Source organism: Cohnella massiliensis (assembly GCF_900169535.1).
Taxonomy (GTDB): Bacteria; Bacillota; Bacilli; order Paenibacillales; family Paenibacillaceae; genus Cohnella; species Cohnella algarum.
On sequence record NZ_LT821256.1, the window covers coordinates 1 to 230686 of the forward strand.

Genomic DNA, 230686 nt, shown 5'->3' on the forward strand with positions numbered 1-230686 from the left:
CCGACGCGCTCGAACCCTTCATGCCATGGTCGCACGAGCTACCGGCTGAGTGCCGATTAAGTAAAAAGTAACTACAGATTAGTCGAACTGAGCTCCCGCCGCTAGGTGGGGGCTATTTGACGCTTACGTTTCACTCGTTTATAGGCGAGCCGAAGGTTGTTCCCCTCGAGCATTCGCTCCAGCAAGTCGTTCTGTCCTTCGGAAGAAGATGGGTCGAGTTGTGCCGACGAAGAACTCGGCGCTTCGGCATACCCATGCGGCTTCACCGCTACCCTTTGCCGAAAGCTCTCTTGCGAGATATTCTGCTGTCGTTGCTCTTCGTGCGAACGCATCGGTTTCTTCTCCTTTAAGTTCAGCCCTTCCGCACGCTGTTGCAACAGCCTGCGTACTATGGCTTCTGCTGACTCCTGCGGATTCAGCGCGGCTTCTCAGCCGCGGTTACGAAGTAACTTCGCGTATTCCGCAGGCCTCCCCAGATAAGAACGTCACCTTTCCGCCCGCGCTCGCCCAAGTTTACAGCTGCAGCCCTTGGCAGCTTTGGATTTCGTCATGTGCTGGTGACTCATCCGGCTGCAACCGCCTCAAATTGGATTCGTGTACCTCGAGCCGTGCTTTTGCCTCCAGCTTCCTTCAGATTCCGCCTCGCGGCGGACACCCTTGCTCTTGGCTAATGGTAGGCGCTTGCCAGTCCCCCATTCCGGACTTTCACCGTAGAGATGACGCCCATGCCGGGCGTACAACAAAAGCACACCGCCAAACCAGCGGTGTGCTTCAAGCATCGACTCGCCAACGGAGTCGCGAAAACCTAAAGGAACTGCCCGGCGAACGCGCCGCCTACATTTCCGCCTTCAGCTCGAGCAAAGCGTCGCGAAGCTCGGCGGCCCGCTCGAACTGGAGATTTTTCGCCGCTTCCTTCATCTCCGCCTCCAGACGCTGAATGACCGACTGGCGCTCCTTCTTCGACATCTTCTCCACGTTGCCTACGCCGGTCAGATAGCCGCTCTTCTGCTCCGCCACTTTGGTCGCTTCGATGACGTCGCGCACCTTTTTGCGGATCGTTTGCGGCGTAATGCCGTGCTTTTCGTTGTAGGCGGTCTGGATGGCGCGGCGGCGCTCGGTTTCCGAAATCGCCTTCTCCATCGAATCCGTGATCTTGTCGCCGTACATGATGACTCGCCCCTCGGAGTTGCGGGCCGCGCGCCCGATCGTCTGGATGAGCGAGCGTTCCGCGCGCAGGAAGCCTTCCTTGTCGGCGTCGAGAATCGCCACGAGGGAAACTTCCGGCAGGTCGAGGCCTTCCCGCAGCAGGTTGATGCCCACGAGCACGTCGAACTCGCCGAGCCGCAATTCGCGCAAAATCGCCATCCGCTCCAGCGTCTTGATGTCCGAGTGCAAATACCGGACCTTGATTCCGACTTCCTTCAAATAGTCGGTCAAATCTTCCGCCATCTTCTTCGTGAGCGTCGTCACGAGCACGCGCTCGTCCTTGGCGATGCGGATCCGGATTTCGCCCAGCAGGTCGTCGATTTGCCCCTTCGTCGGGCGCACTTCGATGATCGGATCGACAAGGCCGGTCGGACGGATGATCTGCTCGACCATCGTCGGGCAATTTTCGATCTCGTAAGGTCCGGGCGTAGCCGAAACGTAGATGATCTGATTGACCTTGCTTTCGAATTCCTCGAACCGGAGCGGACGGTTGTCCTTCGCCGAAGGCAGGCGGAAGCCGTGGTCGACGAGCACGGATTTCCGCGCCTGGTCCCCGTTGTACATCGCGCGGATTTGCGGCAGCGTAACGTGGGACTCGTCGATGACGACCAGATAATCGTCGGGAAAAAAGTCCATCAGCGTATACGGCGTCGCTCCCCGCTCGCGGAACGTCAACGGCCCCGAATAGTTCTCGATGCCGGAGCAGAACCCCATCTCCGCCATCATTTCCAGATCGTAACGGGTCCGCTGCTCCAGCCGCTGCGCTTCCAGCAGCTTGTTTTCGGCGCGCAGCTCGGCAAGCCGTTCCTCCAGCTCCCGCTCGATGTTGACGAGCGCGAGCTTCATCTTCTCTTCGGCCGTCACGAAGTGGGAGGCCGGGAAAATGACGACGTGTTCCCGCTCGCCGACGATCTCGCCGGTCAGCGTGTCGATTTCGGTGATCCGTTCGATTTCGTCGCCGAACAGCTCGACCCTTACCGCCCGGTCGCTTCGGGATACGGGGAAAATCTCGATGACGTCGCCCCGGACCCGGAACGTTCCCCGGGTAAAGTTGATATCGTTGCGCTGGTATTGGATGTCGACGAGCTTGTGCAGGATGGCGTTGCGGGAGCGTTCCATCCCGACGCGCAGGCTGAGCCGCAAATCGCGGTATTCCTCCGGCGAGCCCAAGCCGTAGATGCACGAGACGCTCGCGACGATGATGACGTCCCTGCGCTCGAACAGCGCCGACGTGGCGGAGTGCCGCAGCTTGTCGATCTCGTCGTTGATGCTGGAATCTTTTTCGATATACGTGTCCGAAGACGGAATATACGCCTCCGGCTGATAGTAGTCGTAATAGCTGACAAAATATTCGACCGCATGATCCGGGAAAAATTCCTTGAACTCGCTGCAAAGCTGAGCGGCCAGCGTCTTGTTGTGCGCGATGACGAGCGTAGGCCGGTTCGCCCGGGCAATCGTATGGGCGATCGTAAACGTCTTGCCCGTTCCCGTCGCGCCCAGCAGCGTTTGATGCTTGATGCCGGCTTCAAGCCCTTCGGACAGCTTCCGGATCGCTTCCGGCTGATCTCCTTGCGGCTCGTAATCGGACACGACCCGAAACTTTACGTCTCCCGGCGAAATTTCCGCCATAGCAGGCACACCCCCACATTTCCGAAACAGAATATTTGTTCCCGTTCATTATATCGATTTCGCCCGGCTCCGTCAAAACGCGTTTCCCCAAACCGCCCGTTAAATCGGACGAACATCGACCCGCAGAAAAAAAGAAAGCCCGGGCGCAAAAAGCCGGGCGTTTCCCCTCTTGATTTTTTCCCGTTCATTCGTTATGCTTTATTTAGATAATTATCTAAATATCAAATTCCGATCAGACCGACTTCCCGAAGAAAGAAGGACTTCAACGTGAACGACGCGTTCAAAGCGCTGTCCGATCCGACCCGCAGGCAAATCATTCAGCTCCTTAAAGCCCGCGATTTGTCCGCCGGGGAGATCGCCGAGCATTTCAACATTTCCAAGCCCAGCATTTCGCACCATCTGAACATTCTTAAAAACGCGCACCTCATCCAGGACGTCCGCCACGGCCAGAATATCATCTATTCGCTGAACATGACGGTCGTCCAGGAAACGCTCGGCTGGTTTCTCAACCTGATCGGAACGAAGGGAGACGAAGAAAAATGACACAACCATCCGCTATTCCGCACAAAAGGTGGATCAAAGGCATCCTCGCGCTGTTTCTCGTCAATTTCGTCCTGTTCGCGGCAGCCTTCCTCATTTTCAACGAGCGATTGCCCGACATCATGCCCACGCATTTCAACGTGGCCGGCGATGTGGACGACACGGCGCCCAAGTGGCAATTTTGGCTGATGTACGGAGGCTTGGCCGTGCTGCTTCCTTCGATCTTGTCGGCCACGCGCTTTATCGATCCCCGCAAGGAGAATTATGCGCGTTTCGAAAGCTTTTACTCGATGTTCCGGTGGGCGATCAGCCTGTTCCTGCACGGCGTGTTCGTCTTCGTGATCCTGCACAGCCTTGGCTACTCCTTCCCGATGAACAAAATCATCGTCAGCGCGCTCGGCTTGCTGTGGATCGTCGTCGGCAACCGGATGGGACAGGTGCGGAGCAATTTTTTCATGGGCATCCGCACTCCGTGGGCGATCATGGACGAGAACAACTGGAATCAAACGCACCGGCTGGCCGCGAAGCTGTGGGTCGCCGCCGGACTGCTGATGCTGATTTCCGCCTGGATCGCTCCGTCTTCCTGGACCGTCGTCGTCGTACTCGTCTGCGCGCTCGGCAGTTCGTTGGCTCCGGTCGTCTACTCGTATTCGCTTCATCGGCGCAAAAGCCCCTAATGCTCGCCGATCAGCTTCAGGCCGATCGCGGCGGCCACGACCAACGCGAGGAAAAAGAGGCGGCGGGGCTGGCGGGATTCACCGTAAAAGAGCATGCCGATCAGCGTCGCCCCGATCGTTCCGATCGCCGTCCAGATCGCGTAGGCGGTACCCATCGAGATCGATTTCATGGCCAGCGTCAGAAGAACGAAGCTGAGGCCGAAGCCGCCCAGCAGCAGCGCGGCCGAAAGCGTGTCCCGCCGTTTGTTCCACAAGTTCAGGCCGGTGACGCCGATCACTTCGCCCAGCCCGGCGAGAATAAGCCATACCCAAGCCATTATGCCCGCTCCTCCTTGTCCGCCTTGACGTCCGTCGTCAGCTTCAAACCGGCGATGCCGATAATCAAAATGATCACAAGCGCAAGCTTTCCGGGATCCAACTCGGCCCCGAAAAAGATCGACTCGCCCAGCACCGTCCCGGCCGCTCCGATCCCGGTAAACACCGCGTACGTCGTGCCGACCGGCAGTTTGCGGGACACGACGATCAACGCGGCAAAGCTGAGCACGATGGCCGCGGCCGTCAATCCCCAAGTCAGCCAATCGTCCGCGTGCTTCAGGCCGGACACCCAGCCGACTTCGCAAATGCCGGCCGCCGCGAGCAGCAACCAATAGCGATTCATGAATCCATTCCTCCTTGAACGTAGTCTAGCGTTAGCCGCGTAGCCCCGGTCCATTCGGATAAACGCAAAAAAGCCCGAGAGCAGCGGAATGCTCCCGAAAGACGCGGCCAAGCCGCGCAACCTTTCGGCGCATCTCGATACTCCCGGGCTTTTATCCCTCCGTGAACGCTATCCTCTGCCGGCGAGGACGGCGCGTTACTCTCTTGGACCGGGCCGGAACCCGACGCCTTGCGGCGGCCGTCCCGCGGAACCCTAGAGTAACCATCGACTTCATCCTATCCTATCAAACCTGCCACGACATGTCAACATGCTGCGGACGCCGAGCGGAAATGCCCCGTTCCGGCGCTTTCATGCGGCGGCATTTCGCGATCGCGAGAGGCGGGCGTTTACCTCCGCGAACGGCGCGGCGGCAGGCCGGCTTCCTCCGGCGCCTTGCGCTCCGCGGTCGCGGCCGAAGCCGGCGGCGCGGGCAGCCGCGCGGCAAGCTCTTCCCGCGGATCGATCGCTTCGAGCAGCATGACGGGCTCGGCCGCGGACGAGGCGGCGGCCGTTTCCCCGGAGGCGTCGGCGGCCTCCCGCCGGGCCGCCTCTTCGGCCCGCAGCCGGCCGGCGTGCCGCCTTCTCGCCCCCGCTTGCCTCAGCCCCTGCCAAATCGAGCCCGAGCGCGGGGCGGCGACGATATCGGCGTCCTCGTCCGGCGCAAGAATGATGCCGAGCTGGTAATGCTCGCCCGAGTAGCGGGCGCGCTGGGCGAACTTCACATGCCCTTCGCGGTTCACGACCTCGAGCTTCGAGAACGCGGCTTGCAGCTGCATCGCGTCGTGAAGCTGCTCCTTGTCGTCGACGCGTTTTCCGTTCAGCCGCATAATCCGCTCGCCCGCCTGCAGGCCCATTTCCGCCGCCGGCGTTCCCGGAAGCACCGCCAGAATCGTCAGCCCGCGCCCCTCTTGCGCGTAAACCGGCTGGCGGCCGCCCTCGCGCCACCTTCCGAGCAGCAGCACGCCTTCGTGCAAAACGAAAGCGCCCAGCGACGCGACGAAGGCAAGCGGCTCCCAGAAAACGGAGCCCGCGGCCAGCAGGCAGATCAGCGCTCCGTAAACGAGAAGCGAGTTGCCCGATTCGCGCGCCTTCTCCTCCGGCCAGCGCGTCGTCGTCCGGTCGGTGAAGCCGATCAGCACCGGAAACGCGAGGAGGCTCCAGGCGGAGACGGAGCTTTCGAGGCCGAACAGCGGCGTCCAGGGAAGCGTCAAGCCGTCCGCGCCGGCGGCGGGAACGAGCCACAGCAGCGGGATCGGCCAAACGCCGGACAGCGAGTAAGCGCCGACCGGCTTGCCGCGCTTGCCTTCCAGAAACAGCGGGACCGCCTGTTTCGCTCCTTGCAGGCGTATGAGAGCGCCCTCGGCCACGTGCAGCAAGCCGGCCAAAAACAGGAGGCCGGGCACGTCGATGCCGAGCAGCTCCCGGATCGCGCCGGAAGAGTCGCCGTCAAGGCCCGTCCACGCCAAAACCGACTGAACGACGCCAAGCGCGCCCGCCGCATAGGCGAGACAAATGTAGCGCAGCCGAAACAGCGCCAGCACGACCATCGCGAGCCAGATGCACAGCAGCGTCCCGTTCGACAACCGCGCGCCCGCGCCGAGCCCGACGAGGGAGAGGCAAAGTCCCGCTCCGAGTCCGGCAAGCGTCCGGCTCGCGAGCAGGGAAAGCGAACCGTACATGCGGACGTGAAACATTTGCCGCTGCAGCACGACGCCGTTTCTCGCATGCCACCAGGCGAACAAAACGGCTATATAAAAATAGGGCAACGTAAACAAACCCGCTGCGGCCAGGCCCGCTTCCCGCAGCCAGTCAATCCAAGGGCTCATTCCTTTCGTCCCCTTTCGTATTCGGTCTAGTCTACATTCGACGAGGGGCGCCGCAATTCCTTTAGCCGCTTTTTTCCTCCATTTTCAGCAAAATGTCGCGCGCGGCGACCCACTGCGCGTCGAACTCCGGATTTTGCAGCGCTCGGTAAAATTCCTCCTCCAGCCGCTCCGCGGTTCGTTCGTCCGCGATTCCCGTCTCGGGGAGCCCCGCATGCCGTTGAAAGCTCTTCAACGCTTCCTCGGTCGCGGAGCTGAAATACCCGTCCGCGCGATCGGCGGGAAAGCCCGCTCCTTCCAGCATCAGCTGCAAATTCCGGACGTCGTCTCCCGTTTCGTCCGGCTTCAATACCTTGTCCCGCGGCAGCCGGGAAGCGCCGAAATAAGCGGGCTGGCTCACGGACACGTCGGGGACGATGCCCCGATCGTCGATCCAGCTGCCGTCCGGCAGCAGCCACTTCGACACGGTCAACTTGACCAGGCTTCCGTCGTCCAGGCCTTTTTCGAAGCTGATTTGCACCGTGCCTTTGCCGTACGTCGTTTCGCCGAGCAGCGCGGCTCCCGCCGAATGCTTCAGCGCCCCGGCGACGATTTCGGCCGCGCTGGCGCTCCCCTTGTCGATCAGAACCAGGATCGGGTACGCTTTGGCCGCCGTCAAGCTCCCGTTCGACCGTTCGGTCGTTCGGACGCCGTTTTTATCCTCGGAGATGACGATCGGCTTTCCCTGCGGCACGAACAGCTCCGCCACCCCGAGCGCGGACGGCATGACGCCGCCCGGATTGTTGCGAAGGTCGAGGACGAGCGCCCTCATCCCCTGGTCCTCCATCTCCCGAAGCGCTTGCGAGGCTTTTTCCGCCGTATCGAACGAGAACCGGGTGATTTTCAGTTTGCCGACGCCGTCTTCGCCGAGCTTTCCGATCGCCGTCTCTTCCATGATGAGGTCGCGGATAAGCTCCAGCTCCAGCATCTGTTCCGCGCCCGGCCGCTCTACGCGCAGCTTGGCTTTCGTTCCTTTGGGACCTCGGATTTGGGCGATCGCGTCGCCAAGGCTCAAGCCTTGCAGCGCGTTTCCGTTAACTGACAGCAAAATATCTTCGGCCTGCAGGCCGGCGCGATCGGCGGGCGTTCCTTCCATGACCTGCCGGACCACGACCTCGCCATCCTCGATGCCCAGCCTGGCGCCGATGCCGGTAAACGTTCCTTCGACCGCATCCGTGAATTTGGCGGCTTCGTCTCCCGTCATGTAGACGGAATACGGATCTCCGAGCGCTTCCACCATGCCCCGGATCGCTCCGTCGATCAGTTCGTCCCGATCGACGGACAGCCGGTATTCGCCTTCGATCAAAGCGATCGTCCGGTTCAGCTTCTCGAGCTCGTCCGGCCGCAGGCCTCCGGAATCCGCGGCGGCGCCGGCGGAAGATGAAGTCCGGTTCGTTTTGCCGGCAGCGTCCAAATAGCCGATCGTCGCCAAGCATGCGAGCAGCGCCGTGCAAGCCATAATGGCGATGACCGTCCGCCCCCGAAACCTCATCTTCCCCACCCTCTCTCTTTTCTTCCAATTAGTGTATGAGCGCGGCGCCGGTCTTAGTTCAGTCCGGCAGCCGCGGCTTCCGAAACGAGAAAACAGCCGCTCCTCCGCGACTCTTCCGGCTTGCGGAAGCTTCGGGACCGGAGGAACCGGCTGCGCTCGTTATTCCAAGTATGGTGCCGGATTGACGGGGTTTCCGTCCTTGCGCACCTCGAAGTGCAGGTGGTAGCCCGTCGCCGTGCCGGTTTTGCCGACAAGGCCGATTTTTTCCCCGCGCTTCACGGTTTGGCCTTTCTCGACGAGAATGCCGCCCGGCTTCAGGTGCCCGTACAGCGTCCACAGTCCGCCCCCGTGGTTGATAATGATCGTGTTGCCGTAGCCGCTCCACGATTGGGCGACGATGACGACGCCCGACTCCGCCGCATAGACGGACGTTCCGTTCGGCGCGGCCATATCGATGCCGGCGTGAAGCTTGTTCTTCTGGCCGGTTACCGGATGGGTTCTGTAGCCGTAAGGAGACGACAGCCGGTACGAATCCTTGAGCGGAACGGCGAGCTTGCCTCCGGTGTAGTACGTTTTGATCTTTTCCTTTTTCTCCAGAAGCTCCGAGTACTTTTTCCCGAACTCCATGAGCGCCTTCTCGGCTTCTTCGCTGATTTCCTCGGTTTCCTCGATCTGCTCGTCGAGCTTGGCGATCATGACTTCCTTCTCGCGTTCCTTCTGCTCCAGGTTCGCCTTGCGGGCCGCCATTTCGTCGTACAGCGCCTTGACGTTGGCCAGCTCGGATTCAACCTGCGCCTTCTTCTCGGCGACGAGCGCTTCGTACTCCTTGCTTTGCTCGAATACGTTCTTGTCCTGTTCCATGATCAGCTTCATCGCATTGAACCGGGTCAGAAAATCGTCGAAGCTGGTCGAGCTGAGCAGAACGTCGAGGTAGGACACGGTTCCGTTCGTATAAATGAGGCGAATTCGCGTTTTCAGCAAATCGTCGCGCTCGGCGCGCTCCTTTTCGGCGGCTTCGAGTTCCGCCGTCGTCGCCAGCAGCTTCTCTTCGGCGGCATCGATTTTCGCCTGGGTGGCGACCAGCTCTTCGCCCGCCTTGGAGATTTCCGCCAGCAAGGCGGCGACGTCCGCTTTCGTCGCTTCCCTTTGAGCGGTGAGCACCTTGCTGTCCTGCTCCGCCTGCTTTTTGTCTTGGGTGACCTCGTTCATTTGCTGCTGAAGCCTTTTGATTTCTTTCTCGATCTTTTCGACCTCGGTCTCCGCCCGGCTCTCGTAGGGCTGTCCGATCATGAGAATAAGGGCAAGAAACGCGAGGACCGGCAGCAACTTCTTTCTCACGGTTGTCCTCCTTCTTTATACCTTCAAGTATTTGCGGACGGAAACGGTGCTGCCCCAGATGCCAAGCAGCGCGCCAAGCGCGAGCAGCGTAACGGTGACAAATCCGGCAACCTCGTCCATGCCGGACAATTGAATCATCATCAAGCCGAGGTCGAACTGCGTCGTTTTCAGCAATTGCGAGTAGCCGTAAAGCAGAATTCCGGTCGTGATGGCCGCCCCGCCGACTCCGATCAAAACGCCCTCCACGAAAAACGGCCAGCGGATGAAGCTGTTCGTGGCGCCGACGAGCTTCATGATCGCGATTTCGCGGCGGCGGGCGATGATCGTCATCTTGATCGTCGTCGAGATAAGGAACATCGCCATGACGGCAAGCCCGGCGACGATCACGAGGCCGATATTGCGAACCGCGTCGGTAATGCGGAACAGCTTCTCGACGGTGCCTTGCCCGTAATAAACGCCGTAGATGGGCTTGTCCGCGTCGGATACGTTGAAAGCCTCGATCTGCTCGGCGACGTAGGCGACTTGCTGGGGATCGAACACTTCGATGTCGAAGCCGTCCGGCAGCGGATTTTGTTCGTTTTCATAGCCGTCGAGCGCGCTTTTGGCGTTTTCGTCCAAACTTTCCCGAAGCCGTTCCAGGCCTTCCTCCTTGGAAACGAACGTGACGCTCTTGACCTGCTCCAGGTTGCGGATTTTGCGGTCGACTTCCTCGATTTTCGCGTCGTCGGCGTTCAAATCCATGTAGACGCGAATCTCGACCTGGCTTTCGACTTGATCGGCGAATTTGTTCACATTGAGCGCGAGCAGCATGAACACGCCGAGAATAAGGAGGGACACGACAATCGAGCCGATCGAAGCGAACGTCATCCACCCGTTGCGGAAGACGTTTTTGGCTCCTTCGCGCAAGTGGCGCGCGTAGGTCCTAAAGGTCATAGCCGTATTCCCCTCTCTGCTCGTCGCGAACGATCGTTCCCCGCTCGATCGCGATGACGCGCTTGCGCAGACTGTTCACGATTTCCTTGTTGTGGGTGGCCATGACGATCGTCGTTCCGCGAAAATTGATCTCCTCCAGCAGCTTCATGATTCCCCAGGACGTCTCGGGGTCCAGATTGCCCGTCGGCTCGTCGGCGACGATGACGGCGGGATTGTTGACGATCGCCCGGGCGATCGCGATCCGCTGCTGCTCGCCGCCCGACAGCTGCGCCGGCAGGCTGCCCGACTTATGCTTCAGGCCGACCAGATCGAGCACTTCCATTGTCCGGCGGCGTATCGACCGCTTGGGCGCTTCGATGACTTCCATCGCGAACGCGACGTTCTCGAACGCAGTGAGCTTGGGGAGAAGCCGGTAATCCTGGAAGATGACCCCGATGTTGCGGCGTATGTACGGGATTTTTCGCTGTTTCAGCTTTCCGATGTTGAAGCCGTTTACGAAAAGCTGGCCTTTGGTCGGAACTTCCTCGCGATAAATGAGCTTCATGAATGTCGATTTGCCGGCGCCGGAAGGGCCGACGATATATACGAACTCGTTCCGGTCGATCACTACGTTGATACCTTCAAGGGCGATCGTTCCGTCCGAGTAAGTCTTGGAAATGTCGTGCATTTCAATCACGGGAAACTACCACCTTGTTCGTATTCGGACTTTAAATACTTCGACATTGTGCCTGAAATTCCTTTCTTTGTCGACGGTTCCCGGGCAAACGATCCGAATTTTGTCGCGGTCATGTCGCCGCAAAGCGTTGGCGGGCGCCGGAATCGGGAAAGATTTTAAATTTTTTTTAATCTGCAGGAGTCGGAAGGCGGCGGCATTCGGGGCTTGGGGGGGGTGGTACGAAGGTTGCTCAAGTTGGATGAGTAGTCATGAATCAACTGGATCGGCAGCGGGCGCGCGGAGACGGCGAAATGAGTAATATTTACTCAAGTGAGTGCGGATGGTTGCGGATGGCGCGTTGAGATGAGTAGTCATGAATCAACTGGATCGGCAGCGGGCGCGCGGAGGCGGCGAAATGAGTAATATTTACTCAAGTGAGTGCGGATGGCTGCGGATGGCGGGTTGAGATGAGTAGTCATGAATCAACTGGATCGGCAGCGGGCGGCGGAAGGGTTGAGATGAGTAAAAACCCGCCGGTCCCTGGCCGGCGGGTTTCGGCGCGAAGACGGAAAGCCCGTTCCCGCGCGATCATCTTATTTGCATTTCTCCGCATACTCGGCCGTCCACGCGTTCACGCGCTCGAGCTCGGCCGCCGCGCGTCCGATCGCGGCTTCGACCTGAGCGGTCGCGGTGCCGCCGTAAACGTTGCGCGCATTGACGACGTTGTGAGGCTGCAGCACCTCGTAAATGCGGTCGTCGAACAGAGACGAAAACTGCTTGAACTCGTCCAGCGTCAAATCCAGCAGGAATTTGCCGTTCTGGATGCAGTACAGCACCGTTTTGCCGATGACCTCGTGCGCCTGGCGGAACGGCAGCCCTTTGCCGACAAGAAAATCGGCGATATCGGTCGCATTGGAAAAATCGTTGTCGACCGCGCGCCGCATTTGCTCTTTGCGCACCTTCATCGTGGCGATCATCGGCGCGAACAGCTGAAGGGCGCCCTGCAGCGTTTTAACCGTATCGAACATGCCTTCCTTGTCTTCCTGCATGTCCTTGTTGTATGCGAGCGGCAGCGACTTCAGCACGGTCAGCAGCCCGACGAGATTGCCGTACACGCGCCCGGTTTTGCCGCGGACAAGCTCGGGCACGTCCGGGTTTTTCTTTTGCGGCATAATGCTCGAGCCGGTGCAGAACGCGTCGTCCAGCTCGATGAACTGGAACTCCGTGCTCGACCACAACACGAGCTCTTCGCTCAAACGCGACAGATGCGCCATGATCAGCGAAGCGTTGGCAAGAAACTCCACGATAAAATCGCGGTCGCTGACGGCGTCGAGGCTGTTTTCGTACACGCGCCCGAAATTCAGCAGCTTCGCCGTGTACTGGCGGTCGATCGCAAACGTCGTCCCGGCCAGCGCGCCGGCGCCGAGCGGCAGCGTGTCGATCCGCTTGTAGCTGTCCTGGAGCCGTTCGATATCGCGACCGAACATCGAGACGTACGCCATCAAATGGTGCGCGAACAAAATCGGCTGCGCCCGCTGAAGATGCGTGTAGCCCGGCACGATCGTGTCCAGATTGGCCTTCGCCTGCGAAATGAGCGCATCCTGCAGCTTGGCCAGCAGGTCGACGAATTCGACGACCCGCTTGCGCAAATACAGGTGCATGTCGGTCGCCACCTGGTCGTTGCGGCTGCGTCCCGTGTGCAGCTTGCCGCCGACCGGTCCGATCTCGTCGATGAGCGATTTTTCGATGTTCATGTGGATGTCTTCGTCGGAAATGGAAAACTCCTGCTCGCCCCGCTGAATGCGGTTGCGGACCCTCATCAGGCCCTCCTTGATTTTCTCCACGTCGTCCGCGGACAAAATGCCGCATTTCCCCAGCATCGTCACGTGCGCGAGACTGCCCTGGATATCCTCCTCGGCCAGCTCCTTGTCGAACGTAATCGATGCGGTGTATTCTTCCACCAGTTGGTCGGTTTTTTTCGTAAACCGGCCGCCCCACAGCTTGGTCATGGATATTGAAGCTCCCTTCGTCTTCGGTCGGTTGCCTGACGGTTCCGGGCGAATGGCCCGGATAGCGAGCCCTCGCCCCTTGCAAATCCGCCCAAACGGCCTGGCCGCGGCTCCGCCCATGAAAATAACGGTCCTAAACGACCGTTAATTGCCCGATTTAAGGGCCATGCAGCAAATTAACGGCTTAAATCGACCGTTAACGGCCCGATTTTAGGCCGTCGAGCAAAATAACGGTTCAAAGCGACCGTTAATGGCCCTGTTTAAGGCCGTTTAGCGAAATAACGGTCCTTTCGGGCTGTTAATCCTTTATTTTCCCGTTTTTTGGGCTGGTTTGAACCGAATAACGGTCGCAGAATGCCGCTATTCGGGGCAGGTCGTTCCCGGCGGCGAAAAAAGGGAAAACGGGAGCCTCGCCGGCGCGATCATGCGCCTGCGCCGCTCCCCCCGTTCGCTCAAGGCCGGATTTCCGCAATCCCCGCTTGCGGGTCTCGGGTACCGCCATCTTCGTACCGGCCAAGGCACCTTTCATCTTCATACCGGCCCCGATGCACGGCTAATGTGCAGTCGGCTTCGATGCGCCGCTGATCTTCTTACCCGGCCAGATGCCCTCGAATCCTCGAACCGGCCGACACACAGCTAATGTTCGTACCGGACCGGATACCACCCTAATCCTCGTACCGGCAGATACGACCGCTATCGCGTATCCACAAAAACTTCGGGGCAATCCGCCTCAGCCGTTGTCGACGCCGGAAGCGCCGGTAACGCCGGACGACACTTTGAGCCGCAGCGCGTTCAGACGGATGAAGCCGGTCGCGTCGCCTTGATCGTAGGCTTGCGTCGGGTCGGCCTCCATCGTCGCGATGTGCGGGTTGTACAGGCTGACCGGGCTCTTCAGGCCCGCAGCCATAATGTTGCCTTTATACAGCTTCAGGCGGACGGTGCCGGTGACGTTCTTCTGGCTTTCGGCGACGAGCGCCTGAATGGCCAGTCGCTCCGGCGCGAACCAGAAGCCGTTGTAAACGAGCGACGCGTATTTCGAAATGAGCGAATCGCGCAAATGCATGACGTCGCGGTCCATCGTCAGCGACTCCATCTTGCGGTGCGCCGTAAACAGGATGGTGCCGCCCGGCGTTTCGTACACGCCGCGGCTTTTCATGCCGACGAAGCGGTTCTCGACCATGTCGACGCGGCCGATGCCGTGCTTGCCGCCGAGCTCGTTCAATTTTTCCATGACGGCCAGCGGGCTGAGCTTTTCGCCGTTGATCGCGACGCAGTTGCCGGCCTCGAAATCAAGCTCGACGTATTCGGCTTGATCCGGCGCTTGCTCCGGCGAGACGCTGAGCACGTACATGTCCTGAACGTCCGGCGCGCTCGCGTCGAACCACGGATCTTCGAGCATGCCGCTTTCGAAGCTGATGTGCAGCAGGTTGCGGTCCATCGAGTACGGCTTGGCCGCGGATGCCTGCACGTTGATGCCGTGCTTTTCGGCGTAGGCGATCATTTCGGCGCGGCCCGGGAACGCTTCCCGGAACGCCTCGTCGCGCCACGGCGCGATCACTTTGATGTCCGGCGCGAGCGCCGCCGCGGTCAGCTCGAAGCGCACCTGGTCGTTGCCCTTGCCGGTCGCGCCGTGCGCGATGGCCGTCGCGCCTTCGGCGCGGGCGATTTCGACCATGCGCTTGGCGATCAGCGGACGGGCGATGCTGGTGCCGAGCAGATATTGGCCTTCGTACAGCGCCCCCGCCTGGAACATCGGGAAGATGAAGTCTTTGGCGAATTCGGCGCGCAGGTCGTCGATGTAGACTTTGGAAGCGCCGGTCTGGATCGCTTTTTCCTCCAGTCCGTCCAGTTCTTCCTTTTGGCCGATATCGGCCGTGAACGTAATGATTTCGGCGTCGTACGTCTCTTTCAGCCACGTCAAGATGACGGACGTGTCGAGACCGCCGGAGTATGCCAGTACGATTTTTTCCTTTGCCATGTCGGGTACCGCTCCTTCTTTTAACTGACGCATGTCTCTTATTATATAGCTTGCGCAGGGGAAGCCGCCAGATTCGGAAATGAATTCCTTGTCCGGCGGCTCCTCGCGTCGACCTTTTACATGATGGCGGCCATGATCGCCTTTTGCGCGTGCAGGCGGTTTTCCGCCTCGTCGAAAATGACGGAGTTCGGACCGTCGATGACGCCTTCGGTCACTTCTTCTCCGCGGTGCGCGGGAAGGCAGTGCATGAACAGGTAGTCCTTCTTCGCGAACTGGACGAGCTGTTCGTTCACCTGGTAATTTTGGAAGGCGCGTTCCCGATCCTTCTGCTCCTCTTCGAAGCCCATGCTCGCCCATACGTCCGTGTAAATAACGTCGGCTCCTTCGACCGCTTCCCGGGGATCGCGCACGATGTCGACCCGTCCCCCGTGCTCGCCGGCGAAATCGCGGGCGAGCTTCACCTGTTCCGCGTCCGGCTCGTAGCCTTCCGGCGACGCGCTGGCAAAATGCATCCCGAGCTTGCTGGCGCCGATCATGAGCGAGTGCAGCATGTTGTTGCCGTCCCCGATGTAAGCGACTTTCAGCCCTTCGAGGCGTCCCTTTTTCTCCAGAACCGTCTGGTAATCCGCCAGCGCCTGGCACGGATGGGACTGGTCGGACAGCGCGTTGATGACCGGAACGGTCGCGCTGCGCGCCAGCTCCACCACGTTGCGGTGGCCGAACGTCCGGATGATGATGCCGTCAAGATAACGGGACATCGTCATCGCCGTATCCCGGATCGTCTCGCCGCGCCCCATCTGGATGTCGTTGCGGCTTAAGAACAGCGCCTGGCCGCCCAGCTGGTACATGCCGACTTCGAACGAAACCCGGGTCCGGGTGGACGATTTTTCGAAAATCATCCCGAGCGACTTGCCCTTGAGCGGCTGATACACTTCTCCTGCCTTGAGCTTGCGCTTCAGTTCGATGGCGAAATCGATCAAATACCGGATTTCTTCGGCCGAGCAATCGACAAGCCCGAGAAAATCCCGGCCTTTGAGGCCGGCGGCCAGTTCTTCCGTTTTTGCGGCTGGTTGCACGTTCAACCCCTCCTTCTCTATCGTAAAGTTTAAGCGTAAAAAGTCCGTATTTATTCGGCGGCAGGCTTGACGGCGGCCCGCTCCTTCAAAACGGCGGCGATCAGGCCGACCGCTTCCTCGATTTCTTCCGAAGTCACGAGCAGGTTCGGCAGCAGCCGGATCACGTTCGGACCGGCCACGATGACGAGCAGCCCGCGGCGCTGCAGTTCGCCGACGGCGTCCGCGACGGGACCGTCGCAGGCGATGCCGACGAGCAGCCCCTTGCCGCGAACTTCGAGCACGCCCGGCACGCCGTCAAGCGCGTCGCGAAGCTTGCCCATCAGGAGCTCGCCTGCGACGGCCGCCCGTTCGGGCGCCTGCTCGATCAGCATCGTCTCGACCGTGGCGGCGACCGCCGCCATGGCGATCGGCGTCCCGCCGAACGTCGAGCCGTGCGAGCCGGCGTTAAATGCCGGAATCAGCGGCGCCTTGGCCAGCATCGCCCCGACCGGGAATCCGCTGCCGAGCCCTTTGGCCAGCGTGAAAATATCCGGCTCCACCCCGTAATGCTGGTACGAGAACAGCTTGCCCGTGCGGCCCATGCCGGTCTGGATTTCGTCGAGGATGAGCAGCAATCCGCGGCGGTCGCACAGCTCCCGCACGGAGCGCAGGAACGCCGGATCGACCGGCACGACGCCGCCTTCGGCCTGCACCGTTTCGAGCATGACGGCCGCCGTACGGTCGTTCACCGCCGCTTCGAGCGCCTGCAGATCGTTCAGCGGCACGTGCACGAAGCCTTGCGGCAGCGGCAAAAAGCCTTCCTTGACTTTATCCTGGCCGGTCGCGGTCAGCGTCGCGAGCGTCCGTCCATGGAACGATCGCGCAAAGGTAATGATTTCATGACGCCCGTTCCCGAGCACCTTTTGCTGATAACGGCGGGCCAGCTTGATCGCCGCTTCGTTCGCCTCCGCTCCGCTGTTGCAGAAAAAAACGGCGTCGGCGCAGCTATTGTCCGTCAGCAGCTTGGCCGCTTTTTCCTGGTTCGGGATTTGATACAGGTTGGACACGTGCCACAGCTGATCCAATTGGGCGACAAGCGCCGCCTTCACCCGGTCCGGAACGTGTCCGAGATTCGTAACGGCGATGCCGCTCATAAAATCGAGATATTCTTTGCCCTGATCGTCCCACAGTCGGCTTCCTTTGCCTTTGACGATCGAAATCGGATAGCGGCCGTAAGTCGGGAACAGATGGCTCATGAAAAACACTCCCTTCGCTTGAATGATCAATCCCGTACGATGCGGGTTCCGATGCCGCCTTCGCGAACGGCCCGGCTGAGCACGCGCGGCTCCGCGCCGTCGACGATCAGCACTTCCCGCACGGCGCCGTGCAGGCACTTCATCGCCGCGCGAACCTTCGGAATCATGCCGCCGTAAATGTCCCCGCTCGCGATCATCTCCTCGATGTCCGCGAACGACGCCTGCGGAAGCACGCGCTTCGCGCCGTTTTCCGTCCGCAGGATGCCGGGCACGTCGGTCACGACGATCATCGTGTCGACGCCCAGCCCGCTCGCCACCGCGCCGGCCGCCGTATCCGCGTTAATGTTGAACCGCTGCCCTTCGCCGTTGATCCCGATCGGAGCGATGACCGGCAAATAGCCGAGCCCGATGACGCCCTCGATCAGGCCGGCGTTGACCTCGGTCACGTCGCCGACGAACCCGATCTCGTCCGCGTTCGCGACCGGCTGCGCCCGAATGAGCAAGCCGTCCGTCCCGGACAGGCCGATCGCTTTCGCTCCGTTCTGCTGCAGCTTGCGGACGATTTCCTTGTTGATGCGGCCCGCGAGCACCATTTCCACGACGTCCAGCGTCGCTTCGTCGGTGACGCGCAAGCCGTTCGCGAATCGGCTCTCGATGCCGAGCTTGCCGAGCGTTTCATTGATCGCGGGTCCCCCGCCGTGCACGATGACCGGTTCGGTCCCCGCTTCCTGCAGCTCGCGCAAATCCTCGAAAAAAGCGTCCGGCAGCGCGGCGAGCGTGCTGCCTCCGCATTTCATCACAAAACGTGCCATTTCCGTCCTCCCATCCGGTCAGGTCCGGTAAGCGGCATTGATCCGGACGTAATCGTAAGTCAAATCGCAGCCCCAGGCCACCGCCGACCCGCTTCCGTCGTTCAGCTCGACCCGAATCGCGACCGTGTCGCTGCCCTTCAAATATTCCAGCGCCGCCTCTTCGTCGAACGGAACCGGCCGCGACTGCTCCAGCACGGAAATATCGCCGAGCCGGATGTCGACCGTATGCACGTTGACCGGCACGCCGGCGCGTCCGACGGCGGCGATGATCCGCCCCCAGTTGGCGTCGGCGCCGAACATCGCCGATTTCACGAGGCTCGAGCCGATAATCGTCTTCGCGATCGCCCGTGCCGATTCGTCGCTCCGCGCGCCCGACACGGTCGTCTCGATCAGCTTCGTCGCCCCTTCGCCGTCGCGGGCGATCGCCTTCGCCAGCTCTTGGCACACATAGCGGAACCCGTCCGCGAACGCTTCCCAGTCGGCATGGCCGCGCGACAGCTCCCGGTTGCCGGCGAGCCCGCTCGCCATGGCGACCAGCATGTCGTTCGTGCTCGTGTCGCCGTCGACCGTAATCATATTGAACGTCGCGTCGGTAACTTCCCGCAGCAGCTCCTGAAGCGCGGAGGCCGGAATCGCGGCGTCCGTCGTCACGAAGCCGAGCATGGTCGCCATGTTCGGATGAATCATTCCGGAGCCTTTGGCCGCTCCCGCGATCGTGACCGCTCGCCCGTCGACGTCAAGCCGGACGCAGGCCGTCTTTTTGACCAGATCGGTCGTCAAAATCGCCTGGCAAAACTCGTCGGCCCCCGCTTCGTCGCCGCTCAGCTTCCCGGGAAGCGCGGCGATGCCGGAAGACACGCGGTCCATTTTCAGCAATTCGCCGATGACGCCGGTGGACGCCACCGCCACCTGGTGCTTGGGAACGCCGAGCGCTTCCGCCAATTCCGCGCGCATCGTCCGGGCATCGTCCTCCCCTTGCTTGCCGGTGCAGGCGTTCGCGTTGCCGCTGTTCACGACGACGGCGCGCAGCGCGCCCTCCTCGGCGAGACTTTCGCGGGTCACCTGCAGCGGCGCCGCCTGAAACAAATTCGTCGTGTACACCGCCGCCGCCGCCGCCGGCACTTCGCAGACGATCGCTCCCAGGTCGTTGCGGTCGGTTTTCTTCAGGCCGCAGTGCAGGCCGCCGGCTTTAAAGCCTTTCGGCGTCGTAACGCCGCCGTCCGGAATGATTTCAAACGTCTTCCCCATGTCGATTCCTGCGCCTCCGTATAACCGTTACGGGTAAACCGGGGTAAACTCGAGCCCCAGCGTTTCGTCCCAGCCCATGATCAGATTCAAGTTTTGAATCGCTTGCCCTGCCGCGCCTTTGACCAGGTTGTCGATGACCGAGATGATCGTGATCCGGCCCGTGCGCGAATCGACGGACATGCCGATGTCGCAATAGTTGGAGCCGTATACTTCCTTGGTCGCCGGATAAACGCCGGTATCGCGCACCCGCACGAATTTGCGTCCTTCGTAGAAGCTCCGGTACAGCCCCGTAAAATCCGCGCTCGTGCGGCCGCGATCCGTCAGCGTCGCGTACATCGTACTCATAATGCCCCGCGTCATCGGCGCGAGGTGCGTCGTGAACGTGACCGCCACCGGCCGTCCTGCCGCGCGGGCAAGCACCATTTCGATTTCCGGCGTATGTTGGTGCTGATTTACCTTGTACGCCTTGAAATTTTCGTTCACTTCCGAAAAATGGGAGCCCAAGGCAAGGCCCCGTCCCGCTCCGGAAACGCCCGTTTTCGAGTCGATGACGATCGTGTCCGGGTCGATCCAACCCGCTTCCACCGCGGGATACAGCCCGAGCGCCGTCGCCGTCGGGAAGCAGCCCGGATTGGAAACGAAATCCGCTCCCGCCGCCTCCTGCCCGAACAGCTCGCACATGCCGTACACCGCCCGATCCAGCTCGGCCTGCGCCGGGGCGTCCTTTTTGTACCAGTGACGGTATGCCTCCGGGTCCTTCAGCCGGAAGTCGCCGGACAGGTCGATTACCTTCAGCCCGGCGGCAAGAAATTGCGGCGCCAGCTTCGCGCTTACGCCGTGCGGCGTCGCGAGAAACACGACATCCGCTTTGTCGCGGATCAGGTCGGGGTCGACGTCGTCCAGCTTGTCCGTGACGATTTCCGTTAAATGGGGAAAAGCCTCCGCGAACGACGATCCCGCGCTCGACGAAGAGACGACCGAGGAAACGGCCGCGCGCGGATGCGCGGCGAGCAGGCGAATCAGCTCAACGCCGCCATAGCCGGTGGAACCGACGATCGCGGCGCGAACGGCAGGGGTTTGTGACATGGCGAGAATCTCCCTTAAGTAAATGTATAATTTCGTTCCGTTGCATAACCGCTAATCGGCTGGACGGACGGATAAGCTTCGCTGTTGGCCGAAAAAACCGAAAAGGCCCGAGCGGTTCAAGCCAAAACCATCCTCATTGTACCGAATTCCGGCAGCGATGTAAAAGCAAAACCGCGTTTATCGCTCCGGCTTATGATTACTGAATTATTATACGCACAATTGTTTTTTTATTCAATGGGTTTAGATCGTTCTTGGTTTGAAATCGTGGCGCGCCATCGCCGATTTGCATTTTGCGAATCCATTGCGGCGGCGGGCTCCGGGTTCGTTTCCCAACCAGCGCTCGCGCCCGAGCCGGCCGGCTGAATCGCCAAAATCCGGGGCATGGAAAGTCAGTTTCTGAAAAGAGGGGGAGGCCCGCCGAACGCCGATTTTGGCGCACTTGCGGGGAGCGGACTGGAAAATTCGTACCGAGTTATGGCGCGAAAGCGGGGGGTACGGCGTTTTTGTTCGAAAAATCATACAAACTCTTACTCACAACGGGCAAGAACCATGATTTTGTATGAAAAATCATACAATTATCGCCTCGAAAGCGGCATATGCGGCATTTTTGTTCGAAAAATCATACAAGATCCTGCTCACAACGGGCAAACGCCATGATTTTGTATGAAAAATCATACAATGATCACCTCGAAAGCGGCATATGCGGCATTTTTGTTCGAAACATCATACAAAGGTGCGCAGAGGCGTTAAAAACGTGGCGACTTTGACCGTTAACGCTTCGAAAATTCCGCAAACCGCGCCCCCGGTCGAAACGGACTGGCGAGCGGTAGCGGCCGGGCAAACGGCCAAAACGCAGGGCAGGAGCGCCGAACGGAAAACAAACAAGCTCGGGCATCGCTTTATCTGCGGCAATGCGAGAAGGGCCCCTTCGGGCCCTCCGCTTTCTTCCGAGTTTATTACCTATCGATAAATTCGACGGCCTGCAGGAATCGCTTCAGCATAACGACCGCTTCCGCGCGCGTGGCGCCTTCCGCCGGGCGAAGCCTGCCGCCGCCGTCGCCCTGCAGGAGGCCGGCGCCGGCCGCGCGGGCGACCGCCTCCCTCGCCCAGGCGCCGACGTGCGAGCCGTCGGCAAACGCGGCGAGCGCTTCGTCCGCCGCCGCATCCTCCGCCAGCGGCCGGCCGGCGAAGTCGGCCGCCTTGGCGAGCATCGCGGCCATCTGCTCGCGCGTGATGCCGTCGCCCGGACGGAACGTCCCGTCGGCCGTTCCGCTCGCCAGTTCCGCCGCGGCGGCGGAGGCGACGGCGCCCGCGAACCAGTCCGTCGGCCGGACGTCGCCGAAGCCGCCGGTTCCGTCCGTTTCGGCCAGGCCGAGCGAACGGACGAGCAGCGCCGCGAATTCCGCGCGGGTGATGCTCCGCCCGGGAGCGAATCGCTCCGCGTCCACGCCCAGGACGATGCCTTTGTTCGCCATCGTCTCCGCGTCCTCTCGCGCCCAGTGGCCGGCAAGATCCGCGAACGACCGGTCCGCCGCCGCCGCGATGTAGACGCTGTTGCCCGGCCGCTTGAACGAGGCGACCGTCCGGCCGTCGACGGCGGCGAACAAGGCCGGAACGAACGCCAATTCGCCGGTCGCCGAATCGATCCGGTACACGGAGGCTCGTTTCGGATCGACGCCGCCCTCCAGCGCCAGGCTGCGCTCCGCATACGTGAAGCCGAAGTCCGCAATCTCGACTTCGCGGCCGCCCGCCGCGGCGGCTACCCGATAAGCGACCGGAGCGGACAGGGCGTTCAAGCCGGCCTCGCGGACCCGATCCAGCGCGCGTTCCGCTTCCGTCCCGACGAGCGGACCGAAGCTCACCGCAAGCTCGGCTTCTTCCAGCGGGACGCCGAGACGTCCGGCAAGACCGGCCGGATCGAGCACGGACAGCGGAAGGACATAGCTGCCGTCCGCGACCGCAAAGCGGATCGACGCTTCCGGCGCCGCTGCCGCCGCGGCCAGCGGCAGCACGAACCGGACGCCGCCTTCGATTTCCGGCAGGCGAATTTCAAGCGGATCGCTGCCGCTCTCCAACCCGGCCAGCGCCTTCGCCAGCTGTTCGCCGTCAACCGTCGCGACGGTGACGGCGTTCCCCCGCTCATCCGTTTCGACGGTAAGCTTCGCGATGGAATCGTCGGGCTTATCGGGGAGGGGCACGATCATGACGGGGGGCGTACCGGAATGGGGACCGGGGCCCTCGCCGCCATTATCGGGGTCTTCACCTCCGCCGTTTTCACCGCCGTCGCCTCCGCCGTTTTCACCGCCGTCGCCTCCTCCGTTTCCGCCGTCATCGCCGCCGCCGTTTCCACCGCCGTCCCCTCCGTCGTTTTCGCCGCCGTCGCCTCCGCCGTTTCCGCCGTCCCCTCCGCCGCCGTTTCCGCCGTCATCGCCGCCGGTTCGGACGATCGCGAGCGCAATCGTCTTTGTCGCCTGGCTTTTACGGCCCTGGTCTTTATACCAGTCCTTCGCCAGCGTTTCCGCCGTCGGCTCGATATGCAGGGAAAACCGGTTCGTTCCGATTTCCAGCGGAATATCCTCGACGAAAACGTTGCCCCGGTCGTCCATCGCGCCTTCCGGCAGCGGGCTCCCGTTGATCGTGAACGCGACGCCGTACGGTACGTTCGCCTTCAGATCGAACGTCGCGGCGTCCGTCGAATAAGAGATATCCTCGCCGTAGGAAATGCGCGGCATCGTGACGATCAGCGGCATGTCGACCCAGCGGAGCACGTAGTCGTCGACGACCATTTTGTTGCCGCCCTGATTGCGAATCGTCAGCTTCATGTTCGTTTCCGTGTCGCTGTAGGCGTAATTGCCGCTATCCGCCGTGTCGTTCGGAATCCGGCTATGGCTCGTCAGCGCTTCGGTCGCCCACGTGCCGCGGGTGTACTTGTATTCGATCGTTTTTCCGGCCATCATTTTAAACGCGTACTGCACAACGCTTCGGTCGGTCGCGCCGCTCGGGACCGTGAGCTTGCCGCCGCTTGCGTTCCAGTTGTTCAAGCTGCCGGCGATATAGATCGAATCCGTCGACGGCGTGTAATCCGGCAAGTGCAGCCGCATCGTGACGTCGACCATGACGAGCTGCGGCGTCACGCTTTGCTCGTTCGACCAGCTGCGGTTGTAGGCCGCATCGAACGCCGCGATTTTATACGCATAGGACGTGCCGTTGGCGACCGTGTAATCGGTGAAGGAAAGAGCCGTCCGCAGCGTGGCCAGCTTGCGGAACGAGGCTTCGCCCGCCGCCTGGCGGTACACTTCGTAGCCTGCCGTATCCTCGCCCGTCGTCGTCCAGCTCAGCGTTGCCTGCCCGGATTCGACCGTAATTTCGCTTAAGGAAGGCGCGGCCGGGCCGGACGTATCGTCCGCGTCCGCATAAGCCTCGAACGAAGCCGATGCCGAATCCGCGTGCGTCTCCCCGTTGTCCGTCGACACCCGCGCGAAATATTCGTAGACGCCCGGTTCGGTCGGCTCGAACTTTGCCGCGTACCGCTTCGCCCCGCCGTCGTCCGCCTTGTACGCCATCGCCAGCTCCGCCGCCGCTTCGGAGTCGCCGGCTTTGGTTACGACGAGCTTCACGTCGAGAGACGGCGCTCCGGTTCCGGCGAACGCGGGATCGTCCGTCAAGCCCTCTACCGTCACCGATACGCCGATTTCCGCCGCGTTGCCGACGCCGACGGTCAGATTTGCGACCGGGTCCGGCGCTCCGACCGCCGTGATCGGGAACGCCGGCGTCGCGGACGCCGTCTCCGAAAGCGGGCTTTCTCCGGCCGCTCCCGCCGCCAGGCGAACCGCCGATACCGCATAGTAATATTTCACGCCGTTGACGACCGTAGCGTCCGTGTACCGCGTATCGGCAACCGTGCCGAGCGGCGTCGCTTCTCCGCCCTCGATCAAGTAGCGGTAAACGCGGTATCCGTCCGCATCCGGCACCCCGTCCCAGCTTAAGTCCACGCTGCCGTTTGCCGCCCGGGCCGTCAAACCGGACGGAGCCTCCACTTGCAGGAGCTCTCCCTCCGACAGCATCATCAGCCCCGTAAGCGCCGGAACGGTCAGGACGATTCGCCCGTTTTCGACCGCGCCGCCGATGCCGCTGCCGAGCCGGTCGCCGAGCACGGTGCCGTCCGGCAAATAGCCGGTAACGTCGGCCGCGATTTCGGCCGCCTCCTCGCCGCCGTTGAGGACGACGAGCGCGCCCTGCGCGTCAGTTTTGCGGGCGTACGCAATGACGTCGCCCTGCGCGTAGGCCAGCTTCAGATCCCCCGCCGAAAAGACGTCGTTCTCGGCCCGGACGGCCGCCGCCGTCCGATACGTATCATACAGCTCGGCATACCGTCCGACGGCCTCGAAGCCGCCGTCGGCCTCCTCGATCCGCTCCCAGGGGAACGTCCGGCGCGAATCGGGGTCCTTCGTGCCGGTGACGCCGACTTCGTCTCCGTAATAAACGGTCGGAGCCCCCGGATACCCCATCTGGAAAATTGCGATCAGCGCCTGCAGCCTGAGCGCCTTGTCGCTCGCCTCCGGGGCGATTTTAAGCTTTTCCTCCTCCCAGGCCGGAAAGTCCAGCTTCGTCAGCGACCGAACCGTGTCATGGGAATCGACGAGGTTCAGCATCGCCCGCCACGCTTCCTCCGGGTAATCCTCGCGGATCCGCTCGAGCGCCTCGTGAAACGCCCGCGCGTTGTCCCCGCCGTTGCCTCCGTTGATCAAAAATGTCTGCAGCGCCTCGCGGAACCGGTAATTCATGACCGAGTCGAACTGATCGCCGAGCAAATAGTGCGTCGCCACGCCCCATTCCTCGCCGAGGATGACCGGATCGTCGATCGGCTTTCCGTTCGCGTCCGTGCGGCCCGCCGCGGATTTGACCGCCTCGCGGAATTTTTGCCAGGTTCCCATGGACACGTCCGGCGCGACGTCGAGCCGCCAGCCGCTCGCCCCCATCCAGAGCCAGCGTTGGGACGCCGCATTTTGCATCGCCTCCGCCGCTTCTTCGTCCGTCTTGCCGTCCAGATCGTCTCCGATCACATGATAGCGGTAATCGACGTTGTTCCATTCGTGCTCGCCGTCCAGCGCCGCCGCGTCGCCTTCCTGCGGCTCTTTCGCGTCCATCGCGGGCAGCGAGTCGAACCCCCACCAGGCTTCATAGCCGTAGCGCGTATGGCCCGAACCCTCGTCCGCGATCGTCTCCTCGCCGATCGTAAACCACGTCGTAAACCCGAAGTCGTCGGGGTACTTGTAGTTTTGTCCGGTAGCCGGGTTGGTTTGCGCCGTAAACGAAGCGATCGTCCGCTCCTCCGCTTCCTCCGCGGTCATGCCCGGATGCTCCGCTTTCGTTGTCCAGACTTTCGCCCAGTATTCGTAAGCGCCGATTTCGGGGTATTTTTCATAGCGGTCAAAATAAATCGAATCGTCGCCAACATGGTTGAACACGCCGTCGTTGATGATCCGGATGCCCGCCCGGGCCGCGGCCTTGGCGAAATCTCGGAACGCTTCGTCCGATTTTTTGCGCGTTTCCTCATAATTCAAGCCGGATGCCGGATCGCCCGGCACGTTGTAGACCGGCTCCCCGAACATCGGGTCGAGGTGCTTGTAATCGGTCGCATCGTATTTATGGTTGGAAGCCGCCCAGGCGACCGGATTCAGGTAAACCGCCGTCACGCCGAGCTGCTTCAAATAGTCCAGCTTCTTTTCGATGCCTTGAATGTCGCCGCCGTAAAATTCGTTCGTCCAGATGCCGTCCGATGCGGCATCCGGGTAGTACGGAGCGTTCTCGGGCTTGCCGCGATCCGGATTTTCCGGCACGTCGCTCCATTCGCCCCACACCTGGGACGGAGCCGGATCGTTTTCCGTGCCCCCGTCGAAATATTGCAGCGGCTGTCTTTCGAGGATTCCGGCGTTTGCCCCGGTTTCCGAGCGGACGCCGCGATAGCCGTCGACCAGCTTGGCGCGGTTGTTGGCTTCGTTGCCGTCGAAGAAACGATCCGGAAAAATCTGATAGACGACGGCGTTTTTCATCCAATCCGGCGTTTTGTAGTCGGATGCGTAAACGGTCAGGTTAAACGGCACCGCGCCCTCGGACACCGCTTCTCCCGCTCCGCCGCTCAGGGCGTCATCGCCGTACTCCGCCTTGGTCGCCCCGTCGATCAGCACGAACTTGTAGGTCCAAATGCCGATGCCGGCGAACGCGCTTCGCGGAACGACGACTTCGAAATAATCGAGATCGCCGACCGTCGTCGTTTTTCGCATCGGGTAGTTGGCCGAATTTCCCGCTCCGTCCGCCAGTTCGAGCCGCGCCGTCTGCACGTCGTCCCGCTTGGCCGCAATGCGCAGCGTCAAATCCTGGCTTCCTTGCCGGATCGCGCCGAACGGCTTTTTAAACGTTTCCGATCGGCTGTCGAACAAGATCGCTCCCGTATCGATCCGCCCGTCGTACTTGCCGTCGCCGACCGCGAAGTCGACCGTCAATTTCCGTTCGGCCGCCGAATTGTCGAAGGAGAACGTGACGTCCGCGGCGTCGGAAAGCCTGAATACGGCATTGTTTACTCCGTCTCCGAAGTTGTTGTCGTCGTTCCATTCGGCGCCCAGCACCGCTTTCACTTCGTGAGAACCCGCCGGGAGAGACCGCTGGAGCTTGTAGACGGTGTTGTTGAAGTAATAATCGACGAAAAATTGCTTCGCCTCCCCTGGCGACCACTCCGGTTCTCCGAACAGGGGCTGCGGGGAGCCGACGAGTCGCGGCCATTCGGCCGCCGGCAGCGCCGGATCGTAGATGGCGATGCCGGTCGCCGTCGAGCCTTCCGGCAGCGGCGATATCCGCGCTTCGTGCGTTTCTCCGTTTACGTAAAAGTTTACTTTGGCCGTTTCGCTCAGCGTCAGCTTCAAATTGTCTCCGTCTCCCGGGATGCCGGACGGATAGCTGCCGTTTTTCGTCAGTTTGAATTCGTAGCTGCCCGCATCCAGCACGGCCGAATAAGCGTAAAATTCCCCGGCCAGATGCTTCAAACGCGTCGCCGTCCCGTTCGGCACCCAGTTGCCCGACTCTCCCAACCCCTGCTGAAAGCTGCCGGCAATGACCCACTTCGCCCCGCCTCCGGGCTGCTCTTCGAACGTGTCGGCAATCGGCGAGCCGTCCGGTTCGCCGACCGTCAGCTTGTTGTTGCCGTTCGAAGCCAGCAGCGTATTGGTCGGATCGTTAAAATAAATGTCCTGCGACGAACCGTCCGGGTCCGCCGCGCGAATCATATATTTATATTCGTACGTTCCTTCCGGCAGCGCGTCGGTCGTATACCGGAAGACGCCGCCCGTCAGCGTCATCTGCCGCTTCGGATTCCAGTCCGGATCAAAGCTTCCGGCAACCCGCGCCTCAAACGGAAGAAGCAGCGTCCCTTGCGCATCCGCCGTCGCGGTCAAACTGTCTCCGTCCATCCAATTCCCGCCGACGAGCAGCTTATACTCGTATTCGCCGCCGGGCGTCAATTCGTCTATGCGAATATAAGGCAGATTGGCATCGCTTACATAAACGCTTTGCGCGACGCTTGCCGTCCCCCAACCGTTAAAGCTCCCGTTTGCGGAGATGTCCAGCTTTCCGACCGGCAAAACAAAGGTTGCGCTGTCGTCGGCGTTTACGCGCGTCGCTTCGGCCGCCGCCGCAGCCGAAGCCGTCGAATCGCCATTCTGTGCATAGGCGGCCGCCGCCCCGGTTGTCCACATCTGGATAACGAGAGCCAGACTCAACCAAACGCTCCAAAAGCTTCGGCTTCGCCATGCGAAGCGCCGGATTCCGACTTTCTTTTTCATACCGCTCCTCCTTTTGGATTCTTGCTCATTCCGTTTTGGGGCAAACGTTTGCATAAAAAGACACAACCATTTAGTAAACGCTTTCTTTTCAAAAATATGCTATCACCCGCATAATCTCTCCGTCAACGGCGTATACGGAACGCGAGAAAGGCACCTCCGTCCCGTTGCGCAAAGCGAGACCCGCCGATCCCAACCCCCGTCTAACTTCAACGCCTTTTCAACAAACGTTTGCACAACGATAATCCGTTTTGGAACGTTTTCCGGAAGCATCATCTCGAATCGAGAACAATTCATGCGCCGAATGATTTATGCCATATATTGTGAATGCTGTGGATGAAAATGTGGACGAGATGTTTGTAAAATAGTAAACAGGAGTTATTCCATGTTGATTATGTGGATATTGGGGATAAAAAGCGTGGATAAAACGAATAACAACAGAATTGCGTGAAAATTCGGAGCAAATACACACAGTTTTTGCAATTTTCCTGTGGGCGATGTGGATAATGTGGATGGAATTCGACCGGTTCGGTGTGAATTTTCAAACGATTCTGTGGATATTGTGGATGAGTGGGGATAACTTCTCTCGTCAGCTGTCGGCCAAAAAAAATCCCCCGGCTTCAAGAGCAAGCCGGGGGATTTCGTAAGCATGCGTACGATCAGGCTTCCGGTTTCCGAATCTGACTCCGCAGGTAGCCGTCGATAAACGCGTCGAGATCGCCGTCCATGACCGCCTGCACGTTGCCCGTTTCCACGTTCGTCCGATGGTCCTTGACCATACTGTACGGGTGGAAAACGTAGGAGCGGATCTGGCTCCCCCAGGCGATATCCATCTGCTCGCCGCGAATGGCGGCCAGCTCCTTTTGCTGCTCCTGGATCTTCAGCTCGTACAGCTTCGACTGCAGCATTTTCATGGCGCGGTCGCGGTTCTGGATTTGGGAGCGTTCGGTCTGGCACGCGACGACGATGCCCGTCGGAAGGTGCGTAATCCGCACGGCCGACTCGGTCTTGTTGATGTGCTGGCCGCCGGCGCCGCTGGAACGGTACGTATCGACCCGCAAATCTTCCGGGCGAATTTCCACTTCGAGGTCGTCCGGAATTTCCGGCACGACGTCGCAGGAAACGAACGACGTATGCCGGCGCCCGGAAGCGTCGAACGGCGAGATGCGGACGAGCCGGTGAACGCCTTTTTCCGCCTTTAAATACCCGTAGGCGTTATAGCCGCGCACCATGATGGTCACGCTCTTGATTCCCGCTTCGTCGCCCGGCAAAAAGTCGAGCACCTCGACCTTGAAGCCCCGCTTCTCGGCCCAGCGCGTGTACATCCGGTACAGCATTTGCGCCCAGTCCTGCGACTCGGTGCCGCCGGCGCCGGGATGCAGCTCGAGGATGGCATGCGACTTGTCGTAGGGCTGATTGAGCAGAAGCTGCAATTCGAAGCTGTCGACTTTGGAGGCGAGCTGGCCGACGTTCGCGACAAATTCGGCCTCCATCGCTTCGTCCGACTCTTCTTCCAAAATCTCCAGCATCGCCTCGAGGTCTTCCTGCTCCGAGGACAACGCTTTGAATTGATCCACGACGCCTTTGATGGCGTTCAATTCGGAGATGACGCCCTGCGCCTTTTCGTTGTCGTCCCAAAAATCGGGCGCGGACATCTTCACTTCAAAGTTCGCGATCATTTCCAGCTTCAGATCTAAGTCAAAGAGACCCCCTGAGTTGCTGGAGTCGCTTCGCGGTTTCGCGAAGGTCTTGCTTGATCGTTCCATCGATGACGGACATGATGAATCACCTCAAGATTTATTCTATGCGGCCGTGGCACATTTTGTATTTTTTCCCGCTGCCGCAAGGGCACGGGTCGTTGCGGCCGACGCGCTCCGCGGTTCCCTTGACCTTCGGCTTCTTGGGCGCCTCTTCGGCCTTGGAATCGACGGCCTGCCCTTCGGCGACGGCCTCGCGCTTCACGTTGCTTTCGACGGTCGCCTTCATGATGTAGAGCGAAATCTCTTCCTCGATCCGCTCGACCATGGCCAAAAACATGTTGTGGCCTTCGAACTGGTATTCGCGCAGCGGGTCGTTGCCGCCGTAGGCGCGAAGGTGGATGCCCTGACGCAGCTGATCCATCGCGTCGATGTGGTCCATCCACTTGCTGTCGACGGCGCGCAGGACGACGACCTTCTCGAATTCGCGCATCGTCTCGACGCCGATTTGCTCCTCGCGCTCGTCGTAAAGCTGTTCGGTTTTGGCGAGGACCACCTCGGCCATTTCGTCCTTTTCCTTGCCCCACAGCTCGTCCTTGTTCAGCCGGTCTTCCGGCAGCAGCGTCTTGTGGAAGTAGGAGACGAGCTCGTCCATCGCCCAGTCTTCGGGAATCTCCTCGTCCGGGCAATGCTTTTCGATGGCGCGCTCCACGACCGACTTGATCATGCCGGACACGATCTCGCGGATGTTGTCCGAGTTGAGAATTTGCCGGCGGTCTCCGTAAATCTTCTCGCGCTGCAGATTGATGACGTCGTCGTACTGCAGGACGATGCGGCGGGCGTCGAAGTTGCTGCCTTCGACCCGCTTCTGGGCGGACTCGATCGCGCGCGTGATGAGCTTGCTTTCGATCGGGGAGTCCTCGTCGAAGCCGAGGCGCTCCATCATGCCCATAATGTTGTCGGCGCCGAACCGGCGCATGAGTTCGTCTTCCATCGACAGGTAAAACTGCGACGAGCCGGGGTCGCCCTGGCGTCCCGCCCGTCCGCGAAGCTGGTTGTCGATCCGGCGGCTTTCATGCCGCTCGGTGCCGATGATGTGCAGGCCGCCGAGCTCCGCAACGCCTTCTCCGAGCAAAATATCGGTGCCGCGGCCCGCCATGTTGGTGGCGATCGTGACCGTGCCGCGCTGGCCGGCGTTCGCGATAATCGCCGCTTCCTCGGCGTGGTACTTCGCGTTCAGCACCTGGTGCTTGATGCCCTTCTTTTTGAGCATTTCGGAAATGCGCTCGGAGTTTTCGATCGACACCGTGCCGACCAGAACCGGCTGGCCGGTTTGGTGACGGGCGGCGATCTCCTCCACGACCGCGCGGAATTTGCCGTTTTGCGATTTGTAGACGACGTCCGGCATATCTTTGCGGATCATTTGACGGTTCGTCGGAATTTGCACGACTTCGAGGTTGTAGATCCGCTTGAACTCTTCTTCCTCGGTCTTCGCCGTGCCGGTCATGCCGGCCAGCTTCCGGTACATCCGGAAGTAGTTCTGGAACGTGATCGTCGCGAGCGTCATGCTCTCGTTTTGAACCTGGAGGCCTTCCTTCGCCTCGATCGCCTGGTGCAGGCCGTCGCTGTAGCGGCGCCCCGCCATCAGGCGGCCGGTGAACTCGTCGACGATAATGACTTCTTCTTCCTGCACGACATAATCGACGTCGCGCCTCATAATATAACGCGCGCGCAGCGCCTGGCTGATATGGTGGTTCAGCAGGACGTGCTCGTGGGAGAACAGGTTGTCGATGCCGAATGCCTGCTCCGCCTTCGTCACGCCGGCGTCCGTGAGCGCGATGCTTCGCATTTTCAGGTCGATCGTGTAATCTTCGGTCTCCGTCAGCCGGCTGACGAAACGGTCCGCCGCGTAATAGAGCTGCGTGGACTTTTGCGCTTGGCCGGAAATGATAAGCGGCGTCCGCGCCTCGTCGACGAGAATGGAGTCCACTTCGTCGATGATCGCAAACTGAAGCGGACGTTGAACCATCTGCTCCTTGTATAGAACCATGTTGTCGCGCAAATAGTCGAAGCCGAACTCGTTGTTCGTTCCGTACGTGATGTCGCAGGCATAGGCGCGCTGCTTCTCTTCGTGCGACAGGCCGTTCAGGTTGCAGCCGACCGTCATGCCGAGAAATTCGTATATTTGTCCCATCAGCTGGCTGTCGCGCTGGGCCAGGTAGTCGTTCACGGTCACGACGTGCACGCCCTTGCCGAGCAGCGCGTTCAAATAGACCGGAAGCGTGCCGACCAGCGTTTTGCCTTCGCCGGTTTTCATCTCTGCGATTTTGCCGGAATGAAGCACCATCCCGCCGATCAGTTGCACATCGAAATGCCGCATATTCAGCACGCGCTTGGAAGCTTCCCGCACGACGGCGAACGCTTCGGGCATCACATCGTCCAGTTCTTCCTCTTCCGTCGCCAGACGGTCGCGGAATTCCTGCGTCTTGGCGCGCAGCTGTTCATCCGACAAAGCGGATATCTTCGGCTCCAGGGCGTTGATTTGGTCGACGGTTTTCATTAACCGTTTGACTTCTCTCTCGTTTGCGTCTCCGAAAATCTTTTTTACCAATCCGAGCATAATGAACCCCTTCCCTTTTAGGGTATGGCGTATCCTTTAATTGTAGCAGTTCCATCAGGCCGGGGCAAGAAAAGGAGGCGCGCGGCGGCAAGCAGATTTTGGCGGCGAAGGGGCGCGCCGGGCTCGACACCTGATAAGGCCAAAAACGTTCATGCCGCGTTGGAGGCCGTCGTGCTAAAACTTCGTTCCGTGTCAAATTTATGTCATATTTCCGGCGGAGTTGCGAAGCTTGAAATTTTCCAACGATGGACCGCTGCCGTCATCATCAAAAAGAGCCTCCCGGGGGGCCGAGAGACTCGCTGCATTCGTAAGTATAAGGATCAGGCTTCCGCCTGGATCAAGCCGTACCTGCCGTCGTTGCGGCGGTAGACGACATTCACTTCCTTTGTGTCGATGTTGGAAAAGACATAAAAGTTGTGGCCGACCATATTCATTTGGAGAATCGCTTCCTCCACGTCCATCGGCTTAAAGCTGAAGCTCTTCGTGCGAACGAGCTCGTAACGATCCTCTTCTTCGACGGCCAGCGTGGACACCCCTCCGCTTGCTTCTCCTTCGCGGAAAAGCCCCCGGGTCGTGCCGGTCTGGCGCAGCCTGCGGTTTACTTTCGTTTTGTGCTTGCGAATCTGACGTTCGAGTTTGTCCACGACCGTGTCGATCGAAGCGTACATATCGTCGCTCTTCTCTTCCGCCCGAAGCAGGACGTTCGTGAGCGGGATCGTGACCTCGATAGCGTGACGTCCTTTGGTTACGCTTAACGTAACGTGGACATCGGATTGGGGAGGCGTTTCAAAATACCGTTCCAGGCGACTCAGCTTCTTTTCGACGTAATCCTTCAAAGCCTCGGTGACTTCCATGCGCTGACCGCGAATATTGTATTTCATTTAGCACTCCTCCTTTGCTGACTTTATTTTAGCATATCGGGCTTAGCCGTTTCAAAGAAAATCGCTTACATTTTCGAATATTTTGAAAACTTGGCTTAGGAAGTGCAAGTCTATGAAAACGAACGGGATTTTCGCTGCGAATTTTTGCAAGCTTAACCAATTGAGTCTCGGCTATCGCCCATACGCACAAAACCCTGGATCGCTCCAGGGTTCCGGGTGGCCGGCAAATCGTTTCGGTCAGCCGACAGTGCTATTTAGCAGGCGCATGAAACGCCTAATCATTACAGTTTAACAACGTTAGCTGCTTGCGGGCCTCTTGCGCCTTGCACAATGTCAAACTCGACGGATTGGCCTTCTTCGAGGGCCTTGTAGCCGTCCATTTGGATAGCGGAGAAATGCACGAATACATCGCCGCCTTGTTCCGTCTCAATGAAGCCGTAACCTTTTTCCGCGTTGAACCATTTTACTTTACCTTGCATTCGCTAAACATTCCCTTCATATTCATTTGACAATGGCGATTTGGCCTAGCCCACAACCCGAATATACATCAGGAAAAGAATGGTGTCAACGAAATTGTTGTAAGCGGTGTCAAAGCGCTTTCTTTTTGGCGTTATTGCCTAAAAATCGCCGCTGCCGTTTGTTGGATAGCTTGGATGACGTCGTTTACGTCTTCGTCCGTCATGGCAGGAAACATCGGCAGGGTCATCGCCGTGCGATAGTAAGCTTCCGCGTTCGGACAGCCTTCCGCCGTATAGCCGAGCTGCTTGTAATAGGGCTGCCGGTAGATCGGAATATAATGGACGTGAACGCCGATATGACGGGCGCGCATCATGTCGAATGCCCGGTCCCGGGCTCCCGGCATCGTCCGTTCGTCCCAGCGAAGCATGTACAGGTGCCAGCTGGAATTCGTATCCGGATGCTGGCGGGGCACGACGAGACCCGGGATGGCGGAAAAAGCTTCGTTATACCGCGCCGCGATCTCCCTGCGTCTTGCGACAAACCCGTCCAGCTTGTCCATCTGGGAGAAGCCGAGCGCCGCCTGCAAATCGGTCATCCGGTAGTTGTAGCCGAGCGTCTGCATTTCGTAATACCAGGGGCCGTCGTTTTGCGTCAGCAGCCTGGGATCCCGCGTCATGCCGTGGTTTCGGAACAGCTGCAGCTTTTCGTAAAGGTCTTCCCTGTCGGTCACGATCATGCCGCCTTCGCCGGTCGTCACGTGCTTGACCGGGTGGAAGCTGAACATCGTCATATCCGCCCATGTTCCGACTTTGCGGCCTTTATAGTCGGCGCCGAGAGAGTGCGCCGCATCCTCGATCAGGATGAGGTTGCGGTCGCGGGCGAGCTTGGCCAGCTTATCCATTTCCGCGGGCTGGCCGGCGAAGTCCACGGCGATAATCGCCTTCGTCTTGTCCGTCAGCCTGGCTGCGACTTGATCGGGGGCCAGATTGTACGTTTGCGGATCGATATCCGCAAACACCGGCGTGCCGCCCTGGTACAGCACGCAGTTGCTGCTGGCCAGAAACGTGATCGGCGTCGTGACGACCTCGTCTCCCGTGCCGATCCCGGCCGCATGGCAGGCGCCGTGGAGCGCCGCCGTGCCGTTGCAGAAGGCAACCGCGTATTTTGCCCCCGCGTAATCCGCCACCTTGCGTTCGAAACGTTCGATCGCCGGACCTTGCGTAATATATTCGCTTCTAAGCGTTCGGACGACCGCCTCGATATCGTCCTCGTCGATCCATTGCTTGCCGTAGGGCAGAAAGGTATCCCGCTTGGGGGCGTTTGCCGGTATGTTCGCCATCGTTGCCGTCTCCTTGAAATTAACAGTCTGTCACTTCCGCGCCTCAGACCAGATTCGACGTCCGAATCAAGGTCGCCGATCGGCCTGTTTAGATCAAATTCGACGTCCGAATCCAGTCCTCCGTCCGACGGATGCCTTCCTCCAGCGTCACTTCCGGCTTCCAGCCCAAAAGGCGCTCCGCTTTCGCCGAGTTGCAAAGCAGCTTCGGAATTTCGCTTTGCGGATGAATATGCTCGACATGCGCGATCCGGGACTTGTCGCCGACGATCAGCTCGGCCAGGTCGTTAATCGCGATGTCGCGGCCAAGTCCGGCGTTGACGATCTGGCCGTCCGCCGCGTTCGAGTAGCCGGCCTGGACGACGAACCGGGCGCAGTCCTCCACATAGAGAAGGTCGCGCGTTTGCGTACCGTCGCCGTAAATGTTGAGCGTGCGGCCGGACAGCTTGTTTTTGATGAAGATCGCGACGACGCCGCCCTCTCCCCCGGTTTTCTGAAAAGGCCCGTACGTGTTGAACGGCCGGATCACGACGGTCGGCAGACCGTACGCGTGGTAGTAGGACAGAACCATATTCTCGGCCGCGATCTTGGCTCCCGCGTAAGGCGAGGCCGGCTTGATCGGGTGGCGCTCGTCGATCCCGGCCGGCTCCGTGCAGCGGTCGTACACCATGCAGGTGCTCATGAACACCATTTTAACGTTGTGCTTGCGGCATTGTTCTAGCAAATAAAAGGTGCCGATCGTATCGTTGTTGAACGTCGTCCGCGGGTCGTCGATCGAGTCCTGCACGTTGATCGAGGCTCCGAGATGGTAAATGACATTAAAGTTATGCTCCGCAAATAATCGGTCCAGCAGCGGCTCGTCCAGGATCGTGCCTTTGACGAAAGCCTTCAGTCCGGGATGGTCTCGGAGCTCCTCGAGGTTGACCTCCCTGCCGTTGGACAGGTCGTCCAAAATCCAGACGGAATGCCCGTCTTCGAGCAGCCGCTTGGCTACCCATCTGCCGATAAAACCGGCGCCGCCGGTGAGCAGGATGTTCAAGTTTTGCACTCTCCTTGGTTCTATTATCCGTGTTATCTATGCCGGTCCGTGTCGAGCATGCCACTCTACCCACGCCGGTCCATTTCGAGCATGGCAGAGGCGACCGGGCTCTCCGTCCGGTTCGCCCGGCTTTCGGTAATTTCAAGCGCACGCTTCGACATCTCGAGCAGTTCGCTCGGTGATTCAAGCGCTTTCTCGATGGCACGGGCGTACGTGTCGGCGTTCGTCTCGGCGCTCTCGCCAAGATAGGCGACTGCGCCCGTTTGAGCTGCGCAGCGCACGCTGGCCGCCTGATTATCCGCGACGACCGTCACGGCCGAAGGCAATCCCAGATAGCACCGCTCCCACATCGCAACGCCCCCGGCGCCCAGCGCGAAATCGGCGGATGCGATGAGTTCGGCCATATTTTCGGCTTGAACGTGCAGTTTCGCATGAGGTCGTTCCGCACACATGGCGGTTACTTCTCCGCGATAAGGATTGGCGGAGCCGATGACCACGTCAGTGTGAAAAGACGGTTCGTCGTCCGCTCGGCGGGCTAGCGCTCGCAGCGCTTTCGCCGTCTCGTTCGTCGGGTCGCTTCCGCCGAAAAAAACGAGAAGCCTTCGCAGGCTGCCGTCTCTTGCCCGCAGCGATTTTCTCGCTTCGTAAAACGACGGTCGCAGCAGCAAATATCCGGGGCCCAACAGCTGCAAGCATTGCGGCGGCAAGAGATCCTTATATCTCGATTCCATGCGCTCGTAAGCGTTCTGGTCGACGAGAATATCGCAAAGGTGCGGCCTGTTGGCCAAGTCGTCGATGACCAGAATGCGATTCGCCAAAGATCCCATTTGAATTTCCCAGTTCCGGTCGATACCGTAGTGGTCGATAATCAGCCAGGCGATAGGGCTCGCTACTCGCGCCAAAATTTCCTTTGTCATGATCGCATCCGATTCCGGACGAAATTCGTCATCGTTCGACTCGATCCATTCGACGTCATACCCCTTATTTCGAATATATTCGCCAAGATGCCCTTGAAGCCGCCGACAGACAAAGATCGACTCGAAACCGTTGGCACGCAAACTGTCCGCCAAAGCGAGACAGCGCATGACGTGCCCCGATCCGATAAGGGACGAGGCGTCGGTGCGGAAGACGATTTTCACGGCTTTCTCGTCATAACGACAAGTGATAACGGCCCCAAGGCGTCGACCCTTTCATCTTTGCAAATATCCAGAACCAGCTTGCGAAACCCCTGCATATGTTCAAAGTTTTTCGTGAACGATTGGATTAATTTTATTACGGTCTCTGGGCGGATGCCTCCGTGACGGGCGGACATGCCAATCAACTGCGTCCGGAGCAAGGATAGAATGATCCCCAGATAACAAGTATTTTCAAATATACTTCGGTTATTGGTTAACGGATACGCTGTTGCATATATATAGTTCACGATGTAATTTTCGAATATGTACGCATATTCTTTTATAAACGGCTCGTAAAACTGATGTTTTATCCGATTGAAATGCTGCGTAACTTGCGCAATATTTTGTTCATTGACCTCTTGCATTCCGGCTAAATAATCGTTCAAGCATTCCTCGTATCTGACATTATGCCACAGTTTTTTTTCGAGAATCGTCAACAGGATTTTGTTGGTCAGCTTTAATTGAAACTGAGGATCGACCGGGAACGCAGCTTCTTCATTCAGTTCGCTTCCCTGGTCCAATCCGTCGAAGAAGCTTTCGATAATTTGAGGGATGCTATATGCCTTCTGAGTATCCAAAGACTCTTGTATTTGATCGGCAAGCACGGCCAGCTGCATAAAACGATGCTCAAGATGATAACGTCGGTCTTGCATTATACGGATAGCGGCCACGCGAATATCCCAAAAAGCGCGGGCCAGCTGATTTTTCGTATGTTCGGTAGAAAACTTCGAACTGAATTGTAGATTTCGCCAGGTCAATTTGTCTTCATAATAAAACTGAATGCCTCTGGGATTTAACAAAACTACTCTTGCCGCTTCCGGACAGGACAATTGAGTGGAAACTTCCTGCAGCTCATTCACGACATTCACAACTCTTGGATAAGTGGCGCATGTTTGAGATAAATAGTCCTCGCCCAGAGCAGCCTGAATCGAACACATGCCTTCCGTCAAAAAGCTGCAATTGCCGGTAGACGGATTGACATTCATTCGCGCATAGTGAGTTGCCGTTCTCTCGCTCACTGGATTTAGGACAATTTCCGTTTTGAACTTTTTACTCAATTCCGCGTGCGAGGACTTGTGATACATTCCCATCGTCTGTTGATCGATGCTTACCCTCCAGCCGGCGCAGCAGGTATCTTCGCACTCTGCGCCAATACACTTAAAATCCTTCATGTACTCCGGCATTAAAGCCTTTTGATCCGTTGTCATGTTCGCGCTCATGTCCCTTCAATCCATATGGTTTAAACAACCGGTTTTTGTTCGATATGCCCGTTCAATTGCGCAATTTCCGGATGAGCGTTCAAATATGCAACGACATCAGCGGACGGCACCAACTTATCTTCCGGAAAAGCAGAGGCAATAGCCTGGCACAATGCATAGTCCTCTTTCGTGTCCAGCGTAATGCGTAGATTCGGATACCGCAGATTTTGCGGCAAGGGTACGACAGTTCTCGAATATTTCCCCGGAAATTCGTGCGCATAGTATGTTACGTGTTCGCGATGCCGCGGCTCCTGTCCTTCCTTGTCGATCCGCAAGAGGGTATCGAAGGTTAATACCTCAGCGACCAATCCGCGGGGCAATGCACCTTCCCACACGACAAGATCCGCCGGACTTTGTTCCATCGCACGTATAAAGGATTCCGTCAATTGATAGTCTACGAACGGACAATCCCCCGTTACCCGGATGACGCAATCCGGCTGATGCGGCTTTGCTGCTTCAACATACCTCGAAAGCACATCGTCCTCAGAACCGCGAAAAAAGCTAACGTTATGAAGGTTGCACCATTCTGCAACGGCTTCGTCTTGCGGAAGCACCGAGGTCGCCACAATGACTTCCGACACGTTTCGCACTTGCTTGCAGCGCGATACGACATAATCCAACACCGTCGTATCGCCAAGCGGCATCAATATTTTGCCGGGCAAACGAGCGGATCCCATACGGGCTTGAATGATGATGATCGATTTCATGCAATGCCTCCTAAGACTTAAACATGTTATCGGAACATTCGACAAAAACGTATAGTCCATAATTTAAAATATCTATTTAAAACTCAGTATAACGCAAAGAACGCCCAAATTGGCGTCCTTCAAATTGCTAGATAAATTCCCAGCTTACCGGGGTTCCTCGTTTGACATCCTGTTTCACGGCACGTCCCATAATGGTTTCGTAATATTTCGGAGCTAACCCAGCCCCCGGACGTATTGCTCGAACATTCTCGGCCGACAGAACCTCGCCAGCTTTCAAATCCTTAACGATATAAAGTGAACGACGATGTTTTAAAGAAGGGATCTCCGCTTCGGTCGGTCCATATTGAATATGCCCAAGGCTTTGCCAGGCTTTTTCCGCTTCTTCCGCCAAAGCCCTAATCTCGTGCGGCTCCATGGAAAAGGCGGAATCGACGCCCCCTTCCGCACGCGATAACGTGAAATGCTTTTCGATAACCGTACCGCCTAAAGCCACGCTGGCTACACTGACTCCGATTCCCATCGTGTGATCGGAGATTCCGACCTGACAATCGAACAATTGCCCCAAATGAGTCATTGTTATCAGGTTGGAATTCTCCGGCGTCGCCGGATACGTGCTTGTGCACTTCAAAAGAACAATATGTTTGCAGCCCTCTTCTCGTGCCGCTCGAACGGTTTCGTCGAGTTCGGCAATCGTCGCCATTCCCGTGGAGATAATAAGCGGCTTCCCGGTACGGGCGGCTTTGCGGATCAAAGGCAGATCCGTATTTTCAAAAGAAGCGATTTTATATGCAGGTACCTCCAAGCTTTCAAGAAAATCTACGGCACTTTCATCAAAGGGCGTGCTAAACGGAATAATTCCGCGCTCCCGACAACGCTTGAAAATCGGCTCATGCCATTCCCAAGGCGTATAGGCTTGCTGGTAGAGTTTATATAACGACTCGCCTTTCCAAAGGCTGGATGGATCGTCTATGAAAAAGTCTCCTTCATCAATGTCCAGCGTCATCGTATCGGCCGTATACGTTTGAAGCTTTAATGCATCTACCCCTGCATTAGCGGCAGCGTCTACGATGGCGAGCGCTCGCTCCAAAGATTGGTTATGGTTGCCGGACATTTCGGCTATGATGAAGGGCTTAAAGTTGCGGCCGACCGGTCTTCCAGCAATGTGAAACTCTTGAGGCATAGCAAAGCTCCTTCCTAAATCAAGTCAACGCTTGACCGCGAACATGAAGATGGAACGGCCCATTCCAAGTTGGGCAAGGGATTCGTAAAGTTTCATTAGCTTATCCTGGTAGCCTGTACTGAGAAAGGCATTTTCAAAATGATGAACGATATGACTAACTTTTTTTTGTTGCTCCTCATCTGCATAATAATTTAATCCACCTAATAGTAAGAACTCTAAAGGAAAATTCGTTGTGCGATATACCTCTTGAAATCCACAATTACAAAGTAGTTTGCTTAAAGATGAAAAAGTGAAATAATTAATATGATCCGGTTGCACTACCCAACGTAACTGTTCATTATAATAGCCTCTATATGCTAACTGACCCTCGCTGAAGTCACTTGGAACACAAATTCGGACTACTCCCCCTGGCACCATTTTTTCATTAATTTTATTTAATAAGGATATTGGGTCTTCTATGTGCTCCAGAACAAATTGAATATTAACAAATGATAATTCTTTCAAATTAAGTTTATTAATTTCGTTAGCAAATTTCTCGTATACAGGAATCCCAAAATTTCTTAAGTATAAAGCCGCATCACCATTTGGTTCAATGACGGCTGTTTCCCATCCTTGTTGTTGGAAATATAAAGAAAGCAAATCGTTGCCACATCCAACATCAAGCATATTAAAGACGGATGCATTCTTTGATGCTAACAAACTTATAACCTGATTATAAATACTTCTATAATGTTGATTCGTCTGAACCTGCATAATAGTTGATTTTATTAACTCACTTGTAACTGCATCGTAATTAAACGGCTTAATATCTTTATAATATCGTTGTTTATAAAAAAACAATAATTGTTCTTCTGTTGGAATTGGGTCAATATGTATAAATTCACAGGAAGCACAGTCGATGATTCGTACACCATTCTCTTCCCAGACTCTTTTGGATTCGTGCGGTATTTTGTTCATAACTCCTTTACAATCTCCAATCTATTAGACATTCGACTGCACTTAGTTCGAAAGTAGGGATACCAAGATGTTCGGCTACTTTCTTACGTTCAGAAAAAGCATCATCTACAAAAATAGCTCGTTCTCCTCTTATATACCGATATTTCTCATCCGAATGTTGAATCCAGATAACGGAATCGAATAAATTTTGTATACGGTATGTACTTAATGTAGTTTGTAACTCATTTTTATGTTTAGTAATTAGATGAACTTTCTTTCCATCATTTCTAGACTGAAACAAAAACGTCATTATCTGCGGATTAATTTTTCCATTTAAAATAATTGTATCATCTAGATCTAGATAAACCTCATCGTACTCATAATGAACGATATACCTTTTGTGCTTATAGGTCTGAGCTGTAATTTTTATTTTCGATGATAACACTTCAATTTCCTTACCTATCCAATCAAAATAACACAATGCCGCCAGATTAACCCCCTTGTTTCGACATAAAGCCATACTGGGTATGATACCAGGCGTAACTTTTAAATTGCTAATTTGATTATTATTTATTGATAGTTTAAAGGACCAAGCTCCTCTTAGATTTAAACTGGAATTAATTTTTTGTGAAGTCCTCTTAATTAGGTCGTTTACAAGAGTTATGTTAATGTTGTCCAAATTTAAACATTCCAGGTATCTTATTTCACCATTTTTATCGGTTAAACAACAAATCTCAACTATTTCATCGTATATACTTTCCTCAGCAGTTAATAATTCTTTGAACAAGCTCTTCGTAAGCTTCTTAGATCGACAGAAGGAAATGGTATTATATGACGGAGCGATAATTTTAGAATTTATCTCACATTGGCATTTAGCCAGAAGAGTCATTATTTCAATTGATGAGGGGAAAATCAAGTCAATCTCAAATTGTTGTATCAAATCATTCAATTCTTTTTTCCATCCAAGCACATTTGTGTTTATTTCACCTAAATATTTACGATAAACAAACTTACCTTTCTGCTCTCCCCCTAAACTGCTAGCACCGAATAAGCTACAATGAACCAATCGCCCTAATGCATGATTCAACTCCATTGCTTCTTCCGTCTCACAAGGAAAAACCAATATATTTTTCAAGGTTCAGAAACCGCCCTTTACATAAACAGCCTCATCATATCGAAGCATTTTGAGACCAGGCTGATAAGAATGAAGGACACCTGGTTTTTGAGTATAAGATGCTTTAATAAATTCTGCATATGGAATTCCCGCCTCAATCGTTAGCGGAACGCCTCCACCAAATCGAGGATTTACTTCTATAAAATAGAATCTTCCTGAGTTTGTTTCTCTAATCCCTTGTATTGTAGCTGGACCTGTTAATTTTAATTTATTCACCAATTGAATCGTAAGTAAGGTTATCTCTTTATCCTCAATCGTTATCGATTTACTCACTTCACCAGCACGCACTTCTAAACGTACCCGAGGAACAATAGATAAAACTTGTCTTTTATCTGAAACGAAAACGTCAATACTAATTTCTTGTCCTTCAATATACCGTTGAACTATTGGGTTCGGAACTCTTTCATACCACAGAGAAACTTCCTTATATGTTGTTATATAGACATCCCTACTCCCCATGCCTATTTTGGGTTTGATAACCCATAGTGATTTATCATCCAAATTAGTTGGCTCTTCAAAGGTATCTGGAGTTGAAAAATCATTAAGTTTAAAAAATTGGTATAGACTATATTTATCAACACAAGTCAAAATTGTCTCCTTCGTGGCTATCAAGATTCGTACACCTATTTCTTCGAATCTTGACCGCAACCCTGCCAATCCCATTAATTCAGGTTCATATAAAGGAACCAGGCAGTTAACTTTTTCTACGCGACAAATTTCCTCTAGCTTGTCATAGTAATCCGCTTCCTGGCAATAAGGCACTTTAATTATTTTCTTGACAATTTGTTGAGCAGCACATTCATCGGGTCGAGTATCCACCCCGATTACCTCCCAACCATATTCTATAAAGTGCCTAATTAACGACACCCGTTTTCCGATCGATGTAAACAGCACTACCGGGTTATCTCTTTGCATTGTAAGCTCCTCGGGATTAGAAGTCGGAAAAAGAAAGTTGCCAAGATCCGAGCAAAAGTGTTATTGAAACTGTATTCTAATCGTGTTTAAACATGTTATTCTCTAAGCTGAATTTTAAACAAAAAAATCATTCCAATGATGAAGTTCAATATCAATCACACCTTCACCATTTATTCTGTGAAAATATAAATTTTCCCAAAAGCTATGAGTAATATTCTCTTTTACCTTAAAAGGCGTATCCTTATCCGGAATAGATGGGTTTTTAAACCAAAAAAATCCAAACCAATCATCATCCTTAACAACCAATAAATCCCTATAAAATTCCCAACTATCTTTTAGGCTACCCTTTATATCCCAATCAATTTTTTTCAAAAAATTTACACACAAGTAGTTTTCTGAACTTCCCCTTTGGAGACTGAATTCTTTTAGCGTTTTACTTTTCCAATCTTTTTCTGTCAGTGCATAATCTCTCAGGTCGAATTCTTGAGTCCAATAAAGCTTAATATCTTCAATATGGCCATACATCACCATGTCTGAAGGATGATAGATAAAGTATTTCCGTGTAAAAGTTTCATTTACCAAAATTCGGTTTTTTAAGCCGTGTCGCTGAGCAACATTACCACTATATTCATGCAAGACATCCAAACACTGATTAAGAATATTTTCCTTTAATAGAATCGTGTCAGTTCTAGTTTTTAAAATGTATCTAGCTCCGGCCTTCTCCGCAGCAAGAATACCATTATATGTGGAGGAAATTTGTAAATTTCGGTTCTGAACACCTCTATTATGTGGAAGATCATTTAATACAATATGATCAACATACGGTTTAATTTCATCAATTAATTCCTCTTTAGTATCATTCCAAGTTGACAAAATTATCAAATCATTAGCATACAACTTACAATAATATTTAACTATCTGTATCGTTACTTCTTCTACTACTTGTCCTTGTATTAAAATAGCATTATTACTCTTTGGGTACCTTTTCACTTGTGTAAAGTTATTACCGATAACAGAATTTATCTTTTGCATATATGACTCAATTTTAAGAAAATCAAATAATTTACTCGCAGACTCTACAAGGAAATTCCCAATCATCTTTACTTGTTCTATAATTTCACTTGCAAAACTTGAGTAAACAATAATAACAACATCCTCAACTTTTTCATTGAGTAATTGGTTAGGGCTATAAACAACAATATCATCTATAGTCTCCCCCCATTTACTTATATCATTATCTATTAAGTATTCTAACTTGAGTGGATTTATATGCTGATAATGCCGATAAGCCCCCCCTGTACCCCAACCGATTATTTTCTTTTCTTTTTTTTGAATTTGATTATGTATTTCTTCAATACTTGACCAGTAACTCATACTTCTCATTCCTCAATTGTCTTTTTTTGTGCAATCAGCATTGCAGCATCTGAAATTCCTCTACTTAAAAACACTTTTTCCTCATATTCCATTAACGAAATTAAAAGATGTTCACAAAATGCACTGCGATTGAAATGAAAATAATCAGTATTTAAACATTGGTAAAGTAAGTGCATAATATTTCCACCAACATTTCTCTGTTCCAGCACATTAAAAAAATCATACGTTAATGGTATAATATCCGAAGATCTCACAGCTTCTGATGGATCTGTTCTAAGCATTTGATCAAGTGTTGGCCGATTAAACTTATCTCTAATTTTGTATTTTGGTGATATTAATTCAAGAATTCCATTAATTTCGCTTAGTTGCTCATCTGTCCATTGAAAATGATTGGGGCCAGTAAACTCATTTTGAACAAATATACCATCACTTTTTAAAGAACTATTCACTTGCTGATATAAGTGCTCCAAATTCGAAATGTGGTGAATAGACTCTTCCGCAACAATCAAATCATATTTGTTAGCATCCAAAATAACTTCATTTAAATTATCAATTTGATAATTTATTTTTTCTGAAAAACCTTCCAACTCAGCTCTATTTTTAGCTTCTTTTATTGATAACGGTGAGAAGTCAATGGCATCTATTAACTTGCAAGATAACTCTTTTAATAAAATTCTTTCTAAATGTCCTGTCCCACAACCTAAGCTAAGAACTTTTAAATCAAGTTTTTCCTTTAAATAGTTTTCTCTAATATACTGGACCCAATTATTATATTGTGGACCACATAACCTATTATTAATTATACTAACAATGAGATCATTTGACCCCCAATGATTAAGGTCAACACCTTTATATTCTCTTTTATTGTCCCAAAACTGTCTTGCTATTAGGTCTTTTTCTGCCTGTGTCATCGCTTCTTGCTCATTCTGCTCCATTATCTGTTCTACAGCAATTACATCATAGTTTCCCATTTGTTTGATCTGTCGATATATTTCATCATAAAAACTAGAGTAAACAACAATAACAACTTCCATACTGTTCTCATTCAGAATCTGTTCAGGTCCAAACACTTGGAGTCCATTTATTTCTTTACCGACTTTACTTTCATCATTATCAACCAGATAATCCAAATGAATCGAAGTCCTATTAAATACACTTTTAAAATAACTTCCTGTACCCCAACCAATTATTTTTTTTTTATCTTTAAGTTCTATATTATTTAAATTTGTTCCCATTATTTTTTCCCCTCATTTTTGATTATTCCTAAATCATAATTTACGTCATCTACTTTGACGGCAATCACTTTAAACCCTTTTCTTATTAACCCGTTCAAACTAGGACAAAGAAATAAATTGTTATTATATTCATAATGATAATGAAATTCAATAGAATCTTGAGCTGCAACCAATAAACTATTGAGATCCCTGTAGATGTAAACCCCAGCCGAAGCCCATTCCGATATTTTTTTCTTTTCCACTGTTTGTATTACTACCGATGGGTTACTAGTATCCAAAACTGCATAGCTAAATATTTCTGAATTTGATTGGAATACTGGAAGAACCGCCTTAACATTAGATTCTCCAAACATCCCTTGAATATTAATATTACTTTTAAAATCTATATCACATAGATCAACAATAATCGGCTTATTAAACTCATGAATGATAGATGCAGCCGATAATGTGCTCATCAAAGCCCCTCTTGCAAGATTCGGTAAATATAGAATCATACAGTTCGCAAATTGGTCCTGTATGAATTTTACTAAAACCTTAATTCCGGGTTGTTCTCTAAGCACAAAAATATATAGCTCCACTTCTTTACTCCAGGATCTATTTTTCAGTATACCTGGGAGTAATTCTGTTCCTTTATAGGGAATCATCGGTTTAAATTGTTTTTTTTCAGCCAAAAATAAATCGGGACCAGCTAAGGGGACAATGGAATACACTGTTTGTCATCTACTTTCTAAATATGTTATATAAGTTTTGAGATCACCAGGTATACCTAACCCGTGCATGCTTTCTTTTGCAATTTCAAAGATTCCAAACTTTCTTCCACCTTCAATACCATAGTTATATACAGGGCAAACATAAAATTCATTATTTACTCGATCGTTATTAGCAACCATTTTTACAGCATCGTGAACAAAATCAATTCCTCTAGAGTAGAAATATATTCCAACTGTTGCATGAGGCGAAATCACTTCTTTTTCTCTAACAATTCGAATGGTGCTATCGTTATTTAACGCTGCATAACTCCATTTTGGATCATTATCATAAAATGTTAGGATAGAACCATCCAGGTTTCTTTCAAAACAATCCCTCAAGAATAAGTTTAAATTAGTTTCAACAATTTGATCGCTATTTGCTATTAGTAATGGAGTCTGATTATTTATATAATCAATTGCTTTTAATACCGAACAGCATGCTCCCTCGGTTAATTTTTCAGAAAAAACAATCGTTACGTCATATTCGTTTTCTATCCTTTTAAATACTTCAGTATATTTAATATAATGTTCATTTCGAACTATTAATATAAAGCGAGATTCGTCTACGGCAAGATTTTCGAGCACCCTTTCAATCATTGTTTTTCCTAATACATCAATAAATGGCTTGGGGTCACTGTACCCCCCGGCTTGAAATCTAGAACCTTGCCCAGCCATTGGGACTACCACGTTTATCATATTATCCTCCGAATACAGATTTATTTTTAAATTGGTTAACTTCCTCTGGTGTTCCAAGACTGATCATTTTTTCTTTTTCAATAGAAAATACACCTATTTTTCTACCATCTAATATCAATTCGTTATATACAGGACAAACAAAAAATTGCCCTAGTGTTCGTATATCTTTACGTATCATTCGAAAAGCAGCATTAACAAAATCCAGCCCTTTCCTGAAATAGTAAACCCCTGCTGTTGCATTTTTACTTATTGGTTTTTTTTCAGCGACCTCTATAACATAATTATTTTCATCCAGTCTAACATAGGACCATTTTGGATGAACAGCAGGGAAAGTAATAATTCCTCCGTCAAATGACTTGCGAATAAAATAATTTATTCCTTGCTCAAATAGATTATCTTGAATAATTTGATCTCCATTCACAATAATTAGCGGTTGTTCATTATTAATGAAATCAATAGCTAACAATGCGCTACAAACGGATCCAGCCGTTTCTTGTTGGGCAACAACAATTTCAGAATCACTTGATAGTAGGCGAAGAGTATAGGAAAAAGAATAATCCTTAAAATCTTCGTTTCTAATAATAAAAATGAAACGGTGCTTAATATCGATCTTTAGACTCGAGATAACCCACTCAATCATCGGTTTCCCGTTTATTTCCACCAAATTTTTTGGAAAAAGTTCTCCTTTTTCTTTGAAGCTGCTTCCTTTACCTGCTAATGGCACTACGATATTTATCATGCTGTTTCACCTCTAAATCATTAATTACTTTTTTAATAGCATCATATGTGATATCGAAAACTGAATTTACAACCATTACACTAGCACCTGAATCTTCCGCCGCTTTAATTCCGTTAGGATTATCCTCTATAACTAGACATTCATGAGGCGAAAGACTTAATCGTTCCATAGCTTTATTATATATTTCTGGATTTGGCTTTGAAAAAGAGACATCATCATTACTCATAAAAAAATCTAAATAATCCATTAGTTCGCTTTTTGTCATCATTAATTCAACAGTTTTCTTTATGGAATTTGAGCATACAGCAAGAAAATAACCGTCACTTTTTAAACGCGAAAGTGCATATTGGTGTTGAAAAATGGGCCTACATTTTGCGTTAATATAATCAATAGTATAAATCTGCTTCATTTCGTTAATAAAACTATGCAAACCTATCGGCAACCCTCTCTCCAGTGTTAATAATTCAAGCTTTTTCTTTGTAGGAAGGCCGTCGTACATCTTTAAATGCTCATATCTTGTAATTTCATAACCAAATAATTTAAGGGACTGATTTAGCGCCTCGTAGTGCCATTCCTTAGCATCTATTAAAACTCCATCCATATCGAAGAAAATAGCTTTAATCATTTTAACACCTCTTTAAACAAAGAATGTTCTCGCTTGGTCAGGATAATCAGTACAAATTGCCATTAAATGCCGATAATCTGGATAGCTCATATAATAAGTATGTAACATATCCCATAGCTGACTTTTATCACGTTTATGTAGCTCTGATGAGACGACTATCAAGAATTTCCCTTTTTTATGGTGCCTAAGTAACACCTCAGGCTTGAGCCACTCTTGATTAAATGAATCTAACCAAATGTAGTTTGATTCTTCATACAATACAGGAACAACTTCTACATCACTCAAACGGGTACACAATGGAATTTGTTTCGAGAACTTATGCATCGCTATCATTGCAGGGATACTCATATCAAAAAAGAAATGATTTATTTTTAATCCTTTGAAATTCTCTAGAAATTTTACGATTAGTTGTTCACATGAGTCTGTTTTAATATTCCATGCGATATTAATAACTTCATTGGTATATAATTCGACTCTATCTAAAAACATATTCACAGTTAATAAACTAGAATTAACAATTGGATTATCGTGACTTATAATTAAATCGTCACCTACTCGCCAAATATCCGTTTCAATAGAATATCCTTTTTCAAAAGCTAGTTGCAATGCTTGGAATGAGTTTTGTTCACTCTTTTCAAGCCAGTAGCCACGATGAGCAAATATAATCATTATTCCTTCCTCACTTTACTGCAACAAATTATTTTCCACTATAATTGCCTTCACCTCTTGAAATGAAAGGGGTGAAATTGAATTAGATGTTAATTTTACTTTCTTAGCTGGAGTTGCTCCATGATAATCATGCTTTTGTAAAAAACTATTTTGAATAACATACATATCAGACAATTCTACTGCATTAATAGCCTCGTCTTCTGTCATAAGTTCTTCAAACATTTTTTCTCCCGGACGCAAACCAATCTCTTCTACCACAATAGTTTCCTTATCAATTTTAAGTTGAACGGATAACTCATCTATTAAAACATCTACTAATTCTTTCAATTTAATAACAGGCATTTTTAATACAAAAATTTCCCCACCTTGCGCAAAAGCCATAGCTTTAGTAGTTAGTTGCGAAGCTTGATCAACTGTCATCATAAACCTACTCATATTTTTATCCGTAACAGTAACTTTTTTATTATCTATAATTTGTTGTCTGAATAATGGAATGACAGACCCTCTTGAACCCATCACATTGCCGAAGCGAACGGCCGCAAATTTTGTTTGACTGGCACCGGCTTGATATTGCGCCGCAGAGATCAATCGTTCCGCCATAAGTTTGGAAGCACCGTACGTATTAGTCGGAGCAATCGCTTTATCCGTACTCGTGAATATTGTCTTCTTAACGCCAGTCTCCAATGATGCAAGGATGACATTTTGTGTTCCGAGCACATTGGTTTGAACGGCTTCGAAAGGATTGTATTCACAAGCTGGTACATGCTTCATTGCTGCCGCATGGAAGACATAATCAATGTCTTGCATTGCTCTAACTAAACGCGCCTGATCTCGTACATCCCCGATCAAAAAGCGAATATTCGATTGATCCCGGTATTTCTGTTGCATCTCAAATTGCTTGTACTCGTCCCTGCTAAAAATCCGAACCACTTTAGGTTTGTCAAGCAGGATATGATGAAGAAGGCTCTGACCGATTGTTCCCGTACCGCCAACAATGAGAATTTTTTTATCCCGAAAAAAACCGTTCATAAGTCTCCCTAGCCTTTCACTTCCGCATCCTCTGATTCATGTTGCTTTAATCTCGAAATTGCCTCTACTGCTATCTCCTTTAGTAGGGGGGTCACTTCCAGCATTTCATTGACGATCTTGCCTACATACGTCTCAAACATACGCGCCTTTCCGATTATCGTTTTCTCCGCAACAATTGATGAGAGGTGACTATCAAAATAATGTAATTCCTGTGGAAGCAATGATTCGTAAAGGGCACGGAAGCTTTCGCGATTGACCACAGCCGCCCAATGATCTTCGATTGATTCCAGTGTTTTCGCACACTTATTAGGATTTGTTCGACTCCATTCGGCGAGCTTGCCAATCAGCTTCTTTATCTCATGAAACTTTTGTTGGTAAACTCCTAAATCTACCTGTATACTTTTGATTTTAGTTAGAATGGAGGCAACACGTTCCGTGCTATACCTTGCATTTACTTTAAGTACATCGCTAATACACTTTGGCGCCGTTATTAAGCCTCCGTTTATTTCCTCATAATACATTTCCATGCGTTTCCATTCCGTACCTGCAATCTTTGCTCCTACTGAGGAAGTATTGATAAACCGAACCCCTGGGAGTCTAGAAATGATTTCCTCCGTATTCCTAAGCAATACTCGATAAGAAGAAGTCGTCCGATTTGTAGTTCCAAGAACATTCTCTACTTCATCTTGGGCATTTGATACAACATACTTTTGCCCCTGTTCTGCAAAATGAGTGACGCCCGGTGCATAATAGTTATTCCCGGGAAACGAGAAATCTTGACCCGCAAATATAATTTCTTTGCAACCCATATATACCGCTGCTTGAATCGCCATTCCAGTCACTGATGCAGACGAATAAAATACGGGATCCTCATCCGTCAGTTCCATATAGTGCTTGCTAACTTGATCCGTATGATCGTAAAAGTGGAATAATTGGCTCGTCATCAAATCCGTAACACGAAAGTTGGTCGTAGGTGAATAGAGCATAGGGACATTTCGAGAAGCCTCGTCTTGGAATACCAATTCAACGATCGATCCTCCATCTACCATGACAACTAAATGGGGCTCTATTCCAAAATGCAGTAAGGGTTGCACACTCGTTCCTGCCGCAAAAATCAGACAATGATCACGCAGACGCCGTATCCATTCAACATCTTCCTTAAGCGAAGGCCCGGAACCAACGATGATAACAGGAATATTTTGAAACAGTCCCTTTAATGCATGGAGCGGTATCGATGACAAATTGGTCGATATATGATTTAATCTATTTCTAAGCCACTGTTCTTTAAATTGTACTAAAGTATTTTGGTTTACGTTAAACTCCGAAACAATAGACGGTATTTCTTGGCGGAAATCTCTCAAGTCAGATGAAGCAACACGTTCGTAATATGGCAAACACAGAAATGAACACGATCCTTGTGCGTGCGTGCAAATAGGGTAAATTAATTGCCGCTTCGCTTCCGCAGACTTTCCAACCGCTAAAGCTTTGACGTTCTGATGGCTTAATAGGAGACTTAAATCCTCAGTCTCAATTGCTTTTCGAAACATTTCCAGATCTGGCTCATATACATATACCCATTTTTGTGGATAATATGTAAGTAGTAATTGCAAGTGATGTCCTAGTCCTAGACCGTATATTAGAATATGTTCTTGCTGGGATACGTGCTCAGTAATAGATTGCAACCATCTTGCAGCTTCCATAGCCGTTTGTGAAGGATCGTACAGAAACTCAGTTTTTCTTTCATTGAAGCATACTTCAATATTTCCTAGACCATCCTTTGAAACAAAAGAACGGTAGTTAGCTGATGTAGAAGGGCTCTCATTCAATAGTCGATAAACATGTGGATAACTTTGTCGCAAGAACTTTAAATTTGTTTCGAGAATTGTCATGCTAAAGCTCCATTCTGTTTATCATTTTAAACTATCACTAATTAATAATATCGGCTTCAAAAAGAATGAATGTTATAGAGCAATTTATGGGAATCGCGCTATAATTCCTTTATTTTCTGAAGATTTTAGTATCTAATGGAACGCTAAGTTGAGAGTAAGATTCCTAACTTCTAAATTTAATAGGAAAAGGAGACTGCCGAAAGCAGCCTCCTTAATTGAAAACTGGAGAAATAGATAATTAACGAAGCAACGACAGAACGCCTTGCGGCTGCGAGTTGGCTTGAGCCAGCATCGATTGAGCAGCTTGCAGCAGGATGTTGTTCTTCGTAAGATTAACCATTTCCTTCGCCATGTCCGTGTCGCGGATACGGGACTCGGCAGCGGTCAGGTTTTCAGCCGTCGTACCAATATTATTGGAGGTGTACTCCAAACGATTTTGCTTGGCACCGAGGGTACCGCGGTCAGTAGACAGGGTCGTGATTGCAGTACTTACTGCAGTAAGGTCGGAAGTGCTGTCCAGTCCACCTGTGAAGGTCAGCCCACCTACAGAAATCGTGTTTGCATTGTCGTCGTACGCAATGTCAATAGCATCCTTAATACTGATCCCGTTAAACGTCGTTTTATCCAGGATTTCATCGATTTGCGCGCCCAGTTCATTGAGTTCGGCATCAATGTTGTTCTTGTCCGTGGTCGAATACGTTTCGTTGGCTTTTTGAACGTTCAGCTCTTTCATGCGAACGAGCATCGCGCTGATTTCGTTCAGTGCGCCTTCAGCCGTTTGAACGAAGGAGATACCGTCTTGCGTATTGCGTTGGCCTTGTTCCAAGCCGCGGATTTGGCCGCGCATTTTTTCGGAGATTGCAAGACCTGCAGCGTCGTCAGCAGCGCGGTTAATGCGCAGACCGGAGGACAGCTTCTCCATGTTTTTGCCTGCAGCCGTGTTGTTCAGGCCCAGGTTGCGGTGCGTGTTCAGAGCGTTGATATTGTGGTTGATAATCATTTCCATTTTCCTCCCTGAAATGTGTAATAGCCCACTTCCCTGTGGGTCACGAATTGAAGGTCGGCCGCCCGATTCAATCGTGCTATCTATTATATCGACAGGTTACGAATTATACTTTAGATTTTTTGCAGAAAAACTCGAAAAAAAATTACCTCTCGCCCGCGACTTGTTTTGCAGCCTCTCCCCACGCCTCTCTAAGCTCCGTCAGGTGATCCAATACTTCTTGAGCGATTTCGGCATTTTTTTTGACATTGGCTTGGATCAACTGGTGCAATAAGTATTCATAAAGGACGAGCAGATCCTTGGCGATAGGGTAATCGTGATTTAATCCGGCCACCAGCTCGTTTATAATCGCCTGGGCTTTAATTAAATTATTGTTCGCTTTCTCGTAATTTCGTTGATTGATTCCCTCGATTCCAACCCGAACAAAACGAATCGCTCCATCGTATAGCATCAAAAGCAGTTGCGAAGCCGGCGCCGTTTGCACAGAAGCCTGCTGATACTTCTGATAAGGGTTCGTAATCATCGATGCGCTCCTTTTGCTCATTGTTTCTGTATCTTATATCGGAATCAATGCATGTCGACTTTAGTTCCCCGTACCCAGATTATATTGACGTAATCTTTTTTGGGCAGGTTCATAAGCATAGGCAGCTGACTGCCGATACCATTTTACCGCCTCTTCATGTCTTCCCTGGACCTCGTAGAACACCCCAAGGTTGTACATGGCGGAGAAACTTCCCGTCCCGATGACGCTATCGTATCTTGTCGTGTCGCCTAGTTCCAGACATTTGAAATAGGCTTGTTCAATTCTCGGAAGCATCGGGAGCCGGTTGGCCACGTCTTGCAGAACATAGTCCAAATAGAACAGGGCACTGACGAAGTGAAAGTCGGGAAAATCATGCAAATACTCGCTTTCCCGCTCGATTATATGGGCTCCGCCTTCCAATTCTCCGCATTTCAACATTGCGTATAAATATTCCACGATCACGTATGGAGCGTACATCTCCTGCTTTGTAAGAAGGTTGTATGCCTTACGACACCATTGCAGGTACTCCGCATGTCGTCCAACGCCTTTGTACTCTTTTGCCAGTTGAAAGGTGTAATATGCGGAGTTGGGATGATCCGACAGTTGCTGCTCCAGAAGGGGAATATTCCGGCCAGCCTTCGATATGTTTAGGTATCCGTCGTGATGCGCCTCGACATCAACGACCTTTCGCGGCAAACCCGAAGAAACTTGTTCATGAATTCGTCCTTTGTACCGAATATTGGAGGGAAACAATCGGGAGATAAAATCGCTTACCAGTTGAATCCCGTCTTCGGCCTGAACAGAACTTAATCTGCGGATTCGCCCGATTGAAGGTCCCTCCTCCATAAAATCGCGAATTTTTCGGCCGCAGTCGTTGGTTATGTATTCGTCCGCATCCAACACCAAATTCCAGTTCGTTCGCGAATGATCAAGCGAAGCATTTCTTGCCTCGGCAAAATGATGGTTCCATGTGTAATCGTATACTCTGGCGCCGTATTTTCGTGCAATGTCTTTGGTGCCGTCGGTCGATCCCGTATCCAATACGACGATATCGTCAACGATGGATGCGGCGCTGTCTAGACACCGGGAAAGAACCTTTTCTTCATCCCGCACAATCATCACGAGCGATACTGAATTCATGTCGAATCACTCCACAATATGCATAACTGAAAATTTCTAAAAAACCGCAAGAACAACAGCATCGGCAGCCAATGCTTTTCAGCATGGCTGCCGTTACGCTACCTCCGCTTATCAAACATAAAGCCTTCCATGGATCCGTAGCTGCCAGCGTAGGCGTCTCGCTGTTTTTTGGAGTCATCAAGTTTCCTTAATCCATCCAAAGCTTCCCGCTTGAATGCCTCCATTCTCGCCAGCAGTCCTTTCTCGTACCGAGCCAGCTCCTGAATGGCCTCTTTCTCATCCTCGGCAACCGAAGGAAAACGAGCGAGGAAATCGACCAATCTCTGTCTATTTTCAATAAGAGCAACGTATTCCGTGTATTCCGCTTCCGTATCGAAATGGCTCAGTCTTTGCGATTCGCTGCGAATCTCATCCAATAACGATTTAAACTCTGCAATTTCGATCATCGTTATCCGAACAAACTGCTCGATTGGGCGTTCATCGAGTTGATCGCCGACTCCATCGCGGCAAATTGCTTGTAGTAGTTATTCTCGATATCCAGCAAACGATCCTCCAAACGGGCAATACGCCTGTCGATGTCCAGGATTTGCGTACCGATCAAACTCGAAGGATTAAACGCCTCCGTAGTGGAAGTGCTGAATCTGGACGTACCGGCCTTCTCCGCCAGCGAATCAAGCGCCGTCATAAGTTCGTTATACATGCGATTGAACAAACCGCTGTCTGGATTGGTCGCAGACTTCGCTTTAACCGGATCGGTTTCCGTCGTTTCCTGACTAAAGAACGCGATAACCTTTTCCGGATCTTCTTCCAGCGCCGCTATCAAGGCATTTTCGTCTAACTTTAACTTGCCGCGTTCTCCCCATTCACCTGTCGTAATGCCGAGACTCGTGATATTTACTTTTTCTCCGCCTATTTCAACATCGGATATCGTTCCTATCCGCATATTATTCACAAGAGTGGAAAGAACCGTATCGTTGCGGAGCAGACCTTGCTTCGCTTTCTTTTCCCAAAGCTCGATTTCTTCCTCGGTCATTTCTTCTTTCTGTTCTTCCGTCAACGGTGCATAGCTATAGCTCTTTTTTTCGTTTATTTTCGAATTAATGGTATCGAGAATATCATTGTAGGCGGTGATGTATGACTTGACGAGCTCGACAAATTTGCTTGTGTCCATTTTGGTCGTTACCGTGCTGGCCACGCCGTTGGATGCGGCATTCAGCGTGATCTGTACGCCGTTCTCCGTAAAGGTATTGCTGGCGCGGTTAGTGCGAATTCCGTTAATCGTTACGTCGGCATCATCCCCGGGCACTACCGCTCCAAGATTGAATTGATCGAAGAAGTCCGCATTGGTCCCCCCGATCGATACGGTCGATGCATCCCCCGTAGTCTTGGAAGTTAACGATAATTTGCCCGAAGCGCTATCAAAGTAAGCTGCAACATTGGCTCCGGAAGTCGAGTTGATTTTGCTGATTACATCCGAAAGCTTATCGCTTCCACTGACGGTTATAGTTTCGGAGTCATTAATCGTAAAGGAAATCGTTGCATCGGCGCTCGCGGCAAGTCCCAGTTCGGCAAGCGATTTGTTTGTATCGACGTTTGTCCCAATTCCCGTCGTGCTAACTCTGGACGCCGCCGTAGCCAAGCTGTGAACCTCAATCGACATGCTCCCCGAAACGGCACTGCTCGTCGCCTTGGTGGTCACAGCCGAAGTATTGCCGGTCACTGTCGAAGCCAGCGTATTTAATGTGCTGTTCATCCGGTAGTTGGACAATTTATTGTTGCGCAGGTCTACGAGTTTAATATTAATCTCGCGATACAGTTCCTGCTGCCACTCGAGCTTTATCTTTTGCTGGTTCAGCTTGGTCAGGGGCTGACGTCTTGCCGACATTAGCTCCTTAACGACAGAGTCCGTGTCGATGCCGCTAGCCAAACCGCCGAGTCTTATCGTTGCCACTAGAACTCCTCCTCAAACTTTTTCGTCGATTAAAATCCCGGCAACTTCCATCATCTTCACGACCAAATCCAGCGTCTTTTCCGGGGGAATTTCACGAATCAAGTCGCCCGTTTCCTTGTTGAAAACTTTGATCATGACGGAATTCGTTCCTTCATGCACTTGCATTTGGATGGACGTTTGCGGTCCCTGCATGGCTTTGAGCGCTCTTTCGATCGCCTTGTACAGCTGCTCTTCTCCAATTGTCAGCTTGGCGCCGCTTTCTTCCTGAACCCGCAGACGCGAAAACGTCGGTTGCATATTTTCGGCGCTTATGCCCGATGAAGAAGGAACCCCGATCGGCTGGACCGACACATCCGCCGAAGCTCCTCCCACGATCGGCCTGATCGGCGCGATTTGCGCTTGGCCGAGTGCAGCCGCAATTTGATTTCCCGTTCCCAGATTGCTCATTGACATCGCTCCTCGTCTCGACATTGCCCTTTACTACTATATCGGCGGGATTCCTTCTGGTTTTTAGCAAAATATGCATATATGCCACTCCGTTGAAGATTTTCTGCCGACGGCAATAGCGATGGCTCGGAGCTTCAGTCTTCACGTCCGATTTGACGCAGCGCTTCCTTTAAAAAATCGGTGTTTTCGGGGAGTTGGGAAGCCTCCAGGTTGTTCTCTTTAATGGAAACGATTAATTCCGAGCGAACTATTTGAACGTCCGGGGGGGCGGAAATGCCGATTTTGATGTGGTCGTTATAGATTCCCAATACGGTCAACTCGATTTGATCCTGAATGAGAATGGATTGCCCCTTCTTCCGGGTAAGCACGAGCATTGGCGGTCATCCCCCTCCGGTGCGATTGGATGTATCGTTGAATAGCCGGTGATGAACGGAATACTCGGAATCGCTTAGCACGACCTGCTGCCCCATTCTATCCCGAACATTAAGGACGACCGGCGCCACTAAATTGGCCGTTGCCTGGCGGAGTTCCCCCCGAATGCTCACAATGACGCGAATCATTAAAGAGTCCTCTTTCGGCCCTCCCAGTTCCGCGACGGACGAATCCGGCAATTCGAAAGTGTAGCGGGGAAAGAAAATAAAGGGGTCCACAACGATAAAAGCCAGATTCCCGTCATCGACGGACTGTAAATATTCGAAAGGAGCATGCTCCTCAGGTTTTACAAATACGAATCGCCGACAGACTTCGAATCCGGGGATTCCTCTGGCAAAAGTATAGATGTCCTCTTCTTGAATGGTCAGTTCGCCGAACCTCGTTGCCAAAGTATGCATATCGTCCCCTCCAAATATCCGCATGACACAGAAAAAGCTACAAGCGCGTCGTCGCTTATAGCAAATAAACACGTCACCCCATCATGTCGATCGCGGGCGGGATAATCGTTACTTTTGGATATTGTTCCATTTTATACCGCACATATTCCCTGTGATATTCGATGGCCGGTTTTGTCAGTTGAACGTCTACGTTTCGTTCTTCCGGAATGTATTCGATGTTCAAATCGGCCGGCGTATACGAAAATTTCGTATTATTGGGCAAAGCGGGTCCGTACGCCTGCAGATCGGGGGGGCCCTCCACAAAATCCTCGAGAGCGAAATCCGGCATCGGATTTTGTTTAATTCTTAAGTCCCCGATCGTATTGCCGCGCTCCACGATTCGTTCCATGTTTTGGACCGCGATTTGCTTGTATTGACTGTAAATTCGATGCCAAAAGCTCTCAGGGCTCCCGCCGTCTATCGCATCGTTCGTTAGACTCATGTCGATTTCGAGCGTTCCGGCGCCGTTGTTTTCCATGCGATACTCTCCCTTTCGGGTTTCCACATGCACGACAGGCCGTTCCGTCCGGATATCGTAACGACCAAGTCCTCCGGTGAAGCTAAGAATGGCGGGATCGCTTTGAATGTAAATTTGACCGATCAACCCATTCTCTCCTCTCCGATTCGGTTCCAATTAGCGCAAGAAGTCGACAAGCGAAGCCTGAATGATGTTGGCGCCGATCGACAAGGACGCCTGATAAACGCTTTCGTCGACTTTGGATTTAATAATCAACTCTTCATACTCGGCATCTTCCACTTTCGACTGCAGCGTCGTCAAATTCAGATTCAAATCCTCCAGACGCGACTGAACCAATTCGACACGATTGACCCTCGCCCCGATCTGAGCCTGCTGGGTCAAAATTTTATTGGTTCGCGACTCCAATGCCGTTATCTGGTTTTTCAGTTCGGTCATATTGTCATTGCGCAAACTTCCGATCATTTGGTCCAGCACGTGGAATACATTATCGTCTTCATTTTGCGGAGCCGTCACTCCGGTTGGCGGATAACCGAAAACGTCGTTGCCGGTAAGGTTGACGCTAACTTTCACGCCCGCTCCCACCATGTACGAAATATCTTCTGAATCCGTCACGACGGTCTTGGGATCGACGCCGGATGCATAAGGCACTTGATCGACCTCTTGACCGCTAAAAACATATTTGCCTTTAAACGTCGAATTTGCGATATTGACCAATTGTTCCTTTAATTGCTCCATTTCGACGGCGATCGTCTCGCGCGAAGTCTCCGTCTGGGTCCCATTGCTCCCTTGAACGGCCAACTCCTTGACCCGCTTAAGAATATCCCCGGTCTGCGTCAGAAGCGTATCGTTAAAATCAAGAAGCGATGCGGCATAGTCGGCGTTGGTCTGATACCGTTCATTAATGGATAGATCGCTGCGATAGCGCAGGGCGTACGTAATGCCGACCGGATCGTCGGAAGGACGGTTAATCCGCATTCCTGTCGACAACTTCTCGCTATTGCCCTGCATCCGCGTCAAATTCGTATTGATGTTCCGCAACAGTTGACTTGTCATGGTAGCCTGCGTCACTCTTCCAGCCATCGTTACTCGCACCCGCCTTTCAAATTAGTCGATTATCGGCCTACGACTCCGGTCCCGTTAATAATCCGGTCCAGCATTTCGTCCACGGTTGTCATCAGACGCGCCGCAGCGTTGTACGCATGCTGGAACATTAGCATGTTCGACATCTCTTCGTCGAGCGATACGCCGCTTACGGAAACGCGACGGCTATCGACTTGATCGACTACCGACTGCGCATTCGTCGCTTGCCGCGTAGCCGCTTCCGTCTGCACGCCGAGTTGTCCGACCATGGCGCGGAAGAAACCGTTCGCGCTGTTGATCGTCGTGTCGCTACCGCCGGTAACGGACGAAAAATCAATCGATACGTCGCCCAATTGGGACATAAGAAGAGCTAAACCGTTATTTCCTTTGATCGCCGTCTCGGTGCCGTTCTCCGTTGTCGTTCTCATGGATGAAGCGATCAGGCTTGCATTGTTCAAGATATCGGCCGACACTTGGAAATTAGCCGCCGTCAACGGTCCGCCGTCCGAAGAGACAAAGAAATTGCCGCCGGCCGTCAGCGGAGTACCAAGCGAGTACCCCAGCTTGTGCAAGCCGTTCAGTCCGGCAACCGTCACCGTCAGATCGCTTGCCAGGGTACGGTTCGCTTCGGTATAAGTGATGTTATTCAGCACGGTCCCTTCCGGCAATACCGAGCCGGCAGGAATCGTAATCGTCATATTTCCGTTGGCAAGTCCGTTCGCAAGCGTATTCAACTGCCGTTGATAGTCCGTTACAAAGGTGTCCCGCGAGTGGATCATGCCATACAATTCCCCGCCGCTTAGGGTTCCGGCAGCGTACATCCCCTGGAAACCGGCAGCGGTCATCGGCGTTGCCTCATCGCCGGCCACCAATTGAGCTCCGCCGATCGTGACAAGATAATCGCCATTCGCTTCTTCTTCCACGGTAACGTTGGCGATTTTGGATAATTCGTCAACCAGCAAATCGCGCTGGTCGCGCAAATCGTTCGCATTGTCTCCCAACGATTCGATACGGCGAATTTGCCCGTTCAAAGCGGCAATCGTCGAAGCGATCGTATTGACTTGCTCCGTCTTCACTTCGATATTTTCCGTCAAGTCCTGAGACAGCTCCGTCAATTGCCTGCTCGTCTGATTAAAGGCGTCGGCGAGCGCAATCGCGTTCTCTCTTACAAGCGTCCGTGTGGTGCTGTCTTCCGGAGATTCGGCAAGATCGTTCCAGGAATTAAAAAAGTTGTCGATTGTCGTGCGAAGACTCGTATCGGACGGCTCGTTGAAAATCGTCTCCAGCTTCTGAAGCGTATCCTGCTGAATCGTCCAGTTGCCCAACGTTTTATTCTCGTTGCGATACTGCATGTCGAGAAAATGTTCGCGTATCCGGGTAATGGAGTTAAATTCAACCCCCGTCCCCATTTGGCCGGGCACTGTCGACTTCGTCATGCCGACCGCTTCGATCGGACTGGAAGCGACCATGTTCACCGTTTGCCGCGAGTAGCCCGCCGTATTCGCGTTGGCTACGTTGTGTCCCGTCGTTTGCAAGGCCGCTTGCTGGGTAAACAAACTCCGTTTTGCCGTTTCGAGACTCATAAAAGTCGATCTCATCTGTAAGCCACCTCGTTCATTCAGGTTGGGTCAAGCCCGCGAATCGAAAAGCCTTGCTCCGCCGCCGTAGCCCGTCTGATTGGCCGGAGGCTTGTAAATCATATCCTGCTCGTCCGAACCGCTCAGCAAGTCAAGAGAAAAATCGTTAAATTCTATTGCCTGCTTCAGCAGCTGCATGTTCAGTTCATTCAATTGTTTCAGGCGATTCACCGACTCGACCAGCCGCTCGCCCAGGTTGGCCAGCTTGGTTTTCTCGCGCGGATTGGTTTCCAGCTGCACGATGCCGGAAACCGTCGCTTCGGGATTCGGCTTTAACCCCTTGCTCAAGTAATATTCCTCAACATTTTGCCGACGCTGCCGTTCCGTATCCGAAATGAGCTTAAGCAGCCGCGATTCCTTGGTGGTAATCTCGGTCAGCCGATTCACCTCATTGCGGATAATCGCCTGCTTCTTCTGCTCGGACAATTCCAGCATGCGCTCATGCTGTTCGAGCAAAGTCTCCATCGTTTCATACAACGGGTTTAACGCCATCGAATTCACATTCACCCTTCAAATTAGCTGGAATGCCGATCAACGCAGAAAAGGCAAAATTCTTTCGACCAGCTTGTCCGTCTCCACATAATAAGTACCCGTCGCCACTTCTTTTTTCAAGGCGTCGATTTTTTCCGCGCTTGCGCGGTCGTTCGCCTTCGCATTAAGAAGTTCTTTGGCTTCGGCGGATATTTGCACTTCGTCCTTGAGCTTCTTGCCCGGCGCATTCATCGCGCGCTGCTCTCCGGAAGACTGATAAGCTTGAAAAGCTCCGATACGTTGGGATTGATTGATTTTCACTGATTTCACCTCGACAAGGCCGCTAAATAAAAAGACCGATAACCGTTAAAGGTATTATCGGCCGCAAGCTATCAAATGTTTATAGAACGGTTTTAATCGTCGTCGCGCAAAAAACCTTTAATCCGGTATGCGCTCTCCGCTTTCTTCTCCTGTTCGGCTCCCCGCCCCGTCTCCGCCGTCGCGTTCCGCACTTCCTTGCGAAGCCGAGCCCGGCAGTTGTCGCACATATTCCCTTCGCGAATGAGCGTGCCGCATACCTCGCACGGGTAGGACATGTTGGGGGCGTTATACAGCGAAATGCGCCCTTCCTTGATAAACCGGGTAATCTGCTTGACGGACACCCCGGTCTCGTCGGACAGCTCCGTGATCGTGGCGCCTTTGTTGGCGCGCAAATATTCGATGCACGTTTCGTATTCTCTCTCGATATCTTTCATGCAGTTCGGACATATATCTCGAAAATTGCGGGCAAACAACTTCCCGCAGCGGGGGCAATTCGCCAAATCCATCGCAACGAACCCTCCAGTCTGAGCCGACAACCAAGCGACAGCAAACGCCGCCCCTCGACATAACGTTTATACTAAATATTGCAAGAAACAAGCGGAATGTCAAGAACGGGCCAAAAGAACCCCGTACACCTCGCAAGCGGGGAACGAACGGCGAATGACATAGGCGCATTCGTTCATGGTGCTTCCGGTCGTATAAATATCGTCGACAAGCAGCACCCGCTCCGGCTCCCGGCCCTCTAACCCGCTCAGGGAAATGTCGACGGCGAAGCTTCCCTTCATATTTTCAAGGCGGCCGCCCCGGCCTATGAAGCTCATTTTGCTCGTATGGCGGATGCGGCGAAGCAGCGGAACATAAGGAACCCGGTACCAGTCGCAAATGCGCGCGGCCAAGCGCTCCGCCTGGTTGAACCCCCGCTCGAGCAGCCGCTCCTCGGCTAGAGGCACGGCGGTCACCGCATCGAATGCGAGCCGTCCGATCATGCGCTCGGCCGGCATGGCGAGCATGGCCGCTAGGACCGGCTCCAGCCTTTCCAGTCCCCGGTACTTGTACTGGGCGAGCCACTGCCGCATTGCCGGGTCGTAACGAACCGCCTCGCGGCAGCAGCGAAAATGGCGGTTCGTCCGGCGCAGGCAATCGCCGCAGCGCTCCGGGCGTCCGCATACGAGGCAGGCCGCCTCGTCGATCCAAGGGATGCGTCCGGCGCATTCGCCGCAGAGAGAGGACAAGATCGTTCTCGGCGTTTCATGGCGGATCGATACCGGAAAGGCGGCGGAACCGTTACGGAGCTGCCGCTCGCACACCGGGCAGCAGCCGTTGTCCGGGCCGAACAACCGATAGATGCGTTCGAGCCACTCAAGCTTCATCCTTCCGCCGTCCGGATATAGCCGAGCTTGCGGGCCAAGCGGTTCATGGCCTGGATTTGCGATTCCGCGCGATGCTGGGATCGAGTGGCATAGGCGGAGCAGAAATACACGCGCCCCTTCGGATCGTCTCCCGACCGCCCGGCCCGGCCGGCCATCTGCACGAGCGCCGCTTCGTCGAACATCGCGTGGTGCGCGTCGAGGATGCAGACGTCGCTGCGCGGAACCGTCACGCCCCGCTCCAATATCGTCGTCGTCACGAGCACGCGGAACGACCGATTGCGGAACTCCGTTACTTTGCCGGAACGCTCCGCGTCTTTGGACGATGTGCCGCCGATCGCCTCCGGGGCGATTCCCCATTCTCCGGCATGCCGCCTCAGCAAGGAAACGACCGGATCGACATGCCGAATGTACGGGACAAAAACGAACAATTGAGCCCCCCGCCGTACCGATTCGTCGGCCAACCTCTTGAGCGATGCGGGAACTTGTCCCCTTCCGATCCACTTATAAATGGGCGGAACGTTCAGCCGAACCGGCACCGGAAGCGGATGACGATGGAAACGGACGGGCACCCGGGCGCACGGCAAGCCGCCCCTCTTTACTTCGCGCTGCATCGACGCGGGAGGCGTCGCGCTCAGGAACACCGTCGAGCCGTCCGCGCGGCGGGCTTTCTCCGCGGCATAATGCAGCATCGGATCGTTATGGTAGGGAAACGCGTCGAGCTCGTCGACCAGCACGAGGTCGAACGCTTCCTGGAACCGCAGCAGCTGATGCGTCGTGGCCAACGTCAATGGCGCGTTCGTCCACCGGTCTTCGCTGCCCCCGTACAGCACGGCTAGCCCGACACCGGGAAAAGCTTTGGCGAGCCGAGGCGCAAGTTCTAGCACCACATCCCGCCGCGGCGTCGCCACCAGCGCCCTGCCCCCGCGGTCGAGCACTTCCTGCAGCAGCGGAAAGATCATCTCGGTCTTGCCCGCTCCGGTAACGGCCCAGAGGAGAAACCTGCGGCTTTGCGTTCGAGCGGACCGACGGAACGCGCTCGGCAGCAGGCGGTTTAAACTGTTAAGCGGTTCCCCCGGACCGTCGCCGCGCAAAAAACGCACGGCAGCCTCGGACGCGCGAAGCTGCGCCGGGCTGAGCCCCCATCGGTCGACGAACAACGGGGCGCGCTCTCCATCGACCGGCCGGGAGAATACGCTAAAGTCCGTAGACCCTCTTAGCGATCGGGGCCTTCCATCCGCAGGCAATGGGCGACCGGGTACCGAGGCGGAAGGCTGATCGCGTTCAGCTCGTCCCGGCAAGGCGAGAACGAGCAGCCCGCACTCGCGGCTGCGCCCCATCGCAATGCACGCCTCGCATACGGCGCACGCGGCGCTGCCGCAAGAAGCGCATGCCGTGCGGCGCATCCGCTCTTCGCCGCTGCCGCAGCGCCGGCAGCGCAGCTTCGCTCGCCTCCCGGCGCCGCTCTCCATCGCGGCGGCAAGCCGCGCCTCGCCGGCCAACGCGGCGAACTGCAGCAAAAACAGCCCCGTCCCGCTGTCCTCCATGCCCAGCAAGCCGATCGCCTCGTCGAGCAGCAGCGAGCGCCCGGCCAGCTTGCGGCCGGCTTCTCTAGCCGCACTCCTCCATGCAGCCCCTTCACCCGCCGAAACCCCTCTGCCTCGCGCAACAGCAGGCCGAAGCGAATCGTCGGCCCGGTTCCCGATCGCTTGATGCGCCGACTCCTGCATGCCCGTCCAGTCCGACAAATCCGGCAAAGCCGGCAAACCCGACAAGCCCGGCAAATCCGCAACCCGAACCGTTTCCAGCAAAAAGCTGCCGCCCGGACCGCCTATCGAACCCCAAAATGCATCCCTTGCCGTACTGCCTGCCGCTTCGCCAGGTCCGGACGACCGGGAAGGAGAGAAGCCCGGGCGACGGACCGCCGAATGAACGCCGGACGCTCCCCTTCGCATTCCGGCAGCGCCTGACAAGCGGTTTCTCCTCTCCCGTGAGAGCCCTTTGCGAACAGCCTCCGCCGTCTCCAGCAGAAGGCCGCCCGCATCGCCCGGCCCGATCTTCCCGCCAAGCCTCGCCTTCAGACTGTCGCAAACGATAACCGCCTCGGACAGCGGCAGCTCCAGGCGAAGCCGAACCAGGCTGCGCGCCTTATGCGCTTCAGTCGCCGAAGTCGCCGCATGGCCTGCCCAAAACGCCAGATCCGCCTCCCAACTAACGGTCCATTGCGGATAAGCGCAACCGTCGTTCGCAAGCGCCACATAAACTGAAGCTCGGATAAAATCACGCCCCTTCCCGGCTGCGCCGCCGTTCCCCCAAGCCGTTGAGCTGATCGTTCATCTGTCCGCGCAGCAAAAAAAATTCCTTCGCAAGCGAGCTCGACAAGCTGAAAAGCCGATGCGTATCGAGCGATAAAGCCTCCAGCTTGCCGTCCAGCTCTTCCTGCCCCCGAATGCCGGCATTGACCCGCTTCTCCAGAGTCTCCAGACGCACGTCCTGGCTGTGCAGAGCGATTTCCATCCCCTCCAGCCGGACGCAAATTTCCTCCAGCACGCGGATCGCCCGATCTGCCGTCTCCGCCCTCGCCGTCTCCGCCCTCGCCATCTCCGCCCTCGTCGACTCCGCCCTCGCCGTCTCCGCTGCCCGACCGCTCCGGTCCGTCCGCGACATCTTCGCGACCTTGTCCATCTCGTACATCCTCATCCTCCTCTTCCCTGTTAACTCTCTCAACCGCGCGCACGGGAAAAAGACAACAAAAAAACACACCCGAACGCGCCATACGCTCGCAGGTGTGCTTCACCCGTATCGATGCAATTTACCCTATCATTATATTCCAACTCGCACTCCGAAGCAATCACATTGCGTCATAACCTGGCTCAAACATCGAATGTTTAGGAAAGTGTTGTTCAAAGGAAGGATGGGACAATCCTTCGAACCGTCCCGCCCTTGTTTGTTCTGCTTCGTTATCGGTGGTCTTTATTTTTTCTTAAGCTTGGTCGATAAGAGGTACCGCATAAAAAATGCGAATCCCGTTTTCCTGCGCGTACCATACGACCTTATCGCCGATGACGATCGGATTGCAACGTGACAGCGCTAAGCGCTCGACCGTTTGAATGCCGCCGGAAGGCCGCCCCCCCTTATCCAAAAACACATACTTCAAATCGCTTCGACGGTTCTGCGAGTAAAGCTCGCCAAATTTATCGAACTCCTGCCATAGCACGATGTGCTTGTCATCGTTTACTCTGACCAATCGAGGAATCGACGCGAGCTTGTCGCTGTCGATATATTCGGCAATCGTAACAACTTTAACTTCGTTCCCGTTCAAGTTGTTTTTCGGGACGGCGGCGATTAGGATATCTCGTTGATCTCTTTCCAGGCCTTTCATCTCGAAAGACGTATACTCGGTGACCAAAGCGTGGTCGATCGTGTTCATCGCAACGATATAGTGCGAAGACGACTCCGCAAAGCCTCCGACGGATACGCCGGTCATATTCGCCCCGATTTTTCCCGGAATCTCAAACATATCGACCTCCCTGTACGACACCCCGTTTCCTTTTTGCAAAACGATCGAACGCGGGTAGGCGTCGCCATGGTCGAGTAGTACGTGCTCGTTTCCATCAAATAATACATATTGATCAAAAGAATGGCTCACATGATTTGGCTGAAATTTTCCCAAACTATTGGTTACGGACATCGTCGACGTATCGATCATAATCGTCAGTTGGGATTGATGATTCAAGCCGTCTTCCGTCATATACCGCTGGCGAGAAGTATGGAAAACAAGCGTATTTCCGGATTCCGCCATCCTTCCTGAACCATGCGCAAAAGGAATCGTGGTATAGCTTGCTCCGCCCTGAATCGATACGCTGTCTATGCGGTTGAATTCTTTGTCATATCGTACGATTCGGATCACTTCTGCTTCATCGTTTTCCTCGGGGTTTTCCTGACCGTAAGCGATGTAATGATAGCTTTTCCCGCTGTAAAAGCCGCCGAACAATGGAAGTTCAGGGGGAATCTTCTTGCTGGAAATTAACTGAAAATCCTCATCATATGTGTCGATTACGATCTCGTCGTTCGCTTCAATGACGCTAAAGGTCCCGTCGTCGTTGCGAATCAAATTGGAGGTTAAGGGGCTCTGCCATCTCGGGTAATAGGGGGTCAGGATATTGTCAGCAACATTCCCTGCCGCCTTCACCCGATGTGCATTTTCCGGAAGCCGCGAATAAATGTGGATTTCATCTGATTCCTCGCTGAATTCAACGTCAAAATGGGCATACGCGCCCAAATCTCTCAACTTGAAATAATTGCTGCCGTCAATTACGTAGGCTATCGGCGCAACCGGCTCGCCGTCAACGATCAACTTTGATGTTCCAGGTTGGGCCGTATATTCAATAGAGGGAGCGTAGTAATAAGTATATGCTCCCGATTTTTGCTCGGTATAAGGCTTGTCCGTTATGAACTCTACCGCGTTGCCTTTAGCGTTCCAAATCACATCGAACCCGCTTGGCGTTTCCGACAGCGCCTCGGCAACATCGCGCAGCTTGAAATAGGTGCTACCCCCAATGGTAAAACCCGTCAATCGCGCTTCCCGGCCATCGACGTAAATACGGCTTTCCGATACGTTGGCCGGAACCGGATTACCGGTATTCGCGGTTGCGTTCAAAGCCGGTGTACCCATAAAAAGAGCGAGGAGCAAGCCAAGCAACTTTCTCAGCAACTGTTTCATAAAGTTCACCATCCGAGTGCTTTGGAATAGATTCTCCTCTCATGTATCGGCTTGTCCGTCTCCAAACTTTACATGAGTCACAAACCGTCATAAATCCGCGCAGACAAAAAAGGAGGACGTTTTGCCCTCCCCGAAGTTTTTGCAATAAATGCTGTTTCCTAACGCTGAGGCAATCTTGCATGTTCAAGGTCATCAAGGTCGATCCACACGACAATGCGATTCCCCTGACCGGTCCGCAAAGGCTCCGTTCCCGTTCTCCATGCCTCAATGTCCGCCGGCTCCCCAGGACGATAAGGTACAACCGCAAGCTCTCCTTGCTCCCGCGAAGCCAACAGAGATGCAATCTTCCCTGTTTCGTCCGCTGACAAAGCCTTCATAGCAACCGTTATGGCGATATCCTCACCAGTCCATCGCGAGAATCCCCGCAGCTTCCGAATATAGCCTTCGATCTGCATTTGATGATTGCCGGCAACGAGCACGAAATGCCGCCCTCCGGCCGATTCCTTGCTCATGCGGGAGATTCGCCAATGGACGCAGTAGGCCGCAGCCGCATAAGCGGCGACGATCCATACCAAATCGATCATCATGATGTCCGCCTCCCCGCGAAATAACGATTCGCTCCTACGACAGCATATGCTGCGCGGAAGGCGCAGGTTCCGGGCTTCGGCGGCAGGTCGATCTTTTGAGACGCTTTCCGATCAAAAACAGCAGCAAGCATGCAGGTGCTTGACAGACTTCCTGGCGAATTTCCTGGCGTTTTTCGCGGATTGAGCGGGGGGACGCTGAATTGCGTAGGTTTATGAAGGATTGAATGGGAGGGGGATCGCCGGATAATGTTCGCCGCCTGACTTTATGGCGGGAAAAAGGCATGAATTCGCCATTCGGTGTGGCGGAGCCAAACCGAATAAACAGCCGACAATAGCCTAATCCCTTCTGTACAATGACGGTGGATTAGGCTATTGTCGATTAAAAAGGAAAATGCTCCCGAACCTTTGGCGAGGATCCCCGGGAGCATTCACTTCATCATGTCAAAAATACTTTATTTCGGCCTTTCTTGCAAGGCTTATTTACGCACATTCGGAAATCAATCTCCTGACGTCCAGCTCTGCTGTGAAAACTGCGGTCGGCTTCTCCATAAACACGGTCGTTATTGGCGAGGAATTGTGACGAAGCATGAGGTCATCCAGATCCCGATCTACCGTCGATATTGTCCTACCTGTAGAATAACAATCTCCCTCCTGCCGGAGTTCCTGATTCCATGGGCCCGGTATGCGACTTGGGTGCGAGAAGCGGCATTAAAGCGCAAGCACAAGGGATTCGCTTGGCGGCAGACGACAGAAAGCACAACAACTCCTGCCGTGCGTTATAGCCGCCGTACGTTGAAACGCTGGTGGGCAAGACATCTGCGCCGCGCAGCGGATGCAGCACTATGGGTTGCTGGGAAACTCGTAGCCCAGGGGGACGACACGGATATGCTCCACCTTTACCCCACCATGATGAACCCAACGCCAATGGATACATTGGATTGGCTGGACAAACTGTTACCCCGATTCATCCCCGCTGGCGCATCCAGACGGGGCTATTGGACGTTTCTAAATGCGAGGTTACCTGTAGCATCACGCTTATAAATCCCTTCAGCATCCACCGCCAAGGAGCAAGGCAAACGAAAATCGCCTCCAAAATTGCTTTAAAAATCGCCTGGACGGCAAGTTGCCCTCCTGATCCCACAAAATATGCGCCCTCCCTGGCTTCTAGCGTCTATGCGATACTCTCATAGACCACAGGGAGAGGAGATTTAGCATGGATGAGCAAGCAAGGCAGCAAGAAGCCAACTTCCGTTATGGCTTAATTGCATCACTGGTTAGCCGCAAATTGGATCCCGGAGAACAGATGGCGTTGATGCGCGAAATTGTAAGCCATGAGTATGAAACGTCGTCGGGACAGCGAAGGAGAATTAGTCTACGAACGCTTGAGCGATATTTAAAAGCGTATCGCGAAGGCGGATGGGAGGCGCTGTTGCCCTCCGTCCGAGCAGACAAACTCACGACCAGGGAAATCCCCGAGGATGTGCTTGCCAAAGCGATTGCCTTAAAGCAGGAGCAACCCGGCCGAAGCGTCAGGCAGATTATTGCGATTCTGGAACTGGCGGCATTCGTGGCCCCCGGCACCCTGAAAGAAAGCACGCTTAGCAAGCAGCTTCGCCGCCGCGGCGTCACGCGCAAAGCGTTACTGAATACGGGGTGGAGCCACTTTCGCCGGTTTGAAGCCACGCACCGAAATAGCATGTGGCAAGGCGATGTGCAGCATACCCTTTACCTTCCGCATCCGGACAAGCCCGGCAAGAAGGTCATGGCCTATCTGGTTATTTTCATTGACGATTACTCTCGCTTCGTTGTGCATGGCCAGTTCTATTTCGAGGAACGTGTGGCCCGGCTGGAGGATTGCCTGAAGAAGGCGATTTTAAAGAACGGAGTGCCGGAAATGATCTATGTCGATAACGGCGCCATCTATTCTTCACACCATTTTGAGCGGATTTGCGGGCGACTGGGGGCAGAGCTTAAGCATACTCGCCCCGGACGTCCTATGGGACGCGGGAAGCAAGAAAAGTTCTTCCGATTTGTCGACCAGAGCTTTGTGCCGGAGGCATACGACCTGATTGAACAAGGGAAGATCCAGACGCTTAACGATTTGAATCGATTCTTCTCGGCGTGGCTTGAGATTGCTTACCACCAGAAAGTCCACAACAGCTTTAAGCAGCGCCCAGTCGACCGATACCAAAAAGACGACCACCCGATTCGCATGTTGCCGCCGCATGAACTCATAGAAGTATTCTTGCTGGAGGAATCCCGCAAAGTGGACAAAACGGGATGCATCTCGCTGCTGGGCACGATATTCGAGGTCCAGACAGAGCTTGCCGGCTCGAAGATTCAGGTGCGATTCGATCCGCACGACCTGTCCGTCATCCAGGTGTGGAAGGACGGCCAGCGCTATGAAGACGCGAAGCCAATGAAGCTCCGCGATCCGAAAAACCGGCCGAAGCAGGATGAACCGAAGGCCGTCATGCAACCGCCGAAGACGGGCCTCAACTATGTGGAATTATTGGTGGAAGAACAGAAACGGCAGACCCGCGAAGCGCAAGGCGCTGCGCTTTCGCGAGCGATGAAAGAGGTGAATCGCTCATGATTCGTGGTTTCTTCGGGTGGGAGCGCGTTCCGTTCACCCGGGAGATTGAAACACGGCATCTGCACCGCTCCAAGCGATTCGAAGAATGTGTAGCACGGATGCAGTATATGGTGATGACTCGCTCGATTGGCTGCGTCACCGGTGAAATTGGCTGCGGCAAGTCGACAGCCGTTCGCTACTTGAAAGACCAACTGGATCCGAACAAGTACCGGTTTATCTATCTGTCGGATGCGAATCTGAAACCAAGGGACTTTTACCGTGAACTCCTCCACCACTTCGGCTTGCCGCCCAAGTTTCTGCGCAGCGAAGCCAAACGGCAATTCCAGCACCTCGTATGGGATTTGTACGAGAACCAGCAGAAGGTCGCCGTTATTGTCGTGGATGAAGCGCACCTGCTTTCAGGAGACATGCTGCAAGAAATACGCTTTTTGACGAATTTTCGTATGGACTCGATTTCGCCGCTTGCCCTGCTGCTCATTGGACAGCCGGAACTACAGGCCACGTTGCAACTGAGAATCTTCAAGCCGATTACACAGCGGATGAACGTGCGTTTTCATTTGGAAGGCTTGTCGCTCGAGGAGTGCCGCGATTACATCTCCCACCAATTGGAGGTTGTCGGAAGTACAGGGCCGGTGTTTACGACAGAAGCGATGGACGCCATATACGCGCATGCTCGGGGGATATGCCGAGAGATAAATAACGTCTGCACCGCTGCGCTTCTGGATGCAGTGCTGCGAAAAGACAAAATGATTGATACCGTCCATGTGACGAGGATCCTAGCTGAATTTAAGGAACAGTGAGGGATGACAAATATGAATGAGATACGATTTCATGGAGATACCGAGCGTTGGAACGTGTACGATGGAGAAGAGTTGCTTTGCTCGCTACGTTGTGGTGATGCCGTGATGATTCAAGTAGGAAAGCACTTCTTGCCATCCAACCTTGAGCTCGATACGGACTGGTACGTGAAGTTTGGAAATTCGAAGTTCTGGCTCCACCGACATGCCAAGTACCGCGTCCGACCGCTGTTCTAACTGCTCTTCGGAGCAGTTTTTTTACGCCGACAAACAAAGGCGAAATATAATTGTCTCCGAAACGGCGGTGAGGAAAGCAAAAAGCCACCGTCATTGGCGGTTCCGAATCTACCGTCAATTAAAGTGGCTGATGACAGGATAACGCGAGATTGCATAGGAATTGCACAGGATTGAGAGGGATGGCGTTGGGTTCGGCGAGGCTTGGTTGGAATTTTTCCAACCAAAATCGACTTTTTTGCGAAAAGATTGGGCTTCGTTGGATTTTGTCCAATCTGGCGAGGCCTTTCCCGCGTTTTTGCCCAAATTCCAAATTGCTCGTTGGATAAAATCCACTCAAGGCAACGGTCTCGGCGTTTTCCGCCCCCTTGATTGGACAAAATCCAGTGAAGCTCCCTCCGCCATCCCCTGATCCCTCGCATACGAATTTGCCCCCACCGCCGTCCCGCAAGCTTCCGTACGCGCTCATAGCCAGGCGAAAACCTTAAACATTCCGACATGCCAAAAAAACCGCCGAAGGCAAAGGCGGTTTCCCGAACGTCCTTATGTAATTTCGCTGCTCGAAAGCCGAATTCCCGCTCCGGCCTTACGGCTCAAAGCGTAACCCAGCCGAACTTGATCGAATTGATGACGGCTTGCGTCCGGTCGTCCACTTCCATCTTCTGCAGAATGCTGCTGACGTGGTTTTTGACCGTTTTTTCGCTGATGAACAGATTTTCCCCGATCGACTTGTTGCTCTTGCCCTCCGCCATCAGGCGCAGCACTTCCGCCTCCCGGCGCGTCAGCGGGTTGTTGCCGTTCGGAACGAACTTCGTCACCGTCTCCCGGCTGGCCGCGGCGCCCGAGGTCGCGCCGATTTCGTCGAGATACGTCATTCGGCGCAGCTGGTTGATCAGCTTGCCCGTCACCTTCGGGTGAATGTAAGCGTGGCCGACCGCAACCGTGCGAATGGCGTTGACGAGCGCTTCGGCCTCCATGTCCTTGAGCAGATAGCCGGAGGCGCCTTTGCGCAGCGTTTCGAAGACGTAGCTCTCGTCGTCATGGATCGACAGAATGATGACCTTGATATCGGGAAAAATATCCCGCAGCCGCTCCGTCGCCACCACGCCGTTTTCGACCGGCATGTTGATGTCGAGCAGCACGACGTCCGGCTTGATCTGGTTGCAGAACTCCAGCACCTGAATGCCGTCGCCGCACTCCCCGATCACTTCCAGATCGGACTCCATGTTTAAAATCCGTTTCAGGCCTTCCCGAAACAGCTGGTGGTCGTCTGCAAGCAGCACCTTGATTTTGCGATTTTGCGATTTATTCTCCATTATAGCCCAACTCCTTTCGCAGCTCTGCCTGGTTTGGAACTTCTATGATGACCGTAGTGCCCTGTCCGACGCCGGAGGCGAAGGTGATTTTCCCCTGGAGCAGCTCGACCCGTTCCTTCATCCCGATCAGTCCGAATTTGGAATGGCTTCGCGCGCGCGCCTCCGTAACGTCGACATGGAACCCGACCCCATTGTCCCGAATCGTAAGTCGTATGATCTCCTCCAAAAAAACGATCTCGAGCGTCACAAGCGACGCCTCCGCATGCTTGTAGGCGTTGCCGAACGCTTCCTGCACGAGCCGGAACATCGCGGCTTCGAGCGCGGATGACATGCGCTTTTCCTTCCCGACGACATCGAACTTGGTCCGAATCGAGGTCCGTTCCTCAAAATCCTGAACGAATTTGCGAAGCGTGGGGACCAGACCGAGATCGTCGAGCGCCATCGGGCGGAGGTTGAAAATGATTTTGCGAATTTCCCCCAAATCGTTGCGGATTTGCTTCTTCAACTCGATTAATTCGCCGCGCACGACCTCCAATTCCTGCGTCCCGAGCATTCTTTCCGCGATTTCGGTACGCAGCACCAAATTGGCGAGCGATTGGGCGGGGCCGTCGTGAATTTCCCGCGCGATCCGCTTGCGTTCCTCTTCCTGGGCCAAAATGATTTTCAGCCCGATCAGCTGCCGGTTTTTGCTCGATTCCAAAATGCGCGTCACCTGAGACAAATCCCCGGACAAATAATCCAGCACGACGTTCATCTGCGAGCCGATGGCCTCGGCCCGCTCGATGGAACGTTCGACGTTGCGCACGCGAACCTGAAGCTCGCCGCGCCGCTTTTTCAAATAGCTTTCCTTCTCCCTGTACACCATTAAATCCAGCTGCAGGTTGGTCGCCGTCTCGTAGGCGGACTTGATGTCCTTCTCGGAGTACCGCAAAAAGTCGCGGCTGACTTCCGTAAGCCGGATGCGCGCGAGCCGGTAATCCCGCTCCAGCCGGTCGACCGTCTCGATCGTCGTCCCCGTCTCCGCGAGCACCCGCTCCAGCTCCCGCTCCAGCGATTCCAGCTCCCGCCTTGCCGCCTCGCATATTTCAAACACTTGCATCTTGCTGTCTTCCATCACCTTGACGGCGTTCTGGATGACAAGATCGATTTGGTCCACGCTGTCCACGTATTCGATTCCCCCTGCATCATCCCCGACAACTGCATATGCCGATCGCCCGGCTTTCCGCCCGGCGGTCCGCACGCTCTCTTAAACTCGGAAAAGGGGCCCGTTTCCATCATATCACATTTTATACTGTTAGAAACCCGAATATGGGACTTTGGACCGAAGATTAATGAATTGTAATGCTGTTGTCGTCCGCTTTCCAGTCGACCGTCTGGCCCAGCTGCTCCGAAATGACGCGCAGCGGAACGAGCACCCGGCCGCTGCGAACGAGCGGCTGCGTCTCGGAAGCGACCCGAACGCCGTTCACGATCATATCGGGTTTGTTCAGCCACAGCTCCAGCATTTTGTCGCCGCGGAGCACGGTCACCCGCTTCGCCGTCCCTTCCCAGTCGGCGCTTCCGCCGAGCGCGTCCGACACGAAGCGGAGCGGCACGTACGTCGTGCCGTCCAGCGCGATCGGAGCGGCGTCAAGCGTGGCGGCCTTGCCGTTCACCGTCGCCTGCTTGCTGTTCAGCGTAAGCTTGACGCTTGCCGAGCTGCCGGCGGCCGCGCCGGTCGCCCCGAGCAGCTTCAGGTTGTCGAACGCGACTTCGCCCGTCAGCGCCCGTTCGTCCTGATCCTCCTCCAGGTTGACGACGTACAGCTTCGTCAGCTTCGCCGGATACGCCAGGCCCGCCGAAGCCAGATCGGCCTTGATCGTCTTCCAGCCGGTCCAGTCGATCGCCGAAGCCAGCGTCACGAGGCCTTCCTTGCCGTTCGCGTCGACGAACGTCGCGCGCAGCCAGTTGTAGCTGCCGTCGCCCAGCACGTCGAGCGTCAGCGAGCTCGGGCTGCCGTCGACGGTAATGCCGGCGCCGTCGTTAAGCACCGCGTAGGCGAACCGGCTGCCGGTTCCGTTCGTGAAGTCGTACTTCAGGCTGAGCACCTGCGACGTTTCGCGGCCGGCCATGCCGGTGACGAGCGAGACGGAGCCTTGCGTCTCGGCCGGAAGCCCGCTGAAGCCGATGTTGTACGCGACGCTGTCGAAGTTCTCCAGCGTCCTCTCGGCGCCGGCGGTGAGCGCCACGACCGTCGAGAACCCGTCGTAACGGGCGATCGCGTACCCGATCTTCGTATTTTCGCCGACGCTTTGAATCGCGATATTGCCGTTCGAGGCCGTCGCGGTAAAGCCGCGGAACTCCCACTTCAGCGCCGATGCCGGAACCGTCGCCGTCGTGCCGTCTTTCAGCTTCGCCTTCACCGTGACCGCGACCGTCGTGCCGGCCGCCAGCACGTTCGTGCTCGGCTCCGCGGTCAGGCGGTCGATCTGGTCGCCGCCGACGACCTGAACGTCGACCGTGTTGCTGGCTTCGCCCGCTTTGACCGTGATCGTGCCGCTGCCGGGCTTGGCCGCCGTGAACACGCCGTCCTTGAACGTGCCGATGCTGCCGGCCGCCGACCACGCCGGCGTAAGTCCCGCCGGATCGATCGGGTTGTAGTACGTATCGTAAGCCTTGAGCGAATAGGTCGCCTGCTGGCCGATGAACAACGTCTTGGCTCCGCTTGCGACGATGCCTTTGACCGAGCCTTGCGGCGCCAGCGAGAATACGCCGATGCCGTTCGCCACAAGCCGCTGCGTCGTGCCGTAAGAGGTCGGGTGCGCGAGCGTGACGTCGAATTCCCCGAGCGGCCGCGTCACCATCGTCGTCGAGCCGCCGCCGTCCAGGTTGACGGCCTTGTACACGCCGAGCTGGAGCAAAATCTGCTGCAGCGCGCTCAGCGTCACGCCCGCCGTCTTCGTGTCGTCGTTTTCCTCCACGGTCACGAGGTATGCCGTCTTCCCGTCCGCCGAATACCCGACCGCGGTGCGCGCCCGGTTCGCGTTGCCGCTAAGCCCGCTGATCTCCCGCGAGAACGTCGCGGCTTTGCCGCCGTCGACGAGAATCGTATGCCCGCTTACCATCATCTGGAACGAAGTCGGGTCATAGGTCTGTCCGCTCGTCTGCGACACGAGGCTGTAGGTAGACGTTACCTTTTGCCCGACGGTCAGGCTGTTTTTGATAAAATCGGCCGCCGCCTTGTGCCCGCGCAGGATGTAGCCGTTCGCCGGAATCGGGGTCGCGATCTGCGTATCGACTGCGATTTCCGTCACGACGCCGTCCACGACGAGCGCTTCGGTCGGCGTCGTCGCGCTGTTCTTCGGGCGTTCCGTTCCCGTCCAGGCGCTCGTGTACATGTACAAAGCGTTGGCGTGGCTGAACCCGTTGTCCGGTTCCGTGCGGTACGCGCTCTGGTTGATGCCGCTCAGCGGGAACGAGCTGCCGTCGCCGGAGAACACCGTGCCGGTGAACGAAAACCGGTCGATGATCGGCTTTTTGTCCTTGTTCAGGCCGAATGCGTACATGCCCGTAAGCTGGGACGTGCTGGACAGCAGCTGTCCGCTCGTAATTTGCGCCCCCATCGGCGCGCCTTCGCTCGAGCTGGACGTGTTGAACAGGTCGCCGTTGACGCCGGCCACCGCTCCCGTTTCCTTCGCCATGGCGGTGACGGACTGCCGCGCCGTGACGCTGCCGCCTTTGCCTCCGAGCGCATCGAGCTGGACGTAAGGGTTCGTGAGGTCGATTGCGAGGACGTGAATGTTTTCCGTCGTTTTCGCGGCGTCCGAGGGGACCCATTTGTAATCGATTTGCCGCGCTCCGCTCGTGACGATCGTCTCCGATTGCTTGACGAGCTTGTACGTAACCGCGGCCTTCGCCGTCGTCGCGGCTGCCGCGATCGGCGGCTTGGCGAACGGCCAGGCCGGCCCGAAAACGGCGGACAACGCGATAGCCCCGGACAGAGCGGGGATCCAAATCTTCCGATACGGTTTCCAATTTGTCGATTGTACTGGCATTTCGTTCTCCCATGCTGAAAAATGTACTCGAAAGACCCTGGACTTTCCGCCCACTTCTCTCTATTAATGTAGACTCCGCTTAGATCAAAAAGTTACATCCGATCATAGATTTAGATGAAAATATTTTGCATGAAAAAGAAAAGCTATCTCCGTTTGCGCGTTTTTACGGAGATAGCCTCGCGCGAATCTCGCATGGTTACTTTACATAGCGCTTCAAGATTTCGTCCCAATCGGTATGAAGCCGGACGATGTCCTCGTCGATAATCTCGCTTCCGTTCTGCACCTCGATGAACTCCAGATCGGCGATCGCCCGGATCCCGTGCCTGGCGCCGACCGGAATGTGCAGCACGTCGCCGGCCGCGACCCGCCGGATCTTTCCATCCAGAGCAAAATCGCCCGTCCCCTTGATGATCGTCCACACCTCGTTGCGCTTGCCGTGGTAGTGGTAGCTCAAATTTTTCCCCGCCGCGATGCCGACCCGCTTCGTCAGCACCTCGTACTCGTCGTCCGTCACCGCATAGTCCAAAATTTTGTACCAGCCCCATCGCCGCTCCTCGTACATCGGACGCCGGACGAAATCGACGACGTCCTTGATGCGCGGGCTCGCGTCTTTGTCCGAGACGAGAATGCCGTCCGGGCTGGCGGCCACGACGACGTTGCGGAGGCCGAGCGCGACGATCGGAATGTCCAGCTCGTTCACGACATGGGTATTGGCGCTCTGCGCGTCGATTTTCCCCTTGCCGGTCAAATGCTCGGACAGCTCCTCCGTCAGCGTGTTCCACGTGCCGAGGTCCTTCCATTCCCCTTCGTACGGCACGACGACGATCCGGCTGCTCTTCTCGACGACCTCGTAGTCGAAGCTGATTTTCGGCAGCCGCTTGTAGTGACGGGCAAGCTCGGCAAAATCGAGCGGCATTTCCTTCTCGCGCAAAATGTCCATCAGCTTGCCCAGCTTGAACGCGAACACGCCGCAGTTCCACAGCGCGCCTTCCGCGATCAGCTCGGCCGCCTTCGCCTGGCTCGGCTTCTCCTGGAAGCGGCTGACGGAGGCGTAGGGGGCGTGCGGCCGGACCGTGCTGACGCCGGTCGGACTGCCGGCAGCCGGCCGGGAATCGCCGAACCTGAACTCCGATCGGACAGAGACATTCTCTTGCGAACGAAGGTCCGGGATCGCGCGCTCGTCGCCGGATTCGTCCGGGACGATGTAGCCGTACTTCTCCGAGGGGAACGTCGGCTTGACGCCCATCAGCGCAAGCTCCGCCTCCGAACGGTTCAGCGCCTCGTCCAGCAGCTTCAACCGTTCAAAATAAGCCTCGTCCACGTACGGATCCACCGGTAGCACGATGACAGTTTCGTCGGGTCCGGCTTTTTGCACCGAATGCAGGTAAGCGGCCGCGAGCGCGACGGCGGGAAACGTATCCCTTCGCTCCGGCTCCACGATGAGCGGCACCTCCGAGTCCAGCTGGCTGTGAATCATCTCGACCTGGGACTTGCTCGTCGCGATAAACGTGGCGTCCGCCAGCCCGACGTTTTTCAACTGCCCCCATACCCGCTGAATCATGGAAATCTTCGGTTCGTCCGCGCCGCCCAGCACCTTCAAAAACTGCTTGGACCGCGAGTCGCTCGAAAGCGGCCACAGCCTCTTGCCGGAGCCTCCGGAGAGGAGTACGAGCTTCATAGGGTTACCTCACCTTTTCAAAAATGTCCTATTTCTATTTGAATGATGGCACTTTAAATATAAGAACCATTGTAGCGAAACATTCGAATTTGTTCAAAAGAAAATGCTGGCGGCCGCATAAAAACGGCCCGCACGGGTTCTTATCCGTACGGGCGCGCATTGTCCATTACATAAGAGACTCGGCCAATTCCCTTAATGCGTTAATTTCCGACTCGAATTCGCTGCGATACGTTTGAAGAATATCGGTGCTGAATCCGCCTGCCTTCAGCTGCGCCTCGGTATCGCTCACGATCGATTCGAACTGAGCCGTACAGGAAGCGAGCGCCGCTTCGCCTTGCGCGATCAGCGCGGCTTGCTTTTCCGGATCGGACTCCAATACATACTGAAACCAGAGGCTCTTAGCTGTGTTCACGCACTCCGTTTTCAAATTAGTGAGCTTCGTATACGCAGCCGCCTCGATTTCGGCCTGCGTTTGCGCTCCCGTGCCGCCTCCGGCTCCGCCGCCTGCTCCGCCGCTGCCGCCGGACGTACCGCCGCCGGAACCGCCCGTGCTGCCTCCGCCCGTCGAACCAGAGCCCGCATTGCCGCCGCTGCCGCTTTGCTGGGCTTCGCGGTAGGCTTTGGACTCGCCGCTGACCGTCTTCGTCGCCGAATCCCAGTTAATCGTCGTTCCGACCGACTCCGACATGAAACGGACCGGAACGTAAATCGTTCCATCCTTCGCAAAAACTTGCTGACCGTCCGGCAGCTGCTTCGCCGTTCCGTCAAAAACCAGCTTCGCGCTTGTCGGCGTCACCTTAATCGTCGCCGCCGTGGCCGCCGGCATCTTCGCGGCCGCCGCCGCATCCGCCAAATATTGCTTCAGCACGGCCGCCTCGGACGCCGAAGGCTCCGACACCGTTACCGTTTTCGTCGCATTGTCCCAAGCCACGCTCTTCTGCAGCGCGTACGCCACGAAACGAAGCGGTATGTATACGCGCTGCTCATGCGCGAACGCCGCCTGTCCGGACGGCAACGCCAGCTCCTGGCCGTCAAACTTCATCTTTGCCATGATCGTGCTTACCGTCGTACTGGCCGTGGCGGCGAAAGCCGAAAACGGCGTCACAACCGCCATTGCCCCTACCATTGCCGTCGCCAGCATCATTTTAAATTTCTTCATCGTATGCACCTGCTTTTCCGTTTAGTTGTTAATTTGCTCTAGAGAATCCTCATAGCTTGTTCCTTGGCTTAATCCGTACTTCTTGGCAATCGCAATTAGTTCGTTATACTCATCCTCAGACAATTTTTGTAGAATAATCTCTTTTGCTTCTTTCTTCTTTTCGGATGTGAGCCCACCGCTCGACAACTGTTGCAGCGTTTTGATGTCACTGGTGCTGAGCTTCGAGAGCATTATTGTCATGACCTTTGTTTTTTCGGAGAAGGTGATGCTCTCCTGTACTTCTTCAGCCTTCTCTACCGAAATTTCCGGATTGTAGGTAGACGAAGGAGACTTAGATGGCAATGGCGACTGAGACGATGTGGGAGGCGAGCTTTCCTCTCCCTGGTTATCGGCAGAGACTTGATCGGCTTGTCCGGAACTGCCAACATTGGTCCCCGTGGATGGCAGGGCAGGTTGCTCCGATCCCTTCGGCGTAGACGAGGGCGACTCGGGAGCTTCGCTTGAACTTGGCGATAACGCTGGATCATTTGACGGCGATGAAGAAGCTCCACTTGAAACAGGTGATGAAGTTTGATCGCTCGATGGCGAAGCACTGCTTTCCGTATTCGGACTTGACGAATCGGTTTGAGCTGAAGAAAAGTCTAGAGAATCTTCAACCGGGTCAACTAAAGAAATTAATACCTTATCTGCAGCATAATTTATTGCAAAATAACCACCTATGCCAACAATTAGAATAAGCGCACTTAATATCGAGCCAATCCATATCAAGGGTTTCTTCCATGACTTCTTTCTCACCAAAACCACCTCCAGAACCTCAATTTATTATCGAAACTCATTTTGTACTATCTCCAAAGCACGTTTAACCACTTTGTCCATGTCATAGTATTTGTAGTCTGCAAGTCTACCACCAAAAATAACATTTTTCTCTTTTTTTGCCAATTCTAAATATTTTCGATATATTAAGTTATTTTTTTTATCATTAATAGGATAATAGGGTTCGTCTTCTTTGCCGCAATCCTGAGGGTATTCTTTAGTAATAACCGTTTTCGATTGCTCGCCGAATTCGAAATGCTTATGTTCAATAATTCTAGTAAACGGTGTATCGTTATCCGTGTAATTAACTACAGCATTGCCCTGGTAATTTTCGCAATCTAAAATTTCATGTTCAAACTTTAGACTTCTATATTCTAATGAACCATACTTGTAGTCGAAATATTGATCGATCATACCTGTAAAAACTGTTTTATTTGCCAACTTCGCTAATTCGTTTTTGTCTTTAAAAAAGTCGACATTTAGTCTGACATCAATACCTTTAAGTAATTTTTCAATTATTACATTATACCCGCCAATCGGAATCCCTTGGTAACGATCATTAAAATAATTGTTATCATAACGGAAGCGAACAGGTATTCTTTTTATTATAAATGCAGGCAAATCCACTGCTCGTCTATTCCATTGCTTTTCGGTGTATCCTTTAATCAGTTTATAGTAAATATCTTTTCCAACCAAGCTCAAAGCTTGTTCTTCTAAATTTGCAGGTTCCTGAATATTAAGCTCCTCTATTTGCGATGCTATTTTAGCCTTTGCTTCAATAGGAGTTTTAGTCCCCCACAATTGGTAAAAAGTGTTCATATTGAAGGGTAAGTTATACAAATCTCCTTTATAGTTTGCTATTGGCGAATTGATATAATGATTAAATTCTGCGAATTGGTTTACGTAGTCCCAAACCTCTTTGTCATTTGTATGAAAAATATGGGCACCGTATTTGTGTATGTTAATGCCTTCTACCTTTTCACAGTATATGTTTCCTCCGGTATGATGACGCTTATCAATAACTAGACACCGATTTCCCCTTTTTTTCGCCTCATATGCAAAAATACTGCCAAAAAGACCTGCTCCAACAATTAAATAATCATATTTCATGTTTTTACCCTCTTAAGCTTCTTATTTTTTTGTATATATTGAATAGGATTTTATCCTTTAGTATTAACAAACAAAAACAATAAAACAAAAGTCCAACAATTACTTGAATTATAGTTGTCATAATGGTCCTTTTATCAATACCTAAACCAATTAAATATACAATCAAACCCATAATGACTGATAAAAATCCATATTTCAGTATCAACTTAAAGTATGCATTAAATGGAATGAAATCTTTCACATAAACTGACAAAAGGATAGTTACAACAAGTTCAGCAGCAATTGTTGCAACTGCAGTACCAATGCTTTCAATACGATTAACTAATAAAAAACTAACAACGATACTGGCGAACGCACCGACACTTACAGAAATGGTTAATTTCTTTTGGTTTTGTGTTGGAACAAGTATTTGCATACCAAAAACATTAGAAAGCCCAATTAATACAATGATCGGGCACATAATAATCATAAGTTGCCCTACTTTTTCATAACCTGGTCCGAAAAACCATAGTGTAAAGTTAGAAGCTAATCCTGCAATACCTGAAGCCATTGGTAAGGTTAAAAACAGTATAAAACTAACTATCCTGTAACTATAGTGCTTAATTTTTTCAATATTACCTTGAGAATATTCCGAGGCTATTCTAGGTAACATTATGGTAGTAAGGGAGGTCACCACGGCTAATGAAACTTTAAGTATTCGTATTGCTTGATCATAAAATCCAACCTCGACTTCATTTGCTACAGTCCCTAATATTACTCTATCTAAGATAACGTAAATTTGAATTATTAGTTGCGGAAAAAAAATATAAATTAATGGCCTTAAATGCCTAATTGGGTGAATTAGGGATATTGAAGGAAAATTTATATATTTAAATGCTTGAGCCCACATAATAAGCTGGCCAACCAATCCCGATAGTACACTAATTAGGATATAAATTTCTAAATCGTTCTCGCTATTCACAAAAACAAAAATAAAAGCAAGAGACACAATTCGGACTACAGTGTTTCTTATAATAACTTTTTTAGGTTCCTCTAAACCAAAAAACAACCATGAAATATCCAACATTGAAGAAAGGAGAACAAGTGATTGCAATATAAAAATTGACTTATCCTGATTTACAAAGAAGACTACAAAAATAAAGTAAAGAGCCATTACCAACAGAGAATTCAACAGTTGAATAGAATATATATCCCAAAAGTTACGGGAGAGGGTATTTTCCCCATCCTGCTTTGTCATTGCTATTTGTCTATTACCGTATATATTTATTCCTAACGTTGCAAATAAAGCAAATATCTGCACAACAGAGGAGGAATATGCATTAACACCTATTCCCTCAGGCCCAATCACCCTCGAAATATAAGGCATTACCACTAACGGTAATGCCAAAATAAGAAATTGGTATAATAAGTTATAAAAGAAATTGGAAGTTAATTTATTCATTTATTCCTCTCTAACACATTCGTAATCATCTACAATGCCAATTTCGATATGAAACTTTATAGCTTATAGACTCCCTCAAGACGGATAACGTTTCTAGTATCTAGAATAACTTTACCCATTAGTTTATCCTCATTTTCTCTTATTTGCGAATGTGAAACCATTATTACAATAAACCTAAATTACGAAAGCCTATAGAATCAGGCTTTTGAAGACGCAGAACTTGGATTTCACAACCAATTATGGAGGCAGAATATGCAGTCAAAATGGAATGCGAGCAAAAATGCCGTTACTTTCCCCCTCCCCACATGAAGGGGCAACGGGATTTCCAAGACACAAATTGGGATTATCGTTTATTCCAATAAAATACTTTTTCGCTCCATTCGTCGCCATGCCCACTGGTTTTGGAAAGACGTACTCAGTTTCAATGTCATTTGGCGGGCATGCTGGACAAACACACCTGCACAAACAAAAAACGTTCGCCGGAACCGCTGGATGGTGTAGGATCGGTGAATCGGCTCACAACAATGATGCTTGAATCGCTCAAAGAGATTATAGGCGAGCAGCTTTAAGAGCAGGTCGATTTCATTGGCGGCAAACGACTGCGTTGGAATGCGGTGGATGGCAAAGCCATTCTTGCCTTCCTTGATGTAGTTCTCCATGCAGCAGCGCTGGTTGTAGAACCGCCACACATCGATGGCTTCCCATTCCTCCGTTGTGACCATGGCTTCGTATTGCCAAAGCAAATCCAGTTCCAACTGAGACTGATCCCCGTCCCAACGCGGCATTTTGCGGATGACAGCAACACGACGCATCTTCTTCCAACCGATCGCTTGGTAGGCCAGCACGATGCCTTCAATGATCCAGTCCTCGTCCACAAAGCGTGTCCAATGCGCACAGGTTTTGACTTGGTCCTGGAGACGACTTGTCCATTTCAGCTTGCCGACGTAGCCGATCTGACGGGACTCCCAGAACGCGTAGAAGTCTTCTCCGCCAAAGCCTTTGTCAAACCGGGCATAGCGTACGTGGTGGGATTCCAACAACGCCAGCGTTTGCCGGGCAAACGAAAGGACGTCGGTCGAACTGCTCGTGTTGCCGGGACGCAGCGCGGCATTCACTAGCATTCGCGACTGCCCTTCGTACACGAGAAGGGGATGATAGCTCTTTCGGCCGCGCTTCTGACTGTTAAAACCGACTTCCGCTCCCTGCTGGTTGCCGTACACCGTCTCAACAGTCGAATCCAGATCGAGAATCAAGGAGTCGGGTAGCTGCGGTGCAATGATTTCGACATTCAGGTTTCGCAGGGCTGGCGCTAAATGGTCGTGGGCTTTGCCCAGACGAAGCAATTCCTTGTTTAACAATGTGTGATGCGGCACCCGGCCGCCCAGCGCCTGGGCGATCAAGGCATCACCTTGTAGGGATTTGAAATGAAAGAGACGTTCGCAGCCCAAAATCCAGCCGATGATGAGCATCTGCAGAATGCGATGCGTCGGAAAGATGGCATTCGCCGCTTTGGCTAGTCCAAGGCTCCGAAGGGCTTGATTCAAACCGATGTTTTCAAGAAATCCGAGGATCACCTTGCTTCCTGCAAAATTTGTTGCATTTCTCATAGAAAATGCCGTTTTCAATGACGCGATTTTTGTGGTAGACTTCACCTTAAGGGTGCTCCTCTCTTGGTTGGTGATGTTCTAGGCAAACACCATTCTACCAAAGATCTGGGCACTTTTTCATGTTTTTATGAGGTGGTACTTTCGTAATTCAGGATAAAATCAATATCATCCAAAAATTTATCAAATTCGAAATACTGGCCTTCAACTATTTTTTTGTTTATAAAAGGGTCATACGACTTAATTCCAAACGCTAAATGTTCATCCATTCTCTCTAGTAATTGTAACGTTGGGCTTTCACGGATATCATCTATATTTTCTTTGTACGTTAGTCCATATAGCCCAATTCGTGAAACACTTTGGATACCGGTTTGCTTCATAATTTGACGAATTCTTTTTAATACATATTCGGGCATATCATCATTAATATGTCTCGCAGCAAGAATTATATTCACCAAATCAGGGTAATCGCCTACTAAAAACCAAGGGTCGACGGAAATACAGTGCCCACCAACTCCAGGGCCCGGCTGTAAAATATTAACACGAGGATGCATATTAGCAATGCGAATAATTTCGTATACATCCATGTTGTCTCTACGACAAATCTTTGCTAATTCATTTGCAAATGCTATATTAATATCTCTATAGGTATTCTCAACGACCTTGGTCATTTCTGCTGTTCTAATATCAGTAACAATTATTTCAGATTTACAAAAAATCGAATATTTCTCTTTAATAATTTCTCCTATCTCTCTATGATCTGCACCAATTGTACGCGAATTATTCTCTAGTTCAAAAATCATTTTACCAGGCATAATTCTTTCGGGAGCATGAGCTAAATGTATGTCTTTACCTGACTCTTTCCTCATGTCAGAAAGTATAGGCCTAATAAATTTGTCAACCGTACCCGGAGAAATTGTTGACTCTATAACGATAATCGCTCCATCTTCAGCAACCTTCAGAGTTGACTTAATAGCCTCAATAACATAATGAGGATCTATTTTTTTACTTTTCTTGATATAAGGAGTAGGAACCGCGATAATGTAAATATCTGCCTTGATGTACTGAGTCGTAAATTTTATCCCGCCAGCTAATGCTTCCTGAAATAAGTTTTCCATCCCTTCTTCTTGAAATGGCAGATTTCCAGAGTTAAGACTATCAATTAATTTTACATTGTAATCCGTACCAATTACCTTCGCTCCACTTGCCGCAAAAATTAGAGCAGTTGGCAATCCAATATAACCTAGGCCTATCACATTAATTAAACTCATTATTGCCTCCAACATTATTCTATTTTTTTACTTTTCAATAATTCGTTAATAATTGACTTAAATTGTACTCTCCACATATCAACATTATAATTCTCTTTTACAAACCTAATTGCTTCTCTGTTTAATTCAAATTCTCCAAAATATTTTTTGTAGTTTAATTTAAATGAGTCTCTGGTTTCAAAATTACAATAATCAAATGGTATATTCCATACAACTTTACAGCCGTGTGCTAAAGCTTCTAAAACACTAAGAGCTATTGCATCACCACCATCTTTTAACCTTATAAAACACTTTGACTGATTAAGCAACTGATAAAAGCCTTCTTTGTTAGTTCGCTGTTGAATTTTCAAATTTGTATATCTTTCATATGGCCAATTCTTAATGTCAAGTAGATCTGGGCAAACAATACAAAATTGTTTATCTGGATTTAGTTTGACGATTTCCAAAAAAACAGAACCAAAATACATTTCAAAATTTTGGAGTGGTATGTAGGTGATAAAATCAAATGTTCTATTTTGATTAGGTATTAACAGGTTCTCATTTTCAATGCTAGTTAAAACAAAATACTCCGTATCAATTCCAGTCATTTCCGCAACATCTTTCGCTAACCATGGGGCACTAGATAAAAACTTTAGGCTATTGTTTAGATTTCTAAATTTCATCAAGCTGAGACTAACTACTCTGTGGATCTTTGTTATTAATTGTGGACGACTTCTTGATTTATCTAAAATAAATGTATCGGTTCCAATCCAATGAATTAAAAACGGCTTCCTTGTAAAAATCCAATACTTTAAAGTTTTTCTATTTACACCTGGCCCGTATATAACATATATTAGATCCGCCTCTTGAATTGATTCTACAAATTTAACTTCATTATCTGAACTGAGTATTCCCCTAACCATCTTGCAATGGTATTCGCTTCCGAATAAATAAATTTTATGCATTCGCTTGTCTCCATACTTGTATTTTAGGGTTTCTTTTATTTGGGAATTCTTAATATGATATCCAAAAAATTCTCTGCAATTGTTTTGGGTTTAAAGCTTGAAGACGGTTGATATTCAACATTATTCTTTTGAAGATCCTCTATAGCAATGGAAATACTCTCGGTCGTATTATCACAAAGAATATATCGATTAAATTTTTCAAAATAATCACGCAGTTGTGCTTTATTTTCTCCATCAAGTATGATAAGGATCGGTAAATTAGTGCCCGCATAATGGTATACCTTTCCTGGTATCTGTGTCCCCTTCTTATTGCAGATACAGACAAGTAAATTACATTTCTCTTCACTTCGTTTAATGAAATCATAACTTGCTCTTGGATTAATTTTTATGTTTTCCCTGCTGCTAAGTTTGGTATCACTGTTGCCTACAATACAAAGTGATGCGTCCCTAATTTTGGAAACTGCATTATACAGTGGATAAATATTTCTATCCCTCGTATAGTAGTCACCAAAATAACCAATTTGCAGCTTAGATTTTCTTTTAATGGGTATAATAGTCGATTCCAAATATGGAACCGGAATAAAATACAATTTACCCCTTAGGTTAGGGAACATTTTAATTTGTTCTTGATGGGTAAAAGGGGAGACATATACAGCAGCGTCTGCCTTTTCAAGAAGTCTTTGTTCTTCCTTTTTTATTATCCAATTGGGGAGAAGCGATTTTTTATTAATATCACTTGTAAAAGGATCTCCCCAATATTGGATCCATTTTACATTCTCCAGTAAACAAACATTTATTATCTTTTCAGCAATTAAGTGAGATGACTTGGGGTCAGATGATGAGATTACTAAATCAAAGTTCTGGTCTAACAAATTTGAGTTGACCGATGGAAGCAAATTTTTCCTTGGGTCGTATATAGAAATGGACATATAAAAATCATACAAAATCTTTTTAAAAAATTGTTTAAGTCTTTGAAGTAGTTTTGTTTTTTTCTCAGTGACTTTTAAGAAAGTCTTATTAGGATTTATATAATATTTGTTCGTGATATTGAGACGCAGAGAATGATCATAGTAAACAGAAGAGATATCTGGCTTCGCTGTACAAACAGAAACATTATGTCCAAGTGCTATAAGACCCTTAATAAGTGCCTGATTTCTGACATTTGCCGATGAACTGTATTCTAAAGGAGATGAGGAAATGAATAATATTTGCATTTAATAAACACTCACTTTTTGAATTAGCTTTTATTTCTCAATGGGGTGACAAATTTAGATATAGACAGCAGGCAGAATGACAGAATTACAACTATAACATTACCTCTTAAAACTGCTTCCAAATCTGCACTTGATATTAAGATAAACATATTAGTTACTAATATAGAACAAATAAGTTTTGTTGCATTATTGTTTGGTAGTTTTCTTAGTACAGCATCTATACGAGCTAACAAAAAACCCAAAAAACCAAACACCATAACTACCCCAGCGAGACCAAATTGAATATACCCGAATGTAATTGGATCATTTGGTACGCCACCAACAACCATCCAATTTCCCCCGGAAAAAAACAATGAAGTATTTTCGTAAGATTTGGGAAAATTAACTCCTGGTATAAAATTTAAAAATGATGTTATAAAATCAGAACCAAAATTTAGACCATATTCACTAGTGATATCTGGTATATTTAATATATTCTTAAAAGGATGGATTAGTTGATATGTGTACTTTAAATAATCTACCTTATAACTTACCCATTGATTAGTTCCAAAATAAATGAAAAGAGAATCTAAAAAATCAAGCAACGGTAAGGAGATTACGCCGACTAGCACTAGCTTCAACCAAATTTTTTTAAAATATCTACTTAATATCACATATAAAAAACTAAGAAGAAAAATGATAAGGGGAGCTCTACCTGCATTAAACAAAAAGAACGATATTGATATTAAAAATGAAAAGACAAAAAAGAATCTATCAAAAACTTTTTTTCGTAGTGACCCTAATAAAAAAAACAAGAACGGAGATACCGTAATTAACCTCGCTGGAATTATAAGTAATGAATAGTTGTAATCTACAAAATCAGTAAGTGATGAAGAGAATGATCTGTTTATATCTGCAATCTTTAAAGCATTTACAATACCACCTAGCGATGCAATAAATATAATAAAGCTAACTCCACCAATAAAACATGTTGCATATGCAATTACTGAAAGTATCTTTATTATTGATTCTTTTTTTATTTCGATTTCAATATTATGAGTAATATTCTGTTTATTGATTGTAATGTTATAAATAACGTTAAGAGAAACGAAGGCAATTAATACGAGAGAGAGCGCGTATATAAAAAAATGAATATCTTTCGATAGTATATAAGTATTAACCGCAATGTATCTAATAGACAATTCATTAATGTTAATAAATGCGATTATAGGGATTAATATATAATATATTAACATTCCAAATACAAAACCACTATAACTCCCAACAAACGATAACCGTTTGTTCTTTTTTCTTATTGAAACTAATAATACTAATCCCAAACAAGAATATAATACACAATAAAGTACTTGTTCCATTTTGCCGCCTCATAGAATAGATTTCTCATAAATCTTTTTTAACCTTAGTTCCATAATAGACCATGAATAATTTTCAAGGTAAATTTTCTTCGAGAGAATTGCCAATTCACTAAAATCTTCATTCAATATCTCATTTGAAGCTTCAATGAAAGCTTCAGGTGTAAAATCAATGGCCTTCCCAATGTTTTCTTTTAGAACAACCTCATCTATGCCGGTTCCTTTTGCAACAATAATTGGTTTACCAAGCGCCATTGCCTCGTATAACTTATTAGGTGAAGAAAACTTATGATTTTTTATCTTGGGGTCATAAATTGCAAAAAGTATGTCACATCTTCGCTCAAGTTCTAACACTTCGTGATACGGTAATTTCCCATAAAAAACTATGTTCTCGTATACATTTGAGGCTTCTTTAATGTAATTTTCAAGAGGACCGAATCCTCCAATGTGTAACTCCCAACTTCTTTGCTTAATAAAAACATCGATGATCTCCTTTAACATACGCCCCCCCCCTAATACCCCTACATAAACGAATTTTGGATTTTTAGGTTTGGTACTCTTTGTATCGTCACTCCAGTTTATTTGTATATCCGGTGAATTATGAATAACATAAAGTTGTCTTGGGTTACTTTTGGCAATCTGACGCCGCCGACTTTCATTTGCAATAATTACTGCATTAGCATGATTTATCATTACTAAATCTATACCTTCAACTAACTTTTTTAACTTCTTTGGAACATGGAAGGCATCCACATAATAGTCAAATATGTCATAGACGTACATCTTGCGAAAGAACTTTGCCAGAAACCATGCAGGAATCACAGTGTCAAAATCACAAGCATGAATAATATCATATGTTTTCCTGTTTTTAATGAGCCACCAAATTAGACAAAACTGAAACATAATTAGGGGGCCTAAGTTCCTTAGACCTGAACCATATTCTGCAGTAATGTTAAACCAACGGATTGGAACTTCTCCATTTTTTAAATTTAACTTACCTTCTGCACTTCCATGATTTTTTTTCATCCTATCCCATGCTAATATCTTTACCTCATGCCCAAGACGCAACAATGAATTGGCTTCCTTTTCAACGCGCGGATCTGGCATTACAGGATTGGATCTAAGCATTACAATTCTAATAAATATCACTCACATTCAAAATTATGTTAAGTCAATGATTAAGGGAAGAATAAATAGTCTTCATCTCTTCCTCAATTTTAACTACCGAGTATTGTTGAATTAAATTAAGACTATTACTTCGAAACCGATTCCTTAATTGGACATCTGAATATAGAAATTCTATTTTTTGTGCTAAACCTCCTATATCATTGATCTCAACAATATAACCATTTTCTCCGTCTTTTATTAAATCCCTGTTTCCCCTACAATTAGTTACAACTAACGGCAATCCCATTGCCATTGCTTCCAATATATTTACCGGTAATCCTTCCTGTTTTGATGAGGATACTGCAATATCGGCTAATCCTAGAAGATTCAATACATCGTTTCGGTAACCCATGAATTTAATTTGGTTATCTAGACCCAAACTTTCAACGAGCCCTTTGTAATAGGTGTCCTTGTTTCCCCTTCCAATTAAAAGGAGTTTAAGATGAGGAAGCACCTCTTTAAGCTGATGGACTGCATAAATTAACATCTCTTGATTTTTCCGGTCACTAAGTTCAGCAGCATAACTTAGAATAAAATCATTTTCACCAAACCCATATTTCTTTCTTAAATTTTTTTTGCTTGCTTCAGAGAGAGGTCTAAATTTCTTCAAATCTATCCCTACGCCATTTATAAACCTAGCTTTATTCTCACCAAATTTAGCTTGTGCTAGTCTATAATCTTCCTCATTAATTGTAATAATAGTATCCGTAAACTTAGCCAACCATTTCTCTATTCCATAGTAAATAATCCAGTTTTTACTGGGAGCTCCTTTATAGAAGTGGAATCCATGAGCTGTATAAACAACCTTTGTTCCTTTCCTTCTTGCAGCTCTTGCCGCTAGGCGGGTTACTGCTCCGCCTGTAGGTGATTGACATTGAATGATGTCAAATTGATGTTCTTTTAACAAAGACTTGAGTTGTTTGTAAGCTTTAATATTGCCCACATCAAACGGATTTCTAACAAAGTCAATTTGATGCTTCACTACTTTATGATCTTCATAATGATCAATATCCTCTTTAAAGTTTGCTGCAATATGAACCTCTATTCCCATTTCAATCAATACTTTATAATCATAGTGGCCAAAAATTCTAAAATGTCTCCCTAAATGAGAAACAACAAGAGCCCGCAACATATCTTAAGATGCTCCTTCTATTATCTCGCTTACAGAATCTATAACATATTGAACATCACTGTCACTCATCTTTGGATACAGCGGTAACGAAACAATACTTTCAAACCATTTTTCGGCAACAGGGAAGTCTCCTTGCTTGTATCCAAAACGATTTTTATATGCGCTCATGTAATGAACTGGGATAAAATGAACACTTGTACCTATATTTCTTTTATTCAATTCTTCTATAAACTCATTCCTATTAATTCTGGTTTTTTCCGAATTAATTTTGATGATATATAAATGCCAAGAATGAATTGTAGTGGACTCGGAAGCAGTGGGAAGCAAGAGTCCTGGAACGTTTGCGAAGGCTTTATTGTACATACTAGCTATATTTTCTCTTCTTTTTTGCATTTCACCTAGACGTTCTAATTGTCGAATCCCGATAGCTGCTTGCAGATCAAACATGTTATATTTATAACCTGGTTCTTCAATATCATATGTCCATGAACCATCTTTGGCATAGCGTTTCCATGCATTCCTACTCATTCCATGTGTGATAAGGACTCTTGCTTTATTGGCAATAAACTCATCATCTGTAACTAACATTCCACCTTCCCCGGTTGCCAAATTTTTGGTTGCATAAAAGCTAAACGAAACAGTATTTTGGGGTCTATTGCCAATGAAACGCCCTTTATATTGAGTATATATTGCATGTGCTGCGTCCTCCGACACGAACAAATTATATTTGTCGGCAATCGAATAAATACTATCAAGGTCACAGGCTTGTCCTGCATAATGAACTGGAACAATTGCTTTAGTTCGTGAAGTAATTTTAGACTCTATTTCATTTGGATCAATGCATCCTGTTAATGGATCGATATCAACAAATATTGGTGTTGCCCCTGTGTGTAGAATGGTATTTGCTGAGGCGGCAAATGTCATTGGTGTGGTAATCACTTCATCTCCAGGGCCAATCCCTCCCGCTAATAAAGAAATATGTAAGGCCGCTGTACACGAATTCATACCAACCGCATATTTCGCCCCGACAAATTCAGCAAATCTATTCTCGAATTCAATTGTCTTGGGTCCCTTTGCTAGCCACCCAGATTTTAGCGTGGATACAACTTCATTGATTTCTCGTTCAGTTATATCTGGAAGACAATAAGGAAGAAACTCTCGTATGCTATTTTGAAACATTTTTTAAACTCCTTTTCATATACGGCCAATAATGATAAATAGCACTACTGCCTTTATATTCAAATCCTACTTTAGAATAAAACTTTAAGGCCAAGCTATTGTCTAACTGTGTACCTACCTTTATAGTTTTAATTCCTTTCTTAAAGAGAAATCCTTCCATTTGATTTACAAGGGAAGAGCCAACGTTTTTGCCTCTAGCTCCCTCATCGACAGCAATTAATTCAATAATTGCACTTGATGATTTGATATCTAGAGAGAAAAAAAGGTAACCGGAAATGCAATTCTCTTGTGTGGATACAACAAAGAACTTATTTTCCTTTTCAAAGGCATCTTTTGTCCATTTCATGTAAACCTCGGACGACTCTTTCTTTGGCAAATAAGGATCATTAAAAAACCTAGAATACTTATATGAATTTTTGGCAAGTAAAAGAATTTGTTCATTCGGAGAGAAGTTATTTGATACGGATATATTTTCCACCAATTCACTCGCAGTGGTGACTTGTTTAATAAACTGAATATTAATATCTACTAAAAATGCATTAGTTTCAATCCCCAACCATGTATTATTGATTTTATTATTATTAATATTTTTAAAAGTAAAGAAATCAAATTTATTAGCAAAATCCAATAATTCTTGTTGCTCATCTACAGACAACGGGCCTTTTAATGTTGCTGATGCAGCTTTTACTTGAAAGTAGGCAGTATCCCAAGGTAACTCAATTGCCTCGTAAGAAAGTCCAGCTTTCATTTTCAACCCTCAATTTTAGATTTATTTAATTGTTCTCTCGATGAATAAATCCCCTTACGTCTTAATACTCCAATAATAGTTGCGAATAGAATTTTCAAATCTAATACAAAAGAAATATTTTGAACATAATATAAGTCATTTATTAATCTCTGTTTCCACTCCAAAGAATTTCGAAAATAAGCTTGATTGTATCCTGTGATTCCAGGCAATACATCAAGCTTTTTAATCTCATCATCTTCATAATAATTAATATGTTCAGGTAAGTCAGGACGCGGTCCAACAAAACTCATATTCCCAATTAAAACGTTAAATAGTTGAGGCAATTCATCTAAACTTGTTTTTCTAAATAATTTTCCTACCTGTGTAAGTCTTTGGTCTGAACTCGAATTGAATGTCGATCCATCAGCATTTCGAATATCAGGGGCATTTACCTTCATTGTTCGCAACTTAACCATCTTAAAGGTAGTTCCTTTTTTTCCTAACCTTAAACCACAATAAAATATTGGACCGCGATCTTCTAGAAAAATGAAAACTCCACAAATCAAGATCACTACCATAACAATCGGCATAAGAATTAAACTCAGTAAAATATCCAGTAACCTTTTAAATACTTTAGGATACATTGCCGTATCAACACCATCCATGTGAATTAAGAAACATACTCCAATATCGGAACCAAACTCTCAATCGCATCCTTGACCACTTTCGGCTCCTCGCCGATGACTCTCTCCAGTCGGCTGAACTCGAGATCCAGCTCTTTCTGGCTAATAATGCTGGGCTTGCCGATGTAAATTCGCTCGTGCTGCGTTTTCGTGGCCCCTTCTTCCGCGGTGAGCAGTTCTTCGTACAGCTTCTCGCCGTCGCGGATTCCCGAGAACTCGATGTCGATATCGACGTACGGCTCGTATCCGGACAGCCGGATCAGATCTTCGGCCAGTTTGAGAATGCGGACCGGTTCTCCCATATCGAGAATGAAGATTTCTCCGCCCTTCGACAGGGCCCCGGCTTGAATGACCAGCTGAACGGCTTCCGGGATGGTCATGAAGTAGCGAACCATGTCCGGGTGGGTAACGGTGACCGGACCGCCAGCGGAAATTTGCTTTTTGAAAAGCGGAATGACGCTGCCGCGGCTGCCCAGCACGTTGCCGAAGCGGACGGAGGCAAACTTCGTTTTGCTGTGTACGTTCAGGCTTTGGACGTACATTTCCGCGATCCGCTTGGTCGCGCCCATGACGCTTGTCGGGTTGACCGCCTTGTCGGATGAAATGAGGACAAAACGGTCGACGCCGTATTTGTCGGCGCTGTCGGCCACGTTTTGCGTGCCGAAGACGTTGTTTTTGACCGCTTCCGACGGATTTTTCTCCATGAGCGGAACGTGTTTGTGGGCTGCGGCGTGAAAAACGACTTGAGGACGATATAAATCGAATACGTAGTCGATTCGCGCGCGATCCTGGACGTCGGCGATGATCGGTTCTATATGTAAATGCGGAAAATTACGCTTCAATTCCATTTCAATGTTGTAGATGCTGCTCTCTCCATGACCGAGAAGCAGCAGCTTGGATGGTCGGAACGGCGAGATCTGCCGGCATAGCTCCGATCCGATCGAACCGCCGGCTCCCGTAACGAGCACGACCTTGTCCTCTACATATTCGGCGATCCCGACCAGATCGATCTTGACCGGATCGCGGCCGAGCAAATCCTCGACGTCGACGTCCCGCATCGTGCTGAACGAGATTTTTCCGTTGACCATATCGCGAATGCCCGGAATCATTTTAACTTTAGCGCCTGTCGATATACAAAGATTGATAATCTCGGAGATAACGGTCTTGGGAGCGGAAGGAATGGCGATAATGATTTCTTTGATTTGATGCGAGATAACAACCGATTCGATGGCATGGCGGTCGCCCAGTATCGGCAAATTATAAGCGGTCAGGAAATGCTTTTGCGGGTCGTCGTCGATGAAACCGACCAGCTTGCGATCGTTCACATTCGGACTCATAAGATCTCTTGCGACCAATACGCCGCAATCGCCGGCTCCGAAAATAAGGGTAGGAATCTTGTTGTCTTTGCCAGGGGTTCGCCTGTTGCTCAGCACGCGCCAAAATACGCGCGCTCCCCCCATTAGCAGCAGACTCGTTTCCAGCGTTCGAACGGCAACGGACAAGGGGACCCTATGATCCATATACAGCAAAGTAATCAGGTAGGCAGCTCCCCAACTGATCACGACGGCCTGACACATTGTCAATAGCTCCCGGATGCTGGCATATTTCCACATGCTGCGATACATTCCGAGATAGAGCATGACGATCAAGCAGAGCCCGGAGGAAAGCAGGCTGTATTCAAGAAACTGGCCGATATATTCGCCCGGCACACGCCCCTCGAACCGGAAGAAATAAGCCGTATAGCTGCTAAACCAAACGATTAGCAGATCGATTACAAACAATACGACCAGTTTTTTCTTGACAGCCATTTTGCATGCCTCCGCCTTGCTTAATTATTTTTATCGCCGTAGTAGTAATAGTAGTAGCCTTCGCTTTTTCTGCGTTTGACGTTGTTGATGACGACGCCGAGAATTTTGGCTCCTACCTTATCCAGGCCTTCCTTGGCTTTTAATGCGATTTCCCGTTTTACTTTCCCATGGTCCAATACCAGAATTACGCCGTCGCAACGCGTCGATAACAATTGGGCGTCGGTAACGGCCAACGTCGGCGGCGAATTGATTAAAACAATATCGAACCGTTCGCGAAGCTCTGCAATGACACTGGACATGCGCTTCGACGCAACCATTTCCGCCGGATTCGGCGGAATCGGACCGGATGTAATGACGGACAGGCCGGGAATTTTCGTTTCCTGAATCGCCTCCTCCAGGCTGCATTGCTGGGACAGAACGGAGGATAGCCCCCATCGGTTCGACACTTCGAACGTATGGTGCTCGGTCGGCTTCCGCATGTCGGCGTCGATCAACAGCACCTTGCGTTCGGATTGGGCATAGGTAATGGCCAGGTTGCCGATCATCGTCGATTTTCCTTCTCCCGGGCCTGCGGACGTTACCATGATGACCTGCATTTTTTCATCGATCGAGGAGAAGTCGACGTTGGTCCGAAGCGAACGGTAAGCTTCCGAGATCGGCGAACGGGGATTCGTATGCGTAATAAGATTGCGTTTATTTGCCGGTCGTGACACGGGATAGCTCACCTGCCTGTTTGATGGATACCGATTCGCTCGGTTTCGCCTCCGCCATTTCCTCCGGCCCCATTCTCGTAATCATGGCCAATGTCGGGAGACCGAGAACTTGTTCCACATCCGCTTCCGTCTTCATCGTATCGTCCAAATACTCAAGCAAAAACACGACGCCGACCGCCAGCATCAGAGATACGATAAACGCGATGATCGTATTCAACATGACGTTGGGCGAAACCGGGCTCGGCTGTTGGGCGGGCTCCAGCTTGGCCTCGTTCAGAATCGAGACATTTTGAACGTTAAATAAAGTAGGAATTTCCTGTTTGAAAATTTCGGAGACGGCGTTGGCGATTTGGGCTGCTTTCGAATAGGAGAGGTCGTTCACGATAACCGTCATCACTTGCGTATTGTTGACCGAGCTCACCTTGATCTTGCCCATCAGCTGCTCGGAAGTCAGGCCGAATTCGGGGTGATTGGCGACGACTTTATCCAGAATGGCGGGCGTTTTGATGATTTCTTTGTAGGTGTCGATCATTTTGATGTATGTGTTGACTTCATTTAGATCCAATTGCTGTACGGTCGTGTTGTCGGAAGCGCGATTGACGATGATCTTCGTCGAGGCTTCGTAAACAGGCTCGATTACGAATTTGCTGTAGATGCCTGCCGCGATCGTGACGATTAGCACGAAACTTACGATCCACCAGATCCGCTTCCGGACGATGCGAAAGTAATCGCGGAGATCCAATTCATTGGACACGTCATGCTCCCTCCAAGCTGCTCCTGGTTTCGGTCTATGATGCTCTACGAAGCGTACAGAAACGAGTATTTCATTAACCCCATACAAAGAACATCCTCCTCCCATCAAGATGAGAGGAGGATGGCTCCTTTGCAGACGAGAACTATCTTCTCTTATTCCGCTTCAACGTTCAGAGCGCGGTAGACGATGACGGCAGCTTCCGCACGGCTCGCATTCGCGTTCGGGCTGAATTTGCCTTCGTTGCCGATGACGATGTTCTTGCTGGCCGCAAGAGCTACGCCGGATTTCAGGGACGACGGAATCGTGCTGGCATCCGAGAAGTTAGCGAGAGCAACGTCAACGTCGGACACGGCTTGTACGCCCTTCGCCACTTGCAGCGCGCGGGAGATCATCGTAGCGATCTCGGCGCGGGAGATCGGCGCAAGCGGATCGAAGCGAGTTTCGGAGCGGCCGTTGATGATGCCATTGTCAACCGCTGCGGCTACAGCCGGTGCATACCAAGCGTTTGCCGGAACGTCGCTGAATTTGGTAGACGATGCGTTCGGGTTGTCGAGATCAAGAGCTTCGACGAGAATCTTCGCAAATTCGGCGCGCGTTACGTTCGCACGCGGATCGTACTTGCCGTCGCCGCGGCCTTCGATTGCGCCTTTAGCGGCGACAACTTTGATTTCGCGGCCGGCCCACGATTGAACGCTTGCCACGTCGCTGAACGTTACGTCGTTTTCAACGCCGACGTACGAGGAGAACGTGTAACGGTTTTCCGTCAGAACGCCGTCGCCGTATACGCCGCCTTCAACCGATTGCGTGCTGCCGTCGATTTTCAGGACGGTCGTCAGTTCCGTATCGATGCCGGTCGTATTGACCAGCGGAATTTGGATTTGAACCGGTTCGTTGAACTCGTCATAAACGGTGCCGTTAACCGACAGGCCGTAGTTGAATACGTCCGTTACCGCCGGGCGGCCGCCGGTTTGAGCCGTCGAAGCAGCCGTTCTGTCGAGCGTAAAGATCACGTCGCCGTTGACGGCGCTGATCGGGAACTTCGTCGTGGCGCCGGAAACCTTGATCGCAACGAATCCAAAGTTCAGTTCGGATGCTTTCGCGGCGATGTCTTTCGCCAGGTTGACGACGCTGGACGAAAGCGTAACGTTGCCGAGATCGATCAGCAGCGTCGGCTTCTTCAGCTTCGCTGCATTGTCGGCACCGATAGCGTCGACAAGCGAAGCTTTCAGTTGTTCGACATTGCCGAACAGTTGAGCGAGGTTGCTGGCCGTCAAGGATACGACAGCTTTGCCGTCAACTTCGCGCACGTACGAGGAAGCGTTGAATTGAGCCAGCTTCGCAATAGCTTCGAACGCGACTTTGAGCGCTTCGTCGATCAGCGCTTGCTTCTCGGCATCGGTTGCGGTTGCAAGCTTAGCCTTGATAGCGGCAAGAGCGTTCTTCGCGTCGGCAAGCGTCGTGTCGGTTACGACGCCGCCACCGCCGCCGCCGACAACCGGGTGCGTGTACGTGTAATATGCGGCTGCCAGTTCGAGAACGGCCTGGTCGAACAATTGGGTTCCTACAGCTTCCCGGAAGCCCAGGAATGCTTGCTTCAGGTCGGCTGCGGTAATTCCGAATCCGGATCCGATACCCTCGTTCTTGGCAATGAACTCTTCGAACACGGATTCGAGGAATGCCGTATAGTCGGTTGCAGGAACGCCGCTCGTATTCAACTTGTTGTTGATGATCGGAATCAAACCGTTCGTTCCATAGAGGAGACCGTACAGTTCTTCCTGGCTAAGATCCAGACCGGATTCTTCGAGCTTGGTCAACGTAGCAAGAACATTCGCATCTTTATCGAGAGCCAGAAGCGGTTCCTCGTCCAGACCGAACGCAAGCTTGATCAGGGCGCCGGCCAACACATCAACATTCGCAGAGTCAGCGCCGGAAATCGGGTTGCCTCCGATTTTGATCTTGCCTTTGACAGGAGCGAAGATTTCATCGAAGGAAGTAACTTTCCCCGCATAAGTTACATAAGTAACACTGCTTACGCTGTAAGTTGCGTCATTAACGCTCGGCGCAATATAAACGCTGTCAGCTACCGCAAAAGGAGCCGTCTTGCCCGAGTTGTTCAGAATGTCTCTAACCCCATAAACAATGTCCGTCACGCTGTATACGCCGTAAGAAATCGAACCTACGGAAGCAGCGGAAGCCACGTTGTTGAAACCAAGCTTCTGTGCGAGTCCCTTGCTGCTCAGCGGAATACCCGCGAATGCGGTTACGGCCAAGCTTGCTGCCAAAGTCGTTGCTGTTACTTTTCTCTTCAAAGACATCCACTTTCACCTCATATGTAATTTTTAAAGTCAAACCCTACCACATAATAACCCTATCAAAATACTTTTTAACACTCTTTTAACTAAGATACCATTATTAATCGACAGCGGTCAACTTTTCCTGAGAAAACCTGCGATTTTCCCCCAAATATTCACACTTTTTTCAAAAACAACGGATTCGTTCAATGAACGATTATACAGCACGGAGACTGCATTTTGTCTAAAATTCTCCTTAAATTTTTCACCCAATTTGCTAGAGATCAGCTCATAGGCTTCCTGCAACCTGAATCCCCGGCGCTCCACATGGTGCGCATCCGAAGACACGATATGGATCAGACCGGCGCGGCACAAAGACCAGGCCGACTCTTCCGCCTTCTTGCCGAACAGGCCGAGGAGCGAATGCGTCGTCACTTGGGCGTACGCTCCGACCTCGACCAGCTGCGAAAGGCGCTCCGGGTAACGAAGGACTTCCGAGTTGCGCTCGGGGTGCGCGATAATTGGCCTCTTCCCCATGATCTTCAACTCGTGAATCAAATCCGCCATACCGGACGGAATGCGCCCCGTCGGCATCTCGAGCAAGACAAAGTCGGATCCCGCCAGAGACAGCAGCTCGCCGCGCTGCCAGGCGTCCAGCAGGTCGTCGTGAACCCGGATTTCCTGTCCGCATTCGACCCGCAGCGGTATGCCCTCCTCTGCCAGACGCTCGCGGAACTGCTCCGCCCTCCGCCGGATCGCGTCCGCCTCGTTCGAATATACTCCGTTGGCATGGTGCGGCGTCGCGATGACGGTGTCGATTCCTTCCGCCACCGCGGCACGGGCCATGTCCAGGGCGTCTTCCCACGTTTGCGCGCCGTCGTCGAGACTGGGCAGGATATGCGTGTGAATGTCGATCATGTGCAGCCCCGCTTTTGCAAATTAGGATTCGAGCAATTCGGCGTACTCCAGCATTCTCTTGACCATGGCTGCCGCCTCGGCGCGAGAAGCGTTCGACTTCGGCTGGAACTTCGTCGCGGATACGCCGTTCATCACCCCCGCTTCCACATTCCCCGCAACCGCGCTCCTGGCCCAGTTACTCACCGCGTTCCCGTCCGTAAAGCGGGACAAGGTGTTGGCCGAGGAAGAAGGTTGCACGCCGGCATACGTCATCGCGCGCAGCATCATCGTCGCCATCTCTTCACGGGTGATGGAGGCGTTCGGGTTAAATGTGCCTTTCTCGGTGCCTTGAACGATTCCGACGTTGCTGACCGCCCCGATATAGGCCGCGTTCGCCCCGTTCGCGCCGACATCGCCGAACTTGGCCGCGGCGCTTCGATCTCCGGGGAGGCCGAGGCCGCGGGCGATAAACTTCGCGAACTCGGCCCGGGTAATATTCTGGGCGGGAGCGAAGGTCGTCCTCGTCGGACCGTCTACAATAAATTTAGACGCAAGAATCGCCACATCGTTGCGCGCCCAATGCGAATTCATGTCCGAAAAAATCCGGTTTGTTTTTCCAACGACGGCAAAGGTTCCGTTTTCTTTCGCTTCGGTGCTCACTCTGACGCCGTTTGCGGAGCTTTCGATCGAGGTCGGCGCATACACCGCATCGCCGTACTGGTCGTCCCAGCGCACGACGGCCGTCTCCGAAGGGAGCGCCGATGCCGAACCGAGCGCGAACGTCTTTTTCACGCTGCCGCCCGCATTGTAATTGGAAACTTCCCGCTGATTGCCGCCGGATACGACTACCATCGAAAACGCGGCGGCCGTCGCTTGCGGCGTCGCGGTACGGTTTCCGATCGCGGCGGCGAGCGAGCTGTTGGCCGTCTGCTCCATCGTCAAATACAAGTAGGCCGAGGAGACATCGCCGCCGATGAGCGAAAGCTCCTGATTGAAGTCGATCGCGTTCAACGGAATCGTATAGATCAAATTGCCATGCACCACTCGGAACGATGCGCCCGAGTTCATGGAAGCTCCGCTGATCAGCCCGCGGAGCGGCAGTCCGACCATCCCGGCCGTTTCGGTGTCCGGAACTTTGAACGTCAATTGCTGCGCGGTCACCTGTGTCGTGCTCGATTTCAGCATCGCAAGCGAAGTAATCATCTTGTCCGCGTCGATCATGTAGCGGTTGCCCGATTTGCCCGATGCCGTCGTCGAGGAGGCCGTAGAGGCCGCGCTTAACCCGAGCAGCAGTCCGCCCTCCCCGTCCGAATTCAAATAGTCGGGCGCATTCGGGATCGACGACGATTCGTTCGTGACGGTCCGGTTGGAGAAGCCCTCCATCTTGTTTCCGTTCGCATCCTGCAGCGATACCCCCGAATTGAAATAGGTCAGAGTGACCGCCTGGCCGGAGGGAATGGCGGAAGCAAGCGTCAGCGTGACGGTCTGGCCCGAAACGGCGACGCTGCGGACGGTGATGTTGTTCCCGTTCGTTTGCACGACGTACTGCAGCGCGTTCGGAACGACGGATGCGTTCAGCGCGGAAGAGTACGTCAGCGTCAGCGTCGTGCCATTGAGGACCAGGGACGAAAGCGTCGCGCCGCCGGCCGTCGCCGACCCTACGATGATCTGGTAGGCGCTGATCGTTCCCGCCGGGTTGCCCGCAAGATCGGCGATCGCCGGGGATCCGGGAACGTACGTGACCTGAACTTGCTGATTCGCCGACAGCGCCCGGGAAAGCGTCAGCTCTACCGTATTGTTCGCGATGGCGACGGAAGAGACGGTCGCCGCCGTCCCGTTAACGAGCACGGAGAAGCTGGATTTCAACGGAACGCGGGACGGATTCAAACCTTCGCTGAAAACAAGCTTGACCACGCTCCCCGAAGCGGTGCCGGAGACCAGCGTCGGCGGCACGGTATCGGTTGCGTTTTGAACATAGAAGCTGGTGAACGCCGCAACGGCGTTTCCGCTCAAATCGACAAGCGGAGCGGTTCCGGGGGCGTAGCTGACCGCCGCCGCTTCTCCGTTGCCGATCGAGAAGCCGAGCGAAAGAATGACGTTGGCCCCGCTGATCGATACCCCGCTCACTCCGCGGGCGGAACCGCCCACGCTGACCGCGAACTGGGAAGCCGACGGCGTCGTCGCGGCGCTCAGCGATTTGTTGAACGTCAGCGTCAGCGTCGTGCCGCTCACCGTTCCGCTGACGGGCTTGGGCAGCGTTGTATCGGTCGTGTTCGATACCGCTTGCCCATTCAAGGCGGCGGCATTGTTGCCCGATTTGTCCCGCAGCGGACGGTCGCCGATCGTATAGCTCAGCTTGACCGTTTGCCCGACGGTAACGCCGGACTGCAGCACGAGGCGCACTTCTTTGCCGGACACCGCGACGCCGTTCACCTGCCGCGGCACGTCGTTGACGACGACGTAATAGTTGGATGCGTAAGGCACGGACGTTTCGTCCAAATCCTCGTTATACGTCAGCAAAATGTTCGCGCCTTCGATTTTGGCGGACGACAACCCGGGGGCAATCTTGTCGGAGCCGACTGTCTGGAAGGTCCAGCGATGATTGTTCAAGATGCCGGGAAAATAGTTGCCGGACAGATCGGTTACGGCATCGGCCGGAATCTGGACGACGTATTTGGACGCTTGCCTGAACGGCGTATCCGGCGTCAACGTCAGCGCGTTCGGGTTCGAAGGATCGACGCCGATCGTCAGCGGCACATGGTCGGTGCCGCCATCCAGCAGGGCCGTTCCTTTTTGGCCGTTTGCGCCTTGGACCGGCTTGTTGAACGTCATTTTCAAAACTTCGGTTTCTTTCACATAGTTCACGCCCGAAGCCGGCGACACGCTGACGAGCTCGGGAACGTTCGTATCCTTCGTAACGGTAAAACGCCAGGTCGTCGTATCGTTCGCCGCGATTCCCGGATAAAAATTGCCCGCCGCATCGCTCAGCGCGTTGTCTCCGATTTGGACGGCGTATACCATGTTGGCGGCAAACGTTCCCGGAGAGATCGTAATCGTGTCGGTGCCGGCTCCCGAAACCCGGTCGGAGTTCGCCGGAATGACCGTGTCCGTGCCGTTTGACAAGTCCTTGACGATAATGTTTCCGGGGCCCGGAATCACCGCTTCGTTGAACTTAAGCGATAGATTCGTGCCCAGCGAATTGGCGACGCCGTTCGGAGCCGGGGCGTATGTCAGCACCGTCGGAGCGGCCGTATCCCAACCGCCGATCTGAAAATTCCAGGACAGCGGATCGGTAATGCCGGCAAACGGGGCTCCGGCGCCGTTCGTGAAAGCGCCTGCCGGAACGATGACATAATAGCCGCTTCCCCCGGCCAGCAGATTCGCGTCCGGCGTAATCGTCACGGCGGTGGCATTGTAGTTGTATTGAATGTTGGGCGAGTTCGCGGCCACGTTGTATTTCGCAACCGTCTCGAACGTGGCGGAATTTTTGATCTCGATTTCCCCGGAGCCGGCTTTTACGGGTTCGTCGAATTGGATTCGCAGCTTCGTATTGGACGGGACCGAACTTGCGTCGTCGGCCGGGAACAGGGACGTGACGACCGGTCCCCCCGCGGCCGCGATCCGCACCTCCGCGCCCGAAGACGCGGCGCTTGCGCCGGCGGAGGCGAACGTTTGAGCGATAAGGGCGATAACAAGCAGCCATGATAGTTTTCTTGAGCCTGGCAATTCCGTACCTCCTGATTAGGGCAGAGTTTATGTATTATTTCGGTTTTCGCGGACGTATTTATTAGAGAAAACGGCGAAAAACGCAAAAAAGCCGCGTCCCGAAGGTCGGAAGACCCGCGGAATGCGGCTTGCAAGCGAAGATGGTTAAGCCAATACGGCGCCTTTCTTCAGCAGCTCGACCTTATCCAACCGTTCCCAAGGAAGGTCGAGATCGTTGCGGCCAAAGTGGCCGTAAGCGGCCGTTTGACGGTAGATCGGACGGCGCAAATCGAGCATCTTGATGATGCCGGCCGGACGAAGGTCGAAGTTTTCGCGGATCAGCTCCACGAGCTTTTCTTCGGGAACCTTGCCGGTGCCGTAGGTGTCCACATTGATGGAAACCGGCGTCGCGACGCCGATCGCGTAGGCGAGCTGGATTTCGCATTTGTCCGCAAGGCCCGCCGCCACGATGTTCTTCGCCACGTAACGAGCGGCATACGCCGCCGAGCGGTCGACCTTGGTCGGATCCTTGCCGGAAAACGCGCCGCCGCCGTGGCGGGCATAACCGCCATACGTGTCGACGATAATTTTGCGGCCGGTGAGACCGGCGTCGCCTTGCGGGCCGCCGATAACGAATCGTCCGGTCGGATTGATGAAGTATTTCGTTTCCTTATCCAGCCACTCTTCCGGAACGACCGGCGCAATGACGTGCGCGCGGATATCCTGCTGGATTTGCTCGAGCGTTACTTCCTCGGCGTGCTGGGTCGAGATGACGATCGTATCGACGCGAACCGGCTTGCCGTCCTCGTATTCGATCGTGACTTGCGTCTTGCCGTCCGGGCGCAGGTAGTCGAGCGTGCCGTTTTTGCGCACTTCCGACAACCGGCGGGACAGACGGTGAGCCAGCGCGATCGGAAGCGGCATCAGCTCCGGCGTTTCGTTCGTCGCAAAACCGAACATCAAGCCTTGGTCTCCGGCGCCGATGTCCGCGTTTTCCTGCAGGACGTCTTTGCCGTCGCGGCTTTCGAGCGCGGCGTTGACGCCTTGCGCGATGTCCGCGGATTGTTCGTTGAGCGAAGTCAGTACCGCGCAGGTGCTGGCGTCGAAGCCGTATTTCGCGCGGGTATATCCGATTTCGCGAATCGTGCTGCGAACGAGGGATGGAATATCGACATAATCGGCTTTCGTGCTGATTTCGCCGATAACGAGTACGAGTCCAGTGGCAACCGAGACTTCGCAAGCAACGCGGGCGTACGGATCCACTTTAAGAAATGCGTCCAATACCGCATCGGAAATCTGATCGCATATTTTGTCCGGATGGCCTTCCGTGACCGATTCGGACGTGAAGAGATGCCGACCTTTTATCGACATGATCTTCAACCTCCCCTACACAAAAAATGAACCTTTTCCGGTAGGAAAAGGTTGTAAAAGACAGACCTTCTGGAATTAAATAATACCGGAATTGTCGAGGAGTGTCAATTGAACCTGCCGGAACCGGGCGAATGCGCAAGCCTGTTGTTACAGTTGCGTTTGTTGGGCGCGCCGGACGAGCCGTTTCGTAATTTCCCCGCCGACGGATCCCGCTTCCCTTGCCGTCAAATGGCCGAGATAGGAGGAGCCTCCGCCGAATCCCGCTTGCACGCTGCCAAGCTCGCCGGCAAACTCCGCATCCAGCCCGCCCGCGTTTTGGCCGAACGGCACGCCCAGCTCCGAAGCCACTTCGTACTTCATTTGATCCAACGCCGCGCCGCATTCCGGCACCAGCTTCCGGTTTCTTCTGTTTGCCATGTTGGCCGCACCTCCTTGATTGGTTACGGCCTTAGTATGCTCGGGATCGCTTTGCCGAAGGCGTATGACATTCTGGATGCCGGGGCAAAATGTAGCAGATTGGCAAAGGTTAGCCAAATCGCTCGCTCAACTAACCCTAAAGTTCCTTGAGAAACGCGCGAAGCGCCTCGCGCCAGGGCCGCAAGTCCGTAAATCCGTTTTGGCGGATCGCCGCATGATCCATGACCGAATAGGCCGGGCGCGGCGCCGGGCGCGGGAATTGTTCCGTCGTGCAAGGCTCGGTGCGGATCACGATTCCGCTCTCTTCAAAAATCGCCTGCGCGAACTCGTACCAGGAGCAAACTCCCGTATTCGACGCGTGGTAAATCCCGTAAGCCTCGGTCTGCGCCAGCTCGATCAGGAACTTCGCGAGATCGTAGGTATAGGTAGGCGAACCGATCTGATCCTCGACCACCGTCACGGAATCCCGCTCGGCCGCAAGCTTCAGCATCGTCTTGACGAAATTGTTCCCGTACTTGCCGTATACCCAGGACGTTCTCACGATAAAATAACGGTCAGAAAGCGATTGAAGCAGCGCCTCTCCCGCACGTTTGGACTTCCCGTACACCGATTGCGGGTCGGTGTTGTCGTACTCGTTGTAAGGCGAAGTGCCTCTGCCGTTAAAAACGTAGTCGGTGCTCACATAGCAAAGCTTGGCGCCTTGCTCGCGGGCCGCGATCGCCAGGTTGCGGGTACCGAGCGCATTGACCCGATAAGCCTCGTCCGGCTCGGCCTCCGCTTTATCCACCGCCGTATAGGCGGCGGCGTGGATAACGGCATCCGGGCGAACGGCTGCCAACGCTTCGCGGCACTGCTTTAGGTCCGTAATGTCCAGTCGATCCCGGCCATAGCCGACGAGGCGAACCCGGTCGCTACTCATGTGCACGAGTTCTTGCCCTAACTGGCCGTTCGCTCCGGTGACAAGCAGCGTTAACGCATTCCCGCTCATCGCCTCAGCCTCCCAGCCGTTCCCCGTACTGCTTTTCGTAGTATGCCTTATATGCGCCCGAACGAACCTGCTCCATCCATTCCTTGTTGCTCAAATACCAACGAATCGTCTCCACGATGCCGGACTCGTAGTTGAATTTCGGATTCCAGCCGAGCTCGTTGCGGATTTTGGTCGCGTCGATCGCATAGCGGCGATCGTGCCCCAAACGATCCGTTACGTAAGTAATGAGCGATTCCGGCTTGTTCAATTCGTTCAGAATCGTTTGGACGACTTGGATATTCGTCCGCTCATTGTTGCCGCCGACGTTGTAAACTTCTCCGTTGACGCCTTTGCGAATGACCAGATCAATCGCGCTGCAATGATCCTCGACGTACAGCCAGTCGCGCACGTTGAGCCCGTCGCCGTACACCGGCAGCGGCTTATCCTCAAGCGCGTTCTGGATCATGAGCGGGATGAGCTTTTCCGGGAATTGATACGGGCCGTAGTTGTTCGAACAGCGGGTGATGTTCACCGGCAGGCCGAACGTCTCGTGGTAGGCGCGAACAAGTAAGTCCGCTCCCGCTTTACTCGCCGAGTAAGGACTGTTTGGAGCGAGCGGCGTCGTCTCGGAGAACAACCCGGTTTCGCCAAGCGTCCCGTACACTTCGTCGGTGGACACTTGAACGAACTTCCGGATTTTGTATTGCTTGGCCAGCTCGAGCAGCGTTTGCGTGCCGAGAATATTCGTTTTCACGAAGACGTCCGGCTCCAGAATGCTGCGGTCCACATGCGATTCCGCCGCGAAGTTGACGACCACGTCAATGCCCTGCTCGAACAAAGGCTCAAGCGCCTTGCGATCGGTAATATCTATCTTCGCGAACTTATAATTCGGATTTCCCTCGACTGCACGGAGGTTTTCCAAATTGCCCGCATAAGTCAAACTGTCTACGTTGATGACGATATCTTCCGGATGCTCCCGCAGCACATAATGCACGAAGTTGCTTCCGATAAAACCGGCTCCGCCGGTCACGAGTAACTTCATCAATTTTAATCAACCCCATATACGAAATTGTTTTCTGCGTCGGCCAATTTCGAATGGCGGCTGTCTTTGTCGGAAAGAATAGGTTGGACAACTGGCCAATCAATGCCCAAATCGGGATCGTTCCATGCTATACCCCGATCATGTTCGGACGAATAAAATTCATCAACTTTATAAAGTACTTCTGTCTGCGGTACCAATGTACAAAAACCGTGAGCAAATCCTTTAGGAACAAACAGTTGACGTTTATTGGCGGATGTCAAAATAAAAGCTTCCCATTGCCCAAAGGTAGGAGATCCGTCCCGGATATCCACCACCACGTCGTAAATGGCTCCTGCAATTACTCTGACCAGTTTCGATTGAGCTCTGGGATTCAATTGATAATGCAATCCCCGAAGAACACCCGCTTCAGAAGAAAACGAATGGTTATCCTGAACGAACTCACAAGCAATACCCGATTCCGAAAACCGCCCAGCATGATAAGATTCCAAAAAAAAGCCACGCTGATCTCCATGCACAACCGGATCAATTAGTTTGATGCCGGGCAACTTGCTGTCCGACACTTTCATCGTTAAGTTCCACCGCCTTGAAGTCCTATCCTTTAATCGTTGCGAACCCGTCGTCAAAAAGGATATCCTTGGCTAATTCATTTGCCTTTCGGTAGGAATCGTAAGTCCCTGCATCGGTCCACCATCCCTGTAGGATATCATACAACAACTCATTTTTGGAAATGTACGCGTTGTTGACGTCTGTAATTTCCAGTTCTCCGCGTTTGGACGGCTTCAACGTACGAATAATGTCGAAGACGCGCGCATCAAACATATATATGCCGGTAACTGCAAATTGGCTCTTCGGCCGCAACGGCTTTTCCTCGATAGATACAATCCTGGTTCCATTCAATTCAGGCACTCCGTATCTATTCGGATCTGGCACTTTCTGGATAAGAATTTTCGCTCCTTTCTCCTGTTTGCGAAAACTGTCTACATATGGTGCAATGCTATCGGAAAACACATTGTCTCCTAAGATAACGATCATGGAGTCATTGCCGACGAATTGCTCCGCAAGACCCAACGCTTGAGCGATGCCCCCTGCTTCATCTTGCACTTTATAAGTAAACGTAACGCCCATCTCCCGACCGCTCCCGAGCAAGTTAACAACATCGCCCATGTGTTCCTTGCCAGTAACTATAAGAATGTCGGTAATATTTGCTTCTTTTAACTTTGCAATGGAGTGAAAAATCATGGGGTATCTGCCTATAGGGAGAAGATGTTTATTTGTGACCTTGGTAAGAGGAAACAACCTTGAACCGGTCCCTCCAGCAAGTATAATGCCTTTCATATTCGGGGGCCCCCTCAAGATGAAAAGAGCATGACATACTTTCACCATGCTCTTGGTCGATTCTCTATTATAAAAACTGCTTAATAACTATAATGCTAACAGCAAAAATAATGACAGTCAAAAGAATATGCCGATCGTTTGTAAGTATATCCTCAGGTTTTCCTCCTGATTTTTCAATATGAATAAGATAATAATAACGAAATACCCCGTACAGCACGATAGGAATGGTTAACATCATGGCTTGTCCCTGTTCGGCAGCATACATGGAGTAAAACATAATTAATACCGCAGTTATAATCCCCATTAGCTGGTCAAGTAAATTGACAGTATAAAAATCAAGTACTTTTCTTCGTCTGGTCGGGTCCTCGTTAAATAGTTCGAGTTCATGCCGGCGTTTACCCAATGCCAGAAATAAAGATAGGCCCAGCGTACATAATATAAACCATGAAGTCAGCACTCCTCCTACCGCCAGAGCACCCGCAACGGTCCGTAAAACAAAGCCTAAAGCAATAATCATCACATCAATAATAACCACATGCTTCAAGCGAAAACTATAAAGCAGATTGATAATAAAATATAACAGTAATACACCGACCATATACGTATTAATAAAAAATGATAATAGGATGGACGCTATAAAGGTGAGAATTCCTACAATTATAGCCGTTGGAACGGAGATTGCTCCCGAAGCTATTGGTCTGTGACACTTTTCTGGGTGCAGCTTATCCTTTTCAATATCTACCAAGTCATTAATAATATAAATTGTACTTGCCATTAAACAAAACGAAATAAATGCAAGAAAAGCATTTGCAAAGACAAAGTAATTCAAAAACTCCCCCGCAAAAATTGCTGACGCAAAGACGAGTAAATTTTTTGTCCATTGTTTGGGCCGCAATTCTTTAAGAATCTCAATAAAAACATTTGTCTTCGCTTCTTTAAGGATAACCGTGCGAGAATCCAACTCTTCACCGCCTCTACATTAAAAGATGCAGGATATAACCTACACCTGTTCCTACCGTTAAGCCACCTATAACTTCAAATTTCGTATGTCCGACCCTCTCTCTGTGCCTTACTCCCGTATCTTTGATAAATTTATTTATACTTTCGGCATGCTGGCCCACATACTTTCTTAATCCCGTTGCATCAAAAATCACAATGAGAATTACGGCAATACCTAGCCCAAATACCGGGGAGCTCAATCCTTCCTGAAAACCAATGAGAGCTGTGACCGAAGTTACAGTGGTTGTATGATTGCTTGGAAATCCACCATTGCCTATAAGTCTTTTGGCCTCCTTGCCATGGCGTATATAATTTATTAAATATTTTATCACACCCGCTATTATCCAACCTATTACCGGAGCAAAAAAATAATACAATGCAGCGCTCCTCCCGTTTAAATATTTTGGTTTTTTTGAAATAAAGCAATGTACTTCTTAACAGCACTTTCTATTCCAAAACGTTCCTCAACAACGGTTCTTTCCTTAATATAAACCTCTTTATTTAAAATTACATCGATTATGCCAGCAGCCAAAGCTTCGACATTCGAAACTTCAACAATTCTCCCCATCCCCGTTTGTCTAACGATTTCCCGCACGCCAGGAAGATTCGACGCAACTACAGGAACACCTGATAGCATGGCTTCAACTTGAACCATTCCAAATGCTTCTAAGGAGTTTATGCTTGGAAGAACAAAGAGATCCAGGGAATTGTAAAAATCTTTAAGCTGTCTTTGCGTCAATTTCCCTAAAAAAGTCACATAGGATTCATCCCAACCTATGGTTTCTTTAAGCTTATCATACACACTCCCACCCGCAACCGCTTTATAATCTCCGGCGATTAAGAATCTAGCGTTCGGAATGGACTTTTTTACTATTGGCGCGGCCTTTAAGAGTATATCAATTCCTTTCTCCTCTACAATCCTTCCGCAGAAACCAATATTTATATAATTCGAAACATCCGTTTTTGTCTGATTAGAAATTTCTTTATAAAATGGCGATGTTGGATGGATCTCCTGCAGTTTGTCTTCATACCTAGGGAGAATTCTGGAATATCGGGCATAATCTTTGCTGGAAACGACTATACTGGATGCTTTTTTTAAACTTACCACAGATGAAAGATCCATTGCCTTGGTTATTAAACGGCCAAAGAGAGAAGGCGATAAATTTATATCACAGTGATAAGTAAGCACCAGTTTCCTCTCAGGAGTTAACCGACCAAATAACCCCGCTTCAGCCATTGGCAGATGCAAATTTACAACGTCTGCATTTTTTTTTAATGCCATAAATGAAAAAATAAACGAAGGACTGATATAACCTTTGCTTATATGAAACAATATATTTTTGCGAATTACCTTTACCCCGTTTATCGTTTCAAATCCTGCCAAATCTTTTTTATGTTTAGAGGTTAATACTGTAACATCATGATCTTTTGCCAATTCTTCAGCTAGCGAACGGGCACATTCCGAAAGACCGCTAATGTATGGCCAATAATAATTTAACACGATTAATATCTTCATTATTTTAAGATTATCCTTTCAGGGTAATTAGTACAACTCCCGCGACAATTATAAACACCCCTAAAATGCGGTACATATTAATCGCTTCCTGAAATACATAATAGCCGATAACCAAAGAAAAAATGTAGTTCACGGACAGTAACGGATTTACAAAGCTAAGATCATATTTTGATAAAACTATAATCCATAATAGAGCGCTGACGAAGTACATAAATAAACCAATTAGGATATAAGGGTTGAATATCACCGCAAGCCCTGCAAGGATATCTCCATTGGCCAACGCCGAGATTCGAGATGTCTCTTTCATGGCTCCGTATTTGATCAAGGGAGGGCCGCTTGCACCTGTCAGCAAAATAAAGAAAATGATAGCTATCATTTTTAGCAATGTTGTTCCTCTTCCCTAAGTTATTGTCGAATCAAGTTTAAATCTTGTATGGCGATCCCCAATTCTCTTGGATCCTCCCCTACTTTTACATAACCCTCTTTAATTTCAAAGCTGATTTTCCGATTATCGGTAAACGAAATTGGCTTTGTGAAATAAACCGATGATTGGGTGATCAACAGTTCGTCTATTTTCTTGTCATCCACGTAAATTTCAAGCGTTCGTTGTTGGACACTGGGAGGAAGATGAGCCATAAATTGCAACACAAAGTTGCCCTGCGTATGTTCACCTAAGGAGAGAGAAAAATTGCTTGTTGTCCAACGCGTTGGTACCCCATTCCAATCCTCCATGCCATGCCAGCCCTCGAAAAGAAACAACTTAGCATCCTTATACAAAGTAAACTCAGAATTGTTCCATAAAGTTTCTCCATTCCTCTTAATAATGTCATTTTTTTTATTCGTAAGTACATAGTTTGGTTTAAAATCCGCTAGATGAAAAGGAGCAAAATACGAACCGGGTTCTTGAAAGAGTATTTTTCTGTCTCGCAAAAAATAGGACAGCAGGTGCTGATCATTCATATTAAAGCCATCTAACAATACGATCTCATCTTCCGGAATAAGCTTCTTCATTGCCTCTAGCTCCAAATATTCATTTGTAACGAGTTCCCCCTCCTTGACTATAACATTCCCTAATTTATAGATTTGCGCTGCGTTTGCCAAACACAGGCATAAAATTACGGAAATGGCGATAACCTTTCGAAACCTAGAAAATACACCAGCTAGTTTATACAAGCCTATAGAGAAAAGCAAAATAATAAACGGTTGGGCAAACATTAAAGTTTTATAGTATCCGTATGAAAATTTATTGATAAATGTTAAATAAATAAGCAACGCCATTATGAATCCTACAAATATGGCTAAATACGTTCTAATCGGTTTTTCAACTTTTATAAGTCCTATAAACGTTATTAGTAGTAATATACCGGCAATAGTACTTAAAATAAGGGATGGACTTCCGTAGTCCAGCGTCTTTATGCCAAAAATCATCAGAACTTGGTTCCAAAAGGGGATATAATCCACAATTCCTGTTGCATTTTGTGTTGAAGTAAATGCAAACAGATTGTATCTAACTGCCAAATAAATAGAAACCGGATTAAGTACAACAATCCCGGCAACAAGATAAAGAATTAACTTAGAATACGATTTAAAACTCTGTCTATTCTTCAAAACAAGCAGAACAACAAACAATGAAAAGGGAACAATCAAATAAGCCGTATACTCACTATAGATAGCAAACAATGCTGATATACTTAAACAGACGTAAGGGACCATTTTAGTATTTTCATCGATGAAAATTTTATATAATAACCCGAAGGATAAAACAAAGAAAGCATTCCCCCCAATTTGAGGCATATATTGGGTGGTGAACATCCAATATAAAAACGTATTAAGCGTGACCAAAACGGTAGCAGTATAGGTTACGGGTTTAGTTAAATTAAAACAGTGTCTGCATGTATAATATATCGCCACAGAAAGGAGGATAACGAAAAAGCAGGAAATCACATTGAAAGTTTGTACTGCCCCAATTCCAAACAGGTTCATTCCAATTGTATTTAAGTAGTCCGCCCCAACACGTGAGTACCTGGAAAAATGAATCTCTGCGATCGAGTAGAACGGATGCAACCCATCCGAAACGGATGGAGCAAAGTAACTCATATTTATTAACCACTCTGGAATAGATAAATAAAATATCAAATCATTATTAATACTTGAAAAAGATGTAGGAAAACCACTCACAATGCTTGGTAGACCGTAAACCAAAAAAATAACCAAAAAAAGAAAAGTGACCCCATATATTTCTTTATTTAAGCTCACATTAATACCTTTAAGAGAAAATAAAAAATGAATCAGCAGTATAATGCTGACAACAAATAATATAGGAATAATAAATTTTGAACCGTAAAACAAGCCAAAACTTTGTATTACGGAAATAAGAATGGATACTCCCATGAAAGGCAAAAGAATAAAAGATTCATTTTTAAAATCTCCGGTCAATCCCGAGACTTTACGAAGTCTTAAGATTGTTCCGAATAGAAAGGTAAAACCCAAATAAAATAAAAGAAGCGCCAAAGTAGTTAACATTACTATTCCCCTTCATTTATTTACGCAAAATAAAGTGCGAGATTTCCTTTGTCGTATTCTTAAAATCACAAGATTTAATAAATTCAAGAGCACGCTGACTCATATCACTTCTTATCCCTTTATTATTTACCAATTCCAGTAAGTATGCTAACAATAACTCCTCCTCATAAACATCGCAGTCGACCTTCCAAACACAATTATCCGGATATTCTTGATATGAACCTACATTCGAAACGATACAAGGAATACCGTAGCCTAGTGCACGCGTTAAAGTTCCCGAAGTCTCTCCCATAGTTGGCCATCTTAAGTTAATACATAGATTACTAGCCATAATATATCGCTTGAAATCTATAATATCCGGCGAATAAATAAATTTCACATTATGTGAAATGCCAAAATGTTTTACGAGCTTTAACAAATCCTGCTTTACATTTTGTTCAGCGTGACCAACTATATATAAATCCGTGTTCGGATTTGTTTTTAATAAACTTGCAAAACATCGAATGATAACATCTATCCGCTTGTTTGGAATCATATTACCAAACACGCCGATAGTAAATTTTTTGGGATCCATTCTGAGATGGTTTCTCATCTCATCCACTTGAGGCGATTCTAGGCTTGGATCGAAAGCAACCCCATGCGGAACGACTTTAATATCGCCGGTAAATGAAGCTGATGTTTCTATCGTTTCCTTTAGCCATTTGCTATGAACGATCAAACCATTGCTTAAATCAACAACTTTGTGGAATAACGGGAATTGCTGACTATTCGGATACGTGCCGTTCTCTAATAGCTGTCTGCCTGCTTCAAATCCTTCCGGGCCATATGCATAAGTTAGTTCATTACGGAATTGTTCTTTAAATCCTTTTACAAACGTAGTATGCATAAAGAACCCAAAAAGATTCAAATCATGCAGCAAAACCGTTCCCGGGTATTTCTTAAGCAATTCGTAAATCCAATCGTGCAACTCATTATTTCCCATATGATAGAGACGATAGGAAATGGAGTCTAACCTCGACTGTTGTTTTTTTACATCAATAACTTCAAAGTTCTCCGATATAAATGCATTTGACGGTGTTATACCATTTACAATTATTTTAATTTCAAAATAATCTCTAAGATAGATCAACATTTCTTCGCTGTAATCTGCTATTCCGGATACTTGAGGAGCAAGCGGACTAACGAATGCCAATATTGGCTTGCCGTTTGTCGTTTCCTCCATTATATTATTCAAAAGTTTTTTTAAAGTTTGCATACTATCAAGCGTTACGTTATTCCAATTAAAAAATTGGGATTGCTTTAAGCTTTTCTCCTTCAATTGTTGCTTGACCGTTGAATCCTCCAAAACACTATGGAGGGCCTGAACCAATTCCTCATCATCATCAGGTTTGACCAATATAGCAGCCTCTCCGGCTACTTCTACTAATGAGGAGCAATTTGTCGTTATAACAGGAGCCCCTACCCTCATCGCTTCCAATACGGGCAAACCAAAGCCTTCGTAAAGGGAGGGAAAAACAAATACTTCACATTCTCTATATAATGCAACCAAACATTCTTCGCTCACAAAACCCAAAAAGATAATTCTGTCAACCGGAGCATTTATAGATGATGCGTATTGTTTAAATTCGTTTTGTTCAAGATCATTCTTTATCCCGCTAATCACTAACTTTAGTTCGGGATATGCGGAAGATATATTAGAAAAAGCTTTGATAAGACCCTTATTATTTTTTCTAACATCATATCCAGTTAAAGAATAAATAAAAGGAGAACTCAAGCCTAATTCTTCCTCAAGAATATCAGGTTCCATGCCGGTTCTTGAATTCTGATACAATTCCTCATTGGTTGACGCATAAATCACTTCAATCCTGCCTGGGTTAATACTTAATCTCTGGACCAAATCGTTCTTGGAGGCTTGGGATATCGTTAAAATTAAATCGGCCTTCGAAACGATTTTACATCGTTCGTCATAGATTTTTCTAATATGATCAGGCCAAGTGTCATAGTAATGTTCCTTCATTATAATCGGGATTAGGTCGTAAACAAGGTAGGTTTTTTTTACCTTTAATTGCGTCATATCAGGCACTTCAATATCGAACATAAATGGACTGGTAAAATGGATAATATCTATCTTGTTTCTCAATATAAATTCGTTAATATCTGATTCTTCCCAATATTGATCTCGATTGATCCTATCATCCAACGAAAGAAATTCCGAAACAAACGTAAATTGCCATGTATTGTTTTTTTTTCTCATTAGGAAAAAACGCGATGCTTTATCCTTGGTAACGATATTTTTAAGCCAATTATAAGTATAAATGCCTATGCCTCTATTTTTTTCATTTGTATATAAAGTTTGCACATCAATAAGCAGCCTCATGAAATCAATTCCTCCTTATTAAAACCCTTGGAGTCAAAAAAATTTAATATACGTTCTGCTGTTTTGGGCCACGTATAAAACTGCTCAACATATTGGCGGCCTTTCTCTCCCATTTCCTTAAGATTGAGCTTTGGAGATGAAAACTCTTGCATCAAATTTTTAAAGCTTTCATAATCCTTATAGAATGATCCGCCGCCACTCCTCACGCAGTGTCCCTTTGTTACTGCACATAATTCATGAACGATAACCGGAGTGCCACAAAGCCAACTTTCCATAATTACAATTGAAAAGCTCTCCATTAGCGATGGCTGGATGAGTGCAAGAGCTCCTGCCATCGCATCGTATTTATCCTGATCATCTACTTCTCCAATGTGAACAATGTTAGGAGAGTTTTTCATCACTTCAACAAGCTGTTCCTCTCCCTTGCCTACAAATACGAGCTTAACGTCCGGGCGAATCTCTTCATTGTAACGAGAAAAAAATTCAAGAAGCTGGGGAACATTCTTCCCAGATACTTGACGTCCAACATATACAAAATAGTCGCCACTAATTTTATACTTTTGTTTAAATGTCTCCGGGTTAGGCTTTGATGCAAGCTCTACTCCTCCACCTGAAACAATGCAGTCTTCTTCAGCAATTCCATGCAACTGCAAAGTAAATTCTTTTTCCTCTATTGTATTGAACAATAAACCTTGTGACCGCTGAAACATATGACCGATTGAACTGAAATAAGCCATATCCTCATCATGTACACAGGGTACAATGAAAGAGTGGGATGGCTTGATTTTACTCCCCCAAAAGGTAGTTCCATAAAGATATGGAATAAAAATAAAGATATACTCATTTGCATTATTATCTATAAAATTATACATTGAGTCACTGTTGACCGTTTCCAGCAATAACTGCATTTCTTCTGTATAAGACAATTTATTTTTTTGTATCATCTTCCCCATTAACTGCTCGTATAACTCCAGATTTCTTTTTCTTAGGGAAAACCGTCTAATTTTTAACTCACCTACAACGGATAAACCCTCATTATAATAGTCCTTCCCCCAGTCCCAAAAAGAATCTCTGCCACAAGTAGTCAGAATCTCAACATTACAACCCGCATTCAATAAACTCTTGGCAATCCCGCCGGCAAATCGCTCTGCCCCTCCAGAAATACTATCCGAGAACCATGGAGTAACAACTGCAATTTTCATATAACTCTCCCAATAATTATTTTTTTAAGACAAGAGAAAAATTGTAGAAGTGATTGGCTTCATTTATTTTCGGAACAATTTCCTCACTCAAAAAAGAAGCTACTACCGTGAAGCCTGTTATTTCAAACAAGTGCTTTAATGCCTCCGGGAAAAGAGGTTTTTCGTGTGTTGGGTCCAGGTAATATACATTATGCATTACATAAGTTGAAGTAGTATTCGGAGTCTCAATTACAAGAGTTCCGTCTTTTTTTAACTTTCTATAAAGTAATTGAATAAATTCTATTTTATGCTTGACAGATAAATGTTCAATGACGTGTCCGACAAATATACCGTCCAAACAGCTATCCTTGGCCTCCGATAGGAAATTAAGCACATCGTTGACTTCAGCTTGGAAGCCTTTGGAGACACATTCCTCAATTAAGCGTGGGTTAGAGTCAACTCCGTATCCGCGAATTCCATGCTCTTGAAGTAGTTCTAGGAAGTAACCTTTCCCGCACCCCAAATCAACTACCACTTCGCTATTTTGAAAATATGGCATATATTTCGAATAGATTCGCTTTACTTCGTCTGGCTCTGCACTAAATTTATTTGCAAATGTGGAATAATCGAAATCCATTCTTTTTTCATCTTCAATCTGTTTCTTAACTTTTAGCAATTCGTCTCTCAGTGCATGGAGCAGTTCATCCTGTTTAAATAATTCATTTTGTAATGAAGCATTCTTTTCCTTAAGATGAGAAATAACTCTCGTCTGAATATTAAGCGCTTCAACAGCTGCATTTAATCCAAACCATATTTCTTGATTCAAGTACTTTTGTTGATGTGAGAAAACATCTACATACCATTTTGTAAATAATCGGGTTCCGAATTTCCGAATCGGAACAAGTACTTTTCCTAATAATTTAAATCTTGATACTAACTGAGGTTCTACAAAAGCGACGGGCATATTGGGGGTTACCCGCTGAGATAATCTTTTTAATTGCTGATTTAGCTTTTGCATTTGCTCTCCAACCGGTGTGCTATCCTGCAGCTCATTAATTGAAGGTTCATTTTCAAGGAAATTTACCTTATCTTGGCGCACGACAGTTCTTATTTGATTCATAACATCCCCAGGGGTGAATGTTTTTCTCATGGTATCCCCTCCTAAATCTCTCTAAATCTCCAAATATGCTTTAATTTTACAATCCCAACGTCATTTATTGTACTTGAAACCTTAAAGGAGTATTTTTTATCATGGTAATCATATTGATTCCCATTTATATCGTGAACCGCAACAGATACGAGATAAGTACCCGATACTAAATCCAATGAAGGTACTACAAATTCCATCTCTCCTTGATCTGATTGCTTTAGATCCTTAACAACAAATTGATCAATCGAAGTGTTTGTTCCATAACAATGGATATTATTTATTGTGACTATACTGACTCCAAATACCGGGTTTTCGATATTTTTCTTTGCTCTAAACTTAAGTTTTATATGCATCCTCTCTCCGGAAAGAAAACCTAGCTTTTTATTGTTTTGGCCATCAGTAAAGATCACATCCGTAATTTCAACATCACGGTTTCCCCATCTATTTGCAGTTTCATTTTTTTCTTCAACTTCCAGCTCATCGATTGGGACCGATGAGTCGGGTTCTATTACCATATCTTCTTCAATTAATCTTTTATTTTCTTCTTCACTCAAATAAGTCAGGTACTTATCAATAACTCGTCTTGGACTACCATCGTCAACCACTTTACTATTATTAATCCAAACGACCCGGTCACATAGCTTTTCCATAGCTCCCAAGTCATGCGAAACAAAAACGATAGTCGTTCCATTACTTTTGAGCTTCAATAACTGGTCCATGCATTTTTGCTGGAATGCAGTGTCACCGACAGCCAATACTTCGTCAATTAATAAAATATCCGGTTCAACCATAATCGCAACGGAAAACGCCAACCGCATGTACATCCCCGAAGAATAATTTCGAACCGGATTTTCAATATAATCTTTTAGTTCAGAAAAAGTAATAATATCATTTAGTTTTGCTTTGATTTCTTTCTTATTTAAGCCCAAAATCGCGGCATTCATATAGATGTTTTCTCTGCCTGTAAAATCGGGATGAAACCCCGCTCCGAGCTCCAATAAGCTTGAAACCTTTCCCTCTACATCTATCGTTCCCCGATCCGGATACAGGATTCCCGTCAGGAGCTTTAAAAGTGTACTTTTTCCAGAACCATTTCTTCCAAGTAATCCAACCGTCTCACCTTTTGAAATAGTTAAAGATACGTTATCCAGTGCTGTAAAAACTTCCGCTTTGTTCCGCCTGCCCAAAATGCGCTCTTTTAATGTTGATGCACGTTCCTTATATATTTTGAAAGATTTAGTCACATTACTGACTTGAATGACTTCCATCTAATTTACCACCCTTATATTTCTTCGGCAAAATGACGACTAAGTTTTTTGAACACCTTTAAAGAAAGTATGAGAAGAACGATTGATAAAAGTGCAACAACCAGCAATTCAACCGCATTGGGGTATTGATTATAAAAGAAAATCTGCTGGAAGCTTTCTATTATGACTCGCATAGGGTTATAATCAAAAATATAGCCTATTTCTTCAGGAATCATATTGCTTGGAAATACGATAGGGGTCAGATAAAACCAAACCATAACCAAAATCCCCATAATATGCTCAAGGTCACGAAAATAAACATTCAGTCCGGATATCAATAAAGCCAACGATAATGTGAAAATAAAATAAATTAATAAAACAAGCGGCAGCAATAATAATGGCAAACCAACCTGAACCTTTGCTATTAACAGTATTGGAATTAGAATAATCAAACTGAAAAAATAATTTATGAATCCTCCCGAGACAACAGCCAGTGGCAATATTTCTTTAGGAAAGTAAATCTTTTTTACTAGGCCGGCGTTTCTTATAACAGCACTGGATCCAGCAGTAATAGATTGGCTTAAAATATTCCACGATATTAAACCAATAAATAAGTATGCCGTATAATTATCCATTTCTATTCTTACAACAAATTTGAAGACAATAGAATAAACCAACAACATAAGCAATGGGTTGAGAAGAGTCCAAAAAAAACCTAGAAAAGAACCCTTATAACGTGTCCTTAAATCAGTTAGAACCAGACTTTCCAGCATTTGCCTGTAGGCATATATTTCTTTTGCCTTTTTAAACATTACGGGAATACTCCTTAGAGTTGCTGGATATTTCAGTTCTCCAGTAGTTTAATATATCTTCTAAAGACTGTTTGATAGCAATTCGATTGCTCCATCCCGTCTGCTCATGTATTTTCGTAGGATCACCATAATAACGAGGATAATCCACCGGCCTATGCAAAGCTTGATTTTCCCTAACTTCAATGTTACTAAAAGTACTAAAGCTGATATATTGCTCAAGGATAAAACGGATGGTTACCGGTTTTCCAGAGCAAACATTATATATCTCTCCAAATCTTGCATTTTTCAATAAGGATTCGTACGCAGAAACAATATCTCTTACGTCGCAAAAATCCCGCTCCGAATTAAGATTGCCTACCTCTATTAAGGGCGCTTTTAGTCCAAATTCAATTTCAGCAATTTGCTTAGCAAAATCCGATGCAACAAAACCAATACGTTGCATCGGACCAATATGATTAAAAGGTCTGGCATGAACAATTCTTATTCCATATGCATTGTAATAATGCTGAGCCAACATTGATACAGAAGCTTTAGAGACTCCATAAGGACTAATCGGCTGTAAGGGAGTCGATTCCTTAATCGGCATCATATCTGTTGGAACCTTGCCATATTCCTCGGAAGAACCTACTGTAATAATTTTAACTGAAGCAGAAACATCGCTTTTTTTTATTGCTTCTAACAAGGATATCGTATGATCCACATTTGATTGGAAGGTGTCTTTAACATTTTCCCAGGACTTTTTCACAGAACTCTGTCCCGAAAGATGAAATATATAATCCGGTCTGATCTCATTCAGATGTTTGATTAATTGATTTTCATCATTCAAGTCAACAGATAAAATATTCCACGGCAAACTATGAATAGCCATAATTGAAGTTTGTCTGGTTGTCCCCCAAACTTCGTACTCTTTTTCAATTAAATAACTGGCTAAGTGTCTCCCCACAAAGCCGTTAATTCCGGTAATAATTGCCCTCATATTTTCACCGCTCTCAAAGGTAGTTTAATACCTTGCCATATCTTGAAGCCTTCTCTAAATCGCTCTCCACCATCATTTGTACCAATTGCTCGAAACCGACTTCCAACTCCCAGCCAAGCTTTTTCTTTGCTTTCGTCGGATCTCCAAGAAGCAAATCCACTTCGGCTGGCCGAATGAACTTCGGATCGATAACAACATAATCCTGCCAATTCAGTCCTACATGACTGAACGCGATTTGCACAAGCTCTTCAACCGTATGCGTTTCTCCCGTAGCGATGACATAATCGTCCGGTTTGTCTTGCTGCAGCATAAGCCACATCGCTTTTACATAGTCTCCTGCAAAGCCCCAATCGCGTTTAGCATCCAAATTGCCCATCCGAAGCTCTTTTTGCAGTCCAAGCTTAATTCTTGCAACTGCGTTGGTCACCTTTCTGGTTACAAATTCTACACCGCGGCGAGGAGATTCGTGATTAAACAATATACCAGAACAAGCAAAAAGATCATAGCTCTCCCTGTAGTTAACTGTAATCCAGTGACCATATACTTTTGCAACCCCATACGGACTTCTCGGGTAAAATGGAGTCGTCTCTGTTTGTGGCGTTTCCACGACCTTACCGAACATTTCGCTGCTCGACGCTTGATAGAACTTAACAGCTGTATCTGTAACCCGAATTGCTTCCAAAATGTTAGTTACACCGATGCCAGTTGTTTGGCCGGTTAAACCGGGTTGATCCCATGAAGTACCAACAAAAGATTGTGCGGCCAAGTTATAAATTTCATCTGCATTTGCCTTCCGAATTGCACTAACCAAAGAACCTTGATCCAACAAATCCCCTTCAAGGAACTCAATCTCGTCCGCAATATGCTCAATATTTTCCATAATTGGGTAGCTTGTTCTGCGCCGCAATCCATAAACCTTGTAGCCCTTCGAAAGGAGCAGTTCTGCCAAATAAGATCCGTCTTGCCCTGTAATCCCCGTTATCAGTGCGCTCTTAGCCATTAGAAATTCTCCTTTGAAATTTATAAGTATTGCTCGAGCTTTTGCGTTCGAAGCTCTTTGAGCAGCCGTTTTACTTCTTGTGCTTTATCTTTTGTGCAAATCAGCGTGACATCCTCGGTGTCTACTACGATCAAATCCTGAATCCCTAACGTCGCGATTAATTTGCCGTTGTTGCTTTCAATGATGCAATGCTTTGTATCCATATTGAGCGTATTGCCTATAATTACATTGCCATTTTCATCACGGTCATTGATTCGGTCTAACGCTGTCCAGCTTCCGACGTCGTCCCAACCAAGTTTGCACGGAACTACATAAATATTGTCCGCTTTTTCCATGATACCGTAGTCGATAGATTCGTCCGGCATCTTGGCGAACTCCGACTTAATGACTTGTTTCTGAAACGGACTGCCGAGCGCACTTCGAATGGAATTCAACAGAATGTCTACTTCAGGCATATATTCTTTGATTTTCTTAAGTACTGTCGTCGTCTTCCAAACAAAAATACCGCTATTCCAGTAAAAGTTTCCGGCTTTCAAATAGTTTTCGGCGGTATTTAAGTCCGGCTTTTCGACAAACCGACTTACCCGGTGAACATCTAAACCGTTAACTTCATTGATTTGTCCAGTGCTTTCGATATATCCGTATCCCGTCTCCGGATAAAGAGGAGTGATGCCAAGCGTAACTATGTTTTCGTCTGTTGCCGCTACTTGCGTTGCCGTTTCAAGAATTCGAATGAACTCTTCTTCATCCTTAATGATATGATCGGATGGCAGAACGACCATTGTACTGTCAGGAAATTTCTGTTCGATCTGGATTGCCGCAAGTCCTACGCAAGGGGCCGTGTTTTTGCCAACCGGTTCAATGATAATATTCTCCTCGGGGAGATGCGGGATCTGAACTCTGATCAACTCCGCGTAGAGTTCATTCGTTACGATAAACACTTGCCGTATATCCATTAATCGTTCCAAACGGGCAACCGCCTGTTGGATCATCGACTTATTGCCGGATATATTTAAAAACTGTTTAGGCAGGTTCGTTCTGCTTTTCGGCCAGAAACGTTCGCCTTTTCCGCCCGCCATGATTAGACTGGTGATCGTCATAACCGGCCTCCTAATTGATCGCTTATCTCTTTTAAACGCTTTTCTACTTTAGTACCTACTGCCTGCGGGGAGAAGTCCGTTTTGATCGAATGCATCCCGTTCATTGAAATTCGATCATAAAAACCAGAATCATTCACCAGTTTCACCATATATTCGCCGGCATGTTCAATATCGGGATCTGCCCAGATTTGCTCCGCCGTATACGGCCCGTAATCTTTGCCGATTTTTTTAAGTCGATATCGGACAGGACACGAATTCTCTTCATTCATAAAATCGGTATTGGCAGACCAGTTCGTCCCGATAGCGGGTTTGCCTAAATACATAGCCTCAGCCAACCCCAAGCCGAAACCTTCGCTCCGATGCAGCGATATGTAACTATCCGCACACTGAATCAAAGCATTCGTATCGTTACGACTGAAAGTTTCTTTTAAGATATAAATATTGACATAGCCAGTTACAAGCGCCAAAAGCTGTTTCATATCCTCTTTATTCGAACCGGCATTATTTACTTTCACAATTAGACCGACAGAAGAATCATCCGGTTGAAATGCTTTCTTAAAAGCTTCAATAGAGGCAATTGGGTTTTTCCGTTCTTGGAAGCTGTTCATATCGTACATGGTAAGAAATAAAAACGATCGCTCCGGAAGTTGAAAATAGGATCGATTCCGAGGATTTTCTATTTTCACTTCAATGCCATGGGGTATGATGGAAACGGGAACATTGCTCTTTGCGGAAACAGACTCGGCCACGAAAGATGTTGGAACCCATACCTCGTTTACAAATTTAAAACCATCCAACCACTCATCCGGAAATTCGGGTAATTCCCAATGCCAGTACCCGATGTTATACCTTTTCTCAAAGAGCGATTGCCCAAAATGCGTATAAACTTCAACCATTTGTTCAGCATTCACGTGAAAGATATTTACATTGTATTGCGGAGCCTCAACTTCCTTGTGCCGCCACGACATATCGGTCATTCTTGCCGTATTCGTACCTTTAAAATTAATAATGTCAAACGGGATTGAGGTTGTGCTTATACACTTTGCCGCAATCCTGCAAGATTCGCCGATTCCCATTTCGGCCCTTGCATAGCCGATTAAGTTAATCCCCGTAATGTTCAAATGTTGTACCGATGTCGAACGTATGTCCAGCTTTTCCAAAGAGAAGGCTCTGTCGATTACTTTCTTCTTCAGTCTCTTTCTCATGGACTGCGGAATGAACGGAATCAACACTTTTTTCATAGAAATTGCTAACTTGTAAATGATCCTAAAAAGAAAAGACTTCATGAACTACGCGCACCGCCGATTCCATTTGCTCCTGCTATTAAACGCTTCAGAGCTCATATTATCGAATATTATACCATGTTTCCTCGCAGTTTTTGACTATTTCTGTAGATTCCTGTAATTGGCGAAACCCCATTCTATTCCACCCTATACCCGCCCCGCACCAGCACCGTCAACCCGTTCTTCTGGTTCGGATCCGGCTCGACGCCGCGGCCGTCGCGCGGGAACAGGATCAGGTGGTTGAGCGGCACCGGCTTCCCGTTCGTGAGGTCGGCGCCGGCCGTCAGATCGGACAGCCCGTTCGCATCGGTCGTATACGCGACCGCTTTGCCCACGCGGACGACAAGCTCGCCGCCGCCGTTCACCATGATGCGCTTGCCGAACGGAACGTTCACGACCTCCAGGGCATCGCCTTGCCCGTTTTCCGCCTCTCCTGCGCTTCCGGAGGAGGAGCCGTTGCCGCTGCCCGTCGAACCTCCGTTCCCGGTTCCCTGGCCCAATAGTTCGGCTATTTTTTGATCTACGTAGCTTTTCGTGACGATCGGGTCATCCGTGGAGCCCGGAGCAGCCGTCGAAGCATCCGCGTATACGGTTTTGTAAAGGCCGAAACCGCCGGCAACGATTACGGCTGCGATAAGGGCCGAATAAGAAAAACGTTTCACGTTCATCATGATCCATCCTTTCGTTTTATCGTTCGTCATGGTTTAAGGGGACCGAATAACTTGCGCGTTCGTGCTCCTCGCGATTCCAGTAAAAAGAATACATGCTCAACTTCTTGCGGATAAACATGGGGATGGCCGGATAGCTTAATCCGAGACGATAACCGCTGTACTTCGCCGCAGCTTCCAGCACCAGCCGGGGAACGGACCGCCAATCGCCGCTCTGCAGGAGCTGCTGCATTTGTTTTTTGACGAGCTTGACGCCTTGGCCCTCCGCTTTCGCATGCTTCAAAATCCAGTTGTGGATTCTCAGCGAAGCGCCGATGTCGAAGTTCCGTCGAAACTGCTGCCGCAACGTATAATGGTGGGAATGGATGACTCTCGCTTCCGACTGATAAACAACGGTATAGCCATTTAAAATGAACCTGGCGGTAATGACCATATCTTCGTTCAAAATAATCGGTTCCGGAAATCTGCCGATCGCCTCGAAAGCCTCCCGCCGATAGGCCGCGCACACGTTTGTAAAGAAAAAAAGCTTGATGCCGAGCCGATCCAGATCTTTAAGCGACTTGTGCTGCGGCTCGGGAGGATAATTCAATTCGGCCGTCATTCGTTCGAGCACGGCCGCGCCCGGCCTGGCGACTTGGCGCCCGCAAACGGACGATACTTCGGGATGCTCCGCCAGCGGCCGCGTGAGCGCCTCGAGCAGCCGGTCGTCCTCCGGCAGCGCATCCTGCGTCAGAAACACAAGCACGTCCCCGGACGCCTTGGAAGCCGCCATATTCCGCGTGCCCCCGTGATCGAACCGCTCTTTCGGGATTTGGAGCACTTTGGCCCCATTTTCCCTGGCGATCGCCACGGTCCGGTCACCGGAGTCGGAATCGACGACAATGATCTCGTGCGCCTTCACCGTCTGCTTATGGAGCCGATCCAGCAAAGCCGGCAAATAGCGCTCCGCGTTCAACGTCGGGATAATTACGGATATTTGCATTTCATAAGTCCTTTACTTTCATTGGAGTAGCTGATCTAGGACGTTCGCTTCTTCCGGATCCGCTTGAATCAGCCGCTCGTAGAGCGCCGAATCGTCCTTCCCTTGCTTGCGAAGCGACGCAAGATAGTACCTGGCTGCATATCGGTCGTTCGGTTGGGACAAATCTTCCATAATACCGGGCTGCAGCACCTCTTCCGCCTTTGCATAGTCGCCGTTGACATAGTAGACTTGTCCCGCCGCTACACGGACGGAGTTCGGCACGTTGAAAGGCCGGCTTACGATGACGGTTTCCGGCAGCTCATCGACGCCCGCCCTCAGGCGAACCATTTCATCGTGCAGCTCGATGATCTTGTCTTCCGCCGCTTGAGAGTCGCTTCCGGATTGACGCTGCTCTTCCCATTGCCGAAGCAAAACCGATACGGCTTGTTCGTAATATCCCTGTTCGTACTTATTGGACGCGATGCCGTCCAGAATGATTTGAAGGGCGGCTTCGTCGTCGCCCGCCTTCTCATGAACCAGATAATTCATATACATGCCCGCCTGGTAATTCGGCTCTTTCGCAACGAGCTTGTCCAAATATTGTTGTGCAACGTCGAGGTACGTCGGGTCTTGCGTTTGCTCATATACCTGGTAATTGATCGCAACCGCCTGGTTGAGAACGATCGGGTGGCCAGGGTTTTGCTTCAAGCTGCTGTCCAGATGGCTCATCATCGTTTCGTAGGTTTGATTCGTGTTGACCGCTTGCGTATATTTGTCGAATTGATCGCTTGCATAAAGCCATTTGGCGGCAAAAACGACAACCGCAATCGACAACGCCCCGAGCGCGGCCGCCGTGCTATACTGAACGATTCGCCTTTTCGCTTCCGTTACGTTCGAGAAAATGACATTCCGCTGCGTTCCGGCCAGAATGCCCAGGCAAAGGAAGACGATGAATCCGTACAACAGATAGGACATGCCGAAATCGATCAAGGAGTGAAGAAGGATCGTAACCGGCGTCATAAAATAAAACAGCGTCACGGACCGTTCCTCTTCCTCGGCTTTGCGATAGGAGCGCAGGAAGACGACGAGAACGGCCGCAATCAACCCGACAATCGCGATGAAGCCGACAATGCCCGTTTCCGCCAGCAGCTGCACGAAATAGCTGTGCGTCTGCATGCTCGAGTAAGGGTAAGATTGGTACCGCTCGTAAAACGATTCCCACGTCCCTGTCCCGGCGCCGAAGATCGGATTTTGTTTCCAGATGGACAGCGCGTCCTTATACATCGTCAGGCGTTCGTACACGCTGTGCGTTTGGAAGTTGACGCCTTCCACCCGTTCGCGAATGATCGGCGGAAGAAATCGGGTGAGGAGTCCCGAGAAAATGGCCGCCGCCCCGACCACGAACACGCCGATGAAAGCAAGCGGCAGCGTCGCATTGGCCCATCGGGATCCGAAGCGTTCGGTCATTTTCGTTACCTTCGGCTCTACGTACTTGGCCAGCGCAAAGGTTGCAGCCGACATGACAACGGAAACGCCGATCAGCAGTCCCCAATAGCCGATCGTTTCTCCCGAGAACATCGCGACCGTATCGAAAGCCATCTGATTGGCCGCCGCTTCTTGAATCCCCGTAATGACGGCGATTCCCCGTTCCGTCAGCGCCGTATAGATCGCCAGAGACAAGCCTACGCCGATAATGGAATAAAGAATGGCCATGATCTGTTGACGGAGCGTAAACATCGCCAAAGCGGCTACCGCGATAACGGGGAGGATCACGAGAGCGCCGCGGGAAAGGGTGAGGAAGAACGACACGATGACCGGCATCAGCATAAACCCGTGAAGGAGTTGCGCGAACCGGCTGCTCGTGCGGTTGATTTCAATCAATATCGCGATCCACAGCGTCAGGAGCAGTACGGCATACGCATTCGGATATTGAAAGACCGACGTAATCCGCACCCCGTCCTGCGGCGTGAGCGAATCCAGCATATACGCGTTTCCGAACAACGTAAGGAAGCCGTAAAAGACGACAAAATATCCGAAAATCAGATATACGGTCGGAAACCATTGCAATATGCTTTTATAATTGGCAAGCAATATCCCGGCAATAAAAAAGACGAACAGCATGATGCTGACAAACAATCCGTATTTCGCCAGGTAGGGGGAACCCGCTTGAAACGTTGCCAGCAGGTAAACCAACGGAATAACAAGTCCCGCAACGCCGAGCGCCGCGTTCGTTTTCCATGTCGTATACTTCTGCACGATATGGATAACGCACCAGCAGACAATGAAGAACGCCACAAGCATGGAATATAGGATCGGTTTTTCAAACTGATAAGAGGACGGATTATGAATGCCGTATCCCTGAAAAATCCCATTGTTAAACCCTGCGATCAGCAGCAGGCAGACGATCCAGCCCCAAGCGAACGTATGCATGATAAAGCTCGGGTTCGGCTCCAGATCGCGCTTGCTTTGTTTCTTTGTACTCACCACTCGCCACTCCTCGTCAATACGCCCCCGTACCTTTGACCACTACAGGTATCGTTTTCAGCAAAATTTTCAACTCTAGTCCCAGGCTCCAGCGTTCGATATAATAGATATCCAGGTCGACCCACTGTTCGAAATCGAGGTCGCTCCTGCCGCTAACCTGCCATAGCCCGGTCATGCCCGGAAGCACGTCCAGCCGCCTCCAATGGTAATTCGTATATTGTTCGACTTCCTGGGGCAACGGAGGCCTTGGTCCGATCAGGCTCATTTCTCCTTTTAACACGTTCCAAAGCTGCGGCAGCTCGTCAAGCGAATACTTTCGCAGCCACTTGCCGGATCTTGTCACTCGCGGGTCGTTTTTCAGTTTGAAAACCGGTCCGCTTGCCTCGTTGTCTTTCGCCAATGACGACTTCATTCGCTCCGCTTCATTGTGCATCGAACGGAACTTCAGCATATGAAAGGACATTCCGTTCTTTCCGATCCGCTGCTGGCGGAAAAATACCGGCCCCTTGGAATCCAGCTTGATCCATAGCCCAACCGCCAGAAAAACCGGCGACAGCGCGGTCAATAAAACAAGACTTCCCAAAATGTCGGCCATCCGCTTAAGCACGATGTTCATGCCTCTGAGCGGCGTTTTGACCACTTGCATGCACGGATAGTCCAGATCTTTGCGGAACGTGAACACCGTGGCCATGCGGTCGTACATTTCCGGAATAATCCGAATGTCCACATTGTACTTATATACCGCATGGATGATCGATTCGATCATTTGGCGTTCGGAAGGAATCGTAATATAGATCGTGTCGACGCGCGTCTGTTGCAGGATCGTTTCCAACTGATCGCTTCTCCCGATGATCCCTTCTCCCGTTTTATAGTCGTCCAGAAATCCGACGAAATGGTTTTTGCTTTTCCCTTGGGTGACCTGCTCCAAAATTTCCGCGCCGACCTTGCCGGCCCCTACAATAAGGACGTGGTTCCGAATCGTTCCTTTTTGATTCAAATAATTGATCAGAGCTGTATAGAGAACTCTCCATAACAAGGACTCGCACAGGATAAGAACGATAAACGTAACCAATGTAATCCTAGAATATAGAAAGGTCGTTTTCAATAAGAAGGTAATGCCAATCGTGATGAGAAAGGCATACACGCTGGATTTCGCCACAAACCAGTATTCTTCCATGAACGAACGTTCGGCTTTACCCGAGAACAAGTAGCCTTGGATAAGGGAAAAAGCATGGATGACGAGAAACATGAGCAAAAACAGCGCGTATTCCTCGATAACCGGCATCTGCCCGATCCATGAAAATGGATTAAGTGAGTTGATGTGGGTAAATTCGGGCATAATTTTCACGGTCATCAACAAGTAGAAAGTAAGAATGTATCCGATGTATTCGACAGCAAAAAAGAATCCCCGTATTTTGAGTCTGTGATTGCTCGCTTCTAACCGTTGCCGCGAAGTCGTGCCGACGGCTCTCACCTGGGCAGGGAATGTACGGGAATCTACCGTTTCTGGAATGGCCATATTCGATCTCCAATAACTTAAAGATTACTGGCTCTATTTTATCATAGTCAGACGCTTGCGTGTCGATTTTCCCGGAACTAACGCGAATATTAAAACTGCCGAGGCATCGGCCTCGGCAGGGAGTGAGAAGAGAAGTTTAAGAGCCTGCTTCCTCGGTATTCCAGGTTTGCTCAATGTACCAATAGTCAAGCGGACGGTCCGCAACCAGCTTCTTGGCGCCATTGACAACTTCATAGAGGCGAACGTTGTAATTAAGGGTACCGTCTATGCCGTTATACTCGGACGTTGCGCCGAAGGTTGCCGTTAGATCCGTACCGGCGGCAAACGAATCGGCTTCGCCCTCCAAGGCAATTTCTTTGGAGAAGTACGTATACACCGCTCCATCGTTCGGATCCGTTCCTTCAACCGTCAGCAGCAGCTTTCGATCCGTGGCGAAAACATTATAGGTCGTATCCTTGATCAAGTCGTAATTCAGCACGAGTTTAACCTCTTGTCCCGAAGCTTGCGCGAACACTTGAGGCGTGATTTCATTGATCGTAAGCTTGTACGGAGCAAGGGATACATCTTTATATGTGGTATTGACGCCTTGGTCCTGCGGGAGACGAATCGCGACCGCGTTCACATAACCGTCTGCCGTGTTCGTGCCGGTCGTATAGTTCGTATCCGTCACGGCTTCGCCGACGATCAACTGCAGGCTGCTCGTATCGTAATCCAGAGGAATGCTTGCACTGAAGTTCAAGAGCGCCTTGTTTTTCGGATTTACTTTTCCTTCGCCGGTCGATATCGCAGCCGGGAAGATATCCCCGTTTGTATTTTTAAAGAAGCCGACCAGCTTAACCGGGTCGATTGTCCGGGATTCGTTGTTGGTCAACGTCACTTGCGTCGTATAAAGCTTGGTCGTCGTGCTCTTGTAGATATTAACGGAATCGACTGTTCCGCTCATCGCACTGCCTTCTCTTGCGATTGCGTACGCTTGTTCGGAACCGTACACCGGAATTTGGGCGATTGCCGAAGCGTTGGTCAATTCGCCAATCTTCGTCGAAGTTTGCTCATCGACCTTATTGTTCACCACAAGCTTAACCGAATTCAACGTGTAATTGGTCGGAAGCTTCGCATAAACATCGATATCTACGTAGCCATTGGCGTTCAAGCCAAGCTGATTGCTGATCGCGATCGTTTTAAAGTCCAGCTGAACCTTGTCATCCAGGTAGAAATAACCGGCAAGATTAGGCAAGGCAGCCGTCTCCGTGCCTTTATTCTGAATGCGGATGCGAGCGGTCAATACGTCCTGACTTTCCCAAGGCTGTCTTACAATCTGCAGCAGGCTGACTTGGTAGGAGCCTTGGGTGTTCGTATACGTAAATTGATTGCTTGCCGTCGTACTGCCTGTAGACCCACCGAACGAGAGTTGGTATGCTCCGACCGGCAGCTCTAGGGCGGTCTCTCCCCCGTTGTCCTTGGCCACGATAAGCTTCCAGCCGGTCGTTTTCAAGGAAGCCGGAATGTTGGCGGTTAGCTTGACTTCCTCCCTCTTCAGAGGAGCGATAACCAAATCTTCCGTCTCCTCCGGCGTCGCTTCATACATAATGCCTTCTGCCGTCTGAATGTAGTACTTGTATTTGCTCAGAGTTACCGCATTTTTTCCGACGTTGTTATAAACAAAATTGATGGTGGCCAAGTTATCGTCGCCGGAAGCTCCGATCGTGGCCGAGAGAACTTTCGTATTGACTTGCGTATTGCTGAAGTACAAAACTTTATACGATCCAGACGCCACAACGTTTGTATAGTTGGTCGGGAACTTGTAGCTGCCAACCGTCTTCTCATAGTTATTCGAACTGTAAGAGCTAAAGTCGAACTTCACGAGCCTGAAGATCAGATCGGAAAGCTTCGTCGATTGTCCTACGGTTGCATAAAGGGTAATGAACGTTTTGGAATACGGGGAAACCTTTGTTTTATTCGCATCCGCAGCCGACGTTTTAATAGGATATGTGCTTCCCGAAGCGCTGCTTAGCCGGAACCAGTAATCCGAAAGATCCAGTTCCTTCGCTTCCCCATTGTAAATGCTCAACGTAAACGTAGCGATTTGGCCGCCGTCCGTCGGCTTCAAGGCGACATCCACCAAATTGAAATAGCTCTTGCCGGATATGTAGATCGGTTTGACGACAGATGTCACGCTCGTTACTTTCGGTGTCGAAGCTGCAAACGCAGTTGTCGACGAAGCATATAAAGGAGCAGCGGCTATCATAGCTGCCGCAACGCCGATTGCAATCCGCTTTACTTTGCCTTTACGCAACATGATCCTTATCCTCCCTAAATTCCCTTTACTCTCAGTATAAAGCGAAAACATGAATAGAAGATGAATAGAACTTTAACCGCTAATTAGGAATCTAAACTATATACGTAAGAAACGTGCAAAAAGTTGTTGAAAATAGGGAGTTTTCTTCTTTTTTATCCTTTCTTAAGCTTATAAAAACAAAAGAGCAAGCCCTAAGGCTTGCTCTTTTGTTTAAAGCTAGAAATTACTTGCTGATTTCGCTGTCGGCAACTTTGTTGCCTTTCAGGTCAGCAACATTGGAGCCCGTGAACTTCACGACGATCGTTTGCGAGTTGTTGAATACATTTCCGGTGCCAGCCGTCAGCGTCAATGCGGAACCGCTGATGGACGGAGACAACGTCGTACCCGTGTACTTCGTGCCGTTAATGTAAACTTCAACACCCGAAGCCGTAACCGTGGTGTTCAGAACTTCGCTGAACGTTACTTGGATAGCTCTGTCGCTGATAACCGCAACCGATTGAGCAACCGGAGCAACGTTTTCGTTCAGGAATACAACTTGTTTGTAGTTGGATTCGTTGTCCGTGTTCAGCGTATTGCCGTTTTCGTCAACGATGTTCGTAACGCTGATCAGACGATCGCCGCTTACCGGCGTTGCGCCAGCAGGCAGTTCAGCGATTACGGTTTTGGTATTGCCCAAGAAGTAAAGGTTCGTACCGCTCGGCAATGCAACACCGTTAATTTGGAACTTGCTAACATCAAGCGCTGCAGTCGTCAAGCTGTGGCTGAATACGAACTTGATCTGGTTATTAGCCAGCGTTGCGTCGTTATGTCCAGCCGTACCGCCATTCGTGTAAATAGTAGCCGTAACGATACCGCTCGTCGTGTTGCCGGAAACCGTCAGCGTAACCGTCGTAGCCGAAGTTTTGTTGCCGGCAGCATCAGCAAAGAAGGATGCGCCGTTCGGAATCGAAATGTCGTATTTACCAGCCGGCAGCGAGGATACAGAGTATGCGACATAGTTTGCTTCGCCGCTTTCTACCGTACCGTCGTTGTCAGCATCGTAACCGCCCGTGCCGCCGGCAAGGGAAGCCGTTTGGTTAGTAGTAACAACGTTGCTGTTGGACGTATACTTATAAGTCAGGGACGCAGGCTTGTTAGCCACGCTTTCGCTGAATTTCAGGACGATCAGGTTGCCGTCGGAGAAGACAGACTCAATCGTCGGAGCCGTCGTATCCTTGGAAATCGTCAGCGTTTGCGTCGTGTCGGAACCCGTATTTCCTACAAGATCCTTGTAGCCGCTGATTTTCACGGAAACAGTCAGGAAGCTGTTGCCGCCCAGCCAGCCGCTAACGTTGTACGATACAAGCGTCTTGTCGCTGGAATCAATCGCACCCGTAACATTACCGCCATAAGTGGTATTGTAAACTGCACCAGCCGTACCGATTTCTTCGCTGTATTTCACTTTGATCGTAGAACCGTCAACCGTTACCGAAGTAACCGTCGGAGCAACGGAGTCGCCAGGAACATTCAGCGTCGTGCTGTAGTCGAAACGGTTGCCAGCGATGTCTTTACCGCCGATCAGGTAGAAGCTGTAGTTCTTGTCGGTGTCAAGGTTGTGCACTTCGATCGAAGTGATGTCGTTCTCAGCGTCTCTGCCAATGGAGAAGTAGACAGAGCTGGAAACCGAGCTCGAAATCGTTGCGCCGTTGATGGAAACCGTACCAACGTCCGTAAGCGGTTCGCTGAACGTCAGGACTGCTTTTTTAGCTTTGTACTCGACTTTGGAAACCGTCGGAGCCGTCGTGTCGGACAGGTAAACAGCTTCCTTGTAAGCCGTCAGAGACTTGCCCGAAGCGGATTTCAGGCTGCCGCTTACCGAGAATTGAGCGTAAGTGTTCAGCGTGAAGTCAGCAAACGTCAGCGTAACCGTCGTTTTGTCGTCGCTGATGGAAGTTCTCAGCGGCTCGCCGCTTCCGCCGATCAGGAAGTAAGAAGTAGCAGTTGCAGCGGCACCTACGCCATAGTTATGGCCGCCAACCGAAACGCCTTCTTGTACGGCTTTGTTGAACTTAACAGCGATTTGCTTGCCGTTCAGAACCGTAACGGATTCAACAGCGAAGCCGTCGATCGCAACGGAAACTTCTTCGGACTTGACAGCCGTCGTACCGGCATAAGCCGTTACTTTAACCGTATAAGTACCAGCGGATTGCTTCGTGGACGTGTACGTGAACGTCTTGTCGGCGTTCAGCGTAGCAGCAGCTTCGGCAGCGGAGCCTACAGCGACTTTCACGCCGTCAACGTTGCCGTCGACTTTACCGGTAACGGTAATCGTGTCGTCGGAATTTACAACTGCTTTAACGTCAGACAGAGGTTGAACTTGACCCGCTTGGTACAGGTCGAATGCAACTTCGATCGTTTGACCGCGGGTTGCGTTGGAAGCGTAGCTCGTCGACGGAAGCGTTACGCCAGCGTCGATCAGCGCTTGGATGTAAGGAGCGGCCCAAGCAGCTGCGCCGTCAACTTTAGCGTCCGTTACCGGCTCCAGGCCGAGCGCGGTAGCTGCGACTTTGTAAACTTCTTGCAGCGTAACCGTTTGTTTCGGACCGAACTTGCCGTTGCCTACGCCGTTAACGAGACCAGCGTTGTCAGCGGCTTTGATTGCGCCGTACCACCATTGTCCGCTGACGACGTCAGTGAACGGGGAAGGAGCGGAAGTGTCTTCGGACAGACCCAGAACGGCAATGACGATCGTCGCGAATTGCGCGCGAGTCAGGTTGTCGTTCAGCATGTCGCTGCCCGTGGTCGTGCCTTTCAAAACTCCATTGTCTTTCAACTGCTGGTACTTCTGAGCAGTTGTCAGATTACTGTCGGCCGCAGACGCCATGGATGCGAACATACCGAATACCAGGGCGATGGCCAGAAGAAGAGACAAACTTTTCTTCATAACCTTTTTTTCTCCTCCTTGAAAAGGACTCTGTAGATTTGCTTTGTTCATAGAGAAATAGCTCGAATCTCTCATCTGCGTTTCACCCCCTCTCCGGAGCTGAGCATTGTCTATAATTGATGTCTGCAATCATGACTATGTAGTAGAACATGTCGCAGAAACTCGTAATCTGGAATACAAACGCAAAATAGGCAGGTAAAACATGCCACTTTACTCATTATACATGGGCAGTACCTTAGCGTAAAGAGAATTTTCCTCGAGAAACGCTAGATTATAGGTCTTTGATCCCTCTGGATAAGTCACATGATGTTAGACGTTCGGCCGACGAAAAAGTTGCGGACTTTTATGAAAAAGGCTCAAATTTTTATCGGGAACGTTGTTGTTGGCGCTCAATCGCCGCAATTATGTATTCGGGATCGATTTCTAGTATAACTTGTACGAGCCGTTTCGTCATTGCTTAACATTTTCCTGTCCGTAGAACTTCATCCAATTGATGTTTCTACTGACAAGCATGCGAAGAAAAAGAGAAGCCGGCACTGCTCAGCCGGCCTCTCCCCATGCTAGCTCAGGTTTTTCGGGAACATGCTGGTGCTTCTTTGCAATAGAGCCACGGCGATCTTGCCGGCTTCGGCCCGGGTCATCGGCAGCTTCGGATTGAAGTTGTAGGACGCCTTCGTCGCTCCCGGGACGGTGACCGGAGAACCGCTCATAATCTTCGCGGCGTTCACCGCGCTTACGGCCGGTCTTGCATAATATTGAATGTTCGACGAATCCAGGAACGACTTGGCCAGCGACGCTTCCAGCTTGCTGTCGTTCGCGGCGAGTTTCAGCTCGAGCGCCCTGGCGATCATGACCGCGGCTTGCTCGCGGGTCAGATTCCCGTCCGGATCGAAATAGCCTTCCGACACCCCGTTGACGATGCCCGCCCTTGCGGCCGTCTCGATGCTGGCGTAATCCCATACGCCGGAAGCCGCGGTCGGAACGACGTCGAAGAACGATTGGTTGTCGTCGTAATTCAGCGGAATATTGAGTCCTTTGACAAGGAGCGTCGCAAACTCGCCGCGCGTCGTCAAGTCGTCGGACCCGAATTCGCTGACCCGCAGATTGGTCATGATCCCCTTCGCGTACAGGGCGTTCAATACGTTGCGAGCCCACGAGTGATTCGTAATGTCGCTGAAGCCTCTGTTCAGCTTCATGACTTTGTAATACCCGAAGTCGTCGAACGGTACGGTGATCGTGTTGTTTTTCGTGTCGACTTCCCCGCCGATATTTCTCCATTCGCCGTCGTTCGTATAGGCGAAAACGGTGATCGTCGATCCGGCGTCGTCGACGACGTTCGAATCGTAGGTCAACGTCAGCTCCCCGCGGTTGGACGGAACGATTTTGCGGGTTCCCTGGAAGTCTTCCGGGAAGTTGATTTGCTCGTTGCCGGACATCGGAATCGAATACGGAGGCAGCCCTTGCGTTGCCGGATTCGTCGCATCCTCGCCGAGACCGCCGTTGATCCAGTAAATGTCGGACACCAGCGTAAAGTTGCTCGTGTTCGCCGTGCTCAGGAACCGGAATTTCAGGTAGTCCTCGATCTTGACGGTGGTGTTGCCGTTTTGCGACCCTCCGTTCGGATCCCGGTTGATGATGTTGCCGTAATCGTTGCGACGCTCGACGACGCCGTCGGCGGGATCGGCGATCCCGAACAGCAGCTTCGCATCCGTGTAGTACTTCGTCACGCCGCTGGCATCCTGGGCGGCCGACTTCATGACCGTTCCTTTCGGGAACGTCAGCGAGAGCTCTTTGTTAAAGACGGTATGCTTCGTCGACAGCGGCGCCAGGTATTGGGCGTCGATCTGTACCGTTCCCGTATAAAAGACGTTGACGGTTTCTGTAATCGTCGTGCCATCCCTGACGATTTCAACGCTGATTGCGTTGTTTTTGTTCTCTTTCAGGCCGATAAAATCGTAAACGAACCGGTCTTCGAAATCCGTCCGCCGGGTCGCTTCGTTGCCGTCGACCAGCACTTGCGTCGCGCCGTCCGCCTCGATATCGAAGTGGACGAAGTTTTTGTTGACGACGATTTGGTTGCCTACGGTCGGCTGCGGAGCCAGAACCCGGAAGGAAGAAGCTTCGCGGGTGATCTGAACCCGTTGCGTCGTCCGCGCGCCCGTGGAATTGATCAATTCCAGGTTATACGTATGCGTGCCGGGATCGGCAAACGACAGGTCGCGGAGCCGAATAATAAATTCGTTGCCGTTGTTGGCGTAATCATAAGTAAGCGTCGCGCCGTCGATCGGACTCGTAATCTGCGATGTCACTTGGGTCGGCAGCGTATCCAGATTCAGGCTGAGGAACGTCGCCGTGCTGCCGAAGTTCAAGTTCAGCTTCGATGCGCCGCTCCCCCGAAGCACGAGGTCGTACGACGTTCTGCTCGTCATGTACTGCTCGTTCGAATAAACGAATTCGTTCGACAAAGCGAAAATTCTCGTCAAAACTTCGTCGGTAAAGTCCGAAGGATTTACGGACGGGAACGCTGCGCGGTCATCGCCGGACGTCGGATGGAAATCCGAAATCGTCGAGACGTTCTCGTCGATGATGTAAATTTTCAGCTGCTTCGTTACTTCCTGTCTGTAGCCGGAAGCGTCGAGCGTAACGCCGGTGAACAGGATGGTGTTTTGGCCGTAGACGAGCGGGCCTTCGTTCTTGATGTCGATCTCCAGGTTGAAGCTGAGATTGGACGCGCTGACGTTCAGGTTCGTGTTGTCCCCGCCGGCGTTATTGTCGTTCGTCATTTCTTTGCCGTTGACGAAATACTGCGCGCTTGCGAGGTTATCGAAGCCGATATACTGCCCCTTGATGTTCAGCTCGTTGTCCGAATCCCGGGAGTTGAACGTATAGGTCTGGCCGTCGTAAAGATTTTCTACATATATATAGCTCTTCGAAGCGTAAGTGATCGTCGCGTTGTAAGCCGCGGTCGAGCCGTTGTAATTGAATTTGACCTGCTGGATGCCGCTGGCGAAGCCGGTCACTTCATAAACTCTTTCCGTGGCGGCCGCGGTGGAATCCGCGACGGGATTCAAGGTCAACGGGCTGGTGCCAAGCGGCAGATAGACGCCTTGCAGAGCGTTCGCGCCCGGGTCCGTTTCCGAGCGAACGAGAATGTAAAAGCTCGCGCCCGCCACTTGAGATCCGTTCAGCGGAACTTTGCTCGCCGTGTTGACAGTGTTGGTCGACGGATTGTAATCCGGCAGATAGAACATCTCTTTAATAACGGTATTGCCCGGCAAATAGCGGAACTTGCCTTCGAACGTATAAGAAGCGCCGTTATACCCGATGACCAGGCGAAGCGTCTGGTTGGCATCCGTCGTTATCGTATGAGGCAGTTCGAACGTAACCAGCTTGTACGCCGAAGTCACGCCGTCCACCCCGGGAATTTCGGTCTCGGTGGCCGTCGCGATCGTCGTCGCTCCCGCGTTATTGATGTTGTAGGTGGCATTGCCCGGGAACGGCGTCGCGTTGTAAGGCACGATCATTTGGAGCGACAGCGTCGTATTCTGCGTGCTGTCCGTCAACGCCGGAGAATTGTTGTTCAACAGCGAATATTCGGCAGCCCCGGTTACATCCTGTTTCAAGCCTACCTTCGAGAACGGCTGGTTGGGGTCGAAAAAGTAGATCATCCGCGTAACGTTAATGGAGTCGGCTCCGTTCGAAACTTTGAACGAGATCGTATTTTCGCCCGGGACGAGATCGAGCGTCGGCGTATAGAACGTGCCGTTGGCCACGAGAGACGCGACGATAGAAGACCCGCCGTTCAGCGTGTAGGACACGCTGGTCGCATTTTTGACGGATCCTTGAATGGATACGTTCTTGCGGTCCACGACGACCTGCGTGCCTTCGTTCAGCACGATCGTGCCCGCGGAGCTGCCCATTACTTTAATGCTTTCCACGTAAGGGACGCTGTCATAGAGCACGTAGAACGTATCGGAACGTTCGACGTTGCCCTGCATGCCGGTAAACGTGATCTTGTTGAAGCCGGCGAAAAGCGGTAGATTGCTCGCCGTAAACCGGTTGGACGCGCTCGCATCCGCCGTTACGGTGCTCGTCACGGAATGCGCCGAATCCGTCGCGTAATACGTCCGGGCGGGCGAAACGGTCGTGTCGGTTTTGGCCGTCAGCATTTCGACCTTGACGGACATGCTCGTCGAGGTTACGTATGAAAAAGTACCGGTAATCGTCAACGTGCCCGTCGTCGTCGAATACACGTTTTCCCGCGAAATGAGCGGATTGTCGGCTGTCGCCAGCGCCGAATCCGTAACCCGTTGGGCCGTGTTATTGAGAGAAGCGATATCCGGAATAAAGTACGTGGACGCCGCGCTTGCCTTCTGGGCGAATCCGAACGGCATCAGCGTAACCACGAGAGCGGCGATCGTCAGCCATACCAATGCCCGCTTGCTGCGTTGCATGTTTCAATCTCTCCTTTTAACCGATTCTGACGTAAAAAACGCGAGATATTTTTATCTATCGGCACAAGCCGGCGCATTCTTTAGGCTTTGCGGCAATTTTTCGCAAAAAACGCGAAAAGACCCCGAAGCCAAAATTCGGGGTCCGAACATTCAATGTTGTCTTATTTGGAACGCGAATCGGTTTGCTGCTTCAGAAACATCCGGTTGAGGAAGCCGATCACCGGACGGCGCGTCTTGTCGACGATGCCGATCAGCTCGGCGCCGATTTGCAGCAAGAACAGGAGTACGCAAATGACGATGAAGGTCACCCAGTTGCCGAGGCCGGATTTGGAAATAAGGGATTGAACGATGGCGCAAGCTCCGAAAAAGGCGGCGATTCCGTAGATGATCAAAACCGTCTTGCGATGGCTGAAACCGAGCTGCTGCAGGCAGTGATGAAGGTGGCCCTTGTCGGGAGCGAAAATCGGCTTTTTCGACTTCCAGCGGCGTACGATCGCAAAGAACGTATCCGACAGCGGCACGCCGATAATGAGCAGCGGCGTTACGAACGAAACGACCGTAATTTGCTTGAACCCGAGCATGGACAGCATCGCCAAAGCGAAGCCGAGAAACAGCGATCCGGAGTCGCCCATGAAAATTTTCGCCGGGTGGAAGTTGTATTTCAAAAATCCGATGACGGCCCCGAGCAGCGTGACCGCGAGCAGGATGACCGCCTCCTGGCCCATGAGCGCGGACATGACGAGAATCGTGCCGATCGCGATCGCCGATACGCCGGCCGCCAGCCCGTCCAGGCCGTCGATCAGGTTGATGGCGTTCGTGACGCCGACGATCCACAAAATCGTAAGCGGAATGCTGAGCCATTCGGCGACCGGCTGCATCGCCGAGCCGAACGGAATGTTGACGAGATTGATCTGAATATCGAAGCCGAATACGACGACGCAGGCGGCGGCGATCTGAACGAGCAGCTTCAGCTTCGCGGACAACGTGAACCGGTCGTCCAGCGCGCCGAGCAGCACGATCAGCGTGCCTCCCGAAAGCAGCGCCATAATCAGGTTGAGGTCATAGGCGTTCAGAAAATGTTCCGGCAAAAAAGGAAGGAACAGAAGCATGCTTGCCGTAAAGGCGGCATAGATAGCCACTCCGCCCAGCCGAGGCATCACTCTCGTATGCACCTTGCGTTGGTCGGGCACGTCCATGGCGCCCACTTTAAAAGCCAGTTTCCTTACAAGCGGCGTCAGCGCGAGCGATAGGGCCAGCGCCAGGGCAAAACCGGCGATTCCGATTCCCGCTATCCAGCCTGTCGGCATTTGCAACTCCCCTTTTCTATCTGTACCGGAATGAATTATACTCCGGGCGCATCACTTCAACAAGGTATTTTTACGGCCGATTTTCGTCATTTTTCTGCAAATGCTTAATTTTCAACGCGTTTTCACGGTAAATCATCGCATTTTCAGGACTTTATCTCCGTCTTTGATCACCTTAAGCGCGAATTGAGGGAGCACGAGCATTCTCTTGAACCGCCAAGGTTCCTGAATGAGCCGGTACAGCCATTCGATGCCGAGCTTGCGGAATCCGGCGGGGGCTCGTTTGAGTTTTCCCGAGATGACGTCGAGGCTGCCGCCGATTCCCATCATGACGGGCACGTTCAACGCCTCCTTGTGCTTCGCGATCCACGGCTCCTGGTTCGCGGCGGACCGGGCGACGAACAGCAGGTCCGGATTCGCTTGGCGAATGTCCGCGATGACCGCTTCGTCCTCTTCATCCTTGAAATAACCGTTTCTCCGCCCGACGAAACGCACGCCCGGAAACTGCTTCGCCAGGTTCGCCTCCGCGGCTTCCAGAACTTCCTGCGTCGAACCGAGCAAATACACGCCCCAGCGCCGCACGTCTCCCTCGCGAAGCAGCTCGTGCAGCAGGTCGAAGCCCGCGACCCGCTCCTGCACCGGCTCTTTCAGGCGGCGGGCCGTCCAGACGATGCCCGAGCCGTCGGGCACGACCAGATCGGCGGTCGCCAGCACCCGGCGATAGGCCGGATCGTCGAGCGCGGCCATCAGCATGACCGGATTGCCCGTCACGACGCGGTTCGGCCGCTTCGCCTCGATCTGCTCGGTCAGGTAACGAACGGTCGACTGCATGTCCATCTTGGAAAAAGGAACGCCGTATATAGAGACGGTTGGAAAGGCGCGGGAGTTGCTAGCGTTCGCCAAAAAATGTCACCTTCCGTTTCGTTCTTGCAAAATTTGAATGATCCGCGCGGCCGGACGCAGCGATTCCTCCCTGAGGCGGTCCAGCGCCCCTTGCGCCTCGCGCCGCCACTGGCCGGACTTGTCCAGCAGCTCCTCCGCGCGGCTCGCGAAGCTTTCCGGATCGAGCGATTCGGTCGAGCCGACCGCCCGCTGGCCGAGGCGGGCCAGAAACTGATCGATCTTCGGATCGTAGGACAGGCCGATCAGCGGCACTTCGCGATTGGCCGCATAGATGAGCGAATGCAGCCGCATCCCGAACAGCAAATCGCAATTTCCCACCTCGCGCAGCATGTCGCGCGGGGAGTCGTGCGCCGGGGCCAGCTCCGCGCCGGCCCCGAAGCGCCCGAGCCGTTCCATCACGTACCGCGAGGCCTCCTCGTCGGAACCGCGATGGAACGGCAGCAGGCGCAGCCGGACGCTTCGCCGTCCGGCCAGCGCCGCCAGCGCGGCGGCCGCCCGGTCGAGATCCGACCGGTCGCCGCGCCAGAAGCGCACCGACACGCCCACGACCGGGGGCGTGCCGTGCGCCTCGCGCCCGGCGGCCGCGGCATCGCCGCCGCCCGCGCGCGCCGGGGACGCTGCCGCCTCCGGCAGCGTCAAGCCCATGACCGGATCGGCGACGACGTCGATCCGGCCGACGCCGAACTTGCGCAGCAGTTCGGCCGATTCCGCGTCGCGCACGGACACGTACGCGGCTTTGCGGAACGCGCGGGCGATGATCGGGCGGAAGATCGCCCGATTCACCGGACCGATGCCCTGCGCGTAAACGAACGTCGGCTTCCCGCACCAGCGGGCGAGCTCGAGCACGCCGATATAATACGGGATGGACCCGAGCCCCGTCGCATCCTGGAGCAGGCTGCCCCCGCCGCTGATCAGCCCGTCGCTCGCGCGCAGCGCCCTTCGCATGTCGCCGAGCTTCATCCGGTTCACGGCGCGGACGCCGTACTGCTTCTCCGTCCAGGCCGGATCTCCGGAAAAGACGATCGGCTCGAACTTGAGGCCCTTATCCGCCGCCGCGTCTTCCAATGCCGTCAAGATGCTCTGCAGCACGGCCTCGTCACCGCTGTTCCGAAAGCCGTAGTAGCCGGACAGCGCCAGGCGGACGACGTTTTTTGCTTTTTCCTTCATTAGGGTACGCACCGCCCGTTTTTCCATTCAAATCTAATTTTGTTCGACGGGGTGTTCGGACAAATTTCGCAAGCCGGACGCGGCCCTGCCCTTGCGATTGACAGCGGACAGGTCCCGCCTTGCCGTTCGCGCATGAAGATGCGAAGTTCGTCCGGGCTAGGTTATCCTTCGGACCCGTTCGATATCGCCGACAGATACAGAGCCCCATTCGGACAAAAAAATTGGAACCTTGCGAATTATCGCATCATGCGTGAGAGCAAGCAATCCGCTTTGTCGATCCGATTGTCCATGGCCCCCTAGGATTTATCATACCAAGCCGGACTGCCGGACGATTCGTGCCCATTTTTGCATGATATTTCGCACAGACCTCTGCCAATTGCCGCCTCGGCGATGATATTTGTACGATTTTTCATACAAAACCGGCCAGCCAGACGGTTCCGCACTCATTTTTGTACGATATTTCATACAAAACCTCTTCATTTGCCGCCTCGGCGATGACTTTTGTACGATTTTTCATACAAAAACGTCCTGCCGACGGCCCAACGCCCATTTTTGCATGATATTTCGCACAAACCTCTGCCAATTGCCGTCTCTGCAGGGACATTCGAACGACTTTTCATACAAAGTCGCCCTGCCAGGCGCCAGCTGCCGCTTTGCCCGTACGCGCCGTCGCATTTCGCGCGGGGAACGCTCGCCTGCCCTCATGCGTCGGTCGCGAACCGTCTGTTGGTTAAGTCGCACCTCGCGCGGAGAGCTGCCCGCCTCCCCCCTGCGTTTTGCCGGGGAGGCGACGGGCCGGCTGGTCTCGCACCCACGCGGGAAGCTGCTTCGCTACCCTTTCGCTGCCTTCGTCAGCCGCCCGCCGTAGCGGCGCCACAGCGACTCGCCGATTTGCCAGACGCCGATGGCGATCAGGCCGATCACCGCTCCAAGGCCCAAGCCGAGCAGCACGCGGATCAGCGAAAGCTTGAGCGGCGTATGAATGTGCGCGAACGTGTCGACCATCGACAGCTGGCCGATCGAAGCGGCCACGAGCAGCACCGTCGCCCAGCGATAGCGCAGGGAGAGGAACAGCCCGAGCAGGAGCGCCGGGTGCGCCAGCGCGAATTCCTTGAAACGCGGTCGAACGCCGAACGTGTTTTCGAGATAGGAGCGGATCGTCAATTCAAGACTGCTCGCCTGTCCGCTGTTGCCGGTGCGCGTCAGGTAATAGTAGCCGACCCCCGCGATGACGACCGCGGCGACGATCATGAGCACCGTGATCGGCATGCGCAGGATGCGAGCGACGTTATCCTTGACCGAACCGTCGGCCCCGTACAGGAACACGTAGATCGCCACGAGCCCGATCGGCGCGAGATGCAGCAGGCTGACGCCGCGGAACTGCTGCAGCGCAAGGCTGTACGTAATGTCGTTCAGCAGCGCGACGACGAACGGGACGGCCGCAAGCGACAGCACCGACGTGCCGACGTACAGCACGGCGGCCTTGAGCAGCCGGGAAGCCGCGGACGCCGAGGCCTCCCGCCCGAGCTCGCGCTTGGCGCGAAGCCAGCGGACGGCCAGCACGAGGGCGGCGGTCGGCGCGGCGATCGCGACGAGCAGCGAGAGCGCCTGGTCGAGCAGCGAAGCTTGCAGCGCGACCACCCCCGCTCCGCCGATCGCGCCGAGGATCGTGATCGGCACGAGCAGCGAAGGAAGGAACAGGCCGGCCGTCAGCGCCACCAGGGCGACCGCCCCGGCCGTCGCCAGCGCGCGAAGCGCGTTTTCCGCGGGAGCATGGCGCACCGTGAACGAATGGGCTTCGCCGACGGTGAAGCCGAAGTGATTCAGCTGCTCGATCGCGCCGGCTTGCTCGCCGTCGCCTTTCAGCGCTTTGACGATCGTTTCGATCGGATTGTTGATCCGCACGTTCGCCGAATCCCTTACCGCGGCCGCATTCAAATAAATGAAGCGAATGTTGCGGTCCTTCACCGCCAGGACGATGCGATCCGCCAGCGTCGCCGGTTGGATGACGGACATTTCGGATTCCGAAATCGAGTGCAGCCGCGCCACGTCGAAATCGAGCATCCGGGCGAGCGAGCCGAAGCCTTGCTGCGGAAGCTTCAGGTTTTCGATGGCGCCGATGCCGATGCCGGCGTCCTTGAGCTGCGAGGCGAACGCCTTCAGCGTTCCGTCCGTCGCCTCGTTGCCGAACCCGGTTACCGCGTCGCCGTCGAAAATAATATTTTTCACGCCGTACTCTCGGAACGATTGCAGCCATTTTCCCATTTCCGTCTGATCGTACAGCTTGCCGCGATCGGACAGCCGGGGAACGATCATGAAGCCCTCGTCCCGCAGCTTTTCCATCGCGAGCGGGTTTGGCTGCATCGGTACCATATACGCGACTTCGGGCACCGTTTCCAACACGAGACCGCTACGCCCTTGCGCGCTCCATTCGCCCATGCCGATGCCGGCTTTTCCGAAGGCGTTTGCGATCAATTCCCGGATGACGCCCTCGTGCTCCGGCTTGTTGAAAAGCAAATACGTGCGATTGTCGCCGACCTCGGCAAGCTCGCCTTCCAGCAGCGCGGCTTGCGAGGCGTTATATACGTTCACTTCCCCGGACCAGATCAGTTCGTCCAAACTGCTTTCAAACACCGCCATGGCGTTGACGCCGGCATCCTTCAGAACGGCCAGCTGGTCGTCGACAAAAGCTTCCGGATTGAGCTGGGTTGCGGACACCTGCAACAAATCCCGGTAGTCCATGATCATTTCCACTTGATTCGCGGAATGCTCCGTGACCGAGCGGGCGTACATGACCGGCAGCGAGCCGATCAGACCGAGCAGCACGACCCACCATAACCACTTGGCCAATCTCCGGTTCCATTTTTCAAGCCAATGGGGCACAACATTCACTCCTTAAGTTATCAAGCATTGCGCTGTTGTTTGTCGGATGCGCCCGTCAGCTCAAGGCGTCCACTCGCTGCATGACCGCCGCGACCAGTTGGCCGAGGGCGGCTTCCGCCTTGCCAAGGCCTTCGCCGCGAACGGCAAAGTACACTTTGATTTTCGGCTCGGTGCCGGACGGCCGGAGGCAGAACCAGGAGCCGTCCGCCAGCATGAATTTAAGCACGTTTTCCTTCGGCAAGCCGTCGAGTCCCGCTTCGTAATCGAGCACCTTCGTTACGGCGATTCCCCCGACCGCGGCGGGGGGATTCGCGCGCCAGTCATTCATGATGCCGGCGATTTTGGCGACGCCGTCCTTGCCTTTGAGCGTGCGGGACTCCAGCTTCTCCATATACGTTCCGTACTCGGCGTACAATTCGAGAAGCACGTCGTACAGCGTCTTTCCCTGCTCCTTGTAGTACGCGGCGGCCTCGCTAATCAGCAGCGAAGCGACGACCGCATCCTTGTCCCGCGCGTAAGCGCCCGTCAAATAGCCGTAGCTCTCCTCATAGCCGAACAGGAAGGAATGCTCGCCCGTCCGCTCGAACTCGGTTATTTTTTCGCCGATATATTTGAAGCCCGTCAGCGTATTGATGACCGACATGCCGTACGATTTGGCGATGTCCGCGCCCATTTCGCTGGTGACGATCGTTTTGACGACGGCGCCATTCGCCGGTAGTTTGCCCACTTTTTTCAAATTGGACAGCAGATAGTGAACCATGATCGCTCCCGACTGGTTGCCGGAAAGCACCTCGTAGCGGCCCTCGTTGTTTTTGACGACGGCGCCCATCCGGTCGCAATCGGGATCCGTTCCGATGATCAGATCCGCGCCGAGCTTTTCCCCGAGTTCGATCGCCAGCGCAAACGCTTCGCGCTCCTCCGGATTCGGCGACTTGACAGTCGAGAAGTAGCCGTCCGGCCGCTCCTGCTCGGGCACGACATGCACGTTTCCGAAGCCCGCCTTTGCAAGCACCGTCCGTACCGGAACGTTGCCGGCCCCGTGAAGCGGCGTATACACGACGGTCAGCCGGTCGCCCGCTCCGCCGCGCAAAAACTCGGGCTGAACCGTCTGCGAGACGACGGCGCCGACGAACCGCTCGTCCGCCTCCTCGCCCAGCCATTCGATCAGCCCTTTCGCTTCCGCTTCCTGCCGCGTCAGGCGCTTCACTTCGTCGAACGACGCCACCTCCCGGATCGCGGCGATGACCCGCTCGGCATCGTCCGGAATCAATTGCCCGCCGTCCGCGCCGTAAACTTTATATCCGTTATACTCGGGCGGATTGTGGCTCGCGGTGACGACGATGCCGCCCGCGGCTTTCAAATCCCGCACCGCGAACGACAGCTGGGGCGTCGGGCGGAGCGAAGGGTAGAGGTACGTTTTGATGCCGTTCGCGGCAAGTACGCACGCGGCTTCTAACGCGAACGTATCGGATTGGTTGCGGGAATCGTGAGCGATGACGACCGAAGGCGAGGAAAACCGGGCAAGCAAATAGCGCGCGAAGCCCTGCGTCGCTTTGCCGACGACGTAACGGTTCATCCGGTTCGTGCCCGCGCCCATGACGCCGCGAAGCCCCCCGGTTCCGAACTCCAGATCGCGGTAAAACCGGTCTTCGATTTCCGCGGGTTCGTCCGCGATCCGGCGCAGCTCGGCTTTCGTTTCTTCATCTACATTGGGATCGTTCAGCCAGGCGGTGTAAAGTTCTGTCGCTGTCGGTTGATTCGGCATGATTCACTGCTCCTTCTCCAACATGATTTTTATATTGACAACGGCGCAAGCCTTGCGCTGGATCAGCCTTTGGCCGGATCCGTCAGCGCGAACATCAGGACGCCTTCCGCCACGACGCGGTCGCCGACCCTAGCCGTTGCTTGGCCTTTGCCCACAGGACCTTTTAACCGGATAATTTCCACTTCAAGCGTAAGCGTATCGCCGGGAGTCACCTGGCCGCGCCAGCGAAATTCGTCCACGCCCGCGAAAAGTCCGATTTTGCCCTTGTTTTCCTCGACGGACAAAATGGCGGCGGCGCCGACCTGGGCCAGCGCTTCCAAAATAAGCACGCCCGGCATGACGGGATAACCGGGAAAATGCCCGACAAAGTAAGGCTCGTTCATCGTTACGTTTTTCAGGCCGACGGCCTTTTTGCCCGCATCGAGCTCCAGGATCCGGTCCACCAGCAAAAACGGGGGACGGTGCGGAACGATGTCCTGGATTTGCGTAATATCCAACATAAAGCAACCTCCTGATCGTTCTTCGAATTCGGACGGCTTTTCGCCCGGTTTGCATGCATAAGCAGCGCTATTTCGGTCGATACTTAAAACGTCCCTTTGGCGAGCTGCAGTCGCCGAGGTTGATATAAGAGAGCTTGCCGCCGTTGGCCGTCGCGTAAAAACCGGTCCGGCGGCGAGTTCTTTTGTTTATTTCGCGTTCGTTTCCGGGACGCCGTTCAGGTTGCGGAATTTCATAAAATAGACGCCCGTCGCCACGAAGCTGAGCGCGATCGCGCACCATAATGCCGCCGTTCCGCCGGGAAGCCCGAGAAACAGCAGCAATATCGCCAAATAATAGACGAACGTGGTCACCTTTCCAAGCCCGTTCGCGGGAACGGTTTTCATGCCGCGAAAATAAAAATAAGCGGAACTGGCGATCATGCCGATCTCCCGGAACGCCATAATGACCGCGGCCGACCACGGAATTTCCCTGCCGATGACAAGCGCCGCAACGACCGCCAGCATCATCAGCTTGTCCGCTAACGGATCGAGCATGATGCCGGTGACGGTCACCTGTCCGCTGCTGCGGGCAATGTAACCGTCGAGCAGGTCCGTAAGGCCCGCTAGTAAAACGATGCATAACGCCGCTACCGAATGGTCGTTGAAATACAGCGCCAAAAACAAGGGAATCATTACAAATCGGGACATCGTCAGCAAGTTAGGCAAGTTCATTCCCGATCCCCCATTTCTCCAAAGCTCCCATTATTATAACGCTCGGCCCATCGAGCGTAAACCTGACCGCCGCGAACGGCACAAATAACCCCCCGGTTGAGCCGGGGGGGAGTCAAAGCCCGGTGGCCGGCGGCAGCCGAAGCCTCAGCCGCCTTGTGCGAAGACGAGGTCGTACATGTGCCGCCACGTTTCCCATTGGAACACATCGGCAAACTCTCTTTCACCGAGCACCACATATCCGAACGCCAGCCCTGCGGCCAAGGCGATCACGCAAACAATCGGAATAGCCAAAACTTTGAGGCACGTCCAGACGATCGATCTGAACGCTTTGCCTGCCGAACGTTTCTTGCCGTTCGCGGGCCGTTTCGGTTCCGGCGAACGGGTTGATGCCGTCACTGATTAATTCCTCCTTATGTTACCCGCGAAGGTCGGTCGCCATCTGCATCATTTGGTCGCTGGAGGACAACGCTCTGGCGTTTAATTGATAGGCCCGCTGCACGGTTATCAGGTCGGCCATCTCGCTCGTCAGATCGACATTGGATTGCTCAAGGAAGCCTTGACGGATGGAGGCGCCCCCGTCTTGTCCCGGCATGGCGGCCACGACTTGGACGACGTCGCCTACGTCCACGTTGTCGGGGACGCCGTACAGGTTGTCGCCGACCGATTGGAGCAGGTCCGGCTTCGTCACTTCCACCAGCTTTAGTGTGCCGAGATCGAGCACGGTCAATCCGTCGCGGCTTTTCGCCATTATGCCGCCGTCTGCGCCGACGACCAATTCATAGTCGTCCGGCACTTCGACGAACGTGTCGGCCGTGCCGTTCGAGGCGACGACGGGATATCCCGTGTTCGTCATCAACATTCGGGTTCCGTTGCCGGTCGGCACGAGTTCGAAAGCGCCCTGGCGGGTGAAGACGCGGTCCCCGTTCAACGCATTGCCCGCCCGCAGCTCGAACAAGGCGTTGCCTTCGATGGCGACGTCGGTCGAGCTGTTCGTCTGCTGAAGCGGCCCCTGGGTCAGATCGAGCGTTTGCGAGACGATCCTCGCTCCCCATCCTTGCGTAAACCCGAGCGGACTGCGGCGTCCCGGCAGCAGAAAATCGTCCTTGTGCGGTTGGACGCTGGTCAAAATGTCTTCGAATACGGCATCCTTCCGCTTATAGCCGCTCGTATTCAGGTTGGCGATGTTGTCCGCCAAAATATCGAGCTTCTGCTGCAGGGAACCCATCGATGCCGCCGCGCTGATCATGGAGTTGTTCATGCCGGTTCAACTTCCTCCTTCAATCTCTGGCTGATACGTCCGTTCGATTAAACCTTGCCGACTTCGTTGACGGATTTGTCCAGGCTTCTATCCAAATATTGGACCATTTTCTGATTGGCTTCGTACGCGCGAAGCGCCGACATCATATCGACCATCGACTGCGAAGCGTCCACGTTCGAGCGCTCCAGATAGCCTTGGCGAATTTCCACGCGATCCCCCGCCTGCACCTGGGCGATGCCGGCATCCTCTCCGTCATAGCGAAACAGGCCGTTGCCTTCGCGCACGAGATCGTTCGGATTGTCGACCCGCGTCAGCATCAGCTGCGGATTGCCCGCAAGCGGCGCGTTCGTCGTCCTGTCGATCAGCAGGCCGTCGGTCGTGATGGCGACATTATCCCAGGAACCGTCATACGCAATGTTCTGGCCGTTCGCGCCGAGCACCGGCAAGCCCTCGGACGTAACGAGCGTGCCGTCGTCCGTCGTCTGGAAGCTGCCGTTGCGGGTATAGCGCTGCGTGCCGTCCGGCATGGCGACCGTAAAGAACGCCTGCGGCTGATACGTGACGTTTCCGTCCGCGTCCACGAACTTGCCCGAGCCGTCGAACACGGCGCCGGGAACCGCGATATCGGAGACGAGCGCCATATCCTGCGAGCGGTTCGTCTCCATCAGGTCGCCCTGCATCAGGCCGAGCAGGCTTTCTTCGGCGAAAACGCCCGTGTTCAGCTTGCCGATCGACGAGCCGGACGGATCGCTCCCGCCCATCGCGTACAGGAGCACCTCCGGAAAGGCGCGGCTGACCGAGCTCGTTCCCTTGTAGCCGGGCGTATTGAGGTTGGCGATGTTGTTCGTCACCGTATCGTGGCGTCTTTGCTCCGCGATCATTCCCGATGCTGCCGTATACAGTCCTCTGATCATGTTATCCCTCCGTCATCCCAGCTTGCGGGTCATTTTGTCCAGATGGTCCAGCATGATGCCGGTGCCTTTGACGACGCAGTGCATCGGGTCCTCCGCGATGAGAACGGGCACCTTCAGCTCGTCGGCGAGCAATGCGTCCAAACCGTCCAGAAGCGCGCCGCCGCCCGTCAGAATCACGCCGCGGTCGATAATGTCCGCCGACAGCTCCGGAGGCGTCCGTTCCAGCACCGACTTGGCCGCCGCCACGATATTCGACACCGGCTCCCAAAGCGCCTCGCGCACCTCGTCGGAATGAATCGTGACGGTGAGCGGCAAGCCCGACACCATGTCGCGCCCGCGAATATCCATCTCTTCGCGCCGGCCGTCCAGGTGGACCGTGCCGATTTTGATTTTGATGTCTTCGCTCGTCCTTTCTCCGATCAGCAGCTTGTATTTGCTTTTTATGTACTTCATGATCGCCGCGTCGAACTTGTCCCCCGCGACTTTAAGAGAAGAGGCGGTTACGACGTCGCCCATGGACAGGACGGCCACATCCGTCGTACCTCCGCCGATATCGACAACCATATTGCCGCTGGGCTGAAAAATATCCATCCCGGCGCCGATCGCGGCCGCCTTGGGCTCCTCTTCGAGGAACACCTCTTTGGCCCCGCTTCTTTCCGCCGCTTCGCGGATCGCTTTCTGTTCGACCGACGTAATATTGGTCGGCGCGCAAATCAAAATGCGGGGGCGGCTGTACCACGAGCGCCCGCCTACCCGTTGTATGAATGCCTTCAGCATCATATCCGTCACTTCGAAATCGGCGATGACCCCGTCCCTCAGCGGGCGGATGGCGACGATATTGCCCGGCGTCCGGCCGACCATCCGGTGCGCTTCCTCTCCGACGGCGAGCACCTTGCGCGTATCGCTTTCGATGGCAACGACGGAAGGCTCGTCGAGCACGACTCCCTTGCCTTTAACGTGAATGGACACATTGGCGGTGCCCAGATCGATTCCGATGTCTTTGCTGAACATGTTTCGAGAATCCCCCAGCGAGATGAAATGACGGCTGCTGCGCATATCGGCCTGTACTGCCCGGCTTTAGCGAAGAGTTCCGATAATACCGTAATGGTATAGTATTCGCCGTCTTTTATTAAAATCCTCTTTTTTGTCGAGGGATATCCAAAATTATGCTTTTCCCGCTGTCAAAACTTCGCGTTTTTTGACCGTCGTCTTCTTGTACTTGATTTTCGTCGCTTCCCCTCCCCTCAAATGGCGAATCGATTTGTGATATTCCAGAATGTGCTTTACCTGGTCCGCCAAATCCGGATTGATCTCCGGCAGCCGCTCGGTCAGGTCTTTATGCACCGTGCTTTTGGAGACGCCGAATTCCTTGGCGATCGTCCGTACCGTGTTGCGAGTTTCCACTATGCACCGGCCGATCTTGATGGTGCGTTCCTTGATGTAATCGTGCACGCTCCCGCCTCCCTGCTCGAATAGATTGGTACATTATATGAGGGGCGCGGTCACTTATTCTTTGTTCTCGGGGCTGACAAGCTCAAGAAAGATCAGCAGCGGCAAGTCTTGTAGGTCGAACGTCCAAGCGGCATGTCCCGAAAAGGCATGAAAAAAGACGGAGTTTCCTCCGTCTTCGGCTGCATGCGCGTTCGTTTTGTCCTCCGCCAAGGCCTCGAAGGCCTTGTCCCGACATCCGCCCGCCAACTTAAAATTGGGCATCGTCCTTCATGGACGCCTGAACGATCACGAGATCGTTGCGGTCCCGCAAATCGATTTCATACGGCGTCGTCACCCTCGTTCCGTCCGCTTCCCGCAAAATGCGGACGACCGGCCGATAGTGCAAGCCGTTGTCCGCGTCGACGACCTTGCCGACCTGCCCGCTGCTCAGCTTCACCGTAACGGAAACCGGGAACATCGAAACGTTTCGCACGAAAAGCCGGACGAGCTCCAGATCGAAGTCGTAATTGCCGGAAGCGAACAAATACTCCATCGCCTCCCCGAGCGTATACGGCTTCCGGTAATGCCGCGGCGAAATAAGAGCGTCGTAAATGTCGGCGACCCCGACGATTTGCGCGTATTCGGGAATGTCCTTGTTTTTCAGGCCGAACGGGTACCCGGTGCCCCGGTACCGTTCATGGTGCAGCAGCGCGCATCTCGCGGCGGCCGGCGAGACGTCGGGAATGCTTGACAGCACTTCGTAGCCCTTGATCGTATGCTGCCGCATCAGTTCCCGTTCCGAGTCGCTGAGCTCGCTGGTCGCCTTGACGATGCCGGGCGGAAGGCGCGTCATTCCGATATCGAACAAGAGCGCTCCCGTCGTCAATTCGAACAGCCTGCTCTTGTCGTAATTTTTCGCGATGCCGATCAGGCAGGACAACAGACTCACCTGAAGGGAGTGCTCGAACAAAAATTTGTCCGTTTGCAGCAGCACGCCAAGCTCCTCCGCGATCGGCCGCTGCATGATGATTTCCAGCAGCACGTTCCGGTACTCCTTGCGGAACCGCTCTTCCAGTCCCGAATCGGCCACCCGTCCGATCGCATGCTCGGACTCCGCCAGCTTCGCCGCCGCGAGGGAAGCCTGCTTGCGCGCCTCGTCGTTGTTCCGCATCCGCTCCATGTCCGGCGGACTGTGCGGGATGTCCCGGAAGCCGAACGCGCTTTGGGCGGGGAGGGCGAACTCCTTCTCCTTCAAAGCGACGGTTCTCACGCCCAGATTTTTCAAACGCCGGATATAAGACTCCGTCAGCACGGTGTTTTTTTCAAGCATGACGATGCCGTTATGGCTTTGAACCGACTTCGCCAGGACGTCTCCCGCCTCCAAATCGCGAACGTCGACTTCCCTCCAACTCATATCTCTTCCCCCTCCCAGGCCGTCAAGCGCCCTACACTCGTTCCGGCACGAATGATTGTTCGGGCACGGCCCGAACGATGACGAGACGGCTGCTTTGGCTCAAATCGATCCGGTAGGGGACGGCGGCATCCGTTCCGTCCGCCTCCCGGATCACTCTCACGACGGGCCGATGGGCGAGCCGGCCGTTTACGCTTTCGACTACGCCAAGCTGACCGTTGCTAAGCAAAACCGCCGTCGAAACGGGGTACGCCGCGACATGGCGCAAAAACAGCTGGATCATTTCCATGCCGAAGTCGTAATTGCCGGCCGCGAACAAATACTCCATCGCCTCATGGTTCGAATACGGATTGCGGTGATGCCGTTTGGAAGTAAGCGCGTCGTAAACGTCGGATAGCCCGACGATTTGGGCCAGATCCGAGATCTCCTTCTTCTTCAATCCGTGCGGATAGCCGCTGCCGTTGAACCGCTCGTGATGAAGCAGCGCGCAGCGGGCGGCTTGCTGGGGGACGTCCCGAATGCCGCTCAGCACCTGATAGCCGAACGTCGTATGCTTGCGCAGCGTGGCCTTTTCGGCGTCGGAAAGTTGGCGCTTCGCCTGGATGAGCTTTGTCGGCAGCCGCGTCATGCCCACGTCGAACAGAAGCGCGCCGACCGTCAACTCGTGCATCTTCGCCGGATCGAAGCCGTTCAGCAAGCCGATAACGTTCGACAAGAGCGTCACCTGAAGCGAGTGATCGAACATGTACGGATCCGTTTGCCGGATGACGGCCAGCTCCTCCGCGAGCGGACGGGTATGAACGATTTCCCGCAGGCGGTTCCGCAGCTCCTCGCGAAAGCGCCGGCGGTCTTCGTCCGGAAGCAGCAGCCGGGCGAACGTCTCGTCCGCTTCGGCGAATCGCACGATCGAATCGGAAGCGCCCCGGACGGCGGCCGGGTCGTCTTTGATCCTGTCGAATTCGGCGGTCCGCAGCCCTAATTCCTTGTCCGCCTCGTGCGCCGCGGTCCTTCCTCCGGCAGGAGCCGCCGCCGGCTGCGCTCCGCTCCTCGAACGAAGGGCGATTCTCGCAAATCCCAGCTTCCGCAATCTCTCTATGTAGGACTCCGACAAAACCGTGCCGGCTTCCAGCATGACAATTCCGTTTTTGGCGAGCACCGCCCGATCCAGCACGTCTCCGGAACGCAATTCATTTACATGAACTTCCAGCATGCCATATCCTTCCTTTTTCATCCATAGTCTTAACGCCCCAAGAAAGTATCTAGTAGTATACTATCATAAACCGTTAAAAATTGGTCAAAAACTTATAGTAAAAAAGCACCCCCTCTCCGAAAATCAATTCTTCGGAGAGGGGGTGCCCTGCCGGCGGCTTATTTCGCTTAGTGCTCTTCCTTGATCAGCGTGTCCGGGTTGACGGATTGGCCGTTGTCGAGCACTTCGAAATGCACGTGCACGCCTTCGTCTTTCCCGATTTCGCTTTGTCCGGCCATCGCGATGACATCGCCCTGTTCGACCTCGTCGCCCGCTTGCACCTTGACGTCGGCCAGGCTTTGATAGACCGTGACCAGTCCGTTCGGATGCTCGATTCGCACTTCATAGCCGTTGATCGTGTTTTGCTCGGCCACTTTTACCAGCCCGCTCATGGCGGCAAGCACTTCGAACGTCTCGTTGTCCTCGCGGCCGAGATCGACGGCCGTGTGCGGCATGAACGTGTCGTTGTATTGCACCATTGCGGCGGCGCGCTGCTCTTCCGACCCGCTTGCGTCGTAGAACGGCAGCTTGACGACCATCTCGTCCTTGTTGCTTACCGGCCAGCGGAGCGTTTCCCCGTTCGCCGCGGCTTCCGCGGCTTCCTGGCCCTCGCTTCCCGCCTCCTCGCCGGCGACCTCGGTCGGACTCGAAACGGTTTGCGACGCATCCTTGCCGTCGCCGCCCGAGTTCACCCAGAGGATCGTTACGATGATTGCTGCGGCGGCCATATAAGCGGCAGGGAAAACCCAACGTCTGGACAACAGTCTCTTCCAGCCCGTAGGTTTAACAGGGGTCGACGCTGCAACCGGCTTGATAGACTCTTCCACCTTGCGCGTGTTTTTGTTGTTTTGTTCATTCATTGTTTATCACCTCAGTAACCAAGTGTTACCGGATGATAGACTTTTATACACGCGCTTTGAAAGATTATACGAAACGAATTTCGCCTGCGCCCGGGACGGCGAAGCTCCAAACTATTTTCTGCGATCCGGATCGTTCAGAAACTCGGAAATTTCCTTTACTTCGGCTCCGGTATAGTAATGCTCCACGATATGCTCGGCGGTCAGCCCCTTGCGGGCCATGCCTTCCGCCCCCCACTGGCTCATTCCGACCCCGTGCCCGTTTCCGTATGTCGTAATGACGGCGGTTCGCTTTTTCGCCGACCACGTAAACGAAGTCGACCGAAGCCCGAGCTTTTCTCTTATCGCAACCCCCGAGAAGGTTTTCGTTCCTACCGCCGCCGTGCGCACCCGGTTCCCCGGCGCCTTGTCTACGATTTTAAGCGAGAGATTGGACGAAGATAAGCGGGCGAAAGCCGGCTGCGTCTTGATGCCCAGCTTGCGATACAGGGACGATAGAGGCATTTCGACCGTTTCCTCGTAGCCCGGCGCGAGCTTGGCGTCCCAGGGACTCGCAACCGGACGCAAATACGGAAGCGCCTGGCCGAAAACCTCCTCGGAAGCTTCCGTATACCCGTTCGTAGAGGAGAAGAACAGCGCCTCTATCGGTTGATCGTCGTACGTAATGATCTTTCCTCGCGTGCGCTTCACGGCCTCCTCCAGCTTCGTCAACTGCTCGGGCTTCGCCGCCTTCAGCTCTTCCATTTGCTTGACGGATTTATAGACTTGATGCGCAACCGAATCGGTCACGTCCGCATAACGCGCCGGCACGCCGGAACGATCCTTCGTCCACAATCGGCGAATGATATACGTGCGGGCCGCCATCGCCTGCGCCTCCAGCGCGGCCGGCTGGAAATCGAGCGGCATTTCGGCCGCCACGACGCCGAGGACATACGTTTCGAGAGGCACCTGTTCGACCCGCTTTTCTTCCGATAAATAAACTTTGACGAGAAACTCCGCTTGCGCGGCCTCCTCCCGCCCGGCAGCGACCGCCGTGCCGGCCGATCCGCCCGTTTCGCCCGTTGCTCCCGCTCCTTCCGCTTCGGCTCCCGTCTCCTCCTGCCGGCCGGCCTTCGGGCCGCCGGCGTCATCCGCCGGCGCTTTTCCGTCCGCTTGTCCGCTTCGCGGCTCCGGCGCCGCCTCGCCTTTCGGTCCGGCGGGCGGATTCGCCGCCCCCCGTCCCGGATTTTCTCCCAGCGTCTCTACCGAAACGACCGCTTGTCCAGGTTCCGGAAGCGGCTGTCCGGAAGAACGGTGCTCCGCGATCCAGATGCATCCGGCAATTGCCGCTCCCGCCAAAAAAGCGGCGATTCCCGTCCGGTTTCCGCTCGCGGATCGGCTGCGGCCTCGTTTGTTCATCGTTTCTCCCTCCAGCTTGTCCTGTTCGGGCAGCAAGCGCGGACGCCGCCGTCCGAGTCTTACAATCTATGACGAAGCCGGCGAAGATAGAACCGCAGGGCGATCCGTATGGAAGGCAAACGAAAAACGGCCCCCGCGATGCTGCCGCGCATGAAGGCGGCGATACATCGGCGGGAGCCGAACGATGGAAAGGATAATGGCTTTCTCGAACGCCAGGCAACGTTAGGCCAGCGTCGGCTGAGCGTGAATGAGCGGAACTTCGGCGGGCGCGCGCTCTTCCTTGGCGAACCCGGAAGCGCGGCGGGAAACCGGCTCGACCGCTTCCGTCGCGGCTTTCTGCGCTTCCGGAAGCCGGCAAATGTCGGCCCCGAGCGCGGCCAGCTTTCCGACGATGTCCATATAGCCCCGCTCGATATGATGAACGCCGCTGACTTCCGTAACCCCGTCCGCCGCAAGGCCGGCGCAAATCAGCGCGGCCCCGGCGCGCAAATCGGTCGCGCAGACGGGAGCGCCGACGAGCCGCATGCCGCCCTTGACGATGGCGGTGCGTCCGTCGACCTTGATTTCGGCGCCCATTTTGACAAGTTCTTCGACATGCATGAACCGGTTTTCGAATACGGTTTCCGTGACGATGCCCGTGCCCTCGGCCACCATCAGCAGCGCCATCATCTGAGCCTGCATATCGGTCGGAAAGCCGGGATAAGGCAGCGTCTTCACGTCGACCGCTTTCAGCGGATTTCCGGCCGCGACGCGAATCCCGTTTTCGTCGCTTTCCACCAGCGCGCCCATCTCTTCCAGCTTGGCGACGATCGGACCGAGATGATCCCGGATCGCGCCTTCCACATAGACGTCGCCGCCTGTAATGGCCGCGGCGATCATGTACGTTCCGGCCTCTACCCGGTCGGGAATGACGGAATATTCGACGCCGGTCAATTTGTCGACGCCTTCAATCCGGATCATGCCGGTGCCGGCGCCTCGGACCTTGGCTCCCATGGCATTGAGGAAATTCGCCAAATCCACGATTTCCGGCTCTTTGGCCGCGTTTTCGATGGTGGTCGTTCCGACGGCCGTAGCCGCCGCCATCATAATATTTTCCGTAGCGCCGACGCTCGCGATATCGAGATAAATTTTGGCGCCTTTCAATTTTCCGTTGACTTTGGCCTCGATCGAGCCTTGGCCGAATCCGATCTCGGCGCCCATGGCCTCAAAGCCCTTCAGATGCTGATCGATCGGCCTGGTGCCGATGGCGCAGCCGCCGGGAAGCGAGATCCGCACGCGCCCGAAACGGGCAAGCAGCGGCCCCATGACCAGAAACGAGGCGCGCATTTTGCGAACCAGTTCATAAGGCGCGTCATAAGACGTCAGCCTTTCCGCGCGAAGCTGCACGCTTCCCCTGCTTTGTTTGGCGCGCACGCCAAGAACCCCGAGCACCTGCAAAATGTTGGTCACATCGTCCAGAGCGGGCACGTCATGAATGACGCATGATCCTTGTTCCGCAAGCAAGGAAGCGGCCAGGATCGGCAAGACAGAATTTTTGGCGCCGTGCACGCGAACCGTTCCCGTAAGTGGACGGCCGCCGCGGACGATGATTTTGCTCATGGGTGTTCCCTCCGCGGGTATAGAATCATTCCGATGGCTCATATTGGTAGCAGCCCAAAAAACCCAATCTCCATAATACCACCGCTCGCGCAATTGGCACAAGCGGCAACTTTTGACAACCGCTCCGCATTTTCGCCAGATTTCGCGTCCGTTCGATTCCGATTCACCGTATTATTCAGTGTGGTCGATCCGCATTTTCGTTATGCAGGCGTAAACCGGCCGCGCTTCGCTAAGAACGGAAAAGCCATTTCAGCGACTCGGTCCAACCCCAATAATCCAGCACGAAACGAGCGAGCGAATGGCCGACGACAACGGCGATAATCAGCTGCAGCACCCGGGCTCTAGGGCTGCGGGGATGGCGAAACCACGCCTCCCACTTCACTTCCTGCAGCAAAAACCAGGAGACGGCAATCATGCCCAGCGTGACGACGATCGCAAATAAACTGTCCAACCCGATCGAGCTATAGCCGTTTAACGTGTCCATATCGATTTCGGCTCCTTATTTACGCCAATCTTGCCAGCAAGGCCGCCCATTCGGCTCGGCTGATCGGCCGATCGGGCCTGAAGGTGCCGTCCCCGAATCCGGACAGCCAGCCTTTTTCAACCAGCGCCGCCGCTGCCCCCGCCGCGAAATGATCCGCCGGCAAATCGGAAAACCGCTTTGCCGGCGAAGCCGGCTCGTTCAGCCCGGCCGCCCGAGCAAACAGGGCAACCGCCTCCGCGCGCGTCATCAGCGCATCGGGTTCGAACCGCGAGCCGTCGGCCCAATAGAGCCAGCCCGCCGTTTCGGCCCGCGCGATCGCGCCGTATGCCCAATTGCCGGCCGTTACGTCTTCGTAGCCGGAACCGGCCTTGGCTTCATTCGGCTGGAAAGCCCGCACGGCGATGACGGCCGCCTCGGCCCGTGTCAAGTTCCGGTCCGGCCGGAATCGGCCGTTGCCGTAGCCCGCCATCCAGCCGGCTTCCGTAACGGCCGCAATCGCCCGTTCGGCCCAATGTCCCGTCGCGTCCGTAAAGGACGTATAAGCCGGTTCGCCTTCGAATTTCAGCTTGTAGAACGTTTCGCCGTAGACGCCGTCGGCCGTTAGCGTCACGTAATACGTTCCGGGCTCGACGACGCGCGAACCGCTCAAGGAAGAACTTCCCCCGCTCCGATTCCAACCGCCGACCTGCTCCAGTTGCTTGTCGGACAGCCGCATCCGCACCGAAGCGCCTTCGGGAAGATTGTCGAGCTGCAAACGAACGAGGGTTCGGGAGCTGACCGTGAATTTGTACCAATCGGCGTCGTCCCCCGACCCGAACAGGCCGTTGCGCGTTTCCGAAGGATTCAAGCTGACCGGCGTAGCGGTCAAAGCGGTGTCGTTCGGCTCGTTGGGATCCTCATTCGGAATAATATATTCCAAATCGACCGTATACGTCCCGATTACCGCTTCCGGGCGCGCATTCACGGCGTTGCGGATTTTTATGTAATATTTGCCCGCGGCCGCGTTGGGCACAATCAGCTCTTCGCTTTCCCCGCTGCCGTTGATGTCCGTTTCCTTCGCTTTCTCGCCGGCTTTATGCAGCGTGATCGACGGATCGATCCGGGTCGTATCCGGACTGACTTTTAATTTTAGGGTGCCCGATTTGAGCAATTCCACTACGGTCCAATCCTCGTCTCCCTTGACGTGAAAGGTCCCCGTCCACTGTTGGCTGCGAGGGGCAAGCGTGTAGGCCGCGAGCGCCGAGTCGTTCGGTTCCATGGCGTCCTCCGCCATTTGAAATCCGGAAACGAGGCGATAGGCGCGGGGAGCGGCTTGCGTCCCTTCCGGATGCTTGGCCTGCAAATAATAGCGGCCTTTCTTCACTTTCCACTGCATCGAGGAAGCTCCGGAAACTTCGACGGCAATCGCCGCAGTCGAATTGGACGCGTACAAAGCCAAGCTGCCGGAAGCTTTCGGATTTTCGTCCGAAACCTCGATTCGAAGCCTCCCGTCATAGGCGACGTCCAGCGCATACCAGTCGCTGTCCGTTCCGGACGACCAGTTTGCCGCCACTTCCTTCCCGACGGGGAACGCGTATGCCGTCCCTTTCAAATCGTTCGGCTCGCGCCAATCTTCGTTGGCCGCGGCCGCCAGCGCCTTGTCCGCGCGCACGAGTCCGTACCCGGTGTCCCGGTCCCAGCCTTTCGCGCCGATATCCTCCGCCGTTCGGCGAAGGGTCTCCCGCAGCCGGACGGGCGTCCAGTCCGGATGCGCCGCCCGCAGCATAGCCGCCGCCGCGGCGACCTGGGGCGCCCCCATCGAAGTGCCTTCCATCTCGGTCGTGCCGCCGCCGGGTTCGAGCGTCTCCACGCTCCACATCGCGGCCAAATCCACCTCCGGCCCGGACGTCGATGCGCTGTCCCGGCTTCTGCCGTCCGTGCCCGCCACCCCGAGCACGGTAGGATAGGCGGCCGGATAGGATACCGCCGCCTTATCGCCGAACTCGAGGGCGTCGTTTCCGCTCGCCGCAACGAGCAGCACGCCTTTGGCTTCGGCATAGGCTGCCGCTTCCCGCATTTCGGGAACGTCGCGGTGAAGGCCGAGCGACAGCACGACGATATTCGCCCCGTGATCCACCGCATAGCGGACGCCGCGGACAAGGTCGGCGTCGGTGCCCGCGCCGGTTTCGTCCAACGCTTTGACGGGCATGATTTTCATGTTCCAGTTCGCCGTGCCGCCTTTGCCGGCCGCCGCAATCCGGGCGACGATTCCCGCGACTGCCGTACCGTGGCCGTTATCGTCCTCCGGCGGCTTGCGCTTATTCAATAAATTGATCCCTTCGGTCAAATACGGAACCAGCTCGGGATGATCCAGATCGGCCCCCGTATCGACGATCGCGATCGTGCCTTCCACGTCGCGCTCCAGCATCCGCCACGCCTCGGGAAAGCCGACGGCGTTCAAATAGCCGGAATCCGCCGATGGCGCCACATTAGAAGATTCGGCGTAAGCGAACGCTTTATGTCCGTAGGCCGCTGAAATTTCGACATTTTTCTCTATTTTGAGCTTGTCTGCGGTTTCTGCCGCATCGGTCAGCCCTTCCGCCACGGCTTCCGAAACGAAGCCGAGAAGCATGCCTCCCGCCAGCAATGCGCAGCCGGCCCAAACTGCAATCGTCCGCTTGCCGATATTGCCGGCAGTTCGAGCGAGCATGACCATCAGCACCTTTGCCATTTCTTAAGTCGGTATGGATACGGAACGAAGGTCCCGCTTGCTTGACTGAAATCCGTCTTACCCGTCGCTAAACACTTACACGTCAACTTGAGATTCGTAACATTAAATATTTCGAGAGGCTCGCGCGTTTCCCCTTCCTGACCGCGAAAAAACAGTACTTTTGTCACAATGCGCAGCGAAGAAGCCATCAAGCGGCACCGGGTTGACAGAGGAATGCCCGCAAAAATGCAGGCTTTGCCGGAGGTGAAAGGCCCTCGGGGGCGCGTTCGTTCTGAAAAAAACCGCATATTCGTATGAACGCTTCGAAGATCGGCCAATTGGGGAGGAAAAGCCTCCGCATTTGCAGGCTTTTACGTGCAGAGTTGGTGTGGTAACACGATAGAAAAGAGATGGCCGGGCGGTTTTCTTAACGGCTGAAGCGCCGGTTCGCGAAAGCGCTCGGCCGCATGCATAGGGTTCGTCGAGATGAGCCGCCACGACTCAAATGGATTGGCAGCAAGCATGCGGAGGCGGTGAAATGGGTCATTTTTACTCAAATGCGTATGGCCGTGTGCGTTTGGCGGGTCAAGATGAATCGCCACGACTCAAATGGATTGGCAGCAAGCGTTCGGAGGCGGCGAAATGGGTCATTTTTACTCAAATGCATATGGCCGTGTGCGTTTGGCGGGTCAAGATGAGCCGCCACGACTCAAATGGATTGGCAGCTTGCGTGCGGTGGCGGTGAAATGGGTCATTTTTACTCAAATGCGTATGGCCGTGTGCGTTTGGCGGGTCAAGATGAGCCGCCACGACTCGAATGGATTGGCAGCAAGCGTGCGGTGGCGGTGAAATGGGTCATTTTTACTCAAATACGTGCGGCCGTGTGCGTTTGGCGGGTCGAGATGAGTCGCCACGACTCAAATGGATCGGTAGTAAGCGTGCGGACGCGGTGAAATGAGTCATTTTTACTCAACTGCGTGCGGCTATATGCGTATGGCGCTTCGAGATGAGTCGCCACGACTCAAATGGATTGGCAGCTTGCGTACAAAGGCGGTGTGCGTATGGCTGTTCGACTCGGTTTTGCCTGGTTTGCTCTCGACCCGTCCCCCTATTGCGCCCGAATCTAGCCCGGTTCGCCTCCGATTAGGCGGGCTCACGCCCGGTTCGCTTCCCATTATGCCAGGCTCGCGCCCGGTTCGCTTCCCATTATGCAGGCTCGCGCCCGGTTCGCCTACCGACTTCGCCCGACAGCCTCCCGCCCCCCCCCTTTCTCCTCTTCACCTTATTCCCTCCTGTTTCGACGCCAATACCGATCGCGCCCAACAGTCTACAACCCCATCCGCGGCGGCCGGCACGGCGACGAGCAGCGAGAAGCGCGCCCCCAACCCGCTCCCGCTTCGCCCGCGCCCGCATTCCCGCTCATCCCGCCAACAAATCCGTGCCGACTTCGAACAGGCGGTCGATCAGGCCGAGCAGCGGACCGGGAAACGCGCCGAGCGCGACCGTCCCTGCCGCGCACAGCCAAATGACGAAGCCCGCGGGCACCGGCAAGCGGACGGCAGGCTCCTCTTCCCCAGGCCGCATATACATTTGGCGGATGATTTTGAAGTAGACGTAGTACGAGACCGCGGTCGTCGCCACGATGATCGCCGCCAGCCCGTACGCTCCCGTCCGCACCGCCCCGAACAGGATGAACAGCTTTCCGGTAAAGCCCCCCGTAACCGGCAAGCCCGCGAGCGAGCAGAGCAGCACGGTCATCGCGACGGCCGTCCGGGGCGCCCGGTGATACAGGCCGGCAAAGGCGGACAGATCTTCTTTTTGCGAGGATTGCGACACGACGGTCAGCACGGCGAACGCGCCGATGTTCATCAACGCGTACGCGATCAAATAGAACAGGAATTCCGCAAAAAAGGAGGCGTGCAGGTCGGTTTTGTCCAGGGCAAGCGGCACCAGCAGCATTCCGGCGTTCGCGACGCCCGACAGGGCGAGCAGCCGTTTCGCGTTTTGTTGCCGCAGCGCCCCGACCGTGCCCGCGATCGCGGCGGCGGCGGCCAATGCGGCAAGCGCCAAAAAGACGTCCCCGGTCAGATGCGGATCGCTCCCGGCCGCGAAATAAGCCGTATTCATGAAAACGCGGTATACCATCGCCAGCGCGGCGCCCTTCGCGACGACGGCCAGAAAGGCGGTCACCGGCGTCGGCGCTCCCTGGTACACGTCGGGGGCCCAGGCATGAAACGGAGCCAAAGCCAGCTTGACCGCGAACCCGGCAACGAGAAGAAAAAAGGCGACGTAAACGAGCGTCCGGAAATCCCCCGCCCCCCGCTCCAACCCTCGCGCGATCTCGTCCAGCCGCGTCGAGCCGGTCACCCCGTACAAGAATGACATGCCGTACAAAATAAACGCCGAAGCCGTCCCTCCCGTCACGACGTACTTGAACGCCGCCTCGCTCGCAAGTCCGCTGCTTTTGCGCGCTCCGACGAGAACGTACGAGGCGATGCCGAGCAGCTCCAGGCCGATGAACAAGGTCATCAGATCGGCCGAGGAGGCCATCACCATGGCGCCGGCAACCGCCGGAAGCACCAAATAGTAAAACTCGCCCTTGATCGGGACGTCTTTCGGGCGAACCGTCCCGAGCGAAGCCAAAACGATGAGCGCCGATGCGCCGAGAAACGACAGCTTCAGCAGATGGCCGAAGTCGTCCAGCCTCAAGCTGCCGTTCAGCAGGCTGTGCGTTCCTTCCCCCCCGGCCGCAGCGGCCTGATGAAAATCGTACAGGTGCCAGCAGACGAACGCGGCCGCGGCGGCGAGGCCGAGCACGGTCCCCGCCCCGATCCAGTCGCGGTTAACCCGATCCGGCAGCAGCAGATCGAGCGCGGCGAGCGCAAGGGCGAAGCCGACGAGAACAAGCTCGGGGGCCAAATACCAGGCGTCGCTCCACGTTAACGTTTGCACCGTTTCCATCGCTTAGCCCCCCATCCTCGTCCGAAGTTCCCGTACCAGCCCGTCGAACCCGTGCTGCAGCAGATCGGTGACCAGCGACGGATAAACGCCGAGCAGCACGATCAGCCCCGTCAGCGCCGCCATCGGCAGCGCCTCGACGAACCTCGCCTCCTTGAGGCCCGCGAACCGCTCCGGCAGCGGGCCGTACGTCATCGCCAGCACGCTGCGGAGGATATAGACGGCCGACAACAGCACGCCGAGGACGCCGAGCGCGGTCAGCCACCGCATCGAGCCGAACAGGCCGAGAAACGACAGCAGCTCGCCGACAAAGCCGGACAGCCCCGGCAAGCCGAGCGCGGCAAGTCCGCCCGTCAGCAAAATGCCGGACGTGAACGGCAAGCTGCGCGCCAGCCCCCCCAGCTCGTCGATCCGCGTCGTGCCCGTGCGCTCGTGCAGGCATCCGACGACGAGAAACAGAAGCGCCGCGATAAGGCCGTGCGAAACCGCTTGGAATACCGCGCCGGCGAAGCCGATTTCGCTAAGCGAAGCAAGGCCGAGCAGCACGATGCCCATATGGCTGATGCTGGCGTAGCCGAGCACGAGCCGGAACTCTTTTTGCGCGCAGGCCAAAATCGCCCCGTACAAAATATTGACGACGCCGAGCGTCGCCAGCGCCGGAGCCCATGCTTCCAGTTGCGAGGGAAGGAGAAATCCCGCAAACCGAAGGAGGCCGTACACGCCCAGCTTCAACAGGATCCCGGCATGAATCATCGCGACCGGCGCCGGAGCTTCCGCGTGAACCTTCAGCATCCAGGCGTGAAAAGGAAAAACCGGCACCTTGATCCCGAAGGCGACAAGCAGCAGGACAAACGCGATTTCCTTCATCCCCTCGGACGGAAGCGGCACCCCCGGGGCGTTAGCCGCGGCCGGGTCGGCCAAATGGGCAAGCATCGCGTCATAGTTGCCGCTATAGGTCAGCAGCGTGCCGCTCCCCGTTTCCTCGGCGCCGAACCCGATCGTGGAGACGAGCAGCAAAAAGGCGAACAGCATCGCCGCCGAGCCCAGCCCGTTATAGACCAGGAAGCGGTTCGCGGCTTTTTCCCGTCCGAATGCCCCCCAAATGCCGATCAGGAAAAACGTCGGAAGGAGGGTTAACTCGAAAAAGATGAAAAAAAGCCCGACGTCCCGCGCCAGAAACGCGCCGTACATGCCCGTTTGCAGCAGCAGAAGAAGAACGTAGTACGTTTTGCGGCGCTTGCGGACATGCACGGATGCGAGAACCGCCATCAGCGACACGACGCCGGTCAGCAGCACGAGCGGCAGCGAAATGCCGTCCACGGCCAGATGGTAGTCGAAGAGAAGGCGGAAGGAAACGACGCCTTGCTCCTTAAGTTCCGCATCCAGGCCTAGCGGAATCGACAGCCAGGTCGCATGCTCCGTATAGCGCTCCCCGCCGAACGCCGGCTCGTAGTCCATGTACAGGCCGACCGCCGCCAGCAAGGGCAGCCCCGTAAACCCGATCGCCGCCCCCCGAATCAGACGCCCGTTCTCGCGCGGGAGCAGAAGCAGGAGCAGGGAACCTGCGAGCGGAAGGAGCGCGATGATCGACAAAACCGGAAGCGCCTCCAGCATTACCAGAACCTCCTTCCGGCGATGGCGAGCGCCAGGACGACGACGGCGATGACGGCCGCGAGGGCGTAAACCTGCATTTGGCCGTTCAGCAGGCGGGAATGCAGCCGGCCGAGCGCCTGGACGGAACTGGCGGCAAGCCGGCCCGCCCCGTCCACGACCGCTTCGTCGAACAGACGCAGCGCCCGGCCGAGCCCCTGCAACGGCTTCGCGAACAAGAACCCGAGCCCCTCGTCCACGTAAAATTTTCGCTCGGCGAGCCGAATCGGCCAGGCGAAGGTTCGGTCGATCCCGTCCTTGTTCAGCGAGCCTTTGCCGTAGACCATCCAGCCCAGAAAAAGTCCGAGCGCGGCAGCGGCCGCGGAAACCGCCATGATCCAAAGGCCGTGCCCATGTCCCGTCTCCTCCCCGCTCAGCCACGACTCGAGCCCGCCCCCGAACGGCGACTGCGCAAAGCCGGCAACCGCGGCGGGCACGGCCAGCACGAGCAGCGGCACGGTCATGACCGCCGGGGCTTCCTTCGCCCGGACGAAAATTTCCGCATTGCCGCGAAACTTGCCCGCAAACGCGAGAAAGAACAACCGCGCCATGTAACAGGCGGTCAAAAACACGGTTCCCGCCGCCGCCGCGAACAGCAGCGGATGGCGATCCGCCGCCGCGGCCAGCACGGCGTCCTTGGACCAGAAGCCCGCCAGCGGCGGAATGCCCGTCAGCGCCAGGGCGCCGATGCCGAACGTCCAGGCGGTCGTTTTCATCCGTCCGCCGATGCCTCCCATTCGGCGAAGATCGCGGGTATGCAGCGCGCGGATGACGTTGCCGGCGCCCAAAAAGAGCAGCGCCTTGAAGAAGGCGTGCGTGAACAGATGAAAAATCGCCGCCGTCCACGAACCGCTGCCAAGCGCGAGCATCATATAGCCCAATTGGCTGACGGTCGAATAGGCGAGCACGCGCTTGATGTCGTGCTGCTTCAACGCGATCGCCGCCGCGAGCCCCGCCGTCAACGCCCCGATATAGGCTGCCGCGTTCATGGCGAAGGCGGAGGCTTCGAAAATGTCGTACGTCCGGACGACGAGAAATACGCCCGCCGCCACCATCGTTGCGGCGTGTATGAGGGCGCTGACCGGCGTCGGCCCCTCCATCGCGTCCGGCAGCCAAATATGCAGCGGGAACTGGCCCGACTTGCCCGCCGCGCCGAGAAAGAGGAGCAGCGCGACGACGGTCGCGAGCTCCTGCGAGACGACGCCGGCCTGGGAATCGAACACGTTGTGCAGCGTCACGAAATCGAGCGCGTGGCCGGGCATGTACCGAAAGAGCAGCAGAATCGCGATCAGTAAGCCAAGGTCGCCGACCCGGGTGACGATGAACGCTTTTTTGGCCGCCGCCGCGGCTTCCGGCTTCCGGTACCAGAATCCGATCAGCAGGAACGAGCTGACGCCGACAAGCTCCCAGCCTATGTACAGGAGCAGCAGATTGTCCGCCAGCACAAGCCCGAGCATGGAGGCGGCAAACAGGGAGACGTAGGCGAAAAACAGGTTTTTCCGTTCGTCGTCCCGCATATAGCCGAGCGAGTAGATCAGAACAAGGACGGAGACGAAGGAGACGACGGCGAGCATGAGCGAAGTAAGGTTCGTCACTTCAAAGCCCGCGCGCAGCGACGCGTCTCCGATCGTCAGCCAACGGAATCCTGCGCTGTAGTCCTCGGCATCGCCCCCGAGCCGTCCGAAAACGATAAGCAGCGATAAAACAAGCGAAGCCAGCGAGGCGGCGATCGCAACCGCCGGACCGGCCCGCTTCAGATGGCGGTTCAGCGCCGTCAGCGCGGCGAACGCCGCGAGCGGGAACAGCGGCGCCAAAAAGGCGTATTGGGAAAACGAGGCCGGCATACGCTCACCCCTTCAGCTTGTCGTATTCCTCGACGTTTACCGTCGCTCTGCCGCGGTACAGGACGATGAGCACCGCAATGCCGACGGCGGCCTCCGCCGCGGCGACCGTCATCGAAAACAGGGAAAAAATTTGGCCGGAAAGCGAAGGAACGGCGCCGTACCTGGCGAAAGCGATCAAGTTCAAATGGGCCGCGTTCAGCATGAGCTCGATGCAGAGCAGCACGATGACGGCATTGCGCTTCGTCAACACCCCGTACAGCCCGATGCAGAACAGAACGGCCGCCAGCGTCAAATAGGAACCGAGCAGGCTCATGCCGAATCCGCCTCCCTTTTGGCCAGCGCCACCGCCCCGATGAACGCCACGGTCAGCAGCACCGACACGAGCTCGAACGGAACGGCATACCGCGTGAACAACAGCAGTCCGATTTCCAGCGTGTTGTCTTCCGGCAGCGCCGCCTCCGGAGCGGGAAAGCCAGAACCTCGGATCGCGTAAAACAAAATGCCGAACAAGCACAGGCAAGCGACGGCGGCCAGCGTTTCCCGCAGCGGCCTCCCGCGCTCGGCGCCTTCCTCCCGATGGTTCGTCATCATGATGCCGAAAATCATCAAGATCGTGACCGCCCCGACGTAGAGCAGCACTTGCACGAAAGCGACGAACTCGGCTCCGAGCAAAATAAACAGCCCGGCCAGCGAAACGAACGCAAACGCCATCGACAGCGTCGCGTGCACGACCTTGACGAAGCTTAATGCCATGACCGCTCCCGTCACCGCGCAAACGGCAAGCGCGAAAAACGCGACGAACTCGCCGTTCGCCTGCCATGTTCCGTCCAGCATCTATTTGCCGCCTCCTCTCTGCGGAGCGCCGATGTTGTTGTTGTCCCGGCGGACGTTCCGATCGTTGCCCGCAAGCCACTCCCGATCCTTGAACAGCTCGTCGCGGCTGTAGGACGCCAGCTCGAAGTTGCCGGTCATGACGATCGCCTCGGTCGGACAGACCTCGGTGCACAAATCGCACAGGATGCAAATTTCGAAATTGAGGTCGAACGTGTCGATGACCTTGCCTTTCTTTTCCGGGTCGGGGTTCGGCTTGCCCGTCAGCGAGATACAGTCGGTCGGGCAAATGCGGGCGCACTGATTGCAGACGATGCACAAGTCCGGCTCGAAATATTGGATGCCGCGGAAGCGGTCGGGCATCCGGATCGGGATGTCCGGGTACGCATACGTCGCTTTTTTCGAGACGAGCGTCTTGAGCGTCACGCCGAACCCTTTTGCCATGCCTGAGCCTTTCATTTCGCCAGCCTCCTTAGCCGAGCCATTCGATGCCAAGCGCCGTCAAAAAAATGTTCGCGATCGCGGCCGGCAGCAGCACCTTCCACGCAAGGCCCATCAACTGATCGACCCGAAGCCGCGGCAGCGTGGCGCGAATCCAGACCAGCGCAAAGACGACCGCCGCGAATTTGAGCGCAAACCAGACGAGTCCGGGAACAAAATCGAGCTGCGGCAGCGGCGCGTTCCAGCCTCCGAGGAACAGGACGGTCGCCAGGCACGCGATCGCGTAAATGTAGACATACTCCGCCAGCATGAAAAACGCGAAGCGAAAGCCGCTGTACTCGACGTGGTAGCCGGCGACGAGCTCGGATTCGGCTTCCGGCAGGTCGAACGGCGTCCGGTTCAATTCGGAGACGGCCGCGACGGCGAACACGGCGAATCCGACGATTTGGGGAAACAAGTTCCAATGCCAGAAGTACCCTTGCTGATGCAGCACGATTTCGCGCAAATTCAGGCTTTCCGTCATCATCGCCACGCCGACGACGGACAGCACGAGCGGCACCTCGTAGCTGATCATCTGCGCCGCCGAACGCATGCCGCCGAGCAGCGCGTACTTGTTGTTGGAAGCCCACCCGGCGATGACGATCGCGATCGTCGTGATGCCGGACAGCGCGATGTAATACAGGAAGCCGACGTTGAGGTCGGCGAATTGCAGATTCAATCCGTAAGGGATAACCGCCAGCACCGTAAAAGAGGGGATGAACGCCAGCGCGGGCGCGAGCACGAACAGCGCTTTGTCGGCTTTCGCGGGAATGGTGTCTTCCTTGATGAGGAGCTTCGCGACGTCCGCGACCGTCTGCAGCAGACCCAGCGGTCCGGTGCGGTTCGGGCCGTGCCGGAATTGCATCCAGCCGATGACCTTACGCTCGAAGTAGATGGCGTACGTGACGAAAACGATGACGACGGCAAGAAGCAAAAGCGTGTACAGCACGTACATTCCCGCCGTCCCCCAGGAGACGGGATCGTCCCAGAAACGCTGCATCAGCAATCCACCTCCCCGAGCACGATGTCGATGCCGCCGAGGATCGTCACCAGGTTGGTCATGCTCTCGCCGACGAGCAGCTTGGGCAGAATTTGCAGATTGACGAACGACGGCCGCCGAAACTTGAGCCGGTACGGCTCCGCCTTGCCGGTCGAAACGATGTAGCAGCCGATTTCGCCGCGCGGCGATTCGATGCGTACGTAGATTTCGCCGGCCGGCGGCCGGATCACTCTCGGCACCTTGCCCATCGTCTCCCCTTCGGCCGGAAATCGTTCGAGCGCCTGTTCCAGAATGCGCAGGCTTTGCCGAATTTCCGCAAGCCGGACGAGGTAGCGGTCGTAGCAATCTCCGCTCGCGCCGACCGGGACGTCGAATTCGAACCTCTCGTACAGGCTGTAGGGCTCGTTTTTGCGCAAATCCCATTTGACGCCCGTCGATCTTAAATTCGCCCCCGACAACCCGTAGGCGATCGCCGTCTCGGCATCGTAGGCGCCGACCCCTTTGATCCGGGACAGGAAAATTTCGTTTCCGCTGACGAGGCCGTCGTACTCCTCCAGCTTGCCGTACATCGAGCGGACGAACCGTTTGACCCGGTCGATCCAGCCTTCGGGAGCATCCCATTTGACGCCGCCCACCCGCATATAGTTATAGGTTAATCTCGCCCCGCACAGCTCGTTGAACAGCTGAAGAATCCGTTCCCGGTCGTTGAAGGCGTACAGAAACGGACTGAGCGCCCCGATGTCGAGCAAGTACGTCCCCCACCAGACGAGGTGGCTCGCGATTCGCTGGAGCTCCATGACGATGAGGCGAAGAAATTCCGCCCGCTCCGGGACTTGAAGGCCCATCATTTTCTCGACGGCGTGAACGAGCACGTAATTGTTGGTCATCGCGGACACGTAATCCATCCGGTCGGTGTAAGGAATGATCTGCGTGTAGTTCAGGCTTTCCGCCAGCTTTTCCGTTCCGCGGTGCAAATAGCCCATGACCGGCGTCGCTTCGGTGATGATTTCCCCGTCCAGCTTGACGATAATCCGAAATACGCCGTGAGTGCTCGGATGCTGGGGACCTACGTTCAAGAGCAGCTCTTCGGTCCGTATCACGCCGGCTCACACCTCCGGATCGAGCGGTACGTAGTCTTTGCGAAGCGGATGGCCCTCCCAGTCGTCGGGCATCATAATGCGCCGAAGGTCCGGATGGCCGGGAAAATCGATGCCGAGCAGATCGTAAATTTCGCGCTCGTTCCAGTTCGCGGTTTCCCACACCGGCGTCGCCGACGGAACGGACGGCGCCTCCCGGCCGGTGCGGACTTTGACGGCGTAGTTGTGTCCGCTGGCCATATTGAGCAAATAGTAGACGACTTCCATGTGCGTCTCGTAATCGACGCCCGCCACGTTCCGGAGGTAGTTCGCGTTCAGCTCGCCATGGCTTCGGAACAGGCGGGCGGCTTGCGGCCAGCGCTCGTTTTTGACGACGATCGTCGGCAAATGGCCGTTCGCCTCGTTGATCGAAGCCGCCTCGACCGCGTCCTCGGCGACGAGCTCGCGCAGCAGCCGTACGGCCCGGTCGAGCCTCTCCTGACCCGGCGAGGGCGGCTTCGGCGGCGGGGCTTCCGCCTGCGGCCCGCTATTTGCCGCCCCGGTTGCGCCCGCGCGCTCGGATTCGCTGTTCGCCCCCACTTGCCGCCGTTTCGCTTCGTTTTGCTCCTCCCCGCTCATCCGCTCGTCACCCGCTTCCCGGTTCTCGCCTCGTAGCGGATTTTCTCCTGAAGCTTGTTAATGCCGTAAATGAGCGCCGCCGGATTCGGCGGACAGCCGGGGATGTAGACGTCGACGGGAACGATTTGGTCCACCCCTTTGATGACCGAGTAGGACTTCACGTACGGGCCGCCGGCCGTCGCGCAGGACCCCATCGCGATGACCCATTTCGGCTCCGGCATCTGGTCGTACAGACGGCGAAGCAGCGGGCCCATCTTCTTCGTCACCGTTCCGGAGACGATCATGACGTCCGCCTGGCGCGGCGACGTCCGGAACATGACGCCGAACCGATCGAGATCGTAATGAGGCGCGCCGGCCGCCATCATCTCGATCGCGCAGCAGGCGAGGCCGAACGTGAGCGGCCACAGGGAATTGCTGCGGACCCAGCCTTTGAGCGTTTCCAGACTGCCGATAAACACGTTCCGCTCCAGCTCCCGAATGTCCTCCGGGGAGACGTTCGCTAGATTGAATTCCACTGCAGCACCTTCTTTCTCCAGGCGTAGACGAGGCCGATCAGCAGCAGGCCGGCGAAAATCGCCATCTCGACCAACGCAAAAAGACCGAGCTTCTTATACGCTACGGCCCACGGGTACAGGAAGACGGTCTCCACATCGAATATGACAAACATCAAAGCGTACAAATAATACCGGACGTTGAAGCGAATCTGGCTTTCGCCCACGGGATCGTTCCCGCTCTCGTAGGCGATTTCCTTTTCCGTCGTCGGCTTGGCGGGGCGCAGCCTTTTGCCGAGCTGCAGCACGACGATCGGAAACGCGATTCCAACAATCAGGAAGACGGCAACTATGACGTACTGATTGGCGTAATGCTCCACATCATCGCCTCCGTACGGCGGGACGGAACGTTCCCGAGCCCCCGGCCTAATCGTTTCCTTTTGCAATTATAGCAAAGGCTTCCAGCGGCGTCCACGGTAAAAGCGTTTTCATTTGTCGACAACAACCGCGCTCCTGTTCGATGAAAATATAGTGTTAGACGCCCATGCCGCTAACGCGGCACCATCATGCTATAATGATTACATGAATAAGAGCGAACTGAACGAAGAAGAAATTCAATTATGGTATAAGTGGAAAGGCTCCTTTCACAGCATCTTCGGTCGCGTAATCAAAGAGATGTCCGATCGCACCGGACTATCAGAGGGCGATTATGGAGTCCTGGACCGGTTAGACCTTCTGGGGGACGGCAGCCTACGCCAACAGGAACTCGCGGAATCTATGGACTGGGATAAGAGCCGATTGTCTCATCATCTAACGCGGATGGAGAAACGCAGGCTGGTGATGCGGAAGCCATTAGACACCGATCGCGGTGTTCAGGTCATCATTACTCCCACTGGCAAATCAGCCTTAAATGATGCACGTCCCATCGTCTCCATGGCCATACGCAAACATTTTCTGGATCAATTAACCGATCAAGACGTGGAGTCGATTACGAAGCTGGCGGAAAGAACAAAAAAAGGGTCTTCAGCATCTTATACTGACCCGACGCCATGACTGTGTATTTTTAAGCAGATATTGAACGTGAATTAATCCGGCCCCTTCCACCAAAACGATGGAGGGGGATTTTGCTTTTCAAAAGCAAAATCCCCCTCTAGGTACCGCAACATTCTCTGACTTTAAAAGCAAGCAGTTGCTATTGAAATTTTATAATACACATGCTTCAAGTTCCGTGAGGATTTTGTCCGAACGTTATGCTTTCCGGCGAAAAAACGGACCGCCCCGGCGAGCTTCGGCGATTCGAAACGCGCTTGGGCGGCCATTGCTGTTGCATCCGGTCAGATAGCCTTCTAGGACGTAGTCCCTCCGATAAACGCGAGCGTTATCGGATACATGTACTGATTGCCTGCCGAATCCGTCAAAACCAGATGGTACAGAAGTTGATTGCCTTCCGCCGATTCGGCCGCGTTGAAGGAGATCGGAATCGATACCTGGAGCGTTTGCGGATCGGGCATTCCCTGCCAGATGACGGTGTTCCCGGTCCCGTCGTACAGTTCGGCCGTCGAACCGGAAGCAAGCTGGAACGAAACCTCGGCGTCGGTGATGCCGGCTTGAGGATACGCCATCCATACTTGGCCCCATTCATTCGTTGTGCTCAAACTCGCCTCCGCCGCCTGATCGACCCCATATTTTATCGACAAGCCAGGGATCGTTACGTTTTCCTTCCAGGTTCCGTCGCGCCACAGATGCAAATAGTAAACCGCTTCCCGTCCGGTTCCGTCCGCAATTCGGAATTCGTACACATTGTCGCCCTCGACCAGGCCTGCGAAATTGAATGCGTCCATCGGCGTGCCGTCGATCGTATAGCTGTAGTTTTCCTGGCCGCCCGAGTTGACGACCATTCTCACGGTCTCCGTCCCCTCGTTCCAGTTGTTCCAATACGTATTCCCGAAACGATACGGATACGTCCCGGTAAAGCTGCCCTCGTCCCCGTACCTGAGCATCAACCCTACCTCGGGGAGGAAAGGAGCTCGCTGAAGCGTGATTTCATGCGACAACAAGCGACCGTTCGCTTGCACCGCCGCGAAAGCGGTCGTGAAGTCGGAAACGAGCGGAACGCGATACGCCCCCGATCCCGCTGCCGGTTCCGCCTGCACAAGGTCGCCGTTCTCGTCGTAATACAGCACGCCGGCAATCGTTCCTTCGCCTTCGGCTACCGGGGCGATATCCGCGTACGCCGCTCCCTGGACGAAAGCGTTCCAGTCCAACGCTCCGGCTTCCGACCGAACGAATTGAATCGGACTGCCGGTTTCGTCGGCGCCGTCGATGGCCGCAAGGCCCAGGCCTTCCGGTTGCGAAGCCCCCGCCCAAACCTGCAGCTCGTACGTATTCGCCAACGTTCCGTCCACCGGATGGTACAATTTGAACTCGATCGTGTTCCAGCCTTCCGCAAGATCGGCGAAATACGGTCCGTCCGGATAAATCTGTATCCCGTTCACGTACACTCCCAAATCCCCGCTAGTCGGGTATGCCCCGATGAGAAGCCTTTCTTCGGGATTCGCTACGACTGCCGAGAAAGTATTGGCGCCGGTCGGATTGACGTCCACGGGAGTCATTTGATCGTCATCCAGGTAAACGGAAAATTCGCTCAGCTCCGGATAGCCGGCGTATACGGTTAAGCCGAGATAAACCGATTTCAGCACCCCGCCGCTTCCGTCCGCAATATCGTAATTGACGTCAAACTGGGTAGCCTCGCCTTCCCGGATCCACTGGGACAGGTCGACCGGGATGCCGGAAGCGATCGAAATCGTCTGGTCCGATACGACGATCTCGGCGTTGGCCACATTTTCGTCGAATTCGAACGTCATCGTGAAAACATCCGGAATCGACTCGATCTTCATCCCGTAATAACGTTCTTCGAACGTTTCACCCGGATAGGCATCTTCCAGCGTCCAAAACGCTTCTTCGCCGTCGATCTCGGTCGACCAGCTCACAAGCCCTTGCAGCGGTCCGGCCTCCCGCTCGATTGCCACGGCATGGGCCAAAACCCGGTCGCCCGTTTTCAACAATACGACCGCAAACGCCGACTCTTCCGTAAACGGGATGCGATATTTGCCGTTTTGCAGAGGGGCCGACGAGTAGCTTTCCGTTTCCGCATCCACGACCAGCACGTCTTCGATGGACGTCCCCTGGGGAGCCAAGGGCTCGATATCGACATAAGTCGCCTCGTAGCTCGCCATGCCGTACCAATAGGGAAGGATGTCATGGAGACGCTCGAACGCGAACACTTTCGTTCCGTCCGATCCTTTGACTCCGTCCAGCCTCAATCCGTAGAGCCCCGGATCGCCGGCCAAAATCGTGACCGCGTAGGCGTTCTTTAATTCCCCGGTTACCGGATTGTAAACTTCGATCTCCAAAACGTTCCAGCCTTCGTTCAATTCGATGCCGTCGAACGAGCCGTCCATGCCTTCCGCTTCCGCGCCGTTGACCTTGAGCTTGACACTGCCCATCGCCGCGCTCGCGCGAACCATAAGCGGATAGGAGGTGTCGGGCACGGTGCCGGTATACGTACCGTTGCCCGAAGGGTAAAGATCGACGCGCAACTCGCTGGCAAGCCTGACCTCCAAGTGGGACAGTCCGAAATCGTTCCCGACATAAACGGTCAAGTAAAGCGTTACGTATTTTACGATATTTTCGCCTTCGTCCACGATTCCGTATTCGACTCTGGCGTCGTTCGGTCCTTCGTGCCAAGTCGGCACCGGGATCGGTCCGGGAGTCGTTTCGAGATCGATCGCTTGATCGAACATGTACAATACGGGATCGACCACGTTTTCCTCGAATTCGAAGCCGACCTCGAATGTTCCGGGAGCCGTCTCGTAATATAGGGCGTAATCTTGATAAAGGGATTCGGGATATCCGGGCTCGCCCGGATAAACCGTTTCGTCCGTTAACGTCCAAGCGGTTTCTTGTCCATTGGCTTTCGTCACCCAACCCGTGACGCCGACCGGGTTCGGAGGCGGTTCGCGATTTACCGTGACGGTATACGTTCGGGTCGTTTCCCCGTCGGCGGCGGTGACCGTGATTTCAATGACGTTGACGCCGGCGTTTAAAATGACCGTGGTGCCCGAAACGCCATTCACGGTGCCATTCAATAGCAGTTGGGCCGAAGCCCCCGGATCGTTGGCCGCGAAATCCCCCGTCAGGGTTGACGTGACCGCCGGCACGGTCACGATATAATTCGTCGTGCCCGGATCGAATGCGGGATCAAGTTCTCCCGCCGACAGGCCCAGGGTGGCGAGGCTCGCATCCGTCGACGGCGGCTCCGACGAAACCGCGATCGTTCCCGCCGCCGATACCGGGGGCGCCGATCCGTCGTCAACGGTATACGTAAACGAGTCCGTGCCGGAGAAGCCCGCATTCGGCGTGTACTTATACGTGCGGCCTTCATACGGCTCAAGCGTGCCGTTCGCCGGGCCCGCGATTTCGTAGTCCAGCTCGTCTCCGTCCGCGTCGTCGCCCAGCAGCTCCACCAGAGCCCATTCTCCGGCAGTCGTCGACGCTTCCACCGCTTGCGCGGTCGGCGCCCGGTTCACTACGATCTCGTACGTCTTCTCGGCCACGCCGTTCTCGGCCGCGACCACGACCGATACCGTGTTCCTCGTCCCCGCGGCCAGCGCAACCGAATGGCCGTCCACGCCTTCCTCGGAACCGTTCAGCAGCAGCTTGGCCGTTGCGCCGTGATGGCTCGTCTCGAACTGCAGCGTCAGGCTTTCCGTCCCGGCCGGCACGTTGGCCGCATAATCCGTGACATCGGCATGAAAGACGGGCGACTGCTCTCCGAGCGACAGCGACAACCCGCTCAAGTTCGCGTCTGCGGACGGCACAGGCGAAACGTCCTCGACGACGACCGTGCCCGCGGCCGCTTCCGATTCGGCCAGCCCGTCGCTGACCGTATACGTAAACGAATCCGTGCCGGAGAAGCCCGCATTCGGCGTGTACTTATACTTGCGGCCTTCATACGGCTCAAGCGTGCCGTTCGCCGGACCCGCGATCTCGTAGCTCAGCTCGTCTTTGTCCGCGTCGTCGCCCAGCAGCTCCACCAGAACCCATTCTCCGGCAGTCGTCGACGTTTCCACCGCTTGCGCGGTCGGCGCCCGGTTCACTACGATCTCGTACGTCTTCTGGGCCAAGCCGTTTTCGGCCGTGACGACGACCGATACCGTGTTTCTCGTCCCCGCGGCCAGCGAAACCGAATGGCCGTTTACGCCTTCCTCGGAACCGTTAAGCAACAGCTTGGCCGAAGCTCCGCCATCATTGGCTTCATACCCGATCGACAAGCTCTCGGTTCCGGCCGGCACGATCGCCGCGTAGCCCGTCGTTTCCGGGGCAAATGCCGGAGCCAACTGCTGCCCTTCGATCGCCAGCGACTTCAGCGTCGCGTCGTCGGACGGCGTTTCCCCGTTCGGCAGCGCCCGGATCGCGTACAAGGTGTATGTCTTCGAAACGCCGTCGATCGTCGCCGTCAGCTTGATTTCGTTGCTGCCGGGGCTCAGCGGGATCCTATATTTCCAGGCAATCTGGCCCGGAAGCACGGTCAGCGCCGCCATCATTACCGGCTCCGGCATGATTTCGTTCCCGTTTGCCGCAACCGCGAGCGCGGGGCCATCGCTCGGAACGCTGAGCGTCAGGTGCTCCTCGTCTTCCGGGACGTCGAACTGCTGCACCGGATTCGGAGACGTAAAATCGATATTGAGCGACGAACCCGAACCGAACGAAAAGCTTACCGAGTTCAGCAGCTCCCGCGTTACGTTCAGCGCATACGTTTTTTTCGTCGAACCGTCGGGGGCCGTCACTTCCACGTCGATCGCGTTTTCGCCGTACTTCAGTTCGACGGTTTGGCTGCCGCTCGCGAGCGTTTGGCCGTTCACCTTAACGGCCGCTCCGGCATCTTCGGCCGTCGGCGTCACCGTAAGCGACGAGACTGCGTTTCCGACGACCGCCGAATAGTCGGTATGGTCTTTTGCGAAAGCAGGCGCCAGCGTTCCCGCGGACAGCGCCAGCCCGCTCAAGTTTGCGTTCGCGGACGGCGGAACGATAACCGGGGAAGTCGTCGTTCGGCCGTTTCTTTCTGCAAGGTAGGCGGCGCGCTGCTCCGGCGTCAGGGTGGCCAAGTATTTGGCTTCGCTTGCCGCCTTCATCTGATCCAGGGCCTGCTGGTTTTGCGTTTGCTGGTTAGCCAGACGCTGCTGAAGAGTTTGCAACATATTTCCGGGCAAGGCGTCCAACCTGTCCTGCTCTTGCTTTTTCCGGGCCAGGGCTTGCCGGGCGGCTTCTTCCATCAACTCCATCATTCGGTCGATTTTGTCCTGATCGTCCTCGTCCAGGATCAATTTGGTATTTTCCAGATCGATCTCTTGGCCGGTCTGGTCCTTGACTTTTTTGACCGTATCTTCGGCCTGCTGCCGGTTAATGGTCCCCTGACGTAGCGCTTCGCTTATGACGGCGCCGAATACGTTTTGCAAATTCCTTGCAAATCGCTCCAGATCCTCCTGGGTGCCGGTCAGCGATTCCGGGTACCCCTCGTTCTCGAACTGGTTTAAATATTCGATATTTTCCTGGGTGATCTGCACCCCGTTTTCCAAAATCGCCTGGATGATCTTGGGGGAAGCCTGCGAAATAAATTGCTGCACGTCAAGCAACGTGATGGCGTCGGGCAGCTCCTCTCGCTGCATTCCCGGCAGCAGCGTCCCCATGTAACCCGGGTAGATCAACTGGGTCGGGGAAGGATTCGGAAGCCGTGTTTGCACGATGCCGGCCAACACGACGACGCGGGTCGTGCCCGAAACGGGATCGACCGCGACGCCCAAATGCGTGCCGCGAACGCCCATGATCGCCGTCGGCGTCTCCAGCTCGAATTCGTCGTCCCCGCCCGCGATCGACTTGACGTCCACCCAGGCCGAGCCCTTCAGCATGCTGATTTTCGTGCGCGTTCCCTTTTTGTCCGATAACTTGGAAAACGTAAGCGTCGTCCCGGCGTCCACCGTCATCAGATCGTCCTCGGACGTGCCGTTGGCGAACTGGAGAACAGCCGAACTGTCGGCGCCGACGGTCAGAATGTCCCCTTCGTTCAGGCTCATTTTCGTATACGCTTTAAACGTCTTCGAGCCGCCGGACTTTTTGACCGTAACGTCTCCCTCGTATTCCTTCACGATCGCCACCCGGCTGGAGGCGGCACCCGCATCGTCTGCCAAAACGCCCAGCAAGGGCAAAGCAATCAGCAGCGCGGCGATAAAATGCATCAGGCCTTTGCGAATCACTGAGCGGCACCTCCTTCGAACGATTTATGCCGAATGACGACCGTCCTGGCCGTGCCGTCCCATTGAATATCCAAATCCGCTTCCGCCGCGAAAAACCGCACAGGCACGAACATCCGGCCGTCCTTGAAGACGGGAGCGCCGTTCAATTCGAGCGAGAGGGCGAGTCCGTCCGCCGTTTTCGATACGGTTTTTTCGCCCAGCTTGATTTCGTACGTCGTCGATTCCTTGCTTAGCTTGCCCGTCTTCGATTGGCCGTCGTAGCCGACCTCGTAGCCGAGCGCCTCGCCGACGCTCCGCAGCGGCAGCAGCACCGCGCCGTCCTGAACGTAGGCGGCCGCGTCCGTTCGAACCGGCGAACCGTCCAGAAGCGTCGTCACCGTGCCGTCGGCAGCAGCCGGGCCGGCTCCGCGGTATTTGGCCAGCAGGCGGATTTTGTTGCCGGACTCGTCGGCGATCGCCAGTCTTCCGTCCTTCAAAATCGCCACGTCCGTCGGGCGGTTGAAATGCGCGGCGTAGGTGACGCCGTCGTTCGCGCCGAATTCCGCGCCCTCTCCGGCCAGCGTCGCGACGACGCCGTCCTTGAGCAGCCGGATCGCGTGATTGAGGCTGTCGGCGATGACCAGCGTGCCGTCCGGAGCTACGGCCAAGCCCTCCGGCGCGTAGAAGCGCGCCGCGAGCGCGTCCCCGTCCGCGAACTCGCCTTCGGCGTACAGGCTGTCCGCCGCATACGCCGGCGCGGTTCCCGCTACCGTCGTCACGGTTCCGGCCGCAAAATCGATGTAGCGAATGCGCTGGTTGCCGCGGTCGCTTACGTACAAATTGCCTTTCGCGTCGATCGCGAGCCCGCTCGGCTCGTTGAACTTCGCTTCGGCGATCGCTCCGTCCATATAGTCGCCGGACGACTCGATCGTCCCCGGCCCCATTTGGACCGTGCGCGTCGATTCGGCCGTCAGCGTCGTCGCGTTTCCTTCGGCGTCGATCTTCCGAATGACGTGATTGAGCGTATCGGCCACGTAAACGTTGCCCGACGCGTCGACCGCCACGTCCGAAGGATGGTAGAAGCGCGCGGTCTCTCCCTGCCCGTCGGTTTTCCCGATCAAACCGTTGCCCGCAAGCGTGGATACGGTCCCGTCGGCGGAAATTTTGCGAATCGCGTTGTTGCCCGCATCCGCCACGTAAATGGTGCCGGCGGCGTCGACGGCCAGTCCCGAAGGCTGTTGAAACGCCGAGTTGGGCAGGTTATCGTCGTTATAACCGCCTACCGGCAGCCCGAGCTCGTCCTCGCCCACGATCAATCCGCCGTATGTGGCGACCTGATCGGTCGTCAGAACGCGCAGCAGGTGATTGCCCGCCTCCGCTACCAGCAGACGCCCGTCCGCCAGCTGGGCGACCGAATGCGGATACAACAGCGTCGCTTCCCGTACCGCGCCGTCTTCATTTCCCCATTCGGCTTGTCCGGCCCAGGTCCGGATCTCGTAAAGCTTCCCCGATTCCGTCCAGCCCGTCTCCGCCGACGCCAGCGACGCGAACGGAAAAGCGGCCAGCAAAATGGAGGCCATCCCGGCGGCGCGCAGCCTTCGACCTTTTTTCTTCATAAAAACACTCAGCTCCCATGCTTCTTATGTAATCGATTCTATGTAAAATTCCGGATTAACGATGTCCGGGCAAAGCCTACAACAGTATACCTTCGCCAGTTTAAAATCGGGTAAAAAATGCCGATTTTCCTAGGCATAAAGACGGATTTTTGCAAAAAAAGCCGGCCATCCTTTCGCGAAGAATGACCGGCAGCCCAAGCTTATCCGTTCGGATCGATTTTCCCTGCCAAATGCGCGGCGATTTTGCGCCCGTGGAGCCTTCCGGATTCGATAAAAATTTCGTTCGCGTCGCGTCCGGTCGAAACGACTCCCGCCAAATACAGCCCCGGCACGTTCGTTTCCATCGTTTCCTCGTCATGCGTCGGCGGAATGACGCCGTCCGGCGCTTCGACACCCATCGCCCTCAGAAAGGCGCGGTCCGGCCGAAAGCCGGTTAACGCCAGGACGAAGTCGGTCGGCAGCGTCGTCCGCTCGCGGTCCGGGCTTTCCGAAACCGGCTCGATTTCCGTTTCGGCCGGTCCGATTCGCACGACCCGGCTTTCCAGCAGCAGCGATATTTTCCCCTTGGCGACTTTGCCGTCGAAGATCGGCCGAACCCACGGCTTGATGTTGGCGGAAACCGACGGTCCGCGGTAGACGACGGTGACGGCGGCGCCGACTCTCTCCAGCTCGAGCGCGGCATCGACCGCGGAGTTGCTTCCGCCGATGATGACGACCCGCGTGCCCGCATACGGATGCGCCTCCCGAAAAAAATGGCTCACATGCGGCAAATCCTCGCCCGGAATGCCGATCCGGTTCGGGTGGTCGAAGTAGCCGGTCGCCACGACGACCGCTTGCGCGCGCGTCTCTTTGCGCTCTCCGGCACGCGTGTGCGACACGATCCGAAAGCCGCCGCCCTCCTTGACCACCTCGGTCACTTTCTCATACCTTCGGATCCGGAACGAGCGGCGTTCGGCCACCGTCCGGTAATAATGCAGCGCTTCGAGCCGGGACGGCTTCTCGTTGGGCGTGACGAACGGCACGCCCGCGATTTCCAGCAGCTCCGGCGTGCTGAAAAACTGCATATTGACCGGATAACACGTAATCGAATGAACGATGTTCTCCTTCTCGATAATAAGCGGATCGAATCCCCGGTCCTGCAGCTCGGCGGCGGCCGACAACCCGCACGGACCGGCCCCGATAATGACGACCTGTTCCAACTCTATTCCCTCCTTTGCGAAAACGGAAAAATCGCCGAGAAGCGCGCCCGACAGGGCTTCGCTTCCCGGCGATCGGATATAAGCGATGCGAAAATCAACGTTTGGACGCCGCTTGCAGACGAATCATCGCCCGCTGCAGCGCCAATTCGGCCCGCTTGGCGTCATATTCTTCCTTCTGGCTGGCCAGACGGCGCTCGGCGCGCTCTTTCGCCTGCTGAGCGCGGAACTGATCGATGTCCGAGCCGACTTCGGCCGCTTCGGCCAAAATGACAACTTTTTCCTTGCGGATTTCGACGAAGCCGCCGTGAACGGCAACCCATTCTTCCCGGTTGCCCTTCTTGACTCTGGCCACCGCGATGTTCAGGGGGGACACGAGCGGAATATGATTGGGCAAAATGCCCATCTCGCCGTTTACCCCTTGAACGATCACCATATCGACGTCCTGTTCGTATATTTTCCGTTCGGGCGTAACGATCTCAAGCCGTAAGGTGCTCACCTGTATTCCTCCTTAGCGGCGGATTAGAGCCCTTGTGCGAGCTTTTTCGCCTTCTCGACGGCTTCTTCGATCGTGCCGACGTTGTGGAACGCCGGTTCCGGAAGGTCGTCGTGCTTTCCTTCGAGAATTTCCTTGAAGCTGCGGATCGTTTCCTTGACCGGGACATAAACGCCCGGGATGCCGTTGAACGCTTCGGCGACGTGCAGCGGCTGCGACAGGAACAGCTGAACGCGACGGGCGCGGTGAACGACCTGCTTGTCTTCGTCGGACAGCTCGTCCATCCCGAGAATCGCGATGATATCTTGCAGTTCCTTATAGCGCTGCAGCAGCTTCTTGACGCCTTGCGCTACGTTGTAATGCTCTTCGCCGAGAATTTCCGGAGCGAGAATCCGGGACGAGGACGCCAGCGGGTCGACCGCCGGGAAAATCCCCATAGCCGCGATGTTCCGTTCCAGGTTCGTCGTCGAGTCCAAGTGGGCGAACGCGGTCGCCGGAGCCGGGTCGGTGTAGTCGTCCGCCGGAACGTAAATCGCCTGGATGGACGTGACCGAGCCTTTCTTCGTGGAGGTAATGCGCTCTTGCAATTGGCCCATTTCGGTTGCCAGCGTCGGTTGGTAACCGACCGCGGAAGGCATCCGGCCGAGCAGGGCGGAAACTTCCGAACCCGCTTGGGTAAAGCGGAAGATGTTGTCGATAAACAAAAGAACGTCGCGGCCTTCCTCGTCGCGGAAATATTCCGCCATCGTCAGGCCCGTCAGCGCGATGCGCAGACGCGCGCCCGGAGGCTCGTTCATTTGCCCGAATACCATCGCGGTTTTCGCGATGACGCCGGAGTCGTTCATTTCGTGGTAGAGGTCGTTCCCTTCGCGGGTACGCTCGCCGACGCCGGCGAATACCGAAATCCCGCCGTGCTCCTGCGCGATGTTATGAATAAGCTCCTGCATCGTAACCGTTTTGCCGACGCCTGCGCCGCCGAACAAGCCGACTTTCCCGCCCTTGGCGTACGGCGCGATCAGGTCGATGACCTTGATGCCCGTTTCCAGCATTTCCTGCTGGGTCGACAGGTTTTCGAACGTCGGAGCCTGACGGTGAATCGGATCCTGTTTCGAACGGTCGACTTCGCCCGCCCCGTCGATCGGGTCGCCGAGTACGTTGAATACGCGGCCGAGCGTCGCCGGTCCTACCGGAACCGTGATCGGCTTGCCCGTGTCTACTGCTTCCATGCCCCGAACGAGACCGTCCGTGGAGGACATGGCGATCGCGCGCACGAGATTGTCGCCGAGGTGTCTGGCGGTTTCGACCGTCAGATTGATCTCGCGCTCGCCGGAGTGCTTGATTGTAATGGCGTTGAGAATGTCCGGCAGGTGGCCGTTGTCGAATTCGATGTCGACGACGGGACCCAAAACCTGGACTACGCGTCCCTTGCTCATTCGTGTCCCTCCTAAAGCTTCGAATTATGCCAATGCGTTCGCGCCGCCGACGATTTCCGCGATTTCCTGCGTAATCGCTGCCTGGCGGGCACGGTTATAGTGCAATGTCAGCTGGTCGATCCGTTTCGACGCGTTTTTCGTCGCGCTTCCCATTGCGGTCATCCGCGAGCCGAACTCGCTCGCCTTGTTCTCGATCAGGCCGTTGAAGATGAGCGTTTCCGCGTATTTGGGCAAAAGAACGCCAAGCACGGCCTCCGGGGACGGCTCGTATTCGTAGCTGGCCGTCGGTCCGCCGGACTTGGATTCGAATTGCGACGCGTCGAGCGGCAGCAGCAGCTTGAGCGTCGGAATTTGCGTAATCGCGTTGATGAACTTGTTGTAAACGAGATATACCTCGTCGTACGATCCGTCCTCGAAGCCTTTAACCGCTTCGGACGCGATATGCTTCACGTCGATGAACTTCGGCGAATCCGGAATGCCCGTGACCGCTTCGACGATCGGGTAGTCCCGCCGCGCAAGAAAATCGCGTCCTTTGCTGCCGATCACAAAAATCCCGTACTCGGATTTGGACGCGTGCTTTTCCTTGATCGCGTTCGTCAGCTTCCGCAGAAGGTTGCTGTTCAAGCCTCCGGCAAGCCCGCGGTCCGAAGTGATGACGAGGTAAGCGGTTTTCTTGACCGGACGTTTCTCCAGCATCGGATGGGAAAAGCCGCCCCCGCTCGTCGCGATGCTCGAAACGACTTCCTTCAGCGTGTCCGCGTAAGGACGGCCGGCGAGCGCCGCGTTTTGGGCGCGTCTCAGGTTCGAGGCCGCGACCATCTCCATCGCCTTCGTGATTTGCTTCATGTTCTGCGTGCTCTTGATCTGGCGCTTGATCTCGCGCATGCCTTTAGCCATTCATGTCACCACCTTATTGCCGGGACCGGCCGATTCTGGCCGGCCCCGCTCAGCTTTATCGCGCGTCTTGGGCGCTTAGGACGAAACGGCGAAGCTCTTCTTGAAAGCGCCGATCGCTTCGACGAGCGCCTTGGCGTTGTCGTCGGTCAGATCTTTCGTATCGCGGATGGACGCGAAAATTTCCGGTCGGTTCGCATCCAGGTAAGACAGGAAGCCTTCTTCGAAGCGGCGAACGTCCTGAACCGGAATGTCGTCCGCATGGCCCTTGGTCACGAGGAACAGGGACACGACTTGACGTTCGACGGCCAGCGGCTGGTTGACGCCTTGCTTCAAAATTTCGAGCGTGCGCACGCCGCGGTCGATCCGGGATTGCGTCACTTTATCCATATCGGAGCCGAACGCCGCGAAAGCCGCGAGCTCGCGGTATTGCGCGAGGTCGGTTTTCAGCGTGCCGGCGACCTTTTTCATCGCTTTGATTTGCGCCGAGCTGCCGACCCGGGATACGGAAATGCCGACGTTGACGGCAGGCCGTTGACCGGAGTAGAACAGATCGGATTCAAGGAAGATCTGACCGTCGGTGATCGAGATGACGTTCGTCGGGATATACGCCGAAACGTCGCCCGCTTGCGTCTCGATGAACGGAAGGGCGGTCAGAGATCCGCCTCCGAGCTCGTCGTTCAGCTTCGCCGCGCGCTCGAGCAGACGGGAGTGGAGATAGAAGACGTCGCCCGGGTATGCTTCGCGGCCCGGAGGACGGCGGAGCAGCAAGCTCAGCTCGCGGTACGCGGCCGCTTGCTTGGACAGATCGTCATAGATGATCAGGACGTGCTTGCCCTGGTACATGAAGTACTCGCCCATCGCGCAGCCGGCGTATGGAGCGATATACAGCAGCGGAGAAGGCTCCGATGCGCTTGCGGTCACGACGATCGTGTAGTCGAGCGCGCCTTGTCTGCGGAGCGATTCGACGACGGTACGAACCGTCGATTGCTTTTGGCCGATGGCGACGTAGATGCAGATGACGCCGTTGCCCTTCTGGTTGACGATCGTGTCGATCGCGATCGTCGTTTTGCCCGTTTGGCGGTCGCCGATGATCAGCTCCCGTTGGCCGCGGCCGATCGGGATCATCGAGTCGATCGCCTTGATTCCCGTTTGCATCGGTTCGAATACCGATTTGCGGTCCATGACGCCCGGAGCCGGAGACTCGATCGGGCGAGTCGTCGTCGCGTTGATCGGGCCGTTGCCGTCGACCGGCTCGCCGAGCGCGTTCACGACGCGGCCGAGCAGCGCTTCGCCGACCGGCACTTCCATGATGCGGCCGGTGCGCTTCACTTGGGATCCTTCGCGGATGCCCTTCGTTTGGCCCATGATGACGACGCCGACGTTGTTTTCTTCAAGGTTAAGAGCCATGCCGACGACGCCGCCCTCGAATTCGAGCAGCTCGCCCGCCATACATTTTTCCAAACCGTGCACGCGCGCGATACCGTCGCCGACTTCGATGACCGTACCGACGTCCACGACTTGAATATCGGATTGATATTGTTCGATTTGCTGTTTGATCAGCGTGCTGATCTCTTCGGGCCGGATACTCAATTCGTTCACCCCTGTCTAATTTGCCGAAGTTTGGAGGCTTTTCTCCAGGCGTTCCAGTTTGCCGCGGAGACTGCCGTCGTACAGCGTGTCGCCGATGCGGACCGTCAGTCCCCCGAGCAGAGTCGGATCGACCGTTTCGTTCACCCGCACCGTCTTGCCGAGCAGGGCGCCGAACTTGGCGGCCAGTTGTTCCTTTTCGCCTTCCGTAAGCGGCTTCGGAGTCGCGACGTGGGCTTCCGCCCGGCCGAGCGCTTCTCCGGCAACCTTAACGTAGGCATCCAAAATCGCCGGCAGTTCCGTTTGGCGGTCCCGTTCGATCAGCAAGCTGATCGTATCGAGCACGGCCTGGGACACCGCCTGGCCGAAAATAGCTTTGAACGCTGCGATCTTCTTGCTCGTGTCGATGTTCGGAAACGTCATGAAGGCGCGGAAGTCCGCATTTTGCTTGAGCGCGTCGACAATCGCCTTCAGTTCGGTTTCCGTCTCGGAGACGATCCCCTTTTCCGAGGAAAGGTCGAACAGAGCCTTGGCATATCTCTTCGCTACCGCGGAGCCGCTCATGATTTCGTCCCTACTTCTTTAAGATAATGGTCGACAAGCTCCTGCTGCGCCTTTTCGTCAACCTGCTTCTCGATGATTTTCGAAGCGATCAGAACGGACAGGCCGCTCACTTGCGCCTTCAGCGCGGATACGGCTTTGTTTTTCTCGCTTTCGATTTCCTTGACGGCTTCGTCTTTCAGGCGAACCGCTTCGTTGCGAGCTTGAAGAAGAATTTCCTCGGCCTGCTTGCTGCCGGTCGTCTTGGCCTGGCCGATAATGTCGGCGGCTTCCTGGCGAACCTGCTGCAGCGCCTGCTTTTGCTCTTCGAGCAAACGCTCGGCTTCCGCGCGGTTTTTGGCGGCGCTGTCCATTTGCTCGGCGACGAGCTGGCGGCGCTTCTCCATAATGCCGAACAACGGTCCGAAGGCGTATTTGTTCAACAGCCAGTACAGAATCAAAAACGCCAAAATCGCGATTACTGTCGATTCCCAGTTAAAAGTCATGGTCGCACTCCTTTCCGCACGCTGATCTTTTCGCGGTCAAAAAACATGGCGTGGAGGGCTGAAGCCTTCCCCGCCATAACTTGTTCAGGTATCCGATTAAGCGGCGAAGAATGCGAGGAAGCCGATAACGACGCCGATGATCGGCACGACTTCGACGATACCTACGCCGATAAACATCGTCGTTTGCAGCTTGCTTGCCGCTTCCGGCTGACGCGCGATGCCTTCTACCGTTTTGCTGACGATCATACCGTTACCGAAACCTGCGCCGATTGCGCCAAGACCTACTGCAATTGCTGCTGCCAATACTTCCATTGTGTATTTCCTCCTCAAAAATGGTTGGATATTTTAGAAACCGGCAATGCCGCGGAGCGCTCGCGCCCGTGCGGCGGTTGCGGCCTTAATGCTCGTGCTCGTGTTCCTCGTGAACGATCGATTGCGAAATGTACACCATCGTGAGAATCGTGAACAGGAACGCCTGAATAGCGCCGACAAAAATACTGAAGCCTTGCCATGCCGCCATGAACGGAAGCCCGATCCAGGAAAGCATCAGGATCGTCGTCAGCAGCACTTCGCCCGCGAAAATGTTGGCGAACAGCCGGATCGCCAGCGTAAGCGGCTTGACCAGCGTCTCGATCAGGTTAAGCGGGAAGAAAATCGGGTACGGCTTGAAGTAGTGCGCCAGATAATGCCTGCGGTTCATCTTCAGCCCCAGGGCGTGAATCAGGAAAAAGACGATGAGCGCAAGTCCAGCCGTAACGGACAGGTCCGCCGTCGGCGATTTCCACCAGGCGATCGCGTAATGGCCGTGATGCCCGTCGATGTCTTCCTGCGTGATGCCCAACCAATGGATCGGATGATGAACCTCCGTCACGATCCCGAACGGCAATCCGAGAAGGTTGGAAATGAAGATGAACATGATCAGGGTCATCCCCAGCGCCACAAACTGCTTGACGCGATTGAGCGGCATCGTGCTGGCGATCGTGTTGTGGATGAATTCCACGACCCATTCCATGAAGTTTTGCAGCTTGGACGGGTGTTCGACCGACAAATTCCGCACCGCGAGTCTCGCCAGCACGAAGGTGATGAGCCCCGACACGAAAAGCGCGATGACAGTGGAAAGGTCGATATTCAAACCTGCAACCTTTAGCACGGGAAACTCATGCATAGCTGTGTAGTTCCCCCCCTTTCTTCAGGATTGACGTTTGTTGCTCACGAATGCGCAAAACAACAAAACGATGGGCATAAAGAAACAAGAGAACAGGACGGATGGCAGATGAAACTGGTCCGGAAAGCGGTATGCGGCCATCGTCGCGATCAGAACCGTCGCCAATCGGCTGGCCATCCCCATTCCGACTCTTCGCGGCGGTTCGGAATCGTTTTTGAAAACGGTTCCGATGAAATTCACCCTCCTGCGGAGGAGATAGGAGTTCACCAGACTCGCCGCCACTCCGAGCGTCACTCCCGCGGTGTAAATGCGCCACTCGGGAACGACGGCCCACACGAGCAAGCAGATTGCCAGAAAAAAAAGCGCAAGCCGCGTAGCCCTTTGCAAAATTTCATCCATTTTTGTTCTCCAGAGCTTTCTTGACAAGTAAAATCGCAATCAGGAGTCCGACGATCAGACCCGTGAAAACGCCCGCAATCTTCCAGCCGGAAGAGGAGGGGGCGATCCAACTGCCAATAAAGTAACCCGCCGCCGTACTCAGACCGACCTCGAAGCCCAGCGCTCCGACCAGCGCGAGCGCGTGCCACGGGTTGCCCTCGTTGCCCTTTTTATTCATAGTTTGTACCTCTGCCAGTCCTCATACATTTTATCGAAGTCGCAGAAGGTTTGTCAATTCAAAGAAATCAAAATTTGTGTGAACGCAGCTTTGAAAATTCGCGTCATTACGCGCTTTGCAGCCAACATTAACCATACAGCTTAACTGTATGCTGTATGCCGCCGCTTCGGCGTTGTCCGCAAACTCGACACGATTCGCGGCGGCGGTTCCGGGATAACCGTCCGAACCGCCGCCTTCCGCCGTCGTTTCCATTATTCCCTTGTTAAAAAAATGCATCCCCGCGCGCCTGCCGCCTCGATCCCGCCGCTTGATCGGGGAGCCCTCTTCGCGGGTCTCGTCGTCCGAATTGAGACATCCCTTCGCGAAACCATCGTCTGACCGGGAATACCCTTCGCGAATCCTCCGTCGCCTGATCGAAAACGCCCTTCGCGAGCGCTCCGTCGCCTTCGTTGGATTTCATCCAATCAAGAGCGGCTCTTTTGCGAATATCGCTGCCTTCATTGGATTTTATCCAATCCGGCAACGCTTTTTCTATGAAATCTAGCATAATCCCCGTTTTTCGTTGGATAAAATCCAACGTAGAGCGATATGACACGTCCTTTTCGCCCGCCGATTGGACAAAATCCAACCTGGTCTCGCTCCGGCCGGGCGCACCTTCGAGCTCTTCTCGCGCCGGCCGCTGAATCGCCGGCAAGCGAACCCAAACGCTCTCGACGCCGAAGGCAGCGCGGCGATGCCGGCATTGGCCGGCCAACGCCGGCGAGCCCCTGGCTCGCCGGCCCGCAAACGTCCGGAGCGTCCCGGCGTCAGTTCCCCGCGCGAAACGGCTCCGGTCTTTCCCCGCGCCCGAAGTGGTGCAAAATCGCCTGCGCGATTCGCTTCGAAGCTTGCCCGTCTCCGTACGGATTGGCCGCCTTGCTCATCCGGTCGTAAAGGTTCGAATCGGTGAGCAGCGCCTTCGCCCGTCCGTAAACGGCTTCTTCGTCCGTTCCGGCAAGCTCCAGCGTGCCCGCGTCGACGCCCTCCGGACGCTCCGTCGTGTCGCGGAGGACGAGCACCGGAACGCCGTACGACGGCGCTTCCTCCTGCAAGCCGCCCGAATCGGTCAAAATGAGGTGCGCGTGCGGATAAAAATTGTGCAGCTCCACGACGTCGAGCGGGTCGATCAGCTTGATGCGCGGATGGCCGCCCAAAATCTCCCGCGCCGGCTCCAGCACGGCCGGATTCGGGTGAACCGGGTAGACGACCGCGATATCCTCGAATTCGTCGACCAGCCGCCGGACCGCCCGAAAGACGCGGCGATGCGGCTCGCCTTGCGATTCCCGCCGGTGCGCGGTCATGAGCACGAGCCGTTTGCCGGCGGCCCATTCGAGCACCGGATGGGAAAAGTCGGACTTCACCGTATATTGGAAAACGTCCGTGATCGTGTTGCCCGTAATATAAATATCTTTTTCGGGTTTGTTTTCCTTGCGGAGATTTCCCGCCGACCAGTCCGTCGGGGCGAAGTGCAGGTCGGCCAGCACGCCGGTCAGCTGGCGGTTCATTTCCTCCGGGTACGGCGACAGCTTGTTCCAGGTGCGCAGGCCCGCTTCCACGTGCCCGACCTTGATCTGCTGCATGAACGACGCATAGCTGGCGAGGAACGTCGTCAGCGTATCGCCGTGCACGAGCACGATATCGGGCTTCGCTTCCCGGAGCACCGGCTCCAGCCCCTGCAGCACGCGAATCGAAATGTCGTTCAGCGTCTGGTTCGCCTGCATGATATCGAGGTCGTAGTCCGGCTTGATCCGAAACACTTCAAGCACCTGGTCCAGCATTTGCCGGTGCTGCGCGGTCACGCAGACGATCGGTTCGATCTCCCCGGGATACTTCTGCAGCTCGAGAATGAGAGGCGCCATTTTAATCGCTTCAGGGCGCACCCCGAAGACGGTCATTACTTTTACCGCGCTCACGTTGTTCGATTTCCCCCTCCAAGACCTTTCTTTTCCCCGCGGTTACTTTGTGCCGTAAAGACGGTCGCCCGCATCCCCGAGACCCGGCACGATGTAGCCGTGGTCGTTCAAGCGCTCGTCGAGAGCGGCCACGTAAATGTCGACGTCCGGATGCGCCTTCCGTACCGCTTCCACCCCTTCGGGCGCGGCGATCAGGCAGACGAGCTTCGTCGGGCGGCATCCGCGTTTTTTCAAAATGTCGATCGCCGCGTTCGCCGACCCGCCCGTAGCCAGCATCGGGTCGAGCAAAATGAGCTCGCGCTCCGTCACGTCGGACGGCAAGCTGACGTAATATTCTACGGGCTGCAGCGTCTCCGGGTCGCGGTACAGGCCGATATGGCCGACTTTGGCGGAAGGAAGGAGCTCCAGCATCCCGTCCACCATTCCGAGCCCCGCCCGCAAAATCGGGACCAGGCCGAGCATTCGGCCCGCGATGACGCGGCCCTCCGCTTTCGCGACCGGCGTTTCCACCGTTACCGTCGCAAGCGGAATGTCGCGGGTAATTTCGTAGGCGAGTAAGGTCGACAACTCCTGCACCAGCTCGCGAAATTGCTTCGTGTCTGTATTTTTGTCGCGAAGAAACGTAATTTTATGTTGGATCAGCGGATGATCGCAAACAAAAAGACTGCCCAAAAGATCCCTCTCCTTCTTCCGATCTCACTGCCCGTCCATTATATCATTGTCTCCCCCCGCGCGCACTCCATCCTTCCCGGAGATAAAGGACGAATTTTGCGGGCCGTTCGCCGGACCCGGGCGCGCACCCATTCGCGTCCGGCCGCATAGCATACTGCAACAAGCGCTGGGAGGAATGCTCATGAGCGTCGGCTCGCCGAATAGCGGCCAAACCGTTGTTTACAGGGCGGAACAGCAATGGTGCGATTACGCGAAAAAGACGAGGCAGCGGCTAAGCGATATTTGCGGCAAATGCATGAACCGCCCCGTCCGCGTCCAGACGATCGACGGCCATACGTACGAAGGAACCGTTGTCGGAAGCGACTCCGGACACCTTCACCTGATGGTCCGTCCGATGCCGAACGACTACCGGTTTTTCGGACCGTTCGCCGCGGGCGCCATTATTCCGCTCGTCCTGTACGAACTGCTGGTCATTACGCTGCTCATCTGACGAAAACCGCGTCCGGGCTCGCCGGTTTCGCCCCGCTTCCCGGGCGCGCTTTCCCCGCCCCCGCCGCTTTGGCCGGGCATGCAATTTCTGGTATTGCGATTGCGGTTCATGATTTTCTCCGTTCTGACAAACCTTATGAGAGTTGCTGCAGCGCAGCGCGCCGCCTCGGCAGCTCATCAGCAAAGGAGGAACGGAAATGGCCGATGGAATCCGGCAATCTTCGGCGAGTTTGCGGGACGCGCGGCAGGAGTGGCTGCTCCTTGGAGTGAACGGGCTGTTCGTCAGCGCCAACGCGCTCTCGTCCACTTTCGTCAACGTCTATTTATGGAAAATAAAAAACGACCTCACGATGATCGGCTGGTTTGCCGTCGTCCACCAGATCGTGATGGCTTTGACGTTCTGGCTGGCGGGGAAATGGGTGAAGGAAGGGGACAAGCTTGGCGCGATAAGGATCGGCATCGCCGTTGCCGCCGCCTTTTACGGCCTTGTGCTGCTGCTCGGCCCGAGCGCCGTCCGCTTCATCCCGCTGCTCGGAACGGTGCAGGGCATTTCGTCCGGCTTATTCTGGCTCGCCTACAACATCATTTACTTCGAGGCCACCAACCGCGATTCCCGGGACCGCTTCAACGGCCGGGCGGGTCTCCTGGGCTCGGGATCGAGCATGCTTGCGCCGTGGCTTTCGGGGATCGTCATCGCCCGTCTGGGCGGCACGTACGGCTACCGGCTTATTTTTTCCATATCGGTCGGCGTTTTCATCGCGGGGGTGCTGCTGTCTTTTTTGCTGAAAAGGCGTCCCAGGCTCGGCAGCTACGAGTGGTCGCTCGGCCTCAAGCGCCTGCGGGATCGGAGCAATCCGTGGAGGACCGTCACTCTCGCCATGGTCGCCCAAGGCTTGCGCGAAGGCATCTTCGGCTTTATGATCACGCTGCTTGTGTATATCTCCACCGGAAGCGAGCTTCGTCTGGGCAATTATACGCTGTATACGTCCGCCGTCGGACTCGTCAGCTTCTGGCTCATCGGCCGAATGTACAAGCCCGCGTACCGAAAATGGGGGTTGTTTTCGGGAGCGCTGATGCTCAGCCTGGCGATTTTGCCCCTTTTCTGGAACGACGGATACGCGACGCTGCTCGTCTTCGGGATCGCCACCTCGCTGTTCATGCCGCTTTATACGATACCGGTCGTCTCGTTTGTGTTCGATTTGATCGGCCAGGACAAGGAAAGCGCCGAACGCCGGGTGGAATCGGTCATCACCCGCGAACTCGCCCTCAATGCCGGTCGGTTGATCGGGACGATCGCGTTTATCGCCGTCGTTTCCTACCGTCCCTCTCCGCTCGCGGTCAACTGCCTGCTGCTCGTCTTCGGCAGCTCCCCGCTGCTCGTCTGGTGGCTGCTGCGCGGCAAGCTGGGCCAGCCGGCGGCGCCCGCCCCGTACCGGCGGACAAGGTCCGAAAACCCGGAGCGCCGGCGTTCTCGCCTCCCGAGTCCCGGCTAAAAACACGCAAAAAACCTCCTAATCCGCTTCATGACGGACTAGGAGGCAAGGCGAATCGGCCGCCGGCACCGGGTCACCTTCGCTTGACCCGGCCGAAGCCGCCTATCTTCGTCTTCGGAGCTTTCGACTTCCGGGGTTTCGTCCAGCTCGACGACGACTTGCCGCTGCTGCCGCTTCCTTCGCTTCCTCTCGTAATGGTTCCCGCGGAGCCCGAGGAAGACGACGAACCGTCGCTCTTTTTGCTGAACAGCCCTCCGGAGCCGACGCCTCCCGTATCTGCGGTCGCGCTTCGCTTGAAAATCGACCCTTTCTTCTCCACGGTCAACGGCGGTGCCGCTTTCGTATCGTTTGCGGTCGGCGCGCGATACGAGCCGCTCGCGGGCGGGTTCGTCGTTTTGCTTGAATATCCCCGATAGTTGCCGTAACTTCTCGTTTTCGAGTCGAAAAGATCGCCGATCAGGCTCGCAAGCAGGTACCCCTCCAGAAAGGACGGGCTGTAATTTTGGCGGACGTACTCGGTGCTGTCCACTTCGACCAGCGTATCGTCGGGTTGATCCGGGTCCTGCTGCACGTGGATGATCTGGTCGGCGTAAACGAGGAACATGCGCTCCGCATCCTCCGCCGACATTTGCTGCGGCTTCTTTTGCTCCGCGAGCGCATTCGCGACTTCGGGCACGGTTTCCCCCGCGGCGCGGTATACGTAGGACGTTTGGTTGCCTTCTCCGCTGACCGACTCGAGCGGATACGTCTGCTCGACGTTGACGCTGCCGCAAGCGGACAAGAGCCCGATCGCAAGGCTGAGGATGACGGCCAGGTTCAAGTACCGCGTCCACCGCGGGAGGGACGCGTTCATTGCGCCGTCCCCCGAAGCCACTCGACATCGGCCGGAAGGACGCTTTCACCCTCGTAAAGCATAAACCGGCCGTCCTGCCACTCGACGCGCAGCAGCTTGCGGTTATCGGATTGATATTGCCACACGTACAGCTCCCCGCCCGTTTCGGAAAAAGGCGTTTGGCCGGCTGCCGAAATCCGGGACGAGTAGCGCTCTTCCAAATGATAATGAATGCCGTCGAGCTCGATTTCGGTCGGCACCTCGTCGATCGAATCGAGCCGCCCGTCAATCGCCGAGTAAAGGCCGAATTGCCGGGTCGCCCGCTCCTCGACGGACAAATAACGGACGGCCGCCCCGTCCCGCAGCGTCAGCCACACCGCATTGCGGCTAAGCGGCTTCGTTCGGCCCGCCACCTGGTACGTGACAAGCGATACTTCGCAAACGTCGCCCGGCCCGAGCGACAGCACGCTTTTTTCCGCTTTCGGCGGCTCCGGCTTGCGAATCAGGTTTTTCACGCGTTTCAACAAGCTCATCGCTGGCAGCCTCCTTTCTTATCCATTATAGGCAGGCTCCGATAATAAGCGCTCCGACCGCATGCAGCGTGCCGGCGATCAGCCCGTGGCCGACGATTCCGTTCTTGACGCCTTCCGCCAAACGCAAATCGCCGATCGCCCCGAGCGCCCATTCGACCACCCGTTCCAGCACGAACAAGATGAGGAAAGATACGACGGACACGAGCAAAGCTTCCGCCAAATGATCGGACGTCGCGATCGAACGGGACAGAATATACCCTTGCGCTCCCAGCTTCATGACAAAGCGAACGATGACGGCGTTGTTCCCCTTCTTCATTTCTTCCATGTCCTTGTACTTCGTCAGCAGGGAGTCGGCCCCCATCAAGACGAACAGCAGAACGGCGCCTGCCGCCGTCCAAATCAGCGTCCCTACGATTTCGTTGAACGTCAACGTTCCGTCTCTCCTTCCGATTGGCGAACTTGCGCATCGGTTTATTCAGGGCGATAAAAAGAAGGAACCCCCTCGAGGGGGGCTTTTACCTTCATTCGTACTTTTTCAGCAGCGCCGCCAACTCGTCTTCGACCTCTTTGTCTTTCCCGAGAGCCGCAATTTCTTCGTCAAGCGACTTGCCTTTCGCGCCGTTGAGCTCCTCGGTCGCTTCGGCGTGGGCTTCCATTTGCATAACCTTGTCTTCCATGCGCTTGAGCCCCGCGAGCGCCGTATCGGAACCGAAGCCCGCCATCGCTTTGTTGATTTCGGCCTGCGCTTTGGCTGCGTTCGCCCGGGCGACGAGCGTTTCGCGGCGGTTTTTCAGGTCGGTGTACTGCTTGCGCATCTCGTCGAGCTTCTCGCGCAGGCGGTCGGCCGAGGCCTTGTTTTGATCGTAGCTTGCCTTGTACTCGGCAGCCTTCTGGGCCGCGGCTTTCTTCTCCTCGAGCGCCCGGCGGGCAAGATCGACGTTCTTCGCCTGAGCGGCGATGTTCGCTTGCTCTTCGCGTTTCTGAACGAGCGCTTCCTGCTCCTCGTACAGCTGCTTGAATTTCTTTTCCAGGGCGATTTGGGCGGCTACCGCTTTCTCCGCGTCCTCCAGATCGTCCTGCATATCGCGCAGGTATTGGTCCGTCATCTTTACCGGATCTTCAGCCTTTTCGATCAATGCGTACACGTTGGACAGCGTCAAGTCGCGAAGCCTTTTGAAAATGGACATATTCGCGTTTCCTCCTTAGGGGGGTTCCCCGTGCCTTATAACCAATAGTACGTGGGGGGAGGACTTTGGTTTCATGCCAGGACGGCCCTTCGACAGAAAAACGGCTTTCTCCGCCGCCGTACGGAGAAAGCCGCCGATCGGAACGACGATTCGCTGCCGTCAATCCGCGATGATGTGGTTGGCCTGACGCCGGGCCGCGTCTCCCGGGCTGTCGTCGAAACGCTTCCCGGGCGCGGCCGTTTCAGGAACCGGCCAATACCGCTCGCTTCCGGGAAGATCGTCGAACCAGACCGCCGAGGGCGGACACTCCAGCATCATGAACTTGCCGTAAGGGTAGTGCTTGGACTGGTGGTATTTCAAGTAAGCCTTGCGGTTTTCGACCGCGAGGATTTCGATTTTGCCGGACGGATGGTTCATCGCCAGCTTCACGCTCTTGCCCGGGACGCTGGTCGAGGCCTTGGCCCCTTCCACAAGCTCGTATACCCGGCCGAGCGGCAGCGAGAAGCGGTTGTCGCGATCCGGCGGATAAATATAAAACCCGTCCGGCGCGACGCCGGCGCCTGCCAGCCGGTCGAGCAGCGACCGGAGCGTTCCCGAACTGTCGTTCACGCCCCTGAGAATCGGCACGTGGCCCATGACGATCGCATGAGCTTCCCGAAGCGCCTGGAAAGCCCGGCTCGCCTCGGGGGTCACCTCGCGCGGATGATGAACCGTCGCCATCACGAAAATACGCCGCTCAGGCTTGGAATATTCGCCGATCAGTTGCAGCAGCGCCTCGTTCTCGCTGATCCGCTTCGGATTGAACAGCGGCAGTTTGGAATGGATGCGAATGACGCGAACGTGATCGATGCGGCAAAGCCGTTCCAGCACGTCGCGAAGCGCCGCGCTCCCGATCGCGAGACCGTCGCCCCCGGCCAGCGCCACGTTGTCGATTTCTTTGCGCCGGGCGATGTAGTCGATTCCCGCCGCGATCTCGGACAGCGCATCCGCGGGCTCGCCCCGCAGCTCGCGCACGCGAACGGCATCCGGCATGCGAAGCAGCGCCGTATTGCGGTAGATGTGCCGGCAGCCCGGCGCGTCGTACCCGGCATCGTCGCAGGATCCGTCCGATCCGCCGCAAATTTTGAGCTGACCGGTCGAAGGAACGATCAATCGCCGCAAAGGATCCGCCGGATCCTTCCAATCGATAAGGCTCATGTAATATTCGTTCAGACGAACGCCTAGCTTGCCGAGAATGGGGGGCAGCGTTCGATTCTCTTGGCCGGGAACGGCTGCGGCGCTGCCGACGTTGTGAAAAGATCTGGACGATGACATCCGAATTCCTCCTTCTCCCAGTGTATAGGCTCCGGCCGGCAGGGGACGCAAAAACCCCTTGCGGCAAGGCGGAAAGCACGCTTAGCCAGCGAGGGGTCGCAAAAGACAGAAAAGACCCTCTGACAGGGTCAATAAGTACGATGTATGCAAGATGCATTGACCCATCCACTGCAGACGAGGTTAGCTGACGGACTCGGGCAAGATGGTACCCTATGACGCCTCATCGGCGCCAATTAGCCCCAAAAGATTGGTTCCCCCGCTTCCCGGCCGTTACGCGCGGGAATTAAGCGTATTATCAGTATACACGGCATCATGAAGAAAGGTCAAAATTTTTTTTGCAAAAAGGCCTGCGCCTTGAAATTTTATGATTTTTTCCGTCTTTTGAACCACCATACGGCGACGGCCAGGCAGCCGAGGGCCAGCAGCGCGTACACGACATTGGAATATACGTCCATGTAACCGACGATCGTCTCCCAGGAAGCCCCCACGGCGGCGCCGATCAGGACGAGGGCGACGTTCCAAATAAGCGAGCCGACGGTCGTCAAAAAAAGAAACAGGCTGAAATTCATCCGGGTGCTTCCGGCGGGGATGGAGATCAGGCTGCGGAGCAGCGGAACCATCCGGCAAAGGAAAACCGTCCATACGCCGTATTTGGCAAACCAGTCGTACGATTTGTGCACGTCGGCGGGAGTCAGCCGCAAGATGCGTCCCCACTTGACGATAATGCGCTCCATCCGGTCGCGGTCGATGATAAAGCCGATGTAGTACAAGAGGACGGCCCCGACGACGGAACCGATCGTGGAGGCGATGACGACGCCTACGACGGTCAGGTTCGTGTAAGTCGTCATAAACCCGCCGAACGTCAAAATCACTTCCGAAGGAATCGGCGGGAAAAGATTTTCAAGCGCGATCAAAAGAAAGACGCCGAAATAGCCGAAATCGTTCATCATATTGGTAATCCAATTTTCCATAGGTTTCTCCCCTTGCTCCGTATACTAGAATAAATGCTTTCGCAACGTTCGATAAATAAAGGCGTCGAGCAGCTTATAGACGAAAAACAGGCAGACGAACGACGCGCCGTAAGCGGCAGCGATCGATTCCGCGAGGAGGATGGCCAGCGATTCGGACGGAAACACCCCCTTCGTCAGTTCGATCAGAAGAACAAGGAGCGCCGCGCATGCTGTCCATCCAAGCAAATAATAGTGAGCGTGCAGTTGAAACAGATCCGTATGCTTGGACAGCCTCAGCAATTCTTTTACCTGAAACTGCGAGATGGCCTCCGCCGTCGCCTGCCGTTCGGATTTTCCCTGACGGATCAAATCCTGCGCGTAATCCTCCAAGTAGTTCCTTAATTCCGCCTTGTCCTCGGCGCCCATCGCCAGCTGTTCCACATACGCTCCGATATCGTTCATCTTCCGGTACATCGCGGCAAGGCGAATGTGGCCGACGTAGTTGACGCCGCTCCACAATACGGCGAGACCGAACGCGACGGCATACCCGACCGCCAGCCAGAACTGATCCTCCGGATTGTCGACGAGGTCGATGTAGCCAACCGCGGCGCAGACGGCCAGGGACACCAGCAAAATCCAGCCGAATTTCAGATCGCCGATGCTGAACGCTTTTCTTAGCCAAACCATGCCCCTTCATTCCCCTCAAATAAATCGACTGACGATTTCGTTGGTCTGGCGCCAATCCTCGATATACTTGTTCAAAAGCGCCCTTCCTTCGTCGGTGATCGAATAATATTTCCGCCTGCCCCCGTGGGTCTGGTCTCCCCAGTAGGAAGATACCGCGCGCTGCTTCTCCAGCCGTTTCAGCGACAAATACAGCGTCGCCTCCTGCAGTTCGAACGCTCCCGCCGTGCGTTCCTTGATCGCCTTGGAAATTTCGTAGCCGTAGTTGTCCTGGTGCTGGATAATCGAAAGGATGAGAAGATCGACGGTCCCCTTCAACATTTCCGTGTTCAAAATGGCGTGCCCCCGCCCAAACATTACTTAATATATTTAGGTACATAGCTATCATAAGGGAAAGTACTTAAAAATGCAAGGTACTTTTTTCGGGCCGCGGTGAAAAAAAGGGGCTGCCCCTTTCGGCCTGTCGCGACCTTGGGACAACCCGATCGAGGGCGGCTTGTTGCGAATGGCAGGTCGAGTTGAGTCGTCACGACTCAACTGGATCGTTCGCGTGCGTGCGGGGCGGCGAGATGAGCCGTGGTTACTCAAATGAGGGCGGCTTGTTTCGCGTGGCGGGTCGAGTTGAGTCGTCACGACTCAACTGGATCGTTCGCGTGCGAGCGGAGGCGGCGAGATGAGTCGTGGTTGCTCAAATGAGGGCGGCTTGTTGCGAATGGCGGGTCGAGTTGAGTCGTCACGACTCAACTGGATCGTTCGCGTGCGTGCGGAGGCGGCGAGATGAGTCATGGTTACTCAAATGAGGGCAGATAGGCTTGCTCGGGCTCTCTGTCACGCGGGTGAAAAAAAGGCGGCCCGCCGGGCCGCCTTTGAGGCATCAATCGAATCAGTATTTCAAATTCGGATAAAGCGGGAATTGCTCCGTCAACTCCGTAACCATCGCGCGCGCCTTGTCCAGAACGGCTGAGTCGTCCTTGTTCTTCAGCGTCAGGGCGATGACCTCGCCGATCGTTTTCATCGCTTCGGCGTCCATGCCGCGCGAAGTGACGGCCGGGGTGCCGATCCGGATGCCGCTCGTGACGAACGGGCTCGTCGGGTCGAACGGGATGGCGTTTTTGTTGACGGTAATGCCGACCGAATCGAGCACGTGCTCGGCATCTTTGCCGGTGATGTTCAGGTTGCGCGTATCCACCAGCATGAGGTGGTTGTCGGTGCCGCCGGACACCAGGTTCAGCCCTTGCGACAGCAGCTCGTCGGCGAGCGCTTTCGCGTTCGCGACGACGTTGGCCGCGTAGTCTTTGAACGAAGGCTGCAGCGCTTCGCCGAGCGCGACCGCCTTGGCCGCGATGATGTGCATGAGCGGGCCGCCCTGCGAACCCGGGAATACCGCTTTGTCGATCGCGGCCGCCCAAGGCTTGCGGGTCAAAATCATGCCGCCGCGCGGTCCGCGCAGCGTTTTGTGCGTCGTCGTCGTCACGAAATGGGCGTGCGGCACCGGGCTCGGATGCTGGCCGCCGGCGACGAGGCCCGCGATGTGCGCCATATCGACCATGAACAGCGCGCCGATGTCGTTGGCGATCTGGCCGAGCGCTTCAAAGTCGATAATCCGCGGGTAGGCGCTGGCGCCGGCCACGATCAGGCGCGGGCGGTGCTTGAACGCCGCTTTGCGCACTTCGTCGTAATCGATCGTGAACGTCTGCTCGTTGACGCCGTAGGCGACGAAGTTGTACAGCAGGCCGGACGCGTTGACCGGGCTTCCGTGCGTCAGGTGGCCGCCGTGGGCCAGGTTCATGCCGAGCACCGTGTCGCCGGGCTGCAGCGCGGCCAAATAAACGGCCATGTTCGCTTGCGCGCCGGAATGCGGCTGTACGTTGACATGCTCCGCTCCGAACAGCTCCTTGGCGCGGTTGCGGGCGATCTCTTCCGGAATGTCGACGTATTCGCAGCCGCCGTAATAGCGTTTGCCCGGATAGCCTTCCGCATACTTGTTCGTAAGCACGGTGCCCATCGTTTCCAGCACGGCTTCGCTGACGATGTTCTCGGAAGCGATCAGTTCCAGGTTATTGCGTTGACGGTTAAGCTCCAGGTTTAACGCATTGACGATTTCCGGATCTTGATTGCGCAATTGTGACATTTTGCATCCTCCTTTGGATTATGGAGCGGTTCGGTTTATAAAAATCGTTGGCGCAGCGCCATCTAGCTTTTTTTAAAAAATGCTCAATCGCAAGTTCGGGAGGCCGAGGAATCGGCCGGCAGTTCGTACACCGCCCGCTCCCCGCCGATCAGCTTGGGCCGGGCGTAGGCCATCGTGACCCGGGCTTCCCCGACCCACGGAACGGACGGGCGAACCGGCACTGCAACCGGACGCAAATGCATGCCGATCAGCGTTTCGCCGATGTCGATGCCCGCATCCGCCTGCACCGCTTCGACCAGACACGGATCGGACAACCGGCGGTACGCGTAAGCCGCCATCGAGCCGCCCGCTTTCGGCACGGGCACCGCGGAAACGATCGTCCACCCTTGAGCCTCGGCCAACGCCCGCTCGGCGACGAGCGCGCGGTTCAAATGCTCGCAGCACTGCCAAAGCGCGTGCAAGCCCGCCCGCTCGCAAACCCGGCGAACCCCTTCGTAAATCTGCTCCGCCACTTCGGCCGCGCCCGCGGTGCCGATGCGCAGGCCGCGCACCTCGCTCGTGCTGACGCCCGCGACCAGCTTCTGTCCCGGACGAAGCTTGCCCGCCGCGACCAGCTCGGCCAGCGCCCGCTCCACCCGGTCCGCCAAAGGCTCGCCGCCGTTTCGCCCGGCTTCGTTTCGTCCGGTTTCCGCCGTCTGTTCCTCCGCCGGCCGCCCCGGTTGCGCGGGCGACCCGGATCCGGACACGGCTTCCGATCCCATTTCCGTCATGCCTCATTCCTCCCCGGCTCGAAGCCGCTTTGCGAATTTATTAGGGATGAAGGGAATACTGCGATTCGATCGCTTTGACCTTGTTGATCCGTCCCGCATGGCGCTCGCCCTGCGAGAACGGCGTTTCCAGCCAAACCCGGACGATTTCTTCCGCCAGGCCCGGGCCGATAATGCGTTCGCCCATCGCCAGCACGTTCGTGTCGTTATGCTCGCGAGTCGCTTTCGCCGAGAACAAGTCGTGAACGAGCGCGCAGCGAATGCCCGGCGTCTTGTTGGCGGCGATCGACATGCCGATGCCGGTTCCGCAAATCAGAATGCCGCGCTCCGCTTCGCCCCTGACGACTTTGTCGCAGACGGGCACGGAATAGTCGGGATAGTCGACCGAATCGGCGCAATTGCAGCCGACGTCGATGATTTCATGGCCTTGCGCCTTGAGAAAAGGCACGATGACGTCCTTCAAGCGATAACCGGCGTGGTCCGCTCCGATCGCGATTTTCATGTAAACAACCTCCTCTTCGTCCAACGTTTATTATACCTAAAAGCTCGAAAAAAGACGAAAAAGAGCAAGGCGCGCGAAAATACGCACGTCTGCTCTTTTGCCCAGGCGACCGGCCGATATTCCGATGCTCCACCGTGGTTACCCCCACATCGTCGCCAGTCACATCGGAACTTGCAACATGTACCTTCATCATACTTGAGGAAACGCAAAAAATCAATCCGTATCCAGCCGGCGAACGACCTGATCGAGCGCTTCCCAAATCTCGTCGGCGCTTCGCTCGTACATTTCCGGCGTACCGCCGTAAGGGTCGGCGATATCCAAATCGGGAAGCCGGCTCGCCAGCTCTTCCAGGCGCTTCCGGTCGGCTTCGGGCAAGCTTTCCCCGAGCGCCTGCCGGACCTGCCAATCGGCATAAAGCCGCTGCGCCTCCGCCAGATCGTTCATGGCGGCCGGTTCGCCGCCCATCGCGAATTCCTTCAGCGTGTACGTCTTGCCGGACGCTTCCGGGTAGCGGGCGACGACGGTTCTCTTGTGTCCGGTCGTCATCGTCAAGATGAGATCGGCCCATCGCGCCGTCTCCCCGTCAAGCGAGGTCGAACCTCCCGGCAACGGCAATTGCCGGTTGATCAAAGCTTGTGCGGCGTGGGGCGAAATCGGCATCCCGTCGATCGTGCTTACGCCGGCGGAACGAACCTCCAGGGGAATCCCCCCTTGTTCGGCCAAGCTTTTCAGCATCGCCTCCGCCATCGGACTGCGGCACGTATTGCCCGTACAGACCAGCAGAATCCGCCTCATCTTCATCCCCTCCTGCACACCCGAGGCCAATTGCCGTACGTACTCATTTTATATCAGAAACATGACGCCGAACGCAAATAAAATGACGCCCCCGAACGCTTCGCCGTACCCGCCGAGCGACCGGCTGATCCGCCTTCCGATCATCAGGCCCAGCACGCTCATCGCTCCTCCGAAAAAACCGAAGGCAAGGACGGTGAACGTCCGGTGAGCCGCGAACATCCCGAGCGAAACGCCGACCGAAAACGAGTCGATGCTGACCGTGAACGCAAACAGAATCATTCCCCAGAAGGTTCGGTGGTTGACCGTCTCGACGGCTTCTCCCCGGAGCGCGCTGTACACCATGTGCCCGCCGAGCAGAAGCAGCAGCGCCCCCGCCGCCGAAGTCGCCACTCCGCCCAGCAGCTCGCTTACGTAATGGCCGGCCCACATGCCCCCTAGCGGCATCAGGACGTGGAAAAGGCCGATTGCCGTGCTGATCTTGAGCACATCGAGCAAACGAACCCCTTTCAGGCCGATCCCGACGCCGAGGGAAAAAGCATCCATGCCCAAAGCGACCGCCATAATTAAAATCGTTAAAATTTGCCCAACGGATGCCGCTTCCATTCCCATCGTCCGTCCCCCTTGCCCACCTTGTCCGCAAATGCCGATATCTCAACATATGCGCATGGACAGGCGAACATGTCCGGGCCGGGATGAAGGGGGACGAGTACGGCAATCAGACGCGAACGATTCGTCCTCCGGAAGCTTTGAGCATCCGGTTCATAAGCGCCGCGCCGATGCCCTTCTCGGGAAAGCTTTCGGCGAAAATCGCCTCGAGGCCTCGCTCGTCGCATTGCCGGAGCGCGGCGTACAGCGTCTGCGCGGCTTGCTCCGGCCGCTCGCGGGAGCCGAGCGTCAGCACGGCGTCCGCGCGGTAGAAGCCGGCATGCTCGGCGCAAGCCAAAATGCCGACCTTGGCCCCGCTTCGCCCGGCGGCATCGGCTGCGTCCTGGACGCCGGAGCGCAGGCGGGCCGGATCGTCCGCCGCGATCAGCGTCATCCGCCCGCGCGGAGCGTAATGGGTGTATTTGACGCCGGGCGAGCGCGGCGCTTCGGAGGCTTCGCTCCCTGCGCCGGTTTCGTTATTCACGCCGCGGTCGCCGCTTGGCCCCTCGCCGGCCGCGACGACTTTCGCGCCTGCGCCCGCCGCCGCCCGCAGCTGTTCCGCCGTCACGCCGCCCGGGCGCAAAACGTGTACGGTCCCGTCCACGACCCGCACGACGGTGGACTCCAGCCCGACGCCGGTCGGACCGCCGTCCAGCACGCCGTCGATGCGCCCGTCGAGGTCCTCCAGCACGTGCCGGGCGAGCGTCGGGCTCGGCCGTCCCGAGCGGTTCGCGCTCGGCGCGGCGATCGGGCATCCCGCCGCGGCGATCAGGCGCCGGGCGAGTTCGTGTCCGGGAACGCGGACCGCGACCGTGTCCAGCCCGGCGGTAACCCGAGCCGACACGGCGCCCGGGCGCACGGGCAGCACGAGCGTAAGCGGGCCGGGCCAAAAGGCGGCCATCAATTTCCTCTCCAGCTCGCCGATCGGGCCCGCCAGGGCGTCGGCGTCCTTCGCGTCGGCCAAATGCACGATCAGCGGATTGTCGGACGGGCGGCCTTTGGCGGCGAATATGCGTTCCGCGGCCTCCACGCTGCGAGCGTCCCCGCCGAGACCGTATACCGTTTCCGTCGGGAAAGCGACAACGCCGCCTGCGGCAAGAGCCGCGGCGGCTTCGCGAATGCCGGCCTCTTCCCGCTCCGGCGGCCAATATATCGTATGCAGCTTCATCGTCGGTTTCAACCATCCTTGGCAACTTGATACTGCCATTATAGCACAGCCGCCCGGCGGTCAGGAGAACAGCGAAGCGATAAAGGCGAACAGCTTCTCGAGCAAACCCCAAAGGAAAAAGCCCGCTTTCGGTTCGTCCTGCCCCTCTCCCCCGGAAACCGCCGGCGCCGCCTCCCCGCCCGCGCCGTTCGCGGCGGCCGCGGCAACTTCGGCGTCCGGATCCTCGGCGGTCGCCGCCGTCAGGCAAAGCGGCGGGAACAGCACGCACCACCAGTTCGCGCCGACGCCCTCGCCGAGCGTAATGCGGAGCGCCTCGTAGTTTCCTTCCGGATAGAGCACGCCCCCGAATATTTTCGCGGGAAACGGAACTTCGGCAAGCTCCGCTTCGGCTCCGTAAACGGCGCCTTCTTCTTCGAGCACGCGCTCGGCGGCCGCCTGAATGTCTTCCATATGCGAACGAAGCAGCGCTCTCGACTCTTCGATCGTCGTCGGCATCGCGCCCCAGGAATCGATCAGCTCGGCGACGCGGTCGCGCACCTTGCTTTTGATCGCTTGATCCCGGTCGGAATCGGAATTCGCGATAATGCGGATGCGAATCGCTTCGTCGGGGATTTCCCCGCCGGCGTTCGAGCTTGCGAAAACGGAATAAGAGGACCAAACGGACACGCCTACGGACAAAGCAAAAAAGAGGAATAAAAAATGGCTAAGACCACGCATCGCTTTCTCGCTCCTTGGGAGCGCCCGTCGGCGCTATCGATGCGTTCCGGAACGTCTTAGCCACAGTATGTCCGGATTGGGAATCTATAAACCTATTAAAAGGGAGAAAGCGAAAATTTCGCGGCGCTTATCCGCGGACGGCCAGCACATGGCGGTCGATGCCCGCGAAGTCCCGCACGAACCGGATTTCGCGCCAGTCCGCCGCCTGACGGAGCAAGACGGCGACATCGGGCGCCTGCCCCGCTCCCACCTCCCAAGCGATGAGGCGGGGCAAATCGGGCAGCGCTCGAATCTGCAGCGCCATCGACCGATAGGGGGCAAGGCCGTCGGCGCCCCCGTCGAGCGCGAGATGCGGTTCGAAGTCCCGCACCTCGCGCTGCAAGCCCGCAATATCGCCGGAACGGATGTACGGCGGGTTGGATACGAGCACGTCGACCGCCGTCCGGCCGGCGATAAAGGGCTCCAGCAGATCGCCTTGCACGAAGTCGATCCTCGCATGCACGCCGTGGCGCTCCGCGTTGCCGCGCGCCACCGCAAGCGCGGCCGCCGACAAATCCGACGCGGCGACGCGCCAATTCGGCCGCTCGGCCGCCAGCGTCACGGCGAGCGCCCCGCTTCCCGTGCCGACGTCCAGCACGGAGAGCGAAGAGACGTCCTCCCAGCCGGACGCCTCGGCCAGCACCGCTTCCGCGAGCAGCTCCGTCTCGGGCCGCGGGATGAGCACGTCCGGCGTCGCCGCAAACCAACGGCCGTAAAAATACTGGCCGCCCAAAATATACTGCACCGGCTCCCCCGCGGCTTTGCGCTCCAGCAGCCGTTCCCAGCCCTCCGCCCTCTCCGGCGGGAACGGCTCGCGCATATCGCGCAGCAGCTCCGCTTTGCCGATGCCCAGCGCGTGCAGCAGCAGCAGCTCCGCGTTCGCTTCCGCCTCCTCAATGCCGGCGCTTCGCAAGCGCTCCGCCCCCTGCCGCCAGGTTTCGCCGATCGTTGCGGCTTTTTTTTCCGTCATCCGACGCTCCTCCTCCCGTCCGCCGTTCCCGCCGCGGTCTGTTATGCCTGCCTCGCTATGCCGAATCCGGCAGCCCGATCGGCGTAATAACGGAACCCGTTTCCGTCAGACTTCTCGCTGGCATGCGGAAGCGCATGCCTCTTTTTACGCTTTATCGCCAGTATCCCCTTCGCTCAGCCCGGACAATCGGAACATTCCGTTCCGGCTTCGGGAGAGCGGAAAGACGCCGTCTGCAAACTCCGGACTAACACCAGCCCCCTGAGCCAACGGGATATCGTCTGCAGACTCCGAACTCACCCAGTCCCCTGAGCCAGCGGGATATCGTCTGCAGACTCCGAACTCACCCAGTACCCTGAGCCAGCGGGATATCGTCTGCAGACTCCGAACCCCCCAGTACCCTGAGCCAGCGGGATATCGTCAGCAGACTCCGAACTCCCCCTGTACCCTGAGCCTACGGGATATCGCCTACAGAGAGCACGGCCATAAACGCAGCTAGCCGAAACCCGGCCAGGCGTTTCCATTCTTTGCGTCCTCCCGGCACGCGCGCAAACGCAAAACGGCCGGCCGCTCCTTTCGGAGGGCCGGACCGCAACCGCGTGAAAAGCGCGCCGCATTCGCTTTAAGCTCCGTTGTCCTTGGCGAGCTGCTCGGTTTGTTCCGCCAGCGTCAACGCCTGGACGATATCGTCCATTTCCCCGTTCAGCACCGAATCCAGCCGATGCAAGGTCAGCCCGATCCGATGGTCGGTTACCCGGCTTTGCGGGAAATTGTACGTGCGAATCCGTTCGCTTCGGTCGCCCGTACCGACTTTCTCCTTGCGTTCGCCGGAATACTTCGCTTCCTCTTCCTGCCGTTTCATGTCGACAATCCGGGTGCGAAGCACCTGCAGCGCCTTGGCCTTGTTGTCGTTCTGCGACTTGCCGTCCTGACACGTTGCCACGATGCCCGTAGGAATGTGGGTTACGCGCACGGCGGATTTGGTCGTATTGACGGATTGGCCCCCCGCGCCGCTGGAGCAGAACGTATCGACGCGGATGTCTTTGTCCAAAATATCGATTTCGATTTCCTCCGCCTCGGGCATGACGACGACGGTCGACGTCGACGTGTGAATCCGCCCGCCGGATTCGGTTTCCGGTACGCGCTGTACGCGATGGGCGCCGCTTTCGTATTTCAGCTTGCGGTACACGTCCTTGCCGTCGATGCTGAAAATGACTTCCTTGAACCCGCCCAGATCGCTGACGCTCGCTTCGAGCAGCTCGGTCTTCCAGCCTTGCTGGTCGGCATACTTCGCGTACATCCGGTACAGGTCGGCCGCGAACAGATTCGCTTCCTCGCCGCCGGCCGCGCCCCGGATCTCGACGATGACGCTTTTGCCGTCGTTCGGGTCTTTGGGGAGCATCAGAATGCGAAGCCGCTCCTCCAGCTCCTTCTCCCGGGCCGAAAGCTCCTCGATCTCCATCTTGACCATTTCCCGCATTTCCTCGTCGAGTTTCTCTTCCTGCATCGCCTTGGCGTCGCCGAGCTGCTCCACGACCGCTTTATATTCCAAATAAGCCCGGTAGGCTTCTTCCAAATCGGATTGCTCCTTGGCATACGAACGAAGCCGCGACGGGTCGCTTACGACATCCGGATCGCAAAGCAGCTCGTTCAGTTTCTCATACCGGTCCGCCAAAGCTTGAAGACGGTCCAACACTGCATTCATCCTCCTAAAGTTGTGATGAACATAAATCGCAACTCTAGTATATCACATTCCCGCAAGCCGTGACGGGTTCTGCGCCTTTTTCCGCGCGTCCGATGGCCGCCAGCCGCCCCGGCAAAATACCCGTGCAGATAACGCGGCGCAAAAACCGCCCGCACGAATCGCAGGACTTTTCTCCGCGAGAGAGATTCGGTCCGCGCTTCGCAAGCGGGCGATTGTTCTCACAACCCTGTATTCGGCTTATTGCTCGGCTTGCTCGTCCGGGAGCACGACGATCAGCTCGGCAGGACTTTGGGCCGGGAGGCTTTTCATGATGAGCGGGCCGTAATAGGCGCGAACCTTCGCTCCGGTTTGCAGCTCCTCCGGCTTGACGGGTTCCCCGTTCGCTTTGACGATCAGCGTGTCTTCGCCCACATTGAGCACGATTTGCGACGCCGGATCGGCCGCCGCTCCGAGCGTCACTTTCCAGCCGGCCTCCGTTTGGGCCACGCTGCTGACGGCGTCTTCCTTGATTAGCCGTTCCGCTCCGATCACGATCTTGGCCGCGGCCGATTGACCCGGGTAGCTCATCGCCACGATCGGACCGTAATCCGCCGCGATGTGGGTGCCTTCCTTGATATCGTCGATCGTCTTCGCTTCCCCGGCTTCGTTTTCGATGACCGTATCCGCGGTTACGCCCAAAATCATCCAGTCGGAGCCGCCTTTGCCGCGTACTTCCAACCGCGTCGTGTCGCCTTCGACCGTTTTGCTTACGACGACTCCCGTCATCTGGATTCGCTGCTCCTCGACCGGCGGGTCCGCTTGGCGGGTTTCCGCTTTCGATTGCAGTTGAATTTGCTTGCCGGTCGCGACGACCTCGTAACCCAGCGCGCCTGCGGTATCGCGCACGGGCAGGTACGCCTTGCCGTTGATGTATACCGGCTGCAGACCGGTTTGATCGCCGTTGACGGTAACTTGAACGTCGGACCGCAAAAGCCCGCTGACCTTTTCGCTTAATCCCGCTGCTCCCGCGACGGCGGCGGTTGCTCCCATCACGCCTACGGCGGTAAGTACGATTAGGGCTTTCTTATGTTTCATTGTGCGTTCGCTCCTTCCGGAATTCCACAAGATGTCGGTTGCACTTTCCCAGACGGGCTCTTTTCCGGAAAGGTTGCATTTATATTTGGCAGAAACATGAATTGCTTATACGGAAAAAAACTACGCCTTGGCAGCGTCCTCAGAAAGACAGGCTTCTTGGCGGTCGGAAACTGGGGGGAGTTCTTGACGCGGTAACGGAAGTAGCAGAAAGCGAAGCGCAAGAGGGCAGCGAGCATGTAAAAGGATTTGACGAATTCCCGGAGCGCTTGCGTATGGTTCGGCGAGGGGAGTTCTTGACGCGATTATGCGAGAGGCAGCAGCCTGCAAGGGGACTTGACGGATTCCCGGGGCGCTTGCGTATGGTTCGGAGAAGGGACCGGCGTAAAATTAGGTGCCGGAAGCGAGGTTTGACGAAGGGGGCGAAGAACGTCTTGGCCTCTTTCGCGAGGTAACGCGAAGCTTGATTGGATTTTGTCCAATCAAAACCGGCTTTTTCGGGATGCTCGCCAGCTACATTGGATTTTGTCCAATGAGGGAAAACTTTTCGGGAGATTCGGCCCTATTTCCAAGTTTTTCGTTGGATAAAATCCACTCTAGGCCGAGCTTTCTCCGTCTTTCGCTCTGTCGATTGGATAAAATCCAACATAGGCTTCGGGCCGCTCCCCTGCCGCTTCGCTCTCCCGTTTCTGCAGGCGACTCTTCCGATGAGCCGCGTTCCCAGAGGGCGACTCTCTCGACAAGCCGCCATTCCGCCAGGGGGTTCTCCAGGCAAGCGGCGTTCTGCCAAGCGACTCTTCCGACGATCTCCCCCAGGCGACTCTTCCAAAGACCTCCCTTCCCGCAGGGCACCGTGGCGCTGATCGGCCAAAAAAACGCCTTTCGCCCGGAAGGGGCAAAAGGCGTTCGATGACGCGAAACGAGATTAAACGTTGAAGCGGAAATGCATGACGTCCCCGTCGGCGACGACATAGTCTTTGCCTTCAAGGCGCAGCAAGCCTTTCTCGCGGGCGGCGGCCATCGAGCCGGACGCGACGAGGTCGCTGCACGAGACGACTTCCGCGCGAATGAAGCCGCGCTCGAAGTCGGTGTGGATGACGGCGGCGGCTTGCGGGGCTTTCGTGCCTTTGCGGATCGTCCATGCCCGCACTTCCTGCACGCCGGCCGTAAAATACGTGTACAGGCCGAGCAGCTTGTAGGCCGCGCGGATCAGGCGGTCGAGGCCGGACTCCTCAAGGCCGAGCTCCTGCAGAAACATTTCGCGGTCCTCGCCTTCCAGCTCGGCGATTTCCGACTCGACCTTGGCGCTGATCGGCACCACGTCCGAGCCTTCGGCCGCCGCGAACTCGCGGACCCGCTGCACGTACGGATTGCTATCGGCGCCTCCCGCCTCGCTCTCGCTCACGTTCGCCGCGTACAGCACCGGCTTGATCGTCAGCAGGTGAAGGTCGCGCAAAATGAGCCGCTCCTCGTCCGTCAGCTCGACGCTGCGGGCCGGCTTCTCGTCCGCGAGCGCCGCTTGTACCCGCTCCAGCACCTCGAGCTCCTGGGCGTACTTTTTGTCGCCGCCCTTCATGTTTTTGCGCGTGCGCTCGATGCGGCGCTCAACGCTGTCGAGGTCGGCCAAAATCAGCTCCAGGTTGATCACTTCGATATCGTTGATCGGATCGATCTTCCCCGAGACGTGCGTGATGTTCTCGTCCGCGAAGCAGCGCACGACGTGCACGATCGCGTCGACCTCGCGAATGTTGGCCAAAAACTTGTTGCCCAGGCCTTCGCCCCGGCTGGCGCCTTTGACGAGACCGGCAATATCGACGAATTCGAAAGCGGTCGGCACGATCCGGTTCGGATTGACGATATCGGCAAGCTGCTGCAGACGCTCGTCGGGCACTTCGACGACGCCGACGTTCGGGTCGATCGTACAGAACGGGTAGTTCGCCATTTCGGCGCCCGCTTGGGTAATCGCGTTAAACAGCGTCGATTTGCCTACGTTCGGCAAGCCGACGATCCCGCAAGACAGTGGCATTCGTTAACACTCCTGACTGAGGCGGCAGCCCGCGTCATTTCCCGCGCCCGCCGCCCACCTGTTCGATTCTCTGGTCATTATACCGGAATCGCGGCGGCCCCGTCTACTCGCCGGCGCGAGGCGCAAGCCCGGGGAACCGCCCGAAAGCGGCCGGTCATGGGCCCGACTCGGCTGCGCCCTTCGGAGCTTCGCAAACGACGCCAGCCTGCCTTACAGAGGCTTAGCCTCAAGCTTGCTTCCTCAAATGCCGCCAACTGCCTTGCGGAGCCCCAATATCAAGCTGCTTCGCAAATGCCGCCCAACCTGCCCCCAGCCTGCCTTACGGAGTCTCGAGCTGAAGCTTGCCTTGCCGGTACCGAACGCGGACCGGGCCCCGAACGGTCCGGAATTCCAGCTCGAAATCCCTCATCGCCGCCGGAATGCGCGGCCGAAAGTCGACGTTCGCCCAGCCCGGCGCCGCCGGCTTCAGGCCGATAATGTCCTCGATCAGCACGGGAATCGGCGCGCTGGCCCAGCCGTGGCAGAGGCTGGTGTTCCACTTCTGCTCTTTGCCCCACGCCTCGAAGCAGGATGTCGCTCCTTCGCGAACCATGTTGGCCCAGGAACGCTCGTCCTCGCACATGATCAGTTCGTAGATCAAGTCCGTTTCCCCGCAAGCGGCCAAAGCCTTGAGCACGAAATAGGACATGTACACGCCGCAGCTCAGCCTTTTTTCCCGGATCAGGGCCACGATCGGCCGGACCGACTCCGGCGGAGCGATGCCGAACAGAAGCGGCAGCACGTTGGCGTGCAGCGACGAATGCCCGGAGACGTCCGAATCGGCGAACAGCCCTGCCGAGCCTCGATAAAAAGCGTCGACAAACGCCCGTTTCAGCTTCGGCAGCTCGTCTTCGCAAGGTACGCCCAAGAAGTCCCGGATCTCCTGAACCGTTTGCACGCAGCCGATATAAAACGCATTGACAACGTTGTGGCAACCGTCCCCGACCGGCCGGGTCAGCGGAAAATCGTAGCCGTCCCTCAGGTTGTCGGGCCAGTCGACCAGGTTCCATTTTTCCTTCACGTTTTCCAGCAAGCCGTCCGGACGGGCGTACTTCCGGAAATAGTCCAGCACGCCTTCGGCGACGGGGAGCATTTCAAGCAAAAACGCCTCGTCCCCGCTGTGGCGGTAGTAAAGCAGCAGCTGCATCGGCCATTGCAGCGAGAAGTCGGCGATCTCCTGCATGAAATGGCCGGGCGCGACCGCCAGCAGCCCCGGGCAGACGGCGGCGGAAAGCGCGAAGTCGCGAATCGCCTTCTTGAACAGGCGCATGTCGCCGCCGATATACATATGGGTATGCCCCATCACGGTGTTGTCGCCCAAATACTGCCCCTTCTCGCGGGACGGGCAGTCGACGTAGTTTTCCTGCGCGCACAGCTGCACGCCGCGCAGGCAAATGTCCCATATCCGGCGCAGCAGCGGATCGTCCGTTTCGAGCCGGCACGCGCTCTCGTCGAGCGGATAATGCCGGACGACGGCCGCGAAGCTGTCCGGGCGCAGCGCCTCGTCCGGCCCGTCAAGCTCGACGTAGCGGAACGCCTTGTATTCGAACGGCTCGAACTTGTCCTCCCGTCCGGACAGCGTCCAAATTTCCCGGTAGCGGCAGTTGCAGCGCAGCTCGTACCGGACGGACGAGCCGTCGTCCGCCAGCTCCTCCCCGTACCGCACCTCGATCCGCTCGCCCGGCCGCCCGCGCGCTTCCATCTCGAATTGCCCGGTCAGCTCCCGCCCGAAATCGAGCAGGTAACGCCCTTCGGCAAGCCGAACGACGCGCTCGGGCGCGACCCGGTAGACGCAAACGGCGGGAACCGGCTGCGGAGCGAACGCGTAATCGGCGTCCGGCCGCTCGGCCGGTTCCTGCCAATCGTCATCCGGAAACCCGGCCTCCTGCCAGCCGGGGACGGCCAGCCTTTGATCGATATTCTCCAGAAACTGCGTTTCGTAGCCGACCGTTTCGCCGTCCCCGCCGCCGTAATGGCCCGCGATCCGGAATTTCCAGGTGCGGTCGGTCGCCAGCAGAAGCTCCTCGTCCGCATGCAGCTCCGCGATCGTCCCCTGCCGCAAATCCCCGCTGTTGTAGGCGCGGTTCACAATCCCCTGATAATAAACGTGCACGGCGATAACGTTGTCGCCGGCGGCAAGATAAGAGCCGACATCCCACTCGTTATAGTTGTAATGGAACGGGTACCCTTGCGCCGGTCCCTGGCCGACGAAGCGGCCGTTGACGTACAGCTTGTAATAGTCGTCCGCGGAGATGCGCAGAACGGCCCGGGCCGGAGCGGCCGCCAGCGAAAAGGTTTTGCGAACGAGCATATGCCGGTTGCGCAGCTGCTCGGGATGGGCGAACGAGGGCCCGGCCTCCTGTTCCTTATGGAGCAGCGATATCGGCTGCAGCGCCGCGAATTCCGGATCCGCGATCCATTTGGCCTGCCACGCTCTCATTGTCGGTCACTTCCCCCTGTTCGGACTGCTGCCGCGTCCCGGCGGTCCTTATTCAAACACCTTGCCCGGGTTCGCGGGATCGAAATCCGGGTATTGAATCCGTTTCGCCTTCCCGTCCGCAACCGCTTTCTCATAAGCGGCGTTGTACCGCTCGTTCAAGTCCGCGATGCCTTTGTCGACGTCGAGCGCGCCGAGCACGATCGCGTTGAAGACGAAGTACATGTCGTTTCCTTCCGGGGTGACGCCGGTCGGCAGCGCCGGCCAAATTTTGTCCTTGTCGGTCAAGGCAAGCTCCGGCCAGTTTTGGATCGTTTGCGGAGCCTGGGCCTTTTCCAGCACCGAAGGAACCATGACGAGGCCGAGCCCGTTTTCGTGATAGCCGGTCAGCAATTCGTCGCTGTACAGAAACTCCATTACCTTCCACGCTTCGTCCGGATGCTCCGTATGCGCGTTCATGAAATACCAGCGTCCCGCCAGATTCAAATGCTGCGAGCCGCTTACGGTGCCGTCGATTGTCGGCAGCTGCGCCACGTCCCAGTTTTGCTCGGTCGGAAACTGGTTCATGTACACGCCCGGCTCGGAGTGGTTCCACGAGATGTACATGCCGATCTTGCCGGCCGCGAACTGCGTCCGCAGCGGGTCGATGTCGAGCGATTCCGAGCCGGGGAACGCCGCGCCGGACGTGAAAATTTCCCGGTACGCCTCGAGAATCGGCTTGTAGCCGCCAAAGTCGTATTTTCCGGCCTTGAAGTCGAAGCCCGCCTCCGCGCCGCCGCTTCTCATCAGGATGTAATCGATCGAGCGCGAGTAAGCTTGCGCGGGATTTTTCAGATTGGCCGCAAACCCGTAAATGCCCTCGCCCTTCAGCTTGTCGGTAATTTGCTTCGCGGTCTGCACCAGCTCGTCCAGCGTTTTCGGCGGCGCCGCGATCCCGGCTTTTTCGAAGATATCCTTATTGTAAAACAACCGCGGGGTCGTGCTGATCGCCGGCAGCGAATAAATGCTGCCGTCCACCACGTTGATGCCTTCGACGAACGCGCCCTCTCCGAACCGCTCTTTGAACTCCAGGGTCAAGTAATCGTTGAACGGAGCCAGGTTGCCCTTCGGCAAATTGTCGTTGAAAGCGGTGGCGCCGTCGAAAAAGACATCGGGACCTTCGTTCGTCGCCAACGCGATATCGAGCGACTGCGTATAGTTTTCGGCATAAATCTGGTAGTCGATTTCGATGTTGTCCGGGTTTTCGGCGTTGAAGGCGTCGATCTTTTCCTTCATGTACTCCTGATCGGCCCGATTCATCGTCCAAACTTTGATTTTCGTTTTCGCGGCGGTATCGGAAACGCTTTCACCGCTGGCCGAAGAATTCGCTCCGCCTCCCCCGCATGCCGTCACCGTCGTCGCCAGCAGCAGCAGCGCGGCGATTCCTGCCATCCGTTTCTTCATCTGTGCCCCTCACCTTTCTTGGTTGCGTTAGTAGCTGTCGCATTTTGAAAGCACATTCATTTTAGCAAGAAGGGCCGGACCCCTTAATCCAAAAAACGCATAACCGATGTTCGGAAAACGCAGGATTTCACACCAGCCCGTGCTGCGCCGCCTCCCGGTATTCCGTCGGCGTCATTTGAAAGTGCTTTTTGAAACAGCTCGAAAAATACCGCTGCTCCTCGAAGCCCACCTTCTCCGCCACGTCCTGGATTTTAAGCGTCGGGTCCTGCAAGTAGCGCAGCGCCCGCTCCATCCGGAATCTCGTTACGTATTCCACGAACGACTCGCCGGTTTCCTGCCGGAACAGCTGCCGCAAATAATTGGGGCTCAAAAACAGATTGGCCGCCGCTTCGCTGAGGGCGAGCCCCTTTTCGGAAAAATGGGCTTCGACGTATTGCTTGACCTTCTCGACGTGAGAGGCGCCTTTGTGCGTCTTGCTTCGCTCCAGTTCGGCGATGCACCGCTCCGCGAAATGCGCAAGCCAGTCCTCCAGCTCCCGGGTCGTATCGAGCCGGTACACGTTCGCGTAAGGATCGACGTCCTTTTGCCGCAAAAACGAATCGAGGCTCAGCTTCGCGTCGCCCATTACCTTGAGCAGCGCGATCGCCAGCTCCAGAATCGACAGCTTGACCCAATGGGGATGCGTCCTTTCCACCGACGTAATCTCCTCGATATAGTCGCGGACGGCCGGCCGCGCGCGGCCTTTGTCGAGCAGCTTCACCCGCAGGACGATCTCGTCCGCCCGTCCCCCGGCATTCGTCTCCGGAACCGCGGCCGCGCCGAGCTCTTCGAAGTTCAGCACCGTCCGGTTTTTCACCGACAGCCGCAGCAGCATCGCCTCCTGCGCTTGCTGATAGGAAAGCGGCAGCTCGGAGCAGGACTCGCAAACCGATCCGAGGGCGATGTTCAAGCGCTCCGGGTTGACATTCTTTTGCAGGGCGCGCCCGAGCCGGGTCAAATACCGGTCGATCGCCCAGAACCCCGTCTCCTTGGTCGGTTCGTCGCTGCCGATCAGCAGGGCGAGCTCCGAATCCTTGACGAAAAAATAGTGAACCTGAAGCTCCTGCGCGTACCGGCTTGCGGTTCCGGCCACGATCTCCCCCGCCATCGCGTCCGTGAGCAGGCCGCCGTGCGGAGGGCGATCCGCCCAGTCGAAGCGGACCGCCGCGGCCGCCCAATACCGGCTGTCCAGCGAAAGGCCAAGCTGACGGGCGCGATCGGCCAGCTCCGCCGGATCTCTTCCGCCTTCGATCAAGTTGCGGTACAGGCGTTCCCGGTACAGCGGCAAGCTTTCCGCCACGATCTTTTGCAGCTCCGCCTGGTCTTTGCGAAACAGCTGCTTCCGGTCCAGCTCCTCCGCCAGCAGGTTGAGCCTTGCGACCAATTGCCGCGACTCGACCGGCTTCAGCAAGTAATCGTTGACCGCCAGCTTCAGCCCCATTCGCGCGTATTCGAAATCGTCGTACCCGCTAATGATGATGACCGCCACGTCGGGATAATCCGCCTTGACCTGCTCGATCAACTCGATCCCGCTGCGGTTCGGCATCTGGATGTCGGTAATAATCAAGTCCGGTGCGGCCGTCTGAGCCACGTTCAGCGCCTCCTCGCCGTCCGCCGCCTCGTAAATCTCGTCGTACCGCGGACAACCGCCGCGGATCGCGCTCGCGATGCCCTCCCGAATCCACGCTTCGTCGTCGGCAACCAACACTTTATACATCGCTTTCCGCTCCTCCTTCGCTTGTCCCGGACGGGATGACCGCCGTCGCGACCGTTCCTTTTCCCGGCTCGCTCGCGATTTCCAGGCCGTACGCTTCTCCGTAGTAAAACTTGATCCGGTTGTTGACGTTATAGAGCCCGTAGCCGTCCTCATGCTCGTCCCGCACCGCCTGCAACCGCTTACGAATGAGCTGAAGCTTGACCGGATGCATCCCGGGGCCGTTATCTTCGACCGACAGCCGGACGCTTCCTTCGCCCATTTCGGCGCAAATGCGGATTCGGCCCCCGTCCTGGCGCTGCTTGATGCCGTGGTAAATCGCGTTTTCGATGAGCGGCTGCAAAATAAATTTGACGGTGGTCCGCCGCTCCGCTTCCGGGTCGCCGCAAAACTCGTATTCGAACTTGTCCTGGTAACGCATGCTCTGAATCGCCAGGTAGCTCGCCGCATGCGCAAGCTCTTCCTTGACGGGAATGATCTCTTTGCCGCGGCTGAGCGCGATCCGGTAAAACGACGCGAGCGCGGTGATCATTTTCGCGATGTCCGCCTGCCTCTCCATTTCGGCCTTCCATTTGATCGAGTCGAGCGTGTTGTACAAAAAGTGGGGCGACATTTGCGCTTGCAGCGCTTTCAATTCGGCGACCCGCTTCAGCCGCTGCTCGGTCCGGACCTGCTCCTTCTCCTTTTGCAGCTGCTCGATATAACCTTTTTGCTGGCGAATGAGCTCGTGGATTTCTTCCTTCATAAAATTGAACGTGCGGCCCAGCTTGCCGACCTCGTCCTCGTACGGGTACTCGAACCGGCCGTCGAACTTGCGCCAGCGGACCCGCTGCATCGTTTTCTCAAGCGCCTGGAGGGGTCTGGTGATGGTCGCCGCCATCGCGAACGCCACCGCGAAGCTGGCGGTGATGCTGATGAGCAAAATGAGCCCCGAGTACGTTTTCATGCCGCGGAGCTTCTCCAGCAGCGTCCGTTGGGATTGAATGTTGACCAGCGTCCACGGGGCCACCTTCATCGGCGCGTAATTGATCGTATACGAATCGTCGCCGTATTGCGCCTCGCTTCTCCCGAATTCGCCGCCGAGCAAGCCGCTTTTGAAATCGGAGCCCGCGAGCAGCTGCCCGATCAAAGGCGAATCGCCGACGACGATGTCGCCGGATTCGCGGTCGACGAGCATCGTCGTGCTGCCTTCCTTCGGCCGGGAATCCCGCAAATACTGCAAAATCATGCTCTCCTTCAACTGAATGACCATGTACAGCTCCTCGCCGTAACCGCTTATCGAAAAGCGCAAAACGAGAGAAATGACCTTCTCCCCGCCCCGGTACAGCTCGCTTTCGGACCGGGGCAACCAATAGACGGAAGCGCTCGGCTTCTGTCCGATCGCCTCGAACAGCTTCGTACCGGTAAATCGGACTCCCGGGTCGTGGGGCAGCGACAAGTCGTAAAAGCTCCCTTTTGGCGTATAAAGAAAAACGGACGCGATAAACGGCTCCGAGTACCGCATTTCCAGAAACACGTCGGAAAAATAGCTGAGCGCGGACGCGTAATGGCGCGGATCGTCGTCGATCAGAAACCGGGCGGCCGTATCGTTGAACGTGCTGTCGGTCCGCATGTTCAGCGCCCTTGTGATGATTCCCTTCAGCTTTTCGTTCAAGTAGTTGTTGACCTGCAAAATGATCTCCGACGAATGGTCCGCTTCCGTCTCCGTCGCGACGTCCGCCGCGTTGCGGTACAGCAGCAGACCGGAAAACCCGGTGGAAACGATGACGAGCGCCGCGCACAGGACCGCGATTTTATGTTTGAGCCGCAGGTTGAAAAAACGATGGAACATAGGCATCCTTTTCGTTCACCGCTTCCGGACGTAAATGGCCAAAAAGCCGCGCTCCTCCCCGCCAAGGGAAAAGGCGACACGGCATCGGCCCCGCAGAACGTATCGTACCATTCCGTCGGGGCGTCGTACATGGAACCGTTTGGTTATTCCGTCAGCCCTTGACCGCTCCGGCGGTCAGCCCGTTGATGAACTGCCGGTTGGCGAACAGATAGACGATCAGAATCGGCACGATGGCGATGGCGGCGCCCGCCGTCATGATGTGCAGCTCGGCCGCCGCGTTGGCGGAATAGCGCAAGCCGACGACCGCGACCGTCAGCGGCTTGATGCCCGGGTTCGGAATGCTGAACACGAGCGAGGTGATGTAATCGTTCCAGGCGAGACGGAACGAGAACAGGGCGATGACGCCGAGGATCGGCCGGATGAGCGGCAGCAGGATCGACCGGTAAATCCGGAAGTACCCCGCTCCGTCCATCAGCGCGGATTCGTCCAGCTCTTTTGGGACGCTTTTGATGAAGCCCATGATCAGAAATATATTGCTCGCCTGCCCGCCGGTCAGCACGAGGGCCAGTCCGAACAGGTTGCCGGTCAGGCCGAGCTCCTTCATCAGCATGTACTGCGGATAGAGGACGATCGGCCCGAGCGCGACGAACATCACCGACAAATAAGCGGCCATCAGCGCTTTTTTCCCCGCGAAATCGTGCCTGGAGACGACATATCCGGCCATCGACGACGTGACCAGCGACAGCAGCATCGTCATGGCGCTGAGCAGCACGCTGTTCCCCGTATATTTCAGAAACTCCGCCTTTTGGAACGCTTCGGCGTAATTCGAGAATTTCCATTCCGTCGGAAAAAAGCCGCCGCCGGTCTGCAGCTCCAGATTCGACTTCAAGGAACCGAAAACGGTGTACGCGACCGGGTACAAGGTGAATGCGATCATAACGACGATAAACGCGATCCCGACAGTTCGTCCCGCTATCTTTTTCATAGTCGTTCCCGCCTTTAAAAGATGTTGTCCAGTTTTTTGGAGACGAGCAAATAAATCGCGGTGATGATGCCGAGAATGAGCCCCGTCACCACGCTTGCCGCCGCGCCGTACCCGATTTCCGGATGGATCGAAGCCGAAGCGCTCACCGGGAAGAACAGCTGGTACAGGTACAGGAACACGACCTGCGTTTGGCCCAGCGGACCGCCTTCCGTCATGACCATGATGCTCTGGATATCCTGGAACGCCGCCAGAATGGCCAGCATCAGCACGATGCGCAGGACGGGGCCGAGCATCGGAATCGTAATCTTGAACAGGCGCTGCCAGTACGTGGCCCCCTCCAGGTCGGCGCTTTCGTAAATGTCCTTCGGAATCGTCTGCAAGCCGGACAGGAAATACACCATGTAATTGCCGACGCCTCCCCATACCGCCACCAAAACGACGGAAAGCATTGCAAGAGACGGCCCAAGCCAGTTGATCGGCTGGTCGATGATGCCGACGTACAGAAGAAAGCGGTTTAAATCGCCGTTATACACATTAAGCAGCAAATAAAACATAAGCGCCATGACGGCCGAGCTCATGATCGTCGGGCTGAAGACGATGACCTGAATCGCGGTTCGTCCCTTGAACGGAACGTTGAGGATCATCGCCAGCAAAAACGCCAGCGGGATAATGAGGGCGAGCTTCCCGCACGCATACACGAGCGTATTGAGCAGAGAGTCCCAATACACGTCGTCGCGGGTAAACAGGCGGACGAAGTTGTCCATGCCGGTAAATTTCGCCGCGTGAATGCCGTCGTAGTCGTACAGCATGTACCGCAGCGACCACACGATCGGATAGACGGTCAGGCCGACAAACAGCACCAGATTGGGCAGGAGCATCGCGTACAGCTGCCCGTTCCGAAACATTTTTTTGGAGGACGGTTTCATCGATTCACCTCTTGGGATGCGCTTTCATTTTACGTTCATCTGGAACTATACCATGGCCGCCGGGAGGTGATAATCGAAAAAACGCAGGTCCGATGTATAAAAAAAACGCCATTTCATACGTTCCCGCTCGGGGAGCGGCCGATTCCGGCGCCCAGGCGCGCCGGGTTCGCCTCCGGATAATAACCGTCTTGCCGGCTCACACTTTAGAATAAGTTCGGAGTTCAAGCAACCCATCATCCGAATCCTACTCCAACAAGCGACGGGAGCGTGCGAGATGGAAAACAAAAGCCGCAAAGGCAACTACAAAGGCACGACCAACATGAACGCGAAAAACCAGGATATGGCCTTCGTCAACGATACGATCGAACGGACGAAGTCGGTCGCGCCCGCGCCCGGCTCGGACAAGGAAACCGACCGTTAGGCGGCTTCCCCCGCCTGTGCGGCCGGCCAGCCGGAATTTAGATTGACGAAAAGCAGCAAGCAGCGGCCCGCGCCGCTGTTTTTTTGTTTTCCCGGCGCCCCCTCCCTCGCTGTACAATCCTTTCATCGACCTTTTTAATGGATTAGGGAACCTTTTCCTTTTTGAATCGTCGGATTGTCGGGGTGAGACGAACGTGGAGCTGGACTATTTAAAGCATATGACCGGCGGGCTGGACCGCAACGCCCTGCTGGACGAGCTCATGATGACCTACGGCAAGGACGTCTGGAATTACGCCTACTTCCTGACGTGCCGCAAAGAGGCGGCGGAAGATATCGCGCAGGACGTGTTCGTCAAAGTGTATCAAAATTTGTATACGTTTCGCGGGGAATCGCCGATCAAGCCGTGGCTGCTGGCGATTACGCGGAATACGGCGCTGGACTATTTGCGGTCGTCCTGGGTGCGCCGAGTGAAGTTTTTGCCCTCGTATAAAGAAAAAGCCGCTCACCCGTCCGCCGAAAACGAATGGCTGCACCAGGAAGAGCACCAGGAAATCTGGGACCTCGTCATGAAGCTGCCGCGGAAGCTGAGGGAGTCGCTGCTGCTGTTCGCCCATCATCAGTTGTCCTTGAAAGAAATCGCAACGCTGCTCGGCGTGTCCGAAGGAACCGTCAAATCCCGGCTGTTCCGCGCGCGGGCGGCGGCGAACAAAGCCTGGGCGTCGTCCGGGACGGAAAGGAGCGAGCTGCCGTGAAGCCATCCGAACGCGACTGGGAAAGCCGATTGACCGAACTGCCGCTCGGCTCGGGCGGTTTTTCGGTGCGGACGATTCGCAAAGTGAAGGAGAGAATCGCCTTGGAGGAAAAGCGAAAAAGAAGAAAAAAGCTGCCGCTGGCCATCGCGTCTTTGCTCGCCGTTTCGCTGGCCGCCGTTGTTTTCCGCCCGCAGATCGAGGGGGCTCTCGCCTCCTGGCTCGGGCCCGGACCCAAACCCGTCCCCGTCATCAGCGAGACGGAAACGACGACGTTCAAGATCGGTTATATGTACGGCTCGGACGATTTTATGGAGAAATACGGCAAGCCTTTTATCATCCGCCATCCGGCCGTACGCTTCGCTTTTGCCGAAGAAGCTCCGTTAACGGTCGACATCGTCGCCTACAAGGAATGGCTGGAGCGCGAGAGGCCCGATTTGATCCAGATTCCGCTCGCCTACCTGGACGATCTCTCCGCGGCCGGCTTGCTCGCCGAGCTCGATCCGCTGCTGCTGCGGGACGGAATCGACGAGCAAGGCTATCATCGGCCCGTATCGCAGGTGCTGCGCGAGGCGGGGGCGGGCAAGCTGTACGGGCTGGCCGACACGTTCGCGACGACCGGATTGTTTTACAACCGGGAGTTGTTCGCCGCTCGCGGCATTCCCGAACCTTCCGGTTCGCTGACGTGGGATGAAACGCTGGCATTGGCCGCGCAGTTTGCCGGCATGGAAAAAGACGGGCAGCCCGTCTACGGCCTCAGCTTCGGCTACCGGCCCGGCTTGTCGTCCAACGTCATGTCCATCGCCCTGAGCCTCGGGATGGGGATGACGACGGCGGACGGGAGCCGATCTTCCCTCGGATCCAATGCCTGGGAAAGCCTGTGGACGCCGTTCGTCCAAGGTTACCGCGACGGCTGGATCGCGAACGAGGCCGGCATGGAAAGAGGCAAAAACTATGCGATGACAGAGCTGTACAAGCTCGATCCGTTTCTGACCGGCCGGTCCGCCATGACCTTTCAGTCGAACGACTATTTGCGCAACATCGAAGAGAGCCGCGAGGCGATCGGCTTCGACGCGGATTGGGGCATCCTTCCCGCCCCGGCTCTCGACGAGGCGGCTCGGGCGCAGGGGCAGGCAATGGAAATTCCGTATGTACTCGCCATTTCGGCCGGCTCCTCCCAAACGGACGCCGCGTGGGAGCTGCTCAAGTACATCATGAGCCCGGAGCAGGCCGAGCGGCGCTCCCGAACGGCGGGGCACGCCCTGTATACGGTCGGGCAGCAATCGACGGATGCGGGCGCGCGGGAAACCTTTTTCTACGAAGCCGCCATCGATCCGTCGCTGTCGCTCGTCCTGCACGAACAGCAGACTTCCCCGGCCTATCAGGCGCTTTATGCGCTTGCCGCCGAGGAGGGACGAGCCCGGACGGACGAGCTGCTCTCGGGCGCGCTGACTGTGGAGCGTTTCCTTGAGGAGCTGGATCGGCAAGCCGAACAAGCGCTGCGGGAGCTTGCCGCGCAGGAGGAGGAGCTTCCGTGAAAAAACGTTTCGCTTCCCTGTTGGTCGCTTTGGCCTTGCTGGCCGGCTGTTCGCAAGAGGCTCCGAACGCCGAACCCGTCAACCTTCGCATAGGCGTTCCCGATCTCTACGCGTTCGACCGGCAGTACCGGGACTATTTCGATGCGGCGTTTCCCGATTGGGAAACGACGGCGATCGAATGGCCGGACGACGCCGACGCGTTTACGGCGGAGCGCTGGGGCGAGTGGCTGGAAACGGAAAAACCCGATCTGCTGCTGGCTAACGTTTTCGACTATCGCAAGCTGTCCGATGCGGGCGAGCTTCGCGATCTGGAGGAATTCGCCTCTCGCGGCGAAATGGACCTCGGACGGTTCAATCCCGCCGTGCTCGACTACTTGAAGACCAACGGAGACGGCAAGCTGTTCGGCTTAAGCCCCTTTTTCAGCACGTCGGCCTTATACTACAACAAGGATATGTTCGACCGCCTAGGCATCCCTTATCCGCAAGACGGGATGACCTGGCCGGAGACGTTGAGTCTGGCGAACCGATTCATGCGGGACGACCGCCTGGGAGAAGACGAATTCGGGCTCCATGTCAGATGGGTTCGCTCGCCGTTCGACCTGATCCGGCAAATCTCCTATACGGAGGGGCTGGAATACGCCAACCTTCAAACCGGCGCGGTAACGATCGATACGGAAAGCTGGCGGAACGTTTTCGAAGCCGTGATCGCTGCGTACCTGGACGGGACGTTCCGGACGCAAAACGTACAGGGCGAAGAAGCGGACGGCACCGTGTATTACGGGCCGGAGGCGTTGGCCGAAATGGATTTATTTTCGCAAGGGGCGGCCGCCATGACCGTGGATGGCGATGATTTGATGCAGCGGCTTAAGTCGGCCGCTCCGGGCTTTCGCTGGGGGGCCGTGACGGCCCCGGTTCGCGTTTCCGATCCTTCGCGGGCGGGCTGGTTCAACACGGGATCGGTCTTCGCGATCCCGGTTGTCTCCTCGCAGCCGAACGAGGCATGGGAGGCGATCGATTATTTCCATTCCGAGCGGATGGGCCGCGCGGCCGTCGCCCTCGGCGAAGGGCTGCTGTCGCTGAAGGACGATCCGGTCTGGCGGGGCGATGCGGATTATGAGGTGTTTTACCGGACGCTGCCCGTCAACGCGCTCCCCGAAACCTTCGAGCCCGTCGTCTCGCCCGAATTCGCTGAGCCGTTCGACCTCCTCGTCGAGCGCGGGATCGGGAGCGTCCTTGCGGGCAAAGCGACCGTCGAGGAAGCGCTCGCGGCCATTCAGAAAGAAGGCGAAGCTCTGGTAATGGAGTTTCGGCAGGAAGAGGCCGCTCCGGACGCTTAAATTCGGCCGGGGACAACGAAGGGCGAAGGTGTCCGGCGGCGGCGGTCCCTGTGTTGTGCACGTAGTGTATCCACTGCACTACATGACGGGGATCCGCCGGTTGCGGCACCCATGTAGCGCACCCAGTACTCTACATGACGGGAATCCGCCGGTTGCGGCGCCCATGTAGCGCACCCAGTACTCTACATGACGGGAATCCGCCGGTTGCGGCGACCATGTAGTGTACCCAGTACTCTACATGACGGGAATCCGCCGGTTGCGGCGACCATGTAGTGTACCCAGTACTCTACATGACGGGAATCCGCTGGTTGCGGCACCCATGTAGTGTACCCAGTACTCTACATGACGGGAATCCGCCGGTTGCGGTGCCCATGTAGCGCACCCAGTACTCTACATGACGGGAATCCGCCGGTTGCGGCACCCATGTAGTGTACCCAGTACTCTACATGGCGGGAATCCGCCGGTTGCGGCGCCCGTGTAGCGCACCCAGTACACTACATGGCGGGAATCCGCCGGGTGCGGCGCCCATGTAGCGCACCCAGTACACTACATGGCGGAAATCCGCCGGTTGCGGCGCCCGTGTAGCGCACCCGGTACACTACATGACATGAACCCGACCCCTAATGGCCTTCACGACCGTTACTGGCTTCCGAACGCGTCCCCGTCGGTCGTCGCAGGCGATTAACGGCCTAAACCAACCGCTATTCGGGCGCGGGATGGGAACCCGCCCCAATAGCGGCGTTACCCGGCCGAAATCGGGACGGGCGGATGACGGGAACCCGGCGGCAGCGCAATCTTTTATCGCCTTAAATGTTGATCTGCCTAATGTTCTCCGGCGATTGTACGGCGCCCCCCCGTCACGCCCTCACCCAGGCGTCGTTGTCGTAGCCCCGTTCCTCCCAGTAGCCGATGTGCGATTCCCGGATCAGTTCGATCCTGTTCAGCCACTTGACCGACTTGTAGGCATACATTTGAGGTACGACGAGCCGGACCGGCCCCCCGTAATCGCGGTGAATCGGCTGGCCGTCGTGCAGCACGGCGACGAGAACGTCGTCCATTCTCGCCTGCTCCAGGGAAAGCGCGTCCGTGTACACCCCGTCCCCCGAGTAAAACTTGACGTAACGGGCTTCCGCCTGGACGCCCGCCATTTCGAGCAGCTTGGACAGCGGGACGCCTTCCCACGTATTTTTATAAACCGACCAGCCCGTCACGCAATGAAAATCGCTTACCCGCACCTCGCGCTGCAAC

The 230686-nt window shown here is 54.1% G+C and carries 195 protein-coding genes and 3 riboswitches (1 of these 198 cut by a window edge); of the genes, 14 read left to right on the plus strand and 181 right to left on the minus strand.

Going from position 1 to position 230686, the window contains the following annotated elements; genetic code table 11:
• Nucleotides 1-101: 101 nt before the first annotated feature.
• Nucleotides 102-332, minus strand: coding sequence for a hypothetical protein (locus tag B7E11_RS04765; RefSeq protein WP_245809623.1), 231 nt, complete (start codon nt 330-332; stop codon nt 102-104).
• 502 nt (nt 333-834) lie between these two features.
• Nucleotides 835-2835, minus strand: a complete 2001-nt coding sequence (uvrB, locus tag B7E11_RS04770) for an excinuclease ABC subunit UvrB (protein ID WP_080832472.1) — start codon at nt 2833-2835, stop codon at nt 835-837.
• 267 nt (nt 2836-3102) lie between these two features.
• Between uvrB and B7E11_RS04775 the strand changes: the two genes are divergently transcribed.
• A complete protein-coding gene (locus B7E11_RS04775; protein ID WP_080832473.1) occupies nt 3103-3378 on the plus strand; it encodes an autorepressor SdpR family transcription factor in 276 nt (91 codons plus the stop codon).
• The gene (locus B7E11_RS04780; protein WP_080832474.1) at nt 3375-4052 is read left to right on the plus strand and encodes an SdpI family protein; all 678 of its coding nucleotides are present in this window, start codon (nt 3375-3377) and stop codon (nt 4050-4052) included. Before B7E11_RS04775 ends, B7E11_RS04780 begins: the two co-directional genes overlap by 4 nt.
• Here B7E11_RS04780 and B7E11_RS04785 read toward each other — a convergent pair.
• The 14 genes from B7E11_RS04785 to argC form a co-directional block, all read right to left on the minus strand.
• Nucleotides 4049-4369, minus strand: a complete 321-nt coding sequence (locus B7E11_RS04785) for a DMT family transporter (protein ID WP_080832475.1) — start codon at nt 4367-4369, stop codon at nt 4049-4051. The genes B7E11_RS04780 and B7E11_RS04785 overlap by 4 nt on opposite strands.
• Nucleotides 4369-4710: a DMT family transporter gene (locus tag B7E11_RS04790; protein WP_080832476.1), complete on the minus strand. Its 342-nt coding sequence runs from the start codon at nt 4708-4710 to the stop codon at nt 4369-4371. The genes B7E11_RS04785 and B7E11_RS04790 overlap by 1 nt, the downstream gene beginning before the upstream one ends.
• Before the next feature lie 138 nt (nt 4711-4848).
• A riboswitch (guanidine-I (ykkC/yxkD leader) is annotated at nt 4849-4977 on the minus strand.
• A gap of 119 nt (nt 4978-5096) precedes the next feature.
• The gene (locus B7E11_RS04795) at nt 5097-6575 is read right to left on the minus strand and encodes a PDZ domain-containing protein (RefSeq protein WP_080832477.1); all 1479 of its coding nucleotides are present in this window, start codon (nt 6573-6575) and stop codon (nt 5097-5099) included.
• Nucleotides 6576-6636: 61 nt separating this feature from the next.
• Nucleotides 6637-8103 (minus strand): S41 family peptidase, encoded by a 1467-nt coding sequence (locus tag B7E11_RS04800; RefSeq protein ID WP_080832478.1) that lies wholly within the window; start codon nt 8101-8103, stop codon nt 6637-6639.
• A gap of 159 nt (nt 8104-8262) precedes the next feature.
• Complete coding sequence (locus B7E11_RS04805) at nt 8263-9441, minus strand: murein hydrolase activator EnvC family protein (RefSeq protein WP_080832479.1); 1179 nt, start codon at nt 9439-9441, stop codon at nt 8263-8265.
• Nucleotides 9442-9456: 15 nt separating this feature from the next.
• Nucleotides 9457-10374: a permease-like cell division protein FtsX gene (gene ftsX, locus B7E11_RS04810; protein WP_080832480.1), complete on the minus strand. Its 918-nt coding sequence runs from the start codon at nt 10372-10374 to the stop codon at nt 9457-9459.
• On the minus strand, nt 10364-11050 hold the full coding sequence (gene ftsE / locus B7E11_RS04815) for a cell division ATP-binding protein FtsE (protein ID WP_281256476.1): 687 nt from the start codon (nt 11048-11050) through the stop codon (nt 10364-10366). The genes ftsX and ftsE overlap by 11 nt, the downstream gene beginning before the upstream one ends.
• Before the next feature lie 572 nt (nt 11051-11622).
• On the minus strand, nt 11623-13038 hold the full coding sequence (argH, locus tag B7E11_RS04820; protein ID WP_080832481.1) for an argininosuccinate lyase: 1416 nt from the start codon (nt 13036-13038) through the stop codon (nt 11623-11625).
• Nucleotides 13039-13768: 730 nt separating this feature from the next.
• Complete coding sequence (locus tag B7E11_RS04830) at nt 13769-15016, minus strand: argininosuccinate synthase (RefSeq protein WP_080832483.1); 1248 nt, start codon at nt 15014-15016, stop codon at nt 13769-13771.
• Nucleotides 15017-15132: 116 nt separating this feature from the next.
• Nucleotides 15133-16092, minus strand: a complete 960-nt coding sequence (gene argF / locus B7E11_RS04835; RefSeq protein ID WP_080832484.1) for an ornithine carbamoyltransferase — start codon at nt 16090-16092, stop codon at nt 15133-15135.
• A 50-nt stretch (nt 16093-16142) separates the two neighbouring features.
• On the minus strand, nt 16143-17327 hold the full coding sequence (locus B7E11_RS04840) for an acetylornithine transaminase (RefSeq protein ID WP_080832791.1): 1185 nt from the start codon (nt 17325-17327) through the stop codon (nt 16143-16145).
• A 26-nt stretch (nt 17328-17353) separates the two neighbouring features.
• Nucleotides 17354-18139 carry an acetylglutamate kinase gene (argB, locus tag B7E11_RS04845; protein ID WP_080832485.1) on the minus strand — a complete coding sequence of 262 codons (786 nt, stop codon included), beginning with the start codon at nt 18137-18139 and terminating at the stop codon, nt 17354-17356.
• A gap of 18 nt (nt 18140-18157) precedes the next feature.
• On the minus strand, nt 18158-19387 hold the full coding sequence (argJ, locus tag B7E11_RS04850) for a bifunctional glutamate N-acetyltransferase/amino-acid acetyltransferase ArgJ (protein ID WP_080832486.1): 1230 nt from the start codon (nt 19385-19387) through the stop codon (nt 18158-18160).
• Nucleotides 19388-19414: 27 nt separating this feature from the next.
• Nucleotides 19415-20473, minus strand: coding sequence for an N-acetyl-gamma-glutamyl-phosphate reductase (gene argC, locus B7E11_RS04855; RefSeq protein ID WP_080832487.1), 1059 nt, complete (start codon nt 20471-20473; stop codon nt 19415-19417).
• Between the two features lie 84 nt (nt 20474-20557).
• Here argC and B7E11_RS28795 point away from each other — a divergent pair, with 84 nt between their 5' ends.
• Entirely contained in the window at nt 20558-20836 is a 279-nt protein-coding gene (locus B7E11_RS28795) for a hypothetical protein (RefSeq protein ID WP_139787071.1), read from the plus strand.
• Between the two features lie 593 nt (nt 20837-21429).
• Here B7E11_RS28795 and B7E11_RS04865 read toward each other — a convergent pair.
• From B7E11_RS04865 to B7E11_RS05070, 42 genes are all read right to left on the minus strand, one after another.
• Complete coding sequence (locus B7E11_RS04865) at nt 21430-28308, minus strand: alpha-amylase family glycosyl hydrolase (protein WP_245809624.1); 6879 nt, start codon at nt 28306-28308, stop codon at nt 21430-21432.
• Between the two features lie 656 nt (nt 28309-28964).
• A protein-coding gene (gene prfB / locus B7E11_RS04870; protein ID WP_139787072.1) for a peptide chain release factor 2 occupies nt 28965-30084 on the minus strand; the annotation gives its coding sequence in 2 pieces (ribosomal slippage) (nt 28965-30005 and nt 30007-30084; 1119 coding nt in all).
• 18 nt (nt 30085-30102) lie between these two features.
• The gene (gene secA, locus B7E11_RS04875) at nt 30103-32622 is read right to left on the minus strand and encodes a preprotein translocase subunit SecA (protein WP_080832490.1); all 2520 of its coding nucleotides are present in this window, start codon (nt 32620-32622) and stop codon (nt 30103-30105) included.
• Nucleotides 32623-32942: 320 nt separating this feature from the next.
• Nucleotides 32943-33503: a ribosome hibernation-promoting factor, HPF/YfiA family gene (gene hpf / locus B7E11_RS04880; protein ID WP_080832491.1), complete on the minus strand. Its 561-nt coding sequence runs from the start codon at nt 33501-33503 to the stop codon at nt 32943-32945.
• 281 nt (nt 33504-33784) lie between these two features.
• Nucleotides 33785-33982, minus strand: a complete 198-nt coding sequence (locus tag B7E11_RS04885; RefSeq protein WP_080832492.1) for a cold shock domain-containing protein — start codon at nt 33980-33982, stop codon at nt 33785-33787.
• A 131-nt stretch (nt 33983-34113) separates the two neighbouring features.
• Nucleotides 34114-35301, minus strand: coding sequence for a UDP-4-amino-4,6-dideoxy-N-acetyl-beta-L-altrosamine transaminase (gene pseC, locus B7E11_RS04890; protein WP_080832493.1), 1188 nt, complete (start codon nt 35299-35301; stop codon nt 34114-34116).
• Nucleotides 35302-35389: 88 nt separating this feature from the next.
• On the minus strand, nt 35390-36337 hold the full coding sequence (locus tag B7E11_RS04895) for a dTDP-glucose 4,6-dehydratase (RefSeq protein WP_080832494.1): 948 nt from the start codon (nt 36335-36337) through the stop codon (nt 35390-35392).
• 65 nt (nt 36338-36402) lie between these two features.
• Nucleotides 36403-37476 carry a UDP-2,4-diacetamido-2,4,6-trideoxy-beta-L-altropyranose hydrolase gene (gene pseG, locus B7E11_RS04900; protein WP_176220611.1) on the minus strand — a complete coding sequence of 358 codons (1074 nt, stop codon included), beginning with the start codon at nt 37474-37476 and terminating at the stop codon, nt 36403-36405.
• Complete coding sequence (gene fliB / locus B7E11_RS04905) at nt 37473-38732, minus strand: flagellin lysine-N-methylase (RefSeq protein WP_080832496.1); 1260 nt, start codon at nt 38730-38732, stop codon at nt 37473-37475. The genes pseG and fliB overlap by 4 nt, the downstream gene beginning before the upstream one ends.
• Nucleotides 38733-38752: 20 nt before the next feature.
• Complete coding sequence (locus tag B7E11_RS04910) at nt 38753-39478, minus strand: cytidylyltransferase domain-containing protein (RefSeq protein ID WP_080832497.1); 726 nt, start codon at nt 39476-39478, stop codon at nt 38753-38755.
• Between the two features lie 127 nt (nt 39479-39605).
• Complete coding sequence (gene pseI / locus B7E11_RS04915) at nt 39606-40658, minus strand: pseudaminic acid synthase (RefSeq protein ID WP_080832498.1); 1053 nt, start codon at nt 40656-40658, stop codon at nt 39606-39608.
• Nucleotides 40659-40682: 24 nt separating this feature from the next.
• A complete protein-coding gene (locus B7E11_RS04920) occupies nt 40683-41615 on the minus strand; it encodes a class I SAM-dependent methyltransferase (RefSeq protein ID WP_080832499.1) in 933 nt (310 codons plus the stop codon).
• 7 nt (nt 41616-41622) lie between these two features.
• Nucleotides 41623-42729: a hypothetical protein gene (locus tag B7E11_RS04925; protein ID WP_139787073.1), complete on the minus strand. Its 1107-nt coding sequence runs from the start codon at nt 42727-42729 to the stop codon at nt 41623-41625.
• Nucleotides 42730-42732: 3 nt separating this feature from the next.
• Nucleotides 42733-43683: an ATP-grasp domain-containing protein gene (locus tag B7E11_RS04930; RefSeq protein ID WP_080832501.1), complete on the minus strand. Its 951-nt coding sequence runs from the start codon at nt 43681-43683 to the stop codon at nt 42733-42735.
• Between the two features lie 114 nt (nt 43684-43797).
• On the minus strand, nt 43798-45057 hold the full coding sequence (locus tag B7E11_RS04935) for a WavE lipopolysaccharide synthesis family protein (RefSeq protein WP_176220613.1): 1260 nt from the start codon (nt 45055-45057) through the stop codon (nt 43798-43800).
• Between the two features lie 5 nt (nt 45058-45062).
• Complete coding sequence (locus B7E11_RS04940; RefSeq protein ID WP_080832503.1) at nt 45063-46292, minus strand: class I SAM-dependent methyltransferase; 1230 nt, start codon at nt 46290-46292, stop codon at nt 45063-45065.
• Nucleotides 46292-47002, minus strand: a complete 711-nt coding sequence (locus B7E11_RS04945) for a glycosyltransferase family protein (RefSeq protein WP_139787074.1) — start codon at nt 47000-47002, stop codon at nt 46292-46294. The genes B7E11_RS04940 and B7E11_RS04945 overlap by 1 nt, the downstream gene beginning before the upstream one ends.
• 6 nt (nt 47003-47008) lie before the next feature.
• The gene (locus B7E11_RS04950; RefSeq protein ID WP_213084125.1) at nt 47009-47737 is read right to left on the minus strand and encodes a glycosyltransferase family 2 protein; all 729 of its coding nucleotides are present in this window, start codon (nt 47735-47737) and stop codon (nt 47009-47011) included.
• A gap of 1 nt (nt 47738) precedes the next feature.
• Entirely contained in the window at nt 47739-48476 is a 738-nt protein-coding gene (locus B7E11_RS04955; RefSeq protein ID WP_080832505.1) for a glycosyltransferase family 2 protein, read from the minus strand.
• Complete coding sequence (locus B7E11_RS04960) at nt 48445-49101, minus strand: HAD family hydrolase (protein WP_080832506.1); 657 nt, start codon at nt 49099-49101, stop codon at nt 48445-48447. Before B7E11_RS04960 ends, B7E11_RS04955 begins: the two co-directional genes overlap by 32 nt.
• A 12-nt stretch (nt 49102-49113) precedes the next feature.
• On the minus strand, nt 49114-49770 hold the full coding sequence (locus B7E11_RS04965) for a PI-PLC domain-containing protein (RefSeq protein WP_080832507.1): 657 nt from the start codon (nt 49768-49770) through the stop codon (nt 49114-49116).
• A gap of 15 nt (nt 49771-49785) precedes the next feature.
• The gene (locus B7E11_RS04970; RefSeq protein ID WP_080832508.1) at nt 49786-50799 is read right to left on the minus strand and encodes a UDP-N-acetylglucosamine 4,6-dehydratase family protein; all 1014 of its coding nucleotides are present in this window, start codon (nt 50797-50799) and stop codon (nt 49786-49788) included.
• A gap of 8 nt (nt 50800-50807) precedes the next feature.
• A complete protein-coding gene (locus B7E11_RS04975; protein ID WP_080832509.1) occupies nt 50808-52688 on the minus strand; it encodes a motility associated factor glycosyltransferase family protein in 1881 nt (626 codons plus the stop codon).
• 238 nt (nt 52689-52926) lie between these two features.
• On the minus strand, nt 52927-53688 hold the full coding sequence (locus B7E11_RS04980; protein WP_080832510.1) for a flagellin N-terminal helical domain-containing protein: 762 nt from the start codon (nt 53686-53688) through the stop codon (nt 52927-52929).
• Nucleotides 53689-53836: 148 nt separating this feature from the next.
• Nucleotides 53837-54214 (minus strand): flagellar export chaperone FliS, encoded by a 378-nt coding sequence (gene fliS / locus B7E11_RS04985; protein ID WP_080832511.1) that lies wholly within the window; start codon nt 54212-54214, stop codon nt 53837-53839.
• A 60-nt stretch (nt 54215-54274) separates the two neighbouring features.
• Nucleotides 54275-55354 (minus strand): glycosyltransferase family 2 protein, encoded by a 1080-nt coding sequence (locus B7E11_RS04990; RefSeq protein WP_080832512.1) that lies wholly within the window; start codon nt 55352-55354, stop codon nt 54275-54277.
• A gap of 98 nt (nt 55355-55452) precedes the next feature.
• Nucleotides 55453-55800 carry a hypothetical protein gene (locus B7E11_RS04995; protein ID WP_080832513.1) on the minus strand — a complete coding sequence of 116 codons (348 nt, stop codon included), beginning with the start codon at nt 55798-55800 and terminating at the stop codon, nt 55453-55455.
• A 2-nt stretch (nt 55801-55802) separates the two neighbouring features.
• Nucleotides 55803-57305 (minus strand): flagellar filament capping protein FliD, encoded by a 1503-nt coding sequence (fliD, locus tag B7E11_RS05000; protein WP_080832514.1) that lies wholly within the window; start codon nt 57303-57305, stop codon nt 55803-55805.
• A 12-nt stretch (nt 57306-57317) separates the two neighbouring features.
• Nucleotides 57318-57752 (minus strand): flagellar protein FlaG, encoded by a 435-nt coding sequence (locus B7E11_RS05005; RefSeq protein WP_245809625.1) that lies wholly within the window; start codon nt 57750-57752, stop codon nt 57318-57320.
• A gap of 134 nt (nt 57753-57886) precedes the next feature.
• Nucleotides 57887-58126, minus strand: a complete 240-nt coding sequence (locus B7E11_RS05010; protein ID WP_080832515.1) for a carbon storage regulator — start codon at nt 58124-58126, stop codon at nt 57887-57889.
• Between the two features lie 6 nt (nt 58127-58132).
• Nucleotides 58133-58582 (minus strand): flagellar assembly protein FliW, encoded by a 450-nt coding sequence (fliW, locus tag B7E11_RS05015; RefSeq protein ID WP_176220614.1) that lies wholly within the window; start codon nt 58580-58582, stop codon nt 58133-58135.
• Between the two features lie 73 nt (nt 58583-58655).
• Nucleotides 58656-59225, minus strand: coding sequence for a DUF6470 family protein (locus tag B7E11_RS05020; RefSeq protein WP_080832517.1), 570 nt, complete (start codon nt 59223-59225; stop codon nt 58656-58658).
• Nucleotides 59226-59255: 30 nt separating this feature from the next.
• Nucleotides 59256-60179, minus strand: a complete 924-nt coding sequence (gene flgL / locus B7E11_RS05025; RefSeq protein WP_080832518.1) for a flagellar hook-associated protein FlgL — start codon at nt 60177-60179, stop codon at nt 59256-59258.
• A gap of 32 nt (nt 60180-60211) precedes the next feature.
• Complete coding sequence (flgK, locus tag B7E11_RS05030; RefSeq protein WP_080832519.1) at nt 60212-61777, minus strand: flagellar hook-associated protein FlgK; 1566 nt, start codon at nt 61775-61777, stop codon at nt 60212-60214.
• 30 nt (nt 61778-61807) lie between these two features.
• Nucleotides 61808-62308 (minus strand): flagellar protein FlgN, encoded by a 501-nt coding sequence (locus B7E11_RS05035; protein WP_139787075.1) that lies wholly within the window; start codon nt 62306-62308, stop codon nt 61808-61810.
• A 39-nt stretch (nt 62309-62347) separates the two neighbouring features.
• Complete coding sequence (locus tag B7E11_RS05040; protein WP_080832521.1) at nt 62348-62608, minus strand: flagellar biosynthesis anti-sigma factor FlgM; 261 nt, start codon at nt 62606-62608, stop codon at nt 62348-62350.
• Between the two features lie 92 nt (nt 62609-62700).
• Complete coding sequence (locus B7E11_RS05045; RefSeq protein ID WP_080832522.1) at nt 62701-63114, minus strand: TIGR03826 family flagellar region protein; 414 nt, start codon at nt 63112-63114, stop codon at nt 62701-62703.
• Between the two features lie 99 nt (nt 63115-63213).
• Entirely contained in the window at nt 63214-63978 is a 765-nt protein-coding gene (locus B7E11_RS05050) for a ComFC family protein (RefSeq protein WP_080832523.1), read from the minus strand.
• On the minus strand, nt 63975-66233 hold the full coding sequence (locus B7E11_RS05055; protein WP_245809627.1) for an ATP-dependent helicase ComFA: 2259 nt from the start codon (nt 66231-66233) through the stop codon (nt 63975-63977). The genes B7E11_RS05050 and B7E11_RS05055 overlap by 4 nt, the downstream gene beginning before the upstream one ends.
• Before the next feature lie 22 nt (nt 66234-66255).
• A complete protein-coding gene (locus B7E11_RS05060; RefSeq protein WP_080832524.1) occupies nt 66256-66669 on the minus strand; it encodes a hypothetical protein in 414 nt (137 codons plus the stop codon).
• Between the two features lie 289 nt (nt 66670-66958).
• Nucleotides 66959-68698, minus strand: a complete 1740-nt coding sequence (locus tag B7E11_RS05065) for a stalk domain-containing protein (RefSeq protein WP_139787076.1) — start codon at nt 68696-68698, stop codon at nt 66959-66961.
• A 158-nt stretch (nt 68699-68856) separates the two neighbouring features.
• The gene (locus B7E11_RS05070; protein ID WP_080832526.1) at nt 68857-69285 is read right to left on the minus strand and encodes a hypothetical protein; all 429 of its coding nucleotides are present in this window, start codon (nt 69283-69285) and stop codon (nt 68857-68859) included.
• Between the two features lie 438 nt (nt 69286-69723).
• Between B7E11_RS05070 and B7E11_RS30885 the strand changes: the two genes are divergently transcribed.
• The 4 genes from B7E11_RS30885 to B7E11_RS30890 all read left to right on the plus strand — a co-directional run bounded on the left by B7E11_RS30885 (nt 69724) and on the right by B7E11_RS30890 (nt 72915).
• A complete protein-coding gene (locus B7E11_RS30885; protein WP_425430054.1) occupies nt 69724-70326 on the plus strand; it encodes a DUF6431 domain-containing protein in 603 nt (200 codons plus the stop codon).
• Nucleotides 70327-70498: 172 nt separating this feature from the next.
• Entirely contained in the window at nt 70499-71881 is a 1383-nt protein-coding gene (locus B7E11_RS05075) for a DDE-type integrase/transposase/recombinase (protein WP_080832306.1), read from the plus strand.
• Entirely contained in the window at nt 71878-72681 is an 804-nt protein-coding gene (locus tag B7E11_RS05080) for an ExeA family protein (protein ID WP_080832527.1), read from the plus strand. The genes B7E11_RS05075 and B7E11_RS05080 overlap by 4 nt, the downstream gene beginning before the upstream one ends.
• 12 nt (nt 72682-72693) lie before the next feature.
• Entirely contained in the window at nt 72694-72915 is a 222-nt protein-coding gene (locus tag B7E11_RS30890; RefSeq protein WP_176220599.1) for a DUF5348 domain-containing protein, read from the plus strand.
• Between the two features lie 590 nt (nt 72916-73505).
• Here B7E11_RS30890 and B7E11_RS05090 read toward each other — a convergent pair.
• The 81 genes from B7E11_RS05090 to B7E11_RS05505 form a co-directional block, all read right to left on the minus strand.
• Entirely contained in the window at nt 73506-74228 is a 723-nt protein-coding gene (locus B7E11_RS05090; RefSeq protein ID WP_080832528.1) for a response regulator, read from the minus strand.
• Complete coding sequence (locus B7E11_RS05095; protein WP_080832796.1) at nt 74218-75402, minus strand: sensor histidine kinase; 1185 nt, start codon at nt 75400-75402, stop codon at nt 74218-74220. The genes B7E11_RS05090 and B7E11_RS05095 overlap by 11 nt, the downstream gene beginning before the upstream one ends.
• Before the next feature lie 154 nt (nt 75403-75556).
• Nucleotides 75557-78190 (minus strand): stalk domain-containing protein, encoded by a 2634-nt coding sequence (locus B7E11_RS05100; protein ID WP_245809628.1) that lies wholly within the window; start codon nt 78188-78190, stop codon nt 75557-75559.
• A 268-nt stretch (nt 78191-78458) separates the two neighbouring features.
• Nucleotides 78459-79940 (minus strand): sugar phosphate nucleotidyltransferase, encoded by a 1482-nt coding sequence (locus tag B7E11_RS30110; protein WP_245809629.1) that lies wholly within the window; start codon nt 79938-79940, stop codon nt 78459-78461.
• Between the two features lie 166 nt (nt 79941-80106).
• Entirely contained in the window at nt 80107-81099 is a 993-nt protein-coding gene (locus B7E11_RS05115) for a copper amine oxidase N-terminal domain-containing protein (RefSeq protein ID WP_080832530.1), read from the minus strand.
• Between the two features lie 21 nt (nt 81100-81120).
• On the minus strand, nt 81121-81894 hold the full coding sequence (locus B7E11_RS28800) for a hypothetical protein (protein WP_139787078.1): 774 nt from the start codon (nt 81892-81894) through the stop codon (nt 81121-81123).
• A gap of 27 nt (nt 81895-81921) precedes the next feature.
• A complete protein-coding gene (glf, locus tag B7E11_RS05130; protein WP_080832533.1) occupies nt 81922-83022 on the minus strand; it encodes a UDP-galactopyranose mutase in 1101 nt (366 codons plus the stop codon).
• A 4-nt stretch (nt 83023-83026) separates the two neighbouring features.
• On the minus strand, nt 83027-84463 hold the full coding sequence (locus B7E11_RS05135; RefSeq protein WP_080832534.1) for a flippase: 1437 nt from the start codon (nt 84461-84463) through the stop codon (nt 83027-83029).
• Between the two features lie 350 nt (nt 84464-84813).
• On the minus strand, nt 84814-86115 hold the full coding sequence (locus B7E11_RS05140; RefSeq protein WP_080832311.1) for an IS1380 family transposase: 1302 nt from the start codon (nt 86113-86115) through the stop codon (nt 84814-84816).
• Nucleotides 86116-86195: 80 nt separating this feature from the next.
• Nucleotides 86196-87338 carry a nucleotide sugar dehydrogenase gene (locus B7E11_RS05145; RefSeq protein ID WP_080832535.1) on the minus strand — a complete coding sequence of 381 codons (1143 nt, stop codon included), beginning with the start codon at nt 87336-87338 and terminating at the stop codon, nt 86196-86198.
• 14 nt (nt 87339-87352) lie between these two features.
• On the minus strand, nt 87353-88282 hold the full coding sequence (locus tag B7E11_RS05150) for a glycosyltransferase family protein (RefSeq protein ID WP_080832536.1): 930 nt from the start codon (nt 88280-88282) through the stop codon (nt 87353-87355).
• A gap of 35 nt (nt 88283-88317) precedes the next feature.
• A complete protein-coding gene (locus B7E11_RS05155) occupies nt 88318-89496 on the minus strand; it encodes a glycosyltransferase family protein (RefSeq protein WP_139787079.1) in 1179 nt (392 codons plus the stop codon).
• Nucleotides 89497-89519: 23 nt separating this feature from the next.
• Complete coding sequence (locus B7E11_RS05160) at nt 89520-90851, minus strand: O-antigen polymerase (RefSeq protein WP_080832538.1); 1332 nt, start codon at nt 90849-90851, stop codon at nt 89520-89522.
• A 9-nt stretch (nt 90852-90860) separates the two neighbouring features.
• Nucleotides 90861-91919 carry a glycosyltransferase family 4 protein gene (locus tag B7E11_RS05165; protein ID WP_176220615.1) on the minus strand — a complete coding sequence of 353 codons (1059 nt, stop codon included), beginning with the start codon at nt 91917-91919 and terminating at the stop codon, nt 90861-90863.
• Between the two features lie 100 nt (nt 91920-92019).
• Nucleotides 92020-93147: a glycosyltransferase family 4 protein gene (locus B7E11_RS05170; protein ID WP_080832540.1), complete on the minus strand. Its 1128-nt coding sequence runs from the start codon at nt 93145-93147 to the stop codon at nt 92020-92022.
• A 3-nt stretch (nt 93148-93150) separates the two neighbouring features.
• Nucleotides 93151-94326 carry a DegT/DnrJ/EryC1/StrS family aminotransferase gene (locus B7E11_RS05175; protein WP_080832541.1) on the minus strand — a complete coding sequence of 392 codons (1176 nt, stop codon included), beginning with the start codon at nt 94324-94326 and terminating at the stop codon, nt 93151-93153.
• Nucleotides 94313-95074 (minus strand): GNAT family N-acetyltransferase, encoded by a 762-nt coding sequence (locus tag B7E11_RS05180; RefSeq protein ID WP_080832542.1) that lies wholly within the window; start codon nt 95072-95074, stop codon nt 94313-94315. The genes B7E11_RS05175 and B7E11_RS05180 overlap by 14 nt, the downstream gene beginning before the upstream one ends.
• 2 nt (nt 95075-95076) lie before the next feature.
• The gene (locus B7E11_RS05185) at nt 95077-95718 is read right to left on the minus strand and encodes a sugar transferase (RefSeq protein ID WP_245809630.1); all 642 of its coding nucleotides are present in this window, start codon (nt 95716-95718) and stop codon (nt 95077-95079) included.
• 5 nt (nt 95719-95723) lie between these two features.
• On the minus strand, nt 95724-97544 hold the full coding sequence (locus B7E11_RS05190) for a polysaccharide biosynthesis protein (RefSeq protein ID WP_080832543.1): 1821 nt from the start codon (nt 97542-97544) through the stop codon (nt 95724-95726).
• A 20-nt stretch (nt 97545-97564) separates the two neighbouring features.
• Nucleotides 97565-98257: a CpsD/CapB family tyrosine-protein kinase gene (locus B7E11_RS05195; RefSeq protein ID WP_080832544.1), complete on the minus strand. Its 693-nt coding sequence runs from the start codon at nt 98255-98257 to the stop codon at nt 97565-97567.
• Nucleotides 98238-99011 carry a YveK family protein gene (locus B7E11_RS05200; protein ID WP_176220616.1) on the minus strand — a complete coding sequence of 258 codons (774 nt, stop codon included), beginning with the start codon at nt 99009-99011 and terminating at the stop codon, nt 98238-98240. The genes B7E11_RS05195 and B7E11_RS05200 overlap by 20 nt, the downstream gene beginning before the upstream one ends.
• Nucleotides 99012-99163: 152 nt before the next feature.
• Nucleotides 99164-100912: an S-layer homology domain-containing protein gene (locus B7E11_RS05205; RefSeq protein WP_176220617.1), complete on the minus strand. Its 1749-nt coding sequence runs from the start codon at nt 100910-100912 to the stop codon at nt 99164-99166.
• A 525-nt stretch (nt 100913-101437) separates the two neighbouring features.
• A complete protein-coding gene (locus tag B7E11_RS05210; protein ID WP_080832546.1) occupies nt 101438-102220 on the minus strand; it encodes a tyrosine-protein phosphatase in 783 nt (260 codons plus the stop codon).
• A 21-nt stretch (nt 102221-102241) separates the two neighbouring features.
• Nucleotides 102242-105925, minus strand: a complete 3684-nt coding sequence (locus tag B7E11_RS05215; RefSeq protein WP_080832547.1) for an Ig-like domain-containing protein — start codon at nt 105923-105925, stop codon at nt 102242-102244.
• 144 nt (nt 105926-106069) lie between these two features.
• Complete coding sequence (gene metK / locus B7E11_RS05220) at nt 106070-107275, minus strand: methionine adenosyltransferase (RefSeq protein WP_080832548.1); 1206 nt, start codon at nt 107273-107275, stop codon at nt 106070-106072.
• A 147-nt stretch (nt 107276-107422) separates the two neighbouring features.
• On the minus strand, nt 107423-107692 hold the full coding sequence (locus B7E11_RS05225) for an alpha/beta-type small acid-soluble spore protein (RefSeq protein WP_080832549.1): 270 nt from the start codon (nt 107690-107692) through the stop codon (nt 107423-107425).
• Between the two features lie 136 nt (nt 107693-107828).
• A complete protein-coding gene (rfbD, locus tag B7E11_RS05230; protein ID WP_080832550.1) occupies nt 107829-108680 on the minus strand; it encodes a dTDP-4-dehydrorhamnose reductase in 852 nt (283 codons plus the stop codon).
• Between the two features lie 4 nt (nt 108681-108684).
• Nucleotides 108685-109701 carry a dTDP-glucose 4,6-dehydratase gene (gene rfbB / locus B7E11_RS05235; RefSeq protein ID WP_080832799.1) on the minus strand — a complete coding sequence of 339 codons (1017 nt, stop codon included), beginning with the start codon at nt 109699-109701 and terminating at the stop codon, nt 108685-108687.
• Between the two features lie 5 nt (nt 109702-109706).
• Nucleotides 109707-110267: a dTDP-4-dehydrorhamnose 3,5-epimerase gene (gene rfbC / locus B7E11_RS05240; RefSeq protein WP_080832551.1), complete on the minus strand. Its 561-nt coding sequence runs from the start codon at nt 110265-110267 to the stop codon at nt 109707-109709.
• A 25-nt stretch (nt 110268-110292) separates the two neighbouring features.
• Nucleotides 110293-111036, minus strand: coding sequence for a sugar phosphate nucleotidyltransferase (locus B7E11_RS05245; protein ID WP_080832552.1), 744 nt, complete (start codon nt 111034-111036; stop codon nt 110293-110295).
• 67 nt (nt 111037-111103) lie between these two features.
• Complete coding sequence (locus tag B7E11_RS05250; RefSeq protein WP_080832553.1) at nt 111104-111997, minus strand: decaprenyl-phosphate phosphoribosyltransferase; 894 nt, start codon at nt 111995-111997, stop codon at nt 111104-111106.
• Between the two features lie 13 nt (nt 111998-112010).
• The gene (locus B7E11_RS05255; protein ID WP_080832554.1) at nt 112011-112412 is read right to left on the minus strand and encodes a divergent PAP2 family protein; all 402 of its coding nucleotides are present in this window, start codon (nt 112410-112412) and stop codon (nt 112011-112013) included.
• Nucleotides 112413-112429: 17 nt separating this feature from the next.
• Nucleotides 112430-113551, minus strand: coding sequence for a glycosyltransferase family 4 protein (locus B7E11_RS05260; protein ID WP_080832555.1), 1122 nt, complete (start codon nt 113549-113551; stop codon nt 112430-112432).
• Between the two features lie 10 nt (nt 113552-113561).
• A complete protein-coding gene (locus B7E11_RS05265) occupies nt 113562-113927 on the minus strand; it encodes an EamA family transporter (protein WP_240353523.1) in 366 nt (121 codons plus the stop codon).
• A gap of 29 nt (nt 113928-113956) precedes the next feature.
• Nucleotides 113957-116074: a hypothetical protein gene (locus tag B7E11_RS05270; protein WP_080832557.1), complete on the minus strand. Its 2118-nt coding sequence runs from the start codon at nt 116072-116074 to the stop codon at nt 113957-113959.
• Nucleotides 116075-116090: 16 nt separating this feature from the next.
• Nucleotides 116091-118451 carry a glycosyltransferase gene (locus B7E11_RS05275; RefSeq protein ID WP_080832558.1) on the minus strand — a complete coding sequence of 787 codons (2361 nt, stop codon included), beginning with the start codon at nt 118449-118451 and terminating at the stop codon, nt 116091-116093.
• Complete coding sequence (locus B7E11_RS05280) at nt 118448-119653, minus strand: glycosyltransferase family 4 protein (RefSeq protein WP_080832559.1); 1206 nt, start codon at nt 119651-119653, stop codon at nt 118448-118450. Before B7E11_RS05280 ends, B7E11_RS05275 begins: the two co-directional genes overlap by 4 nt.
• Before the next feature lie 16 nt (nt 119654-119669).
• Nucleotides 119670-120782 carry a class I SAM-dependent methyltransferase gene (locus B7E11_RS05285; RefSeq protein ID WP_080832560.1) on the minus strand — a complete coding sequence of 371 codons (1113 nt, stop codon included), beginning with the start codon at nt 120780-120782 and terminating at the stop codon, nt 119670-119672.
• 11 nt (nt 120783-120793) lie between these two features.
• Entirely contained in the window at nt 120794-122050 is a 1257-nt protein-coding gene (locus tag B7E11_RS05290) for an ABC transporter ATP-binding protein (protein WP_080832561.1), read from the minus strand.
• A gap of 14 nt (nt 122051-122064) precedes the next feature.
• Nucleotides 122065-122841, minus strand: a complete 777-nt coding sequence (locus B7E11_RS05295) for an ABC transporter permease (RefSeq protein WP_080832562.1) — start codon at nt 122839-122841, stop codon at nt 122065-122067.
• On the minus strand, nt 122834-123817 hold the full coding sequence (locus tag B7E11_RS05300; protein ID WP_080832563.1) for a GDP-mannose 4,6-dehydratase: 984 nt from the start codon (nt 123815-123817) through the stop codon (nt 122834-122836). The genes B7E11_RS05295 and B7E11_RS05300 overlap by 8 nt, the downstream gene beginning before the upstream one ends.
• Nucleotides 123818-123830: 13 nt before the next feature.
• Entirely contained in the window at nt 123831-124817 is a 987-nt protein-coding gene (gmd, locus tag B7E11_RS05305; RefSeq protein ID WP_080832564.1) for a GDP-mannose 4,6-dehydratase, read from the minus strand.
• 20 nt (nt 124818-124837) lie between these two features.
• Entirely contained in the window at nt 124838-125917 is a 1080-nt protein-coding gene (locus B7E11_RS05310; protein ID WP_080832565.1) for a mannose-1-phosphate guanylyltransferase, read from the minus strand.
• Nucleotides 125914-127158 (minus strand): glycosyltransferase, encoded by a 1245-nt coding sequence (locus B7E11_RS05315; protein ID WP_240353147.1) that lies wholly within the window; start codon nt 127156-127158, stop codon nt 125914-125916. Before B7E11_RS05315 ends, B7E11_RS05310 begins: the two co-directional genes overlap by 4 nt.
• Nucleotides 127159-127337: 179 nt before the next feature.
• The gene (locus tag B7E11_RS05320) at nt 127338-127868 is read right to left on the minus strand and encodes a hypothetical protein (RefSeq protein ID WP_080832800.1); all 531 of its coding nucleotides are present in this window, start codon (nt 127866-127868) and stop codon (nt 127338-127340) included.
• A 19-nt stretch (nt 127869-127887) separates the two neighbouring features.
• Complete coding sequence (locus tag B7E11_RS05325; protein WP_080832567.1) at nt 127888-128850, minus strand: glycosyltransferase family 2 protein; 963 nt, start codon at nt 128848-128850, stop codon at nt 127888-127890.
• Nucleotides 128851-128868: 18 nt separating this feature from the next.
• On the minus strand, nt 128869-131313 hold the full coding sequence (locus tag B7E11_RS05330) for an O-antigen ligase family protein (protein WP_080832568.1): 2445 nt from the start codon (nt 131311-131313) through the stop codon (nt 128869-128871).
• Nucleotides 131314-131329: 16 nt separating this feature from the next.
• The gene (locus B7E11_RS05335) at nt 131330-132598 is read right to left on the minus strand and encodes a sugar transferase (protein ID WP_176220618.1); all 1269 of its coding nucleotides are present in this window, start codon (nt 132596-132598) and stop codon (nt 131330-131332) included.
• A 370-nt stretch (nt 132599-132968) separates the two neighbouring features.
• A complete protein-coding gene (locus B7E11_RS05340) occupies nt 132969-135179 on the minus strand; it encodes a hypothetical protein (protein WP_139787080.1) in 2211 nt (736 codons plus the stop codon).
• A 172-nt stretch (nt 135180-135351) separates the two neighbouring features.
• The gene (locus tag B7E11_RS05345; protein WP_176220619.1) at nt 135352-138051 is read right to left on the minus strand and encodes an S-layer homology domain-containing protein; all 2700 of its coding nucleotides are present in this window, start codon (nt 138049-138051) and stop codon (nt 135352-135354) included.
• Between the two features lie 560 nt (nt 138052-138611).
• Complete coding sequence (locus tag B7E11_RS05350; protein WP_080832572.1) at nt 138612-142505, minus strand: S-layer homology domain-containing protein; 3894 nt, start codon at nt 142503-142505, stop codon at nt 138612-138614.
• Nucleotides 142506-142666: 161 nt separating this feature from the next.
• Nucleotides 142667-143812 carry an MraY family glycosyltransferase gene (locus tag B7E11_RS05355; RefSeq protein ID WP_080832573.1) on the minus strand — a complete coding sequence of 382 codons (1146 nt, stop codon included), beginning with the start codon at nt 143810-143812 and terminating at the stop codon, nt 142667-142669.
• Nucleotides 143813-143944: 132 nt separating this feature from the next.
• Nucleotides 143945-144712 (minus strand): WecB/TagA/CpsF family glycosyltransferase, encoded by a 768-nt coding sequence (locus B7E11_RS05360; RefSeq protein WP_240353149.1) that lies wholly within the window; start codon nt 144710-144712, stop codon nt 143945-143947.
• A gap of 6 nt (nt 144713-144718) precedes the next feature.
• Nucleotides 144719-145879, minus strand: a complete 1161-nt coding sequence (csaB, locus tag B7E11_RS05365) for a polysaccharide pyruvyl transferase CsaB (protein WP_080832574.1) — start codon at nt 145877-145879, stop codon at nt 144719-144721.
• Between the two features lie 831 nt (nt 145880-146710).
• Nucleotides 146711-148762: a DUF5693 family protein gene (locus B7E11_RS05370; protein WP_080832575.1), complete on the minus strand. Its 2052-nt coding sequence runs from the start codon at nt 148760-148762 to the stop codon at nt 146711-146713.
• A 55-nt stretch (nt 148763-148817) separates the two neighbouring features.
• A complete protein-coding gene (locus tag B7E11_RS05375; RefSeq protein ID WP_080832576.1) occupies nt 148818-150527 on the minus strand; it encodes a phospho-sugar mutase in 1710 nt (569 codons plus the stop codon).
• A 62-nt stretch (nt 150528-150589) separates the two neighbouring features.
• Complete coding sequence (gene fabZ / locus B7E11_RS05380; protein WP_080832577.1) at nt 150590-151027, minus strand: 3-hydroxyacyl-ACP dehydratase FabZ; 438 nt, start codon at nt 151025-151027, stop codon at nt 150590-150592.
• A gap of 186 nt (nt 151028-151213) precedes the next feature.
• Nucleotides 151214-151738: a CDP-alcohol phosphatidyltransferase family protein gene (locus B7E11_RS05385; protein ID WP_080832578.1), complete on the minus strand. Its 525-nt coding sequence runs from the start codon at nt 151736-151738 to the stop codon at nt 151214-151216.
• A gap of 144 nt (nt 151739-151882) precedes the next feature.
• On the minus strand, nt 151883-152134 hold the full coding sequence (locus tag B7E11_RS05390) for a DNA-directed RNA polymerase subunit beta (RefSeq protein WP_080832579.1): 252 nt from the start codon (nt 152132-152134) through the stop codon (nt 151883-151885).
• 19 nt (nt 152135-152153) lie between these two features.
• Nucleotides 152154-152996: a flagellar hook-basal body protein gene (locus B7E11_RS05395; RefSeq protein WP_080832580.1), complete on the minus strand. Its 843-nt coding sequence runs from the start codon at nt 152994-152996 to the stop codon at nt 152154-152156.
• Nucleotides 152997-153043: 47 nt separating this feature from the next.
• Nucleotides 153044-153910, minus strand: a complete 867-nt coding sequence (locus B7E11_RS05400; RefSeq protein ID WP_080832581.1) for a flagellar hook-basal body protein — start codon at nt 153908-153910, stop codon at nt 153044-153046.
• Nucleotides 153911-153922: 12 nt separating this feature from the next.
• A complete protein-coding gene (gene mreB, locus B7E11_RS05405) occupies nt 153923-154921 on the minus strand; it encodes a rod shape-determining protein MreB (protein ID WP_080832582.1) in 999 nt (332 codons plus the stop codon).
• 153 nt (nt 154922-155074) lie between these two features.
• Nucleotides 155075-155362, minus strand: coding sequence for a sporulation transcriptional regulator SpoIIID (gene spoIIID / locus B7E11_RS05410; protein ID WP_027094289.1), 288 nt, complete (start codon nt 155360-155362; stop codon nt 155075-155077).
• Between the two features lie 247 nt (nt 155363-155609).
• Nucleotides 155610-156755, minus strand: coding sequence for an HD-GYP domain-containing protein (locus tag B7E11_RS05420; RefSeq protein WP_080832584.1), 1146 nt, complete (start codon nt 156753-156755; stop codon nt 155610-155612).
• 31 nt (nt 156756-156786) lie between these two features.
• Nucleotides 156787-157962, minus strand: coding sequence for an HD-GYP domain-containing protein (locus tag B7E11_RS05425; RefSeq protein ID WP_176220620.1), 1176 nt, complete (start codon nt 157960-157962; stop codon nt 156787-156789).
• A 167-nt stretch (nt 157963-158129) separates the two neighbouring features.
• Nucleotides 158130-158861: a M23 family metallopeptidase gene (locus B7E11_RS05430; protein ID WP_080832586.1), complete on the minus strand. Its 732-nt coding sequence runs from the start codon at nt 158859-158861 to the stop codon at nt 158130-158132.
• Nucleotides 158862-158972: 111 nt separating this feature from the next.
• Entirely contained in the window at nt 158973-160256 is a 1284-nt protein-coding gene (spoIID, locus tag B7E11_RS05435) for a stage II sporulation protein D (RefSeq protein WP_139787081.1), read from the minus strand.
• A gap of 222 nt (nt 160257-160478) precedes the next feature.
• A complete protein-coding gene (gene murA / locus B7E11_RS05440) occupies nt 160479-161855 on the minus strand; it encodes a UDP-N-acetylglucosamine 1-carboxyvinyltransferase (RefSeq protein WP_139787082.1) in 1377 nt (458 codons plus the stop codon).
• A 229-nt stretch (nt 161856-162084) separates the two neighbouring features.
• Nucleotides 162085-162339: a DUF1146 family protein gene (locus tag B7E11_RS05445; RefSeq protein WP_080832589.1), complete on the minus strand. Its 255-nt coding sequence runs from the start codon at nt 162337-162339 to the stop codon at nt 162085-162087.
• Between the two features lie 19 nt (nt 162340-162358).
• On the minus strand, nt 162359-165028 hold the full coding sequence (locus B7E11_RS05450) for a S8 family serine peptidase (RefSeq protein ID WP_176220621.1): 2670 nt from the start codon (nt 165026-165028) through the stop codon (nt 162359-162361).
• Nucleotides 165029-166447: 1419 nt separating this feature from the next.
• Nucleotides 166448-167989, minus strand: coding sequence for an NADH-quinone oxidoreductase subunit N (locus tag B7E11_RS05455; RefSeq protein WP_080832591.1), 1542 nt, complete (start codon nt 167987-167989; stop codon nt 166448-166450).
• A 3-nt stretch (nt 167990-167992) separates the two neighbouring features.
• Nucleotides 167993-169600, minus strand: coding sequence for a complex I subunit 4 family protein (locus B7E11_RS05460; protein ID WP_080832592.1), 1608 nt, complete (start codon nt 169598-169600; stop codon nt 167993-167995).
• Nucleotides 169600-171480, minus strand: a complete 1881-nt coding sequence (nuoL, locus tag B7E11_RS05465) for an NADH-quinone oxidoreductase subunit L (protein WP_080832593.1) — start codon at nt 171478-171480, stop codon at nt 169600-169602. Before nuoL ends, B7E11_RS05460 begins: the two co-directional genes overlap by 1 nt.
• A 4-nt stretch (nt 171481-171484) precedes the next feature.
• Nucleotides 171485-171793: an NADH-quinone oxidoreductase subunit NuoK gene (gene nuoK / locus B7E11_RS05470; RefSeq protein WP_080832594.1), complete on the minus strand. Its 309-nt coding sequence runs from the start codon at nt 171791-171793 to the stop codon at nt 171485-171487.
• Entirely contained in the window at nt 171790-172314 is a 525-nt protein-coding gene (locus B7E11_RS05475) for an NADH-quinone oxidoreductase subunit J (protein ID WP_080832595.1), read from the minus strand. Before B7E11_RS05475 ends, nuoK begins: the two co-directional genes overlap by 4 nt.
• The gene (nuoI, locus tag B7E11_RS05480) at nt 172315-172770 is read right to left on the minus strand and encodes an NADH-quinone oxidoreductase subunit NuoI (RefSeq protein ID WP_080832596.1); all 456 of its coding nucleotides are present in this window, start codon (nt 172768-172770) and stop codon (nt 172315-172317) included.
• A gap of 13 nt (nt 172771-172783) precedes the next feature.
• Nucleotides 172784-173746: an NADH-quinone oxidoreductase subunit NuoH gene (nuoH, locus tag B7E11_RS05485; RefSeq protein ID WP_245809640.1), complete on the minus strand. Its 963-nt coding sequence runs from the start codon at nt 173744-173746 to the stop codon at nt 172784-172786.
• A gap of 44 nt (nt 173747-173790) precedes the next feature.
• Nucleotides 173791-174891, minus strand: coding sequence for an NADH-quinone oxidoreductase subunit D (locus B7E11_RS05490; protein WP_080832598.1), 1101 nt, complete (start codon nt 174889-174891; stop codon nt 173791-173793).
• Nucleotides 174892-174897: 6 nt separating this feature from the next.
• Nucleotides 174898-175506, minus strand: a complete 609-nt coding sequence (locus B7E11_RS05495) for an NADH-quinone oxidoreductase subunit C (RefSeq protein WP_080832599.1) — start codon at nt 175504-175506, stop codon at nt 174898-174900.
• Nucleotides 175503-176021 (minus strand): NuoB/complex I 20 kDa subunit family protein, encoded by a 519-nt coding sequence (locus B7E11_RS05500; RefSeq protein ID WP_080832600.1) that lies wholly within the window; start codon nt 176019-176021, stop codon nt 175503-175505. Before B7E11_RS05500 ends, B7E11_RS05495 begins: the two co-directional genes overlap by 4 nt.
• Entirely contained in the window at nt 176006-176377 is a 372-nt protein-coding gene (locus B7E11_RS05505) for an NADH-quinone oxidoreductase subunit A (protein ID WP_080832601.1), read from the minus strand. Before B7E11_RS05505 ends, B7E11_RS05500 begins: the two co-directional genes overlap by 16 nt.
• Nucleotides 176378-176489: 112 nt before the next feature.
• On the opposite strand from B7E11_RS05505, the gene B7E11_RS05510 reads away from it, so the two are divergent.
• Nucleotides 176490-177050, plus strand: a complete 561-nt coding sequence (locus tag B7E11_RS05510; protein ID WP_240353152.1) for a MarR family winged helix-turn-helix transcriptional regulator — start codon at nt 176490-176492, stop codon at nt 177048-177050.
• Nucleotides 177051-177343: 293 nt separating this feature from the next.
• Here the strand turns inward: B7E11_RS05510 and B7E11_RS05515 are convergent, their stop codons facing one another.
• The 16 genes from B7E11_RS05515 to upp form a co-directional block, all read right to left on the minus strand.
• Nucleotides 177344-183310, minus strand: a complete 5967-nt coding sequence (locus tag B7E11_RS05515) for a cadherin-like beta sandwich domain-containing protein (RefSeq protein ID WP_080832602.1) — start codon at nt 183308-183310, stop codon at nt 177344-177346.
• Nucleotides 183307-184905 carry a stalk domain-containing protein gene (locus B7E11_RS05520; RefSeq protein WP_080832603.1) on the minus strand — a complete coding sequence of 533 codons (1599 nt, stop codon included), beginning with the start codon at nt 184903-184905 and terminating at the stop codon, nt 183307-183309. The genes B7E11_RS05515 and B7E11_RS05520 overlap by 4 nt, the downstream gene beginning before the upstream one ends.
• 200 nt (nt 184906-185105) lie before the next feature.
• Nucleotides 185106-186104 carry a YpdA family putative bacillithiol disulfide reductase gene (locus B7E11_RS05525; protein WP_080832604.1) on the minus strand — a complete coding sequence of 333 codons (999 nt, stop codon included), beginning with the start codon at nt 186102-186104 and terminating at the stop codon, nt 185106-185108.
• A 94-nt stretch (nt 186105-186198) separates the two neighbouring features.
• A complete protein-coding gene (locus tag B7E11_RS05530) occupies nt 186199-186600 on the minus strand; it encodes a F0F1 ATP synthase subunit epsilon (protein ID WP_080832605.1) in 402 nt (133 codons plus the stop codon).
• Between the two features lie 23 nt (nt 186601-186623).
• A complete protein-coding gene (atpD, locus tag B7E11_RS05535; RefSeq protein ID WP_080832606.1) occupies nt 186624-188030 on the minus strand; it encodes a F0F1 ATP synthase subunit beta in 1407 nt (468 codons plus the stop codon).
• A 24-nt stretch (nt 188031-188054) separates the two neighbouring features.
• The gene (gene atpG, locus B7E11_RS05540; RefSeq protein ID WP_080832607.1) at nt 188055-188927 is read right to left on the minus strand and encodes an ATP synthase F1 subunit gamma; all 873 of its coding nucleotides are present in this window, start codon (nt 188925-188927) and stop codon (nt 188055-188057) included.
• A 75-nt stretch (nt 188928-189002) separates the two neighbouring features.
• Complete coding sequence (gene atpA / locus B7E11_RS05545; RefSeq protein WP_080832803.1) at nt 189003-190517, minus strand: F0F1 ATP synthase subunit alpha; 1515 nt, start codon at nt 190515-190517, stop codon at nt 189003-189005.
• A gap of 15 nt (nt 190518-190532) precedes the next feature.
• The gene (locus B7E11_RS05550; protein WP_080832608.1) at nt 190533-191078 is read right to left on the minus strand and encodes a F0F1 ATP synthase subunit delta; all 546 of its coding nucleotides are present in this window, start codon (nt 191076-191078) and stop codon (nt 190533-190535) included.
• Nucleotides 191075-191560 (minus strand): F0F1 ATP synthase subunit B, encoded by a 486-nt coding sequence (gene atpF / locus B7E11_RS05555; RefSeq protein WP_080832609.1) that lies wholly within the window; start codon nt 191558-191560, stop codon nt 191075-191077. The genes B7E11_RS05550 and atpF overlap by 4 nt, the downstream gene beginning before the upstream one ends.
• Before the next feature lie 96 nt (nt 191561-191656).
• Nucleotides 191657-191872 carry a F0F1 ATP synthase subunit C gene (gene atpE, locus B7E11_RS05560; RefSeq protein ID WP_080832610.1) on the minus strand — a complete coding sequence of 72 codons (216 nt, stop codon included), beginning with the start codon at nt 191870-191872 and terminating at the stop codon, nt 191657-191659.
• Nucleotides 191873-191957: 85 nt separating this feature from the next.
• A complete protein-coding gene (gene atpB / locus B7E11_RS05565) occupies nt 191958-192725 on the minus strand; it encodes a F0F1 ATP synthase subunit A (RefSeq protein ID WP_080832611.1) in 768 nt (255 codons plus the stop codon).
• A gap of 24 nt (nt 192726-192749) precedes the next feature.
• Nucleotides 192750-193124, minus strand: coding sequence for an ATP synthase subunit I (locus B7E11_RS05570; RefSeq protein ID WP_080832612.1), 375 nt, complete (start codon nt 193122-193124; stop codon nt 192750-192752).
• Complete coding sequence (locus B7E11_RS05575; RefSeq protein WP_080832613.1) at nt 193117-193341, minus strand: AtpZ/AtpI family protein; 225 nt, start codon at nt 193339-193341, stop codon at nt 193117-193119. The genes B7E11_RS05570 and B7E11_RS05575 overlap by 8 nt, the downstream gene beginning before the upstream one ends.
• 30 nt (nt 193342-193371) lie before the next feature.
• Nucleotides 193372-193617 (minus strand): hypothetical protein, encoded by a 246-nt coding sequence (locus tag B7E11_RS05580; RefSeq protein WP_080832614.1) that lies wholly within the window; start codon nt 193615-193617, stop codon nt 193372-193374.
• Between the two features lie 530 nt (nt 193618-194147).
• Nucleotides 194148-195293, minus strand: a complete 1146-nt coding sequence (gene wecB, locus B7E11_RS05590) for a non-hydrolyzing UDP-N-acetylglucosamine 2-epimerase (RefSeq protein ID WP_080832616.1) — start codon at nt 195291-195293, stop codon at nt 194148-194150.
• Between the two features lie 42 nt (nt 195294-195335).
• Nucleotides 195336-195965 (minus strand): uracil phosphoribosyltransferase, encoded by a 630-nt coding sequence (upp, locus tag B7E11_RS05595; RefSeq protein ID WP_080832617.1) that lies wholly within the window; start codon nt 195963-195965, stop codon nt 195336-195338.
• 181 nt (nt 195966-196146) lie between these two features.
• Here upp and B7E11_RS05600 point away from each other — a divergent pair, with 181 nt between their 5' ends.
• Complete coding sequence (locus B7E11_RS05600; RefSeq protein ID WP_080832618.1) at nt 196147-196455, plus strand: LSm family protein; 309 nt, start codon at nt 196147-196149, stop codon at nt 196453-196455.
• 196 nt (nt 196456-196651) lie between these two features.
• Entirely contained in the window at nt 196652-197947 is a 1296-nt protein-coding gene (locus B7E11_RS05605) for an MFS transporter (RefSeq protein WP_080832619.1), read from the plus strand.
• 73 nt (nt 197948-198020) lie between these two features.
• On the opposite strand, the gene B7E11_RS05610 is transcribed toward B7E11_RS05605, so the two are convergent.
• The 25 genes from B7E11_RS05610 to B7E11_RS05730 all read right to left on the minus strand — a co-directional run bounded on the left by B7E11_RS05610 (nt 198021) and on the right by B7E11_RS05730 (nt 225394).
• On the minus strand, nt 198021-198800 hold the full coding sequence (locus B7E11_RS05610) for a DUF4247 domain-containing protein (RefSeq protein WP_080832620.1): 780 nt from the start codon (nt 198798-198800) through the stop codon (nt 198021-198023).
• Nucleotides 198797-199312: a DUF4178 domain-containing protein gene (locus B7E11_RS05615; RefSeq protein ID WP_080832621.1), complete on the minus strand. Its 516-nt coding sequence runs from the start codon at nt 199310-199312 to the stop codon at nt 198797-198799. Before B7E11_RS05615 ends, B7E11_RS05610 begins: the two co-directional genes overlap by 4 nt.
• 25 nt (nt 199313-199337) lie before the next feature.
• Complete coding sequence (locus B7E11_RS05620) at nt 199338-199742, minus strand: DUF350 domain-containing protein (RefSeq protein ID WP_080832622.1); 405 nt, start codon at nt 199740-199742, stop codon at nt 199338-199340.
• Nucleotides 199743-199833: 91 nt separating this feature from the next.
• The gene (locus tag B7E11_RS05625; RefSeq protein ID WP_080832623.1) at nt 199834-200499 is read right to left on the minus strand and encodes a PspA/IM30 family protein; all 666 of its coding nucleotides are present in this window, start codon (nt 200497-200499) and stop codon (nt 199834-199836) included.
• Between the two features lie 159 nt (nt 200500-200658).
• Nucleotides 200659-201813 (minus strand): KamA family radical SAM protein, encoded by a 1155-nt coding sequence (locus B7E11_RS05630; protein WP_080832624.1) that lies wholly within the window; start codon nt 201811-201813, stop codon nt 200659-200661.
• A 154-nt stretch (nt 201814-201967) separates the two neighbouring features.
• Nucleotides 201968-202113: riboswitch (cyclic di-AMP (ydaO/yuaA leader) on the minus strand.
• 62 nt (nt 202114-202175) lie between these two features.
• Entirely contained in the window at nt 202176-202784 is a 609-nt protein-coding gene (locus B7E11_RS05635; protein ID WP_080832625.1) for a DedA family protein, read from the minus strand.
• A 24-nt stretch (nt 202785-202808) separates the two neighbouring features.
• Nucleotides 202809-203450: a permease prefix domain 1-containing protein gene (locus B7E11_RS05640; RefSeq protein ID WP_080832626.1), complete on the minus strand. Its 642-nt coding sequence runs from the start codon at nt 203448-203450 to the stop codon at nt 202809-202811.
• Between the two features lie 15 nt (nt 203451-203465).
• Nucleotides 203466-203780 carry a PadR family transcriptional regulator gene (locus B7E11_RS05645; RefSeq protein ID WP_080832627.1) on the minus strand — a complete coding sequence of 105 codons (315 nt, stop codon included), beginning with the start codon at nt 203778-203780 and terminating at the stop codon, nt 203466-203468.
• Nucleotides 203781-204330: 550 nt separating this feature from the next.
• Nucleotides 204331-205578 carry a serine hydroxymethyltransferase gene (locus tag B7E11_RS05650; protein ID WP_080832628.1) on the minus strand — a complete coding sequence of 416 codons (1248 nt, stop codon included), beginning with the start codon at nt 205576-205578 and terminating at the stop codon, nt 204331-204333.
• Between the two features lie 83 nt (nt 205579-205661).
• A complete protein-coding gene (locus B7E11_RS05655) occupies nt 205662-206348 on the minus strand; it encodes a TIGR01440 family protein (RefSeq protein ID WP_245809631.1) in 687 nt (228 codons plus the stop codon).
• 40 nt (nt 206349-206388) lie between these two features.
• A complete protein-coding gene (gene rpiB, locus B7E11_RS05660) occupies nt 206389-206847 on the minus strand; it encodes a ribose 5-phosphate isomerase B (protein ID WP_080832629.1) in 459 nt (152 codons plus the stop codon).
• 92 nt (nt 206848-206939) lie between these two features.
• Nucleotides 206940-207020: riboswitch (ZMP/ZTP riboswitch) on the minus strand.
• 40 nt (nt 207021-207060) lie between these two features.
• A complete protein-coding gene (locus B7E11_RS05665; RefSeq protein WP_080832630.1) occupies nt 207061-207642 on the minus strand; it encodes a low molecular weight protein arginine phosphatase in 582 nt (193 codons plus the stop codon).
• Nucleotides 207643-207690: 48 nt separating this feature from the next.
• Nucleotides 207691-208251, minus strand: a complete 561-nt coding sequence (locus B7E11_RS05670) for a manganese efflux pump MntP (protein WP_080832631.1) — start codon at nt 208249-208251, stop codon at nt 207691-207693.
• A 106-nt stretch (nt 208252-208357) separates the two neighbouring features.
• Nucleotides 208358-209455 (minus strand): L-threonylcarbamoyladenylate synthase, encoded by a 1098-nt coding sequence (locus tag B7E11_RS05675; RefSeq protein ID WP_080832632.1) that lies wholly within the window; start codon nt 209453-209455, stop codon nt 208358-208360.
• Between the two features lie 60 nt (nt 209456-209515).
• Nucleotides 209516-210172 carry a stage II sporulation protein R gene (spoIIR, locus tag B7E11_RS05680; RefSeq protein WP_080832633.1) on the minus strand — a complete coding sequence of 219 codons (657 nt, stop codon included), beginning with the start codon at nt 210170-210172 and terminating at the stop codon, nt 209516-209518.
• 127 nt (nt 210173-210299) lie between these two features.
• A complete protein-coding gene (gene prmC, locus B7E11_RS05685; RefSeq protein ID WP_080832634.1) occupies nt 210300-211181 on the minus strand; it encodes a peptide chain release factor N(5)-glutamine methyltransferase in 882 nt (293 codons plus the stop codon).
• A gap of 619 nt (nt 211182-211800) precedes the next feature.
• Complete coding sequence (gene prfA / locus B7E11_RS05690) at nt 211801-212874, minus strand: peptide chain release factor 1 (RefSeq protein WP_080832635.1); 1074 nt, start codon at nt 212872-212874, stop codon at nt 211801-211803.
• 246 nt (nt 212875-213120) lie between these two features.
• Nucleotides 213121-213957 (minus strand): hypothetical protein, encoded by an 837-nt coding sequence (locus tag B7E11_RS05695; protein ID WP_080832636.1) that lies wholly within the window; start codon nt 213955-213957, stop codon nt 213121-213123.
• A 922-nt stretch (nt 213958-214879) separates the two neighbouring features.
• A complete protein-coding gene (gene ychF, locus B7E11_RS05700) occupies nt 214880-215980 on the minus strand; it encodes a redox-regulated ATPase YchF (RefSeq protein WP_080832637.1) in 1101 nt (366 codons plus the stop codon).
• Nucleotides 215981-216299: 319 nt separating this feature from the next.
• On the minus strand, nt 216300-218459 hold the full coding sequence (locus B7E11_RS05705; protein ID WP_080832638.1) for an alpha-L-rhamnosidase: 2160 nt from the start codon (nt 218457-218459) through the stop codon (nt 216300-216302).
• Between the two features lie 48 nt (nt 218460-218507).
• On the minus strand, nt 218508-219899 hold the full coding sequence (locus tag B7E11_RS05710; protein WP_080832639.1) for an ABC transporter substrate-binding protein: 1392 nt from the start codon (nt 219897-219899) through the stop codon (nt 218508-218510).
• 127 nt (nt 219900-220026) lie between these two features.
• On the minus strand, nt 220027-221655 hold the full coding sequence (locus B7E11_RS05715; protein WP_080832640.1) for a response regulator: 1629 nt from the start codon (nt 221653-221655) through the stop codon (nt 220027-220029).
• Nucleotides 221648-223483 carry a sensor histidine kinase gene (locus B7E11_RS05720; RefSeq protein WP_176220622.1) on the minus strand — a complete coding sequence of 612 codons (1836 nt, stop codon included), beginning with the start codon at nt 223481-223483 and terminating at the stop codon, nt 221648-221650. Before B7E11_RS05720 ends, B7E11_RS05715 begins: the two co-directional genes overlap by 8 nt.
• A 151-nt stretch (nt 223484-223634) precedes the next feature.
• Entirely contained in the window at nt 223635-224468 is an 834-nt protein-coding gene (locus tag B7E11_RS05725) for a carbohydrate ABC transporter permease (RefSeq protein ID WP_080832642.1), read from the minus strand.
• A gap of 14 nt (nt 224469-224482) precedes the next feature.
• On the minus strand, nt 224483-225394 hold the full coding sequence (locus B7E11_RS05730; protein WP_080832643.1) for a carbohydrate ABC transporter permease: 912 nt from the start codon (nt 225392-225394) through the stop codon (nt 224483-224485).
• 274 nt (nt 225395-225668) lie between these two features.
• Here B7E11_RS05730 and B7E11_RS29400 point away from each other — a divergent pair, with 274 nt between their 5' ends.
• From B7E11_RS29400 to B7E11_RS05745, 4 genes are all read left to right on the plus strand, one after another.
• Nucleotides 225669-225815, plus strand: coding sequence for a hypothetical protein (locus tag B7E11_RS29400; protein ID WP_176220623.1), 147 nt, complete (start codon nt 225669-225671; stop codon nt 225813-225815).
• Between the two features lie 193 nt (nt 225816-226008).
• Nucleotides 226009-226566: a sigma-70 family RNA polymerase sigma factor gene (locus B7E11_RS05735; RefSeq protein ID WP_245809632.1), complete on the plus strand. Its 558-nt coding sequence runs from the start codon at nt 226009-226011 to the stop codon at nt 226564-226566.
• Nucleotides 226563-228101, plus strand: coding sequence for an ABC transporter substrate-binding protein (locus tag B7E11_RS05740; protein ID WP_080832644.1), 1539 nt, complete (start codon nt 226563-226565; stop codon nt 228099-228101). The genes B7E11_RS05735 and B7E11_RS05740 overlap by 4 nt, the downstream gene beginning before the upstream one ends.
• On the plus strand, nt 228098-229438 hold the full coding sequence (locus tag B7E11_RS05745) for an ABC transporter substrate-binding protein (protein WP_080832645.1): 1341 nt from the start codon (nt 228098-228100) through the stop codon (nt 229436-229438). Before B7E11_RS05740 ends, B7E11_RS05745 begins: the two co-directional genes overlap by 4 nt.
• A gap of 857 nt (nt 229439-230295) precedes the next feature.
• On the opposite strand, the gene B7E11_RS05750 is transcribed toward B7E11_RS05745, so the two are convergent.
• On the minus strand, nt 230296-230686 hold the 3' portion of the coding sequence (locus B7E11_RS05750; RefSeq protein ID WP_338026223.1) for a molybdopterin-dependent oxidoreductase. Its footprint extends 866 nt past the window's final position; the window shows 391 of its 1257 coding nt (coding positions 867-1257); its start codon lies beyond the right edge, outside the window; the stop codon is at nt 230296-230298.

Excerpts from the sequence above, each read along its gene's own strand:
- mreB (WP_080832582.1), bottom strand. The coding sequence starts at position 154,921 with ATGTTCAGCAAAGACATCGGAATCGATCTGGGCACCGCCAATGTGTCC.
- B7E11_RS05610 (WP_080832620.1), bottom strand. The coding sequence starts at position 198,800 with ATGAACGCGTCCCTCCCGCGGTGGACGCGGTACTTGAACCTGGCCGTC.
- B7E11_RS05260 (WP_080832555.1), bottom strand. The coding sequence starts at position 113,551 with ATGAAGATATTAATCGTGTTAAATTATTATTGGCCATACATTAGCGGT.
- B7E11_RS05570 (WP_080832612.1), bottom strand. The coding sequence starts at position 193,124 with ATGGATGAAATTTTGCAAAGGGCTACGCGGCTTGCGCTTTTTTTTCTG.
- B7E11_RS05550 (WP_080832608.1), bottom strand. The coding sequence starts at position 191,078 with ATGAGCGGCTCCGCGGTAGCGAAGAGATATGCCAAGGCTCTGTTCGAC.
- B7E11_RS30890 (WP_176220599.1), top strand. The coding sequence starts at position 72,694 with ATGAATGAGATACGATTTCATGGAGATACCGAGCGTTGGAACGTGTAC.
- flgK (WP_080832519.1), bottom strand. The coding sequence starts at position 61,777 with ATGAGATCGACTTTTATGAGTCTCGAAACGGCAAAACGGAGTTTGTTT.
- B7E11_RS05715 (WP_080832640.1), bottom strand. The coding sequence starts at position 221,655 with ATGTATAAAGTGTTGGTTGCCGACGACGAAGCGTGGATTCGGGAGGGC.
- B7E11_RS05450 (WP_176220621.1), bottom strand. The coding sequence starts at position 165,028 with ATGCTCGCTCGAACTGCCGGCAATATCGGCAAGCGGACGATTGCAGTT.
- B7E11_RS04965 (WP_080832507.1), bottom strand. The coding sequence starts at position 49,770 with ATGATTATATTTGCTCATCGTGGCTACTGGCTTGAAAAGAGTGAACAA.
- uvrB (WP_080832472.1), bottom strand. The coding sequence starts at position 2,835 with ATGGCGGAAATTTCGCCGGGAGACGTAAAGTTTCGGGTCGTGTCCGAT.
- B7E11_RS05625 (WP_080832623.1), bottom strand. The coding sequence starts at position 200,499 with ATGTCCATTTTCAAAAGGCTTCGCGACTTGACGCTGTCCAACGTGTAC.
- B7E11_RS05080 (WP_080832527.1), top strand. The coding sequence starts at position 71,878 with ATGATTCGTGGTTTCTTCGGGTGGGAGCGCGTTCCGTTCACCCGGGAG.
- B7E11_RS05445 (WP_080832589.1), bottom strand. The coding sequence starts at position 162,339 with ATGGACACGTTAAACGGCTATAGCTCGATCGGGTTGGACAGTTTATTT.
- glf (WP_080832533.1), bottom strand. The coding sequence starts at position 83,022 with ATGAAATATGATTATTTAATTGTTGGAGCAGGTCTTTTTGGCAGTATT.
- nuoL (WP_080832593.1), bottom strand. The coding sequence starts at position 171,480 with ATGCCGGCCTCGTTTTCCCAATACGCCTTTTTGGCGCCGCTGTTCCCG.
- B7E11_RS05275 (WP_080832558.1), bottom strand. The coding sequence starts at position 118,451 with ATGAGGCTGCTTATTGATGTGCAAACTTTATATACAAATGAAAAAAAT.
- B7E11_RS05010 (WP_080832515.1), bottom strand. The coding sequence starts at position 58,126 with ATGCTCGTGCTTACCCGGAAGAAGGGGCAATCCATTCTCATTCAGGAT.
- B7E11_RS05115 (WP_080832530.1), bottom strand. The coding sequence starts at position 81,099 with ATGAAGAAATTTAAAATGATGCTGGCGACGGCAATGGTAGGGGCAATG.
- B7E11_RS05190 (WP_080832543.1), bottom strand. The coding sequence starts at position 97,544 with ATGGCTGTCAAGAAAAAACTGGTCGTATTGTTTGTAATCGATCTGCTA.
- B7E11_RS05350 (WP_080832572.1), bottom strand. The coding sequence starts at position 142,505 with ATGCAACGCAGCAAGCGGGCATTGGTATGGCTGACGATCGCCGCTCTC.
- hpf (WP_080832491.1), bottom strand. The coding sequence starts at position 33,503 with ATGAAATACAATATTCGCGGTCAGCGCATGGAAGTCACCGAGGCTTTG.
- rfbB (WP_080832799.1), bottom strand. The coding sequence starts at position 109,701 with ATGAAGTTACTCGTGACCGGCGGAGCCGGTTTTATCGGAAGCAACTTC.
- B7E11_RS05420 (WP_080832584.1), bottom strand. The coding sequence starts at position 156,755 with ATGAGTTGGAGGGAAGTCGACGTTCGCGATTTGGAGGCGGGAGACGTC.
- B7E11_RS05265 (WP_240353523.1), bottom strand. The coding sequence starts at position 113,927 with ATGATAGCTATCATTTTCTTTATTTTGCTGACAGGTGCAAGCGGCCCT.
- B7E11_RS30885 (WP_425430054.1), top strand. The coding sequence starts at position 69,724 with ATGTCAAAAATACTTTATTTCGGCCTTTCTTGCAAGGCTTATTTACGC.
- secA (WP_080832490.1), bottom strand. The coding sequence starts at position 32,622 with ATGCTCGGATTGGTAAAAAAGATTTTCGGAGACGCAAACGAGAGAGAA.
- B7E11_RS04885 (WP_080832492.1), bottom strand. The coding sequence starts at position 33,982 with ATGCAAGGTAAAGTAAAATGGTTCAACGCGGAAAAAGGTTACGGCTTC.
- flgL (WP_080832518.1), bottom strand. The coding sequence starts at position 60,179 with ATGGCTGGAAGAGTGACGCAGGCTACCATGACAAGTCAACTGTTGCGG.
- B7E11_RS04990 (WP_080832512.1), bottom strand. The coding sequence starts at position 55,354 with ATGAATTCAGTATCGCTCGTGATGATTGTGCGGGATGAAGAAAAGGTT.
- B7E11_RS04865 (WP_245809624.1), bottom strand. The coding sequence starts at position 28,308 with ATGAAAAAGAAAGTCGGAATCCGGCGCTTCGCATGGCGAAGCCGAAGC.
- rfbD (WP_080832550.1), bottom strand. The coding sequence starts at position 108,680 with ATGAGCGGGAATGCGTTAACGCTGCTTGTCACCGGAGCGAACGGCCAG.
- murA (WP_139787082.1), bottom strand. The coding sequence starts at position 161,855 with ATGAGCAAAATCATCGTCCGCGGCGGCCGTCCACTTACGGGAACGGTT.
- B7E11_RS05210 (WP_080832546.1), bottom strand. The coding sequence starts at position 102,220 with ATGATCGACATTCACACGCATATCCTGCCCAGTCTCGACGACGGCGCG.
- spoIIR (WP_080832633.1), bottom strand. The coding sequence starts at position 210,172 with ATGCGTGGTCTTAGCCATTTTTTATTCCTCTTTTTTGCTTTGTCCGTA.
- argC (WP_080832487.1), bottom strand. The coding sequence starts at position 20,473 with ATGTCACAAACCCCTGCCGTTCGCGCCGCGATCGTCGGTTCCACCGGC.
- B7E11_RS05705 (WP_080832638.1), bottom strand. The coding sequence starts at position 218,459 with ATGAGAGCGTGGCAGGCCAAATGGATCGCGGATCCGGAATTCGCGGCG.
- atpE (WP_080832610.1), bottom strand. The coding sequence starts at position 191,872 with ATGGAAGTATTGGCAGCAGCAATTGCAGTAGGTCTTGGCGCAATCGGC.
- B7E11_RS05400 (WP_080832581.1), bottom strand. The coding sequence starts at position 153,910 with ATGATCAGAGGACTGTATACGGCAGCATCGGGAATGATCGCGGAGCAA.
- B7E11_RS05335 (WP_176220618.1), bottom strand. The coding sequence starts at position 132,598 with ATGCCGGTTATCGAGGAATACGCGCTGTTTTTGCTCATGTTTCTCGTC.
- B7E11_RS05320 (WP_080832800.1), bottom strand. The coding sequence starts at position 127,868 with ATGAACGTGAAACGTTTTTCTTATTCGGCCCTTATCGCAGCCGTAATC.
- B7E11_RS05245 (WP_080832552.1), bottom strand. The coding sequence starts at position 111,036 with ATGAAAGGCATTATACTTGCTGGAGGGACCGGTTCAAGGTTGTTTCCT.
- B7E11_RS04795 (WP_080832477.1), bottom strand. The coding sequence starts at position 6,575 with ATGAGCCCTTGGATTGACTGGCTGCGGGAAGCGGGCCTGGCCGCAGCG.
- B7E11_RS05150 (WP_080832536.1), bottom strand. The coding sequence starts at position 88,282 with ATGCATAAAATTTATTTATTCGGAAGCGAATACCATTGCAAGATGGTT.
- pseI (WP_080832498.1), bottom strand. The coding sequence starts at position 40,658 with ATGCCTCAAGAGTTTCACATTGCTGGAAGACCGGTCGGCCGCAACTTT.
- argB (WP_080832485.1), bottom strand. The coding sequence starts at position 18,139 with ATGGCACGTTTTGTGATGAAATGCGGAGGCAGCACGCTCGCCGCGCTG.
- rfbC (WP_080832551.1), bottom strand. The coding sequence starts at position 110,267 with ATGAAAGTGTCGGACAGCAAGTTGCCCGGCATCAAACTAATTGATCCG.
- B7E11_RS05425 (WP_176220620.1), bottom strand. The coding sequence starts at position 157,962 with ATGCTGGAAGTTCATGTAAATGAATTGCGTTCCGGAGACGTGCTGGAT.
- B7E11_RS04940 (WP_080832503.1), bottom strand. The coding sequence starts at position 46,292 with ATGGGAACAAATTTAAATAATATAGAACTTAAAGATAAAAAAAAAATA.
- B7E11_RS05290 (WP_080832561.1), bottom strand. The coding sequence starts at position 122,050 with ATGGAAGTCATTCAAGTCAGTAATGTGACTAAATCTTTCAAAATATAT.
- B7E11_RS04995 (WP_080832513.1), bottom strand. The coding sequence starts at position 55,800 with ATGATCGAAATTGCAGAGTTTAAATCGTTATTGGATGAGATTCGCAGC.
- B7E11_RS05430 (WP_080832586.1), bottom strand. The coding sequence starts at position 158,861 with ATGAATGAACAAAACAACAAAAACACGCGCAAGGTGGAAGAGTCTATC.
- csaB (WP_080832574.1), bottom strand. The coding sequence starts at position 145,879 with ATGAAGGAAAAAGCAAAAAACGTCGTCCGCCTGGCGCTGTCCGGCTAC.
- B7E11_RS05345 (WP_176220619.1), bottom strand. The coding sequence starts at position 138,051 with ATGAAGAAAAGTTTGTCTCTTCTTCTGGCCATCGCCCTGGTATTCGGT.
- rpiB (WP_080832629.1), bottom strand. The coding sequence starts at position 206,847 with ATGAAAATCGCGATCGGAGCGGACCACGCCGGTTATCGCTTGAAGGAC.
- argJ (WP_080832486.1), bottom strand. The coding sequence starts at position 19,387 with ATGGGGAAGACGTTTGAAATCATTCCGGACGGCGGCGTTACGACGCCG.
- B7E11_RS05730 (WP_080832643.1), bottom strand. The coding sequence starts at position 225,394 with ATGAAACCGTCCTCCAAAAAAATGTTTCGGAACGGGCAGCTGTACGCG.
- B7E11_RS05605 (WP_080832619.1), top strand. The coding sequence starts at position 196,652 with ATGGCCGATGGAATCCGGCAATCTTCGGCGAGTTTGCGGGACGCGCGG.
- fliS (WP_080832511.1), bottom strand. The coding sequence starts at position 54,214 with ATGATTACGAACCCTTATCAGAAGTATCAGCAGGCTTCTGTGCAAACG.
- prmC (WP_080832634.1), bottom strand. The coding sequence starts at position 211,181 with ATGACGGAAAAAAAAGCCGCAACGATCGGCGAAACCTGGCGGCAGGGG.
- nuoI (WP_080832596.1), bottom strand. The coding sequence starts at position 172,770 with ATGAAAGGCTCAGGCATGGCAAAAGGGTTCGGCGTGACGCTCAAGACG.
- B7E11_RS05170 (WP_080832540.1), bottom strand. The coding sequence starts at position 93,147 with ATGTTGCGGGCTCTTGTTGTTTCTCATTTAGGGAGACATTTTAGAATT.
- ychF (WP_080832637.1), bottom strand. The coding sequence starts at position 215,980 with ATGCCACTGTCTTGCGGGATCGTCGGCTTGCCGAACGTAGGCAAATCG.
- B7E11_RS05315 (WP_240353147.1), bottom strand. The coding sequence starts at position 127,158 with ATGAAAAAAGTGTTGATTCCGTTCATTCCGCAGTCCATGAGAAAGAGA.
- B7E11_RS05670 (WP_080832631.1), bottom strand. The coding sequence starts at position 208,251 with ATGGGAATGGAAGCGGCATCCGTTGGGCAAATTTTAACGATTTTAATT.
- B7E11_RS05180 (WP_080832542.1), bottom strand. The coding sequence starts at position 95,074 with ATGAAAGCTGGACTTTCTTACGAGGCAATTGAGTTACCTTGGGATACT.
- spoIID (WP_139787081.1), bottom strand. The coding sequence starts at position 160,256 with ATGAACAAACGAGGCCGCAGCCGATCCGCGAGCGGAAACCGGACGGGA.
- B7E11_RS04780 (WP_080832474.1), top strand. The coding sequence starts at position 3,375 with ATGACACAACCATCCGCTATTCCGCACAAAAGGTGGATCAAAGGCATC.
- B7E11_RS05665 (WP_080832630.1), bottom strand. The coding sequence starts at position 207,642 with ATGAGGCGGATTCTGCTGGTCTGTACGGGCAATACGTGCCGCAGTCCG.
- B7E11_RS04950 (WP_213084125.1), bottom strand. The coding sequence starts at position 47,737 with ATGATAAACGTGGTAGTCCCAATGGCTGGGCAAGGTTCTAGATTTCAA.
- B7E11_RS05075 (WP_080832306.1), top strand. The coding sequence starts at position 70,499 with ATGGATGAGCAAGCAAGGCAGCAAGAAGCCAACTTCCGTTATGGCTTA.
- B7E11_RS05495 (WP_080832599.1), bottom strand. The coding sequence starts at position 175,506 with ATGAGCGGGGAGGAGCAAAACGAAGCGAAACGGCGGCAAGTGGGGGCG.
- B7E11_RS05045 (WP_080832522.1), bottom strand. The coding sequence starts at position 63,114 with ATGGATTTGGCGAATTGCCCCCGCTGCGGGAAGTTGTTTGCCCGCAAT.
- B7E11_RS05385 (WP_080832578.1), bottom strand. The coding sequence starts at position 151,738 with ATGAACTTGCCTAACTTGCTGACGATGTCCCGATTTGTAATGATTCCC.
- B7E11_RS04830 (WP_080832483.1), bottom strand. The coding sequence starts at position 15,016 with ATGGCAAAGGAAAAAATCGTACTGGCATACTCCGGCGGTCTCGACACG.
- B7E11_RS05070 (WP_080832526.1), bottom strand. The coding sequence starts at position 69,285 with ATGATGATCGATTTGGTATGGATCGTCGCCGCTTATGCGGCTGCGGCC.
- B7E11_RS29400 (WP_176220623.1), top strand. The coding sequence starts at position 225,669 with ATGGAAAACAAAAGCCGCAAAGGCAACTACAAAGGCACGACCAACATG.
- B7E11_RS05285 (WP_080832560.1), bottom strand. The coding sequence starts at position 120,782 with ATGAGAAAAACATTCACCCCTGGGGATGTTATGAATCAAATAAGAACT.
- B7E11_RS04930 (WP_080832501.1), bottom strand. The coding sequence starts at position 43,683 with ATGCAAAGAGATAACCCGGTAGTGCTGTTTACATCGATCGGAAAACGG.
- B7E11_RS05310 (WP_080832565.1), bottom strand. The coding sequence starts at position 125,917 with ATGACGATCACCAGTCTAATCATGGCGGGCGGAAAAGGCGAACGTTTC.
- B7E11_RS05325 (WP_080832567.1), bottom strand. The coding sequence starts at position 128,850 with ATGCAAATATCCGTAATTATCCCGACGTTGAACGCGGAGCGCTATTTG.
- B7E11_RS04975 (WP_080832509.1), bottom strand. The coding sequence starts at position 52,688 with ATGACAATTCTCGAAACAAATTTAAAGTTCTTGCGACAAAGTTATCCA.
- B7E11_RS05295 (WP_080832562.1), bottom strand. The coding sequence starts at position 122,841 with ATGTTTAAAAAGGCAAAAGAAATATATGCCTACAGGCAAATGCTGGAA.
- B7E11_RS05675 (WP_080832632.1), bottom strand. The coding sequence starts at position 209,455 with ATGAAGCTGCATACGATATATTGGCCGCCGGAGCGGGAAGAGGCCGGC.
- B7E11_RS05520 (WP_080832603.1), bottom strand. The coding sequence starts at position 184,905 with ATGAAGAAAAAAGGTCGAAGGCTGCGCGCCGCCGGGATGGCCTCCATT.
- atpF (WP_080832609.1), bottom strand. The coding sequence starts at position 191,560 with ATGACTTTTAACTGGGAATCGACAGTAATCGCGATTTTGGCGTTTTTG.
- B7E11_RS05135 (WP_080832534.1), bottom strand. The coding sequence starts at position 84,463 with ATGAATAAATTAACTTCCAATTTCTTTTATAACTTATTATACCAATTT.
- metK (WP_080832548.1), bottom strand. The coding sequence starts at position 107,275 with ATGTCGATAAAAGGTCGGCATCTCTTCACGTCCGAATCGGTCACGGAA.
- B7E11_RS04785 (WP_080832475.1), bottom strand. The coding sequence starts at position 4,369 with ATGGCTTGGGTATGGCTTATTCTCGCCGGGCTGGGCGAAGTGATCGGC.
- B7E11_RS05060 (WP_080832524.1), bottom strand. The coding sequence starts at position 66,669 with ATGTACGAGATGGACAAGGTCGCGAAGATGTCGCGGACGGACCGGAGC.
- B7E11_RS05155 (WP_139787079.1), bottom strand. The coding sequence starts at position 89,496 with ATGCAAATATTATTCATTTCCTCATCTCCTTTAGAATACAGTTCATCG.
- B7E11_RS05355 (WP_080832573.1), bottom strand. The coding sequence starts at position 143,812 with ATGCCGACAGGCTGGATAGCGGGAATCGGAATCGCCGGTTTTGCCCTG.
- B7E11_RS04765 (WP_245809623.1), bottom strand. The coding sequence starts at position 332 with ATGCGTTCGCACGAAGAGCAACGACAGCAGAATATCTCGCAAGAGAGC.
- fliW (WP_176220614.1), bottom strand. The coding sequence starts at position 58,582 with ATGCATACTTTGGCAACGAGGTTCGGCGAACTGACCATTCAAGAAGAG.
- B7E11_RS04960 (WP_080832506.1), bottom strand. The coding sequence starts at position 49,101 with ATGATTAAAGCTATTTTCTTCGATATGGATGGAGTTTTAATAGATGCT.
- B7E11_RS05615 (WP_080832621.1), bottom strand. The coding sequence starts at position 199,312 with ATGAGCTTGTTGAAACGCGTGAAAAACCTGATTCGCAAGCCGGAGCCG.
- B7E11_RS05720 (WP_176220622.1), bottom strand. The coding sequence starts at position 223,483 with ATGTTCCATCGTTTTTTCAACCTGCGGCTCAAACATAAAATCGCGGTC.
- gmd (WP_080832564.1), bottom strand. The coding sequence starts at position 124,817 with ATGGCTAAGAGCGCACTGATAACGGGGATTACAGGGCAAGACGGATCT.
- B7E11_RS04955 (WP_080832505.1), bottom strand. The coding sequence starts at position 48,476 with ATGATAAATATCGTAGTGCCATTAGCAGGTAAAGGAAGCAGCTTCAAA.
- B7E11_RS04800 (WP_080832478.1), bottom strand. The coding sequence starts at position 8,103 with ATGAGGTTTCGGGGGCGGACGGTCATCGCCATTATGGCTTGCACGGCG.
- B7E11_RS05090 (WP_080832528.1), bottom strand. The coding sequence starts at position 74,228 with ATGGAGAATAAATCGCAAAATCGCAAAATCAAGGTGCTGCTTGCAGAC.
- B7E11_RS05695 (WP_080832636.1), bottom strand. The coding sequence starts at position 213,957 with ATGAAACATAAGAAAGCCCTAATCGTACTTACCGCCGTAGGCGTGATG.
- B7E11_RS05655 (WP_245809631.1), bottom strand. The coding sequence starts at position 206,348 with ATGACGGAAATGGGATCGGAAGCCGTGTCCGGATCCGGGTCGCCCGCG.
- B7E11_RS05050 (WP_080832523.1), bottom strand. The coding sequence starts at position 63,978 with ATGAAGCTTGAGTGGCTCGAACGCATCTATCGGTTGTTCGGCCCGGAC.
- B7E11_RS05630 (WP_080832624.1), bottom strand. The coding sequence starts at position 201,813 with ATGTCATCGTCCAGATCTTTTCACAACGTCGGCAGCGCCGCAGCCGTT.
- argH (WP_080832481.1), bottom strand. The coding sequence starts at position 13,038 with ATGACCAAGCTGTGGGGCGGCCGGTTTACGAAAAAAACCGACCAACTG.
- B7E11_RS05280 (WP_080832559.1), bottom strand. The coding sequence starts at position 119,653 with ATGAAAATTGCAGTTGTTACTCCATGGTTCTCGGATAGTATTTCTGGA.
- B7E11_RS05175 (WP_080832541.1), bottom strand. The coding sequence starts at position 94,326 with ATGTTTCAAAATAGCATACGAGAGTTTCTTCCTTATTGTCTTCCAGAT.
- B7E11_RS05475 (WP_080832595.1), bottom strand. The coding sequence starts at position 172,314 with ATGCTGGACGGAACATGGCAGGCGAACGGCGAGTTCGTCGCGTTTTTC.
- B7E11_RS05145 (WP_080832535.1), bottom strand. The coding sequence starts at position 87,338 with ATGAGTTTAATTAATGTGATAGGCCTAGGTTATATTGGATTGCCAACT.
- B7E11_RS05185 (WP_245809630.1), bottom strand. The coding sequence starts at position 95,718 with ATGGATGGTGTTGATACGGCAATGTATCCTAAAGTATTTAAAAGGTTA.
- B7E11_RS05340 (WP_139787080.1), bottom strand. The coding sequence starts at position 135,179 with ATGTTTTCGCTTTATACTGAGAGTAAAGGGAATTTAGGGAGGATAAGG.
- B7E11_RS05375 (WP_080832576.1), bottom strand. The coding sequence starts at position 150,527 with ATGCCGAATCAACCGACAGCGACAGAACTTTACACCGCCTGGCTGAAC.
- B7E11_RS05035 (WP_139787075.1), bottom strand. The coding sequence starts at position 62,308 with ATGGCGTTAAACCCGTTGTATGAAACGATGGAGACTTTGCTCGAACAG.
- B7E11_RS04840 (WP_080832791.1), bottom strand. The coding sequence starts at position 17,327 with ATGAGCCATCTGTTCCCGACTTACGGCCGCTATCCGATTTCGATCGTC.
- B7E11_RS05640 (WP_080832626.1), bottom strand. The coding sequence starts at position 203,450 with ATGGTTTGGCTAAGAAAAGCGTTCAGCATCGGCGATCTGAAATTCGGC.
- ftsX (WP_080832480.1), bottom strand. The coding sequence starts at position 10,374 with ATGACCTTTAGGACCTACGCGCGCCACTTGCGCGAAGGAGCCAAAAAC.
- B7E11_RS05635 (WP_080832625.1), bottom strand. The coding sequence starts at position 202,784 with ATGGAAAATTGGATTACCAATATGATGAACGATTTCGGCTATTTCGGC.
- B7E11_RS05225 (WP_080832549.1), bottom strand. The coding sequence starts at position 107,692 with ATGGCAAACAGAAGAAACCGGAAGCTGGTGCCGGAATGCGGCGCGGCG.
- nuoK (WP_080832594.1), bottom strand. The coding sequence starts at position 171,793 with ATGAGCCTGCTCGGTTCCTATTTGACGCTGGCGGCCGTTCTGTTCTGC.
- B7E11_RS05455 (WP_080832591.1), bottom strand. The coding sequence starts at position 167,989 with ATGGAAACGGTGCAAACGTTAACGTGGAGCGACGCCTGGTATTTGGCC.
- atpB (WP_080832611.1), bottom strand. The coding sequence starts at position 192,725 with ATGCATGAGTTTCCCGTGCTAAAGGTTGCAGGTTTGAATATCGACCTT.
- B7E11_RS04970 (WP_080832508.1), bottom strand. The coding sequence starts at position 50,799 with ATGAACGGTTTTTTTCGGGATAAAAAAATTCTCATTGTTGGCGGTACG.
- B7E11_RS04935 (WP_176220613.1), bottom strand. The coding sequence starts at position 45,057 with ATGAGTTACTGGTCAAGTATTGAAGAAATACATAATCAAATTCAAAAA.
- B7E11_RS05725 (WP_080832642.1), bottom strand. The coding sequence starts at position 224,468 with ATGAAAAAGATAGCGGGACGAACTGTCGGGATCGCGTTTATCGTCGTT.
- pseC (WP_080832493.1), bottom strand. The coding sequence starts at position 35,301 with ATGGCGAACATACCGGCAAACGCCCCCAAGCGGGATACCTTTCTGCCC.
- B7E11_RS05395 (WP_080832580.1), bottom strand. The coding sequence starts at position 152,996 with ATGAACAACTCCATGATCAGCGCGGCGGCATCGATGGGTTCCCTGCAG.
- B7E11_RS05065 (WP_139787076.1), bottom strand. The coding sequence starts at position 68,698 with ATGAAACAGTTGCTGAGAAAGTTGCTTGGCTTGCTCCTCGCTCTTTTT.
- B7E11_RS05460 (WP_080832592.1), bottom strand. The coding sequence starts at position 169,600 with ATGCTGGAGGCGCTTCCGGTTTTGTCGATCATCGCGCTCCTTCCGCTC.
- fabZ (WP_080832577.1), bottom strand. The coding sequence starts at position 151,027 with ATGTTGGATATTACGCAAATCCAGGACATCGTTCCGCACCGTCCCCCG.
- nuoH (WP_245809640.1), bottom strand. The coding sequence starts at position 173,746 with ATGTACGTGCTGTACACGCTTTTGCTTCTTGCCGTCGTCATCGTTTTC.
- B7E11_RS04920 (WP_080832499.1), bottom strand. The coding sequence starts at position 41,615 with ATGAACAAAATACCGCACGAATCCAAAAGAGTCTGGGAAGAGAATGGT.
- B7E11_RS05580 (WP_080832614.1), bottom strand. The coding sequence starts at position 193,617 with ATGCATTTTTTTAACAAGGGAATAATGGAAACGACGGCGGAAGGCGGC.
- B7E11_RS05710 (WP_080832639.1), bottom strand. The coding sequence starts at position 219,899 with ATGAAGAAACGGATGGCAGGAATCGCCGCGCTGCTGCTGCTGGCGACG.
- B7E11_RS30110 (WP_245809629.1), bottom strand. The coding sequence starts at position 79,940 with ATGAAGCTCGTACTCCTCTCCGGAGGCTCCGGCAAGAGGCTGTGGCCG.
- B7E11_RS05650 (WP_080832628.1), bottom strand. The coding sequence starts at position 205,578 with ATGTCACAATTGCGCAATCAAGATCCGGAAATCGTCAATGCGTTAAAC.
- B7E11_RS04910 (WP_080832497.1), bottom strand. The coding sequence starts at position 39,478 with ATGAAATCGATCATCATCATTCAAGCCCGTATGGGATCCGCTCGTTTG.
- B7E11_RS05575 (WP_080832613.1), bottom strand. The coding sequence starts at position 193,341 with ATGAATAAAAAGGGCAACGAGGGCAACCCGTGGCACGCGCTCGCGCTG.
- B7E11_RS04790 (WP_080832476.1), bottom strand. The coding sequence starts at position 4,710 with ATGAATCGCTATTGGTTGCTGCTCGCGGCGGCCGGCATTTGCGAAGTC.
- B7E11_RS05300 (WP_080832563.1), bottom strand. The coding sequence starts at position 123,817 with ATGAGGGCAATTATTACCGGAATTAACGGCTTTGTGGGGAGACACTTA.
- B7E11_RS04980 (WP_080832510.1), bottom strand. The coding sequence starts at position 53,688 with ATGATTATCAACCACAATATCAACGCTCTGAACACGCACCGCAACCTG.
- B7E11_RS05600 (WP_080832618.1), top strand. The coding sequence starts at position 196,147 with ATGAGCGTCGGCTCGCCGAATAGCGGCCAAACCGTTGTTTACAGGGCG.
- B7E11_RS05270 (WP_080832557.1), bottom strand. The coding sequence starts at position 116,074 with ATGTTAACTACTTTGGCGCTTCTTTTATTTTATTTGGGTTTTACCTTT.
- B7E11_RS05005 (WP_245809625.1), bottom strand. The coding sequence starts at position 57,752 with ATGAGCAATCTGGGAACGGGAAATCAAATTGCGGCTGCACTCGGCCAA.
- atpG (WP_080832607.1), bottom strand. The coding sequence starts at position 188,927 with ATGGCTAAAGGCATGCGCGAGATCAAGCGCCAGATCAAGAGCACGCAG.
- B7E11_RS05160 (WP_080832538.1), bottom strand. The coding sequence starts at position 90,851 with ATGGAACAAGTACTTTATTGTGTATTATATTCTTGTTTGGGATTAGTA.
- atpD (WP_080832606.1), bottom strand. The coding sequence starts at position 188,030 with ATGAGCAAGGGACGCGTAGTCCAGGTTTTGGGTCCCGTCGTCGACATC.
- fliB (WP_080832496.1), bottom strand. The coding sequence starts at position 38,732 with ATGAGCGCGAACATGACAACGGATCAAAAGGCTTTAATGCCGGAGTAC.